General features: G+C 61.6%; 221 protein-coding genes, 1 other RNA gene, 4 pseudogenes and 2 riboswitches (2 of these 228 running past the window's edge). Of the genes and pseudogenes, 99 read left to right on the top strand and 127 right to left on the bottom strand.

Annotation, left to right across the window (positions count from 1 at the left end; translation table 11 throughout):
• Positions 1-626, top strand: the 3' portion of a protein-coding gene (gene map / locus ACFQND_RS11650; RefSeq protein ID WP_371438512.1) for a type I methionyl aminopeptidase. The gene continues 166 nt to the left of window position 1, outside the view; 626 of the gene's 792 nt are visible here — the last part of the coding sequence; the start codon falls outside the window, past its left edge; it ends in the stop codon at positions 624-626.
• A 93-nt stretch (positions 627-719) separates the two neighbouring features.
• Here the strand turns inward: map and ACFQND_RS11645 are convergent, their stop codons facing one another.
• Complete coding sequence (locus ACFQND_RS11645) at positions 720-1,169, bottom strand: winged helix-turn-helix transcriptional regulator (protein WP_371438513.1); 450 nt, start codon at positions 1,167-1,169, stop codon at positions 720-722.
• 132 nt (positions 1,170-1,301) lie between these two features.
• On the opposite strand from ACFQND_RS11645, the gene ACFQND_RS11640 reads away from it, so the two are divergent.
• A complete protein-coding gene (locus tag ACFQND_RS11640) occupies positions 1,302-2,486 on the top strand; it encodes an MFS transporter (protein ID WP_371438514.1) in 1,185 nt (394 codons plus the stop codon).
• Positions 2,487-2,535: 49 nt separating this feature from the next.
• Here the strand turns inward: ACFQND_RS11640 and ACFQND_RS11635 are convergent, their stop codons facing one another.
• Positions 2,536-2,952 (bottom strand): GNAT family N-acetyltransferase, encoded by a 417-nt coding sequence (locus ACFQND_RS11635; protein WP_371438515.1) that lies wholly within the window; start codon positions 2,950-2,952, stop codon positions 2,536-2,538.
• 309 nt (positions 2,953-3,261) lie between these two features.
• On the opposite strand from ACFQND_RS11635, the gene ACFQND_RS11630 reads away from it, so the two are divergent.
• Positions 3,262-4,404 (top strand): extracellular catalytic domain type 1 short-chain-length polyhydroxyalkanoate depolymerase, encoded by a 1,143-nt coding sequence (locus ACFQND_RS11630; protein WP_371438516.1) that lies wholly within the window; start codon positions 3,262-3,264, stop codon positions 4,402-4,404.
• 140 nt (positions 4,405-4,544) lie between these two features.
• Here the strand turns inward: ACFQND_RS11630 and ACFQND_RS11625 are convergent, their stop codons facing one another.
• The 20 genes from ACFQND_RS11625 to ACFQND_RS11530 all read right to left on the bottom strand — a co-directional run bounded on the left by ACFQND_RS11625 (position 4,545) and on the right by ACFQND_RS11530 (position 22,761).
• The gene (locus ACFQND_RS11625) at positions 4,545-4,928 is read right to left on the bottom strand and encodes a VOC family protein (protein ID WP_371438517.1); all 384 of its coding nucleotides are present in this window, start codon (positions 4,926-4,928) and stop codon (positions 4,545-4,547) included.
• Between the two features lie 62 nt (positions 4,929-4,990).
• Positions 4,991-5,638, bottom strand: coding sequence for a glutathione S-transferase family protein (locus tag ACFQND_RS11620; protein ID WP_371438518.1), 648 nt, complete (start codon positions 5,636-5,638; stop codon positions 4,991-4,993).
• A 335-nt stretch (positions 5,639-5,973) separates the two neighbouring features.
• Entirely contained in the window at positions 5,974-6,249 is a 276-nt protein-coding gene (locus tag ACFQND_RS11615) for a DUF2164 domain-containing protein (protein ID WP_371438519.1), read from the bottom strand.
• Between the two features lie 98 nt (positions 6,250-6,347).
• Positions 6,348-7,376, bottom strand: coding sequence for a phosphotransferase family protein (locus ACFQND_RS11610; protein ID WP_371438520.1), 1,029 nt, complete (start codon positions 7,374-7,376; stop codon positions 6,348-6,350).
• Positions 7,373-8,566, bottom strand: a complete 1,194-nt coding sequence (locus ACFQND_RS11605) for an acyl-CoA dehydrogenase family protein (protein WP_371438521.1) — start codon at positions 8,564-8,566, stop codon at positions 7,373-7,375. Before ACFQND_RS11605 ends, ACFQND_RS11610 begins: the two co-directional genes overlap by 4 nt.
• A 142-nt stretch (positions 8,567-8,708) precedes the next feature.
• Entirely contained in the window at positions 8,709-9,671 is a 963-nt protein-coding gene (locus ACFQND_RS11600; protein ID WP_371438522.1) for an alpha/beta hydrolase, read from the bottom strand.
• Positions 9,672-9,700: 29 nt separating this feature from the next.
• Positions 9,701-10,090: a RidA family protein gene (locus ACFQND_RS11595; RefSeq protein WP_371438523.1), complete on the bottom strand. Its 390-nt coding sequence runs from the start codon at positions 10,088-10,090 to the stop codon at positions 9,701-9,703.
• A gap of 33 nt (positions 10,091-10,123) precedes the next feature.
• Entirely contained in the window at positions 10,124-10,990 is an 867-nt protein-coding gene (locus ACFQND_RS11590) for an alpha/beta hydrolase (RefSeq protein ID WP_371438524.1), read from the bottom strand.
• Positions 10,980-11,693, bottom strand: a complete 714-nt coding sequence (locus tag ACFQND_RS11585) for an ABC transporter ATP-binding protein (RefSeq protein WP_371438525.1) — start codon at positions 11,691-11,693, stop codon at positions 10,980-10,982. Before ACFQND_RS11585 ends, ACFQND_RS11590 begins: the two co-directional genes overlap by 11 nt.
• Positions 11,686-12,492 carry an ABC transporter ATP-binding protein gene (locus tag ACFQND_RS11580; RefSeq protein ID WP_371438526.1) on the bottom strand — a complete coding sequence of 269 codons (807 nt, stop codon included), beginning with the start codon at positions 12,490-12,492 and terminating at the stop codon, positions 11,686-11,688. Before ACFQND_RS11580 ends, ACFQND_RS11585 begins: the two co-directional genes overlap by 8 nt.
• Positions 12,479-13,501 (bottom strand): branched-chain amino acid ABC transporter permease, encoded by a 1,023-nt coding sequence (locus ACFQND_RS11575; RefSeq protein WP_371438527.1) that lies wholly within the window; start codon positions 13,499-13,501, stop codon positions 12,479-12,481. Before ACFQND_RS11575 ends, ACFQND_RS11580 begins: the two co-directional genes overlap by 14 nt.
• On the bottom strand, positions 13,498-14,370 hold the full coding sequence (locus ACFQND_RS11570) for a branched-chain amino acid ABC transporter permease (protein ID WP_371438528.1): 873 nt from the start codon (positions 14,368-14,370) through the stop codon (positions 13,498-13,500). Before ACFQND_RS11570 ends, ACFQND_RS11575 begins: the two co-directional genes overlap by 4 nt.
• 7 nt (positions 14,371-14,377) lie before the next feature.
• A complete protein-coding gene (locus tag ACFQND_RS11565; RefSeq protein WP_371438529.1) occupies positions 14,378-15,313 on the bottom strand; it encodes a hypothetical protein in 936 nt (311 codons plus the stop codon).
• Between the two features lie 96 nt (positions 15,314-15,409).
• A complete protein-coding gene (locus tag ACFQND_RS11560) occupies positions 15,410-16,399 on the bottom strand; it encodes a ferritin-like domain-containing protein (RefSeq protein WP_371438530.1) in 990 nt (329 codons plus the stop codon).
• Between the two features lie 22 nt (positions 16,400-16,421).
• Complete coding sequence (locus ACFQND_RS11555) at positions 16,422-17,582, bottom strand: ABC transporter substrate-binding protein (RefSeq protein WP_377413489.1); 1,161 nt, start codon at positions 17,580-17,582, stop codon at positions 16,422-16,424.
• Positions 17,583-17,668: 86 nt separating this feature from the next.
• Positions 17,669-18,475, bottom strand: coding sequence for a GntR family transcriptional regulator (locus ACFQND_RS11550; protein WP_377413486.1), 807 nt, complete (start codon positions 18,473-18,475; stop codon positions 17,669-17,671).
• 376 nt (positions 18,476-18,851) lie between these two features.
• Entirely contained in the window at positions 18,852-19,403 is a 552-nt protein-coding gene (locus ACFQND_RS11545) for a dihydrofolate reductase family protein (protein ID WP_371438533.1), read from the bottom strand.
• A 68-nt stretch (positions 19,404-19,471) separates the two neighbouring features.
• Positions 19,472-19,984, bottom strand: a complete 513-nt coding sequence (locus ACFQND_RS11540) for a hypothetical protein (RefSeq protein ID WP_371438534.1) — start codon at positions 19,982-19,984, stop codon at positions 19,472-19,474.
• Between the two features lie 484 nt (positions 19,985-20,468).
• Positions 20,469-21,653 (bottom strand): beta-ketothiolase BktB, encoded by a 1,185-nt coding sequence (gene bktB, locus ACFQND_RS11535; RefSeq protein ID WP_371438535.1) that lies wholly within the window; start codon positions 21,651-21,653, stop codon positions 20,469-20,471.
• Positions 21,654-21,882: 229 nt separating this feature from the next.
• Complete coding sequence (locus ACFQND_RS11530) at positions 21,883-22,761, bottom strand: M14 family murein peptide amidase A (protein ID WP_371438536.1); 879 nt, start codon at positions 22,759-22,761, stop codon at positions 21,883-21,885.
• Between the two features lie 243 nt (positions 22,762-23,004).
• Between ACFQND_RS11530 and ACFQND_RS11525 the strand changes: the two genes are divergently transcribed.
• From ACFQND_RS11525 to ACFQND_RS11515, 3 genes are all read left to right on the top strand, one after another.
• Positions 23,005-23,448: a flavin reductase family protein gene (locus ACFQND_RS11525; protein WP_377413479.1), complete on the top strand. Its 444-nt coding sequence runs from the start codon at positions 23,005-23,007 to the stop codon at positions 23,446-23,448.
• 74 nt (positions 23,449-23,522) lie between these two features.
• Positions 23,523-24,023, top strand: coding sequence for a BON domain-containing protein (locus tag ACFQND_RS11520; protein ID WP_371438538.1), 501 nt, complete (start codon positions 23,523-23,525; stop codon positions 24,021-24,023).
• Between the two features lie 209 nt (positions 24,024-24,232).
• Positions 24,233-25,129: a DMT family transporter gene (locus tag ACFQND_RS11515; RefSeq protein ID WP_371438539.1), complete on the top strand. Its 897-nt coding sequence runs from the start codon at positions 24,233-24,235 to the stop codon at positions 25,127-25,129.
• 23 nt (positions 25,130-25,152) lie between these two features.
• Here the strand turns inward: ACFQND_RS11515 and ACFQND_RS11510 are convergent, their stop codons facing one another.
• Positions 25,153-25,587, bottom strand: a complete 435-nt coding sequence (locus ACFQND_RS11510) for a YbaY family lipoprotein (protein WP_371438540.1) — start codon at positions 25,585-25,587, stop codon at positions 25,153-25,155.
• Positions 25,584-27,689 carry an acetoacetate--CoA ligase gene (locus ACFQND_RS11505; protein ID WP_371438541.1) on the bottom strand — a complete coding sequence of 702 codons (2,106 nt, stop codon included), beginning with the start codon at positions 27,687-27,689 and terminating at the stop codon, positions 25,584-25,586. Before ACFQND_RS11505 ends, ACFQND_RS11510 begins: the two co-directional genes overlap by 4 nt.
• A 100-nt stretch (positions 27,690-27,789) precedes the next feature.
• On the opposite strand from ACFQND_RS11505, the gene ACFQND_RS11500 reads away from it, so the two are divergent.
• The 3 genes from ACFQND_RS11500 to ACFQND_RS11490 all read left to right on the top strand — a co-directional run bounded on the left by ACFQND_RS11500 (position 27,790) and on the right by ACFQND_RS11490 (position 30,878).
• Positions 27,790-28,392: a TetR/AcrR family transcriptional regulator gene (locus ACFQND_RS11500; protein ID WP_371438542.1), complete on the top strand. Its 603-nt coding sequence runs from the start codon at positions 27,790-27,792 to the stop codon at positions 28,390-28,392.
• Positions 28,393-28,617: 225 nt separating this feature from the next.
• The gene (locus tag ACFQND_RS11495; RefSeq protein WP_371438543.1) at positions 28,618-29,502 is read left to right on the top strand and encodes an alpha/beta hydrolase; all 885 of its coding nucleotides are present in this window, start codon (positions 28,618-28,620) and stop codon (positions 29,500-29,502) included.
• Between the two features lie 89 nt (positions 29,503-29,591).
• Positions 29,592-30,878 carry a solute carrier family 23 protein gene (locus tag ACFQND_RS11490; protein ID WP_371438544.1) on the top strand — a complete coding sequence of 429 codons (1,287 nt, stop codon included), beginning with the start codon at positions 29,592-29,594 and terminating at the stop codon, positions 30,876-30,878.
• An 88-nt stretch (positions 30,879-30,966) separates the two neighbouring features.
• On the opposite strand, the gene ACFQND_RS11485 is transcribed toward ACFQND_RS11490, so the two are convergent.
• Together ACFQND_RS11485 and ACFQND_RS11480 are read right to left on the bottom strand one after the other, a co-directional pair.
• The gene (locus tag ACFQND_RS11485) at positions 30,967-31,296 is read right to left on the bottom strand and encodes a hypothetical protein (protein ID WP_371438545.1); all 330 of its coding nucleotides are present in this window, start codon (positions 31,294-31,296) and stop codon (positions 30,967-30,969) included.
• 43 nt (positions 31,297-31,339) lie between these two features.
• Positions 31,340-32,644, bottom strand: coding sequence for a hypothetical protein (locus ACFQND_RS11480; protein WP_371438546.1), 1,305 nt, complete (start codon positions 32,642-32,644; stop codon positions 31,340-31,342).
• 136 nt (positions 32,645-32,780) lie between these two features.
• Here ACFQND_RS11480 and ACFQND_RS11475 point away from each other — a divergent pair, with 136 nt between their 5' ends.
• The 5 genes and pseudogenes from ACFQND_RS11475 to ACFQND_RS11455 form a co-directional block, all read left to right on the top strand.
• Positions 32,781-32,954, top strand: a complete 174-nt coding sequence (locus ACFQND_RS11475) for a hypothetical protein (protein WP_377413474.1) — start codon at positions 32,781-32,783, stop codon at positions 32,952-32,954.
• Positions 32,955-32,995: 41 nt separating this feature from the next.
• Positions 32,996-33,334 carry an IS66-like element accessory protein TnpA gene (gene tnpA, locus ACFQND_RS11470; RefSeq protein ID WP_377413471.1) on the top strand — a complete coding sequence of 113 codons (339 nt, stop codon included), beginning with the start codon at positions 32,996-32,998 and terminating at the stop codon, positions 33,332-33,334.
• Positions 33,310-33,663: an IS66 family insertion sequence element accessory protein TnpB gene (gene tnpB / locus ACFQND_RS11465; RefSeq protein WP_377413468.1), complete on the top strand. Its 354-nt coding sequence runs from the start codon at positions 33,310-33,312 to the stop codon at positions 33,661-33,663. The genes tnpA and tnpB overlap by 25 nt, the downstream gene beginning before the upstream one ends.
• A 67-nt stretch (positions 33,664-33,730) precedes the next feature.
• Positions 33,731-35,296: an IS66 family transposase gene (gene tnpC, locus ACFQND_RS11460; protein ID WP_377413465.1), complete on the top strand. Its 1,566-nt coding sequence runs from the start codon at positions 33,731-33,733 to the stop codon at positions 35,294-35,296.
• 67 nt (positions 35,297-35,363) lie between these two features.
• Positions 35,364-35,660: pseudogene (locus ACFQND_RS11455) on the top strand (PaaI family thioesterase); the annotation flags it as partial.
• Between the two features lie 102 nt (positions 35,661-35,762).
• Here the strand turns inward: ACFQND_RS11455 and ACFQND_RS11450 are convergent.
• Positions 35,763-36,320 (bottom strand): cob(I)yrinic acid a,c-diamide adenosyltransferase, encoded by a 558-nt coding sequence (locus tag ACFQND_RS11450; RefSeq protein WP_371438548.1) that lies wholly within the window; start codon positions 36,318-36,320, stop codon positions 35,763-35,765.
• Positions 36,321-36,552: 232 nt separating this feature from the next.
• Between ACFQND_RS11450 and ACFQND_RS11445 the strand changes: the two genes are divergently transcribed.
• From ACFQND_RS11445 to sorU, 6 genes are all read left to right on the top strand, one after another.
• Complete coding sequence (locus ACFQND_RS11445; protein WP_371438549.1) at positions 36,553-36,879, top strand: EF-hand domain-containing protein; 327 nt, start codon at positions 36,553-36,555, stop codon at positions 36,877-36,879.
• Between the two features lie 257 nt (positions 36,880-37,136).
• On the top strand, positions 37,137-38,558 hold the full coding sequence (locus ACFQND_RS11440; RefSeq protein WP_371438550.1) for an FAD-binding oxidoreductase: 1,422 nt from the start codon (positions 37,137-37,139) through the stop codon (positions 38,556-38,558).
• A 179-nt stretch (positions 38,559-38,737) separates the two neighbouring features.
• Positions 38,738-39,280, top strand: a complete 543-nt coding sequence (locus ACFQND_RS11435) for an RNA polymerase sigma factor (RefSeq protein ID WP_371438620.1) — start codon at positions 38,738-38,740, stop codon at positions 39,278-39,280.
• A 1-nt stretch (position 39,281) separates the two neighbouring features.
• On the top strand, positions 39,282-39,956 hold the full coding sequence (locus ACFQND_RS11430) for a hypothetical protein (RefSeq protein WP_371438551.1): 675 nt from the start codon (positions 39,282-39,284) through the stop codon (positions 39,954-39,956).
• The gene (gene sorT, locus ACFQND_RS11425) at positions 39,953-41,164 is read left to right on the top strand and encodes a SorT family sulfite dehydrogenase catalytic subunit (protein ID WP_371438552.1); all 1,212 of its coding nucleotides are present in this window, start codon (positions 39,953-39,955) and stop codon (positions 41,162-41,164) included. The genes ACFQND_RS11430 and sorT overlap by 4 nt, the downstream gene beginning before the upstream one ends.
• Before the next feature lie 101 nt (positions 41,165-41,265).
• The gene (gene sorU / locus ACFQND_RS11420) at positions 41,266-41,616 is read left to right on the top strand and encodes a SorU family sulfite dehydrogenase c-type cytochrome subunit (protein WP_371438553.1); all 351 of its coding nucleotides are present in this window, start codon (positions 41,266-41,268) and stop codon (positions 41,614-41,616) included.
• A 143-nt stretch (positions 41,617-41,759) separates the two neighbouring features.
• Here sorU and ACFQND_RS11415 read toward each other — a convergent pair whose 3' ends face one another.
• The 6 genes from ACFQND_RS11415 to ACFQND_RS11390 all read right to left on the bottom strand — a co-directional run bounded on the left by ACFQND_RS11415 (position 41,760) and on the right by ACFQND_RS11390 (position 48,730).
• Positions 41,760-42,734 (bottom strand): Bug family tripartite tricarboxylate transporter substrate binding protein, encoded by a 975-nt coding sequence (locus ACFQND_RS11415; RefSeq protein ID WP_371438554.1) that lies wholly within the window; start codon positions 42,732-42,734, stop codon positions 41,760-41,762.
• A gap of 149 nt (positions 42,735-42,883) precedes the next feature.
• The gene (locus tag ACFQND_RS11410) at positions 42,884-43,882 is read right to left on the bottom strand and encodes an MBL fold metallo-hydrolase (RefSeq protein WP_371438555.1); all 999 of its coding nucleotides are present in this window, start codon (positions 43,880-43,882) and stop codon (positions 42,884-42,886) included.
• 26 nt (positions 43,883-43,908) lie between these two features.
• Positions 43,909-45,033 carry an alpha/beta hydrolase family protein gene (locus ACFQND_RS11405; protein ID WP_371438556.1) on the bottom strand — a complete coding sequence of 375 codons (1,125 nt, stop codon included), beginning with the start codon at positions 45,031-45,033 and terminating at the stop codon, positions 43,909-43,911.
• Complete coding sequence (locus tag ACFQND_RS11400; RefSeq protein WP_371438557.1) at positions 45,026-45,595, bottom strand: VOC family protein; 570 nt, start codon at positions 45,593-45,595, stop codon at positions 45,026-45,028. Before ACFQND_RS11400 ends, ACFQND_RS11405 begins: the two co-directional genes overlap by 8 nt.
• Positions 45,592-47,358: an FAD-dependent oxidoreductase gene (locus ACFQND_RS11395; RefSeq protein WP_371438558.1), complete on the bottom strand. Its 1,767-nt coding sequence runs from the start codon at positions 47,356-47,358 to the stop codon at positions 45,592-45,594. Before ACFQND_RS11395 ends, ACFQND_RS11400 begins: the two co-directional genes overlap by 4 nt.
• A 40-nt stretch (positions 47,359-47,398) precedes the next feature.
• Positions 47,399-48,730, bottom strand: a complete 1,332-nt coding sequence (locus ACFQND_RS11390; protein WP_371438559.1) for an MFS transporter — start codon at positions 48,728-48,730, stop codon at positions 47,399-47,401.
• Between the two features lie 154 nt (positions 48,731-48,884).
• Between ACFQND_RS11390 and ACFQND_RS11385 the strand changes: the two genes are divergently transcribed.
• The 4 genes from ACFQND_RS11385 (at position 48,885) to ACFQND_RS11370 (ending at position 53,551) form a co-directional block, all read left to right on the top strand.
• On the top strand, positions 48,885-49,799 hold the full coding sequence (locus ACFQND_RS11385; RefSeq protein ID WP_371438560.1) for a LysR family transcriptional regulator: 915 nt from the start codon (positions 48,885-48,887) through the stop codon (positions 49,797-49,799).
• Between the two features lie 197 nt (positions 49,800-49,996).
• On the top strand, positions 49,997-50,515 hold the full coding sequence (locus tag ACFQND_RS11380; protein ID WP_371438561.1) for a sugar dehydrogenase complex small subunit: 519 nt from the start codon (positions 49,997-49,999) through the stop codon (positions 50,513-50,515).
• Between the two features lie 10 nt (positions 50,516-50,525).
• A complete protein-coding gene (locus tag ACFQND_RS11375) occupies positions 50,526-52,166 on the top strand; it encodes a GMC family oxidoreductase (RefSeq protein WP_371438562.1) in 1,641 nt (546 codons plus the stop codon).
• The gene (locus ACFQND_RS11370; RefSeq protein WP_371438563.1) at positions 52,163-53,551 is read left to right on the top strand and encodes a c-type cytochrome; all 1,389 of its coding nucleotides are present in this window, start codon (positions 52,163-52,165) and stop codon (positions 53,549-53,551) included. The genes ACFQND_RS11375 and ACFQND_RS11370 overlap by 4 nt, the downstream gene beginning before the upstream one ends.
• 14 nt (positions 53,552-53,565) lie before the next feature.
• Here ACFQND_RS11370 and ACFQND_RS11365 read toward each other — a convergent pair whose 3' ends face one another.
• From ACFQND_RS11365 to ACFQND_RS11325, 9 genes are all read right to left on the bottom strand, one after another.
• On the bottom strand, positions 53,566-54,504 hold the full coding sequence (locus ACFQND_RS11365; protein WP_371438564.1) for a ParB/RepB/Spo0J family partition protein: 939 nt from the start codon (positions 54,502-54,504) through the stop codon (positions 53,566-53,568).
• Between the two features lie 18 nt (positions 54,505-54,522).
• Positions 54,523-55,803, bottom strand: a complete 1,281-nt coding sequence (locus ACFQND_RS11360) for a serine hydrolase domain-containing protein (RefSeq protein ID WP_371438565.1) — start codon at positions 55,801-55,803, stop codon at positions 54,523-54,525.
• On the bottom strand, positions 55,800-56,366 hold the full coding sequence (locus tag ACFQND_RS11355) for an RBBP9/YdeN family alpha/beta hydrolase (protein WP_371438566.1): 567 nt from the start codon (positions 56,364-56,366) through the stop codon (positions 55,800-55,802). The genes ACFQND_RS11360 and ACFQND_RS11355 overlap by 4 nt, the downstream gene beginning before the upstream one ends.
• A gap of 91 nt (positions 56,367-56,457) precedes the next feature.
• Positions 56,458-57,243 (bottom strand): ParA family protein, encoded by a 786-nt coding sequence (locus tag ACFQND_RS11350; RefSeq protein ID WP_371438567.1) that lies wholly within the window; start codon positions 57,241-57,243, stop codon positions 56,458-56,460.
• Between the two features lie 121 nt (positions 57,244-57,364).
• The gene (locus tag ACFQND_RS11345; protein WP_371438568.1) at positions 57,365-57,991 is read right to left on the bottom strand and encodes a LysE family transporter; all 627 of its coding nucleotides are present in this window, start codon (positions 57,989-57,991) and stop codon (positions 57,365-57,367) included.
• 90 nt (positions 57,992-58,081) lie between these two features.
• The gene (gene rsmG, locus ACFQND_RS11340; RefSeq protein WP_371438621.1) at positions 58,082-58,738 is read right to left on the bottom strand and encodes a 16S rRNA (guanine(527)-N(7))-methyltransferase RsmG; all 657 of its coding nucleotides are present in this window, start codon (positions 58,736-58,738) and stop codon (positions 58,082-58,084) included.
• Positions 58,738-60,744 carry a tRNA uridine-5-carboxymethylaminomethyl(34) synthesis enzyme MnmG gene (mnmG, locus tag ACFQND_RS11335; RefSeq protein ID WP_371438569.1) on the bottom strand — a complete coding sequence of 669 codons (2,007 nt, stop codon included), beginning with the start codon at positions 60,742-60,744 and terminating at the stop codon, positions 58,738-58,740. The genes rsmG and mnmG overlap by 1 nt, the downstream gene beginning before the upstream one ends.
• Positions 60,745-60,763: 19 nt before the next feature.
• A complete protein-coding gene (locus ACFQND_RS11330) occupies positions 60,764-61,258 on the bottom strand; it encodes a type II toxin-antitoxin system VapC family toxin (RefSeq protein ID WP_371438570.1) in 495 nt (164 codons plus the stop codon).
• On the bottom strand, positions 61,252-61,497 hold the full coding sequence (locus ACFQND_RS11325; protein WP_371438571.1) for a type II toxin-antitoxin system Phd/YefM family antitoxin: 246 nt from the start codon (positions 61,495-61,497) through the stop codon (positions 61,252-61,254). The genes ACFQND_RS11330 and ACFQND_RS11325 overlap by 7 nt, the downstream gene beginning before the upstream one ends.
• A gap of 87 nt (positions 61,498-61,584) precedes the next feature.
• On the opposite strand from ACFQND_RS11325, the gene ACFQND_RS11320 reads away from it, so the two are divergent.
• From ACFQND_RS11320 to ACFQND_RS11310, 3 genes are all read left to right on the top strand, one after another.
• Positions 61,585-62,175 (top strand): NADPH-dependent FMN reductase, encoded by a 591-nt coding sequence (locus tag ACFQND_RS11320; RefSeq protein ID WP_371438572.1) that lies wholly within the window; start codon positions 61,585-61,587, stop codon positions 62,173-62,175.
• 111 nt (positions 62,176-62,286) lie between these two features.
• Positions 62,287-63,297: a Bug family tripartite tricarboxylate transporter substrate binding protein gene (locus tag ACFQND_RS11315; protein WP_371438573.1), complete on the top strand. Its 1,011-nt coding sequence runs from the start codon at positions 62,287-62,289 to the stop codon at positions 63,295-63,297.
• A 112-nt stretch (positions 63,298-63,409) separates the two neighbouring features.
• A complete protein-coding gene (locus ACFQND_RS11310) occupies positions 63,410-63,667 on the top strand; it encodes a YkgJ family cysteine cluster protein (RefSeq protein WP_371438574.1) in 258 nt (85 codons plus the stop codon).
• A gap of 131 nt (positions 63,668-63,798) precedes the next feature.
• On the opposite strand, the gene ACFQND_RS11305 is transcribed toward ACFQND_RS11310, so the two are convergent.
• The 6 genes from ACFQND_RS11305 to ACFQND_RS11280 all read right to left on the bottom strand — a co-directional run bounded on the left by ACFQND_RS11305 (position 63,799) and on the right by ACFQND_RS11280 (position 70,018).
• Positions 63,799-65,253: an aldehyde dehydrogenase gene (locus tag ACFQND_RS11305; RefSeq protein ID WP_371438575.1), complete on the bottom strand. Its 1,455-nt coding sequence runs from the start codon at positions 65,251-65,253 to the stop codon at positions 63,799-63,801.
• A gap of 36 nt (positions 65,254-65,289) precedes the next feature.
• Positions 65,290-66,084, bottom strand: coding sequence for an ABC transporter ATP-binding protein (locus tag ACFQND_RS11300; protein WP_371438576.1), 795 nt, complete (start codon positions 66,082-66,084; stop codon positions 65,290-65,292).
• Entirely contained in the window at positions 66,081-66,857 is a 777-nt protein-coding gene (locus ACFQND_RS11295; RefSeq protein ID WP_371438577.1) for an ABC transporter ATP-binding protein, read from the bottom strand. Before ACFQND_RS11295 ends, ACFQND_RS11300 begins: the two co-directional genes overlap by 4 nt.
• Entirely contained in the window at positions 66,850-67,830 is a 981-nt protein-coding gene (locus ACFQND_RS11290) for a branched-chain amino acid ABC transporter permease (RefSeq protein ID WP_371438578.1), read from the bottom strand. The genes ACFQND_RS11295 and ACFQND_RS11290 overlap by 8 nt, the downstream gene beginning before the upstream one ends.
• A gap of 8 nt (positions 67,831-67,838) precedes the next feature.
• Positions 67,839-68,714 carry a branched-chain amino acid ABC transporter permease gene (locus tag ACFQND_RS11285; protein ID WP_371438579.1) on the bottom strand — a complete coding sequence of 292 codons (876 nt, stop codon included), beginning with the start codon at positions 68,712-68,714 and terminating at the stop codon, positions 67,839-67,841.
• A 104-nt stretch (positions 68,715-68,818) separates the two neighbouring features.
• Positions 68,819-70,018: an amino acid ABC transporter substrate-binding protein gene (locus tag ACFQND_RS11280; protein WP_371438580.1), complete on the bottom strand. Its 1,200-nt coding sequence runs from the start codon at positions 70,016-70,018 to the stop codon at positions 68,819-68,821.
• Positions 70,019-70,247: 229 nt separating this feature from the next.
• Here ACFQND_RS11280 and ACFQND_RS11275 point away from each other — a divergent pair, with 229 nt between their 5' ends.
• From ACFQND_RS11275 to ACFQND_RS11265, 3 genes are all read left to right on the top strand, one after another.
• Positions 70,248-71,213, top strand: a complete 966-nt coding sequence (locus ACFQND_RS11275; protein WP_371438622.1) for an AraC-like ligand-binding domain-containing protein — start codon at positions 70,248-70,250, stop codon at positions 71,211-71,213.
• Positions 71,214-71,541: 328 nt separating this feature from the next.
• Positions 71,542-72,315: a class II aldolase/adducin family protein gene (locus tag ACFQND_RS11270; RefSeq protein ID WP_371438581.1), complete on the top strand. Its 774-nt coding sequence runs from the start codon at positions 71,542-71,544 to the stop codon at positions 72,313-72,315.
• Positions 72,312-73,187 (top strand): bile acid:sodium symporter family protein, encoded by an 876-nt coding sequence (locus ACFQND_RS11265; RefSeq protein WP_371438582.1) that lies wholly within the window; start codon positions 72,312-72,314, stop codon positions 73,185-73,187. Before ACFQND_RS11270 ends, ACFQND_RS11265 begins: the two co-directional genes overlap by 4 nt.
• Here ACFQND_RS11265 and ACFQND_RS11260 read toward each other — a convergent pair.
• From ACFQND_RS11260 to ACFQND_RS11245, 4 genes are all read right to left on the bottom strand, one after another.
• Complete coding sequence (locus tag ACFQND_RS11260; RefSeq protein WP_371438583.1) at positions 73,184-74,029, bottom strand: transglutaminase-like domain-containing protein; 846 nt, start codon at positions 74,027-74,029, stop codon at positions 73,184-73,186. The genes ACFQND_RS11265 and ACFQND_RS11260 overlap by 4 nt on opposite strands.
• 60 nt (positions 74,030-74,089) lie before the next feature.
• Positions 74,090-74,422 (bottom strand): hypothetical protein, encoded by a 333-nt coding sequence (locus ACFQND_RS11255; RefSeq protein ID WP_371438584.1) that lies wholly within the window; start codon positions 74,420-74,422, stop codon positions 74,090-74,092.
• A 3-nt stretch (positions 74,423-74,425) separates the two neighbouring features.
• Complete coding sequence (locus ACFQND_RS11250; RefSeq protein WP_371438585.1) at positions 74,426-74,611, bottom strand: DUF1328 domain-containing protein; 186 nt, start codon at positions 74,609-74,611, stop codon at positions 74,426-74,428.
• A 222-nt stretch (positions 74,612-74,833) separates the two neighbouring features.
• Complete coding sequence (locus tag ACFQND_RS11245) at positions 74,834-76,195, bottom strand: hypothetical protein (RefSeq protein ID WP_371438586.1); 1,362 nt, start codon at positions 76,193-76,195, stop codon at positions 74,834-74,836.
• 155 nt (positions 76,196-76,350) lie between these two features.
• On the opposite strand from ACFQND_RS11245, the gene gstA reads away from it, so the two are divergent.
• On the top strand, positions 76,351-76,959 hold the full coding sequence (gene gstA / locus ACFQND_RS11240) for a glutathione transferase GstA (protein WP_371438587.1): 609 nt from the start codon (positions 76,351-76,353) through the stop codon (positions 76,957-76,959).
• A 215-nt stretch (positions 76,960-77,174) separates the two neighbouring features.
• Positions 77,175-78,278 carry an alkene reductase gene (locus ACFQND_RS11235; protein ID WP_371438588.1) on the top strand — a complete coding sequence of 368 codons (1,104 nt, stop codon included), beginning with the start codon at positions 77,175-77,177 and terminating at the stop codon, positions 78,276-78,278.
• A 20-nt stretch (positions 78,279-78,298) separates the two neighbouring features.
• Here ACFQND_RS11235 and ACFQND_RS11230 read toward each other — a convergent pair whose 3' ends face one another.
• From ACFQND_RS11230 to ACFQND_RS11215, 4 genes are all read right to left on the bottom strand, one after another.
• Positions 78,299-78,889 carry a hemerythrin domain-containing protein gene (locus ACFQND_RS11230; RefSeq protein ID WP_371438589.1) on the bottom strand — a complete coding sequence of 197 codons (591 nt, stop codon included), beginning with the start codon at positions 78,887-78,889 and terminating at the stop codon, positions 78,299-78,301.
• A gap of 118 nt (positions 78,890-79,007) precedes the next feature.
• Positions 79,008-80,345 (bottom strand): carbohydrate porin, encoded by a 1,338-nt coding sequence (locus tag ACFQND_RS11225; protein WP_371438590.1) that lies wholly within the window; start codon positions 80,343-80,345, stop codon positions 79,008-79,010.
• Between the two features lie 89 nt (positions 80,346-80,434).
• On the bottom strand, positions 80,435-81,862 hold the full coding sequence (locus ACFQND_RS11220) for a sensor histidine kinase (protein ID WP_371438591.1): 1,428 nt from the start codon (positions 81,860-81,862) through the stop codon (positions 80,435-80,437).
• Positions 81,859-82,551 carry a response regulator transcription factor gene (locus ACFQND_RS11215; RefSeq protein ID WP_371438592.1) on the bottom strand — a complete coding sequence of 231 codons (693 nt, stop codon included), beginning with the start codon at positions 82,549-82,551 and terminating at the stop codon, positions 81,859-81,861. The genes ACFQND_RS11220 and ACFQND_RS11215 overlap by 4 nt, the downstream gene beginning before the upstream one ends.
• 111 nt (positions 82,552-82,662) lie before the next feature.
• Here ACFQND_RS11215 and ACFQND_RS11210 point away from each other — a divergent pair, with 111 nt between their 5' ends.
• From ACFQND_RS11210 to dmeF, 4 genes are all read left to right on the top strand, one after another.
• Positions 82,663-83,991: a TolC family protein gene (locus ACFQND_RS11210; RefSeq protein WP_371438593.1), complete on the top strand. Its 1,329-nt coding sequence runs from the start codon at positions 82,663-82,665 to the stop codon at positions 83,989-83,991.
• Positions 83,992-84,049: 58 nt separating this feature from the next.
• Positions 84,050-85,333: an efflux RND transporter periplasmic adaptor subunit gene (locus ACFQND_RS11205; RefSeq protein ID WP_371438594.1), complete on the top strand. Its 1,284-nt coding sequence runs from the start codon at positions 84,050-84,052 to the stop codon at positions 85,331-85,333.
• Positions 85,330-88,434: an efflux RND transporter permease subunit gene (locus tag ACFQND_RS11200; protein WP_371438595.1), complete on the top strand. Its 3,105-nt coding sequence runs from the start codon at positions 85,330-85,332 to the stop codon at positions 88,432-88,434. Before ACFQND_RS11205 ends, ACFQND_RS11200 begins: the two co-directional genes overlap by 4 nt.
• 108 nt (positions 88,435-88,542) lie before the next feature.
• The gene (gene dmeF, locus ACFQND_RS11195; RefSeq protein ID WP_371438596.1) at positions 88,543-89,496 is read left to right on the top strand and encodes a CDF family Co(II)/Ni(II) efflux transporter DmeF; all 954 of its coding nucleotides are present in this window, start codon (positions 88,543-88,545) and stop codon (positions 89,494-89,496) included.
• Between the two features lie 65 nt (positions 89,497-89,561).
• Here dmeF and thiE read toward each other — a convergent pair whose 3' ends face one another.
• The 5 genes from thiE to thiC all read right to left on the bottom strand — a co-directional run bounded on the left by thiE (position 89,562) and on the right by thiC (position 94,397).
• Complete coding sequence (gene thiE / locus ACFQND_RS11190; RefSeq protein ID WP_371438597.1) at positions 89,562-90,197, bottom strand: thiamine phosphate synthase; 636 nt, start codon at positions 90,195-90,197, stop codon at positions 89,562-89,564.
• A gap of 7 nt (positions 90,198-90,204) precedes the next feature.
• Entirely contained in the window at positions 90,205-91,023 is an 819-nt protein-coding gene (locus ACFQND_RS11185; protein WP_371438598.1) for a thiazole synthase, read from the bottom strand.
• Between the two features lie 127 nt (positions 91,024-91,150).
• The gene (gene thiS, locus ACFQND_RS11180; RefSeq protein WP_371438599.1) at positions 91,151-91,369 is read right to left on the bottom strand and encodes a sulfur carrier protein ThiS; all 219 of its coding nucleotides are present in this window, start codon (positions 91,367-91,369) and stop codon (positions 91,151-91,153) included.
• A 25-nt stretch (positions 91,370-91,394) separates the two neighbouring features.
• Positions 91,395-92,447, bottom strand: a complete 1,053-nt coding sequence (gene thiO, locus ACFQND_RS11175) for a glycine oxidase ThiO (RefSeq protein ID WP_371438600.1) — start codon at positions 92,445-92,447, stop codon at positions 91,395-91,397.
• A gap of 30 nt (positions 92,448-92,477) precedes the next feature.
• The gene (gene thiC, locus ACFQND_RS11170) at positions 92,478-94,397 is read right to left on the bottom strand and encodes a phosphomethylpyrimidine synthase ThiC (protein ID WP_371438601.1); all 1,920 of its coding nucleotides are present in this window, start codon (positions 94,395-94,397) and stop codon (positions 92,478-92,480) included.
• 106 nt (positions 94,398-94,503) lie between these two features.
• Positions 94,504-94,627: riboswitch (TPP riboswitch) on the bottom strand.
• A 295-nt stretch (positions 94,628-94,922) separates the two neighbouring features.
• Here thiC and ACFQND_RS11165 point away from each other — a divergent pair.
• A complete protein-coding gene (locus ACFQND_RS11165; RefSeq protein WP_371438602.1) occupies positions 94,923-95,474 on the top strand; it encodes a Spy/CpxP family protein refolding chaperone in 552 nt (183 codons plus the stop codon).
• Positions 95,475-95,579: 105 nt separating this feature from the next.
• On the opposite strand, the gene ACFQND_RS11160 is transcribed toward ACFQND_RS11165, so the two are convergent.
• The 3 genes from ACFQND_RS11160 to ACFQND_RS11150 all read right to left on the bottom strand — a co-directional run bounded on the left by ACFQND_RS11160 (position 95,580) and on the right by ACFQND_RS11150 (position 97,069).
• Positions 95,580-95,948, bottom strand: a complete 369-nt coding sequence (locus tag ACFQND_RS11160) for a glutaredoxin (RefSeq protein ID WP_371438603.1) — start codon at positions 95,946-95,948, stop codon at positions 95,580-95,582.
• Between the two features lie 127 nt (positions 95,949-96,075).
• Positions 96,076-96,453: a hypothetical protein gene (locus ACFQND_RS11155; RefSeq protein WP_371438604.1), complete on the bottom strand. Its 378-nt coding sequence runs from the start codon at positions 96,451-96,453 to the stop codon at positions 96,076-96,078.
• Positions 96,454-96,646: 193 nt separating this feature from the next.
• Positions 96,647-97,069, bottom strand: a complete 423-nt coding sequence (locus ACFQND_RS11150; RefSeq protein WP_371438605.1) for a hypothetical protein — start codon at positions 97,067-97,069, stop codon at positions 96,647-96,649.
• Positions 97,070-97,495: 426 nt separating this feature from the next.
• On the opposite strand from ACFQND_RS11150, the gene ACFQND_RS11145 reads away from it, so the two are divergent.
• Together ACFQND_RS11145 and ACFQND_RS11140 are read left to right on the top strand one after the other, a co-directional pair.
• Positions 97,496-98,281 carry an endonuclease/exonuclease/phosphatase family protein gene (locus tag ACFQND_RS11145; protein WP_371438623.1) on the top strand — a complete coding sequence of 262 codons (786 nt, stop codon included), beginning with the start codon at positions 97,496-97,498 and terminating at the stop codon, positions 98,279-98,281.
• A gap of 232 nt (positions 98,282-98,513) precedes the next feature.
• Positions 98,514-99,401, top strand: a complete 888-nt coding sequence (locus tag ACFQND_RS11140; protein ID WP_371438606.1) for a TIGR03915 family putative DNA repair protein — start codon at positions 98,514-98,516, stop codon at positions 99,399-99,401.
• Positions 99,402-99,832: 431 nt separating this feature from the next.
• Here ACFQND_RS11140 and ACFQND_RS11135 read toward each other — a convergent pair whose 3' ends face one another.
• Complete coding sequence (locus tag ACFQND_RS11135) at positions 99,833-100,168, bottom strand: hypothetical protein (protein WP_371438607.1); 336 nt, start codon at positions 100,166-100,168, stop codon at positions 99,833-99,835.
• A 37-nt stretch (positions 100,169-100,205) separates the two neighbouring features.
• Positions 100,206-100,613, bottom strand: a complete 408-nt coding sequence (locus tag ACFQND_RS11130; RefSeq protein ID WP_371438624.1) for a PPC domain-containing DNA-binding protein — start codon at positions 100,611-100,613, stop codon at positions 100,206-100,208.
• A 220-nt stretch (positions 100,614-100,833) separates the two neighbouring features.
• On the opposite strand from ACFQND_RS11130, the gene minC reads away from it, so the two are divergent.
• The 3 genes from minC to minE are packed head-to-tail and all read left to right on the top strand — an operon-like array spanning position 100,834 to position 102,750.
• Positions 100,834-101,607 (top strand): septum site-determining protein MinC, encoded by a 774-nt coding sequence (minC, locus tag ACFQND_RS11125; protein WP_371438608.1) that lies wholly within the window; start codon positions 100,834-100,836, stop codon positions 101,605-101,607.
• Positions 101,608-101,664: 57 nt separating this feature from the next.
• Positions 101,665-102,480, top strand: coding sequence for a septum site-determining protein MinD (gene minD, locus ACFQND_RS11120; RefSeq protein WP_371438609.1), 816 nt, complete (start codon positions 101,665-101,667; stop codon positions 102,478-102,480).
• A 6-nt stretch (positions 102,481-102,486) separates the two neighbouring features.
• Positions 102,487-102,750, top strand: a complete 264-nt coding sequence (minE, locus tag ACFQND_RS11115; RefSeq protein WP_371438610.1) for a cell division topological specificity factor MinE — start codon at positions 102,487-102,489, stop codon at positions 102,748-102,750.
• A gap of 41 nt (positions 102,751-102,791) precedes the next feature.
• Here the strand turns inward: minE and ACFQND_RS11110 are convergent, their stop codons facing one another.
• From ACFQND_RS11110 to ACFQND_RS11095, 4 genes are all read right to left on the bottom strand, one after another.
• Positions 102,792-103,133, bottom strand: a complete 342-nt coding sequence (locus tag ACFQND_RS11110; RefSeq protein ID WP_371438611.1) for a carboxymuconolactone decarboxylase family protein — start codon at positions 103,131-103,133, stop codon at positions 102,792-102,794.
• Positions 103,134-103,731: 598 nt separating this feature from the next.
• Positions 103,732-104,931 (bottom strand): metallophosphoesterase, encoded by a 1,200-nt coding sequence (locus tag ACFQND_RS11105; protein WP_371438612.1) that lies wholly within the window; start codon positions 104,929-104,931, stop codon positions 103,732-103,734.
• A 471-nt stretch (positions 104,932-105,402) separates the two neighbouring features.
• Positions 105,403-105,630, bottom strand: coding sequence for a hypothetical protein (locus tag ACFQND_RS11100; RefSeq protein WP_371438613.1), 228 nt, complete (start codon positions 105,628-105,630; stop codon positions 105,403-105,405).
• Between the two features lie 146 nt (positions 105,631-105,776).
• Positions 105,777-106,157: a VOC family protein gene (locus ACFQND_RS11095; RefSeq protein ID WP_371438614.1), complete on the bottom strand. Its 381-nt coding sequence runs from the start codon at positions 106,155-106,157 to the stop codon at positions 105,777-105,779.
• A 216-nt stretch (positions 106,158-106,373) separates the two neighbouring features.
• Between ACFQND_RS11095 and ACFQND_RS11090 the strand changes: the two genes are divergently transcribed.
• Positions 106,374-107,150 carry an HNH endonuclease gene (locus tag ACFQND_RS11090; protein WP_377413432.1) on the top strand — a complete coding sequence of 259 codons (777 nt, stop codon included), beginning with the start codon at positions 106,374-106,376 and terminating at the stop codon, positions 107,148-107,150.
• A 46-nt stretch (positions 107,151-107,196) separates the two neighbouring features.
• On the top strand, positions 107,197-107,607 hold the full coding sequence (locus ACFQND_RS11085) for a very short patch repair endonuclease (protein WP_371438615.1): 411 nt from the start codon (positions 107,197-107,199) through the stop codon (positions 107,605-107,607).
• 2 nt (positions 107,608-107,609) lie between these two features.
• Here the strand turns inward: ACFQND_RS11085 and ACFQND_RS11080 are convergent, their stop codons facing one another.
• The 7 genes from ACFQND_RS11080 to dnaA form a co-directional block, all read right to left on the bottom strand.
• On the bottom strand, positions 107,610-109,313 hold the full coding sequence (locus ACFQND_RS11080) for a response regulator receiver domain (protein WP_371438616.1): 1,704 nt from the start codon (positions 109,311-109,313) through the stop codon (positions 107,610-107,612).
• Positions 109,306-112,245 carry an ATP-binding protein gene (locus ACFQND_RS11075; RefSeq protein ID WP_377413428.1) on the bottom strand — a complete coding sequence of 980 codons (2,940 nt, stop codon included), beginning with the start codon at positions 112,243-112,245 and terminating at the stop codon, positions 109,306-109,308. The genes ACFQND_RS11080 and ACFQND_RS11075 overlap by 8 nt, the downstream gene beginning before the upstream one ends.
• Before the next feature lie 20 nt (positions 112,246-112,265).
• Positions 112,266-113,369 carry a DNA cytosine methyltransferase gene (locus ACFQND_RS11070; protein ID WP_371437376.1) on the bottom strand — a complete coding sequence of 368 codons (1,104 nt, stop codon included), beginning with the start codon at positions 113,367-113,369 and terminating at the stop codon, positions 112,266-112,268.
• Positions 113,370-113,502: 133 nt separating this feature from the next.
• Positions 113,503-113,751, bottom strand: coding sequence for a DUF3297 family protein (locus tag ACFQND_RS11065; RefSeq protein WP_371437375.1), 249 nt, complete (start codon positions 113,749-113,751; stop codon positions 113,503-113,505).
• A gap of 20 nt (positions 113,752-113,771) precedes the next feature.
• Positions 113,772-116,366 (bottom strand): DNA topoisomerase (ATP-hydrolyzing) subunit B, encoded by a 2,595-nt coding sequence (gene gyrB / locus ACFQND_RS11060; RefSeq protein WP_377413425.1) that lies wholly within the window; start codon positions 116,364-116,366, stop codon positions 113,772-113,774.
• Positions 116,367-116,501: 135 nt separating this feature from the next.
• Positions 116,502-117,608, bottom strand: a complete 1,107-nt coding sequence (dnaN, locus tag ACFQND_RS11055) for a DNA polymerase III subunit beta (RefSeq protein WP_371437373.1) — start codon at positions 117,606-117,608, stop codon at positions 116,502-116,504.
• A 276-nt stretch (positions 117,609-117,884) separates the two neighbouring features.
• Positions 117,885-119,279, bottom strand: coding sequence for a chromosomal replication initiator protein DnaA (gene dnaA, locus ACFQND_RS11050; RefSeq protein WP_371437372.1), 1,395 nt, complete (start codon positions 119,277-119,279; stop codon positions 117,885-117,887).
• A 981-nt stretch (positions 119,280-120,260) separates the two neighbouring features.
• Between dnaA and rpmH the strand changes: the two genes are divergently transcribed.
• The 7 genes from rpmH (at position 120,261) to ACFQND_RS11015 (ending at position 126,209) form a co-directional block, all read left to right on the top strand.
• On the top strand, positions 120,261-120,395 hold the full coding sequence (gene rpmH / locus ACFQND_RS11045) for a 50S ribosomal protein L34 (RefSeq protein WP_007862708.1): 135 nt from the start codon (positions 120,261-120,263) through the stop codon (positions 120,393-120,395).
• Positions 120,396-120,479: 84 nt separating this feature from the next.
• Positions 120,480-120,914, top strand: coding sequence for a ribonuclease P protein component (locus ACFQND_RS11040; protein WP_371437394.1), 435 nt, complete (start codon positions 120,480-120,482; stop codon positions 120,912-120,914).
• 19 nt (positions 120,915-120,933) lie between these two features.
• The gene (gene yidD, locus ACFQND_RS11035; RefSeq protein WP_371437393.1) at positions 120,934-121,266 is read left to right on the top strand and encodes a membrane protein insertion efficiency factor YidD; all 333 of its coding nucleotides are present in this window, start codon (positions 120,934-120,936) and stop codon (positions 121,264-121,266) included.
• Positions 121,263-122,990, top strand: coding sequence for a membrane protein insertase YidC (gene yidC, locus ACFQND_RS11030; RefSeq protein ID WP_371437371.1), 1,728 nt, complete (start codon positions 121,263-121,265; stop codon positions 122,988-122,990). Before yidD ends, yidC begins: the two co-directional genes overlap by 4 nt.
• 51 nt (positions 122,991-123,041) lie before the next feature.
• Positions 123,042-124,457, top strand: a complete 1,416-nt coding sequence (gene mnmE / locus ACFQND_RS11025) for a tRNA uridine-5-carboxymethylaminomethyl(34) synthesis GTPase MnmE (RefSeq protein WP_371437370.1) — start codon at positions 123,042-123,044, stop codon at positions 124,455-124,457.
• Between the two features lie 129 nt (positions 124,458-124,586).
• Positions 124,587-125,084 carry a Crp/Fnr family transcriptional regulator gene (locus ACFQND_RS11020; protein ID WP_371437369.1) on the top strand — a complete coding sequence of 166 codons (498 nt, stop codon included), beginning with the start codon at positions 124,587-124,589 and terminating at the stop codon, positions 125,082-125,084.
• Between the two features lie 420 nt (positions 125,085-125,504).
• On the top strand, positions 125,505-126,209 hold the full coding sequence (locus ACFQND_RS11015) for a hypothetical protein (protein WP_371437368.1): 705 nt from the start codon (positions 125,505-125,507) through the stop codon (positions 126,207-126,209).
• A 95-nt stretch (positions 126,210-126,304) separates the two neighbouring features.
• Here the strand turns inward: ACFQND_RS11015 and ACFQND_RS11010 are convergent, their stop codons facing one another.
• Both ACFQND_RS11010 and ACFQND_RS11005 read right to left on the bottom strand, forming a co-directional pair.
• Positions 126,305-126,877, bottom strand: a complete 573-nt coding sequence (locus tag ACFQND_RS11010; RefSeq protein ID WP_371437367.1) for an adenine phosphoribosyltransferase — start codon at positions 126,875-126,877, stop codon at positions 126,305-126,307.
• 5 nt (positions 126,878-126,882) lie between these two features.
• Entirely contained in the window at positions 126,883-128,880 is a 1,998-nt protein-coding gene (locus ACFQND_RS11005) for a monovalent cation:proton antiporter-2 (CPA2) family protein (RefSeq protein ID WP_371437366.1), read from the bottom strand.
• A gap of 36 nt (positions 128,881-128,916) precedes the next feature.
• Between ACFQND_RS11005 and ACFQND_RS11000 the strand changes: the two genes are divergently transcribed.
• The 4 genes from ACFQND_RS11000 to ACFQND_RS10985 are packed head-to-tail and all read left to right on the top strand — an operon-like array spanning position 128,917 to position 131,967.
• Complete coding sequence (locus ACFQND_RS11000; RefSeq protein ID WP_371437365.1) at positions 128,917-129,909, top strand: KpsF/GutQ family sugar-phosphate isomerase; 993 nt, start codon at positions 128,917-128,919, stop codon at positions 129,907-129,909.
• Positions 129,906-130,493: a KdsC family phosphatase gene (locus ACFQND_RS10995; RefSeq protein ID WP_371437364.1), complete on the top strand. Its 588-nt coding sequence runs from the start codon at positions 129,906-129,908 to the stop codon at positions 130,491-130,493. Before ACFQND_RS11000 ends, ACFQND_RS10995 begins: the two co-directional genes overlap by 4 nt.
• Positions 130,490-131,167, top strand: a complete 678-nt coding sequence (lptC, locus tag ACFQND_RS10990; protein WP_371437363.1) for an LPS export ABC transporter periplasmic protein LptC — start codon at positions 130,490-130,492, stop codon at positions 131,165-131,167. Before ACFQND_RS10995 ends, lptC begins: the two co-directional genes overlap by 4 nt.
• A gap of 23 nt (positions 131,168-131,190) precedes the next feature.
• A complete protein-coding gene (locus ACFQND_RS10985) occupies positions 131,191-131,967 on the top strand; it encodes an SDR family oxidoreductase (protein ID WP_371437362.1) in 777 nt (258 codons plus the stop codon).
• A gap of 144 nt (positions 131,968-132,111) precedes the next feature.
• Here the strand turns inward: ACFQND_RS10985 and ACFQND_RS10980 are convergent, their stop codons facing one another.
• The 4 genes from ACFQND_RS10980 to ACFQND_RS10965 form a co-directional block, all read right to left on the bottom strand.
• A complete protein-coding gene (locus ACFQND_RS10980; RefSeq protein WP_371437361.1) occupies positions 132,112-132,558 on the bottom strand; it encodes an RNA recognition motif domain-containing protein in 447 nt (148 codons plus the stop codon).
• Positions 132,559-132,755: 197 nt separating this feature from the next.
• On the bottom strand, positions 132,756-132,983 hold the full coding sequence (locus tag ACFQND_RS10975) for a zf-HC2 domain-containing protein (RefSeq protein ID WP_371437360.1): 228 nt from the start codon (positions 132,981-132,983) through the stop codon (positions 132,756-132,758).
• A gap of 16 nt (positions 132,984-132,999) precedes the next feature.
• A complete protein-coding gene (locus tag ACFQND_RS10970; RefSeq protein WP_371437359.1) occupies positions 133,000-133,566 on the bottom strand; it encodes a sigma-70 family RNA polymerase sigma factor in 567 nt (188 codons plus the stop codon).
• Positions 133,567-133,731: 165 nt separating this feature from the next.
• Complete coding sequence (locus ACFQND_RS10965; protein WP_371437358.1) at positions 133,732-134,934, bottom strand: ammonium transporter; 1,203 nt, start codon at positions 134,932-134,934, stop codon at positions 133,732-133,734.
• Between the two features lie 149 nt (positions 134,935-135,083).
• A riboswitch (yybP-ykoY riboswitch) is annotated at positions 135,084-135,275 on the top strand.
• A gap of 9 nt (positions 135,276-135,284) precedes the next feature.
• On the opposite strand from ACFQND_RS10965, the gene ACFQND_RS10960 reads away from it, so the two are divergent.
• From ACFQND_RS10960 to ACFQND_RS10915, 10 genes are all read left to right on the top strand, one after another.
• Positions 135,285-135,842 (top strand): TMEM165/GDT1 family protein, encoded by a 558-nt coding sequence (locus tag ACFQND_RS10960; RefSeq protein WP_371437357.1) that lies wholly within the window; start codon positions 135,285-135,287, stop codon positions 135,840-135,842.
• A 156-nt stretch (positions 135,843-135,998) separates the two neighbouring features.
• Complete coding sequence (metX, locus tag ACFQND_RS10955) at positions 135,999-137,147, top strand: homoserine O-succinyltransferase MetX (protein ID WP_371437356.1); 1,149 nt, start codon at positions 135,999-136,001, stop codon at positions 137,145-137,147.
• Complete coding sequence (metW, locus tag ACFQND_RS10950; RefSeq protein ID WP_371437355.1) at positions 137,144-137,761, top strand: methionine biosynthesis protein MetW; 618 nt, start codon at positions 137,144-137,146, stop codon at positions 137,759-137,761. Before metX ends, metW begins: the two co-directional genes overlap by 4 nt.
• Positions 137,758-139,149, top strand: a complete 1,392-nt coding sequence (gene chrA / locus ACFQND_RS10945; RefSeq protein ID WP_371437354.1) for a chromate efflux transporter — start codon at positions 137,758-137,760, stop codon at positions 139,147-139,149. Before metW ends, chrA begins: the two co-directional genes overlap by 4 nt.
• A gap of 28 nt (positions 139,150-139,177) precedes the next feature.
• A complete protein-coding gene (locus ACFQND_RS10940; RefSeq protein WP_377413413.1) occupies positions 139,178-141,010 on the top strand; it encodes a SulP family inorganic anion transporter in 1,833 nt (610 codons plus the stop codon).
• Between the two features lie 10 nt (positions 141,011-141,020).
• Entirely contained in the window at positions 141,021-141,842 is an 822-nt protein-coding gene (gene otnI, locus ACFQND_RS10935) for a 2-oxo-tetronate isomerase (protein ID WP_371437352.1), read from the top strand.
• 68 nt (positions 141,843-141,910) lie between these two features.
• Positions 141,911-142,789, top strand: a complete 879-nt coding sequence (asd, locus tag ACFQND_RS10930; RefSeq protein WP_371437351.1) for an archaetidylserine decarboxylase — start codon at positions 141,911-141,913, stop codon at positions 142,787-142,789.
• Between the two features lie 50 nt (positions 142,790-142,839).
• Positions 142,840-144,348 (top strand): glycine betaine ABC transporter substrate-binding protein, encoded by a 1,509-nt coding sequence (locus tag ACFQND_RS10925; RefSeq protein WP_371437392.1) that lies wholly within the window; start codon positions 142,840-142,842, stop codon positions 144,346-144,348.
• A gap of 80 nt (positions 144,349-144,428) precedes the next feature.
• Complete coding sequence (locus tag ACFQND_RS10920; protein ID WP_371437350.1) at positions 144,429-145,904, top strand: M20 family metallopeptidase; 1,476 nt, start codon at positions 144,429-144,431, stop codon at positions 145,902-145,904.
• 16 nt (positions 145,905-145,920) lie between these two features.
• Positions 145,921-146,847 (top strand): alpha/beta hydrolase, encoded by a 927-nt coding sequence (locus ACFQND_RS10915; RefSeq protein ID WP_371437349.1) that lies wholly within the window; start codon positions 145,921-145,923, stop codon positions 146,845-146,847.
• Between the two features lie 72 nt (positions 146,848-146,919).
• Here ACFQND_RS10915 and ACFQND_RS10910 read toward each other — a convergent pair whose 3' ends face one another.
• From ACFQND_RS10910 to ACFQND_RS10895, 4 genes are all read right to left on the bottom strand, one after another.
• Positions 146,920-147,390 (bottom strand): YidB family protein, encoded by a 471-nt coding sequence (locus tag ACFQND_RS10910; protein ID WP_371437348.1) that lies wholly within the window; start codon positions 147,388-147,390, stop codon positions 146,920-146,922.
• Positions 147,391-147,410: 20 nt separating this feature from the next.
• Entirely contained in the window at positions 147,411-148,592 is a 1,182-nt protein-coding gene (locus tag ACFQND_RS10905) for an MFS transporter (RefSeq protein WP_371437347.1), read from the bottom strand.
• A gap of 20 nt (positions 148,593-148,612) precedes the next feature.
• Entirely contained in the window at positions 148,613-149,377 is a 765-nt protein-coding gene (locus ACFQND_RS10900; protein ID WP_371437346.1) for a 16S rRNA (uracil(1498)-N(3))-methyltransferase, read from the bottom strand.
• A 91-nt stretch (positions 149,378-149,468) separates the two neighbouring features.
• Positions 149,469-150,620 (bottom strand): aminoglycoside phosphotransferase family protein, encoded by a 1,152-nt coding sequence (locus ACFQND_RS10895; RefSeq protein ID WP_371437345.1) that lies wholly within the window; start codon positions 150,618-150,620, stop codon positions 149,469-149,471.
• A gap of 142 nt (positions 150,621-150,762) precedes the next feature.
• On the opposite strand from ACFQND_RS10895, the gene ACFQND_RS10890 reads away from it, so the two are divergent.
• The 3 genes from ACFQND_RS10890 (at position 150,763) to rsmA (ending at position 155,527) form a co-directional block, all read left to right on the top strand.
• Entirely contained in the window at positions 150,763-153,225 is a 2,463-nt protein-coding gene (locus ACFQND_RS10890; RefSeq protein WP_371437344.1) for an LPS-assembly protein LptD, read from the top strand.
• Positions 153,218-154,651 carry a peptidylprolyl isomerase gene (locus ACFQND_RS10885; protein WP_371437343.1) on the top strand — a complete coding sequence of 478 codons (1,434 nt, stop codon included), beginning with the start codon at positions 153,218-153,220 and terminating at the stop codon, positions 154,649-154,651. Before ACFQND_RS10890 ends, ACFQND_RS10885 begins: the two co-directional genes overlap by 8 nt.
• Positions 154,652-154,771: 120 nt before the next feature.
• The gene (gene rsmA, locus ACFQND_RS10880) at positions 154,772-155,527 is read left to right on the top strand and encodes a 16S rRNA (adenine(1518)-N(6)/adenine(1519)-N(6))-dimethyltransferase RsmA (protein ID WP_371437342.1); all 756 of its coding nucleotides are present in this window, start codon (positions 154,772-154,774) and stop codon (positions 155,525-155,527) included.
• Between the two features lie 305 nt (positions 155,528-155,832).
• Here rsmA and ACFQND_RS10875 read toward each other — a convergent pair whose 3' ends face one another.
• The 3 genes from ACFQND_RS10875 to ACFQND_RS10865 form a co-directional block, all read right to left on the bottom strand.
• Complete coding sequence (locus tag ACFQND_RS10875; RefSeq protein ID WP_371437341.1) at positions 155,833-156,258, bottom strand: barstar family protein; 426 nt, start codon at positions 156,256-156,258, stop codon at positions 155,833-155,835.
• Positions 156,259-156,322: 64 nt separating this feature from the next.
• Entirely contained in the window at positions 156,323-156,649 is a 327-nt protein-coding gene (locus ACFQND_RS10870; protein ID WP_371437391.1) for a ribonuclease domain-containing protein, read from the bottom strand.
• 287 nt (positions 156,650-156,936) lie between these two features.
• Positions 156,937-159,255, bottom strand: coding sequence for an NADP-dependent malic enzyme (locus tag ACFQND_RS10865; RefSeq protein WP_371437340.1), 2,319 nt, complete (start codon positions 159,253-159,255; stop codon positions 156,937-156,939).
• 239 nt (positions 159,256-159,494) lie between these two features.
• Here ACFQND_RS10865 and ACFQND_RS10860 point away from each other — a divergent pair, with 239 nt between their 5' ends.
• The 8 genes from ACFQND_RS10860 (at position 159,495) to ACFQND_RS10825 (ending at position 166,981) form a co-directional block, all read left to right on the top strand.
• A complete protein-coding gene (locus tag ACFQND_RS10860) occupies positions 159,495-160,529 on the top strand; it encodes an SPFH domain-containing protein (RefSeq protein WP_371437339.1) in 1,035 nt (344 codons plus the stop codon).
• 114 nt (positions 160,530-160,643) lie between these two features.
• The gene (locus ACFQND_RS10855; RefSeq protein WP_371437338.1) at positions 160,644-162,164 is read left to right on the top strand and encodes a DUF4178 domain-containing protein; all 1,521 of its coding nucleotides are present in this window, start codon (positions 160,644-160,646) and stop codon (positions 162,162-162,164) included.
• A 58-nt stretch (positions 162,165-162,222) separates the two neighbouring features.
• Positions 162,223-162,441 carry a DUF350 domain-containing protein gene (locus ACFQND_RS10850; RefSeq protein WP_371437337.1) on the top strand — a complete coding sequence of 73 codons (219 nt, stop codon included), beginning with the start codon at positions 162,223-162,225 and terminating at the stop codon, positions 162,439-162,441.
• Positions 162,442-162,491: 50 nt separating this feature from the next.
• Positions 162,492-162,566, top strand: a non-coding RNA gene (locus ACFQND_RS10845) — sX9 sRNA.
• A 32-nt stretch (positions 162,567-162,598) separates the two neighbouring features.
• Entirely contained in the window at positions 162,599-164,134 is a 1,536-nt protein-coding gene (locus ACFQND_RS10840) for a polyamine aminopropyltransferase (RefSeq protein WP_371437336.1), read from the top strand.
• A gap of 133 nt (positions 164,135-164,267) precedes the next feature.
• Positions 164,268-165,866: an FAD-dependent oxidoreductase gene (locus ACFQND_RS10835; RefSeq protein ID WP_371437335.1), complete on the top strand. Its 1,599-nt coding sequence runs from the start codon at positions 164,268-164,270 to the stop codon at positions 165,864-165,866.
• Positions 165,867-165,987: 121 nt separating this feature from the next.
• Positions 165,988-166,338, top strand: coding sequence for a TA system antitoxin ParD family protein (locus ACFQND_RS10830; RefSeq protein WP_371437334.1), 351 nt, complete (start codon positions 165,988-165,990; stop codon positions 166,336-166,338).
• Position 166,339: 1 nt separating this feature from the next.
• Positions 166,340-166,981, top strand: coding sequence for a zeta toxin family protein (locus tag ACFQND_RS10825; protein WP_371437333.1), 642 nt, complete (start codon positions 166,340-166,342; stop codon positions 166,979-166,981).
• Between the two features lie 73 nt (positions 166,982-167,054).
• Here ACFQND_RS10825 and ACFQND_RS10820 read toward each other — a convergent pair whose 3' ends face one another.
• The 4 genes from ACFQND_RS10820 to speD are packed head-to-tail and all read right to left on the bottom strand — an operon-like array spanning position 167,055 to position 170,006.
• Positions 167,055-167,447, bottom strand: coding sequence for a glutaredoxin family protein (locus ACFQND_RS10820; RefSeq protein ID WP_371437332.1), 393 nt, complete (start codon positions 167,445-167,447; stop codon positions 167,055-167,057).
• A 35-nt stretch (positions 167,448-167,482) separates the two neighbouring features.
• The gene (locus tag ACFQND_RS10815) at positions 167,483-168,871 is read right to left on the bottom strand and encodes an aminopeptidase P N-terminal domain-containing protein (RefSeq protein ID WP_371437331.1); all 1,389 of its coding nucleotides are present in this window, start codon (positions 168,869-168,871) and stop codon (positions 167,483-167,485) included.
• Positions 168,868-169,611, bottom strand: coding sequence for an N-acetylmuramate alpha-1-phosphate uridylyltransferase MurU (gene murU, locus ACFQND_RS10810; RefSeq protein ID WP_371437390.1), 744 nt, complete (start codon positions 169,609-169,611; stop codon positions 168,868-168,870). Before murU ends, ACFQND_RS10815 begins: the two co-directional genes overlap by 4 nt.
• Positions 169,612-169,628: 17 nt before the next feature.
• Positions 169,629-170,006 (bottom strand): adenosylmethionine decarboxylase, encoded by a 378-nt coding sequence (gene speD / locus ACFQND_RS10805; RefSeq protein ID WP_371437330.1) that lies wholly within the window; start codon positions 170,004-170,006, stop codon positions 169,629-169,631.
• A 118-nt stretch (positions 170,007-170,124) separates the two neighbouring features.
• Here speD and tkt point away from each other — a divergent pair, with 118 nt between their 5' ends.
• On the top strand, positions 170,125-172,170 hold the full coding sequence (gene tkt / locus ACFQND_RS10800) for a transketolase (protein ID WP_371437329.1): 2,046 nt from the start codon (positions 170,125-170,127) through the stop codon (positions 172,168-172,170).
• 52 nt (positions 172,171-172,222) lie between these two features.
• Positions 172,223-173,221, top strand: a complete 999-nt coding sequence (gap, locus tag ACFQND_RS10795) for a type I glyceraldehyde-3-phosphate dehydrogenase (protein WP_371437328.1) — start codon at positions 172,223-172,225, stop codon at positions 173,219-173,221.
• An 84-nt stretch (positions 173,222-173,305) separates the two neighbouring features.
• Here gap and ACFQND_RS10790 read toward each other — a convergent pair whose 3' ends face one another.
• The 3 genes from ACFQND_RS10790 to ACFQND_RS10780 form a co-directional block, all read right to left on the bottom strand.
• A complete protein-coding gene (locus ACFQND_RS10790; RefSeq protein WP_371437327.1) occupies positions 173,306-173,707 on the bottom strand; it encodes a hypothetical protein in 402 nt (133 codons plus the stop codon).
• 11 nt (positions 173,708-173,718) lie between these two features.
• Positions 173,719-174,219 (bottom strand): hypothetical protein, encoded by a 501-nt coding sequence (locus ACFQND_RS10785; protein WP_371437326.1) that lies wholly within the window; start codon positions 174,217-174,219, stop codon positions 173,719-173,721.
• Positions 174,220-174,369: 150 nt separating this feature from the next.
• Entirely contained in the window at positions 174,370-175,254 is an 885-nt protein-coding gene (locus ACFQND_RS10780) for a LysR substrate-binding domain-containing protein (protein WP_371437325.1), read from the bottom strand.
• A gap of 116 nt (positions 175,255-175,370) precedes the next feature.
• Between ACFQND_RS10780 and ACFQND_RS10775 the strand changes: the two genes are divergently transcribed.
• Together ACFQND_RS10775 and dkgB are read left to right on the top strand one after the other, a co-directional pair.
• Positions 175,371-176,573 (top strand): MFS transporter, encoded by a 1,203-nt coding sequence (locus tag ACFQND_RS10775; RefSeq protein ID WP_371437324.1) that lies wholly within the window; start codon positions 175,371-175,373, stop codon positions 176,571-176,573.
• Between the two features lie 48 nt (positions 176,574-176,621).
• Entirely contained in the window at positions 176,622-177,437 is an 816-nt protein-coding gene (dkgB, locus tag ACFQND_RS10770) for a 2,5-didehydrogluconate reductase DkgB (protein ID WP_371437323.1), read from the top strand.
• 40 nt (positions 177,438-177,477) lie between these two features.
• On the opposite strand, the gene ACFQND_RS10765 is transcribed toward dkgB, so the two are convergent.
• A complete protein-coding gene (locus tag ACFQND_RS10765) occupies positions 177,478-178,122 on the bottom strand; it encodes a response regulator (protein WP_371437322.1) in 645 nt (214 codons plus the stop codon).
• Between the two features lie 408 nt (positions 178,123-178,530).
• On the opposite strand from ACFQND_RS10765, the gene ACFQND_RS10760 reads away from it, so the two are divergent.
• The 6 genes from ACFQND_RS10760 (at position 178,531) to ACFQND_RS10735 (ending at position 182,394) form a co-directional block, all read left to right on the top strand.
• The gene (locus tag ACFQND_RS10760; protein WP_377413398.1) at positions 178,531-179,574 is read left to right on the top strand and encodes a sensor histidine kinase; all 1,044 of its coding nucleotides are present in this window, start codon (positions 178,531-178,533) and stop codon (positions 179,572-179,574) included.
• A gap of 283 nt (positions 179,575-179,857) precedes the next feature.
• Positions 179,858-180,610 carry a hypothetical protein gene (locus tag ACFQND_RS10755; protein ID WP_371437320.1) on the top strand — a complete coding sequence of 251 codons (753 nt, stop codon included), beginning with the start codon at positions 179,858-179,860 and terminating at the stop codon, positions 180,608-180,610.
• Positions 180,607-181,164 (top strand): GTP-binding protein, encoded by a 558-nt coding sequence (locus ACFQND_RS10750; RefSeq protein ID WP_371437319.1) that lies wholly within the window; start codon positions 180,607-180,609, stop codon positions 181,162-181,164. The genes ACFQND_RS10755 and ACFQND_RS10750 overlap by 4 nt, the downstream gene beginning before the upstream one ends.
• A 37-nt stretch (positions 181,165-181,201) precedes the next feature.
• A complete protein-coding gene (locus ACFQND_RS10745) occupies positions 181,202-181,594 on the top strand; it encodes a roadblock/LC7 domain-containing protein (protein WP_371437318.1) in 393 nt (130 codons plus the stop codon).
• Positions 181,591-181,965 carry a hypothetical protein gene (locus ACFQND_RS10740; RefSeq protein WP_371437317.1) on the top strand — a complete coding sequence of 125 codons (375 nt, stop codon included), beginning with the start codon at positions 181,591-181,593 and terminating at the stop codon, positions 181,963-181,965. The genes ACFQND_RS10745 and ACFQND_RS10740 overlap by 4 nt, the downstream gene beginning before the upstream one ends.
• Positions 181,966-182,034: 69 nt before the next feature.
• On the top strand, positions 182,035-182,394 hold the full coding sequence (locus ACFQND_RS10735) for a hypothetical protein (RefSeq protein WP_371437316.1): 360 nt from the start codon (positions 182,035-182,037) through the stop codon (positions 182,392-182,394).
• A 146-nt stretch (positions 182,395-182,540) separates the two neighbouring features.
• Here ACFQND_RS10735 and ACFQND_RS10730 read toward each other — a convergent pair whose 3' ends face one another.
• The 3 genes from ACFQND_RS10730 to ACFQND_RS10720 are packed head-to-tail and all read right to left on the bottom strand — an operon-like array spanning position 182,541 to position 183,902.
• Positions 182,541-182,972 (bottom strand): VOC family protein, encoded by a 432-nt coding sequence (locus ACFQND_RS10730; RefSeq protein ID WP_371437315.1) that lies wholly within the window; start codon positions 182,970-182,972, stop codon positions 182,541-182,543.
• Between the two features lie 42 nt (positions 182,973-183,014).
• Positions 183,015-183,368 carry a DUF1428 domain-containing protein gene (locus tag ACFQND_RS10725; RefSeq protein ID WP_371437314.1) on the bottom strand — a complete coding sequence of 118 codons (354 nt, stop codon included), beginning with the start codon at positions 183,366-183,368 and terminating at the stop codon, positions 183,015-183,017.
• 60 nt (positions 183,369-183,428) lie between these two features.
• Positions 183,429-183,902: a VOC family protein gene (locus ACFQND_RS10720; RefSeq protein ID WP_371437313.1), complete on the bottom strand. Its 474-nt coding sequence runs from the start codon at positions 183,900-183,902 to the stop codon at positions 183,429-183,431.
• A gap of 120 nt (positions 183,903-184,022) precedes the next feature.
• Here ACFQND_RS10720 and ACFQND_RS10715 point away from each other — a divergent pair, with 120 nt between their 5' ends.
• Positions 184,023-184,679: a TetR/AcrR family transcriptional regulator gene (locus tag ACFQND_RS10715; RefSeq protein ID WP_371437389.1), complete on the top strand. Its 657-nt coding sequence runs from the start codon at positions 184,023-184,025 to the stop codon at positions 184,677-184,679.
• A 128-nt stretch (positions 184,680-184,807) separates the two neighbouring features.
• On the opposite strand, the gene ACFQND_RS10710 is transcribed toward ACFQND_RS10715, so the two are convergent.
• A complete protein-coding gene (locus tag ACFQND_RS10710) occupies positions 184,808-185,704 on the bottom strand; it encodes a pirin family protein (protein ID WP_371437312.1) in 897 nt (298 codons plus the stop codon).
• 123 nt (positions 185,705-185,827) lie between these two features.
• Here ACFQND_RS10710 and ACFQND_RS10705 point away from each other — a divergent pair.
• Both ACFQND_RS10705 and ACFQND_RS10700 read left to right on the top strand, forming a co-directional pair.
• Positions 185,828-186,774: pseudogene (locus tag ACFQND_RS10705) on the top strand (LysR family transcriptional regulator).
• Positions 186,775-186,944: 170 nt separating this feature from the next.
• Entirely contained in the window at positions 186,945-187,418 is a 474-nt protein-coding gene (locus ACFQND_RS10700; protein ID WP_371437311.1) for a GNAT family N-acetyltransferase, read from the top strand.
• A 20-nt stretch (positions 187,419-187,438) separates the two neighbouring features.
• Here the strand turns inward: ACFQND_RS10700 and ACFQND_RS10695 are convergent, their stop codons facing one another.
• Together ACFQND_RS10695 and ACFQND_RS10690 are read right to left on the bottom strand one after the other, a co-directional pair.
• The gene (locus ACFQND_RS10695) at positions 187,439-187,867 is read right to left on the bottom strand and encodes a DoxX family protein (protein WP_371437310.1); all 429 of its coding nucleotides are present in this window, start codon (positions 187,865-187,867) and stop codon (positions 187,439-187,441) included.
• 75 nt (positions 187,868-187,942) lie between these two features.
• The gene (locus ACFQND_RS10690) at positions 187,943-188,839 is read right to left on the bottom strand and encodes a LysR family transcriptional regulator (RefSeq protein WP_371437309.1); all 897 of its coding nucleotides are present in this window, start codon (positions 188,837-188,839) and stop codon (positions 187,943-187,945) included.
• 142 nt (positions 188,840-188,981) lie between these two features.
• Between ACFQND_RS10690 and ACFQND_RS10685 the strand changes: the two genes are divergently transcribed.
• Positions 188,982-189,731, top strand: coding sequence for an SDR family oxidoreductase (locus ACFQND_RS10685; RefSeq protein WP_371437308.1), 750 nt, complete (start codon positions 188,982-188,984; stop codon positions 189,729-189,731).
• A 91-nt stretch (positions 189,732-189,822) separates the two neighbouring features.
• On the opposite strand, the gene ACFQND_RS10680 is transcribed toward ACFQND_RS10685, so the two are convergent.
• The gene (locus tag ACFQND_RS10680) at positions 189,823-190,515 is read right to left on the bottom strand and encodes a Crp/Fnr family transcriptional regulator (RefSeq protein ID WP_371437307.1); all 693 of its coding nucleotides are present in this window, start codon (positions 190,513-190,515) and stop codon (positions 189,823-189,825) included.
• A 249-nt stretch (positions 190,516-190,764) separates the two neighbouring features.
• On the opposite strand from ACFQND_RS10680, the gene ACFQND_RS10675 reads away from it, so the two are divergent.
• The 3 genes from ACFQND_RS10675 to ACFQND_RS10665 are packed head-to-tail and all read left to right on the top strand — an operon-like array spanning position 190,765 to position 193,694.
• Positions 190,765-191,658 (top strand): M24 family metallopeptidase, encoded by an 894-nt coding sequence (locus ACFQND_RS10675; protein ID WP_371437306.1) that lies wholly within the window; start codon positions 190,765-190,767, stop codon positions 191,656-191,658.
• Positions 191,659-191,684: 26 nt separating this feature from the next.
• Positions 191,685-192,944 (top strand): SMP-30/gluconolactonase/LRE family protein, encoded by a 1,260-nt coding sequence (locus ACFQND_RS10670; RefSeq protein ID WP_371437305.1) that lies wholly within the window; start codon positions 191,685-191,687, stop codon positions 192,942-192,944.
• A 60-nt stretch (positions 192,945-193,004) separates the two neighbouring features.
• Complete coding sequence (locus tag ACFQND_RS10665; RefSeq protein ID WP_371437304.1) at positions 193,005-193,694, top strand: aspartate/glutamate racemase family protein; 690 nt, start codon at positions 193,005-193,007, stop codon at positions 193,692-193,694.
• 159 nt (positions 193,695-193,853) lie between these two features.
• Here the strand turns inward: ACFQND_RS10665 and ACFQND_RS10660 are convergent, their stop codons facing one another.
• Positions 193,854-194,795, bottom strand: a complete 942-nt coding sequence (locus ACFQND_RS10660; protein WP_371437303.1) for a LysR family transcriptional regulator — start codon at positions 194,793-194,795, stop codon at positions 193,854-193,856.
• 103 nt (positions 194,796-194,898) lie between these two features.
• On the opposite strand from ACFQND_RS10660, the gene uraD reads away from it, so the two are divergent.
• Both uraD and ACFQND_RS10650 read left to right on the top strand, forming a co-directional pair.
• A complete protein-coding gene (gene uraD, locus ACFQND_RS10655) occupies positions 194,899-195,456 on the top strand; it encodes a 2-oxo-4-hydroxy-4-carboxy-5-ureidoimidazoline decarboxylase (RefSeq protein WP_371437302.1) in 558 nt (185 codons plus the stop codon).
• Positions 195,457-195,475: 19 nt separating this feature from the next.
• Positions 195,476-196,456 carry a Bug family tripartite tricarboxylate transporter substrate binding protein gene (locus ACFQND_RS10650; protein ID WP_371437301.1) on the top strand — a complete coding sequence of 327 codons (981 nt, stop codon included), beginning with the start codon at positions 195,476-195,478 and terminating at the stop codon, positions 196,454-196,456.
• A gap of 70 nt (positions 196,457-196,526) precedes the next feature.
• On the opposite strand, the pseudogene ACFQND_RS10645 reads toward ACFQND_RS10650, so the two are convergent.
• From ACFQND_RS10645 to ACFQND_RS10600, 10 genes and pseudogenes are all read right to left on the bottom strand, one after another.
• Positions 196,527-196,691 (bottom strand): annotated as a pseudogene (locus ACFQND_RS10645) (IS6 family transposase); the annotation flags it as partial.
• A 29-nt stretch (positions 196,692-196,720) separates the two neighbouring features.
• Complete coding sequence (locus ACFQND_RS10640) at positions 196,721-198,424, bottom strand: FAD-dependent oxidoreductase (protein WP_371437300.1); 1,704 nt, start codon at positions 198,422-198,424, stop codon at positions 196,721-196,723.
• An 80-nt stretch (positions 198,425-198,504) separates the two neighbouring features.
• The gene (locus tag ACFQND_RS10635) at positions 198,505-199,476 is read right to left on the bottom strand and encodes a Bug family tripartite tricarboxylate transporter substrate binding protein (RefSeq protein WP_371437299.1); all 972 of its coding nucleotides are present in this window, start codon (positions 199,474-199,476) and stop codon (positions 198,505-198,507) included.
• Positions 199,477-199,535: 59 nt separating this feature from the next.
• The gene (dmpG, locus tag ACFQND_RS10630; RefSeq protein ID WP_371437298.1) at positions 199,536-200,591 is read right to left on the bottom strand and encodes a 4-hydroxy-2-oxovalerate aldolase; all 1,056 of its coding nucleotides are present in this window, start codon (positions 200,589-200,591) and stop codon (positions 199,536-199,538) included.
• Positions 200,592-200,603: 12 nt separating this feature from the next.
• Entirely contained in the window at positions 200,604-201,518 is a 915-nt protein-coding gene (locus ACFQND_RS10625; RefSeq protein WP_371437297.1) for an acetaldehyde dehydrogenase (acetylating), read from the bottom strand.
• Between the two features lie 69 nt (positions 201,519-201,587).
• Positions 201,588-202,568 carry a Bug family tripartite tricarboxylate transporter substrate binding protein gene (locus ACFQND_RS10620; protein ID WP_371437296.1) on the bottom strand — a complete coding sequence of 327 codons (981 nt, stop codon included), beginning with the start codon at positions 202,566-202,568 and terminating at the stop codon, positions 201,588-201,590.
• Positions 202,569-202,600: 32 nt separating this feature from the next.
• Positions 202,601-203,401, bottom strand: coding sequence for a 2-keto-4-pentenoate hydratase (gene mhpD, locus ACFQND_RS10615; protein WP_371437295.1), 801 nt, complete (start codon positions 203,399-203,401; stop codon positions 202,601-202,603).
• Between the two features lie 6 nt (positions 203,402-203,407).
• On the bottom strand, positions 203,408-204,376 hold the full coding sequence (locus tag ACFQND_RS10610; RefSeq protein ID WP_371437294.1) for a 3-carboxyethylcatechol 2,3-dioxygenase: 969 nt from the start codon (positions 204,374-204,376) through the stop codon (positions 203,408-203,410).
• Positions 204,373-206,052 (bottom strand): bifunctional 3-(3-hydroxy-phenyl)propionate/3-hydroxycinnamic acid hydroxylase MhpA, encoded by a 1,680-nt coding sequence (gene mhpA / locus ACFQND_RS10605; protein ID WP_371437293.1) that lies wholly within the window; start codon positions 206,050-206,052, stop codon positions 204,373-204,375. Before mhpA ends, ACFQND_RS10610 begins: the two co-directional genes overlap by 4 nt.
• Before the next feature lie 17 nt (positions 206,053-206,069).
• A complete protein-coding gene (locus ACFQND_RS10600; protein WP_371437292.1) occupies positions 206,070-206,960 on the bottom strand; it encodes an alpha/beta fold hydrolase in 891 nt (296 codons plus the stop codon).
• Positions 206,961-207,417: 457 nt separating this feature from the next.
• On the opposite strand from ACFQND_RS10600, the gene ACFQND_RS10595 reads away from it, so the two are divergent.
• On the top strand, positions 207,418-208,230 hold the full coding sequence (locus tag ACFQND_RS10595) for a DNA-binding transcriptional regulator (RefSeq protein ID WP_371437291.1): 813 nt from the start codon (positions 207,418-207,420) through the stop codon (positions 208,228-208,230).
• 13 nt (positions 208,231-208,243) lie between these two features.
• On the opposite strand, the gene ACFQND_RS10590 is transcribed toward ACFQND_RS10595, so the two are convergent.
• On the bottom strand, positions 208,244-208,816 hold the full coding sequence (locus tag ACFQND_RS10590; RefSeq protein WP_371437290.1) for a DUF1439 domain-containing protein: 573 nt from the start codon (positions 208,814-208,816) through the stop codon (positions 208,244-208,246).
• A gap of 163 nt (positions 208,817-208,979) precedes the next feature.
• Here ACFQND_RS10590 and ACFQND_RS10585 point away from each other — a divergent pair, with 163 nt between their 5' ends.
• Positions 208,980-209,267 carry a hypothetical protein gene (locus ACFQND_RS10585; RefSeq protein ID WP_371437289.1) on the top strand — a complete coding sequence of 96 codons (288 nt, stop codon included), beginning with the start codon at positions 208,980-208,982 and terminating at the stop codon, positions 209,265-209,267.
• A gap of 92 nt (positions 209,268-209,359) precedes the next feature.
• On the opposite strand, the gene ACFQND_RS10580 is transcribed toward ACFQND_RS10585, so the two are convergent.
• The 10 genes and pseudogenes from ACFQND_RS10580 to ACFQND_RS10535 form a co-directional block, all read right to left on the bottom strand.
• Positions 209,360-209,611, bottom strand: coding sequence for a hypothetical protein (locus ACFQND_RS10580; protein WP_371437288.1), 252 nt, complete (start codon positions 209,609-209,611; stop codon positions 209,360-209,362).
• 205 nt (positions 209,612-209,816) lie between these two features.
• On the bottom strand, positions 209,817-210,689 hold the full coding sequence (locus ACFQND_RS10575; RefSeq protein WP_371437287.1) for a PA4780 family RIO1-like protein kinase: 873 nt from the start codon (positions 210,687-210,689) through the stop codon (positions 209,817-209,819).
• A complete protein-coding gene (locus ACFQND_RS10570) occupies positions 210,686-211,498 on the bottom strand; it encodes a tRNA-uridine aminocarboxypropyltransferase (RefSeq protein WP_371437286.1) in 813 nt (270 codons plus the stop codon). The genes ACFQND_RS10575 and ACFQND_RS10570 overlap by 4 nt, the downstream gene beginning before the upstream one ends.
• A gap of 2 nt (positions 211,499-211,500) precedes the next feature.
• Positions 211,501-212,109: a class I SAM-dependent methyltransferase gene (locus ACFQND_RS10565; RefSeq protein WP_371437285.1), complete on the bottom strand. Its 609-nt coding sequence runs from the start codon at positions 212,107-212,109 to the stop codon at positions 211,501-211,503.
• A gap of 98 nt (positions 212,110-212,207) precedes the next feature.
• On the bottom strand, positions 212,208-212,591 hold the full coding sequence (locus ACFQND_RS10560) for a VOC family protein (protein ID WP_371437284.1): 384 nt from the start codon (positions 212,589-212,591) through the stop codon (positions 212,208-212,210).
• A 178-nt stretch (positions 212,592-212,769) separates the two neighbouring features.
• A pseudogene (locus tag ACFQND_RS10555) lies at positions 212,770-212,977 on the bottom strand (tRNA-uridine aminocarboxypropyltransferase); the annotation flags it as partial.
• A 266-nt stretch (positions 212,978-213,243) separates the two neighbouring features.
• Complete coding sequence (locus tag ACFQND_RS10550) at positions 213,244-214,257, bottom strand: hypothetical protein (RefSeq protein ID WP_371437283.1); 1,014 nt, start codon at positions 214,255-214,257, stop codon at positions 213,244-213,246.
• 1 nt (position 214,258) lies between these two features.
• The gene (locus ACFQND_RS10545) at positions 214,259-215,809 is read right to left on the bottom strand and encodes an AAA family ATPase (protein ID WP_371437282.1); all 1,551 of its coding nucleotides are present in this window, start codon (positions 215,807-215,809) and stop codon (positions 214,259-214,261) included.
• A 31-nt stretch (positions 215,810-215,840) separates the two neighbouring features.
• On the bottom strand, positions 215,841-217,619 hold the full coding sequence (locus ACFQND_RS10540) for a DEAD/DEAH box helicase (RefSeq protein ID WP_371437388.1): 1,779 nt from the start codon (positions 217,617-217,619) through the stop codon (positions 215,841-215,843).
• A gap of 448 nt (positions 217,620-218,067) precedes the next feature.
• Complete coding sequence (locus ACFQND_RS10535) at positions 218,068-218,547, bottom strand: aminoacyl-tRNA deacylase (protein ID WP_371437281.1); 480 nt, start codon at positions 218,545-218,547, stop codon at positions 218,068-218,070.
• A 244-nt stretch (positions 218,548-218,791) separates the two neighbouring features.
• On the opposite strand from ACFQND_RS10535, the gene ACFQND_RS10530 reads away from it, so the two are divergent.
• Together ACFQND_RS10530 and ACFQND_RS10525 are read left to right on the top strand one after the other, a co-directional pair.
• Positions 218,792-219,253: an Rrf2 family transcriptional regulator gene (locus ACFQND_RS10530; RefSeq protein WP_371437280.1), complete on the top strand. Its 462-nt coding sequence runs from the start codon at positions 218,792-218,794 to the stop codon at positions 219,251-219,253.
• A protein-coding gene (locus tag ACFQND_RS10525; RefSeq protein ID WP_371437279.1) for an NAD(P)/FAD-dependent oxidoreductase crosses the window boundary here: on the top strand, positions 219,216-219,349 show its 5' end (the start). The gene runs 802 nt beyond the window's last position; 134 of the gene's 936 nt are visible here — the first part of the coding sequence; it begins with the start codon at positions 219,216-219,218; its stop codon lies beyond the right edge, outside the window. Before ACFQND_RS10530 ends, ACFQND_RS10525 begins: the two co-directional genes overlap by 38 nt.

Genomic DNA, 219,349 nt, shown 5'->3' with positions numbered 1-219,349 from the left:
GCGCCATTCCCGCCAACGTGGGCTATCAGGGCTATCCCAAGACCATCCTCACTTCCGTCAACCAGGTGGTGTGTCATGGCATCCCCTCACCCGGCAAGATCCTGAAGAAGGGCGACATTATCAACATTGATGTCGCCGTCATCAAGGATGGCTGGTTCGGCGACACCAGCCGCATGTTCTTTGTCGGGGTCCCCGGTGTGCTGGCCCGGCGACTGGTGGAGACAACCTACGAAGCCATGCTGGCCGGCATCCGCCAGGTCAAGCCGGGCGCAACGCTGGGCGATATCGGCCACGCCATCCAGTCGGTCGCGCACCGGGAACATTTCAGCGTGGTGCGCGAATACTGCGGGCACGGCATTGGTCAGGTCTACCATGAGGACCTGCAGGTGCTGCACTATGGGCGGCGCGGGGAAGGCCTCAAACTGGAGCCGGGCATGGTCTTCACCATCGAGCCCATGCTCAACGCAGGCAAACGCGACACCAGGCAATTGCCCGACGGCTGGACCGTCGTGACAAAAGACAGGTCCCTGTCCGCCCAGTGGGAACACATGGTGGCTGTGACGCCCGAGGGATATGAGGTGCTGACGCCCTGGCCAGGCGGCACAGGCGCCTACGCGCCGGTTTGATACTCAGCCAGCGTAAGACCTGACTCCTGGCAACTGCGTCAGCGCCGGCAACCGCTTACGCCACGCGCAGCAGCCACCCGGCACGCTGTATCCCTACGTCGCCTTTTCAACGACGACCACATCGTTGAACGCCAGTTGCCGTCCGTCGGTGCTTTGCACTTCCAGCTGCGCAACTGCCTGGCCACTCGCTCTTTCGACCATCCTTGAATGGCGTTCATTTCGGCGAAAAAGGTTGCCCTCACCCCATTGCCGCAGCCCGACGATGACGGGAAAAAGGGTCTGCCCCTTCGCCGTGAGCATGTACTGCTGATAGGCCGTACCGTCAGAAGCGGGTTGGGCCTCCAGGACGCCTGCCTCTACCAATGCCTTGAGCCTGGCAGCCAGGATGTTGCGTGCCACGCCCAGGTTTTTTTGAAAATCGCTGAACCGGCTTATGCCATCAAAGGCGTCGCGCACTATCAGCAATGACCAGCGGTCACCGATCACATCAAGCGCCCGGGCCACCGGGCAGGCTGCAGTATTCATGCGTTTGCGTTCAGCCATTGAGACCACCTTCAACGAGCAGTTTTACCTGATCTGGTTGCATTTTAAAACCAATCATACTATGCTCCATCTGGTTTTATATTGAAACCAGATTGAACAATGCCCAATAACTCATCGAACGCTACGGCAGTCATGCCCCGGAAACTCGTGGCTCTTTTTTCCTGTACCAGCGGGGTAAGCGTCGCCAATGTTTACTTCGCGCAACCCTTGCTCGACCGATTGGCGGCGGACTTTGGTGTCTCGCTCGGAGCCATCGGCGGTGTGGTGACTGCCACGCAGGCAGGGTCCGTGCTTGCCTTGCTATTCCTCGTGCCCCTGGGAGACCAGCATGACCGCCGTCGGCTCGCCCGGTTGCAACTGGTGGGACTGGTTCTTGCACTTGCCTGGCTGGCGATGAGCCGGAGCGCCTTCGGCCTGATGGCGGGCATGCTGGCCGTGGGGCTGCTGGGCACGGCGATGACGCAGGGCATGATTGCCTATGCGGCAAGCGTCGCCGCGCCCCAGGAGCGCGGGCGGGTTGTGGGGGCCGCACAGGCCGGCGTGGTCCTGGGGCTCCTGCTCGCCAGGGTCTGGTCCGGGGTGATTGCGGACCTGGCCGGTTGGCGGGGCGTGTACGCCGGCTCGGCGGCTGTCATGGTCATGCTTGCCGCACTGATCTGGCGGCAGTTGCCGGCTCAAGCGGTGCCAGCCCGGCGCTTGCCGTATTTCAAACTCGTCCGCTCGACGCTTGCGCTTTTGCTGACAAACCGGATGCTTCGGGTTCGAGGCAGCCTGGCGCTGCTGATGTTCGCCGTGTTCAGCATTTTCTGGAGTGCGCTGGCCTTGCCGCTCAGTGCGCCGCCTTTGTCGTTATCGCATTCGGCTATAGGCGCGTTTGGACTGCTCGGCGCAGCAGGTGCCCTCTTTGCCGGACGAGCCGGCCGATGGGCGGACCAGGGCTGGAGCCAGAGGACCAGCGCGGCAGCCCTCGCCCTGCTGCTTCTTGCATGGATACCGCTCAGCTTTCTGGAAACCTCGTTGTGGTGGCTGGCCGTCGGCATCCTGCTGCTCGACGTGGGCTGCCAGGCACTGCACGTCACCAACCAGGCCCTGATTTTTCAGGGTTCAACGGAGGCACATAGCCGCCTGGTGGGGTGCTACATGCTGTTTTACGCTGTGGGTAGCGGCGCGGGCGCCCTGGCTTCAACCGCGGTCTATGCACGGGGCGGCTGGCCTGGCGTCTGCATATTGGGCGCCTGCGTGAGCGTGGCCGCCCTCATGGTCTGGGCAACAAGTGTGGAACGTCCTGGCACGCGCGGTGTTTGTGGCCAGTTTTGAAAATTGCCGGCAAAAAGCCTGACTGGAATGCCAGTTGCTGGCGCCAAATTCAGGCGCTATCGCCACCAGAACGTACAAATGAATACCGCCGGATATCTGTCCTGAGCTTCCAGCCCCTGCCCTCCCAGTAATGCTGAGCAAGGGTGTTGGTTTGAAAAACATCGATATGGCTTTTCAGGATTCCGAGGCTTTCGAGGCTGCCCAGGCAGCTTTCGACAAGGCTGGATGCGATGCCCTGGTTCCGGTGGGATGGAAGAACCATCAGGTGCTGCAGGTAACCGCGACGCCCATCGTGCCCGGACATGACGCATCCGACGAGTGCATCGGACGCCACCGCGACAAAACTCAGCCCCGGGTTGCGCAGCAGGTATCGTTCCGTTGAATCCCTCGAATCTGCATCGCGGAATGAAACTCCCGGAGTGCTCCTCATCATGCCGATAACACCCTCGTAGTCGGCAATGCTCATCTGGCGGATGTGATGTGTGGGCAAATGGGTCATTTCAGTCACGGCATGAACGGTGAAGGGTTACGGAGTGAAGTTGCGCCTTGGCGGCGATCTTTACCTGGGTGTATTTGAATAACGACACTTTCAGCCTTGGTCGTGCAATTTATCAACAATAGTTGTATTTAAGCACCAAAAAGAAGCATCGTTCGACTCAGATAGTCTCAGAAGTTAACACTTGCGGCAGTTTTCAGCAGGCTTTTGAAAGCAGGGGCTCTTTAAAAGGCGTATTCTTTGCTGCGGTGCAACATTTTGCGCCAGATCGGAGCCATCGTGTCGAAATCGCAAACCCGCAAATCATTGAGCCAGACCCTGCTCAGAGCCACCCAGATGACAGGCATGGGGCGGCTGATGGACGCCACACGCATCATCCAGAACGCCCTCATGGGCTCGGGCATGGGCATGGATACGGCCGAAAGGCGCGCCAGCAGCCCCGCGCCGCACCGCCAAACGCCCACGCCGGCAGCCAACGACGCAGAGCCCGCGCACCAGGCGCCAAAACCACGGGCACCCAGGGCGCCAGCGTTTGCCGGGCATTCCTTCCTGTTTGACGGCGAGCAGTACCCCTACCGGCTGTATATCCCGGCCGCGCCGGACAGCGCCGACCAACCAGGCCAGGCGCCCATGCCGCTGATCGTGCTGCTGCACGGCTGCAAACAGGACGCGCAGGACTTTGCGCGCGGCACGGCCATGAACGCGCTGGCCGATGAACACCAGTGCATGGTGCTTTACCCCGAACAGACTTCAAAATCCAACAGCCAGCGCTGCTGGAACTGGTTTGAACCCGATCACCAGCAACTGGACCAGGGCGAACCGGGCATGATCGCCGCGCTGACACGGCACGTGCTGGCTGGCGACTACAAGGGCCGGCATGCCGACCCGGCACGGGTCTATGTCGCCGGGCTTTCCGCAGGCGGCGCCATGGCGGCCGTGGTGGCCGGCCTGTACCCCGACATTTTTGCCGCGGTAGGCGTGCACTCCGGCCTGCCCTCGGGCGCGGCGCAAGACCTGATGTCGGCCTTCGGTGCGATGCGGCGCGGCGCCAAGGGCCACGCTGCACCGGCCATGCCGACCATCGTGTTTCACGGCAGCGCCGACACCACCGTGCACCCCGACAACGGCGACTACGTCAGCGACGCCGCGCTCGCGGCACTCAAGGCCTCCGGCCTGTCGCTGGTGAAAAGCCGCAGCACGGTGGGCGCTGCCAGCGAGCAGCGCACCGAACGCGTGGTTTACCGCGAAGCCAATGGCCCGTCTTATGTAGAGCACTGGCGCATAGACGCCGGCCCGCATGCCTGGTCGGGTGGCGATGCGGCGGGTTCGTACACCGACCCGGACGGGCCTTCGGCTTCGGCGGCGATGCTGGCGTTTTTCCTGCAGCACAAGCTCCAGGCTAGTACTGCAACCTGGAAGTAGCGAAACAAGATGAAAACGATGGATTCGCGCCCAGGGCAAGACGCAAACCGCAGTGAAGGCCGTGCGCCTTCACAAGGGTTGCAACGCCGCCATGGGTGTGAAGGCGCGTTTTCATGTTTCGATATTTTCGGGTTGCAGTACTAGGGCCGCGCGTAGCTGACCGTCAGCATTTCCCACTGGTGCCCGTCGGGCTGGTTCCAGTAAATACCGCTGCCGCCCATGAAGTCGCTCACCCGCATGTCGTCCGGCCCGCGCACCGTGCTGCGGTAGCTGATGCCGGCCGCCTGTATGCGCGCAAGGATGGCATCAAACTCCTGCTGGCTGACGCGAAAGCAGAAGTGGTAAACGGGAAAGTCCTCATCGGTGTCCTTGAAGTCCAGCGTCAGGCCTTCGTTGACAAACACCGGGGCGAATGGCCCCACGCCTGTCGCCGACCATGGCACCCCAAGAAGCTCCGCCAGCAGTTTTGCGGACGCCACCTTGTGGCGCGAGGGCACGATGGTGTGGTCGAGGTGGATGGTCATGGCAACTCTCCTGGCTCCGGCGGCATTGAATACCCAAATGGGATGCGACCAGAATGCTATCGCTAGCCGGGAAACATCGCAAAGTAGGGTTTTGCCTCCTCGACCACACGCGCAAAGGACGGCCGTTTCATCAGCCTGTCCAGATAGGCCACCGTGTTGGGATACGTATCACCCAGGGGCAGAACCAGGTTGGCATAAAACAGCGCAGGCGCGGCGGCGCAATCGGCCATGCTGAAGGCCTCACCGGTGGCCCAGGTGCGCGTCGCCATTTTCTGCTCGATCATGCCGTAAGACGTTTGCAGCACGCCTTTGGCATGCTCCACACCGAAGGCATCGCCCTGGCCTGGGGGCCTGAACTTGTTGGTGACGATTTTTTGCACGGGCACGTTGACATAAAGATCGTAAAAGCGGTCTTCAAGCCGCATCTGCCACGCCAGGTCGGCCCCGGCCGGCACAAGCGTCACCTTGCCCGGATAGTGCTGCGCGAGGTACTCGATGATGATGCTGGACTCGGGGACCAGCATGCCGCGTTCGGTATCGGCCAGCACCGGGAACTTGCCTATGGGCCAGACCTTGAGGAAGGCATTGCGCGAAGTCTCCTCGCCAAGGTCAACAAGCGCAGGCTCAAACGGCGTGCCGTTTTCATAAAAGGCGATGAGCGCCTTCTGGCAGAAGGAGGACAGCGGGTGGAAATAGAGTTTGAGGGACATGTGACAAAAGCTCCGTGTTTGGGATGTCTTTGAATTCACTATGATTTTGATAGCTGACTGCGCGCTCCACACCCCGGCTACAGGCCAGTTTGATGCCTGAAAACGGCTTGCAGGCGCCAAATCCGGCTCCCAGCGCCGGCAGAAACCGTCCAGACGCCCAAAAACAGCCATTTTTGAGCATCAAATCGTGCCAGCAGCCAATATCAGCGCGCGCAACCAGCTACAAAATCAATAGCACCCGGCATTCACCTAAAAAATGGTGATGTCCCTACACGACGAACAAGCCGGCTTCAATCCGACAGGACCGTCCGCTTATTTGTGTAAAGGCGCCCTGTTCATGGCCGCGCCTTGCGCTGCTTGTCGAACTTGTGCCAATAGCTGAACTCGCTTTCATGCACCTCAATGTCCACCTCGGCCACCCGCGCCTGCAGCCGCTCCTGCGTGTCGGCCACGCCCTTGTTGTAAATGCTGGGGCCTATCTCTTCAAGAAAAAAACCCAGCAACGCGCCAGCCGTGACGTTGCCGATTTTTTCTTCCATGTTCACCAGGAAGTAACGCTCTATGGAAGCAATGGCTTCCTTCTTCGCCTCTTTGGAAAGTTCTATGCTCATGTCCGGTCTCGGTATTCAGTTGGCGGTTTGTCAGTGCAAAGGCGCTGGCGCGCATCGGGTCAATCAGTATCGCCCAGATGAACGCTCCGGTGATTGGCTCAGCCCCGCGCGGCAGCGTGCCGCTGCGCACATTGCCAGCCCAGTTCGGCCAGCGGGCCTGCCTTGCGGCCGGTTTCCACCGCATCGGCTGCAGCGGCATTGCCGTCGGCTGCACGCTGGGCAATACCATGCAGGATGGCAGCCATGCGGAACAGGTTGTAGGCGAGGTAAAAGTCCCAATTCTCCACTGCGGCGCGTCCAGTGGCGGCGGAGTACATCCGGACATATTCGGCCTCGCCGGGAATGCCGAGCGCGGCCAGGTCCAGCCCGCCAATTCCCCGCCAGAGCGACGGCGGAATGTGCCAGCTCATGCACTGATAGGAGAAATCGGCCAGCGGGTGCCCCAGCGTCGACAACTCCCAGTCCAGCACACCGATGACGCGCGGCTCACTGGGGTGGAACACCAGGTTGTCGAGCCGGTAATCACCATGCACCAGTGTGGTCTCGTCGCCGGCCGGGATGTGCTCCGGCAGCCAGTCCATGAGCCGCTGCATGGCATCGTTGACCGGTAGCGTTGACTCGCGGCACTGGCGGGACCAGCGTGCGATCTGGCGCGCGAAATAGTTGCCGGGCTTGCCATAGCTTTCCAGGCCAACGGTTTGGCAGTCCACGCGGTGCAGGGCGGCAATGACGCGGTTCATCTCGCGGTAGATCGCAGCGCGTTCGGCGGGCTCCATGCCAGGCAGCGACTGGTCCACCAGCACGCGCCCATCCAGAAACTCCATCAGGTAAAAAGGTGTGCCGACGATCTGATCGTCCTCGCAATAGGCAAGCATCCGGGGCACCGGAACGTCGGTGCCTTGCAGGGCGCTCATGACCCGGTACTCGCGGTCAATGGCATGTGCGGAGGCCACGAGCTGCCCAGGCGGCTTCTTGCGCAGCACATAGCTGCGGGCGCCAGCCGTGATGCGGAAGGTCGGATTGGACTGCCCGCCGGACAGTGCAGAAATGGCTATGGCTTCGCTGCCACAAAGACCCTGGCTGCGCAGGTACCGGGCGAGGGGCTCAAGGGGCAGCAGCGCGCTCACGCTGCGGCTTCTCCTGCGGCTGCGGCCTTCTCGGCCTGGTGCACCAGCTTGCGCGCCATGCTCCAGCGATGCACTTCGCTTGGGCCGTCGTAGATGCGAAAGGCACGCATGTCGGTGAAGATTCGCATCACGGCCGTCTCGCCCGTCACGCCCTGCCCGCCCAGCATCTGCACGCAGCGGTCCACGACGCGCCACTCGGCTTCCGAGCACACGACCTTGGCGCGGCTCGATTCGAAGTTGCACTTTTCTCCTTGGTCCAGCATCCATGCCGTATGCCAGATGTGCAGGCGTGCGGTATGCAGATCCATGTCGTTGTCGGCCAGCATGAAACCAACGCCTTCGTGTTCAGCCAGTGGTTTGCCGAAGGCCTGGCGGCGGCGGGTGTATTCAAGGGCAATGTCGTGCGCGCGGCGGGCCTGGCCGAGCCAGCGCATGCAGTGCGTCAGGCGTGCCGGTGCCAAACGGACCTGGGCGTAGCGAAAACCTTTGCCCACTTCGCCCAGCACGTCGGTGGCAGGAATACGCAGGTTGGTAAAACGCAGAACGCCGTGACCGCCGGTAAAGCAGGCGTCCATGGCATCCATGTTGCGCTCGAGCGTGATGCCGGGGCGGTCCATGTCGGTGAGAAACATGGTGGCCGAGCCGTCTTCCATGCGCGCCATCACGATGGCGTAGTCCGAGCCCTCTGCACCGGTGATGAACCACTTGAGGCCGTTGATGACGTAGTCGTCACCATCGCGCACCGCACTGGTCTCCAGCATGGAGGGATCGGCGCCCGCTCCCGGTGATGGCTCGGTCATGGCAAAACACGAGCGTGTTTTTCCGGCGACCTGGGGACGCAGCCAGCGCTCCTTCTGCTCGTGCGTGGCCACCTCTTCCATGAGGTGGATATTGCCTTCGTCGGGTGCGTGAATGTTGAGCGCCGTAGGGCCCAGCCGCGAGTAGCCGGCTTCTTCGAAAACCACCGCTTTTGCGACATGGCTCAGGCCGAGTCCCCCCATATCAAGCGAAGCGTGGGGTGTGAGCAGACCCGCAGCGCGGGCGCGCCCAACCAGTTCGTGGCGCAACGATTCATCGGGGCCGTGGCGGGACTCGCGCGCATCGTTTTCGAGAGGGATGACCTGCTCGGCAATAAAGCGCCTCGTGCGATCACGCAACTCGCAGATGTCCGGTGTGAGGGTGAAATTCATGGCGGCTCTCTCCGTTGTTGCCTGTAATCATTGGAAATGATTTGTTTTTACATTAAATTCAAGCTGCCACGTTCCAGAGCTCCACCCACACGCCCGGCATTCTGGTTTGTGGCGGCCTGGACTTCGTGCCGTACTGGAAACATTACGGTTGACGCTGCGCGAATTGTGCGGCCCTGGCAATGACCGTACCCACCTCGGTGAGCACCGCTCCGTATGCCAGGAAGCCATGCGTAACGCCCGGCACCTCCATCACGTCCATCTCGTTGCCGGCAGCCCGGAGGGAAGATGCCATCTCCCATGTCTGGTCGCGAAGAATGTCGATCTCCGCGGCGACAAGAAATGTGGGCGGCAGGCCGGACAGATCGGCCGCCGGATTGAGCTGGAAGGCGTATCGCCGGTCCGAGAGTGCGCCGCCCGCATCCGTCTTCTGGTCCAGGCACTGGTCAAAATACGCGTTCAGGTAACGCTGATGGGCGGCGATGGACAGGCCATAGCGGCCATCACCATAGGCTGCCATGCTGGAGCCAGAGAGCGAATCGGTGTAGACGCCATAAAACAAAAGCAGCGCGTCCGGCAGCGTCGCTTCAATGCCCGCAGCGCAGCGGTCACGCAAGTACATGGCTGCGCCCAGCGCCAGGTTGGCGCCGGCCGAATCGCCCGCAACGATGATCCGGGCACCCGGGTGCTCGCGGGCAGCCTGTTCGATCGCTGCTACACAGTCACCCAGGCCCGCAGGAAATGGCTGCTCGGGCGCCAGCGCGTAATCAATTGACCAGGCGACGCATTTCAGCGCATGGGCCAGTCGCCGGACGATCGCCTCGTGGGTACGCGAGGACCCGACGCACCAGCCGCCCCCGTGCAGGTAGACCAGGACCCGATTGGCTTCGCACTGCCCTGGCCGGACCACCTGCATGCCGATTGACCGGCCGGCGGCCGAAAAACTCCGCAAGGAGACGTCGCAGGCTGGACCGTCATTGAGCCACGGCTCGCGTTCAGCCAGCAGTTGCGCACGGGCCTGCGGAAACGGCACCTCGTAGCGGCTGGGCTGGCCGACGCGGGCCTGAGCCAGCCGTGCCAGCAGCGCCGCCATGTCAGCATTGGGCAACGAGGAATGCCTCAAGCCAGATCCCGGCTTTAAGCCTTCCATGCCACTGCATCGACCTCAACCAGCCACTGCGGCCTGGCCAGCGCCTGCACGATCAGGACGGTGGACGCCGGTCGCGCATCGCCGAGGTATTCGGCCCGGATCGCGGCATACGCGGCCATGTCGCCTGGCCGTACCAGAAAATGATTCACTTTGACCAGATCGGCAACGCTCATGCCCGCGTGCTCAAGCACAGCGACCAGGTTGCTCCAGGCCACCTTGGTCTGCTGATCAAAGTCATCAGACACCGAGCCGTCGGGCGCAATGCCCACCTGCCCGGCAATATGCAGCCAGCGGCCGCCGCCCGGGGCCGACACGCCGTTGCAATAGGCGCCGGCTGGCGCTGCGATCGTGGTAGGGTTGTGTTTGAGCATGGTCATGGGATGCCGTCCTGAACAAAAAATGAAAAAAGATCAGTCGTGACCGACGATCGCATGCGCATCGCGAAACAGTGCACTTTGCGGATCAGCGAGTACGTCGAGGATGTCGAAATGGGTGCAGCCCGGCACCACCTGCACCTGGGCTGCGCAACCCTGACGGCGCAGGTGTTCGGCGTAGTCGATCGACTGGCTTCGAAAGCCATCCGTCTCGGCGCCGCCAACAGCCAGAAGATGGCGTGTCGCACGGTCGGCGTCCCGCCACATGGGGCTCATCGCGCGCGCTTCTTGTGGATCAAGCTGAATGTCGGCATTCACGCTGGTATGCCGCAAGGGCTCAAGGTCATAGAGGCCGCTCACGCCCACGAAGCCGGCGGCGTGCCAGCCCTTGGGTCCGTCCAGCACACAGGCACCAAGATGTGCGCCGGCAGAATGGCCGGCCACAACTATCCGTTCCGCGTCGACACCCAGTTCTTGCGTGTTGCCGCGCAGCCACTCCATGGCTTGCCCCACTTGCACGGCGATGCTGCTCACGCTCAGTCGTGGCGCAAGTTCATAGCCGATAAACGCCGCATGAACGCCACTGTCCAGCCATGGTTTTGCCAGGAAGGTGAAGATCCCTCGCTCAAGTGCACGCCAATAACCACCGTGAATAAATACGAACAGCGGCGCGCGGTCTGACACAGGCTTCACGGCGGGCAGAAAATCAAGCAGGCAAGCCGGCGAGTCGCCGTAGCGGATCGTGCGAAAGCCGCTCACCGACGCTCGCAACCCAGCGCTGGCGCGAGCCTGTCGTTCATAGATCCCGCCCCGTTCGGGGTGACGCGTGCGCAGGCTGTATTCCCGCTCCAGCACGGGGTCCACCGGCAGCAGCGATACGGTTTTTGCGGAATCACATGCCAAGGTAAGCCTCCCGCACGCGGTCATCGTCCCGCAAGGCCGAGGCTTGCCCCGACAGAGCTATCACGCCGCTTTCCATCACATGGCCGAAGTCCGCGTGCGCCAGCGTGATGCTCGCGTTTTGCTCGGACACCAGAATCGTCAGGCCGTCGCGCTGTAGTTGCTTCAGCGCGGCGAACACCTGCTCCACGATGACTGGCGCGAGACCCATCGAAGGCTCGTCAAGCGCCAGGAAGCGGGGCCCCGACATGAGCGCCCGGCCAATCGCCAGCATTTGCTGCTCACCGCCCGACAGGGTGCCGGCGATCTGCTGGAGCCGCTCCTTTAAGCGCGGAAATGTAGCGAGTACAAACTCGAGCCGCTCGCTCAGGTCGCCCTTTCGTCGCGGAAACAATGCGGTGAAAGCGCCCATTTGCAGGTTCTCACTCACGCTCATTGGGCCAAAAACCCGTCGCCCCTCAGGGACCAGCGCGAGCCCCCTTGAGACGACACGGGCCGCAGGCAGCCGCGATATGTCTTCGCCCTCAAAGGTGATGCTTCCGCGCACTGGCCTCAGCAAGCCCGACAAGGCCTTCATGGTGGTCGACTTGCCTGCCCCGTTGGCCCCTATCAACGCATGGAAGGAGCCGCGCTCAACTGCGATCGAAACGTTGTGCAGCACATCGGATGCGCCATAGCCTGCACAGAGTCCATTTATTTCAAGCATGCACAGCCTCACCGCCCAGGTAGGCACGAATCACCTCGGGATTTCGCGCGACGTCTGCCGGCTTTCCCTCCGCCAGGCGCTTGCCGTAGTTGATCACCAGGATGTCGGCACATGCGCTCATCACAACCCTCATGTTGTGCTCCACAAGCACAATGGTCACCCCGTCGGCATTGATGGCCCGGATAACTTTCAGGATGCGGTTCTGGTCCTCCAGAGGAACACCGGCGATTGGTTCATCAAGCAACAGAACCCTCGGTTTTGCGGCCATCGCCCGGGCGATCTCAAGCAATTTGGCATCGGCAAATCCCAGGTCCGCAGCGAGATCTCCGGCGCGCGTTTCCAGTCCAAGCAAGGCCAGCAGCCGGTAAGCCTCGGCCTCAAAAGCACGCTCCTCGACGCCGCCCAATCCGAACATGCCGGACAGCCACCCGGCAGACATCCGTGGATGCGCACCCACCATCACGTTCTCAAGCACGCTCATCTGCGGAAACAGTTGCAGGTTCTGAAAGGTACGCGACAGACCAAGCGCTGCGCGCTGATGCGGACGCAAGGCAGTGATGTCGGTGCCGTCAAGCATGACGCTTCCGCTTGTCGGTGAAGTAATGCCGGAGATGGCATTGAACAAAGTCGTTTTGCCGGCACCATTGGGGCCAATAATTCCCTTGATGGTGCCGGGCGCCACCGCGAACGAAAGCTTGTCCACGGCCTGAAGCCCCCCGAACGTCACGGTCAACGCCCTCACTTCGATCGCAGGTGCAGGTGAACCTGCCGTTGTTGCGCTGGTTTCAGGCGATGCCATGACGCCCCGCTTTCTCTCTTTGTTTAGCGGCTGCTGACTGCCTGCGGCGGATCAGGCGGGTTGCGATGCTTGCGATGCCGCCTGGCAGGAACAGCATGACCGCGACCATGCACGCACCGAAGACGAGCAGCTCGGCGTCATGGATACGGCGCAGCAACTCCGGCATGGCCGTAAACACCATCGCTCCGAACAACGGGCCCCAGAAGTGGCCCCAGCCCCCGATGGCGACCATGACCACCAGAAGCACTGAAGCCGAGAAGCTGAAGGTCTCAGGGGACGCGTATTGGTTAAAGTGGCAGTACAGGGCCCCGGCGAGTCCAGCGCTGATCGCCGAAGCCATGAATGCGGCGAGCTTGCTGCGAAACGGATCGATGCCCATGCTGTCAGCCGCTACCTCGCTGCCCGAGACGGCGCGAAGCGCCCGGCCAGCGCGGCTCGCAAGCAGTGAGGCCACCAGCAACATCAGCACGAGCCCGGCCCCCCACGCCAGCCAGAAGAATTTTCCAGGCGTGTCGAATACAAACCCGAATACGCTCATGGGGGGAACACCCGACAAGCCATTGGGTCCGCCGGTTACAGACACCAGCTCGTTGAACAGCACTGACAATATGGCGTTGAAGCCCAGCGTGGCCATGCTCAGGTAGTGGCCGCTCAGGCGCAAGGCGGGCAAGCCGATGACGAAGGCCGAAAAAGCGGTCATCGCCATGGCAACCAGGGCACCAAGCACCGGCGGGACGCCCCAGCGCATCGAAAGGACACCCGAGACGTACGCACCCATGCCGAAGAAGCCCGCCTGGCACATCGAGATCTGGCCGCCGTAGCCCATGGTCAGGTTCAGGCCGCCAATCAGCAGCAGATTGATGAAAAAGAAGATGCCCAGACTCAGCATGTAATCGTTGCCGGCAGCGAACGGCCAGATGGCGAAGACAGCCCAGACGATGGCTATGTGCTTCGCGCGCAGGTTTCGCTGGCCCAGCGGCGAATACGGGGCAGTGGTTATGCCGTTCATACGCGCTCCACAGCATGACGCCCAAACAGGCCGGACGGGCGAAAAAACAAGGTGGCAAGCAGGGCAATGAAAGCGACTGCATCCTTGAAGTGGGAGGAAAGATAACCGCCCGACAATGCCTCGAGAAGCCCCAGCAGCAGCCCGCCTACCAAAGCGCCTGGAAGGCTTCCAAGCCCGCCCAGCATGGCCGCCGAAAACCCCTTGAAGCCAAGCACAGTGCCATGGTCGAATGAAGTCAGCGTGAGCGGCGTGATGACGATGCCTGCGATGGCACCGAACGCTGCGGCCAGGCCGAAAGACAGCGCCATGGCCAGCCGGGGCTCCATGCCGCACAGCGCCGCAGCTTCGGGCTGCGCTGCCACAGCCCGCATGGCACGTCCCAGCACGGTGCGCTCAAAAAACCAGTGCGCGCTGACCATCACCACGGCGCAAGCCAGGACTATCCACAGGGTTTGCGGATGAATCCTCAGCGAACCGATGACGATGGGAGAGCTCCCCGAGAAGCTCGGGAGGTCCATCGGATTTTTGCCGAGGACTATCATCACCAGGCTCTTGAAGCATATCGCCACCGCGATCATGACCAGCGTCACGGTAAGAGGGCTTTGCACCGGCAGGCGCCGCACGATAAAGCGCTCGCTCAACAGCGCAAACACCACCACGGTCACGATAGAGCAAAGCACGGCAAGGCCAATCGGCGCATTGGCTGCATAGACAGCCGCGGCCACCATGCCGCCCATCATCACCCACTCGCCCTGGGCGAAATTGATGGCGCCGGTGCTCTTGAAAATCACATTGAAGCCGAGGGCCACGAGCGCGTAGACGCTACCGGTAGAAATGCCGGACAGCAGGAGGTTGGGAAGCTGGTCCACTTGCGCCTCAGATCTTGCCGAGCGTCGAATGCGTGAGCAGCGGCAAATGGATGCCGATGGTCCCCAGCCTTTCGCGGCAGCTCGCAAGGTACTGTGTGAAGATTGCAACTTCCTCTTGAGCAGTCACGGCGCCCATACCGGCAGAGGCCACCAGGTCTGTGTCCAGCACGTCAGCGCTTGCATCAATTGTTGTGGCCAGGCCAACACAGTGGGCCCCGGCCAGCTCGACCTGCTCCAGATGGCTCACGAGCATCTGCGTGGCCGTGGCGCGTTCTTCATCCGACATGAGCGCCGCACGGCGCTCGATATAGAGCCAGCCGAAACGTGCATGGCGCTCACGATCCTCCGCACAGCGTTTGAGGAGTTCCTTCGCGACAACTTCACGGGTGTTGGCATGCCAGGCCGTCGCCAACGCACACTCGAGCCCGTCGCCGAACAGGCAGTGCGTCAGCACATGCCCATCAAGCGAGCGCTTCGAGTCAAGCGCGTCTCTATGAAAGCCGCGGTTGAACAAGGGTTGCCATTGCGGATTTACAGGCGCTTCCAGATAACCGCCGCAGGCTTCTGCGTAACGGTGAAACGATTCGACGTGCCAGGCTTCCTCGGTGTTGCGAACAGTCAGGAAATATTTCGGATCAGCCTCGCGGTCTAGCTCGAGGCAGAACCGGATGATCAGGGCAGGCGTTTCGGCAAGGCCTGTGTATTCAAGCCAGGCGCGCCGGCTCCAGACTTTTCGAGCGGCGTCCATCGTGGCAGCGTCATACGCGGACGCGTTAAATTTCTCCCAGGGGATATCCACATCCGGTTTCCAGCGCCCACACTTGGCATCCTCGTAAAGTTCGCGGATGGCCTGGTCAGACTGGCGCAGATCGAGCGGGAAACGCCGTTCGACGTTAATCGAAGTTCGTTGGGGCGACATGCGCGAGGAATCAGTGGACTGCACAAATACACTCCTTTGGAAGGAAATGAAAAGCTTGTAAGAAGGTGGGCGGCTTCAGGCGATCAGTTCGCGCCGAGAAGCGCCGCTAGCTCGTACCGGTCAAAACGGCCCGTCAATCTTTGGATGGTGGAACATGGGGATTTCAATGCCCCACTCCTCCCCCATACGTTGGCGCATGGAAGCAATCGACTTGAGAAACACCGGTCTTTCAAGCGTTTCGGTTGTGGCACCCAGGCCAGCCTGGTTGGTGATCTGGTCAACCAGCATTTCGTCCGTGGATGACGGGCTGGCCGGCGCCAGCCATGAGCTGTGATAGCCGTTGAGCTCCACCTTCTCCATCATGTTGATGACCGCCTGGCGTACCACGTCTTTTTCGGCGGCCGTCATTTGCGGCATGCGCTGCTGAAGGAAAGCCCAGCCAAATGCACAGTGCCGCACCTCGTCGCGCAGGATGGCCTTCACCACCTGGCGCGCCACCGGGTTGACAGTGATTTCGCTGAGATGGCGAAACACGTCGAAAGCTATTTCTTCTGCCGCACACACCAGCGCTGCAATCGTGCCCTCCAGCGAGATCGCGGGGTCGAGCGCAACCTTGCGGATTCCGTGCGATGCCACGGATCCCTGAAACGCGACGGCAGCCGGCTGGTCGTAGTAGCCACCCAGCGCCTCGGCCATGCGAAAGCAGACCTCGGCGTGGCGCGACTCTTCCTGGGAGCGGATCGCAAAAAATAGCGCCATGTCCGGTGGACAGTGTTCGTGGCAGAAACGGATTTGCAGCGCGGGGCTCTCCGAGATGGCACCGTACTCACCCCAGGCGCGCCGGCTCCAGTACATGCGCGCGGCGCGGCGTTGCTCGTCGGTGTATTGCTCTGGGTGGAGTTGGTCCCAGTCGATGTCGGTGGCCGGATTCCACTGCGACCGTGTGGCGTTGTGGAACAGATCACGGATGCGGCGGTTCTCTACGCCCAAACGAATGGGGAAGCGGTTTTCCTGCACGTCGATGATGGTGCCCGCGTCCGGGAACAAGGTTGGGGCGGCACCGATGTGCGTGGCGCCCTGGTCCAGGGTGACAGTTGATGCGTTAACCATGGCGTTTCTCCTGGCCGTCAGGTTATTTGTAGTCGGCGAGCTGGAACGCGCCATTGCGATAGCTCACCAGCACCAGGTCGTCCTTCGAAAGGCCCGAGTGACGTTGCGGGCTGAAGTTGAAGACACCGCCCACACCGGGCCAGTTGGCGATGCCGGACATCGCGTCCCTAACCTTGGTGCGGTCGCTGCCGCCGGCACGTTCGATCGCCGTTCGGGCCAGGTAGATGGCATCGTAGGTTTGTGCTGCAAACTGGTTGGGCTTGCGCTTGTACTTGGCTTCGAACGACTTGGTGAGCGCAGCGATCCGTTGCTTTTGCGGGTCGGTGTCGGGCAGCTGTGCGCCTACAGGAAACTTCACGGACACCAGCAACAGGTTCTTGGCTGCATCGCCGGCGAGCTCCATGTAGCGCTGGTCAACAAAGCCGTAGCTGTGGATCAGGTTCATCGACTCCATGCCAAGCTGCTTTGCCTGCTTGAGGAAAACCACGCCCGCCGGAGTGACGGTCCAGCAGATGACGGACTGGACGCCAGCGGCCTTGATCTTTCCGAGTTGCGGCGTGAGGTCGGTGTCGGCGGGGTTAAAGCTTTCGTACATGACATCCAGCCCGCGCCGCGCCGCCACCTTCTTCAGCTGCACGGCCGCGCCTTGCCCGAATCCGCTCGAGTCGCCGAGGAAGGCCACCTTCTTGATGCCTTTTTTGGCGAAGTAGTCGGCCAGCCGCTCCATCACCTGCTCGTCGTCCGCAGTGCTCTTGAACGTCCACTGGCGATCGGCCACCGGGGTCACAATGTCCGTCGAGCCTTCGGTCGAGATGAAGGGCACCGACGCTCTTTCCGTGAGACCGAGCATGGCGATGGCCATGCCACTCATGTTGCCGCCGCCAACAATCATGTCCACCTTGTCCTGGTCAAGCAGCCTGCGGGTCGCAGTCAGCCCCTTCTGGGTTTGGCTCTCTGCGTCGTAGAACACCCAGTCGATCTTCTTGCCCGCAACACCGCCCCTGGCATTGATCTCTTCGACCGCCAGTTCCATGCCGGCCTTCATGTCCTCGCCAAGAAAAGCCGCCGGTCCTGTCACTGACAGCACAGACCCGATCTTCACTGTCGATTGCGCAAAAACACCCGCGCTTGCGAATGAAAGGGCAGCCCCGAACAACAGCGTCGAAGCTAGTTTGGACAACATTTCAGTTTTCATCTTGAGACTCCTGGAACAACATGTATGGCCACGGAACGCGGGCCGGCGCGGGAAACTTGGTCGTGCTTACAACCTCACTGCAACTGGTCGGACTTTTCGGGTTGGCTGGTATTGACCCGGACATCGGATTCCACGGTCGCACCACTCATCTGGAGCGGTGCGCTGAATTTGTAGCGAACCTGGTCGGCGCGATAGACGGATACGCCGCTGAATACAGGTTCGTCCCGGACTGAGAAATAGACCATCTCCCGGATCAGGATGGCTGCCGCAGGATCGATATTCAGGCGCTCTGAATATTCCTCACCGGCCAATGCCGCCTCGATCTGGGTGTCTGCGCGTTCAATTTTTACCTTGGGCTGCAGGACATCGATCAGCGAGACGTTTTCAAACTCCTTCACGGGTATGTCGCCCGCGATCGACAGGGGCATGAATCGCAAGTCCCAGGCTATACGCATGTCGCCCGAGACTCGAAGTCGCTCCAGGCTCAATACCTCGCAATGCGGGGCAATACCCAGCATTTTTGCGAAGGGTGGTGGACAGGCCTTGCGGGCGACTTTCAGGTGCTCCACACGGAGCGATCGGCCGCTTTGCGCCCACTGTGTTGAAAAATCCCGGCGCGTGGAGAACGATTCCTCGATCTTGTTGCGATTAACAAAAGTCCCAAACCCCTGTTGCCGGCGCACCAGACCTTCTTCTTCCAGTTCGGTCAGGGCCTGGCGAACGGTCGCCCGGCTCACGCCGAATATTCCCTGCAGCTCCTGGTCCGTATAGAAACGGTCGTCTTTAGGCGGCCAGGACATGATCTCTGCTTTCAGCTTTCGCTTCACCTGCGCATACAGCGGCAGCGGCGAGTCGCGATTGATCATTGAAGAACTAGTCATTTGATTGAAATTACCCAATTGCTTTCAAATTCATTTCCGAAAACATCTTTTCCTGGCCTTCCGGGAGCGACGTGCAGATAACAGAATTAACCTCACACCAAGTTGTTCGGTTGTCTGGTTGTCCTGTTTTACGGATAATACGAACTTGAGTGGGGGTAAGCATTGGGGTATTCCCGTAAATAACCGCACATGACCGGTAAACCCATGTAAACCGCCAGCAGGCGGTTAGCGGGTGGGCAACACGTCTTCCCGAGCCAGGCGCTGCCTGGCTTTCAGCCTGCGCTTGTTCCAATGGCCGCAGGAGATGGCAAAGGTATCCGGAGAGTGCGGCTTAGTCGGTCATCACTTGCTGGATGCGCCGCGGCTGGCGAAAAGCTCAGGCGTCGGGTTCAACACGATAGGTGTTTTGAACAAATCCAAACGGGTAGGACTTCGAAGAAAGCAGCTTGAGCTTCCTGTCATCCGGCAGCGCGCCAAAAAGCGGGCGGCCGGCCCCTATCAGCACAGGAATCGTGGTGACCGTGATGTCGTCCACCAGGTTCGCGGCAAGAAAGGACTGAATGGTTTTGCCGCCGTCAATGTACAAATGTAAACAACCTTGAGCCGTGAGGCGAGCGACCAGTGCCTCCGGCGTCTCGGATGATGCGCTGACCGTGGCTGCGAGATGCGCCGGTATGGCGACCGGGCGCGAGGACATGACCACCAGTTTTTTGCCATCAAACGGCCAGGGGTCAAAAGTCAACACCTGCTCAAAGGTGTTGCGGCCCATCACGATGGTGTCTATGGTGGACATGAACTGCGCATAACCGCAGTCCTCACCGGGCGGAACAGCGGCGTTGGCGTCGTTGAGCCAGTCGATGCTGCCGTCAGGCCGGGAGATGTAGCCGTCGAGGCTGGTGGCTATGAAGATGGAGGTGCGGGCTTTCATATTGGAGATCCCTCGCCGGGAAAAACCCGCTTTGGCTCTTCTCTGGTTCCGGATTAAGTGGATTAGGCCTACGCGTATGCAGACCAAACACGGGCGGCCAACAGAAGCAGAAATCCAATGAGCGCAAGTGCATTTCTTGTCTTGTACTGCCGATGTGCCGCGTCTTTCGCGATTTCAAGAGTCGGTTTGATTGCTTGGACCGTATTCGTCAGTTCCTGAACTCGCTTGATTGCCTCGTCAGGCGTGAAGATCTGCCCAGTTGCTTCGTTGATCAAAGTGCGACTGTCTTGCATCTTCGCCACCATTCCGCCCCGCGCCTCAAGCGCATGAAGCTTTCGACTGTTAAGGACAGTGACCAACAAAGTCTGTTCAATTCGACGGAAGCCCGCCACGATGGCCAGTACCAGAGTGAGAAGAGCGACCAGTTCAAGCAATGCCGGGTTTAGTGCGAGCTTCGTGGGTTTGTAGCTCTGCGCGACGAAGGCGCAGAGTGCACAAATCACTCCCAGGATGAAGTAGTCAAACTTCTCCGTAGAGGTTCTCCAATCGGAATGGAGTTTGTCGCTGCGGTCGGTGGACATGGTTCTTCGTGGGCCTAACGTAATGTATGCCGCAAAACCTGCGGCATAAAACGACGGCAGCAATCTAACCTGGACATTAAATACTCCTGAAGATGGCGTGCCTACAGAGTTTCAGGTCGAAGCACTGCATCTTTTATACAGAGATAAAAACTCCGTCAGCCCCGGCAAAACCCGCAGAGAAATCTACCAGCTTGTACGACCGGTGCGAGGCGCGCACGCCCACTACCTTTTGACTGAGACCTGAAGAGCCTTGCCGTCTCGCATCTTGGAGATTGCTACTTTATTGATAGCTAGTCACGCGCATTCCACGCTGACCAGAGGCCGATTTGATACTTAAAACAGGGCTTCCAGGCCAAAAATCCGCCCGCAAGCACCTGAAAAGCCCTTCACAGGGCCAAAACAGGCGATTTTCAGGCATCAAATCGCCTCTAAAACCAATAAAGACGGGCGCAACCAGCTATTAAAACCGTAGCGCCCGCACCCCTTACATCCGCTCAAAAATCGCCGCAATCCCCTGCCCGCCGCCTATGCACATGGTCACCAGTGCGTAGCGGCCCTTGATGCGTTGCAGTTCGTGGATGGCCTTGACGGTGATCAGTGCGCCGGTCGCGCCGATCGGGTGGCCGAGCGAGATGCCTGAGCCGTTGGGGTTGACCTTGGCCGGGTCCAGGCCGAGGTCGCGTGTGACGGCGCAGGCCTGGGCGGCGAAGGCTTCGTTGGCTTCGATGACGTCGAGGTCGCTGACCTTGAGGCCGGCTTTTTGCAGCGCGAGTTTGGTGGCGGGCACCGGGCCTATGCCCATGTACTGCGGGTCCACACCGGCATGCGCGTAGGCGACCAGGCGGGCCAGCGGCTTGGCGCCGCGGGCCTTGGCGGCGCCGGCTTCCATCAGCACCACGGCGGCGGCGGCGTCATTGATGCCGGAGGCATTGCCTGCGGTGACGGTGCCGTTTTCTTTCAAAAACACGGGCTTGAGCTTGGCCATGTCGGCCAGGCTGCAGTCGGCGCGGAAATGCTCGTCGGCCACATAGGCCACTTCGCCTTTTTTGCTCTTGAGCATCACGGGCACGATCTGGTCCTTGAAGTAGCCGGCCTCGGTGGCGCGCTGGGCGCGGTTGTGGCTTTCGACGGCGATGGCGTCCTGCTCTTCGCGGGTGATGCCCCATTTGGCGGCGATGTTCTCGGCCGTCACGCCCATGTGTATGGTCTTGAAGGGGTCGTGCAATGCGCCCAGCACCATGTCGACAAGTTTGGTGTCGCCCATGCGTGCGCCCCAGCGGGTGTTGAGGCTGGCGTAGGGGCCGCGGCTCATGTTTTCTGCGCCGCCGCCAATGGCGATGTCGTTATCGCCGAGCAAGATGCCCTGGGCCGCCGAGACAATCGCCTGCAGGCCGGAGCCGCACAGGCGATTCACGTTCATGGCGGTCGTGCCTTCAAGGCAACCGCCTTCGATGGCGGCCACGCGCGAGAGGTAAAGGTCGCGCGGCTCGGTGTTGACCACATGGCCGAACACGACCTGGCCGACGTCCTTGCCTTCCACGCCGGCGCGTGCCAGCGACTCGCGCACCACGGTGGCGGCCAGCTGGGTGGGTGGAATGTCCTTCAGGCTGCCGCCATAGGTACCAATGCCGGTGCGCACACCGCTGACAACAACAACTTCACGGCTCATGAGAGTCTCCTTTTATGACAGATGGGGGTGCTGGCGAGGCGCGCAGCGGGGATCACTGCACATCTTACTGACTGGAGACCCGGCTGCCGCCCTGGAAAGAAAAGCCCTGAAGCCGTGTACAAAACAGCTAGCTATGTTTTTGATAGCAAATCATGCAGACCACACCGTGACCAAAGGACTATTTCCCTAAAAAATCCGGATTTTTCAGGCCAGCGAGGCCCACGCCACGTCAGGGCTTTTGCGTAGGACCAGCTTTTGCCGGCTCGGCCCGGTTGCCAGGCCCCACACGCTCACTCATCCAGCGCAGCAGGTCCAGCCACATCTGGCGCATCTCGGCGTCCAGCGGTGTGCGTGTCGAGTTGGGCAGCTCTATGGTGACCACCGGCACGCCCTTGTGCACGCCGCCGTAGTTGCCCAGCGAGCCGGGAAAGATGCCGACCTGGTCGAGGTAGAGGCGGCCCAGCCTTGAAGGCGGCACAAAACCTTCCTTGGCCGGGCCGTCAAAGTCCAGCACGCCGTAGGGCGCGTGGATGCTGACGATGAGCTGGGGGTTGAAACTCTGCATTTCCTCAATCAAAAAGCGCGACTCGGGTTCGGACAGCGGCCTGGCGCCGGGGTAGCGGCGCGGGTCCTTGCGGGTGCGCTTTTCCCAATAGATTTTGGCGTCGCGCTCCCAGTTGGGGGTGGGGAAGTTGCGGTTCAGGTCCACGCCGTTGGCATTGACGCGGCGCGGCGGCTGGTTGAACAAGCCGTCGGGGTTGAGCGCCGGGATAAAACGCCAGTGCACCACCTGCGGCATGTCGGCCGGGGCCTGCTCGGCCAGCTTGATCCACTGCAGCGCCATCGATGCGGAAGACGGCTCGTCGCCATGGATTGCGCCCAGCACCATCACCCTGACTGTCGCGTTGTCGGGCTTGATGTCGCGCATCCAGAGCGTGCGGCCGTTGACGGAACGCGCGGCCGTCGGCTGCAGCGCGGTGGACTCACACAAGGCTTTTTTAACATTGGGCAGGCGGGCGGCAAACTCGTCGCAGGGGGCTGCGGATTGCGCGCCGCCGGCCATACAAAACAAAGCCGCCAGGGCCAGGGCACGGTAAGGAATGGGCATCCGTTTGAGTTTACCTGCGTGCCATGTCGTGCATCCCCGGCGCAGGCCACGAGGCAACGGCCAAGCGCCGGTACGCGGGATGCGGCAAAATCAGGGCCTGACTGCCTGCAGCGCCGGGTCGGCCAGCCTTGTTGCCTCAGGTAAATTACCCTTATGTTGTCCCCCGCCAAGAACGCCTCAGCCCAAGCCCCCAAAGCAAGAGAGCCGAGCTTTTCGCAGCGCGAATTTCGCGCATCACTTGCCATGTTTGCCACGGGCGTCACCATCGTGACGGCGCGCACGCCGAGCGGCGAGCTGATCGGGCTGACGGCCAACTCCTTCAATTCCGTGTCGCTGAACCCGCCGCTGGTGCTCTGGAGCCTGTCGCAGGCGGCCAGCTCCATGGCGGCGCTGAGCACGGGTTCGCACTATGCGATCAACATCCTTGCCGCAGACCAGAAAGCGCTGGCCGAACGTTTTGCCGGCAAGCGCGAGGACCGCTGGGCGGATGTGCCGTTTACCGAGGGGCCGGGCGGCTCGCCCATACTGGCGGGCGCGGCCGCCACGTTTGAATGCTTCAACCGCAGCCGTTATGAAGAAGGCGACCACGTCATCTTTGTCGGCGAGGTGGAGCGCTGCCACCACCGCGCGGGCGCCGCGCCGCTGCTGTTTCACGGCGGCAAGTTCTACACCGAACACCCCTTGTAAAACCGCACTGGCGCCCACGGGTGCCCACTTGCGCCTCTTGCCAATGCGCTGTGTGCGCGGCACGATGGCTGTCCATGCGACATTCTTTCCTGCCATGTCTGGCCCTGCTTTTGTGCCTGCCCCTGACCGGCCGGGCACAGCCGTCGCAGGAGAAAAAGAACTGGTTTGACGACCCGTTTTTCCAGGTCAGCGCAGGACTGCCCGATTGCCCCGTGCCCCTGGGCCCGCTGCTGACCTTCGAAGAGCAGCGCAGGGAGGCCCACTGGCGCGCCGAGCGCGGCACCAGTTGCTGGCTGGCCGGCCAGTGCCGGGACTCCAATGCCTACCGCTACGACAAGGACCTGGCTGCGCCGGTAGCAGCGGCACTGAAGGCCGTGCCGGGCATTGAAAGCGGCAGCGTCTGGGTCGTCATACAGCGCCGCTGGGTGTTTTTGCAGGGTTGCGTTGGCACACCCGGGCTGATGCGCCAGCTGGAGCGCGCAGCCAAGGCCGTACCCGAGGTTGAAACCGTGGTGCCCATGCTGCAGTTGGGGACCCGTGAAACACCACGCTACCCGACGGCCGACAAGCCGTAAGCCTCGGCGTCCCCAGCACCGAGCGTTGATCGCGGCTAACATCCAGTGTGGTGTTGTACGCTATCCGGTACATAAACCCGCGTCTTTTTGCCCATGGCGGCGTTGCAAATCCTCGCAATAGTGGAACTATTGCTGCGGTTTGCGCCTTGCCCTGGACAAAAATCCATCGGTTTTATTTGTACCGTCAAGCATGTAACACCACACTAGCGATGCGCCAGCACAAAACCCATCTCGACACCCTCGCCATTTCCCTGCTGCTGGGCTGCTGCCTGTTCTGGGGCTTCCAGCAGGTGCTGATCAAGGCCACGATTGCGGAGATACCGCCCATCTTCCAGGCGTCCTTGCGGCTGGCGGGTGCCACCGTCCTGCTCTGGTTATGGTGCCTGTGGCGCGGCGTCCCGCTGTTTAACCGGGACGGCACACTCAAGGCCGGGTTGCTGGCCGGCGCGCTGTTTGGTGCGGAATTCGCCTGCATCTACCTTGGCCTGCAGTACACCACCGCTTCGCGCCTGACCGTTTTTATGTACACCTCGCCTTTCTGGGTGGCGCTGCTGGTGCCGTTCTGGGTCAGCGCCGAAAGGCTGCGCGGCATGCAATGGGCCGGGCTGCTGCTTGCCTTTGCCGGCGTGGTGTTTGCCTTGTGGGAAGGGTTCACCTCAGGCCCGGGCGCCACCGCGCAGGGTGATGTGCTGGCACTGCTGGCCGGCATGTTTTGGGGACTGACCACGGTGGTGATCCGTGCATCGGGTCTCGTCAAAATCTCTGCCGAGAAACTCCTTTTTTATCAGCTTGCCATGAGCTGCGTGTGTTTTCCGCTGCTGTCGCTGGCGCTTGGGGAAACCTGGAGCTGGCGCTTCAGCCCCTTTGCAATTACCTCGCTTGCGCTGCAAACCGTGGTCGGCGCCTTTGCCAGCTACCTTGCATGGATGTGGCTGCTGGGGCGCTACCCGGCCACCAAGATTTCAGTCTTTGTGTTCTTCACGCCGCTGTTTGCACTGCTGTTTGGCGCGCTGTGGCTGCATGAAAGCGCCACGCCTGGCCTGCTGGCGGCACTGGCCACCGTGGCGCTGGGCATTGTGCTGGTGAATCGCAAGCCGGCGGCCTGAAAGGCCCTGCCTGCCTGCTTGCTTCAGGGCCTGGCGACCATGTGCAGGATCAGGTCGACGCGGTTGCCGTGGCCTTGCGTGAGGACCGGGTAAATCTTGTCGTTGATAAACAGCAGCTTGCCGCCCTGCTCTATGCGCGCCGCAACGGCATAACGCATGCGCGGGTCGATTCTTGCGGGGTCCACCGTCAACTCGAAAGGCAGCGGCACCTGGCTGCGCGTCGTGAAACGCTGCTCGGCCAGGACGACCGCCGCCGCGTCCATGCGCGAGACATCACGCAACTGCACAATCACGTCGCTGTCGGGCGGCAGTGCGATGCGCTGCAGATAAGACAGCGTGCCGGTCACACGCACGCCGGAAGGTGCAGTTGCCTGCGGCGCAGAAGCCGGGCCCGTGGCGCAAGCCGTCAGCAAACCGAGTACGCCCAGCGCGGCCATCGTCATCATTCGTCGTTTCATGTTTTCCTCGTGTTCAGGTAGTGTTGCGAGAACTGGACATACCAGTCCAGACAACCGGGGTTGGCCATCGCATCGCGATTGACCACCTTTTCGAGCGGCTGGCCCAGGAGCAGCTTCTTGATGGGCAACTCCTGCTTTTTACCAGACAGTGTGCGCGGGATTTCTGCAACCTGAAAAATGTCGTTGGGCACAAAACGCGGCGACAGCGCGGTCTTGACGGCGTTGTTCAGGCGGGCTTTCAGGGCATCGTCCAGCTGCACGCCGGGTTTCAACGCCACAAACAACGGCATGTAGCTTTCGCGGCCCAGGTATTCGAGGTCCACCACCATGGAGTCCAGCACTTCGGGCAGGGCCTCGATCGCACTGTAAAGCTCGCTGGTGCCCATGCGCAGCCCGTGACGGTTGATGGTGGCATCGCTGCGGCCGTAGATGATGCAGCCGCCCGCCGGCGTGATCTTGAGCCAGTCGCCGTGGCGCCAGACGTTCGGGTACATGTCGAAATAGCTGGAGATGTAGCGCGCATTGCCGGTATCGCCCCAGAAGTACAGCGGCATGGACGGGATCGGCTGGCTGCAGACCAGCTCGCCAACCTCGCCAATGACGGGCTGGCCGGCTTCGTTCCAGGCCTCGACCGCGCAGCCCAGCAGGCGGCATTGCATCTCGCCGGGAACCAGCGGCAGTTCGCGATTACCGCCTATAAACGCACCGGCAAAATCCGTCCCGCCGGAAATATTGCACCACCAGATGGGAGCCCCCACGCTCGCCACTGCGTGTCCTTCGCTGCCCCCCGGGGGGGCTGTGCTTGCTTGGGGCGGCCCGGCGCGGCGCACCTCCGATGTACCAATCTTCTCAAATTGCTCTGTGCCCCAACGCTGCGACTCTTCCGACAAGGGCGAGCCGGTCGTGCCCAGCGCGCGGACTTTTGTCAGGTCGCCGCAACTGGACAGGTCCATGCCGGACTTCATGCAGTTGGCAAAAAAGGCCGCGCCTGCGCCGAAGAATGTCGTCCCCGTTTGTGCCGCAAAACGCCACAGCGTGGTCCAGTCGGGTTTGTCCTTGCTTCCGCCCGGGTTGCCGTCAAAGATGACGCAGGTGGTGCCGTTGAGCAGGCCGCTGGTTTGCGCGTTCCACATCACCCAGCCGGTGGAGCTGTACCAGTGGTAGCGCTCGCCCAGGCTGTTGGCCTCATAGCTGCAGCCCACGTCGTTGTGCAGCACCTTGAGCGCCAGCGCGACGATGAGCGTGCCGCCGTGGCCGTGTACGATGGGTTTGGGCAGGCCGGTGGTGCCGCTGGAATAGACAATCCACAGCGGATGGTCAAACGGCAGCCAGACTGGTTCAAAAGCCGCTGTTTCGGCATCATTTCGGGCTGTAGCCTCCGTAAAACCTGCGCAACCAGCTATTGAATTTGTAGCACCCAGATTGTTGTGGATGATCACATGTTGCAGGCTTGGCAGCGCCGCACGCAACTCGGTCACCACTGCGGTACGGTCAATGTCGCGCCCGCCGTAGGTCACGCCGTCGCAGGCGATCAGGACCTTGGGTTCGATCTGCCGGAAGCGGTCCAGCACGGCGTTGGTGCCCATGTCGGGCGCGCACACACTCCACACCGCACCCAGGCTCACCGTTGCCAGGAAGGCCACCATGGTCTCAGGAATGTTGGGCAGGTAGGCCGCCACGCGGTCACCCGGCACAACGCCCTGCGCCTTCAGGTGCAGCGCCAGCGATGCAACCTGCTGGCGCAGCTCAGGCCAGCCCAGTTCACGCGCCGGACTGCCATCGGCCAGGCTTTTTTCGTTGTGGCTGATGATGGCGGGCAGGCCCGCTGCAGCGGCTGCATCGACATGGCGAAACACCTGCTGCGCGTAATTGACCTGCGCACCGGGAAACCATTTCGCGCCCGGCATGTGTTTATCCGCCAGTGCGGCCGTATGCGGCGTGGGTGAGTTGATGTCGAAATAGTCCCAGATGCTTTGCCAGAAAGCCTCCAGGTCGGTCACCGACCAGCGCCACAGCGCGTCGTAGTTGTCGAAGGACAGGCCTCGTGTTTCGTGAAGCCAGTTTTGGTAAATACGGATCTGGGGAATGTAGGGCGCGCTCATGGCCCCGAGCTTACCCGCCCCGGCGCCTCGCGTGGATCGGGAATTGCCCGGGCGATAGCATGGATTTTACTTTTCGCACAATCGTGCTAATATTCCGCGCATGGACGCCAAAACCCAGAAAAGCGAGATGACCCGCACCGCCATTGTCGGCGCGGGAATTGACCTGGCGTCCGCCGAGGGCCTGGAAGCCATCACCCTGCAGGCGGTGGCGGACCGCGTCGGCCTGTCCAAGAGCGGCGTGTTCTCGCGCATAGGCTCGCGCGAGGCCTTGCAGAAAGCCGTCATCGAGGAGTTTGGCCGGCGTTTCCTGGCCGATGTTTTTGTGCCCGCCATGCAGCAGCCCAAGGGCCTGCCGCGGCTGGACATGATTGTGCAGCGCTGGATAGTGCGCATGCGCGATGTGGAAGCCAAATCGGGTTGCATCTACACAGCGGGCGCGTTCGAGCTGGACGACAGGGAAGGCGAACTGCGCGACACCCTGCTGCAGGAGGTGACGCGCTGGCGTGCCGCGCTGCGGCGCACCGTCATACAGGCAGTCGAGGCCGGCGACCTGCAGGCTAACACCGATGCCGAGCAGCTCGTGGGAGAAATCTGCAACCTGTCCATAGGGCTGTTGCATGACGCACGTTTTCTGCGCGACAGCCGCGCAGCGGAACGTGCCCAGGCCTCCTGGAAGCGCCTGCTTAAAAGCTACCAGGCTTGAGCCTTTAAAACATCGGGGAGTCATTGTAGGTTTATGTGTTTTTGCAAGTCTCAATTTCGCACGATCGTGCGAATAAAGGAGCCATCATGTTGATTCTGATCATCGCCCTGGGTTTGTATGTCGCTGTTCGCGCTGTCGGCGCCGTGCTGGCTTCGCTGCGCAATTTGCCGCGCAGCAATGAAGACTGGATCTGGTACTGAGCCGGACACAAAAGGAAAGAACCCCATGACCCGTACATCCCTTGAGGCCACCTCGGCCTATTACAGCGCCAGCCCCATGACGCGGATATTCCGCTGGGGGCTGGGTGCCTCACAGCAACTCTGGCCGGCACTCGCCGTGCGCGCGGCCTACCGCCTGTTCTGCACGCCGCTGCCGCCCAAGTGGATCAGCCGCCGCAGGAGCTGGAGCCCGGACTGGCAGATTGAGCAATGGCCGTTCGAAAACGCCAGCCTGACGCTGTACACCAGGCGCACGGCAAGCACTGTCCCGGTGGTCTTGCTGGTGCACGGCTGGGGCGGCCATGCAGGCCAGATGCTGGCGCTGGCCGATGAAGTGCTCAAACAGGGCCTGCAGCCGGTGCTGCTTGAAATGCCGGCACACGGCCGCAGTCGGGGTGCCAGCAGCAACCTCCCGCAGTTTGCCCGCGTGCTGGACTATGCGGCAGCGCGCCTGCAGCAACAAGGCCGCACGCTGCGCGGCATGGTGGCGCATTCGCTGGCGGCCAACGCCGCTGCTTACGCGGCCAGCCGGGGACTTGCCGCTGGCCGCCTGGTACTGCTCGCGCCGCCGGCTTCGCCGCTGGAGTACACACGGCTTTTTGCGCACGTGTTTGGCCTGCGCGAAGCAACACGCGCGGCCATGCAGCGGCGCATTGAAGTGCGTGAAGGCATGTTGATGCCCTTGTTCGAGCCAGCGGCTGTCGGCCCGCGCATCCGCATGCCCACGCTGGTCGTGCACGACAGGCAGGACAGCATCAACCGCTTTGCAGATGGCGTGGCCTATAGCCAGGCGATTGAAGGTGCCCGCCTGGTGGCAACAGAGGGCCTGGGACACAGGCGAATCCTGAAGGACGGCGCCGTGCTGCAGCAGGTCTGTGCTTTCCTGGTCTGACCCCTGATCTTCTTCCTGCTGCTTTTTTACTCTTGTGCGGGAGACCCATTCCCTCTAGCATTGCCCCCACCACAAACTAGGAGAGAGAGATGGGAATGCTGGACTGGACAGAAAAAAGCAGCGCGGTATTGCAACAGGGCGGCGTGATTGCGCCCGATGAGCGCCTGCCGTGGCCGCAAACGACAGTGATGGGGGTACAACACGTGATTGCGATGTTTGGCTCCACGGTGCTGGCACCGCTGCTGATGGGCTTCGATCCCAACATCGCCATCCTGATGAGCGGTATAGGCACGCTGATATTTTTTGTCATCACCGGCGGCAAGGTGCCGAGCTACCTGGGTTCGAGTTTTGCCTTCATCGGTGTGGTGATCGCCGCCACTGCCTACGCCGGCAAAGGCGCCAATGCCAACATCGGCGTAGCGCTGGGCGGCATCATTGCCTGCGGCGCGGTCTACACCCTGGTCGGCTTTATCGTGCAGGCGGTGGGCACCAACTGGATAGAACGCTTCATGCCACCCGTGGTGACCGGCGCGGTGGTGGCGGTGATTGGCCTGAACCTGGCCAGCATCCCCGTCAAGAACATGGCGGCCAGCAACTTTGATTCATGGATGCAGGTGGTGACCTTTGTCAGCGTCGCCCTGGTCGCGGTGATGACACGTGGCATGGTGCAGCGCCTCTTGATCCTGGTCGGACTGATTCTGGCCAGCGTGATTTATGCGCTGCTGACCAACGGCCTGGGCTGGGGCAAACCGATTGATGTCTCGGGCATCGCCAACGCCGCCTGGGTGGGCTTGCCCAACTTCACGGCGCCCGTGTTCACGGCCAACGCCATGATGCTGATCGTGCCCGTGGTGATTATTCTGGTGGCCGAAAACCTGGGCCACATCAAGGCCGTGACGGCCATGACCGGCAAAAACCTGGACGTCTACATGGGCCGCGCCTTTATAGGCGACGGTGTGGCGACCATGGTGTCGGGAAGCGCTGGCGGCACCGGTGTCACCACCTACGCGGAAAATATCGGTGTGATGGCGGCCACCAAGATTTATTCGACCGCCGTGTTTGTGGTGGCGGCGCTGATTGCCGTGCTGCTGGGTTTCAGCCCCAAGTTCGGCGCGCTGATCCAGGCGATTCCGCTGCCGGTGATGGGCGGCGTGAGTATCGTGGTGTTTGGCCTGATCGCAATTGCCGGCGCCCGCATCTGGGTCACCAACAAGGTTGATTTTTCGGACAACAAAAACCTGCTGGTGGCGGCCATCACCCTGGTGCTGGGCACGGGTGACTTCACGCTGAAGTTCGGCCAGTTTGCGCTGGGTGGCATCGGGACCGCGACCTTTGGCGCCATCCTGCTGTACGCGCTGCTCAACCGCAAAGCATAAGCCCCCACGCTTGTCGCTGCGCCTGCGGGCCGGCAGAGCCGGACCCGCGGCCCCTGCTTGAAGGAAGGAGGCCGCCCCGTCAGCGGCGCTAGCCCTTGGCCCTGGCCAGCGCGGCCTTGGTGGCCGCCAGTTCGCGCTCCAGGTCGGCGCGCTCGTCGATTTCCTGCGCCAAAACCTCGTTGACCTCGGCCAGGTCTTGCGCGGTGTCCTGGATCTTGTTTTCCAGGGCATCGGTTTTTTGCAGGGCCTGGGCGACTTCACCGACCTGCACATAGCCGGGGATTTCCTGCTTGAGTACCGCATTGATCACCACCAGTTCGGCGGCGGATTGCTCCACGGTGTCCTTGGCGGTTTCATTCTGGTCAAGCGCGCGCGCCAGCGGTGTTGGCTTGGAGGAAGAAGTGGGTTGCTGTGACATGACGGGGCCTCGATTGAATTTCAAGAACAAGGAAAACCACAACTCACGGGACTTGCCGGGCGGGTGCAGTGCTGCTTTTACCATCCGGCCCCGATCCAAATATTTTACCCAGTGCAGCGCCCACACGGGCGCCGATCACCGTGCCCACACCAGGCAGTACCGCAGTTCCCACCACGGCACCGGCCACCGCGCCGCCGGGCACGCTGACCGAAACATTGTTTGTAGCGCCGCTGACCTTGAGCGGCACACCGACCACGCCCTTGACCAGGTCGACCGCGAACTCCGCCTCGATTTGCCGGTTGAACAGGCGCGCATCGCCTGATGCGCTCAAGGCGCCGGATTTGGCGTTGATGCCCCTGAAATACGTCACCATGCCGTCCGCTGTGTTTTGTGTTTCCAGCTTGCCCGTAACGCTGTCCAGCGGCGTTTGTCCTGCATGTTCCCTGCCCGCCGTGTGAATCGCCTTGTCCAGGTCAAAGTGCAGCAGCTTGCCCGGCCCCATGACAAAAGTTGTCCGGGTGTTGAACGATTGCGCAAGCTCCATGCCGTTAACGCCATCAGCCGAAAGCGTGCTGTCGCCCGAAACCTTGCCGGCAATCGCGGGCCGGCGATTGAATGCCTGAAGCGCGCTGGAAACCTCCACCTGCTGCGGCTTGAGCTTGCCGGCCAGGTGAAGGCGGCCCCTGGCCGACGTTTGCAACTCCACCTCCCCGTCGACCGTGCCGCCGCCAAGCCTGATGCGCACGGTCCAGTGATCGTCCTGGCCCAGCCGCTCCAGGGACAGGCTGGTCGCCGGAGCGAATTCGGGCCTGCGCAGCTCCGCGCTGCGTGGGCGCCAGCCACTGTCAAAGTCAACCGCTCCGTCGTAAATGACAGGGATGCCGCGGCGCGAAATCCAGGTGAGCTGACGAAATACAAAACGTTGCAATGGAAGCTCGGCGGCAATCCAGCCGTTCGGGTTGCGCGCTTCAGCCACGCCACCGCCCGGCCTGCCCAGTCCCGACAAGGACAGTTGCGGCACCACTGCACCGTCAAGCTCGGCACGATCGAGCTTGATGCGACGCTGCCAAAGGGCGCTCAGCTCCGGGTAAAGGGTGAGTTTTTTTATCTGCACAGGCTGGGCTTGCGCCGTGACAGCGTCCGCGATCACCAGGGCAGGCGACGGCAACAAACGCCAGTGCACCGCACCCACACTGACCTTGACGCCTAAAGCCGCTTCCAGTTTTGCCACTACACGCCTGGCCAGTTCTTCATCCGAAGGGATAAGGCGCACAAGGGCGACACCGAGCAGGACCAGCATGCAAACGCCCACACCCAAGCCCGTCCACCATTGGTGCCTGCGTGTCACGGAAAGCCTGCTGTCCTGAGCATTTCACCCAGCCTAAACCCGCGCACCCCGGGCTCAGGCCGGGCAAGTGATCGACCACTTGTAGGCCTTAACCTTATAGTGGAGGCATCACGTCAACGCCCAACCCCACAAAACCATGAACATCTGGAAGCAAGCCATCTCCATCGAAGCGCTCACAGCGGGTAGCGCCAACAGCGCAGTCTCCCACCTGGGGGTCGAATTTCTTGAAGTAGGCGAGGATTTCATTCGCGCCCGCGTGCCGGTAGACCGTAAGCGTCCGGCCAACCCCTTCTTGAATTTGCCTGGCTAAGCGGCAACGATGGTGTCCACCAAGGAATTTAAGTGGACACCATGAAAGACTCCAAGAAGATCACCCGGCGACGTCATGATCCCGGTCTCAAGGCGCTGATTCTGAGCGAGTGCGAGCGGCCTGGAGCGTCGGTGGCGAGCGTGGCGATGTCGCACGGGATCAACGCAAACATCGTGCACAAGTGGCGCCGCCTGGCAAATGCGGGCACGGTGCCTTTGGCAGATACCGTCTTCATTCCGGTCGCACTGCCCGCGCCGGCGGCTACTACTGCGCAGGACATCCGAGTTGAGTTGCGTCGAGGCGCCACGACGATGACGATTACCTGGCCGGTTGCCAGTGCCGGTGACTGTGCGGTGTGGATGCGCGAGTTGCTGCGGTGATCCGGGTTGACGCTGTGTGGCTTGCCGTGGCACCACTGGACATGCGCTCGGGAAGCGAAGCAGCGCTGGCGCGTGTGGTCGGGGTGTTTGGCTCAGCGCGCCCTCACCACGCTTACCTGTTTGCCAATCGGCGGGCCAACCGAATGAAGGTGCTCGTGCACGATGGCATTGGCGTATGGCTGGCCGCACGGCGGTTGAACCAGGGCAAGTTCGTCTGGCCCAAGGATGGCGGGCCCACGCTGGGACTGACGCGCGTGCAGCTTGATGCCCTCGTGCTGGGCCTGCCGTGGCAGCGCCTGGGCGAAGCTGGCGTCATCACGGTGCTGTAGCGAGGCAGCGTGCAATTGGCGAAACCTCCAATGCGCATTGGCGGGGGAGTCGGCATGATCGACTCTCGTGATCGATACCACGCAACTCGACCAGCTCAACGCGCAGCAACTGCGCGTGACGGTGCTCTCCCTGATGGAGAAGATGGCCGGCCAGAGCGCCGCCATCGAGCGCAAGGACCGCGAGATTGCCTTCAAGCAGGCCGTCATCGACAAGATCACCCACGAGATGGCGGTGCTCAAGCGGTTGAAGTTCGCGGCCAAGTCCGAAGCCTACAGCTCTGAGCAGAAGAGCCTGCTGGACGAAACCATCGACGCTGACCTGGAGGCGCTTCAGCGCGAGCTCAATGCCGTGCAGCCGCCTGTCAAAGACGACGCCGACAAGCAAAAGCCCAAGCGCCAACCGCTGCCCGGGAACCTGCCGCGTCGCGAGATTCGTCACGAGCCCGAGTCCACCACCTGTGCCTGCGGCTGCCAGTTGAAGCGCATCGGCGAGGACGTTGCCGAGAAGCTGGACTACCAGCCGGGCGTGTTCACGGTAGAGCGCCACATCCGCGGCAAATGGGTCTGCTCTCAGTGCGAGACCTTGATCCAGGCGCCGGTGCCGGCGCACGTCATCGACAAAGGGCTGCCCACGGCGGGCCTGCTGGCCCAGGTGCTGGTGGCCAAGTACGCCGACCATCTGCCGCTGTACCGGCAGGAGGCGATCTTTGCTCGGGCTGGCTTCGGGATTGCCCGCTCGACGCTGGCGCAATGGGTGGGTGCCTGCGGCGTGCAGTTGCAGCCGTTGGTACAGGCTCTGCGGGCAGAGTTGCTGCGTCACAGCGTGCTGCACGCCGACGAGACGCCGGTGCAGATGCTCAAGCCGGGAGCGGGCAAGACGCACCGCGCCTACCTGTGGAGCTACTGCACCACCACGTACAACCCGACCCGCGCCGTGGTGTTTGACTTCGCCGATAGCCGAGGCGGCCAGCATTGCAGGGCCTTCCTGGGACTGCCCGGCCATGACGGCTGGCACGGCAGCTTGGTGTGCGATGACTTCAGCGGCTACAAAGCCTGCTTCCAGATGGGCGTGAGCGAAGCCGGTTGCCTGGCACACGCCCGTCGCAAGTTCCACGAGCTGTGGGTCAACCACCAGAGCACGATCGGCGAGCAGGCGCTCAAATTCTTCGTACAGCTGTATGAAGTCGAGCGCGAAGTGCATGAACTGGACGTCCCCGAGCGAAGACGAATACGCCAGGAGCGCAGTCGCCCGGTGGCCGATGCGCTACACCTGTGGCTCACGCAGCAGCGCCGCAAGCTGCCCGAGGGCTCGGCCACGATCAAAGCCATCGACTACAGCCTCAACCGATGGGCGGCGCTCACGCGCTACATCGACGACGGGAACCTGCCCGCAGACAACAACTGGGTGGAGAACCAGATCCGGCCGATTGCCATCGGGCGCTCGAACTGGCTGTTCGCCGGATCGCTACGGGCGGGACAGCGTGCGGCCGCCGTGATGAGCCTGGTGCACTCGGCACGGCTGAACGGGCATGATCCCTATGCGTACCTGCGCGACATTCTTGAGCGGCTACCGACTCAGCCGGCAAGCCGCATTGACGAACTGCTGCCGCATCGGTGGTCTACGGTCATCTGACCGCCAATTCTTCATACAGCTGTATAGACTTGCCCGCCGGTCAAGACGGGTTCACCGGACGCTTACGGTAGACCAGCGCACCGTGCAGCCCTATGGCCTGCTGCATGGCGGCGTGTCCGTGGTGCTGGCTGAAACGCTGGGCTCCTGCGGCGCAGCCTATGCAGTGCCCGAGGGCCATCGCGTGGTCGGGCTGGACATCAACGCCAACCACCTCAAGGGCACCTCCAGCGGCTGGGTCACCGGCATCACGCGCCCGGTCCACATAGGCCGCAGCACACACGTCTGGTCCATTGAACTGACCAACGACGCGGGCGAGCTGACATGTGTTTCACGCATCACCATGGCGGTTTTGCAACCTAGATAACGGAACACCCCTGTTGCGGGCTCACTGCGTGAGCCGCCTCTCCCCTTGCAGGGGACGCCGCTGGTGGCCCGCCGAAGCCGGTTCCACGGCGGCCTGGATTAATCAACTGTTTTTTAGTCTTTCGCTTTTCCAGTACACGTCGTCACCGCCGTTCATGCGGTTCAGCACGCGCGACAGCACAAACAGCAAATCACTCAGGCGGTTCAGGTACTGGCGCGGCGCATCCTTGAGCGGCTCTGCGGCACCGAGCGCAACCACCGCCCGCTCGGCGCGGCGTGCCACGGTGCGGCACACATGCGCCTGCGATGCAGCGCGTGAGCCGGCCGGCAAAATGAATTCGGCCAGGCGCGGCAATTTGGCGTTGTGTTCTTCCAGCGCGGCATCAAGCAGCGCCACCGCTTCGGGCTTGAGCAGCTCAAAACCCGGAATGCTCAACTCGCCGCCTAGGTTAAACAGCTGGTGCTGCACCTCGACCAGCAGCTCGCGCACACCGGCAGGCATGTCCTCGCACAACAGCAGGCCGATCTGCGAGTTCAGTTCATCGACATCACCCATGGCGTGAACGCGCAGGCTGTCCTTGGACACGCGCGTGTTGTCGCCCAGGCCGGTGGTGCCGTTGTCACCGGTGCGGGTAGCGATTTGTGAAAGTCTGTTGGCCATAAAAAGTATTGCTTCCGTGAAGCCGCGCGCAAACCTTGCAGGGGTTACGCAGGGCAAGAAAATGTGTCGTTCTGCGTGATCATGTCAGTGAGGAAACAGCAGGCAAGAGTACTGGCAAACCCTTGGCCGATGCGTTGCAATGGAGGCTTCTTAACTTCATGGGATCTCCCGCATGACCGTCTTCGCAACGCCATCCAGCAAAGTCAAAAAACATTCTATTCCCAACTTCGAAATGCGCAGCGTTCTCTTCATGGCCGCACTGGCCATAGGCAGCATCAACGTTTCGCATGCGCAAGCGGCGGCGCCCTCCCCGGCCGGCCAGAACCCCTCGCCCACACAAATGAGCCCTTCGGGCACGACGGGCAGTATTGCGCCCAACAAGGCCAGCAGCAAGGATGTGGATGCGGCCTTTGCCCGAAGCGACACCAACAAGGATGGAAAGCTGGACCGCAAGGAAGCAGAAAACCTGCCGGCCGTCGCGCAGCGCTTTGACCAGATCGATGCCAACCACGACGGTTTCATTTCGCGCGAAGAGTTCAACAAGGCTGCAGGGGCCTGACCCACGACACCCGCCGGCTGCGCAATGCCGTCGGCGGGTGCTTCCGGCGATCAAACCACAACGGTGCCTGTGGCCTTGAGGGCAAACGCCCCAGACATGGGTTGGGCCTGGTCGGCCCATTGATGATTTTTGCCGGGCCCATGGGCTGACTACTCCATAATGTTTGATTCCAGCGGCCTCTTGGGGGCCGCTGGTGGCAAACCCCGCCTCGTGCGCCGCAGGAAAAGAGCAGCGGCGAGAAGTATCTGGAGACGACCATGAATGCACCCCTGCCTGTACACCTGCTGCCCGAGATCGCCCAGCGCGAAACACCGGCCGCGCTGATAGACGCACTTAAAACCCGTTTTGCCGAACGCTGCTCCACGGCCCTGGTGGTGCGCGAGCAGCACGGCCGCGACGAGTCATCCTTTGCCGCGCCGCCACCCGCCGCCGTGGTGTTTGCCGAGAGCACGGCCGATGTGGCCGATGCCGTGAAACTGGCCGGCCAGTACAACGTACCGGTGATTCCTTTTGGTGTCGGCACCTCGCTGGAGGGTCATCTGCTGGCCATACAGGGCGGCATCAGCATTGACGTGAGCCGCATGAACAAGGTGCTGCACATCAACTCCGAAGACCTCACCGTCACCGTGCAGCCCGGCGTGACCCGCAAGCAGCTCAATGAAGAGGTCAAGAGCACGGGCCTATTCTTCCCCATCGACCCGGGCGCCGACGCCACGCTGGGCGGCATGAGCGCCACGCGCGCCAGCGGTACCAACGCCGTGCGTTACGGCACCATGCGCGAGAACGTGCTGGCGCTGGAAGTGGTCACGGCCAGCGGCGAGGTCATACGCACCGGCACGCGCGCCAAAAAGTCGTCGGCCGGTTACGACCTGACGCGCCTGATGGTTGGCAGCGAAGGCACCCTGGGCGTGATCACTGAAGTCACCGTCAAACTCTACCCATTGCCCGAAGCCATCTCGGCGGCGGTGTGCTCCTTTCCCAGCATTGAGGCCGCCGTGCGCACCACGATTGAAGTGATACAGCTGGGTGTGCCGATTGCACGCGTGGAGTTGATAGACCACAACACCGTGCGCATGGTGAATGCTCATTCCAAGCTCAGCCTGCGCGAAGAACCGATGTTGCTGATGGAGTTTCATGGTTCGCCCAGCAGCGTCAAGGAACAAGCCGAGCTGGTGCAGGAAATTGCCAGCGGCCACGGCGGCAACGCTTTTGAATGGGCCAGCACACCCGAAGAACGCACACGCCTGTGGACGGCGCGTCACAACGCCTACTTTGCGGCCATCCAGTCCAAGCCCGGCTGCCGTGCGATTTCAACCGACACCTGCGTGCCGATTTCACGCCTGGCCGACTGCCTTCTGGAGTCCGTCGCCGAGGCCGATGCCAGCGGCATCCCCTACTTCCTGGTGGGCCATGTGGGCGACGGCAACTTCCACTTCGGCTACCTGATTGATCCCGACAAACCAGAGGAACGCGAAGCCGCCGAAGTACTGAACCACAAGCTGGTCAGCCGCGCGCTCAGCCTGGAAGGCACCTGCACCGGCGAACACGGCGTGGGCCTGCACAAGATGGACTTCCTGCTGACCGAGGCGGGCGGCGGCGCGGTGGAGATGATGCGCGTCATCAAGCGCGCGCTGGACCCGAAAAATATCATGAACCCGGGCAAAATTTTCACGCTGTAAGCGCCCGGGCGCCAGGCCCAGCCCGTAGCGCCATTTTTCAAGCCAAATCAGCCTTCAGCCCTTACCCTTCCTGCGTGACCAGCTATCATTTTTGAAAAATCACGCGCGCACTGCAGGCGCTGCCGAAAATTATTTCGCATCCGAGGGAATAAAACCCCGCGCCCCGCGCTCTTATGCGCATGATCCTGACGGCGGAGTCCCGCTACAACCAATGGGTGCGCGAGCACTACCGCTTTTTGCTGCGCAGCGCCTGGGCGCTGATGGGTTCGCGCGCGGTCGCTGAAGACGTGGTGCAGGACTGCTTCACCAGCGCCTGGAAACACCGCAAACAGCTGCGTGACCCGGCGCTGGCGCGTGCCTGGCTGTTCCAGATCATGCGGCGCCACGCCCTGCGCCACATGGCGCCGCAACCGCAATCACTGGAAGACGCTGACCTGGTGGCGGACGAGGCTGCGCCCGAGGGCAGCCTGGACGACCAGCTCGATGTGGTCAAGGCGCTGGCACGCATAGCACCCATACACCGCGAGGTGCTTGTGCTGTTTTATTTCGACGACATGCCAACCGCACAGATGGCGCAGGCGCTGGAAATTGCGCCCGGCACCGTGCTGTCGCGGCTGGCGCGGGCGCGCGATGCGCTGAAAGCCGCAATGCGCCCCACAGCCGCCCTCACCCCGGCGGCTGTGGCCGCTGTGCCCCAAGACAGACGTCTGCGAAAGGTCTGAGATGCCGGATCAACGCCCCCCCGACAGCGCCTTCGATTTGCGCGCCCGCGCCGAACTGGCACTCGCCTTCGACCCCGGCCAGCCGCCCGCGCAACTGTTTCGCCACACGCCGCTTTGGTCGCACCGCGGCGTGCAGCGCGCCGCGGCCGCCCTGCTGCTGGCCGCCACCGGCACCACGGCCGTGCTGGCCATGCGTCCGCCGGCCCTGGTTCGTGACGCGATTGAACACGAATATTACGAACGAACGCTGCGCGGCAACTTCATCGACAGCAGCAAAGTCCTGCAACACCTGGGCCTGAGCCCTGAACAGGCGCTGCCCGGTTACCCGCAACTGATCCGCCCCTGCGACATCGACGGCCATCTGGCCTACCACCTGACCACTTTTTTTGAGAAAGGCGGCATGGTCACGGTGTTTGCCTTCGACGACGCCATTTCCCTGCCCGACGCCAGCGGCTGGTGGGGCAATGTCTATTGGCAGGTCATCACCGCGCGCAACGGCAAACCGCTGGTGCTTGTGGCGCAAAAAGAAAAAGCCCTGGGCGTGGCGCAGGCCGCGCTGCAGGCCGTGTCACCGTCCCTTGCGCCCAGCGTCACCAATCTTCGCAAGCCCACGGCCACCGCGCCGCGGGGCCCCTTTGTCTTTCCCATCACCCCCACTTCACAGGAGACTCCATGACTGTTGCCCTCACTTCCCTGCCACGCCGCCGCCTGCTCACAGGCAGTGCCGCGGCCCTTGCTGGCGCCGGCCTGGCCAGCTGGTCACAAGGCGCACTGGCACAGGCCGCAGCCGCCAAGCCGCTGCCGGCCTACGTGGGCTGGAAGAACGCGTCCGACGTCATCGTGCACAGCAGCACCACGCTGGAGACCAAACGCAGCGCCTTCGGCACCAGCGGCATCACCCCCAGCAACCAGCTGTACCTGCGCAATAACCTGCCCGCGCCCGACGCCACCATCGTGGCCGATCGTGACGCCTGGGAAGTCACCGTGGCCGGCGTGAAGAGCCCGCGCAAACTGACAGTGCGCGAACTCAAGACCCTGGGCCTGGAGACCGTGACCATGGTGCTGCAATGCTCGGGCAACGGCCGCGGCTTCTTCCCGAGCAAACCCAGCGGCACACCCTGGACTGTCGGCGCCGCCGGCTGCGTGGTCTGGAGCGGCGTGCCTGTGCGCGCCGTGGTCGAGTCCCTGGGCGGCGTGAGCGCCGGCATGCGCTTCATGACCGGCACCGGCGGCGAAAAACTGCCCGAGGGCATTGACCCGAAAAGCATCATGGTGGAACGCTCGGTGCCCGCCGCCGCCATGCAGGATGCCTTGCTGGCCTGGGAAATGAACGGCGAGCCGATTCCGCTGGCCCATGGTGGACCGCTGCGCCTGATCGTGCCGGGTTACCAGGGTGTGAACAACATCAAGTACATCAAACAGCTGGCCTTCACGGCGCAGGAGAGCGACGCCAAGATCATGTCGCACGGCTACCGCATGTCGCCCCCAGGCGGCAAGGGCGACCCGAGCCAGCCTTCGGTGCAGGAGATGAGTGTCAAGTCCTGGATCAACTCACCCCTGCCCGAAAGCGGCACGCTGGCCGCTGGCGGCACGGTGCAGATCCAGGGCGTGGCCTTCGGTGGCCTGCATGCCGTCAAGGGTGTGGAAGTGTCCATCGACGGCGGCAAGACCTGGCAGAAGGCCCGCTTCATCGGCCCCGACATGGGCAAGTACGCCTGGCGCCAGTTTGTGCTGCAGGCCAGGCTGCCGGCCGGCACCTACACCCTGGCCAGCCGCGCCACCGACACAGCCGGCAACGTGCAGCCCGAGACACGTGGTGAAAACCAGAGCGGCTACAACAACACCAGCTGGGCCGACCACGCGGTCAAGGTCACCGTAGCCTAAGCACCAGCCTGCCGTTTCACGGCACTGCGCCACCCTGGTCCCTCGGGCCTGGGTGGGCCGCGGCTTGACGCCATTCCCTTCTTTTTTAAGACACCATCGCCATGACTTTCAAGACATCCTCCTCCCGCCACCTGCGCGCCCTGGCCCTGCCGGCGCTGCTGCTGAGCTGCAGCCTGGCCGCTGCGGCCGACAACACCGCCCAATTGACCCTGGGCAAGAAACTCTTTACCACCTCCGTGCCCGCCTGCGCGGTCTGCCACACGCTCAAGGACGCGGGTGCCGAGGGCGCCGTCGGCCCCGTGCTGGACGAGTTGCAACCTGACGCGGCGCGCGTCGCCAAGGTGCTGCGCGATGGCCTGGGCAGCATGCCTTCTTTCAAGACCAGCTTGAGCGAAGAACAGATCCAGGCGCTGTCGGCCTACGTCGCCAAGGCCAGCCGCGGCGGAAAATAAGCCACACTCAATTGAAGCAGACGCGGCCGCAGCACAGACACTGTGGTCGTGGCGCAACCATGAAGAACCAGGGCCATGGAGCTACGGGGTCTTCGCAATTCCGGCCTCAAACTATGGGATCGGTTAATTCAAGTGGGCAAACCTCACTCAGCTTTGGCACCAGAGGTTTTCACCATGATGCCCGAGCGCGTGTAGTCGCTGCGTATGAATGCCGCAAAAGTCTCCGACGACATGTTCATGGGATCGGCTCCGGCACTGATGATGCGGTCCCTGACATCAGGCATGGCCAGCGCGCGGTTGATCTCGCTGTTGAGCTTGCGCACGATTTCAGGCGGCGTTCCGGCCGGAGCCGCAAAGCCGAACCATCCCACAACCTCATAACCGCTGACGCCGCCCTCGGCAACCGTGGGCAGATCGGGCGCGGCCGCCGAGCGCCTGGCGCCGGTTACCGCCAGGGCGCGCACCTTGCCGGATTTGGCGTTGGGCAGCGCCGTGACGATGTTGTCGAACATGAGATTGATATGGCCACCCACCAGGTCGGTCATCGCTGGCGCGCTGCCCTTGTACGGCACGTGAACCATCTGCACGCCGGCCATGGCCGCGAACTGCGCCGCGGCCAGGTGCGCCAGCGAACCGCTGCCATAGGAGCCATAGGAAAGCTTGCCCGGCTGGGCCTTGGCCAGTGCGATGACTTCCCTGACGTTATGCGCAGGAACGGACGGGTTGACCAGCAGCACGGTCTGGGTCAGCGCGATAGGCGCAATCGGTACAAAGTCCTTCAGCGGGTCAAAGGCCAGCTTTTCATAAAGGTGCGGATTGACGGCGAAAGTCACGTTGGTGCCCAGCAGCAGTGTGTAGCCGTCGGGCGCAGCCTTGGCAGTTGCTTCAGCACCCAGGTTGGTGGCTGCGCCGGGTTTGTTCTCTATCACCACAGGCTGGCCCATGGACTCCTGCAGCTTCTGGCCGATCATGCGGCCCAGGATATCCGTTGTGCCGCCGGCCGCATAAGGAACGATCAGCTTGATAGGCCGGGCCGGATAGGTCTGGGCCGATGCGGCGATGGACACACCTGCAATGACGCAGGCAGCCAGGAATTTTTTCAGCAGGGTTTTCAGCATGTTGTCGTCCGGTGGTTTTAGTTGTCGTTGAAAATTTGGTAGTGCGGATTGCAGCCGCAATTTCTTCTTTTGGGGTGTACGCCTTCATCGTATGCCGGGCCGGGGCCTGCGATAACCCGGGCTAACACGCAGGCCATGCATGGCTCGGCTCAGGCCGTAGCAGAGGCCTTTTCACCGCGCAGGATCGCCCAGAGTTCACGATCGCGCTCAGCTGTCCAGACCACAGGGTGCACCGTGCCGCGCAGCTCGTCATAGGCACGCGACACGTCGAACGGCAACACATGCTGGAACACCGGCCAGTCACCAAAACGCGGTTGCATGGCGGCCTGGGCACGCTCAAAACATTCCCTGAGCCCCTGCTGCGAATCAATGCCGGCCTTCACGCTGGCCAGCAGCGTCGCCAGAAAATCCTGCGTGAGATCTATGGCCTCGGCGCAGGCCGCGGCGCCGCGCAGCACCGCTCCGCGCCCCGGGACCAGCACTTCGGGCGCCAGCGCGCGCACGGCATCCAGCGTATTTGCCCAGTCGCCGATATAGGCATCACCGGCATAAACGCCGCAACGGTTTTCCACCACATCGCCGGAGAACAGCACTCGGCAATCCGGCAGCCACACCACCGTGTCGCCGCCGGAGTGGCCGCGGCCCAGGCATTGCAATCGCAGTTCGCGTTTGCCCACCCACAGGCTCATTTCGCGCTCGAACGTGATCGTCGGCACGGTCAGGCCGGGTATCTCTTCAACACCGGCAAACAGCCTGGGGAAGCGGCCAACCTCGGATTCAAAATCGGCCTGCCCGCGCTCGTGAACCCAGTCCAGCGTTCCCTGGCTGGCAATGATGGCCTGTGCGTCGCTGAACGCGCTGGCGCCCAGGACTCGCACCGCGTGGTAATGCGTCAGCACAATGAATTTCACGGGTTTGTCGGTGACCTGCCGGATGTCGGCCAGGAAATCACGCGCCATGCGCGGCGTGGGCCGTGTGTCGATCAGGACAACATGATCGTCGCCCACGATAAAACCGCAGTTCGGGTCGAAGTCGCTGATGTAGCCGTAGACACCTGGCGCGAGCTCACGTACCTGGGGCTTTTGTTCACGGGTATCCGAGGCCGAGGCGAAGGAGTTTGCAGGCGGGGTGGAAATATTCGAATTCATTCTGTGGTCGATATGAGGGAATTGCTTCAGGCAAGGGCATGCGCCCATTCGGCGATCGCGTCAGCCGCAACCGTGACCAGCTGCGGCTGGCCAGCCAGGTAATGGTTGCCGCCTGTGATGTCAACATTGCGGATGCGCGCGCCGCCGGCGGCAAGCCAGGCATCACGCGTGCTCGGGAAGGTTGACTGGTCCGCCGTATAGGTCAACAGCAGCGAAGGCACACTGGTGCGCGCCAGGTTTGAAGGGCCGTCGGCCTGCGAGCGCGACGACCACTGCGAAAGAAAGGCAGTGAGCGAGGTGGTGCGTCCCATGGCGTTGACCGAATAATTGACTGCACGTGCATCGCCCCAGACGCTTCCTGGCGCACGGTCATTCGGGTCAATCGACAGGTCCACACAGCGCGGGTCGGCATGCGTGCGGTACACCACAAAAGCCTGGTCGCGCGGCGCGCCCGGCGTGCTGCGCAATACACGAAGCCGCTCCAGCGCCCAGGCCTCGATGCGGTCCAGGCGGGCCTTTTGCGCCGCCTTGAATTGCGCCAGGAAATCCGCCTGGTAAGGAACCGCATGGCGCGGGTTGTACATGTCCAGCGCCGGGTCTGCCGACAACACATCGTGCTCGTCAGTCACGGACGGGTCTATCCAGTCCAGCAACAGTTTGGTGCGGCCCTGATGGGCCGCGCAAAGCGCAATGCCGTCCACAGGCGGCAGATCGTCGGCATGCAGGTGGGTCGGATCGCCGTCGGCAAAATGGTGCGCCGTGAGTTTCTCCGCCTGTGCCTGGTAAAAACTGGCCAGGGCCGCGCCGCCGGAGTTGCCTATGAGCACGATGCGTTCGTAACCGGCTGCGCGCAAATATTTCACGCCCGCGCCCAGGTCCTGGATGGCACGCTCCATCAGCAGGACCGTGTCGTTGCCGGCGTAGCGCGAGTTCAGGCCCAGGCAGCATATGCCGCGTTCGGCCAGCGGGGCAATCAGGTAGTGGCCCATGAAATTGCTGGTCGGGTGCATGACGATTGCAGCTGTGCGTTTACGCCCCACGGGCACGCTGTAAGCCCCGTAGATGCGAGGCCGCAGCATCTGCAGGCCGGACTGGCTTTCCGTCGCTGCACCGGGCTTGACGTCTATCACGGCAAGTTGCAGTTCAGGCATGCGCAGGCACCCCTTTCTGGCCGGACTGGCGCAGTTGCGCCTTGCGCCGGGTCCACTCATCCAGGTCCGCGTGCGCGCAGGCAGCATGCGCCTGCATTTCCGCATCGGAGGCGGTGGGTGTGGTCAGCTCAAGCCTCAGGCCGTTCGGGTCAAAGAAATAAATCGATTCGATGATGTGGTGGTCCGTCACGCCAAGAACCTCGACGCCGGCAGCCTCCAGCCTGGCCTTGGCCGCGCTCAGGTCGGCAACGGAATCGACGCGCAGCGCCAGGTGGTTGACCCATGCCGGCGTGTTCGGCGAAGGCAATGCGCTGATGTCGTCGCCCAGGTCAAAAAATGCGATGAAAGAGCCGTCGGCCATTTCGAAAAAGATATGCACATAAGGACAGTACTCGCCGGTGCTTGGCACGTGGTCGCTTTTGATCACATGCACCAGCGGCAGCCCCAGCAGGTCTTCGTAAAAGTGGCGCGTTTCTTCGCTGTCACGGCAGCGCCACGCAAAGTGGTGAAGCCCGCGCACCGCAACAGGGTGTGGCGACAAACGGATAGTCGGTTGGTTCATGTCGGTTGGGTTGTTGGATTGGAAAAATCTGCGCCATGGCCTTGCGGCCTGCCGGCCTCCTGCGCAATATGCCGGGCCGCAACATAGCCGAAGGTCATGGCCGGGCCGAGCGTGATGCCACCGCCCGGATAGGCGCCGCCCATCACGCTGGCCATGTCGTTGCCCACGGCATACAGCCCCGCAATCGGCCGGCCGTTTGCACCCGTCACCCGGGCCACGGTGTCCGTGTTGAGACCGGCGAAAGTGCCAAGGTCGCCGATCACGATTTCGACTGCGTAAAAAGGCCCCTGGACCAGAGGTGCAAGGCAGGGATTGGGGCCGTCATGGTCACCGTCGCCCATGAAGCGGTTATAGGCCGTGCTGCCCTTGCCGAACTGCGTGTCATGCCCTTGCGCGGCATCCTGGTTGAACTGCGCAATGGTTTGCGCCAGCCGGGCTGCATTGATATTGATGGCTTTTGCCAGCTCGGCAATCGTGTTGCCCTTGCGCAGGTAACCTGAACGCAGAAAACCGCCCAACGGCATGGGAAAAGGTTTGGCGAAGCCCAGCCCATAGCGGCGTACGGCGCGGTGATCGGCAATGAGAAACGCCGGGCCCGGCTGGCCATCCGGCTCCGACGCAAGCAGTGCGGGAATGAAGTCGTGGTACGAGTCGGCTTCGTTCACAAAACGGTTGCCGCTGCGGTTGACGGCGATGATGCCGGGTTTGGCGCGGTCAATGAAGTGCGGGAACAGGCCGTACCCGCCATTGCCGTACGGTACACGCGACAGGGTGACCCAGGCCGCCGCATGGGCCATATCGTTGCTGACACGGCCGCCGGCTTTTTCTGCGGCGCGCAGGCCGTCTCCGGTGTTGCCTTGAGGCGCCGGCGAGTGGTGTGAGCCGCCGCGCTGCAGGTGCGGGAACAGCTTGCTGCGGCGCGCCAGGTCATGCGGAAACCCGCCGCAGGCCAGCACGGTAGCATGGCGCGGGCGCAACTCGACCAGCTTGCCGGCGCGTTCCACACGCACACCAGTCACGGCACCACCTTCGACGATCAGCTCCTGCATCGGACATGACAGCCAAAGCGGGATGTCGAGTTCATACAGCGTGTGCGCCAGCCGCGCCATCAGGGCCCCGCCATTCGTCAGGCGCATGCCCCTGCCGTGCCGTAGCAGGTCCATGAAGTGGTTGCCGAACACGCGTGCGACATATTTGGCAGAGGTCCATGACTTGGTGGCGCGCAGGAAGTGCCTGACCTCATCGCCTGAAACAGTGACCAGGCCAAAGAGTGTCATCTCCCTGATCGGCGGGCGCAGTGCCGCAATATTTTTGCCCAATGCCTTGCCGTTGTAATGCGCGGCATACAGCGTGCGCCCGCCCTGTGAAGCACCGGGCATGCCCGGGTGGTAGTCGGGGAACACCGGTGCCGGCAGGAACTGCATGGCGGTGTTTTTCTCGAAGAAGCCGACCATTTCAGGGCCGTTGTCGAGGAAGGCGTCGATCATGTCCTGGCGAGCATGCGGGCCGGCTTCATGCAGCATGTAGGTCTTTGCATCCTCCCTGCTGTCCGCAATGCCTAGCCGTGCGGACACGGGGTTGCCGGGTATCCACATGCCGCCGCCGGACAGCGCGGAGGTGCCGCCGTACACGGTGTCCTTTTCGACCACGATGACACGCAGGCCCTGCAGTTTTGCGGTGATGGCCGCCACCATGCCGGCGGCGCCCGAGCCCACAACCAGCACGTCGAATGCCGGCTGCTGCCCTGTTGCATGATCTGTCATCGGCGTTGCTGCTCCTGCAACAAGTAGACGTAGTGCGCCATCAGCCTTTACCGCCCCACTGTTTGGCTTCTGCGATGCTGAATATCGCCAGGAAGCTGATCAGGCACAGCGCGGCCATATAGAGCGAGATGGAGAAGGAGGTGCCGGTTGCCACCAGCAGCAGTGCGGCAAAGAAAGGCGCCAGTGCGCCGCCAATGATGGAGCCCATCTGGTAGCCCAGCGATGTGCCGCTGAAACGCACCTTGGGTTCGAACAGCTCGCAGAACAGCGCAGCCATGGGGCCGTACATCGCGGCAATGCACAGGCGGGCGCCGGCGATGGCGATAAATACCAGCGCCGGGATGGCGGTGTCCACCACGGGGAAGAAGGCCAGGGCCCACAGCACGCCTATGCCGGTGCCGCCCATCATCACCTTGCGGCGGCCTATGCGGTCCGAGAGTTTGGCGAAGTACAGCGTGGCGACGATTTCCAGCAGGTTGGCCGCGATGATGAAAGACAACATGGTCGAGCGCGGCAGGCCCAGCTTGGTGGTGCCGTAACTCAACATGTAGACCAGCACGATGTAGCCCATGCCGTTTTGTGCAAGGCAGGCCAGTGCGGAGGTGATGACCGGTTTTTTATGCTTGCGGAAAATCTCCACCAGCGGCGTCTTGACGGCTTCACCGTGTTTGCGGGCTTTCTCAAAGATCGGGCTTTCGCTGACCTTGTGCCGCACATAGAGGCCTATGCCGACCAGCACGATGCTGAACAGGAAAGGAATGCGCCAGCCCCAGGTCTGGAACTGCTGCTCGGTCAGCGCAAGGCCTATGCCCAGGAAGACCGCATTGGCCAGCACCAAGCCGGCCGCCACACCCAGTTGCGGGAAGCCGCCGTAAAAGCCGCGCTTTTCGGGCGGCGCGTGCTCAACGGCCATCAGGATGGCGCCGCTCCATTCGCCACCCACGCCAAAGCCCTGGCAGATGCGCAACAACACCAGCAGCACAGGCGCCCAGATACCGATTTGTGCATAGGTCGGCAACAAACCAATGGCGAAGGTGCCCACGCCCATCATCAGCAATGAGAGAACGAGCATGGCCTTGCGCCCTATGCGGTCACCGAAGTGGCCCATGACCAGGCCGCCTATGGGGCGTGCAAAAAAGCCAATGGCGAAGGTGCTGAACGCCGCGAGCGTGCCAGCCAGTTCCGAGGTTTTCGGGAAAAACTGGGTGCTGAAAATCAGCGCCGCAGCGGTTCCGTAAATGAAAAAGTCAAACCACTCAATGGTTGCCCCTATCAGGCAGGCGATGGCCACGGTACGGGGGGATGCGTCGGCCTTTGCCGAACGCCCGGTCAATGCAGACGCCTGTGCCGGCGCCGCTGCTGTCTGCAACATGTTTGCTCCTTGATAAGTGTTATGCCGGACACCGCGCAGGCTGGCTCAGGGTTTGCGGCGTCTCGTTTGTCCCCGTTGTGGGCCATGCGGGATTAGAAAATACCGACACTTATAATTCAATCGAAATATATTCATTGATTAATGAAGTGACTTCATGAATCTGACTTTGCGCCAACTGCGCGCCTTTGCAGCGGTGGCCGATGCCCACAGTTTTACCGAGGCAGCCGCGCAGCTGCATCTCACACAGTCGGCACTGAGCGTGCTGGTCCGCGAGCTGGAGCGTGACCTGGGTGTTCGTGTGCTGGACCGCACAACGCGCAGGGTGAGCCTGACGGAAGCCGGCCGCGACTTCTACCCCTCCGTGCAGCGCATATTGAACGACCTGGGCAATGCCGTCACCAGCGTGGCCGACCTGCGCGACAAGAAAAAAGGCATCCTGAGGCTGGCGGCCCCACAACTCATGGCCTGCACATTGATACCGCAAGTCATCGCGGCCTACCGCGAGCGCTTCCCGAATGTCGAAGTGCGCGTGACGGACACCCTGCCAGAGCACCTGATGGCGGGCCTGGTAACCGGGGAAGTGGAGCTCGCCATCGGCCCCGACCAGCAGCCTGCGGACAGTGCCGTTGAAGTGGAGTCAAAAACCCTGTTCCGGGACCGGCACTGGCTGATATGCCGGCCTGACCACGCCCTTGCGCGCAGGAAGAAGGTTTGCTGGGACGAATTGAGCCCCTACCCGTTCATTGCCCCGACACAGGACTTCATGCGTAGGCTACGCGCCGAGTCGCACGCCGACCTGCAGGGCGTGCTGCCCTTCCCGGTCCAGGCCGTTTCCTACATGACAACGGCGCTGGGCATGGTCGCTGCCGGCCTGGGCCTCACGGTATGCCCGACCTATGCGGCCTCACTGGTGAAAGGTTATGGACTGCAAACGGTACCACTGGAGCAGCCGCAGTTTTTCCGTGAAGTCTGCGTCTACTCCCCGGCCAACCGGGCATTGTCACCAGTGGCCAACAGCTTTATTGGATTTATTGTCCAGTACGCACAAAACCGGGAGCATTCTGCATGAAGGTGCACTCCTTTAAACCACGCGCCGCCACCAGCGCAAACAGAATTGCCCCTGCTTGAACAAGTGCGCCAAACAGGGGCACTGCACGGCCCCCGGGCAAGTTATTGCGCACCCGCCGGTTTTGCAATTCTGATTCAGAAGCGTAGGATGCAAGACGGCAAGAGTTGCAATAGAACCCACGAAAAAAGGCACTCTCGATGGATGCTCCCGATGACCTTGTGCACGGTTCCAGCCCGCCCAATGCGGCACGACGGGGTTTGCTGGTGGGCCTGTTATCGGCCTATACCGCTTCCCTGATTCCCTGGGCGCTGGCGCAACCAGTGGTCAGCGCCGAGCAGGGTTCGTTTGTGGCTGTCTCGTCCCTGCTGGCCGGGCGCCAGGCCCTGGATACCGTCCTGGCCACACGTCTTTACGATGCGCTGACGGCGGACGACCCCGGATTTCCGGCGGCGACCAAAGCCCTGCTCACGCTGATCAACGAACGCAAGATCGATCCCCTGCAATTGCAGCAACTGCTGGACAGCGAAAAGTCGCCGCTCGCGGCGCTGCCGCGCAAGATCGTCACCGCCTGGTACATGGGCATCGTCGGCAACGGCGACAAGGCGCGTTGCCTGGCCTATGAACATGCGCTTAATGCCGGGGTCGTCGAAGACGTGCTGAAGCCGCCGACCTATTCGTACGGCGTTTACGCCAGCTGGGAAAAAAAACCAAACTGAGGGGCGAGACATGGCAGAACAGTTGTCGGCTGACTTTGTGGTCATAGGCTCCGGAATCATTGGCTCCACCACGGCACTGCAGTTTTTGAAGCAGGGCGCCTCCGTCATCATCCTGGAGGCTGGGCCTCGCGTCACGCGCGATGAAATCGTCGCCCGTTTCCGCAACTCGCCTCGCAAAAGCGACTGGATGTCGCCCTATCCACCGGCACCCTGGGCACCGCATCCGGTGTACCAGCCCAAGGACGACGGCTACCTGGTCCAGGCCGGCCCCTACCCCTACCCCGCCGAGTACATCCGCATCGTCGGCGGCACGACCTGGCACTGGGCCGCCCAGGCCTGGCGCATGGTGCCCAATGACCTGCGCATCAAGAGCCTGTATGGCGTGGGCGTTGACTGGCCTTTCAGCTATGAAGAGCTTGACCCGTACTACCAGCAGGCCGAAGAAATCATGGGCGTGTCGGGAGCGACCAACACCGGCTCGCCACGCAGCAAACCGTTTCCCATGCAGCCCGTGGCCGAGCCTTATGCCATGCGCCGCCTGCGTGAACGGCTGGCACCGGTGTATGCGGTGGTGGGCAACACGGTCGCACGCAACAGCCGAACCTACGGCGGCCGGCCCGCCTGCTGCGGCAACAACAGCTGCCAGCCGATTTGCCCGATTGATGCCCAGTACCACGGCGGCATTGCAGCCGCGGACGCCGAGGCCGCCGGTGCCCAGCTGATCCCGAACGCCAATGTCTACCGGATCGAACATGACGCGCAGGGGCGTATCGCCGCGGTGCATTATTACGACCCCGACAAGGCCAGCCACCGCGTCACCGGCAAGACCTTTATTCTTGCGGCCAACGGCATCGAAAGCCCGCGCCTGCTGCTGCTCTCGGCCAGCGACAAATACCCCCAAGGCCTGGCCAACAGCTCCGGCATGGTGGGCCGCAACCTGATGGACCACCCGAGCACCTCGCTGACCTTCGATGCCGAGGAAGAGTTGTGGCTGGGGCGCGGACCACAAAGCCCCAACTCCATCAACACCTTGCGTGATGGTGCCTTCCGCTCGGAACACGCGCCCTATCGCCTGGACTTCACCAACATCTCGCGCGTGGCCGGCAGCACGCAGTCCCTGATCGACCAGGGCGTGTATGGCCCGGAACTGGAAAAACGCTTGCGCTACAGCGCCGCGCATGAACTCAACGTGAAGAACGTGCTGGAGGTCTTGCCGCACCCGGACAACCGCATCACCCTGAGCGACCAGAAAGACGCCATGGGCATCCCGAAACCGCAAGCCCATTACGCCATCGACGAGTACACACGCAAAGGCGCCGAGGTCTCCAGGGCCGACTTTGCGCGTATTGCCGAGCTGATGGGCGGCAGCAACCTGCGTTACAGCAAGGACGGCAGTTTCGCGAACAACCAGCACATCTGCGGCACCATGAGCATGGGCAAGGACGCTAAAACCTCGGTCGTCAACGAGTTCGGCCGTTGCCATGACCATGAGAACCTGTTCATCACCAGCACCGGCGTATTGCCGACCGCAGGCACCTGCAACTCGACACAAACCGGGCTGGCAGTGGCGCTACGAACGGCAGAGCACATCCTGCCAAAAAGTGCCCCTCCCGGCACCCCGGGTGCGCCCACGCAAGGGGTGACACGATGAAAGCGCGGACGCATCTGGCCTTGCCTCTCGCCGCACTGCTGCTGGCACTTCACGGCCCGGTTGCGGCCCAGGCAGCAGCGAACGCCGACCCCGCCCTGGTCCAGCGCGGCCAATACCTGGCCACGGCCGGGGATTGTGTGGCCTGTCACACGGCCCCCGGAGGCAAGGCCATGGCTGGCGGCCTGTCGCTGCCGATGCCGCTGGGTGCCATTGTCTCGACCAACATCACGCCGTCGAAGACCCATGGCATAGGCAACTACACACTGGAGCAGTTCACCGACGCCTTGCGCAAGGGCGTACGCGCTGACGGGCAACACCTCTACCCGGCCATGCCGTACACATCCTACGCACTCGTCACCAACGACGACGCCAGGGCCATGTATGCCTACTTCATGCAGGCGGTTGCACCTGTCGATAGCGCGCCGCCGGCCACGGCCCTGCCCTTCCCCTTCAACATCCGGCTGTCGATGGCCGCCTGGAACCTGTTGTTTCTCGACAGCAAGCCCTTTGTGGCCGATACGGGCAAAAGCGCGGAATGGAATCGCGGCGCCTACCTGGCGCGCGGACTCGCGCATTGCAGCACCTGCCACAGCCCGCGCAACCTGATGATGGCAGAGGACCTGTCGCGTGAACTTGGGGGCGGCGACGTCGGCTCCTGGCATGCGCCCAATATCACCTCGGACGCCAACAGCGGCATAGGCGGCTGGAGCGAGCAAGAGCTGGTGAGTTATATGCGCCAGGGTTACGCCGCCAACAAGGCCCAGGCCTCCGGCCCCATGGCCGAGGCCATAGACCACAGCCTGCGCCACCTGAACGAGGCCGACCTGCGTGCGATGGCGGTGTATTTAAAAACCGTGCCGGCGCAACGCGATGCGGCCGACACGCAGCCGGTTTACGCCTGGGGCAAGGCCTCCGATGACCTGAACAGCATACGCGGCGTGGCCCTGCCCAAGGACCTCAACGAGATGACCGGCGCGCAACTCTACGACGCACACTGCGCCACCTGCCACCAGGCCCGCGGCCAGGGCAGTTTCGACGGCGGCCTGCCGCCGCTGTTTCACAATACGGCGCTGGGCCGCGCCAACACCAACAATCTGGTCATGGTGATGCTGGAAGGCATTCAGCGACAGGCCGACACGACCGAAATCCGCATGCCGGCATTTGCAAAAACCCTGTCCGACCGGCAGATCGCCACCCTGGGCAGCTACCTGCTGGAACGTTATGGCAATCCGCAAGCCCGTGTCAGCGCCGATCAGGTGAAAAACTTGCGGGCCGGTGGCGGCTCGTCAAACCTGGTCTGGATGGCAAGGCTGGGCATGCTGGCGGCCGTCGTGCTGGTGGTGGCCGCATTTTTTGCCTTCCGGCGGCGCAAGCGCGAGAAATAAGCCGGAGGCCGGCCTTACCTGCCGCCGCGCAGCCGCTCGATCAGGCCGTTGAGCTCATCCATGGAGCTGAACTGGATCGCCACCTCGCCCATGTCCTCGCGTCTGCCGTTGCGCTTGACCTGTTTTTTGATACGCACCTCGACCTCGGCCATCAACAGGTCTGCCAGCTCTTCTTCAACGCGGCGGGTGTCGCGGGATTTTTCCTTGGCGGCTTTTTGCGGCTTCAGGGAGAACTCGGCGCTGAGTTTCTTGACCAGGCTTTCGGCCTCGCGCACCGACATTTTTTTGGCGGCGATCTGGTTGGCGGCGGTGATTTGCGTGGCGCGGTCCAGGGCCAGCAAGGCCCGTGCGTGGCCCATGTCGATGTCGCCCGCCATCAGCATGGTCTGCACCGGATCGGCCAGGTTCAGCAGGCGCAAAAGGTTGGAGGCAGCGCTGCGCGAACGGCCCACGGCTTGCGCAGCGAGTTCGTGAGTGAGCCCAAACTCTTTCACCAGGCGTTGCAGGCCCTGGGCCTCCTCCAGCGGATTCAGGTCTTCGCGCTGTATGTTTTCAATCAGCGCCATGGCGGCTGCCGACTCGTCGGGCACATCGCGCACCAGCACCGGCACGCTGTCCAGGCCGGCGATCTTGGCGGCACGGAAGCGCCGCTCGCCCGCGATGATTTCGTATTTGCCGTCGTTGGCGCCGCTGCTCAGGCGCCGCACCAGGATGGGCTGCATGATGCCCTGGACCTTGATGGACTCGGCCAGCTCGTAGAGCGCGCCCTCGTCCATGCGGGTGCGCGGCTGGTACTGGCCGGCCACCATGTCGGACAGGCGCAGCGATGCGGGCAGGCCCGGGCTGTTGGCGGTGCTGCTGGCGTTTTCGGCGTCTGTAGCGGTTTCGCTGACCTTGGGGCCCAGCAGGGCTTCAAGTCCGCGGCCAAGGCCTTTTGGTTTTTTCGTGACCATGGTTTCTTTCTGTTCTATCTATTGATCTGCAAGAGGTGCCTGCGGCGCGGTGCTGCCGCCCAGCGACTGGAGCACGCCACGCCAGAGCGCGTCGCGCTCTTCATAGGGTTGCGGGTTTTGTTTGCCGCTGGCGCTTTCCCAGACCGAGGTCAGCACCAGCACAATGCCGGATGAGGGCTGCACGTAAATCGTCTGGCCATGGATGCCCTGCATGGCAAAGCTGCGCTCTTTCATGGGCAGCAGCCAGAACTGGTAGCCGTAGCCGAAATAGGGCGTAGCCTTGCGCGGCCTGAAGGCGGCCGGCTGGCGAGCGGGGTCGGTGGCGTCCAGCAGGTAGTCGCGCGGCAACACCTGCTTTTCACCCACCCGTCCGTCATTGGCCAGCAGCAGGCCTAGCCGGCCCCAGTCGCGCAGGCTGGCGTTGAAGCCGCCGAAGGATTGCTCCTGCCCGTCGCTGGAGACGCGCCAGAACGCATCGTGCTCGGCACCCATGGGCTTCCACAGCCACTCAGCAGTCAGCTCGGCCATATTTTTACCGGTCGCGGCCGTCAGCACGCGGCCCAGCACGTCGGTCTCGGCGCTGGCGTAGACAAATTTTTCACCCGCAGGCGAATGGCGTTCGGTGATGGAGCGCAACACGTCCAGCGGCCTGCCAGCGTCCGGGACACCGGCGCTGGCTCTCGACAGCCGCGCGATGTCGTCCTTGCCGTCGTAACGTTCGCTGAATGTCAGGCCGGAACTCATGCGCAACAACTGGCGAATCGTCGTTGCGCCGTAGGGGCTGCCCGCCAGCGCCTTGACGTATTGGTCAGCCCTGTCGTCAAGCGAAGCAATGATCCCAAGCGCCAGGGCCTGGCCGATCAACAGCGAGGTCACGCTCTTGGCCATGGAGAAAGACAAAAAGCGGGCATCGTCTTTGCGGCCATAACGGTAGTGCTCAGCCACAATCTCGCCATGCCGAAGCACCAAAAGGCCTGTAGCACGCTGGCGGTCAAGGTAGTTGGCCAGTGTGTAGCTCACATTTTGATAGCGATAGACTATCGCCGGCACGGCTACCGCAACAGGCAGGGGGCTGGCCGCGGCGGCGCGTGCGACGGTTCGCGTGCGGATGCCGGGCACCGTCTTGAGCGCCGACCATGAGCCCACGCGATAGGGGTTGTCATACCAGGTGGCTACCGTGCCCACGGCATAGTTTTGCGCCTTGCCCAGCACGCCCTCATCCGGTTCCGCACGAACGGTGGGGCTGGTGATTGCAAAGGCTGTGGCGGCCAGTGCGGCGTGAACAAACCAATGTTTCATGAAGCGGCCCCAAGCGCACCGGCCGGCAAGGCCATCAAGCGCAGCAATTCATGGTGTGCCTGCGGCCAGTCGCCCAGGCCGCTTTCGGCATTGAGGTGACCGCCCTCGCCGGCTTCAACAAAACCAGCGCCCCAGGCAGCGGCAAACTGGTGCGCGCGCTGCGGATTGCAAAAAGGGTCGTTGCTGCTGGCAAAAACCACGGCCTCGAAAGGCAGCTTCTGCAGCGGGACCTGCGACCAGCCCGGCAGCATCTGGCGGATATCGTCACGCTCCGTGTCGGGCGGCGCTGCCAGCAATGCGGCCTTCACGCAATGCGTGTTCCTGGAATGGGCAGCCCATGCCGCGATGTGGATGCAGCCCAGGCTGTGCGCGACCAGCACGGCGGGTTCATCGCAGGACAGCAGCACGTCTTCAAGGCGCGAGATCCAGTCGCCACGCAGCGGGCGCATCCAGTCGTGCTGCTCCACGCGGCTGTAGCCGTGCGCACGCTCCCAGCGGCTTTGCCAGTGGTCCGGGCCACTGTTTTGCCAACCGGGCAGGATCAGAACGTTGCGTGGGTTCATGCGCTGAAAATTTGTTTGCTATCTTTTTTATAGCGCACTGCGCGCTTCCTGAGCGGGCCATGGGCACTATTTATATTAAAAATGGCCGAAATCACATGTTTTTGATGCGGTCGACCATTTCCTCGGCAAAAGTCACAAACGCCTGCGCACCTTTGGAGGACGGGTCAAACACCACACCGGGCACGCCATAACTGGGCGCCTCGGCCAGGCGCACGTTGCGCGGAATCACGGTGTTGAACACCTTGTCGGCAAAGTGCTCCTTGAGCTGCTCGCTGACCTGTTGCTGCAGCGTGATGCGCGGGTCGAACATGACGCGCAGCAGGCCGATGATCTGCAGGTCCTTGTTCAGGTTGGCATGCACCTGCTTGATGGTGTTGACCAGGTCGGTCAGGCCTTCCAGCGCAAAGTACTCGCACTGCATGGGAACAATCACGCCGTGCGCACCGCACAGGCCGTTAAGCGTCAGCATGGACAGCGAAGGCGGGCAGTCGATCAGCACAAAGTCGTATTCGCTGTCGACCTCGGCCAGCGCCAGCTTGAGGCGCTTTTCGCGGCGCTCGACGTCGACCAGCTCCACCTCGGCACCGGCCAACTCGCGGTTTGCACCCAGGATGTCGTAGCTGCAGCCGCCATCGATCAGCTTCTGGCTTTGCACGCGCGCCTCGGCGACGGAGGCGGACTCCAGCAACACGTCGTACACCGTGTACTCCAGCTTGCGTTTGTCCACCCCCGAGCCCATGGTGGCATTGCCCTGAGGATCCAGGTCAATCATCAAAACCCGCTGGCCGACCTTGGCCAGCCCCGCCGCCAGATTCACCGTAGTTGTGGTTTTGCCCACTCCACCCTTTTGGTTGGCAACGCAGAATATTTTGGCCATCAGAGAACCCTCGCCCCCACGCTTTTCACTGCGTGTAAGGCGCGGCCCCCCGAGGGGGCTAATTTTTCTTGGGGCGGCCCGTCGAAAAATTGCATTTTGTTGTTCATGTGATTTTTGTTATTCATTTGGAGACAGCCAGCTTCAAGCCAAAGCCGATCAGGAACACACCGGCCAGCTTGTTCAGGACGTTGGTGATTTTCGGGTTGGCGCGAATGCGCTCTGCAAGGTGGTAAGTCAGCATGACGGACGTCAGGCCGTAAAGAAAGGTCAGCACGGCAATCGTCGCAGCCATCACGCCAAAGGTCTTCAGGCCCTGGTGCTGGGCCGGGTCGACGAACAACGGGAAGAAGGCCATGTAAAAAACAATCGCCTTGGGATTCAGCAAGGTAATGAGCATTGCCTGGCGGAAGTAATGGTGCGGCTTGATCTGCAACAGGGGCGCGTCACCCGGCTTGGCCATCAGCATCTTGATGCCCAGCCAGGCCAGGTACACCGCGCCGGCCCACTGGACGATATGGAAGGCCGTCGGGTAAGCCACCATGATGGCGGACACACCAGCCACAGCAGCCCACAGAAGCACCTGGTCACCGGCGATCACGCCAAAGGTGGCTCCCAAACCGCCGGGAATGCCCCCTTTGCTGGTAGAGGTAATCAGCGCCAGGTTACCCGGGCCGGGAATCAGCAAAAACACAATGATGGCAACAATAAAAGCGCCGTAATCTGCAACGCCGACAAATGAACCCAGCATGGAAGCCCCCGAAAGTGGAGCTGTGAGTTTACGACAGGGCTGGCCGGATAAAGAGCGGCAAACAGGCTTTAAGCCTGTCGCCCGGGCAAGTTATGCGCTTTTTTGCCGCATCCAGACAATGCAGCGCTCGGCATCCAGCCCCGGCACCTGCAACTGTTCCACGTGAAACACATCGACTGAAGCCGGCAGCGCCGCCAGCTCGTCCGCCGGGTGTTTGCCCTTCATGGCCATCCATACACCCTGGGGTGCAAGCGCCCCGGCCGACCATTGGGTGAAATCGGGCAAGGAGGCAAAGGCACGGGAGCAAATCACGTCGAATGCCTGGTCAATGCTTTCAACCCGGGCATGCAGGCCGGTGAGGTTGGGCAGCTTCAACGCCAGCGCCGCCTGTTTGATAAACGCAGCCTTTTTGGCAACCGTATCCACGCAGCTCACTGCAATGGCCGGGCAGCAAATGGCGATCACCACACCCGGCAAACCGGCACCCGAACCGACATCAAGCAGGCGGCTTCCCTGCCCCAGGCCGGCCTTGTCAAGGTAAGCCGCCAGGGGCGCGACCGCCGCCAGGCTGTCCAGCAGATGGTGCGTCATCATCTCCGACGGATCGCGCACCGCCGTGAGGTTGTAGACCCTGGTCCATTTGGCAATCAGGTCCTGGTAATCCAGCAGCTGGCCTATCTGTTGGTCACTCAAGGGCAGCTGTAGCGCATTCAGGCCGGCACGCAAATCCTTCTCAGCACCGCCCATCATGCCTGGCCCTGACCGGCAGTTTCGGCAGATAGGTCTACCGGCACCTTGTTTTTCCAGAGGTTCTTTTTGAGGTGTACCAGCAGCAATGACACCGTCGCAGGCGTGATACCCGAGATGCGGGAGGCCAGGCCCAGGGTTTCAGGCCGGTGTTTGGCCAGCTTCTGGCGTGCCTCAAAACTCAGCGCCGTGACCTGCAGGTAGTCCAGGTCGGGCGGCAGCTTGAGGTTTTCATACGCAGCAGCACGCTCGACCTCCACCTTTTGCAGGTCTATGTAGCCGGCGTACTTGGCCGTGATCTCGATCTGCTCGACCACGCTTTTGACCAGCCCGGGCGGCAGGGCTGTTTCACGTGAAACAGCCGTAAGCCCAAGCGGGATATCCGGGTTGGCATACTTGCCTTCGCCCAGCGACATCAGCCCGGCGTAGTTCACATCGGGACGGCGCAGCAAGTCGGCAAAGTTGTATTCCCGCTCAATCGCCTTGCCCAGCACCCGCTCGGCCTCCGGCACAGACAGGGTATTCGGGTTGACCCAGATGGCGCGCAGGCGTTCTGTTTCACGTGAAACAGCGTCGCGTTTGCGGTTGAAGGCATCCCAGCGAACGTCGTCCACCAGGCCCAGCTCCCTGCCCTTTTCGGTCAGGCGCATGTCGGCATTGTCTTCCCGCAGCATCAGGCGGAACTCGGCCCGGCTGGTAAACATGCGGTAGGGCTCGGTCACACCCTTGGTAATCAGGTCGTCCACCAGCACGCCCAGGTAAGCCTCGTCACGTTTGGGCAACCAGGCATCCTTGCCCTGGCACTGCAGCGCTGCATTAATGCCGGCAAACATGCCCTGGGCCGCCGCCTCTTCGTAGCCGGTCGTGCCGTTGATCTGGCCGGCAAAGAACAGGCCGCCAATGGCACGGGTCTCAAAGCTGGACTTCAGCGCGCGCGGGTCGAAGTAGTCGTATTCGATGGCGTAGCCGGGCCGCAGGATGTGGGCGTTTTCCATGCCGACCATGGAGCGAACCAGCTCGTACTGGATGTCAAACGGCAGGCTGGTCGAGATGCCGTTGGGGTAAATCTCGTGCGTCGTCAGGCCTTCCGGCTCCAGGAAAATCTGGTGGCTGTCCTTGTCGGCAAAGCGGTTGATCTTGTCTTCCACGCTGGGGCAGTAGCGCGGGCCAACGCCGTCTATCTTGCCGGTAAACATGGGGCTGCGGTCAAAGCCGGAGCGGATGATGTCATGCGTGCGCTCATTGGTATGGGTAATCCAGCAAGGCACCTGGCGCGGATGGGCAATGTTGCCGCCCATAAAACTGAAAACCGGCACCGCCCCTTCAATGCCGCCCGGCATGCCGTCGCCAGGCTGCTCCGTGCATTTGCTGAAGTCAATCGTGCGGCCGTCAATGCGCGGCGGCGTGCCGGTTTTCAGCCGGCCCTGCGGCAGTTTGAGCTCTTTCAGGCGAGCGCTCAGCGACACGGCCGGCGGGTCGCCCGCCCTGCCCGCCGCATAGTTGTTCAGGCCCACATGGATCTTGCCGTCCAGGAAAGTCCCCGCCGTCAGCACCACGGTGCGCGCGCGGAACTTGATGCCGACCTGGGTCACGGCACCGACGACGCGGTCGCCCTCCACCATCAGGTCGTCCACCGCCTGCTGGAACAGCCAGAGATTTGGCTGGTTCTCCAGCTTGCGGCGAATGGCAGCCTTGTACAAAATGCGGTCGGCCTGCGCCCGGGTGGCACGCACGGCCGGGCCCTTGGAGCCGTTCAGGATGCGGAACTGTATGCCGCCCTCGTCGGTCGCCAGTGCCATCGCGCCGCCCATGGCATCGACCTCTTTCACCAGGTGGCCCTTGCCTATGCCGCCTATGGACGGGTTGCAGCTCATCTGGCCCAGGGTCTCGATGTTGTGCGAGAGCAGCAGGGTCTTGCAGCCCATGCGGGCGGAAGCCAGCGCGGCCTCGGTCCCGGCATGGCCGCCGCCAACCACGATCACGTCAAATTCTTGCGGGTAAAACATATCAGGCCTTCAATCTTTTTCAGTTCTCTATCAGTTCCGTCGCCAATCCCATGCCACGCGCCACTTGCGCCTGGCGCCTGTCGGCGGTGACAAACAGGTCCACGCGGGTGGCCAGTGCGCTGCCCACATGCAGGGCGTCCATGCCGCGCAAAGGGCCCTGCTCCATGGCCGCAAATGCAAAACGCTCTACGCGGGCGTCCAGCGGCACCAGCGTCATGTCCGCCACATCGCGCTGCGCCGCCGCCCACGCGCGGTCAAACTCGGGCGCAGGCAGGCTGCCGTCACGCCGGCGCCTGAGCAGGGCAGAAGCCACCTCGGTCTGGCAGTGCGCCGCAACCAGCAACTCGCTGGCCGCTTCAAACAACAGCAACACCCGCTCCCGCCCGGCCTCGCTGGCGTAGCGCTTGGTCAGCGCCGATGCATCAAACATCAAACGCGCTTCGCCATCGCGCGCTCCCCCCCGGGTGACGGCCATGGGCTGCACCGCATAGGCTCCCTGCAGCCTTTTCACCATGGCGACTCATTCCGCTCGTCCAGCACCGCCTGTGATAGCGACACGCCGGGCGGCAAGACCACTGGCTCAAATGGCCGTTTCCAGCTGGGCACTTTGGCAGCGGCTTCTTCCGCCTTGAGCGGTACCAGCTCGGCCACCGGCTTGCCATGCCGCAGGATACGGACGGTTTCGCCCTGCTCCACCAGGTCAAGCATGGCAGAAGCGTTGGCACGGAATTCACTGAGTGGGACAGTATGCATTTTGTACAAAAATATGGATTTTGTACATTTTACCCAACTCCAATAGACGCAGGAAACTTGCGCCTATTCCATGATGAAATCGGCCCCATGAGCACACCCCCAAAACTCCTGGTCTTTGCCGGCAGCACCCGCCTGGCCTCCTTCAACCGCAAACTGGCCCATACGGCTGCCGAGCTGGCCAGGGCCGCCGGCGCCGATGTCACGCATATTGAACTGGCCGACTTCGACATCCCCATCTACAACGCCGACCTCGAAGCCAGGGGCACGCCGCCCGACGTGATGAAACTCAAGCAGATCATGTTTGAACACCCGGCCTGGATCATCTGCTCACCCGAGTACAACGGCAGCTACACCGCCCTGCTCAAAAACACCATCGACTGGGTCTCCAGCCCCGTCAAGAGCGACCCGGCCTGGCACGAAGGCTTCAAATCCTTCACCGGCAAGGTGGTGGGCGTGCTCAGCGCATCACCGGGCGCCCTGGGCGGCCTGCGCTCGCAGAGCCACCTGGTGCCGCTACTGCTCAATGCGCAATGCTGGGTTGCCCCCAAGGCTTTTGCCCTGGGCCGCGCCGGTGAAGCTTTTGATGCGGACAACCAGCTGCTCAATGAAGCGCACCGCAAAAACGTGCAGGCCGTGATCGACCAGGTGCTGTTTGCCAGCGCGCGGCTGGCGGCGTAAGGCACCATCCGGCAGCGGCGGTCCGTCCGCCGCGTAAGCGGAATCACTTAGGAGGATGACGCGCGTACGGACCTATATTGAGCCCCACGATAACAAATGGGAGACATCTCAATGAAGCACTCGAACACGCGCCGCGGCGCATTGCAATTGGGCCTCAAGGCCGGCGGCGTACTGGCCGCGGCCTCGGCCTTTCCCGCGCTGCTCGGCACGGCCCACGCGCAAGGCAGCTGGCCCAGCAAGCCGATTCGCCTGCTGGTGCCTTTTGCACCTGGCGGCAGTTCTGAGATCGTCGCGCGCTCCGCCGCCAACGAGCTATCCAAAAGCCTGGGCCAGACGGTGTTTGTCGAAAACAAGCCAGGCGCCAGCGGCAACATCGCCATGCAGGAATGCGCCGTCTCGACGGACGGCCACACCCTCATCCTCGGCCACATAGGCACCTTTGCGGTCAACCCCTTTATTTTCGACAAGCTGCCGTTTGACACCAACCGGGACTTCAAGCCCATTTCGCTGCTGGCCAAGGTGCCCAGCCTGTACGTGGTCAACGCCAGTGTGCCGGCCAAAAACCTCAAGGAATTCGTCGCCCTGGCCAAGGCCAAACCGGGCCAGCTCAACTACGGCTCGGCCGGCAACGGCAGCGCCGGTCACCTGGCGTTTGAATACCTGAAGATGGTCACCGATACCTTTGTGCTGCATGTACCCTACCGCGGCACCGGCCCGCAGCTCACCGACCTGCTGGCCGGGCGCCTGGACGCCGCCAGCGTGGGTGCGCCAGCCATCCTGGCACACATCAAGTCCGGCAAGCTGCGCTGCATCGCCACCGGCACCAAGGAGCGCCTGCCGCAACTGCCCGATGTGCCAACCGTGGCCGAAAGCGGTTACCCCGGCTTCGAGATGACGCAGTGGTACGGCCTGAATGCCCCGGCCAACATGCCGCAGGCCGCCATAGACAAAATCGCAGAAGCCTGCAGCAAGGCCATGCGCAACCCGCTGGCCACCGAGCGTTTGCGCGGCGACACGGCCCAGCCTGTGGGCGACACGCCCGCACAGTACGCGGCCTTTATCAAGACCGAACAGGCGCGCTGGAAGATGGTCGCCAGCCGCGCCAAAATCAAACCGGACTGAGCCTGCTGCAAGCCCCCACGCGCCCAAACTTGCCTTTTTGATGGTCAAATTGGGCCCTGGCCCCGCAACAATGCGCGCGGCAAGCTATCGTTTTTATAGCACCCAACCACCCATGAACTGCCGTCCCGGCTGCGGTGCCTGCTGCATCGCGCCCTCCATCAGCTCAGCCATCCCCGGCATGCCGCAAGGCAAGCCGGCTGGTGTGCGCTGCATACAGCTGGACGAAGCCAACCAGTGCCGCATCTTCGGCCAGCCCGAACGGCCGGCGGTGTGCGGCCAGCTGATGCCGTCCACCGAGATGTGCGGCGCCAGCGCGTCTGCGGCGCTGGCCTGGTTGATGCAGCTGGAGTGCGACACCGCCCCGGCCTGAAGAAAGCGAAGAAGGCGCGCAGAAATCGTAGCGAGCGAGCCGAGCTTGTGCCGAGAAGCGCAGCCGTACTCACGTACGGCGAGCATCACAGGCGCAAGATCGGTTCGCGCAGCAGATTTATGCGTGCCTTCTCAAAACGGGTAGTGACGCGGCGTGGTCTGGATGGTGATCCAGCGCAGCTCGGTGAACTCCGCAATGCCGGCCTTGCCGCCAAAACGCCCCATGCCGCTGCCCTTGACACCGCCAAACGGCATTTGCGCCTCGTCATGCACCGTCGGGCCGTTGACGTGGCAGATGCCCGAATCAATGCGCTGCGCCACGGTAAAGGCGCGCGCGACATCGCCGCCGAACACGGCTGACGACAGGCCATACTCGTTGTCGTTGGCGCAGGCCACGGCCTCTTCCACGCCATTGACACGCACCAGGCATTTCACCGGGCCAAAGGTTTCCTCGTGGTACATGCGCATGGCCGGTGTGACGTGGTCCAGCACGGTGGCCGCCATCAGCGTGTTGCTGGCCTTGCCGCCGCACACCAGCTTCGCGCCCTTGGCCAGCGCGTCGTCAATCAGGGCGTTGCAGTGCTCCACCGTGTTCATGCCGATCACGCTGCCCAGCACCACCGGCTCGGGCTTGCGCGGGTCACCCAGCGGCAGGGCATTGACCTTGGCGACAAACTTTTTCACAAACTCGTCGGCCACCTTCTGGTCCACGATCAGGCGCTCGGTGCTCATGCAAATCTGCCCGCTGTTGGCAAAACAGCCGAATGCCGCGCCATTCACCGCATCGTCGATGTTGACGTCATCCAGGATCACCATGGGCGCCTTGCCGCCCAGCTCCAGCACCACAGGCTTGAGGTGTTTGGCGCAGGTCATGGCAATGATGCGGCCAACCCGGGTGGAACCGGTGAAGTTCACACGCCGCACGGCCGGGTGCGCCACCATGGCCTCGACCACGGCAGCAGCATCGGCCGGTGCGTTGGTGATGTAGTTCACCACACCGGCCGGAAAACCCGCATCCTGGAAGGCCTCCACTATCAGCTGGTGCGTGCGCGGGCAGTTCTCCGAGCCCTTCAGGACCACCGTGTTGCCGCAGGCCAGCGGCGTGGCAATCGCGCGCACAGCCAGGATCACGGGCGCGTTCCACGGCGCCATGCCCAGCACCACACCGGCGGGCTGGCGCACCGCCATGGCCAGGCTGCCCGGCACATCCGACGGGATCACTTCGCCCGCGATCTGTGTGGTCAGCGCAGCCGCCTCCCGGATCATGCCGGCAGCCAGCATCACGTTAAAACCGGCCCACATGCCGGTGGCGCCGGTCTCGGCAGACACGGCCTCTATAAACGCCGGCGTCCTGGCCTCCAGCGCATCAGCGGCCTTGAGCAGCAGCGCGCGGCGGGCGCTTGGGCCGGTCTGGCGCCAGCTCTTGAAGGCCTCTGCCGCCGCCTCTACCGCCAGCACCGCATCGGCGGGCGAGCAGGCCGGCGCGCGCGTGACCACGCTGCCGTCCAGCGGGTTGCGGCGTTCAAAGGTGGCGCCCGCCTCGGCCGTGACCTTCAGGCCGTTGATAAGCATGGACAAATCCGACATGGTGAACTCCTTGGTTTCAAAAAAATGCGGCTGCGCTCAGGCAGCGGTGATGGATGCGGTTGCTGCGGCGGTGGTGCTCTTGCGCGGGCTTTCAGCACCGAGGTAGGCCTCGCGGATCACGCTGGAGCGCGCCAGCAGTTTTGCCGGGCCGCTGGCGACCAGCGTGCCGCGCTCCAGCACATAACCGCGGTCGGCCACTGCCAGCGCTTTTTTCACGTTTTGTTCAACCATCAACACCGTGGTGCCGGCCGCTGCGATGCGCCCGGCAATCGCCAGCAGCTCGTCCACCATACGCGGTGCCAGGCCCAGCGAGGGCTCATCCAGCATCAGCAAACGCGGCGCACTCATCATGGCGCGGGCCACGGCCACCATCTGCTGCTCACCACCGCTCATGGTGCCGGCCAGTTGCTGCGCGCGTTCGCGCAACTTCGGGAAGTCGTTGAAGGCCTGTTCCAGCCGCCGTGCCCGTTCGGCCTTGGGCACCAGCCAGCCGCCCAGCTCCAGGTTTTCCGTGACACTCATCTGCGGAAACAGCTGGCGGCCCTCGGCCACCAGTGCCACGCCGCGTTGCACGATTTCGTTGGTCTTGAGCGGCAGATCTTCACCGTTCAGCAGCACCTCGCCCTGCCGAGCGATCAGCCCGGCCAGCGCCTTGAGCAGCGTGGTTTTGCCGGCACCGTTGGGGCCCAGGATCACGGTCAGGCCGGGTTTGATTTCAAGCGTCAGGTCGCGCAGCACCAGGAAGGCGCCGTAACCCGCGCTCAGTCCCTTGACCTGCAGGTGCGCACGCGGATCACCGCCCAGCACAAAGGGTTCAGGGTTCCACATCATGCTGCAGCCCCCTGCGTTGCGGGCTGGGGTTCGGACATTTCATCGCCCAGGTAGGCCTCTATCACTTCCGCGTTGCGCACCACCTCGGCCGGCGTGCCGTCGGCGATCTTGCGGCCCTGGTGCAACACGATCACACGCTCGACATGGCGCAGCAGCGTGCTCACGGCGTGCTCTATCCACACCACCGTCAGGTCCAGCTCGTCACGCATGCGGCGAATCAGTTGCGCCATGGCCTCCACCTCGGCCTCGGTCAGCCCGGCCGCAACTTCATCCAGCAACAGCAGGCGCGGCCGCGTGGCCAGCGCCATGCCGATTTCCAGCAGGCGCTGCTGCGAAGGCGTGATGCTGGAAGCCGGCAAAGCGGCCTGGGCCGTTAGCCCTGTCAACGCCAATATGCTGGACGCATCGCGCAGCAGCCAGGAGGCCGTTCTGCGGCGGCCGGCAAACGCCAGCCCGAATTCAATATTCGCCGTCACCGACATGTCTGCAAACACACGCGGCGTCTGGAAGGTACGCGCCAGCCCGTGTGCGGCAAAGCGGTGCGGCCCCTTGCCCGTCAGCGCATGGCCGCCGGCCATCAACTGGCCGGAGGTGGTCGGCGTGACACCAGAGATGGCATTAAAAAAAGTGGTCTTGCCGGCCCCGTTCGGGCCGATGATGCCGACCAGTTCACCCGCACGAAAGGTCGCGTTCACGGCGTCCACCGCGGTCAGCCCGCCAAAACGCACGGTCACGTCCCTGGCATCAAACAGGATTTCCGGGCCCTCAGACATCTTTTTTCTCCTGCCGGCCAAACAGGCTGCGCAAGCTGCCCAGCATGTCGCGCCCCCAGTCCCTGAAAGTGCTGCCGCGCAGCGACGCCAGGCCGCCGGGCAGGTAGAGCACCGACAGGATCAGCAGCACACCCAGGCTCATCAAATAAAGCTGCGGTGCCTGCAGGCGCAATGTCTCGGCCAGCACACTGAAAACAATCGCCGCAATCAACGGCCCCCACAAGGTGGCCGCACCGCCTATCAGCGCGATCAGCACGGTCTGGAAACCAATGAAAGGGTTAAACACCGTGTGCGGGTCTATGTAGGTCCAGCGCACCGACATGGCCGCGCCCACGGCGCCGGCAAATGCGGCAGTCAATGCAAAGCCGGCAATCTTGACCAGCCGGGTGTTCACACCCAGGGTCTGGGCGCGCTGCTCGTCAGCCCCTATGCCCATGAGCGCTAGGCCAAAGCGGTGGCGCCTGACCAGGATGGACACCAGCACGGCCAGCAGCGCCAGGCCCAGCACCGTGAGGTAAATCGTGTCGCGGTCCGGCACCACCATGAGCACCCGGCCCACCGTGCCCGTCACCTGTTTTTCAAAGTAGCTGATGGCATGGCGTATCAGCTCGGTCATGCCAAAGGTCAGCACCGCAAAATAGGTGCCGCGCAGGTGCAGCACGGCCGCGCCCATCACCACCGCCACCACAACCGCAATGCCGGCACCCAGCGCAATGGCGGCCAGCCAGGGCATCTGCTCCAGCGCCAGTGCGCCGGTATAGGCGCCAATGCCAAAAAATGCAGAGGTCGCCAGCGACAGGTAACGCGAGGTGCCGCAAAACAGCGCCCAGCTGGAAGACAGCGCCACATACATCAGGCAGGTCAGAGCCATGGACACGACAAACTCGCTGCCGTAGTGCGGCAGTGCCAGCGCCCAGCCGGCAAATGCCAGCAACAGCAACAAGTCACGAAACAGGATTTGTTTATCTTTCATTTTTCTTTTTATTTCGCAAACAGGCCACGAGGGCGCAACAGCAGCACGACAATAAACACGCTGTAGGACAGCAGGGCCTTGAGTGAAGGGTTGGTGAAATGCATGCCCAGCGCCTCGATCACGCCCAGCAGCAGGCCGCCCGCAAGCGCGCCGCTCATGCTGCCGAAACCGCCCAGGGTGATCACGATCAGCGCCGTCACGGTGTAGGGCTCACCCATGGACGGGCTGATGGTGTAGGCCATGGACAACAGACAACCGGCCACACCCGACAGCCCCAGGCCTATGCCGAACATCAGCGGATGCAGGCGTTTGGTGTCAATGCCCACCAGCTGCGCGCCCACCGGCGACTGCATCAGCGCGCGCACGCCCTTGCCCAGCAAGGTCATCTTCAGCAGCACGATCAGGGCGCCGCTGAACAGCAGCGCCAGGCCGAACACCAGCAACTTGTTGGCCGCGAACTGCGCATCACCCAGCTTCACAGGCTCGGTCAGGTAGTCGTAGCCGCGCAGGTCGCCGCCCCAGATCAGCGAGACCAGGTTCTGCACCAGGAACATCAGGCCGAACGCGACCATCAGGCCGCGCGCCTCGAAGATGTCCAGATTCGGCGAGGTGGCCGTCAGGCGCCGGAAACACAGCCAGTGCACGGCCACGCCAATCGCCATCAGCAGCGCGAACGACACCGGCACCATCAGCAGCGGCGACAGGCCGAAGGAGGTCTGCACCATCCACGTCAGGTAGGCGCCCACCATCAGGAACTCGCCGTGCGCGATGTTCAGGATGCGCATCAGCCCGTATTGCAGGTTCAGGCCGAGCGCGACAACGGCGTAGATGCCCCCGGTGATCAGACCGGAGGCTATGAGTTCAAGCCAGGCAGAAAGTGACATATGGGTAAGAAAACGCCCGTTCGCACCGGGCTTGTCGAAGTGCGCGCAGCGGCTTCGACAGGCTCGGCCCGAACGGTGGGCGGTTGAAGGAAGGGATGAAGGGCCTATTTCCAGGCCGGTTTGCCCGGGTTGAGTTTTGCAGTCGCCAGTTTCTGTGGCCACACCACTTCAAACTCGCCGTTCTGCCACTGGCTGACCGTGCCCGGCGTGGCGGTGTTCTCGGTGCCTGTGAATTTGATATCGCCGATGATGGTCTTGTGTGTGTTGCCCGCGATGTAGTCGCGGATGGCCTTCTTGTCCAGGCCGTTTTTGGCCACGGCATCGGTCAGTATTTCCAGGCCGGCCCAGCAGGCGCCGCTGGCCCAGCGGTCGGGTTCCTTGCCTGCAAACTTTTGGGTATGGGCATCAAAATAGGCCTTGGCACCGGGGCTGGTCTTGCTGTTCCACGAGCCCATGCCGAGCACGCCCTCGGCGCCGGCCGGCGTCATGACGTTCTTGTACAGCTGGAAGGCGGTGCCCACCGAGGCGTAGAAAAACTTCGGGTTGAAACCCACTTCCTTGGCCTGCTTGCTGGCCAGAATGGTTTCCGGCGGATAGGTGAAACCGACAAACGCATCGGGGTTCTTGTCCTTCATGGAACGCAGCACCGGCGACAGGTCTTTCACGCCTGCGGGATAGCTTTTTTCTTCCACCAGGCTGATGCCGCTGCCCTGCAGCGCCACCTTCAGCGCGGCGTAGTTTTCAAGGCCGAACAGGTCGTCGACATACACCACCGCCATCGTTTTTGCGCCGCTGGCCTTGAGCATGTCCACCAGCGCATCGCACATGGGCTTGGGTTGCTGCAGCAGCATGAAGAAGTAAGGCAGCTTCATCTCGACCAGGCGTTTGGACAGCGCGGTCGGCGACAAGAAGGGATAGCCAAAACGGTTGGCCAGCGGCGCGACCGCAAAGTTGGCATTGCTGCCCCAGGGCGACAGCACCAGGTCCACCTTGTCGCTGCCCATGAGTTTTTCGTAGGTGCGCACACAGGTTTCCACATCGCTGCGGTCGTCCGAGCTGATCAGCTCGATGCGGCGCCTGACGCCTTTCACATTCAGGCCGCCCGCGGCGTTTTGCTGCTCCGCCCAGAGCAGGTAATTGGGTTCCTGGCTGACCTGCGCGCCGCCCGTCCAGGGGCCGGTGCGCGCCATGGCGTAACCCACGCGGACCGGGGCCGCCTGGGCCAGCAGGCCGGGCGCCACGGCCATGGCGCCTACTGCGGCGGCCGTGCCTTTGATGATTTGACGTCGTGTTTGCTGAACCATGGTGTGTCTCCTTTGTGGTGGCTTCAATCGGCAGGTGTACTGGCGTGAATCGTAGGCAGGGCGGGCGCCGGCTGCTGTGTTGGGCGTGCACAAACTGTTTGACTGCGGGCGCACGCCGACCCGGGTTAACCCTGAACCCGCACACGGCACAAGGCCAGCGCGACACATCCATAATCCGGTTTTCCGATCAGCGTTTTTTGCAACGTCCGCGTCGCGCCAGGAGCCTCCCATCGCCGCCCCGACCCTCTACACCACCGACAACATCAGCGTGCGCGACCGCGCGCCGCAATGGCGCGAGTGGGTGCACCGGCATTTCGGCGGGCTGGACTCCGACCTCTACGGCGACAGCGATTTCGACGGCCACATGAACACCTCGCGCGCCGGCGACGTGATCCTGACCCGGCTGGAGGCCGACCGCCACCGCGTGCTGCGCCTGCCGCACATGGCGCGCACCAGCGAGGTCGCCTACCTCAAGATCGTCGCGCCATGGCAGGGCAGCGCCTGCGTGGAGCAGCAGGGGCGGCAGGCCAGCGCAAGCTCGGGCAGCTGGGTGATCTACGACACCACCGGCAACTACGCCGTCGACAACCCCGAGCGCGTCAAGCACCTGATCGTCATGCTGCCCAAGGACCAGATGGCCGAGCGCGGCCTGCAACTCGACGCGCTGATGGCGCGCCAGGTCGGCAGCGACCGCGGCATCTCGCGCGTGGCGCTGGACGCCATGCGCAGCACCTGGCAGGAGCTGCCCAACATGAGCGAGGACGCGGCACGCGGTGCCGGTGAGCTCATCATGCAGCTGGTGCGCCTGTCGCTGCTGGAGCTGGCCGGGCAGGCCACCTCGGTGACGCAGCGCGAAGCCCTGAAAGACCGCATACGCGCGCATGTGGCGCGCAACCTGCGCGATCCGCAGCTGTCCATAGACCGGATTGCCCAGGCGCTCAACTGCAGCAAACGCCACCTGCACAATGCCTTCGCCGAAGAAGACGAAACCCTGGCCAGCTACATCCTGCGCCAGCGGCTGGAAGCCTGCATACGCGACCTGCGCCAGGGCGCACAAAGCAGCAAGCCCATCACAGAGATCGCGCTGTACTGGGGCTTCAACAACCTCTCGCATTTCAGCCGCGTGTTCCGCGAGCACACTGGCAGCAGCCCCAGCGCCTACCGCAGTACCTCGCAAACGCTATACATTTCATAGCTGCTCGCGCTCGTATTCCGGGGGCTGTGGCCATTAAATGCTTGAAAAGTGGCGCATTCTCCTTGGGGCCAATCCCCTTGCAGCGCCAGTTTCAGGCATCAAATCAGCCTGTGGCCGCCTGAACATGTGCGCCATCAGCTATCGTTTTAATAGCATTCATTTTTCATGCAGAAGCCTGCGCCGGCCCGCATGCGGGAAAGCAGGGATGGCGGAACCCCGGGAGAAGCCCGGATACTGCGCCCTGTTGCATTCCTGACAGCGGCAGGCCTGACATAGGCGTATCGTGCATGACAGGACCCGCTTGAAACAACCCCACAGGAGACAAACCATGCATATCCCCTCACTCAAGGAAGTCGTCAGTGCCGAAGAATGGCAGCTGCGCTGCGACCTCGCCGCCTGCTACCGGCTGGTGGCGCTGTACGGCTGGAGCGACCTGGTCTTCACCCACATCAGCGCCAAGCTGCCCGAGTCCGTGTCCGGCCCCGGCGCGCACCACTTCCTGATCAACCCCTACGGCCTGATGTTCGACGAGATCACCGCCTCCAGCCTGGTCAAGGTGGACGGGCAGTGCAACAAGCTCATCGAGTCGCCTTTCCCCGTCAACCCGGCAGGTTTTGTGATCCACAGCGCCGTGCACGAGGCCCGCACCGACGCCGGCTGCGTGCTGCACACCCACACGCGCGCCGGCGTCGCCGTCAGCGCACAAAAAGCCGGCGTGCTGCCCATCAGCCAGCAATCCACCTTTGTGCTGGCCTCGCTGGCCTACCACGAGTACGAAGGCGTGGCTTTCCGCGACGAGGAAAAACCGCGCCTGCAGGCCGACCTGGGCCGCGCCAACTTTTTGATGCTGCGCAACCACGGCCTGCTGGTGGTGGGCAAGACGATTGCCGATGCTTTCCTGAGCATGTACACCTTCGAGAACACCTGCCGCATCCAGATCGATGCACAGGCCGGCGGCGGTGAACTGACGCAGGTGAACCCTCTGATCGTCAAGGGCGTGGCCGAAGCCTCGCGCGTGCAGACCGGCGGCATGGGCGGCGCCTTTGTCTGGCCCTCGCTGATCCGCAAGCTTGACAGGCTGGATGAAAGCTACAAATCATGAGTGGCTCTCCACTCGTCACCCAGCTGCTGGTGGTCGCGCTGGCTCTGGTCATGTTTGGCCTGGGCCTGTCGCTCAGCCTGCAGGACTTCACGCGCCTGCTCAAACACCCCAAGGCGGTGGTGGTGGCGCTGCTGCTGCAAATCGTCGTGCTGCCGCTGGCCTGCTACCTGCTGATCGTCGCGCTGGATGTGCCGCCGCTGTTCGCGGTCGGGCTGCTGCTGCTGGCCGCCTCGCCAGGCGGCATCTCGGCCAACCTGTTCAGCCATTTGTTTGGCGGCAACGTGGCGATGAACATCTCGCTCACCGCCATCAACACCGTGCTGTCCATCATCACCCTGCCGCTGATCAGCAACTGGGCCATCAGCACCTTTGCAAAAACCGGACAGGTCGTGCCGCTGCAGACCGGCAAGGTGGTGGAGGTGATTGCCGTGGTGCTGATCCCGGTCTTCATAGGCATTTGGATACGCACCCTGAAGCCGGGTTTTGCCGCACGCTCCGAAAAACCCATGAAGATTTTCAGCGCCGTGGTGTTGGCCGTGGTGGCGATTGGCGCGCTTCTCAAGGAGTGGCAGGCGCTGAGCACAAGCTTTGCCAGCGTAGGCCCGGCCGTGGTGGCCTTCAACCTGCTGAGCCTGCTGGCCGGTTATTACCTCTCGCGTCTGGCCGGCCTGGACAAGCCCATGTCCACCGCCATCAGCTACGAGATCGGCATCCACAACTCGACCCTCGCCATTTTTGTGGCGCTGGCGGTGCTGAACAATTTCCAGCTCGCGCTGCCGGCCGCGATCTACTCGGTCAGCATGTACATCACGGCCACGCTGTTCGGCCTGGTGGTGCTCAGGCGGCGCGCATCGCAGCCGCTGATGGCCTAAACGCCAACCAGTGACAGGGTTGGCGGCGTAGGCACCAAGGCCTTTGTGGACGAGGTGTCCCCCTCATCCACGGTCAGTTCCTTGCGCAGCATTTGCACGCCGCCGAAGATGGTGGCAAAAGCCACGTCCTTGGCATCGCGCCCCGTGCCCACACGGACCAGCCGGTCAATCGGTGCCATATGCGTCGGGTCAAACACCACCCACTGGTGGTCCAGCCAGGCTTCAAACACCGCGTGGAAGTCCTGCGGCGGATCGGTGAAGTGGGTGTACCCGACGACCAGCCGCGCGGGAATATTGAGCGCCCGGCACAGCGTGATGCCCAGGTGCGCAAAATCACGGCAGACACCGGCGCGCTGCACAAACACCTCCTGCGCCGTGGTGGTTGAGTTGCTGAAACCGGGCAGGTAATCAACCGACTCGTGAATCCAGCTTTCCACCGCGCGCACCCGGCTGATGCCATGCGGCAAATGGCCAAACAGCTGCTGCGCCGCGCGGCTCATCACGTCGGACTCGCAGTAACGGCTGGGCATGAGGAAACGCAACACATCGTCGGGCACGGCCGTCACCGGCGACTCGTCCAGGTGCAGCGGCAAGGTGATGGGATTGAGCTCGATCCTTGCGTGGTAGTTGACCGACAGCACACCCTTGGGCGCGTCCAGCCGGACAAAACGGTTGCCGTTGCGCTCGTCGTTGAAGGTGCGCACCTTCATGCTGGGCGTGATCGTCAGGCGCTCCTCAACAATGCGGTGGGCCTCATGAAAAGCCGCTTCGATATGGAACAAAAAATGGGCCGGGTGGCTGACCTCATAGTCCAGCAGCAGGTCTACAGTCGCGGTATGCATGGGGTGTCCCAAATGGTGGAGGCGAAATGAAAACGGCAGCCCTTGGCGGCCATGGATCACTCACAAGGGTTTGCGATGCTCTGGTGTTTTTGTTTTCTCGTCCCGCGCCGAAAACCAGTTCTTGCAGGTCACAAAAACAATGTTTGCTGCGCGCTCCAGCATCTCGGCAGCCTGGCTTCCCTGGCTGCGCGCTTTCAGGCGGGTGATCAGCAGCAGCTCGGAAATGCCCGCCCGCAGGCTGAGGCCTCTTTTGGACTGCGGAGCCAGCTCGGTGGACACAGCCTCGGCAGCACGCGCAGGAAAAAGCCGCTGCCTGAAGCGGGCCACAAGGCCGGTGTTTTCGGGCCGGCTCTGCGGCACGGCTTCTTCATCTTTTTCGGGCGACGATGACATTTTTTACTTCAGCACCTTTCGGGCTGCGCCCACACCCAGCGCGGCAAGCACAATAAAAATCACCGCAAGGATCAGGAACAGGCCGAAGAGTATCTTGGCAATGCCGGCCGAGCCCGCCGCGATGCCGCCAAAACCCAGGGCACCGGCGATCAGTGAGATCACCGCAAAAACAATGGCGTACTTGAGCATCACATTCTCCTGGGCGGCAAAACCACAAGGGCCGGACCGCGATAAAGTTGATATGTATTGATACTAAAAGCCCACCCACCGGCCCCGGATCAGCAGCCCACGCACACGGCCGTAGGAGAAGTCCGACAAAAAACCCCGGCCGCTATATTTTCAATAGCTGCCGGCGCTGGCCAATATGGGCCTGCAGACCTACAAAGCGAAAAACTGTGCGCTGGCTGGAACTTACTTCCCGAACAGCTTTTTCAGCTCTTCATTCACCTTGCCGCCCAGCTTGGCGCCTGCGCCGGTGCCCACACCCGGCATCAGCGCCGTGCCTATGGCCGCGCCCAGCAGCGCCGCGCGTGAAAGCGTAACCGCGGGCGCCTCCAGCGTGCCGCTAACGACCAGCGGTATGCCCACGGCACCGCCTATCGCGCTGCCCAGCTTGCTGTCCCCGGACAGGTTCACGCTGATCTGGCCGCTCAGCGCCTTCGACGGTGATACCGCCACATTGCCGCTGGCGCTCAGGGCGCCCGAGCTCGCCACCAGGTTGGACAGCTGCACCGCGCGCCCCTGTGTGCCGACATGGCCGGCCAGCGTCTGCAGCTGGGTCTGGCCGCCACGGCTCAGGCCCACGGTCTTGACGGCCTTGGCCAGGTCAATGCCATGCAGCGTCGCATTACGCACGGTAAAAGAAGTCTGGGTCTGCAACGCGTCCACCAGCGCCTCCGTGGTGGCGGCCCGCGCCTCCAGCGTGGTGCTGGCCTCCAGCAGGCCGCTCAGCGGCTTGCTCGGCGCCGTCAGGGCCGAGACCTCCACATCGCGCGTTTCCAGCTTGCCCTGCAACACCAGCTCGCGGCCGGCTTTCCCCGCCCCGCGCTGCATGCCCAGCTTGCCTTCAATCTTTCCGCCGCCCACATCGACACGCAAGGCCCATTGATCGTCCGTGGACGCCTGGCCCGCCGCACGGGGTTCGCGCGTGAGCTGGGCGCTCAGCCCCTGCAGGTTGCCGCGTATCAGCCTGAGCGATGCGCTGTCGGGCAAACCGTCCGGCGCCAGGCGCGCCTCGCCCTCCAGCGCCGTACTCGTGCCTTTGGCGCTGACCCAGGTCACGTCATCCAGCACGGTGCGGCGCGGCAGCCATGCCAGATCATCTGTTGTTGCCGGCGCCGCCTCTGAGGGCTTCGCGGCGGCTGAAGCTTTTGCTGCCGGCACGGCGGTCGCAGCGGGCTTTTTTTGCAGCGCCAGCAAGATGGCGTCAATGCCTTGTTGCGGCAGCACCGCCTTGCGCACGATCAGGGTGGACACGCGCAACTGGCCCTGCAGCAGCGCCTGCCATTGCGGGCGCACTTCCAGCCGCTCCAGCGTTACCGGGGGTTTGCTTTGCACTGTGAGCCCTTCAAACGCCACGGCCGGCAAGGGCCACACGCTGACGGCGATGCTGCCCAGCACCACCGGCACGCCAAGGGCGGCAGAGGCTTCGCGTTCGACACGCTGCCTGAAATCATCCGTGCCGACCCAGCGGTGCAGCGCAAACACCGTTGCCGCGAGCAGCAGCACAGCCACCAGCGCGGCCCACAACAGCCATTTCAAAAGTCTTGCCATATGCCATTGTGGCAAATCAGTGCCACAACGCGGGCGCGCTGCAAAAAACCCGCCTTGCGTATAGCATCAGGGACTGGCCAGCCTGCACCCACGGTTTCCGCGAGGCATGGCGGGCGGTCCTGCATTTCACATCCACCACATCACAGGAAGACATCATGAAGCTTTATTACTCCCCCGGCGCCTGCTCCCTGTCTCCCCACATCACCCTGCACGAGTCCGGCCTGAAGTTCGAACACGTGCTGGCCCCCACCAAGACCCACCAGCTGGAAGACGGCACCGACTACTACACCATCAACCCGCTCGGTTATGTGCCCCTGCTGGAGCTTGACGACGGCACGCGCCTGACCGAAGGCCCGGCCATCGTGCAATACATCGCCGACCAGGTGCCGGACAAAAAACTCGCGCCCCCCAACGGCACGGTGGCACGCGCCCAGCTGCAGTCATGGCTCAACTTCATAGGCACCGAAGTGCACAAGGGCTTCAGCCCGCTGTTCAACCCGGCCACGCCGGACGCCGTCAAGACATCCACCATAGAACGGCTGATGTCGCGCCTGAAATGGGTGGACGGCCAGCTGGCCGGCAAAAAGTACCTGATGGGCGACGCCTACAGCGTGGCCGATCCCTACCTCTTCACCGTGACCGGCTGGGCACCGCGCGTGGGCGTGGATATTTCCGGCTTCGCCAACATCGCCGCATTCCGCGAACGCGTGGCAGCACGCCCCGCCGTGCAGGCGGCGATGAAGGAAGAAGGCCTGATTAAATAAACCCACCCCTGTCCAGGCTCACTGCGTGTAGCCTGTTCTCCCCTCAAGGGGGCGGCGCCTGCGGTCTGGCTAAGCCAGTCCCGCGGCCCCTGCTTGCGAAGAGGGCTTGCCACGCATCCGTGGGGGCTGCATTTAGCATGAATGCAGCAACCCGTGTTGCACGCGCCAATTCATGATGGCGCACACTGGAGGCTGTTTAATCCCGGATGCTGACCATGCCCTCCCTGTTCGACACCACCCAGGCCGGCGACCTTGAACTCGCCAACCGCATCGTGATGGCGCCGCTGACGCGCAACCGCTCGCCCAATGCCGTCCCGCCCGACATCGCCGCCACCTATTACAGCCAGCGGGCCAGCGCCGGCCTGCTGATCACCGAAGCCACGGCCATCAGCCACCAGGGCCAGGGTTATGCCGATGTACCCGGCCTCTACGGCACGGAGCAACTGGACGCCTGGAAAAAAGTCACCCATGCGGTACATGAAGCGAACGGCAAGATCGTGGTGCAGCTATGGCACGTGGGCCGCGTCTCGCACCATGAGCTGCAGCCCGGCTACGGCCAGCCGGTGGCGCCATCGGCCATCACCGCCAAAACCAAAACCGTGTTGATCCGGGACGGCGTGCCCGTGTTTGTAGAAACCTCGGAGCCGCGCGCGCTCGCGCTCGAAGAGCTTCCCGGCATCGTGCACACCTACCAGGCGGCGGCGCGCAATGCGGTCGAGACCGCAGGCTTTGACGGCGTGGAGATTCACGGTGCCAACGGCTACCTGCTGGACCAGTTCCTGAAAGACGGCAGCAACAAACGCACAGACGACTACGGCGGCAGCATCAAAAACCGCGCACGCCTGATGCTGGAGGTGACACGCGCCATAACCGACGCCATAGGCGGCGGCCGCACCGGCATTCGCCTGTCGCCGGTCACGCCGGCCAACGACGTCATCGACTCCAACCCGCAGCCGCTGTTTGAGTACGTGGTGCGCCAGCTTGCCCCGCTGAACCTGGCCTACATCCACATCATCGAAGGTGCCACAGGCGGCCCGCGCGAATTGCCGGACCGCCCATTTGACTATGCCGCCCTCAAGGCCGCTTACCGCAGCGCGGGCGGCAAAGGCGCCTGGATGGTCAACAACGGTTACGACAAGTCACTGGCCGAAAAAGCCGTGGCGGACGGCGCGGACCTGGTGGCATTCGGCGTCCCGTTTATCGCCAACCCAGACCTGGTGGAGCGCCTGCGCAGCAATGCGGCGCTCAACAAGCCCGACAAAACCACTTTTTACGGTGGCGGCGCCAGGGGCTACATCGACTATCCCACGCTGGACTGAATCTCGCCCCGGGGCGCCTTTCAGGTGCCTGAAGCCCCCAGCCCTATGGGGGCCGGGGTTTTCATGACGATACGGGTAAACAGGCGGTCATAGGCCGCATCCAGCGGATAACGTCCGGTGAGCGGATCGCGGTTCAGGCCGAAAGCCGCGTCCAGTTCATGCCAGTCGGCGGCGTTCAGTCCCTTTTCGGCCGCAGGCAGGATCACCGACTCTTCCAGCCGCATGTGTTCCAGGTAGTAGGTCACGTACTTGCGGGCCGCCGCCTCGAAAGCGGCCCTGCGCGGCTCCCCCAGCAGTTCCCAGGCAATCAGTTTGTGCTGAAGCTCACGCACCGCCAGCTCGCCGCTCATGTGCTCACGCTCAAGCCGCTCCACCGTTGCCATGGTTTCCGGGGCCGCCCGGACCACCTTGGGAAACAGCAGATCCGACTCCTTGGGATGGTGCTGCCGTTCGGGGAACTCGTCTATATAAAACAGCATGGCGCGCAGCACATCAAAAAAGGTTTCGGCTTCACTGCCAGGGCCCCGGTCCAGCATCATCAGCATGGACCTGAGCATGCTGGACAAGGCTGCGTGTTCGTCGCGGATGATGCGAAGGCTGGCGTGGGACATGGTGCGGCTCTGCAAAAGTTCTGTTGTCGCAGCATCGCACCAAGCCCGCCCGGCAGCCTTGACGCAGATCAAGACACCAGCGCAAATCCTGCCCGGGCGCAGGCTGAGCCACTGCCCCCTAAAACTCCGTGTGCAGGCGCACCGACATGACCTTCACAGGGCCGCGGTCGGCGTTGTAGGCCGGATTGCGTATGTACTGCATGCCGAAGCTGATCGCACTGTTCTTCAGGAAGTCCAGCGCCAGGCTGTAATAACCCTCAAGAATGGTTTCCGGCCGGTAGTTCAGGCGCCCGTCGCCGATAAAAAAGCCGCTGCCGCCCGCCGCCAGGAAGGCCTGGTGCGATGCAGACAGGCCGTTGCGCGCATAGGCCAGCCCCAGCGTGTCCTGCGCGCGGCCCCAGCCCGAACCCTTGACACTCACCCCCATGGACAGCGATTGGTCAATTTCGGCAAAGGCATAGGTTTCCGACTCGCCATCGCTGCGGCCCAGCCGTGCAAACATGCCCACGTTGTCGCCCAGCGACTGCTCCAGGTTGACGCCCCAGCCCTGCTTGACGCGAAGCTTGCGCACAGTGGCAATGTCGGGCACACCGCCTGCCGCATTGGCGATCGCATCGGAAAACCCGCCCATGATGGCGCGGTTGCGGAAATACAGCAGCTTCACCGCGCCCTGCCGCCCGGCCAGGGTGTAGCCTTTTTCCAGCTCGTACTGGTCACCGTAATGCTTCAGCAAGGAACGGTCCAGCGCCAGGCCGTTGGATTCTTTGGGCTGCATGAAACGCCCGAAACGAAAGGCCCAGTCGCCGGTGTAATACTCCAGCGCCGCGCCCATGGAATAACCGCGCGAATCGGCCGCAAAGTCGTACGCGCCATGCGTCAGGAAAGACCAGTTCATGAACTGCGTGCGCGGGTCATTGGCATAGGCGTTGGAATCAAAAATATCGGTGACCGCCAGGTTGCCGGCCGTCAGGACCACACGGTCCTTGCTGCGCCAGCCGGCCAGCTGGTTGGCATCGGAGGCCACGGCCTCGCGCTCGCCGCCCTCCCCCCCCATATTCCAGGTCTGGCGCACAAACAGCCTGGCGCGGTACAGCGTGGGGTTGGGACCCGCAGTTTTCTGCAGTTCACCGTTAGGGAGGCCGCCCAGGCCCGTCAGGTTGGACATGGCCACCCCCTGCACCAGCTCGGGGTTGAAATACAGTTCGGTATCCCGCGCCAGACGCAGGCCCAGGTACGCCGTGGAGGTGAATGAATAACTTTTTTCAGCAAGCGGCGACAGGCTGTTGACACCCGAATAGGCAGCGCCAAAACCGGGTTTGGTCTGCCAGATATAGGTGGCCTGGAATTTGGCGTTCCAGCGTTCCGGTTCAGGCGCGTCCTGCGCTGCGGCTGCAAGGGGCAACAACAGAAAAGGCAGCAGGGCCGAAAGGCAATGGTTCAGGTGGCGCAGCTTCATGATTCAGGGCTCGGGTTCGCTTGGGGCCGGCTCGCACAGGCAAAGCTGTGGAGTTTAGGGCTGCTTTGTGTCAATTTAAAGACAACACCTTAGGATCCGTCCGCAAAGGTCACATTGGCCCGCAGCCCCGGTCCACCATCCGCCGGCTCCAGGCTGAAACGAGCGTCCAGCAATTCGGCATATCGGCTGACAATCGCCAGCCCGAGCCCGGCGCCTTCGCCCAGGCGCTGGCCGGCAGCGCCCAGCGTCCAGCGGCTGCGCAGGCGCTCTGCCTCCGGTGCGCTCAGGCCCGGGCCGTTGTCGGTGACCGACAGCACGGTACGGCCATCGGCACCGCGTGCCACCGTGACCGTGACATGCGGCCGCTCGGCATTTCCGTAACGCAGGGCGTTGTCCAGCAGGTTGCCCAGAATGCCTTCGAGCAGCGCGGCATTGGCCTGTACCGTGACCGGCTCATCCAGCCCCTCTCCGCCCAGGTCCACACCCGCCGCGTCGGCCTTGGGCAAAAACCGCAGCAACACGCTGCGCACCAGTTCATTCAAGGCCACCGGCTCCAGCTGCAAACCGGCGCGCGCCTCATCGGCCAATGCCAGCGCCAGCAGCTGCTCCACCATGTGGCTGGCCCTGGCTTCGGCCCGCGCAATGCCCTGCAGCTGCTCGCGCCAGACCTGCGGGTCGGCATGGGCCAGCGCGTAGTCCGCCTGCGCGCGTATGCCCGCCAGCGGCGTGCGCAACTCGTGCGCCACATTGCCCGCGAACTCGCGCTGCGCCCGTATGCTTTCATCGAGCCGCGCCAGCATGGAGTTGACGGCCAGCCCCAGGCGCTCGACATCACGCGTGCTCGCAAAGGTGGTGACCGACGGCGGCACCGGCGTGAGGTCCCGCGCATCGCGCCGGTCCACCGCACGCTGCAGCTCAGCCAGCGGCCGCAGGTCGCGCTGTATGCCGCGCAGCAGCCACCAGGCCAGCAACAGCAGCAGCAGCACCTGCGGCACGACGGAGTAGGCCAGCATGCGGTGCAGCAGGCGCTTGCGGCTGGCCGTGGTCTGGGCCATCACCACGGTAAATTGGAGCGGGTCACCACGGCGCAGGCTGACCGCGCGCAATTCACGGCCCTGGAAACTGAGATCGGAAAACCCATAAGGCACCTCATCGGCCAGCGGCGGCGGGTGCAGTCCGGCATGGCCCGCCACCAGCTCGCCGTCGGGCCGCAACACCGCAAAATACATGGACTCGCTCTGGTCAAACAGCAAGGCACCCATTTCAGGCGGCGACAGGCTCAGCACCGGGCCATCGGAGCCCGCGCGCATGTTTGCGGCAACCGCATACGCGTCATCCAGCAAGGAACGGTCAAAGGCCTGGCCCGCAAAATAATTGGCCACGGACAGCGCCACGGCGGTGCCAAGTGCCCACATCAAGACCAGCGGCAGCACCACATGGCGCGTCACCCGGCTGCGCAGCGAAGGCTTGTGGTGCGCAGGGGCGCCCTCACGCGCGGGCCCCTGCAGGGCGCTCACGGGGCATCCTCCTCAAGCACATAACCCAGCCCGCGCAGGGTACGTATGCTGGCGCCGCTGCCGGCCAGCTTCTTGCGCAGGCGCGAGATAAAGGCCTCCAGCGCGTTGTCGCCCAGCGCCCCGTCGGCCTCCGACAACTTTTCCGACAACACCCGTTTGCTGACGACCCGGCCCGGCGGCGTCATCAACTCCCACAACACCTCAAACTCGCGCGCCGGCAGGTCCCAGGCCTGGCCCTGCAAAAAGAAACGCCGGGCTTTACGGTCCAGCGCCAGCAGGCCCTGCTCGACGCGGTCATCGGTGCCATGCACCCGGCGCACCAAGGCGCGCAGGCGTGCCTCCACCTCGGCCAGGTCAAACGGTTTGCCCAGGTAGTCGTCGGCCCCGGCATCCAGGCCGGCAATGCGCTCCTCGGTACGGTCGCGTGCCGTCAGCACCAGCACCGGCGTCCGGTCGCCCCGCGCACGCGCCTCGCGCAGCACCGACAGGCCGTTGCCCAAGCCGCTGCGCTCGTGCCTTGATACCGGCAGGTTCAGGTCCAGCAGCACCGAGTCATAGGCCTGCACGCGCCACCAGTGGCGGGCCTCGTCCATGGTCGCGGCAATATCCACGCGATGCCCGGCATCGCCCAGGCTACGCAGCATCACATCGCGCAAAACAGCATCGTCTTCAACCAGCAGGATTCGCATGGGGTACAGGCTCCAGATCGTCTTCTTTTGACTTCCACGTAAGTTGCTACGTAGTAATACGCAGCAAGCGGGTCAGTTACCGGTCAGGCCCTGCGGGCGATAAACAGCGCCATGAGCATACGACAATTATTTCTTGCGGCCAGCTTGGGCGTGGTCTTGCCCGCCGGTGCGCAAGGCAGTGCAACTCCCTTGCCGGCGCCGCTTCCCGCGTCTGCCGCCCCGGCCACTGTAACGGGCCAGGCCGCCCTCACCACGACTTTTTCGCTCGCCCAAACCCTGCAGGCGGCGCGCAACAACCTTGACGTGTCGCTGGCACGCCGGGCACTTGCGGCGGCACAGGGCGATGTGGCCTCGGCCAACCATGCGCCGGCGCCTGTGCTGTCGGCCAAGGCGTCGCAGATGGACCTGCAAAACGGCATAGGCGGTGGCAACCTGTTTTCGCAAAAGCGCATCGACAAGTCCATAGGCCTGGACTGGACCTGGGAGCGCGGCAACAAGCGCGAACTGCGCACCCTGGCTGCACAACGCAATGCCTCGGCCGCCCAGGCCGACATCGAGGACGCACTGGTACAGCAGCAATTGGCTGCCGCATCCGCCTTCTTCGACCTGCTGGCCGCGCAGGAACGCATCAGCCAGGTGGACGCCATTGCACGCAGCGCAGCCCAGCTCGCCGCCACGGCGGCGCGGCGCGTGCAGGCCGGTGACCTGGCGGCACAGGACGCCGCCCGCACCGACATTGAAGCCCAGCGAGCCAGCACCGACCTGCTGACGGCCAAACTGGACCGCCAGAGCGCGGCGCTGGCGCTGGCGCAGATAACCGGTTTCACCGGCCCCGGCACGCTGGTGGCGCTACCCGACTGGCCGGCGCGCCCGGCGCCGGACGCGGCCGCGGATGACAACGTCATCTACCCGGCAATCGAAGCCCGTGCCGACGTGCGGGCCGCGCAGCAGCGGGTTGAAGCGGCGCGCGCCGCGCTGGACGTGGCATCCGCGCAAAAGAAGGCCGACATCACGCTGGGCACCTCGTTTGACCATTTCCCCGGCACATCCAACCGCCTGCTCGAATTGCGCCTGCAAATGCCGCTGTACGGCATCCTGGGCGGCTACAACTTCCAGGGCGAAATAGCGCGGGCGCAAGCGCAGCTCGACCAGGCCCAGGACCTGCTGGAAAAAACCCGGCGCGCCGCCAGCGCCGACCTGCAGCGCCTGCAACAGGACAAACAGGGCGCCGCCGCGCGTGCCCTGAGTTTCGAAACCATCATCCTGCCGCGTGCCCGCAAGGTCGCCGAGATGGCCGAACTGGCCTACAGCAAGGGCGCAATGTCCCTGACTGACCTGATAGATGCGCGCCGCACGCTGCGCGCCACCCTGATCGAAGACCTGGCCGCCCGCACCGACCACGCCAAGGCCTCACAAGCCTGGCTGCTGCGCCAGCCTTGACAACCAACCCGGCACAACACCCGAGTCCTGCCTGACCCCTTTCTATCCGGAAGTTATCGTGAAACGCACACCCCTACTCACCCTTACCGCCAGCACACTGCTGGCGCTCACCCTCCTGGCAGGCTGCAACGACACGCCGGCACCGGCGCCCGAAGCGCCCGCACCCATCCTGCAGGGCAAACAGCTGCGTTTTGCGCCCGGCCACCCGCAACTCGCCCTTCTGGGCCTGGTCAGCGCCGCACCCGGCAAGGCCATCGTCGTCGAGTTGCCGGCACGGCTGGTCTGGAACGAAGAACGCACCCAGCGCATCTACCCGGCCTTTGCCGGCCGCGTGATGGCCATCAAGGCCGACGTAGGCCAGGCGGTCAAGACCGGCGCCGTGCTGGCGCAACTGGCCTCGCCCGACTTCGGCGGCGCCCAGGCCGATACCGCCAAGGCCCAGGCAGACGTCCGGTTGACGCAAAAATCCCTGCAGCGCCAGCGCGAACTCTTTGAAGCCGGCATCGTCGCCCGCAAGGACCTGGAGCAGACCGAAGCCGACGCCGCACGCTCGCAGGCCGAAAGCCAGCGCGCCGAAGCCCGCACCCGCCTGTATGGCGGCGGCAGCGGCAACGTCAACCAGCAGTTGGCCCTGCTGGCCGGCATCAACGGCACGGTGGTCGAGCGCAACCTCAACCCCGGCCAGGAAGTGCGGCCCGACCAGTCCGGCCCCGGCGTGCCCGCGCTGTTTGTCGTGACCGACCCGACCTCGCTGTGGGTGCAGATCGACGCGCGTGAATCCGAGATCGGCACGCTCAAGCCCGGCACCGCGTTCGAGCTGATCATCCCCACCCTGCCCGGCCAGAAATTCGAAGGCCGTGTCACCGCCGCCGCCGACTTCATAGACCCCTCCACCCGCACCATCAAGGTCCGCGGCGTGATCGCCAACCCGGACCGCACGCTCAAGGCCGAGATGCTGGCCACGGCCCGCATAGAACGCATACTCGGCCCGGGCGTGGTCATCCCGTCGCAGGCCGTCTCGCTGCTGGGCGCCAAACACACGGTGCTGGTGCAGGTGCAGCCCGGCGTGTTCGAGTCACGCGAGGTGACGCTCAGCTACCAGGGGCCGCGCGAGACCGTGGTGTCCGGCGGGCTGGAGGCCGGCGAGCAGGTCGTCAGCGACAACATGCTGCTGCTGGCACGCGCCTTCCGCAATGCCCAGGAAGAAGCCCTTCCAGTCGGGAATTCAGATAAGAAAGTGCCTGCACCCGGCACAGATCAAGCGCAAGCAGCTACCAAAACAGTAGCAACCCCGGCCACCGCTGCAGCGGCACCCGCGTCCAGCGCACAGGCCAAGCCATGAAGCGGCTGATCCATTACGCACTGCACCAGCCGCTGTTCATCGTGCTGGGCACGCTGCTGTTTGTCATGGCCGGTGTCATTGCCTTCAAGAACCTATCGGTTGAAGCCTTTCCCGACGTGACCGACACCCAGGTCACCGTGATCGCGCTGTACCCGGGCCGGGCCGCCGAAGAAGTCGAAAAGCAGGTCACGCTGCCGATTGAAACCGCGCTGTCGGGACTGCCGAACGCCATCCGGCTGTTCTCGCACACCCAGTTCGGCCTGTCCTACACCGTCATCACCTATGACGATGCGGCCAATGTCAACATCGCGCGCCAGCAGGTCAACGAACGGCTCAATGGCGTGGACGTGCCGCCGGGCGCGCAGGTCAATGTCGCGCCCAACGCCACCCCCGTCGGCGAGGTGATGCGCTACCGGGTGAAAGGCGACGGGCAAACCACCACGGACCTGCGCACGCTGGAAGACTGGGTCATTGAACGCGGCCTGCGCACAGTGCCCGGCGTGGCCGACGTGGTCGCCATGGGCGGCTTCATCAAGCAATATGAAGTACAGCCCGACCTCGACAAGCTGCGTGCCTACAAACTCACCTTCCAGAATTTGCTGGACGCGCTGGGGCGCGGCAACTCGAACGCCGGCGGCAGCTATGTGGCGCAGGGCCAGCAGCAGTTCGCGATTCGCGGCATAGGCCTGCTGCGGTCCGCCGACGACATAGGCCGCATCGTAGTTGCAGCTCGCGGCGGCACACCCATCCTGATCCGCGACATTGCCGAGGTAAAAATCGGCGCCGTGCCCCGCCTGGGCATCGTCGGCCAGGACCAGGACGACGACATCGTGACCGGCATCGTCATCATGCGCAAAGGGGAAAACCCAAGCGTGGTGCTCAAGGGCGTGAAGGAAAAAATCGCCGAGCTCAACGCGCGCGGCCTGCCCAAGGGCGTGCAGATCGTGCCCTATTACGACCGCACCTGGCTGATGGGCAAAACGCTGACCACGGTGTTCAAGAACCTGGTCGAAGGCGCGTTGCTGGTGTCGCTGGTGCTGTACCTGTTCCTGTCGAACATACGCGCCAGCCTGGCCGTGGTGGTCATCATCCCGCTGGCGTTGCTGTCCACCTTTCTCGGCCTGAAAATCATGGGCGTGCCGGCCAACCTGCTGAGCCTGGGCGCGATGGACTTCGGCATCATCGTGGACGGTGCGGTAATCGTGATTGAAAACATCATGCACCGCCTGTCCGAGAAAAAAGAAAGCATGAACAACTCCGAACGGCGCAACGTCATCATCGACGCGGCCACGGAGGTCGGGCGGCCCACGCTGTTCTCCATGCTCATCATCATTGCCGCGCACATCCCGATTTTTGCGCTGCAACGCCATGAAGGCCGCATCTTCCAGCCCATGGCACTGAGCGTGACCACGGCGCTGATAGGCGCACTGATCTTTTCGCTCACCCTGGTGCCGCTGCTGGCTTACTGGATGCTGCGCAAAAAAGTGCCGCACGGCGACAACCGCGTGGTGGCCAGCAGCAAGCGCCTGTATGCGCCTGTGCTCGACTGGGCGCTGACCCGCCGCCGCGCCGTGGTGGCGATCGCACTGGGCGTTTTCGCCCTGGCCATGGTGGCCGCCGCACGCCTGGGCTCGGAGTTTTTGCCCGAACTCAATGAGGGCACCTTCTGGGCCAACTTTGACATGCCCTCCAGCGTCTCCAGCGAAGAGGCCGCCAAGATCCTGCTGATGGCGCGCAAGGCCCTGAACACCGTGCCCGAAGTACGCACGGCGGTCTCCAAGGCCGGGCAGCCCGAGGACGGCACCGACCCCAAAACACTGAGCATGGCCGAGATCTTTGTGGATGTGAAACCGCAGGAAGAGTGGCGCAAGGGCCTGACCCGCGACCAGCTGATCGAGGAAATGGACAGCAAGCTGCGGGCCATTCCGGGCATAGACCCCGCGTTCTCGCAGCCGATCCGCGACAACGTGCTGGAGTCGATCTCGCAGATCAAGGGGCAGATCGTCGTCAAGGTATCGGGCGAGGACCTGAACGAGCTGCGCCGCGTGGCCGAAGCCATACAGCGCGAGATCAAGCAGGTGCAGGGCGTGCAGCGCGGCGAGATAGACCGCCTGGGCGACCTGCCGCAACTGGTGATCGACATTGACCGCGACCGCGCGGCACGCCTGGGCCTGAACGTGCAGGACATCCAGGACGTGATCGAGGCCGCGCTGGGCGGCAAGGCCGCGACCCAGCTGTGGGAGGGCGAGCGCAAGTTTGCCGTGGCGGTCAGGCTGCCGGAAAACCGGCGTGTGATTGCCAGCCTGCCGCAAACGCTTATCCCCACACCCGACGGCGGTTATGCGCAGCTGGGCAGCGTGGCCACGATACGCGAGACCAACGGCGCCATGAACATCGCCCGCGAGGCCGGGCGCCGCACCATGGCGATCGGCATCTTCATCAAGGGCCGCGACATGGGCTCGGTGGTCAAGGACATGCAGACCCGCGTCGCGGAGAACGTCAAGCTGCCGGCCGGCTACACCGTGGGCTGGTCGGGTGAGTTCGAAAACCAGGAACGCGCCATGAAACGCCTGTCCGTGGTAGTGCCGATCTCTCTGCTGCTGATCTTTGTGCTGCTGTTTGACGCCTTCAAGTCCTTCCGCATGGCAGCGCTGATCCTGATCAACGTGCCGCTGGCGTTGATAGGCGGGTTTGTCGCGCTGTGGGTCTTCTCCATACCGCTGTCGGTATCTGCGGCCATCGGCTTTATTGCGCTGTCCGGCCAGGCCGTGCTCAACGGCGTGGTGATGCTGTCGGTGTTCCAGCAGCTGCAAAACGCCGGCCACAGCGTCGTCGATGCGGTCAGGCTGGGCTCCATGCAGCGCCTGCGCACCGTGCTGATGACGGCCATGCTGGCGGCGCTGGGCCTCTTGCCCATGGCGCTGTCACACGACATCGGCTCGGAGACACAGCGGCCGCTGGCCATCGTGATCATTGGCGGGCTCATCACCGCCACACTGCTGACCCTGGTGGTGCTGCCGGCGCTTTATGTGTCCTGGTTTGCCAACGACAAAAAGCCCGAGCCCGACAACGACGCGGCCGCTTCCGAAATAGCGGCATAAGGGCGCGGGCCATAAACGACGCCCCGAAACGACGCCCGGGATGACAGCAATCTGCTGCCATCCCGGGCGCGCGTATAGTGCATTTTCGAGACACAGGACAACTCCAGAATGCAGCACGCCCACTCCATTGACCATCTGCAGCACTCCCATGTATTTGACGAGGGCAACCCGCTTGTAGAACGCAACACCCTGTGGGCCGTGGTGCTGACGGCCGGCATGATGGTGATCGAAATCACCGGCGGCTGGATGTTCAATTCCATGGCCCTGCTGGCGGACGGCTGGCACATGAGTTCGCACACCCTGGCGCTGGGCCTGTCGCTGCTCGCCTACGTAGCCGCGCGGCGCTTCGCCAATGACAGCCGGTTTGCTTTCGGCACCTGGAAGATAGAGGTGCTGGGCGGCTACACCAGCGCCCTCCTGCTGGTGCTGGTGGCCGGGCTGATGCTGTACCAGTCCGTTGAACGCCTGATCGCCCCCACGCCCATCCAGTACAACCAGGCCATCGTGATTGCCGTGGCCGGCCTGCTGGTCAATTTCGCCTGTGCGTGGCTGCTCAGGGGCGGCAGCGGCCACCATCATGGGCACGGGCATCACGATCACCACGGCCATGACGCACACGGCCACCATGGCGACCTGAACCTGCGCTCGGCCTACCTGCACGTTGTCGCCGATGCTGCCACCTCGGTGCTTGCCATCCTGGCCCTGATTGGCGGCAAGCTCTGGGGCGCCAGCTGGCTGGACCCGGTCATGGGCATTGCCGGCTCCGGCCTGGTTGCCGTCTGGGCTTACGGCCTGCTGCGCGACTCCGGCCGCGTGCTGCTGGACGCCGAGATGAACGCGCCCGTGGTCGCTGAAGTCAGGGAGGTCATTGAAGCCAGCCCCATCAAGGCCACGATCTCCGACCTGCATGTGTGGCGTGTCGGCAAAGGCAAATACGCCTGCATTCTTTCGCTGGCCACAAGCGAAGATGCCGAACCGGAGGATTTCAAACGGCAGCTGCGCATCCATGAAGAACTGGTGCACATCTCCATCGAAATCAACCGCCAGCCGGTTTCAGCTTGAATCAGTTTTTTCGCGCTATATAAATCATAGCTAGCCGCGCGCGAATGGCGGCGGCCCCGGGGCTTTTATATTAAAACCAGCTGCAATCCGCTGCGCGCGGCCTGCTCCGGGTCTGCTGCCAGCGTCACCGCGCTGACCACGGCCACACCATCCACACCACAAGCCATCACGCCCGGCAGCAGCGCCAGCGAGATGCCGCCAATCGCCACCACCGGGTAAGGCGCGGCCTGCGGTGCCCAGAGCTTCAGGCGCTCCAGGCCCACCGGCTCGTAAGGCATCACCTTGAGGGTGGTCGGGTAGATCGGGCCAATCGCCAGGTAGGACGGCTGCACCGCATGCGCCCGCGCCAGTTCTGCAGGGGTATGCGTGCTCAGGCCCAGCCGCACACCGGCCTGGCGCAGGGCAGCGATATCCGCAAATCCCAAGTCCTCCTGGCCCAGGTGCACACCGTAAGCGCCGGCAGCCAGCGCCAGTTGCCAATGGTCATTGATAAAAACCTGCGCACCCGGCACCTTGCGCCCGGCTTGCACGGCAGCGTTAACTTCCCGTTCAATCGCGGCAGGCGTATGGTCAGCCGCCTTGATGCGCAGCTGTATGGTGCGCACTCCCCAGCCGAGCAGGCGTTCAACCCATGCGGCAGTCGGGACAACAGGATAAAAACCAATCGGGCTGGTAAGCGGCGCGAATGCGGTGGTGTTCATGAGGAACTCAAGAGGAATGCCAGAAAGGCACGCCCACAGTGGAGGTAGATGCCTGCGCTGCGGCACGCTCGGGCATGGGGGTTGATTCGTACGCAGCGCGGCCGGCAGCCACACCATCGGCAAAGGCGCGCGCCATGCGCACCGGGTCACCGGCCTGCGCCACGGCGGTGTTGAGCAGCACGGCATCAAAACCCAGCTCCATCACCTGTGCGGCATGCGAGGGCCGGCCCAGGCCGGCATCCACAATCAGCACGGCGTCCGGCAGGCGGCGGCGCATGGTCTCCAGCGCATACGGGTTCAGCGGCCCGCGGCCCGTGCCAATAGGCGCGGCCCAGGGCATCACGGCGGCGCAACCCGCATCACGCAGGCGCTGGGCCATCACCAGGTCGTCGGTGGTGTAGGCAAACACGGCAAAACCTTCTTTTGCCAAAACCGTTGCGGCCTGCAGTGTCGCCACCGTGTCTGGCTGCAAGGTGTAGTCGTCGCCAATCACCTCCAGCTTGATCCAGGTGGTCCCAAAAATCTCGCGCGCCATCTGCGCCAGCGTGATGGCCTCTTCGGCGCTGTGGCAGCCCGCGGTATTGGGCAGGATGTGGCATTTCATGGCCTGTATACGCTGCCAGAAACTGTTGCCGCCGCCGCTCTCGGGCTGCAGGCGGCGCAGGCCCACGGTCAGCACCTCGGTGCCGGAAGCGACCACAGCATCGCTCAAAACCTGAGGCGAAGGGTAATGCGAGGTGCCGAGGAAAAACCGGCTCGACAAGGTGGTGCCCGCGACGGTCCAAGGCTGGCCGTGCGCGATAGAAGGTGTTACAGGTGTTGTCATTTCAAACGTTTCGATGGGGCAGTGCAAGCAGATGCCGCGGAGCTGGCTCTGCCAGTCTGCGGGCATCGCCCCCTGCAAGGGGGGAAGGTGCTACACGCAGTGAGCATCCGACGGGGGTGTTCCACTGTTATCCACCCGTTATTGGTGTCACGATGTCTATGCGGTCACCGTTTTGCAGGGCGCGCTCGGGCCATTGCGGGCGCGGCACAAAGCTGCTGTTGATGGCGCAGGCAAACGCGGTTTGCAACTCGTAACCATGGGCCAGCAGCAGGGCCTGCAAGGTGGCAGCAGCGGTTTCAATGCGCTTGCCGTTTAGCGATATTTCCAGTGAATTCATGGTGCTCATGGCGGTCTGTGATACCCCGATTGTCTCAAGCCAGCAGTTTATGGGCCAAATCGTCCACCAGCGCAGGCGCGCACAGATACCCATGGCGGTAAAGGCCATTGATGTGCCACACGCCATCCCGCAGGGCAATCGCGGGCCGGTGGTCGTCCAGCGCGGGGCGCAACGCGGCGTTCATGCGCAGCACACGCGCCTCGCCAAAAGCCGGGTGCAGGCTGTGCAAGGCACTGGCCAGCTCCAGCACCGAACGCACCGTCACCGGCCCGGTATCTTCCGATTCCAGCTCGGTCGCGCCGACCACAAACTGATTGCCGGGCCGCGGCACAACGTACAGCTGGTAGCGCGGATGCATCAGGCGCACCGGCCGCTGCAGCGTCACGCCGGCGCATTCAACACGCAACACCTCGCCGCGCACACCGCGCAACTGCGGCCACTGCGCCTTGCTGCCTACACCGCGCGCATCAACCGTCATATCCAGCGCATGCGTCTGGCCGGCGCAAACCATGCTGCGCGCCTCCACCCGCTCAACCGCCTGCCCCTCGTGCCATTGCACACCGAGGCGATCAAGCTCGACGGCCAGCGCGGCCATCCACTGGTCGTTGGCCACCTGGCCCTCACTTTCCAGGTAAAGACCGCCGCCGAAACGGCCTGCCAGCGTCGGCTCGCGCTGTGCCAGCGCTGCCGCATCAAGTGTGTGTACCTGCGACCGGCTGGCATCCGGCAGCTTGTGTTGCAGCAGGCGTGTGAAGTGCTCCAGTGAAGCCTGATCAGGTGCGTGGGCCACCACCAGCGAACCTTGCTGGCGGAAAAAAACCGGCTCGGTACCGGACGCCGCAAGCTCGGCAATCCACTGCGGCCACAACAGCATGGAGCGTTGGCCCAGTGCAAACACCAATTCGTCAGACACGGCCAGCTCGGCCAGCGGCGACAACATGGCGGCGGCCGTCATGGACGCCGTGGCCAGGTCATCGCGCCGGCGCGCATCAAACAGGCTCACGCGGCACCCGGCCCTGGCCAGGCGCCAGGCGAGTGTGCGGCCAGCCAGGCCGGCTCCGGCGATACCGATGTGAGGTCTGCTCATGGTTTCTGCGTTTCTTTCAATCAGTTTTTTTCAGGAATAAATCTCGCTGCCGCCCTCACGAAACTCCCTGGCCTTTTCTTCAAAGCCGGTGTCTATCTGCTTGATGGCGATCACGGCAGACGCGGGTGCAAGGGTTGTGCTGGCGGGATTGAGCCGCGCAAATTCGCGCACCTCCTGCGAGATTTTCATCGAACAGAACTTGGGTCCGCACATGGAGCAGAAATGCGCCACCTTGGCGTTCTCTTTAGGCAAGGTTTCGTCGTGGTAGGCCATGGCGGTGTCGGGGTCAATCGCCAGGCGGAACTGGTCTTCCCAGCGGAACTCAAAACGCGCTTTCGACACCGCGTTGTCCCACATCTGCGCGCCCGGGTAACCCTTGGCCAGGTCGCCCGCATGCGCGGCAATCTTGTAGGCGATCAGGCCTTGTTTCACGTCGTCGCGGTTCGGCAGGCCCAGGTGTTCCTTTGGCGTCACGTAGCACAACATGGCCGTGCCGTACCAGCCGATGTTGGCCGCGCCCATGGCGGACGAAATATGGTCGTAGCCGGGCGAGATGTCGGTGATCAGGGGCCCAAGCGTGTAAAACGGCGCCTCATAGCAGGCCTCCAGCTGCTTGTCGACGTTTTCCTTGACGAGCTGCAGCGGCACATGGCCCGGGCCTTCAATCATCACCTGCACATCGTGCTTCCAGGCGATCTGCGTGAGTTCGCCCAGCGTATGCAGCTCGGCAAACTGCGCTTCATCATTGGCGTCTGCAATCGAGCCGGGACGCAGGCCGTCACCGAGCGAGAAACACACGTCATAGGCTTTCATGATCTCGCAGATCTCTTCAAAACGCTCGTACAAAAAGCTTTCCTTGTGATGTGACAAACACCACTTGGCCATGATGGAGCCGCCGCGCGAAACGATGCCGGTCAGGCGGTTGGCCGTCAGCGGCACATAGGCCAGGCGCACGCCGGCGTGGATGGTGAAGTAGTCCACGCCCTGCTCGGCCTGCTCGATCAGCGTGTCGCGGAAGATTTCCCAGGTCAGGTCCTCGGCCTTGCCATTGACTTTTTCCAGCGCCTGGTAAATCGGCACCGTGCCGATGGGCACCGGTGAGTTGCGCAAGATCCATTCACGCGTTTCATGGATGTTCTCGCCGGTCGACAAATCCATCACGGTGTCTGCGCCCCAGCGGATAGACCAGACCAGTTTGTCGACTTCCTCTTCAATCGAAGACGTCACCGCCGAGTTGCCGATATTGGCATTCACCTTGATCAGGAAGTTGCGGCCGATGATCATCGGCTCGCTCTCGGGGTGGTTGATGTTGTTCGGGATCACGGCGCGGCCGCGCGCCACTTCGTCGCGCACAAATTCGGCGGTGATTTCCTTGGGGATAGCCGCGTTGAAGGAATGCCCCGGCTTGGGCAAACGCTCGGTGGCCAGGCGTTCGGCCAGTTGCGCGCGCACCAGGTTTTCGCGAATGGCGATGTATTCCATCTCCGGCGTGATGATGCCTTTGCGCGCGTAATGCATTTGCGACACATTGGCGCCGGCCCTGGCGCGGCGCGGCACGGGCGCGTGTTTCATGCGCAGTGCAGCAAGTGCGGGGTCATTCAGGCGTTCACGGCCATAGGCGCTGCTGATGCCCGGCAGGGCCTCGGTGTCTGCACGCTCATTGATCCACGCGCCGCGCAAGGGCGGCAGGCCGCGCGTGATGTCAATCGTTGCCGCCGGGTCGGTGTACACGCCCGAGGAGTCAAACAGGCGAATCGGGGGATTCGGTTCACGGCGCGGCTCGCCGCGGCCCTCATGCACCAGCGTATCGGTCAGGGTGACTTCACGAAAGGGCACACGGATATCAGGCCGCGAGCCCTCGATGTAAATCTTTGCAGAGCCGGGAAAAGGCGCACGCGTGATGCGGCTGGTGAGGTCGTTGGTATCAACAGTAAGACGGGTCTTGGCCATGGTGTTCTCCAGAAGGTAGGTACTGCGAGACGCAGTACTGAGGTGCCTGCTGGGGAGCCGGGAGTTCCACTGGTGGCGTCTGGAGGTGGCGACGCTACGGAGTTCCGGTGCCAATTGCGTTGTTCCCTACGCGGGGATGATCCCGATCAGGTTCAGCGGGTCTCGCATACTGCGATCTCAGCCATCAACATTTCCTGGTGGAAACATCCCTGGCACCCCGACAAGCTGAGACCATTGTAGGCAGGCCGGGGACGCATGGCAAATGACCGGCCGCAATAACGTCGCCCCCCGGCTCCCTACCCCTTCAAGCAGGGGCCGCGGAACTGGCTTCGCCAGGCCGCAGGCGCCGTCCCCTGCAAGGGGAAAAGGCACTACACGAAGTGAGTGTCGGTAGGGGTGAACAATTGCTTTAACTTTACAAACCATCACCGCCGCGCAATGGCGCCTATACACAGGGCCCGCACACTTGATTCCAACCTGAAGCCAATTCCGGATATCAGGCATCTTCTCGAAAGGAAGCTCTCCATGAAATTCGCTATCAAACCTTCTGCCTCCATCAACAGCTTCATCCTCGCCGGCCTGCTGGCAACCGTGGGAGCCAGCGCCATGGCACAAGGCGCGCCCACAGCACCGCCTGCCGGCCCTCCTGCGGCAGGCAAGTCCGCCGGCCCCGGCCACGCCGGTGACCGCATGGCACGCCATGACCCGGCAAAGATGCAGGCATGGATCGCCAAACGCCAAGCCGAGATGAAAGCCAAACTCAAGATCACCCCGGCGCAGGAAGGCGCCTGGAGCACCTACACGGCGGCCATGCAGCCGCCTGCACGCGGCGCAAGGCCCACGGCCGAGGACCGCGCGGCATTCGCCAAACTGACAACGCCTGAGCGCATCGACAAAATGCGCGCCATGCGCACCCAGCGCATGACGGAAATGAGCGCCGCCATGGACAAACGCGGTGACGCCACCAAGGCGTTTTATGCGGCCTTGAGCCCCGAGCAGCAAAAGGTGTTTGATGCAGAGCACATGCGGCATGCCCGGCATGGTGAACACCACGGCCCCGGCCAGAAGAAAGGCTGAGCCCCGAGGTTGAGCGGCCTGGGGCCGCTGGTTAACAAGTCAACGCAAGCAACTGGGCCCACACCCGTCTCTTTCATGAGGCTGGTGTGGGCCTTTTTAACGTCCTTATCTGGCCAGCAGCGTTTTCAGCTCCCCGCTGGCAATGAGTTTTTCCAGGTCTGTCGCGCCGCCCACCAGCGTGCCGCGCACAAACACCATGGGCAGGGTCGGCCAGCCGGTCCACATCTTCAGCGCGCCACGCTGACGCCACAAACTGAAATAGCTGCCATAACCCAGGTAGTGGTGCGCGACGCCCGCAGCATCCAGCGCCTTGCGCGCCCTTTTGACAAAGGGGTTGACGCCCATGCCTACAACCACCACATCATTCGCGGCCACAGCCGCCTGTACTTCCTGCACGATGGCCTGCTGCCAGCTTGCAATCCTGTCCTGGATGGCGGGGTGGATATGCGCGTCGTCAAGCAATGGGCGTGGCATGTGAAATCCTTGTGTGTAGGGCAAAGGCGCAGCATAACGTGCCGCCATCCCCAAAAGCAAAACGCCCGGGCACTGGAAAGCGCCGGGCGTTTGTGTCATGGCCTGCACGCAGGCCGGACCCAAAAGGCTAGTTGGCAGAGCCGCCGCTCTTTTGCGGGACCTTCGCGGCACCGCTGGCAGCCATCTCCTCACGCTTGGCCTTGCGGGCAGCACGGCGCTCATCGCGCTTGGCCTTGCGTTCGGCAGCGGTCATTTTGCTGCCTACGTTTTTGGTGCCCGGGTTGGCGCCCGGCGACGCAGCTGACCCGCCATCTGTGCCGGATTTGTTGACATTCGGGTTGATTTCCGACTTCACTTCGGCGCGCGTGGTGGTCGACATGCCCGCAGCCGGGGCAGGCCCTGCGCCACCCTGGGTGCCGGATTTGACGTCAGCAGACTGCGCGGAGGCCAAACCAGAGGCGGCCATCATGGCAGCCAGAAGAATCGACATTGTTGACTTTTTCATTTGTTATTTCCTTGGTTTAAAAGAAGAGGGACCCACAAACTCCGAAGCCCCTGCCGAGAGGCCTTTTGATTGCCCCGCCTGCAATTTAGTTTGCCGCCCAAACTTCCCCCGTGGGCGCTCAGGCTGTGATCGTGTAGGACCGCCTTCCGTGCCGAAACACGAAAGCCGCCTGGATGCGGCTTCTACGTCTGCCTTATTGCGCCTGGCCGGGGAGGTTCCCTGAGCCCTGCACACCGGCTGACGCGCGGCCGGCAGCATTGGCGGGCAGCGCCCGTTGAATGCTGTTATCAGCACGCGCGGCGGCATTGCCCACCGCATTGGTGGCGCGCGTGGCCGCCCGCTTGGTGGCGCCGGCCGCCTCGCTGAGCGCGCCTTTGACGCCTCCCGATGTTTGCGTGGTGGCTCCCGCCTTGACATCGTTGTTGCCGCTCATGCCGCCCCCAGCCGACCCGTTGTTGGCTTCGACACCCGCCCTGGCGCGCACATCAGCGCCAATATTGGCGTTCATGCCGGTACGCACCCCGGTATCGGGGCCGCCCTGGGCATGCGCGGCAAAGGCCAGCGCGCCCGTCAGGGCCATGGCAACAGAAAGGGATCGCATTAAGAATTTGTTCATTTCTAACTCCTTGAAGAAACCTGAGCAGGGCAGAGCGGGTCATGATCTCCGGAACCAGGCAGAAACCTTGCAAAAGCACCAGAACAGTTGGCGCCACTGCAAAGGCCGAGGCCAAGCCGGGCATGACTTGCTTCAATTTAGGCGGGAAACCGGGATCGGCTTATCGGCGGGTCGCGCCCAGACGCGTAGGACAGCGCGCTTTACACAGGGGACCGGCACCACGCGCCCAAAGACCTTACAGCCAAAATTAGCTTGTGGTCCTACACCCACCCTGCCGCCACCAGCGTAACAATGGCGTATTGATTTTTCACGCTGGCTCCCGTTTTTTCCCGGCCGGTTTATTGCCTCATGCCCAACCCCGAATCCCTTATCAAAATCAGCAAGACGGTCAGCGTCGTGGTGACGCCCACCGCCGATACCGACGTGATGGTCGCCGCACAGGAAGCCCTGGCCATGGCGGCCAGGACCTTTTCCATCAAGGTGCTGACGGTCAACATCCACAAGGGATTTACATTTTTCAACCGCAAGTTCATCCTGCCCGAATTGCGCGAAGCCGTGCGCAGCGTTGGCGCCGATGTGGTCTTTCTGCAGGAGGTCACGGGCAGCCACGCCAAACACCCGGACAAGTTCGACAACTATCCCGACTCCCCACACTACGAATTCCTGGCCGACACCATCTGGCCGCAGTTTGCCTATGGCCGCAATGCCGTCTACACCCATGGCGACCACGGCAACGCCATCATGTCCAAGTTTCCCATCGTGCGTTATGAGAACCACGACGTGTCCATCAGCGGGCCCGAAAGGCGCGGCCTGCTGCACTGCGAACTGCACATCCCTGGGCACAAGGTGAACGTGCATGCCATCTGCGTGCACCTGAGCCTGACCGAGGCGCATCGCACCAAACAAATGGACATGCTCTGCCAGCTGGTGCACAAGGCCGTTCCCGTCCACGCGCCCCTGGTTGTGGCCGGCGACTTCAACGACTGGCGGCACCGCGCGCACCGCCAGCTCGCAGAGGGCGCCGCCCTTCATGAAGTGTTTGTGCAGGCCCACGGACACCCCGCCCGGACCTTTCCGGCACGCCTGCCCCTGCTACGGCTGGACCGCATTTATGTACGCAACGCCATAGGCCACGCGCCCATGGTGCTGCCCAGCAAACCGTGGTCACACCTGTCTGACCACGCCCCGCTTGCAGCGGAGATTGCGCTTTAACTCCCCGCGGCGGCCCCGGGAGCAAAACGCCAATAACACAAAAGACCCGAAACACTGTATATTAATACAGTGTTTATTAAATCCGCACGCCACATGCCGGTCTTCTACCCGTCCGGTCTGGCGACCCTGGCATGACCGACTTTCTGCTGGCGTATCGGCACCTTCGCCTACAGCGCTGGCAGAACTATCCGGGACAGGGGCGCCTCCAAGTGGTGAAGCAAGGAGTTTTTGTATGGGCGTGATGAATGACCTGCTGACGAACGACCTCTTCCCGCAAGCCCTGCTGCCGGTAACTCTGCAGGGCCCGACGGACCTGGAGGGCTTTCGCCGCGCGGCACGCGCCCTGCTGGCAAGGCAGGTGCTGCCCGAGCAGGTCAGCTGGCACAGCACCGGTACGGCAGGCATGGAACTGACCGGCGACAGCTCCAGCATCGGCATGCCGGCGCAGCACAGCGCCTTCAGCGATGCACCCGCCGTCGGCGTGCCGCCCGAGTTTTTAACGCTATGCCAAAGCGTGGTCCTGCACAGCGACCCCAACCGTTTCGGCCTGCTCTACCGCATCCTCTGGCGCCTGGCGCATGAACCCGGCCTGCGACAGGACCCGCTGGACGCCGACATGGTCCAGGCACGGGACATGGCGCAGGCCGTGCAAGGCGAAATACAGAAGATCAAGGCCTTTGTGTACTTCCGCACCGTGCAGGACGACACCTTCAGGACCCACCCCGAAAGCGGCTTGCTGCACGTCGCCTGGCTGGAACCCGAACACCACGTTGTCGAAACCGTGGCCCCCTTCCTGGCTCGCCGCTTCGCACAAATGCGCTGGGCCATCCTCACCCCCGAGTGCAGCATCCAGTGGGACGGCACACAGCTGCGCTTCGGCCCTGGCGCACAACAAAGCGAAGTGCCCCAGCCCAACGCAGGCCAGCAGCACTGGCTCAGTTGCTACCAGCGCGTCTTCAAACCGGCACGGCAAAAACTCCGCACCATGAAAAAAGGCATGCCACGCCGCCACTGGCACAACCGGACCGAGCCAAGGCTTGTCGCCAACACGCCGGTAACGGACAGCGCTGAGGACGGCATCATCATGATTGAGGACACACCCGAAATGCTACTGATTTGATAGCTGGTTGCGCTCATGGAACGGCGGCCACGGGCATTTTTTATTAGAAATCCCCTCCGTTGACCCCGTTTTATCTCCCCCGCCGTCCTGGCTGGGCCGAGCAGCGCAGATGGAGGCGGAAGGTCGGGCCAAACTTGTTTGAGCCGAAGGCGAGTTGTTTGGACCGCCGCCGGAATCGAGCAGCGCAGGTTGCCCGTAACGAAGTGAAGGGACCCAGACTGCGGGTCGCCTTTTCTTTGGTTACTTTCTTTTGGCGAAGCAAAAGAAAGTGACTAGCCGCCGGGCTATCCCCGGCCTGCCAGTGAAGGGCAACACACCCAAACCAGCGAAGGCTTCGACAAGCTCAACCCGAACGGTGTCTCGTTCGCTACAAATTCAATAGCTGACTGCGCGCATATTCAGAACGCCAGCGCCCGAAAAGGCCAAAAATATCACTTCAAATCCCGAGAACTGTCCGGCTGCGGCGGCACCACATCACGCGGGTCCGGCGTGCTCGGCGCCGCCGGCAAGGTAGGCCGCGTACTCGAATTGCGCGGATCGTCCGGAACCGGCGCCGTGTCAGGTATGCCGCTGCGCCGGCTAGGGTTGCGGTTCAGCGGGTTCACCAGCTTTTTCTGCGACGGCTGCCCTGCCGAGGCCCCCGACGACGAGCCCATGCCGCCCTGCGCGGCCACCCAGGACGGCGCCAATGAAAACGACAGCGCCAGCATGATCGCCATCAACGGCTTTTTCGATGACCGCGCAAAACCAGATCCTGTTTTACCCATCACGACACCTCTTTGCAAAAATGCGTTGACCCGAACCCTACAAACGCCGCGCCACCAGCTCCTTGAACCCGGTACCGGCATCCAGCGCACGCTCAAACGACCAGCCCGGCAACAGCGCCAGCACAATCTCCGCCGTGGTGCGCACCACACAACCCGGCATCACATGGCCGCCGCTCACCCGGCCCCGGGCATCCGCCACACTCGCATGCAGGTGCACACCGCCCACACCCAGAGTGCCCGACAACGTGAGCAACTCCAAGGCTTCGACCCGCAAAAGGCCTTGTGGTTCCGCCGCGTAACGCAGCACCGCCTGCGACAGGCTGCCCACCGCCGACACCACACAGGCCGCTGCCGGTGCACCAGCGGCGTGCAGGTCCCGGAAAGCCGCTTCCAGCGCGCCGCGCAGGTCGTCCCCGGGCTGCAGACGCAGCACATGCACATCCAAAGTCATGGGCCGGCTCCTGAAAACAAGTTGTTCCCGCTATCGTCCCACAGTTGCCGCGCCGGCGCTACGCTGCACGGCGTTTCATTCCCTAACAACTGCGTCATGCCCCGCTGTTAAGATTTGAAGCTTTTCAGGCTACCGAAAAACCGTACGCCCAACCCGTACCCCCATTGCGCCCCATGTCTTTTTTCCCGCGCTGTACAGCGATGCTTAGCACCTCATGACCGTCGCCCTCCCGGCCAGCAGCCCCGCCACCTTCGAAATCAAAAGCGCCAACCTCCCGCTGGTAGCGCTGTTACTCAAATCCACCGACCTGGCCGCGCTGGCGCGCGAGCTGGCGACACGCTTTGGCGACATCCCCGACTTTTTTGACAACGACCCGCTGGTCATAGAACTGTCGTCGCTCGCAGCCGACGCAGGCGCCATTGACTTTGCCGCACTGGTCGCCATGATGCGCCCCTACCGCGTGGCACCCATCGCGGTACGCGGCGGCAGCCCGGCACAAATGGCCGCCGCACTGGCCGCCGGCCTGGTGGCCGCGCCGGACGCACGCGTCAGCGCCCCCGCACCAGCCCCCGAGCGCGCCGCTCCCAAAAGCAGGGCCGCCCCGGCAGAAGCGCCGCCAGCACCAGCACCGGGCGCACTGGTCATAGACAAACCGCTGCGCTCCGGCCAGCAGGTCTACGCGCGCGGGCGCGACCTGGTGGTGCTGGCCATGGTCAACCCCGGCGCCGAAGTGATTGCCGATGGCCACATCCATGTCTACGCGCCACTGCGCGGCAAGGCCATGGCCGGTGCACGCGGCAATGCCGACGCGCGTATTTTTTCCCTGTGCCTGGAGCCGGAACTGATCTCGATTGCAGGCATTTACCGCACCAGCGAAAACCCCCTGCCCGATGGCGTCTGGGGCCAGCCTACGCAGGTCCGCCTGGTGCCCGGCCCGGAAGGCGACAAGCTCGTCATGGACCCGATCAAGGTCTCCGGAAAAGCATGATGCCCCCACGCCGGCCTGAACCCTCTACCTACTAATTCTTCAAAGGACTTTTTACCCATGGCAAAAATCATCGTGGTTACCTCCGGCAAGGGCGGCGTGGGCAAAACCACCACCAGCGCCAGCTTTGCAACCGGCCTGGCCCTGCGCGGCCACAAAACCGCCGTCATCGACTTTGACGTCGGCCTGCGCAACCTCGACCTCATCATGGGTTGCGAACGCCGCGTGGTGTACGACCTGATCAACGTGATCCAGGGCGAAGCCAACCTGAACCAGGCGCTGATCAAGGACAAGCAGTGCGACAACCTCTTCGTGCTGGCCGCCTCGCAGACCCGCGACAAGGAAGCCCTGAGCAAGGAAGGCGTCGAAAAAGTCCTGAACGACCTCGCCGCCATGGACTTTGAATACATCATCTGCGACTCCCCGGCTGGCATTGAAACCGGCGCGCTGCTGGCCATGCATTTTGCCGACGAGGCCTTGGTCGTGACCAACCCCGAAGTGTCGTCAGTGCGCGACTCCGACCGCATCCTGGGCATGCTGTCGAGCAAGACCAAGCGCGGCATGGAAGGCGGCGACCCGATCAAGGAACACCTGCTGATCACCCGCTACAACCCCAGCCGTGTTGACCAGGGCCAGATGCTCTCGCTCGAAGACATCAAGGACATCCTGCGCATCAAGCTCATCGGCGTGATCCCCGAGTCCGAGTCCGTGCTGCAAGCCTCCAACCAGGGCGTGCCCGCTGTGCACATGACCGGCAGCGACGTGTCCGAGGCTTACAAGGACGTGATCGCCCGCTTCATGGGTGAAGACAAGCCGCTGCGTTTTATCGACGCCCCCAAAACCGGCTTCTTCAAACGCGTCTTTGGAGGCAAGTAAAACGCCATGGCTTCATTTTTATCCTTCCTGCTCGGCGAGAAGAAAAAGACCGCCAGCGTCGCCAAAGAGCGGCTGCAGATCATCCTGGCACATGAGCGCTCTGGCCGCCAGGGCCACGAGCCCGACTACCTGCCGGCGCTGCAGCGCGACTTGATCGCGGTGATCTCCAAGTACATCAACATCAACCCGAACGACATCAAGGTCAACCTGGAGCGCCAGGACAACCTGGACGTGCTCGAAGTCAAGATCGAGCTGCCCGACGGCAAATAAGCCCAACCCCCGCCGCTGGCCGGCGGGGTGCTTATATTGAATTAACTGCCCTGGTGCGCGTGCACCGCATCCATCACACGCGCCGAATACACCATGGCCGCGCCCGCATTCAGGGCCACGGCCACGCCCAGGGCCTCGGCGATTTCCTCGCGTGTTGCACCGGCCTTCAGCGCCTGCGCCGTGTGCACGGTGATGCAGCCATCGCAGCGCGTGGTCACCGCCACAGCCACCGCAATCAGCTCGCGCGTCTTGGCGTCCAGGTGCGCGGTTTTCTCGCCCGCGCCCGACAGCATCTGGTAGCCCCTCAAGGTGTCCGGGCTCAGGCGGCCGATCTCGCCTATGCGGCCCATCAGCTCTTTTGCGTATCCAACCCAATCCAGCATGGCGTACTCCCGAGTTAGAGGCCGAACACGGCGTCCCGCCTTAAGAGCCTGTTTACGATCTATACGGGGTCGCGTTGGGGTGCAATCGGGATGAGTGTGCTGTCCGGGCATGCCGCATGGGCTCATGCCCATGCAAGGGCCTGGGCGGCGCAATCGCCCGATTTCACCCCAACCCGAAGGGCAAGTACCTTCTCGGGCGGTCTGCAGCGTTGCGCTGCTTGCCAATAACCAGTTATTGGCGGCGCACCGCGCCTTGCAGCCCATCCCGACAAGGTGCTTGCGCGACTCCGTATAGATCGTAAACAGGCTCTGGTATCAGTATGGCCCGATCTACGGCTAAAGCCAAGGGCTGCGGAGCGCAACAGACCGGCGAGGTTCAAGCTGGTGAAGAAGCGAAAATCGCTACCAAATTAATAGCTATCCGCGCGCACTAGACGCCGGCCAGCGGCCTGTTTGCAACAAAAATAACGAATCGGCGCTCACACCGTTCGGGCTGAGCTTGTCGAAGCCTTGCCCCTCACAACCAGGCCCTTCGACAGGCTCAGGGCGAACGGTTTACAGGGTGATCTGCGTAGCCACGTAAAACCACTCGCCAGGCTCAGCCCGCGACCAGCCGCAGTTGCGTGATCTCCGAAGGCGCACCAAAGCGTTTGGGCGGGCCCCAGTAGCCCGTCCCCCGGCTGGTGTACACCCACAGGTTTTGCAGCTTGTGCAGGCCATTGGTAAACGGCTGCTGAAAGCGCACAAACAAATTCCAGGGGTAAAACTGCCCGCCATGCGTATGGCCCGACAGCTGCAGGTCAAAACCCGCCCTGGCGGCCGCCGCCGCACTGCGCGGCTGGTGCGCCAGCAGCAAACGCACAGACGCGGCCAGTGGCGAGCCCTCCAGCGCCGTTTGCGGGTCGCTGCGGTGCGCTTCGTCAAAGTGGTGCGCGCTGTAATCCGTCACGCCTGCCAGCACCAGCGGCGCCATGATGTGTTCATCCTCCTGCGGGTCACCCAGGGGCGTCAGCGCCGTGTGTGCCGCCTTGCCGTGGTGCAGCACCACATGCTCGTTCATCAGCACCGTCAGCCCCAGCCTGCGCAGCTCGGCAACCCAGGCATGCGCGCCCGAGTAGTACTCATGGTTGCCCGTCACAAAAAAAGTGCCGTGGCGCGACTTCAGGCCCGCCAGCGGTGCCACATGCCCGGCCAGCTCGGCCACCTTGCCGTCCACCAGGTCGCCCGTGATGGCCACCATGTCGGCGCGCAGCCCGTTCACCCTGTTCACGATGCGCTGCAGGTAAGCACCCTTGATGGTCGGCCCCACATGGATGTCGCTGATCTGCGCCACCGTAAAGCCCTGCAACGCCGAAGGCAGGCCCCTGATCGGCACATCCACCCGCACCACCGCAGGCGTGCGCCGCGCGTTCAAAAAGCCCAGCAAGGTCACCAGCAGGGCCAGCACCGGCACGACTTCGGCAGAGGCCGTGCGCCACTGCGCCAGCGGCAAGGCAAGCGGTGTCAGGGCATCGGCCAGCCACAGCAGCAGCAAGGCCACGTCACGCAACAGCGTTAGCACAAACAGCGACGAGAACAAACCCATCAGCAGCAGGCCCACCCAGCTCAGGCGGTCCGCCCAGGGCTGGCGCACCACACGGCTGCCCAGCAGGCCCAGCGGCATCAGCAAGGTCGACAGCACCAGCACCACGAGCAGCAGCACCTGCCCCTGCGGGTACGCACCCAGCCCGGGCAGCACACGCCAGCCCACATAGGCATGCAGCAGCGCCATCAGCAAAAGAATCGGATAAAAGTTCATGGAGTCCTGTGGAATCCCGGAGGGCTTCCGTTGAAAGTGGGCGCTACGGCCGCCGTCTTCAAGAGACGGCTATGAAACACGTTGAATGCCGCAGCAACACATCGTCAATCCGCTATTGTTTCAGGCGCTGCCCGCGCCCGTGTTTGTAGGGACTCTAAAGTAAAAATACCTAAGCAAAAACCCGAAACATATAAGCAATCAGCCCGTAGTCTGATGTATCGGCAACTGACCGCTTGAGTTACACACCGGGGCAAGGAGCGCAAATCAAACGCTATCAATTTGGTAGCTGGTCGCGCGCGGAACACGGGGGCCAGCGGCTGATTTCATTAGAAAATGCCGCCTGCGGCGTCTGAATTTGCCCTGAGGCCGGTTTGAGCGCTACTGTTTCGATAGCTGCTTGCGCTTGCTACACGCCGACTGAGGGCCTGTTTGCCATTAAAAACACCAGGCCAGGCCTGTGAAGCACCCTTTTCAACGACGCGGCAGCAATCCCAGCGAATAAGGGTCACCGGCCACAGCAGCGCTGCCGGGTGCGTCGCCAGCCCGCTGTTGCAGCGTGATGCCGGCCTTCCTGCTCGTCGCATCCATCACATCCGGATCAGAAGCCACCCCCCAGGCCATCGCGGTGGTCAACACCACCAGGGAAGGAATGGCCCGCAGGTAACGCGGACGCAGCAAAAAGTTCTGAGGCTTTGCCATGCTTGACTCCTTGTCGAAAGACACAAAAGTCCATCCTGCATCACCAGCACCGCAGCTCTGCGTCTGCCACGTTGCGCCTGGTAAGCAAATGCCTCAAGCCGCGGCTGGCGCGGGTTTCGGGGGCATGGCTTTACATGCCGGGCGCTTCAAGTCGCCTGCACATCCCAGAACATCGCCTCGATCTTGTGCCCGTCCAGGTCACGCACAAACGCACCGTAATACTGCGGCCCATAATGCTCACGCGGCCCAGGCGCACCATCACCCTGTCCGCCCATCTCCACCGCCTTGGCGTAGAAGGCATCCACCTGGGCTTTTGATGTGGCCAAAAATCCAAAGTGCGAGCCATTGCCCACAACAGCCTTGCCGCCATCATGCGGCACCTGCAGCCAGAACTCCGGAAACGCCCGGCCATAAGCCGCAGCGCCGGGGTGTTCCATCACCACACCAACACCCAGCGTGCCCAGCACAGCGTCATAGAAGGCCTTGGCGCGTGGGAAATTGTTGGTGCCCACGGAGACATGGGACATGATGCTTTCGGGGAGCGGGTGAGGTGTTAGGCATGCTCCGCGTTCATTAGAGTTTTGGGGATGAAGAAACCCCTGTGAGCGGACCTTCTAATTCTTCGATATAACGTCTCATAGATCGCACTCACAACTGAGTTGATCAGAGGAAATTAGCTCAGTTATGTCTCGTGGCCATCACGCTCATGTTGATCAATTCTTCTTCTATTCCGAGGGAACTTTATGGCCAACTCTCCCAATCACTGGACAAGATCTGAGATTCTGGCAGCGATTTATTTATATACAAAGCTCCGTTTCGGACAACTTGATCACCGCAATCGCGACATCATCCAGCTCGCAAATTGGTTAGGCCGGACTCCCAGCTCGGTATCCATGAAGCTAAGCAATCTGGCTAGTCTTGACGAACGAATAGTTGAGAGCGGTCGCGTCGGACTAAAAGGGGCTTCGACCTTAGACCGAGAGATCTGGGCCGAACTAGATGGCAACTGGGACGCTACTATCCGCGAAGCCGGTGAGATCTACGACAAACTTGCAACAAGCCACGGTGAAGAATCGGACATAGATCTACTCGACGAAGTAAAGTCATCTATCGCAACTACACGCCTTAGCACAATTGAAGTCCGTACCACTCAGGCTAGGTTCCGAAGGTCCGTTCTTACAAGCTACAACGCGACGTGCTGCATTAGCGGACTAAGCGACGCAAAGTTGGTTGTCGCAAGCCACATTATCCCTTGGAGTAAAGGCATTCATGACCGCATGAACCCGCGCAACGGCTTATGTCTCTCCGCGCTACATGACAAAGCTTTTGACCGCGGCTTAATTACCGTGCTCCCGAATCTGAGAGTATGCGTGTCTAGTACGCTTAAAAACCATACGGATCAGAGCCCTCTGATGAAACTACTTCTCTCCTGTGATGGTCAGAGAATTGTGAAGCCAGATCGATTCAGCCCTAGGGAAGACTTTCTGACATGGCACGCAACCGTCCATGGGTTCATCTGATGGCGCGCTCTCGGATGAACATTAAGTGACAGGACATTCCACATCCATGGATCGCCTTACTAACAAACAACGCAGTACCTTAATGCGAAAGGTTCGCACAAAACACACGGCACCAGAACTAATCGTGCGCAATACTCTCCATCGGCTTGGATATCGGTATGCCCTTCACAGTAAACGCCTGCCGGGAACCCCCGATATTGTTCTTTCCTCTCGCAAAAAAGTGATTCTGGTGAATGGCTGTTTCTGGCATGGCCATTCTTGCCCGCGTGGAGCACTCCCGAGCTCAAACCATGACTTCTGGTGCCTAAAAATTAAGAAAAACAAAAAAAGAGATTCAAGCCAAATACGTGCTCTGGAGAATCTTGGCTGGGCAACTCTTGTCGTATGGGAGTGTGAAACGAAAGTCGATCTCATTATGGCCTTGCAATTTCGCCTGATCGCATTTCTCGAGAGCTAGGCTCACCGAGGGCGATTTACGTAATCAACCCCGATTCTCGCCCGCTGTTGTCCAGATTCGGCAAGAATGCGATTTGCGTAATCTTTCCTCAGCATGCCAACGACTTCGAAGTCCACATTATTGGTAGTGGGCTTTCCGTCGCCATCTACCCGTAATACGCGGGCCGAAAAGCTAGCGTTCTCAATTCGACCTTCCTTTTCGACTAGCATCATTTCCAATCGCATCTGCCTAGACTTCGAGTCCACGATTTCAAGCGCGATGGGCTTACCGCCTTCAGATAAAAACAAATGACGGCAGTGAGTCGCATCTTGAAGCAGCGTCCCTACTGTGACTGATTGCCGTATGGGATTTAACCGCGCGGCAGTGATCGGAAGCAAGGGCTTCATTTCTCCATCCCACCCAGTTGCCTGCCCCGGCACCAAATCGCAAGCAGGTGACGAACAAACCCAATAGTCCCAAGTGCCATTTATCAGACTACGAAACACCACCCCTGTGCTTATATAGTCATCTACATGAGGCTCGGAACACAAATGTTCATTTAGCGCATGAAACACCACGATCTCGTTAAGAGATTCATCTCCAGCCATAGTTGCCGCCTGCAATAGTGGCGTAACTCCAGCCATAGGCTCAAATACTTTGGAGCCGAACTCACTAATTGAGGTACTGATAGTATTAACAAGCCGACCGAAAATGCGGTCATACAGTTCTTGCAAATGCGTTCTGCGTATCTCTGCCGTTTCACCCAAAAGTATTCGCAATATCCAACCCGCTTGGCGTCGTGAAGACTCAAGAACCTTTTCATCGGGCAAACGCCCCGCCCGTTCCAGTGCCGCCCTCGCATGCACCATCATGACTTGTAGCGCTGGAGGATTCCACGCAACTAGAGCTGAACGCAAACGCTCTACTAATACAGCTGGCTCGTCCTGTTTGTTAACGACAACTACAAATACATTGCCCTGAGTCACCCAGAAAGATTCGTCTTTCTTTCCAAAACTGACCCTAGCGCCTTGTTGTTTTGCCCTCCTTGCAACAACGTCCGGAGTTACACGCGTCTCCATTGCCAGTTGACATAAGACGTTGATGACAAGATTTTGCAAATCTCCCGTGGCAGCTCCTGCTTCTTGAATGGCTTTGCGTAACGCGTTCGAATCTCCGTTCGGCTTCTTTCCGTATAAAAAATTATCAAGCACAGCCGTATTCAATTGCACGCTGATAGTTCGCTCAATATCCGGATCTAAGTCCTCAAGCCATTGAACTCCATTTTTAAATTTGTCCGCATCCAATGTGACACCGGCGCCAAGGCTGAAGGCCACCTCCTGGACAACGGATGGAGGCTCAGCAGCCGTATAGATGATCACTAGATTCATATGCTCTGATTGAGCAAGCTGCTGCAATATCTGGAGGGCACGCGCCGGATCCTCTTGCTTAGCGGGGTCTAAGTGAAAGTCGACCACCAGCAAGTCCGATTGATGCAAGTGACTTATCCGCTCCTGATCTTTATCAGACGCGCCATTGTCAACATCGCAAAGCCAGCCTTTGCCACGGCAAAAATTGAAGAGCTTTGCCGCTCGATCGCTGTCTTGCGATGCCGCAGGCGCTTTGTCGACTATCTTCGAATAGATCGGAAACTGATCATCAACGAGTAACGCAAAGCGAATGGGCGCAATGAATGCCTCTTCTATCAACTCAAGAGAAACGTTAGGCATCAAACCCACTCCTCAACGTGATCTCAAAATTTGCACCTGAGAGCTCCTTTTTAGCTTGGTCAACAACGTAGTCGATTTTGTGTCCGCCTGCCGCCAAAGTCTGCCGACAAAGATAAAGCCCGACTCCTCTGCCACGTGTTCGTCGACTAAAAAACAGTTCAAATAAACTTGGAATGTCCTCTGGGTCAATGCCCCGACCGTTATCACTAACCATCAAAGTGTCGTGTCCTGCGGAAAGAAGAATTTCCTTACTACCAGTCAGTTCTGACACCCAATAAATTGCGTTATTCACCAAATTGATAAACACCGGAAATATTCGCGACGGAAACTCGAAAAATGCCGCGTTAGAAAACGCGTCCGTAGCCCGCAAAGTAATGCCTTGCTCCGACAGAAGTGGGCCGAAAAACTCCACCAAGTAAATTTCAATATCTATTCCGGAAATTTTCTCCCGCGTATCCCCGCCCGCAATTTGCATCTGCGAAAGAAATCGCAATCGTTCTACAAGCTCTTTTCTTGCCGCTTCAGCAGTTTGAAATGCGGACAATCCTCTAACAGACTCAGGCAAAGCTTCTAAACTTGCAGCAAGGCGGCGATCCAATGTGTGAAGCTCGTGGCTAAGTATTTCCACGCTGATGCCCACTTGAGCAAGGCTTTGAACCTGCTCGAGCCGCCGTTCGAGCGTATCTCCGTGAGCTGCGGCATAAGCAAGAGCACCGTCTAAATCAAGACCCTCTGATAGCTGTTTCATGGCCCTGTGATAGGGCTCATATACCTCCGAGAACCTAAGAAAAAGACGCTCACGCGTCTGATCCATTTCCTCTATGGCCACCCTGAGCGGCGTGACTGCAGCTTCCACGCCCTTTAGCAACGACGCCGTTTCTTTGTAATACTCTTTTGCATCCTCATCGACTTTGTCTCCAATCCGCTTGAATTCGCTGCGCAAGAGAGTTTCTATTTCGCGACGCCACTTTCCCAGCTGATCCGTTATTGCTTTTTGGTTTCGGCTTAATTGCGATCTCGCGACATCGATAGCTGGCTTTGCATTAAGGCGTGAGGCGGCCTCCGTCCATAGTTCGCGCAGCCCATCTACATGGGCCGCCATTTCAGCATACCGATCACGGTAGTCTCGGTATACGTCTTCAAATTTTCCTAGCTTTTTCGGTTTCGGTGGAACACGTAAAGAGGCGCGCTCGCTCACGAGCTCATCTACCTCACCGTTTAAGTTCCAGACAGCATTTGCGCTTCCAATATCAACAGCAACATCGAGCTTGGCGCGTGTCGCTTTGGACTTCGCCAGTGCAACGTCGAGCCGCGCGGATTGCTCTCTAACGATCTGCCTAAAGCCCGCGAGTTGCCTACTTTGGGTTTTCTTTGCCGCCTCCGCAGCGGCATCGTTCTCCGCCTCAATCGCGGGTAAGAGTTCTTTTCTTACCGGTGAGTCACCGCCAAAATAACGCCGAGCAGTAACCTTCAGCAACTCAATCATCAAAATCTGGATTGCTCTACTCGCCGTGTTATCAATCAAACCTTCTCGGCCAGCCTTATCTCGCAGATTTGGGTTAGCGGCACGTGAAATCGCGATTCTTCCGAAAAGGCGCCGGTTAGCCCAAAACTCGCGCCCGGCCTGCGACTGCCTTCGCTCTTCTATCTTAAAAAAATCGTTCTCTGGTCGCCCGTAAGGCATAACGCGTAGGCCATCGCGATAGATACTGAGACCCGAATGCGTTTGAGCTCTCTCTACAACGCTGGCATGAATCTCTGGCCGAAGAATCGACGATCTGGCAACGGGTTCAAACGCACCAATCACAAGCGAAAATGCGCCGATGCGATCCTTAGAACTAGTAGGTTGTAGTTGCGGGGGAGTCAGCTCTACTTTCCCAATATCCTTTCCAAAAGCTTTGACTCTTCCGTGAAAGATGCCCTCCTCATCAAAGGCGCCTTCCAATACGTGATCCAGGCTGTGCAGAAATCCAATTCCATAGCCCGCTTCCCTACCCACCACAACATTTTTTTCCGTCGCGGTGTGCACAATAACCTTGTAATCTAAGACGTCATCTACCTGATCGTCGTATGGGTCGGAGAAGCCACTTAACGTTCGAACTAAAGATGCACGACTCGACTGCTGTGCATCACTAGGAACGGTTCCTTGCCCAGGCACCCATGCAGTCAGCGCGCTGTTTAAGTCAAACATCACCAAAGCGGTCCCTGCCGGACAAGCGCCGCTCCATACGGGCCAATCCCCCAACTGCAACTCAACATCCCAGGTAAGTTCAGCGAGCGTTTTGATTTGAGTAGAGGTGGTCAGCGTACGAGCGTCTTGACTAACCTCATGCTCATCAAATCTTCTCCATGCGTCTCGCAGACGCTCTGCTCGATCAGGATTACCATCTTCCGGCGAAAGATTTTCGACGATCGAGGCTCTGAGTTGAGGCAGCAGTACCTTAAGGTCTTCGCGCGAAGAAAACTCCACAACCGGTAGACGAATGTCCTGTAAGAACACATAAGGATTTTCAAACAGCCGCCAGTCAACCAAGCAAGCGACAAAGTTGTTGTTGCGCTGCTTAGATAGAACCAGAACAGCGGAACCGAGCGCGGCCACCGATAGTCGCCCTATCCCCTTTTGTCCTTGCTTCGGGCGTTCTGATAAACCCTGCCGCAAATTCTCAGCCACCAAGGCACCAGCAGCTTTTGACTCCGTTCCCACAACGAGCCAACTTTCAATGAACTGAGACATGCTCATGCCGTGGCCATCATCGGCAATCATGGCTGTTGGCGGCAGCCCCTCGTAAATGTGAAGCGCTACCTGCCGAGCATAGGCGTCATAGGCGTTTTTCCACAGTTCACTAATCGCTGTCGGGACGTCAGCTATCTGTTCACGTCCGAGATGATCGATCGTCCTCGCTCGCGTTTGAAACGCGATTGCACTCACCATAGTCGCCTCCTCCTGTTATATCAACTTTCTTTTCTTCTTAACCCTTTAGCAATTCGACGCAAAAGTACAGCTCCCAGTTTTATTGGAACGGCATTGCCAATTTGTTCACCTGCGGAAATCAGTCCTCCTTGAAAGACGAACCAATCCGGAAATGTTTGAAATCGCGCAGCATGTCTGACAGAAATTCCATGATTCTGCGAAGGATGTAAAAATCGTCCCTTTGAGGGATTGATACAAGCAGTGGTCATCGTTGGTGCGGGCTGCGAAGGATCGATCCGGCCATACACGTCTTTGTGACCATCGTGGTCTTTATGACAAGGAAGCACTCTATTCGACTGTGAGCGGCTTCCTCCGTTATGAGGTGTTGATTTGAAAACCTCAATCATTGCGACTGTGTGTTGCATATGAAAGTTATTCTTATCGTTTTTCTTAACTGATTTTTTGAACACAGTTTTCGCGTTTATCCACGGTTTCAGACTACCTGTCTTCGCCGCCTTATCACCAGAATAAGTTGCTTTCGGTGGCCAGACAATATCTAGCTCGACATCACTGCGGACCCCCAGAATGAAAACTCGCTTCCGACGCTGAGGCACACCAAAGTCGCGTGCGTCAATAACAACCGGGTCCTTAATCACATATCCAGCCGCCTTACCAGCCAAATAGAACTCATCTAGGAAGTCCTTGTGTCTTTCCCAAAGTATTCCAGGTACGTTTTCCATAAGGAAAACCTTTGGTTTGAGTTCTTGCACAAATTGGAAATACCGAAGAATTAGTTTATTTCTTGGATCGCCAATACCTGCACCTTTTATTCGATGCACAGAAAATCCTTGGCAAGGTGGCCCCCCCAAAACGACATCGCAACCCTTGCTGTCCGGAAAATGTGTTTTAGCAATTTCTACGGGATCCAGCTGCAGAATGTCGCCTTCATACAGAGTCGTGTCATTCGCTGTATTCAAATTTTCGCGGTAGGTCTTACAGGCGTTGCTATTTAATTCAACAGCAGCAACGACGTGAAAACCAACATTTGACGCTGCAAGCGAAAACCCGCCTGCACCAGCAAAAAGATCGACGCATGTGAGAGGCGGCTCATCGAGGTTGTTTTTCTTCTTCTTTTCAATCGCCATTTCTTAACCCAATAAAACAAGGTCCTTGGACATCAATGCATAAGGCCAGAACCAGATGGTCACAGCGCCACCGTCGAGCAAACTAATCTATGACTCTAAAGTTACTTCATAGCGATTAATCGGGTCCTCGCCTCTACCTATAAAACGCCTCAACCCGCCCCTTCAACTTGATCGTCAATGGGTTCCCCTTACGGTCCACCTTGTTGCCCACGGGCACCTTGATCCAGCCTTCGCTGATGCAGTACTCCTGCACGTCGTTGCGCTCCTTGTCGTTGAAGCGGATGCCCACGTCATGTTCAAAAATGGCGGCAACGTGGTGCGGGCTACGCTCGTCGGTTGACAGGTGGTCGGGCAGCGCGGGGCGTTCTGTGGTGTCGGTCATGGTCAGGTGAAAAAGAAAACTTAAACGTCGATATTCGCAGCGCGCAAAGCGTTCTGCTCAATGAACTCGCGGCGCGGCTCAACCTCGTCGCCCATCAACATGGTGAACACGCGGTCGGCTTCGATCGCATCGTCGATCTGCACGCGCAGCAGGCGGCGCACGGTCGGGTCCATCGTGGTTTCCCAGAGCTGGGCCGGGTTCATCTCGCCCAGGCCTTTGTAGCGCTGGCGCGAGGTGGCGTTTTCAGCCTGGCCGATCAGCCATTTCATGGCCTGGCGGAAGTCGCTGACTTTTTCTTCCTTCTGGCGCTCGCCTTCGCCGCGCATGACTTTGGCGCCTTCGCCTATCAGGTCCTTGAAGGTGGCGGCTGCATCGGCCAGCGAGGCATAGTCGGCGCCGTGCACAAAGTCCTGCGTCAACACGCTGCTCTTCACGTTGCCGTGATGGCGGCGGCTGATGCGCAGAATCGGTTTGTCGGTGCGCACGTCAAACTCACCAGCGACTTCAGCCGTAGGCAAGAATTTCTGCAGCACAGCAGCCGAGGCTTCGGCATCGGGCACGGTGTCCAGGTTGAGCGACACGCCATCGGCAATCGCTTTCAGCGCTTCGGCATCCATGTAACCGCGCAAGCGCGCAATGACGGACTCGGCCAGCTGGTGTTTGCGTGCCAGCTCTGCCAGCGTTTCGCCAGTCAGTACCGCGCTGCCTTCGCCTGCGGTTTGCACCGATGCGTCTTTAAGCGCGATGCGCAGCAAGAAGCCGTCAAGCGCTGCGGTGTCTTTCAGGTACTGCTCTTCCTTGCCGGCCTTGACCTTGTACAGCGGCGGCTGGGCAATGTAGATGTGGCCGCGCTCGACCAGCTCGGGCATCTGGCGGTAAAAGAAGGTCAGCAGCAGCGTGCGGATGTGGGCGCCGTCAACGTCGGCGTCGGTCATGATGATGATGCGGTGGTAACGCAGCTTGGCAACGTTGAAGTCATCACTGCCGGTGCTGCCGCCCGCCTTGCCTATGCCGGTGCCAAGCGCCGTGATCAGCGTCAGGATTTCATTGCTGGTCAGCAGCTTTTCGTAGCGGGCTTTTTCAACGTTCAGGATCTTGCCGCGCAATGGCAGGATTGCCTGGAACTTGCGGTCGCGGCCCTGTTTGGCGGAGCCGCCTGCGGAGTCACCCTCGACCAGGTAGATCTCGCACATGGCGGGGTCTTTTTCCTGGCAGTCGGCCAGCTTGCCGGGCAGGCCCATGCCGTCGAGCACGCCTTTGCGGCGCGTCATGTCGCGGGCCTTGCGCGCGGCTTCACGCGCGCGGGCGGCTTCAATGATCTTGCCGACGATGATCTTGGCGTCGTTGGGGCGCTCCTGCAGGTAGTCATGCAGCAGCTTGCTGACGATGTCTTCCACCGGGCCGCGCACTTCGCTCGACACAAGTTTGTCCTTGGTCTGGCTGGAGAACTTGGGCTCGGGCACCTTCACGCTCAGCACGCAGCACAGGCCTTCGCGCATGTCGTCGCCGCTGACTTCAACCTTGGCTTTTTTGGCCAGTTCGCTGTCGTCTATGTACTTGTTGATCACCCGCGTCATGGCGGCGCGCAGGCCGGTCAGGTGGGTGCCGCCGTCGCGCTGGGGAATGTTGTTGGTGAAACACAGCACCTGCTCGTTGTAGCCGCTGTTCCACTGCATGGCGACTTCCACACCGATGTTGGTGCCCTGGTCGCTCTGGCGGTCACCCATGGCTGCAAACACGTTGGGGTGCAGCACGGTCTTCCCTTTGTTGATAAAACCGACAAAACCCTTGACGCCATCGGCGCCGGCAAAGTCGTCTTCCTTGCCGGTGCGCTCGTCCTTCAGGCGGATACGCACGCCGTTGTTCAAAAAGCTCAGTTCGCGCAGGCGCTTGCTGAGGATTTCGTAGTGGAAATCGTTGTTTTCCTTGAAGATTTCGGTGTCGGGCAAAAAGTGCACTTCGGTGCCGCGCTTGTCGGTGTCGCCCATCACCTTCATCGGTGAAATTTCAACACCGTCCACCGTTTCAACGATGCGGTTTTGCACAAAGCCTTTTGAAAACTCCATGACGTGCACCTTGCCGTCACGGCGAATCGTCAGGCGCAGCATTTTGCTCAGCGCATTGACGCAGCTCACGCCCACGCCGTGCAGGCCGCCCGAGACCTTGTAGCTGTTCTGGTTGAACTTGCCGCCGGCGTGCAACTCGGTCAGGGCAATCTCGGCAGCCGAGCGTTTCGGCTCGTGCTTGTCGTCCATCTTCACGCCGGTCGGGATGCCGCGGCCGTTGTCGACCACGCTGATGGAGTTGTCGGAGTGGATCGTGACCAGGATGTCATCGCAGTGGCCGGCCAGGGATTCGTCGATCGAGTTGTCGACCACCTCAAACACCAGGTGGTGCAGGCCGGTGCCGTCCGAGGTGTCGCCGATGTACATGCCGGGGCGTTTGCGCACGGCTTCCAGGCCTTCGAGGATCTGGATGGAGCCTTCACCATAGGCTTCGGATGCGCCGGCCTGGTTGGTGTCGATCTTGGGCTGGAAATTGGAGCTTTCCTCGCTGGCGACGCCGTCGGATACATGCACCTGATCGGCTTCGTTCACTTTGTTTTCTTCAGTCATAACCGGCTTTCTTCCGAATCTCTTGCAAATGTTTCGCAAAAGTTTTCCGAATTTCTTCGGACTTCTCAATCTCTTGAATGACCAAACCCGCTTTGGCAAGCGGGTTCGGGTTGTTGGTTTTTACGTTTTTTAAACCTAGATACGCATCGGCATCACGACGTATTTGAAGGCCGCGTCGTCGGGAATAGTCAGCAGCGCGGAGCTGTTGGAATCAGCCAGTTCGATCTTCACCATGTCCTGGTCCATATTGGCCAGGGCATCGATCAGGTAGGTGACGTTAAAACCGATCTCAATCGCATCGCCTGCGTAGTCGATGTCGAGCTCGTCCACGGCCTCTTCCTGCTCGGCGTTGTTGGACGCCACGCGCAGGGTGCCGGGTTCGATGTTCAGGCGCACGCCCTTGAACTTCTCGCTGGTCAAAATCGCCGTGCGCTGCAGGCTGGCCAGCAGCGGCTGGCGGCCCAGGGTGATGATGTTTTTGTGGTTCTTGGGGATGACGCGGTTGTAGTCGGGGAATTTGCCCTCGACCAGCTTGGTCACAAACTCCATGCCTTCAAAGCTGAACTTGGCCTGGTTGCCGGCGAACTGCATTTCAATCGCGCCTTCCTTGTCGCTGAGCAGGCGCTGCATTTCAAGCACCGTCTTGCGCGGCAAGATCACTTCCTGCTTGGGCACTTCAACGTCCAGCGTGGCGGACGAATAAGCCAGGCGGTGGCCGTCAGTGGCGACCAGGCTGAGCTGTTTGCCTTCAGCCACAAACAAAATGCCGTTGAGGTAGTAGCGGATGTCATGCACAGCCATGGCAAACGACACCTGGTTCAAAAGCTCTTTCAAAACCTTTTGCGGCACCGAGAAGGCCGGGCCAAAGTTGGCGGCTTCCTGGACCAGCGGGAAGTCTTCAGCGGGCAGCGTCTGCAATGTAAAGCGGCTCTTGCCACCCTTGAGGATCAGCTTGTTCTGCGCCGACTCGAGCGACACGGTCTGGTCGCTGGGCATGGACCGCAGGATGTCAATCAGCTTGCGTGCACCCACGGTGGTGGTGAAGTTGCCAGCGTCGCCGTCAAGCTCGGCCGTGGTGCGTATCTGGATTTCAAGATCGCTGGTCGTCAGCTGCAGTTGCGGGCCGGTCTTGCGGATCAGCACATTGGCGAGGATGGGCAAGGTGTGCCTGCGCTCAACAATGCCGGCAACCGATTGCAGTACCGACAAAACTTTATCCTGGGTGGCTTTCAGAACGATCATGACTTCCTCTTTGTTTCTCTTTAATTCTTTAATTCAAATTAGTAGTAGTAGTAAGGGCAGCCCTTTTCTGTGGACAGGGCTATTTTCCCCTTTTTAATCAAACACTTGGCGATTGTTTAACCTTGTGTTGAGAACCCCCGCAAGCATAGCCGCCGAATATGAATAACTTTGGCCTGAGCCTCCTCGCTGTGGATAAGCCATGGCTTGTTCAAAACTTATACCCAAAGTTATCCGGAACGGGGTTTTTTGCGGTTTTTGGAGGGTCATGACGTCTGTTTACCCTTTGAGGGTCTGTTCAAGCACATGCAGCTGCTGGTTCAGCTCGGTCATCTGCTGGCGCTCCGCAGACATCTTGCGCACAGCGTGCAGCACCGTGGTGTGGTCGCGGCCGCCAAACAGCTCGCCGATCTCGGGCAGGCTCTTCTGGGTCAGTTCCTTGGCCAGGTACATGGCAATCTGGCGCGGCCTGGCAATGCTGGCCGGCCGCTTCTTGGAATACATGTCGGCGACCTTGATCTTGTAATAGTCGGCGACGGTCTTCTGGATGTTTTCAACCGAAATCTGGCGGTTTTGTATGGACAGCAGGTCGCGCAGGGCTTCGCGGGCCAGCTGGATGGAGATTTCCTTCTGGTTGAAACGCGAATAAGCCAGGATCTTGCGCAAGGCGCCTTCAAGTTCACGCACGTTGGAGCGCACATTTTTGGCGACAAAAAACGCGACCTCCTCGGGCATTTCAGCGCCTTCGGCACCGGCCTTGTTGATCAGGATCGCCACGCGCATCTCCAGCTCAGGCGGTTCGATGGCGACGGTCAGGCCGGAATCAAAACGCGACACCAGGCGCTCGTGGATATCCGTCAGGCCCTTGGGATAGGTGTCGCTGGTCATCACGATGTGTGATTTTTTGGTCAGCAGGGCCTCAAAAGCGTTGAAGAACTCTTCCTGCGTGCGGTCCTTGTTGGCGAAAAACTGCACGTCATCGATCAGCAGCAAATCGAGCGAGTGGTAACGCTCCTTGAACTCGTCAAAAGTCTTGCGTTGGTAGGCCTTGACCACATCCGAAACAAACTGCTCGGCATGGATGTAGAGAACTTTTGCGTTGAGGTTGTCAGCCAGCAGTTTGTTGCCGATGGCGTGCATCAGGTGGGTTTTGCCCAGGCCGACGCCGCCATAGATAAAAAGCGGGTTGTAAAGCTGCCCCAGGCTGCTGGCCACATGCATGGCTGCGGCCCGGCCCATGCGGTTGGCCGTGCCTTCAATCAGGGTGTCAAACGTGAGCGCGGTATTGAGCCGGTTTTTAAACGGGGCGCCGGCGACTTCTTCCGCCACGCCCAGACCAACCGGCTCAGGAACACCTGAAGCTTCGAAACTCCGGGTCAGGGATGATGACTTGGACTGTGCTTCACGCGGAGCAAGCGCTAACTCAAGAGGAATGCTTTGACCTGAAACCTTTTCCAGCAGGGCGACGATCCTGGCCGCGTACTGGGCCCGAATCCAGTCAAGCTTGAAGCGGTTCCCAACCTGGATGGTGACTTTTGACAGGTCTTCCGCAACGTCGGCGGCCAGCGGGCGTATCCACGTATTGAACTGCTGTTCCGGCAATTCCTGTGCGAGATGGTCGACGCAGGTTTGCCACAAACCATGACCCAGGTTGTAAGTTGTACCTTCACTCATGGCTGGTTCTACCCGCCTGCAGACGCGAAGCAGCCGGCAGCCGCTTGTGGATATTGTTAATTTTGAACACTCGCAATTGTAGTCCCGCAGCTTAGTTATCCACAAAAACTCATACGGGGTTTTAACCTATTCCAGAGCCGTCCGGAATTCCCAAAGATTCTCAAAAACGATTGCTCGTGCCGCGACCTGGTTTTCAGGGCTTCGAATTCGGGGAAATGAATGAAGGGTAAAAAACGGATTCCGACCAAAACTGAGCAGGTTCAAAAAATAAACAGCAAAAGAATTCTTTATGCTTAATTCTGCCTAAGCAAAGCTTGCCAATAACCGTGGGGACAACTTTTGAATAAACCATGACTTATCCACAACGATGGGCCAAAAGTCAAAGTTATTCATCGCCAGCCGTAACTTTCAAGCGCCAACAACACATGGTTAAACAAACGCCAAGTACTTGATAAAAATAGGAAAAATGAGGTTGTACACAGAAAACGCCGATCCTTACTACTACTACTAATTTGAATTAAAGAAGTAAGACAAAGATAAGACACAGCGCCCGCACGCCAAAACCGCGAAAGCGGCCGTGATTTTTTTACGGCCGCGCCGGTTTCAGCGTTGACTTTGCATTTGGCGTCGTCCTGGCCTCCCGCGCTGTTCTTGCGACGCAAAATCAGGCGTGATGAAGGCCAGCCATGTGCGCAAACCCCCTTGCTGCCGGCCTGCAATCTCAGCCTTTACGCCCAATGGCTGCGCTAAGCTGTTGCCAGCGTTGGGAAATCTGCGATAATCATGGGTTTCCCTGATTCGTAGCGGATTGATGCCGCCTGCGTGACCTTGTTTGCCAAGCCACTTTTGATGGCTTGTTGCAGGTTGTGCCGGTGTGTTGCAAGTCCTGCGGACTTGCATAGCTGGCCGTGTTGTATGGCCACCAAGATCATTCGAATCGCCTAGGGAAGTTTTGTAGCCAACCGGCCAGTAGGACCCATCATGAAACGCACATACCAACCTTCCAAAGTCAAGCGCGCACGTACGCACGGTTTCCTGACCCGCATGAAAACGCGTGGCGGCCGTGCAGTGATTGCTGCACGCCGTGCCAAAGGCCGCAAGCGCCTGGCTGTCTAAGCCTGCACGCTGAAGACTTCAGGCAAGTCTTGGGCTGGGTTCTGGTTGGCGCACCATTTGTTGCACCAGGTCGTACGGTGTTTTGTGCAGCGGCTTAAAACCCGGCCCCAGTTCCAGGCGGTTCTTGCCGGCAGCATTGTTGCCAAAACCGAGCACTTTGCATTGCACCGTAACCGGCTCAATGCGGCAGTGTCGCAAACGGGGCCCGAGCGTTCACAAGAAGAAATCGCGGGCAAGGTCCATCCAGCCTCCGCCCTGTTTCCGGTTCAGGACACCTGGATCGGTGCGATGGTGCCCAAACGCTGGGCCAAACGTGCCGTCACGCGCAACGCCATCAAAAGGCAGATCTATACCGTGAGCGCCGATTTCCTGCACCACTATCCCCAAGCCGCCTTTCTGGTTCGCTTGCGGAAAGAGTTTTCCCGCAAGGAATTTCTCAGCGCCACGTCTGACCAGCTAAAAGAAGCGGTGCGTGCCGAAGTGCAGGCCTTGATGAAAGCCGGTGCCGCCTCCACGTGACGGTTTGCTTGTCCTGCGCATGAAACACTTCCTGGCTGCCCTCTTTCACCTGCCGCGAACTGTCCTGATCGGTTTGGTCAAGGGCTATCGCCTGTTGCTCAGCCCGTGGTTGGGTTCCGCCTGCCGCTTTGAGCCTACCTGTTCGGCGTATTCGCTGCAGGCACTCAAGGAATACGGCGCCGTTGCCGGTACTTACCTCACCTTGCATCGTCTGGTGCGTTGCCAGCCATGGTGCGATGGCGGGCATGATCCCGTTCCGCCGCGCCAGACAGCTGCTGACGGCAGCACTTCCCTCTTCACCCGCCTGGTCACGCCTGTGACCTCCATCCCCTCTAAAAAGAAGCCGTCATGAACGACATCCGCCGCACCATTTTGTGGGTGATTTTTGGTTTTTCCATGGTCCTGCTCTGGGACCAGTGGCAGGTCCACAACGGCCACAAACCCACTTTCTTTCCAGGCGCGAGCAGCTCTGCGAAAGTCACCGAGCCGCATGCGCCGGCATCAGCGGCCTCGTCCGTGCCGGTCGGCAGCCCGTCGTCCGTTCCTGTGCCTGCAGCTGCAGGCAGCGCAGGTGCGTCGGCCGTGCCTGGCGGTGCGCCGTCGGCAGCACCCCAGGCGGCCAAAGAGCAACTGGTGGTGACGACCGATGTTTTCACCCTGGTGTTTGACACCGAAGGCGGTACGCTGGTCAAGTCCACGTTCAACAAGTTCAAGGACATGAACGACAAGAACAGCGGTTTTGTGTTGCTCGACGAAAGCGCCAACCGGGTTTATGTTGCGCAGACGGGGCTGATTGCCAGTGGTGGCGGCGCGGCGCTGCCTACCCACAAAACCCTGATGACGGCGGTCCCCGGCGAGCGCAGCCTGAAAGAAGGCCAGAACGAACTGCAGGTCAAGTTCGAATCGGCGGATGTAGGCGGCGTCAAACTGGTCAAGACCTACACGCTCAAGCGCGGTGCCTACGACATTGCCGTGCGCCATGACGTGATCAACACCGGCAGCACTTCCGTGTCGCCCCAGCTTTATATGCAGCTCGTTCGTGACGGCAACAAGCCGCCCGGAGAGTCATCTTTTTATTCCACTTTCACCGGCCCGGCGATTTACACCGAAGCCAAGAAGTACCAGAAGATCGAATTCAAGGACATCGAAAACAAGAAGGTCGATGTCGAGAAATCCGCGACCAATGGTTATGTTGCCATGGTGCAGCATTACTTTGCCTCCGCCTGGATTCTGGGCGACGGCATCAAGCGCGACCTGTTCGAGCGCAAGGTGGACACCAACCTGTATGCAGTCGGCATGATCACGCCGCTGGACACCATTGCCCCGGGCGCGAGCAAGTCCATCGAATCGAATCTGTTCGTCGGCCCGCAGCAGGAAAAAACCCTGGAAGCCCTGGCGCCCGGCCTGGAACTGGTCAAGGACTATGGCTGGCTGACCATCCTGGCCAAGCCGCTGTACTGGCTGCTGGACAAGCTGCACAGCTTTATCGGCAACTGGGGCTGGTCGATTGTGGCGCTGGTGCTACTGCTCAAGATCGCTTTTTACTGGCTCAATGCGAAGGCTTACGCCAGCATGGCCAAGATGAAGGCCATCAACCCCAAAATCATGGAAATGCGCGAGCGCCTGAAGGACAAACCTCAGGAAATGCAGCAGCAGATGATGAAAATCTACAAGGAAGAAAAGGTCAACCCCATGGGTGGCTGCTTCCCCATCATGATCCAGATACCGGTGTTTATTGCGCTGTACTGGGTGCTGTTGTCCAGCGTTGAAATGCGCGGCGCACCCTGGATCTTGTGGATACACGATCTTTCTTCGCCAGATCCTTTCTTCATCCTGCCTGTCGTCATGACACTCACGACCATGCTGCAGACCGCGCTGAATCCCGCACCGCCGGACCCAATGCAGGCCAAGCTGATGTGGTTCATGCCGCTGATTTTCAGCGTGATGTTCTTCTTCTTCCCTGCCGGCCTGGTGTTGTACTGGATTACCAACAACATCCTGTCGATTGCCCAGCAGTGGGTGATCAATACCCGGATGGGCGTACCGCCGCAATTTAATTTGCCGAAATTCAAATAACGGTAAATCAATAAAAAGGGCCGCTTCGCGGCCCTTTAACATTGCGGCACCATGCTTGCCCGTCATCACCATCCCATTGTGGCCATCGCCACGGCGCCAGGCCGCGGAGCCGTCGGCATTGTTCGTGTTTCAGGCAAGGACATAAGGCCGATCATCGACGCCATTTGCGGCCGCGCACTCGCGCCGCGCCAGGCCACTTACCTGCCCTTTCGTGATGCACAGGGGCAAGTGATTGACCAGGGCCTGGCTATCCATTTCCCGGCGCCGCACTCCTACACCGGCGAAGACGTGCTGGAGCTGCAGGCGCACGGCGGGCCGGTGGTGCTGCAAATACTGCTGGCGCGCTGCCTGGAGGCGGCAGCGGCAATCAACCCGGCGACCGGCCAGGCCTGGCTGGCGCAGTTGCGCGTGGCGCAGCCCGGCGAGTTCACCGAGCGCGCCTTCCTGAACGACAAGATTGACCTGGCGCAGGCCGAAGCGATTGCCGACCTGATAGACGCCAGTACCGAGACCGCTGCACGTTCGGCCGCGCGCTCCATGTCGGGAGAGTTCTCGCTGGCAGTCAACACCTTGCTGGAGCAGCTGATACATCTGCGCATGCTGGTCGAGGCGACGCTGGACTTCCCCGAAGAAGACATCGATTTCCTGCAAAAGGCCGACGCGCAAGGCCAGCTGTTGCGCCTGCAACAGACGCTGGCCAGCGTCATGCAACGTGCTACGCAGGGCGCGATACTGCGCGAGGGCATCAAGGTCGTGATTGCCGGGCAACCCAATGCGGGCAAAAGCTCGCTGCTCAACGCGCTGGCCGGTGCCGAGCTGGCCATCGTCACGCCGATTGCGGGGACCACACGTGACAAGGTCACACAACTGATACAGATAGGCGGCGTGCCTCTGCATGTGGTGGATACGGCAGGCCTGCGTGAGGCGCTGGACGAGGTCGAAAAAATTGGCGTCGAGCGCGCCTGGGCCGAAATACAAAGTGCCGATGCCGTGCTTTTCCTGCATGACCTGACGCAGCAGGATGCTATCAATTACATAGCTGATGACGCGCGTATATCGGCGGCCCTGGCCCTGAAACTGCCTCAAAAGACGCCCACCATCGATGTCTGGAACAAGTCCGACATGGCCACGCCTGCGGCGCTTGCAAAAGCAGGCAAGGGCATTGCGATTTCGGCCAAAACCGGGGCCGGCCTGCAGGCACTGCGCGAACAGTTGTTGCAGGTGGTGGGCTGGCAGTCTGCGCCCGAAGGCGTTTTCATGGCTCGTGAGCGCCACGTGCATGCGCTGCAAAATGTGGATGCGCAACTGTTGCGCGCATCGGCGCAGCTTCGCTCGTCCGCTCCCGCGCTGGACCTGCTGGCGGAAGACCTGCGGCAGGCGCAAATCCACTTGAGCGAAATCACCGGCCAGTTCACGCCGGATGATTTGCTCGGCGAAATTTTCTCCAGGTTTTGCATCGGCAAGTAGCGCGCGAGCGGGCGTGACGGCCGCATGACAACCCGTGGAAATTACAGTCCCCGCACTTTTGTATCAATCGTAAGTGAGCGTTAGCGTCCCTTGCTGGGCATGTTGGCAGGCGAGTATCGTCAAACCATCATGTACGTAACCGCACCACCACTGGTTAAACTTGGCTTTGACATCCGCGGCCTGATGCAAGCCATTGCGAACTGCAAGGCGAGTGATGCCTTGCGCTGCCAATTCTCCCAGCCGAACTGGGACATCCTGGCCGGTTACATGCAGCCCTTTTCCCTCAACAGCGGCCAGGTACTGATAGAGCAGGGAGCGCTGGATCGCACGCTTTATTTCATCGAGAGCGGAACGCTCAGCGTGCATTACGAGGACGGAAAATCAAGTATTCACATGGCGCTGGTTGGCCCTGGAACCGTGCTGGGTGAAGGCGCTTTTTTCTCGCACCAGGCACGCAGCGCCACGGTGCAGGCCTCCAGCCCTTGCAGGCTCTGGTGCCTGACACCCATACGTTTTCTTGAACTCGCCAACCGGCACAGCCCGATTGCGCTGGAGTTGACCATGGGCATGGGGGCCGTCATGGCCAAGCGGCTTTACAACCAGCCAAAACGTGTGGCGGTGACCTGAACGGCCCCTGGCAGTGTTGCCAAAATACAGCAGGGATCGAACCATCCGGGCAAGCGCCAGGCGGCGTGCACCACAGCCCGATAATCCGGTTGATTGGCGGTCGTTTGTCTCGAGGGAGAGTACCCAGGGGGCGGGCCACGCGAGGTCGCCGGGACATTGATTTTCCTGGCTTTCACTGGGCTTACGTGCACCGCATTTGCGTGATTTATTACCATACACTGGCACTTTCGATCCCCAGCGGTTCGATCAAAGGGCCGAGCGGTAGCTTGCAAAGTAAAGGCGGCTGAGTAAACTGCATTTGAAAGCGCGGCCTGCTCGTTTCCCCCTTCGTAGACAAAGAGGATTCCCGGGTTCAGGGCCGTGACCTTTTGTGTCCTTGGGGTAGGGAGAGGGCACCACTTTTTTACGAAAAACGAAGAAATGTCCTTGTTCAACTGGTTTTCCAGAAAGCCCGACTCCAGCAAGCCGCCGCGCAGCAATGACAGCCGGGGCAGGCATGTCGTCACTCCGCGTGACAAGGCGCCGATCCCACAGGGGCAAGGCCTGGCGCCAGACCCGGTCAACCGCAGCGAAATCCGCAAGGCCAAACGTCATGCCCGCCGGGAGCAGCTTTATGTTGCGGTTCGTGAATCCATGACACGTGCGGGCGTGCTGGCGGCCAGCTACAAATTCAAGGTTCTGTCGCTGGACCAGCGCGGGGACCAGTTCCTGGTCATGATGGACGTGGATGCCAGCCTGGGGCGGCAGGCAGAAAAACTCGCAGAAACCGAAGCCATCGTTGTCCAGACGGCCAAGGCGCGTTTTGAAATCCTGGTCACGGCGGTGTACTGGCGCATGGAGGCCAAGGCGGCTTCGGCAGACAACAAAGGCTATCCCGTGCACCTGCCGCCGGCCAAAAAGCCCGGCGCACCGCGTTATGAGCCCATCCATGACGATGAGGTCGCTGCGTTCAAGCAGGCGCTGGCCGCGGCGTCGGCCACCAGCCCGGCAACTATTGACGCGACAGGGAAAAGCCGCAGCGGCCTGCATTCGTACACGCTGCTGACCGGATTTGAGGACACGGAAATGCCGGAGTCGTCAGCCGCACCGGCGCTAAGCGCCACCCAGTACGGCGACCTGAATTAGGTTTAAAAAGGGCTGTAGCCCAATCAGTATGCGCGCAGCCAGCTATTAATTAAGTAGCGGAATGCGCGAAACGGAAGGCCGTTCCTGCGCGCTGCCTAATGCCCCGCAAAATCCAGCAGCGTGAACAGCGGCAGGCCTGCCGCGATCAGCTTTTGCGAGCCGCCCAGTTCGGGCAGGTCCACAATCGCCGCGCCTTCAGTCACCACGGCACCCAGTTTCTCCAGCAGCTTCTTGCCCGCCATCATGGTGCCGCCAGTGGCGATCAGGTCATCAATCAGCAATACCCGGTCGCCGGGTTTGACGGCATCGGTGTGCAGCTCCACCGTGGCGCTGCCGTATTCAAGCTCATAGGTTTCCTGCACGGTGGTAAAGGGCAGCTTGCCTTTTTTGCGCACGGGTACAAAACCGACATTGAGTTCATAGGCAATCACCGAACCAAGGATGAAGCCGCGCGCGTCAAGCCCGGCCACCACGTCAGGGCGCAGTGCCGGGTCCATGTAGCGGTGTACAAAAGCATCGATCAGCACGCGGAAAACCTTGGGGTTTTGCAGCAGCGGCGTGATGTCGCGAAACTGCACGCCCGGCGCAGGCCAGTCCGGCACGGTGCGGATATGGTTCTTGAGGTACTGGCTGACAGTCTGGTGGTTCAGTTCGTGAAGGTCTGGCATGGGGCTTATCCGGCAGGGTTGGTTTTAAGGGAGCGGCCGCGCAACAGTTTTTCTTCGGCCATGGCTAGCGCGCCGGGTTTGCCCGACAGCACCAGCGTGTCGCCGCCTTCGAGCAGCGTGTCTTCATTCGCTTCCAGCGGCTTGCCGTTGCTGCGCCGCAGGCTGACCACGCGCACGCCGAGAGAGCCCATGGGCTGGCCGGCATGCTTGAGGCCCAGCGGCAAGGTGACGGTTGAAAGGCGCTCCTCATCAAGCTCATTCACGGTGTCGTCGTCGGCGCCGCGAAAGTAGCCGCGCAGCAGGTTGTAGCGTGCATCGCGCTGCTCCTGCACCACCCGGATCACGCGGCGCATGGGCACACCCACCAGCGCCAGCGCGTGGCTGGCCAGCATCAGGCTGCCCTCTATGGCTTCGGGCACCACCTCGGTGGCGCCGGCGGCCTGCAGTTTTTCAAGGTCGTGGTCGTCCACCGTGCGCACAATCACCGGCACGGTGGGCGCATGCGCGCGCACATTGGCCAGCACCCTGACCGCGCTGGCGGTGTCCAGGTAGGTCACCACCACCGCGCTGGCACGCGACAGGCCTGCGGCCATCAGTGCCTGCAGGCGCACGGCGTCGCCGAACACCACAGAATCACCCGCGGCGGCGGCCTGGCGCACCCGGTCCGGGTCCAGGTCCAGCGCCATGTAGGGAATGCCTTCGCCCTCCAGCATGTGGCCCAGGTTCTGGCCGCAGCGGCCGTAGCCGCAAATGATCACGTGTTTGTCGGTATTGATGGACTTGCGCGCAATCGAGGTCATCTGCAGCGACTGCTGCAGCCATTCGCTGGCCACCAGTTTCATCACGATCTGGTTGCTGTACATGATGATGACCGGCGTGGCCAGCATTGACAGCACCATGCTGGCGAGAGTCGGGTTGAGCAGGTCGGGCGGGACCAGCCGGCTTTCCTGCGCCAGTGCCAACAGCACAAAACCGAACTCCCCAGCCTGCGCCAGGTAAAGGCCGGTGCGCAGGGACACGCCCGCCGTTGCACCCAGCGCCCGCGCCAGCCCGGTGACAAGCAGCAGCTTGAAAACAACCGGCAGCGTTGCCAGCAGCAACACCATGGGCCAGCGCTCCAGCACGATGTGCCAGTCCAGCATCATGCCCACGCTGATAAAAAACAGGCCCAGCAACACATCGTGAAATGGGCGTATGTCGGTTTCCACCTGGTGCTTGAATTCTGTTTCTGAAATCAGCATGCCGGCGATGAAGGCGCCCAGCGCCAGGCTCAGGCCGGCCAGCTCCGTCAGCCAGGCCAGCGCCAGCGTGACCAGCAGCAGGTTCAGCACAAACAGCTCTTCGCTTTTGCGGCGCGCCACGATGGTGAGCCACCAGTGCATGACACGCCGGCCGCCGGTCATCAGCAGGCCGACCAGCAGCGTGGCTTTCAGTCCGGCCACGGCCAGCGCAGTGAAAAGCTTGTCGGGCGAGGAGCCCAGCGCCGGGATCAGCACCAGCAGCGGAACCACGGCCAGATCCTGGAACAGCAGCACGCCCATGATGCGTTTGCCGTGTTCGGACTCCAGCTCCAGGCGCTCGGCCAGCAGTTTGACCACAATGGCCGTGCTGCTCATGGCAATGGCACCCGAGAGTGCCAGCGCGGTTTGCCACTCCATTTTCCAGAGGGTGGGCGCCAGGCTGGCCAGAAACAGCGAGCCGACGGTGGCCAGCACAACCGTCAGCACCACCTGCAGCAGCCCGAGCCCGAAGACATGGCGGCGCATGGAGCGCAGCTTGGAGAGGTTGAACTCCAGCCCGATCACAAACATCAGGAACACCACGCCAAACTCGCCCAGGTGGCGTACACCCTCGGAATTTTGCGACAACGCCAGCGCATGCGGGCCTATCAGCACGCCAACCGCCAGGTAACCGAGCATGGGCGGCAATTTCAGCGAACGGCACGCCACCACGCCCAGCACCGCGGCCAGCAGGTAAAGCAGTGTCAATTCAAGCGCGCTCATCCTTTGATGGTAGCAGCGGCTCTATAGAATGCGGTGATGAGTTTTGACGCCGTCCCCTTTGATGCCGAGCAGGCGCAGGCCCTTGCCCGCAAGACCTTTGAGATAGAAGCCGCCGCCGTGCTGGGCCTTGCCGGCCGCGTCGGGCCGGAGTTTGCGCAGGCTGTGCAGCTCATGCTCGCCTGCCGCGGCCGCGTGGTCGTGATGGGCATGGGCAAAAGCGGCCATATCGGACGCAAGATCGCGGCCACGCTGGCATCGACCGGAACACCCGCGATGTTTGTACATCCAGCCGAGGCCAGCCATGGCGACCTGGGCATGGTCACGGCGGCAGACGTGGTGCTGGCGATTTCCAACAGCGGCGAGACCGCCGAGCTCACCGAGGTCCTGCCCGTGCTGATCCGCCAGGGCGTGCCGCTGGTGGCGATCACCGGTGGCATGCAATCCGCGCTGGCCAGGCAGGCGCGCGTCACGCTTGACAGCAGCGTGGCGCAGGAGGCCTGCCCGCTGAACCTGGCGCCCACGGCCAGCACCACGGCGCAGCTGGCGATGGGAGATGCGCTGGCGGTGGCCCTGCTGGATGCGCGTGGTTTCAGGGAAGAAGACTTCGCCCGCTCGCACCCCGGCGGCGCGCTGGGTCGCAGGCTGCTCACGCATGTCAGCGATGTCATGCGCAGCGGCGAGCAGGTTCCGCAGGTGAGTCCGGACAGCAGCTTCAGCGAATTGATGCGTGAGATGAGCAGCAAGGGCCTGGGCGCGTCCGCCGTGGTCGATGACCGGCGGCATGTGCTGGGCATCTTCACCGATGGCGACTTGCGCCGCCTGGTTGAAAAAGGGACCGACCTGCGCAACAGCAAGGCCGGCGAGGTGATGCACGCCAACCCGCGCACCCTGCGGGCTAGCGCACTGGCCGTGGAGGCGGTGGCGTTGATGGAGCAACACCGCATCACCAGCGTACTGGTGGTGGACGAGGCCGGCGTGTTGTGCGGCGCACTCAATTTAAACGACCTGATGCGTGCCAAAGTCATATGAGCGCTAGATCCGCCACCATGAGTGTTTCGCTGCCCGCCCTGACCCCGGCCCTGAATTTCGCTCCCGAGCTGCTGCTCAGGGCGCAAGGTGTCAAAGTCGCATTTTTTGATATCGATGGCGTGTTGACCGATGGCGGTCTTTACATGTCCGAGCATGGCGAGACGCTCAAGCGCTTCAACACACTCGACGGCCATGGCCTGAAACTGCTGCAAAAAGCCGGCATCACGCCGGCGGTAATCACAGGTCGCGACAGCCTTGCATTGCGTGCCAGGCTGAAGGCGCTGGGTGTCGCCCATGCGCACTTTGGCACCGAAGACAAACGCCCCGCTGCTGAAATCACGCTCAAGGAACTTGGGCTGGACTGGTCGCAGGTCGCGGCCATGGGCGATGACTGGCCCGACCTGCCCGTGATGCGGCGTGCGGCTTTCAGCTGCGCGCCCGCCAACGCCCATGCCGAGCTGAAAGCCCTTGCGCACCACGTCACGGCGGAAACCGGAGGGCATGGTGCAGCGCGGGCATTTTGCGACCTGCTGCTGGTGGCCAGCGGCCGTTATGCCGCACTGTTGCAGGCATACGCCGAATGACAACGGCAACACTGCCGGCAAAACCGCTGCTGCATGCCTTGCGTGGGCCCTGGGCGCGGGTGCTGCGGCTGTGGGACCATATTTCCATCTACCTGCCGGTGTTGCTGATGGGTGTGCTGGCGCTGGGCACCTACTGGCTGGTGCGCAACTCGCCGGTCTTCAGTGCACCTGAAGCCGCCAAGGAAGCCAGGCATGAGGTGGACTACTTCATGCGCAACTTCACCATCAAGACCTACGACGAAAACGGCCTGCTCAAGAGCGAAATTTACGGCATAGAAGCGCGCCACTACGCCGACACCGACACACTTGAAATTGACCAGCCGCGCATGCGCAGCATCAGCGCCGAAGGCCGCCTGATCACATCTACCAGCAAGATGGCTTTGGCCAACGGCGACGGTTCGGAAGTGCAACTGCTGGGCGATGCGCGGGTGGTGCGCGAGGCCACCACGGACGCGGACGGCCGGGCCTTGCCGCGCATGGAGTTCCAGGGCGAGTTCTTGCATACCTATGTCAATGACGAGCGCGTCAAATCCCACAAACCCGTGGTGTTGATACGCGGTGGCGACCAGTTCACCGGCGACACGTTTGCCTACGACAACATCACCGGCATCGCAGACCTGAAAGGCCGCGTGAAGGGCCTGATTGTTCCCCGGACTGTGGTGCCGCCCCGGTAAGCTTGAATTCCCCAGGAGCCAGCGTGTCCAGACTTGTATTGATCACCGGCGCATCGAGCGGCATAGGCCAGGCACTGGCATTGCGGTTTTTCCAGGCAGGCTATCGGCTGGCGCTTGTAGCCCGCCGTACCGCAGAACTTCAGTCATGGGCCGAGGCAAATTCCCTGGGCGCATCGAGCTATCAAATATATAGCGCTGATGTTTCCGATACCGACAGCATCGTGGCCGCGGGGCAAGCCTGCATGGCGGCCCAGGGCGTGCCCGATGTGGTGGTCGCCAATGCCGGCATCAGCATAGGCATGGATACCGGCATGCGCGAAGACCTGGACGTGATGCGGCAGACCTTTGCCACCAACAACATCGGCGTGGCGGCAACCTTCCATCCCTTTATCAACGCGATGACACGGCGCGGCTCCGGCACGCTGGTGGGCATAGGCAGCGTGGCCGGCATACGCGGCCTGCCCGGGCATGGCGCTTACTGTGCCAGCAAGGCCGCTGTCATCGCTTACTGCGAGAGCCTGCGCGGAGAACTCAAAAGTGCCGGCGTGCAGGTCGTCACGATTTGCCCCGGCTACATAGACACGCCACTGACGCAGCAAAACAGCTATTCCATGCCTTTTCTCATGAAGCCGGAAGCCTTTGCCGACAAGGCCTTTGCGGCGATCACGGCAGGAAGCAGCTACAGCGTCATTCCGTGGCAGATGGGTGTGGTGGCCAAGCTGCTGCGCCTGCTGCCCAACGCCGTGTTTGACAAGGCGCTGTCAGGCCGGGCGCGCAAGAAACGCCAGCAAGCCGGCTGATCTTGTCGGCTGCTATAAAAAAAGGAGCTGGTTGCGCCCGTGTTTAGCGGGCTGCAATGCAAAAAGGCTTCAAAACCTGGGTCTTGAAGCCTTTTGTGAGCTTGTCTTCAGCCTTGCAGCTGAAGGGGCCTGGGGTTTGAGGGCTTAGTAGCCGCCGCGTCCACCACCACCGCCGCCGGAACGGCCACCGCCGCTACCGCCGCCGCCGTATGGGCTACGGAAACCGCCGTCGCTGCCGCCGCCGGAACGACCGCCACCACCGCCGTAACCACCACCGCCGCCGCCACCACCGTAGCCGCCACCACCGCCGCCAAAGCCGCCGCCCGTGCGTGGGGGACGTGCTTCCATCGGGCGAGCTTCATTCACGACAACACTGCGGCCACCCAGAGGCTGGCCGTTCATGCCGTTAATTGCTGCTTGCGCTTCGGCATCGCTGCCCATTTCGACAAAGCCAAAACCCTTGGAGCGACCGGTGTCGCGTTCCATCATGACTTTAGCGCTGGTGACAGCGCCGAACTGGCCAAAAGATTGCTGCAGATCTTCGTCGCGAACCGAGTACGGCAGATTGCCGACGTATAGTTTGTTGCCCATGAAGGGACTCCTCTAAAACACAAAAACAAAAGCGATGGGGTCCCGAAAGCACAACAAATCTTATACGTACCGCTGTAGCGCGCGAAACTGACCGATCACCTAACGTGTGTGAATGCGGACATTCACACCCCCATATTATGCGCTAGATACTGAAAAAACAGGCAACTATCGTAAGTACCTATAAGTCAAGTAGTCAATTAGTATTCGTTTTTTTCGCCATCCTGGCTGGTGTAATTTCGCCACCGGCCCATGGCTGCGCGCAGGGTCAAGACCTGATTTTCGAATTTCGGGCAGGCCAGGCAGGCCAGCAGGTGAAGCCTGAGGGCGATGTTGTCAGGCAGGCTGAGCGCACGGTCTTCCCGCGCGATAAGCAGTGCGGCGGCCTCGCGGCAGGTGCGTCTGAGGATGGTGATTTTCGGTTTCACGTCAATGGAAAAAGAGTCAGGTCCCCTGCTTGCCAAACCAGTGGATATTCATGCACTCCTGCAGGCGCAAGCGGGCCCGGTGCAGCTGGACATAGAGGTTGGTCGGCGTCAGGGCCAATTCCTTACAGATCTCCTGGGACGACAATTCGAGCCATTCCCGCATCAGGAAAAGCCGGCCCAGGGCGGGCGGCAGGCGTTCCATGCAGGCGTCCAGCACCTGGAAAAACTGGCTTTGCTGCAAGGTCTGATGCGGGTCGCCCCAGTCGTTGGGCTGGCTGACAAAATGGCCATCGGCCTGAAAGGCCAGCCGGTCCAGCTCGTCGCCTTCGCGCTCGGTGTCGGGATCGGTTGCCGACATTTCGCGGGTATTGCTGCGTATCAGGTCGACGACCTTGTGTTTGAGGATGCCGACCAGCCAGGTCTTGAGCTGGGATCGGTTGCCAAAGGTTTGCGGCTTTGACAATGCCGCCAGCAGCGTCTCCGATACCGCGTCTTCGGCCCAGGCGTCATTGCGCAGCTGCAGGCGTGCAAAACGCATCAGGTAGGTCCGGTGCTCGACGAGCTGCTCTTCAAAGGAGGCCATGTCTGGCAGTCTAGCCGGAGCCCGGCAGCTTGTGCGCAATAGCGGTAGATGGCGCCCAAATATTTGCGGGCCGGCCTTGCGGCCGCCTGTTTATGAGTCAAAAGTGCCCACGGCCGCCGGTTTGTGCGCGCAGCAAGCTATTAAATCAATAGCAAACCGGAGTGGCTACCAGTTGACCTCGCGGTCAGGCGTGGCGCCAATGCGGTGTATGGAAATGTCCGCGCCCTCAAATTCCTCTTCCTGGCTCAGGCGCAGGCCCATGCTGGCCTTGAGCGCGCCATAAACAACAAAACTTGCCAGCAGTGCCCAGGCAACCCCCATGAAGCTGCCTATCAGCTGCGCGCCCAGGTGCACGCCGCCCAGGCCGCCGAATGCCTTGCTGCCGAAAATGCCTGCAGCAATGCCACCCCACAGGCCACACAGGCCATGCAGGGGCCAGACGCCGAGGACGTCATCGATCTTCCATTTGTTTTGTGTCAGGGTGAACATCATGACAAACACGCCGCCAGCCACGGCACCTGTCACCAGTGCGCCCAGCGGATGCATCAGGTCCGAGCCCGCGCATACGGCCACCAGCCCGGCCAGAGGGCCGTTGTGCACAAAGCCGGGATCGTTTTTGCCAAACACCAGCGCAGCCAATGTGCCGCCGACCATCGCCATCAGCGAGTTGACGGCGACCAGGCCGGAGATCTTGTCTATGGTTTGCGCGCTCATCACGTTGAACCCGAACCAGCCTACCGTCAGGATCCAGGCGCCCAGCGCCAGGAAAGGGATGTTGGACGGCGGGTGCGCGAGCACCGCGCCATCCTTGCGGTAGCGGTTGCTGCGTGCGCCCAGCAGGATCACGGCCGGCAGGGCCAGCCAGCCGCCTACGGCATGAACCACGATGGAGCCCGCAAAGTCATGGAATTCCGCGCCCGTGAGCGACTTGATCCAGGCCTGCACGCCAAAATGATGGTTCCAGGCGATGCCCTCGAAGAATGGGTAGACAAAACCGACGATCACCGCCGTTGCGATCAGTTGCGGGTAAAAACGCGCGCGTTCGGCAATGCCGCCCGAAATAATGGCCGGAATGGCGGCTGCAAAGGTCAGCAAAAAGAAAAACCTGACGAGTTCATAACCGTTTTTGGCGGCCAGCTGTTCGGCGCCTACAAAAAAATGGGTGCCATAAGCCACCCCATAGCCCACCGCGAAATAGGCCACGGTAGAGACTGAGAAATCCACCAGTATCTTGACCAGCGCATTGACCTGGTTCTTTTTGCGGACCGTGCCCAGTTCCAGAAAGGCAAAACCCGCATGCATGGCCAGCACCATGATGCCGCCCAGCAGAATGAACAGCGCATCAGAGCCCTGTTTTAGTGCTTCCATAAGTTCCTCGTTGGATGAAATGTAGTTTTGTGGTGCGCATTTCAGGTAAACCTCAGAAGCGCACCAAATACAAGCAAGAAATGCGCCGCAAGTGTGCAGAACGGGCATCCATCCTTAAATCAGGGGTTCTGACCGCAACGCTTACAATGCAGGCTGTCATTGGGGAGTAGCCGCCCTTCCATTTATTTGAGAGAGGGGCTTGCGTCAACAGACTTGCAGGGCTTTGCAACAAAGCCGGCATGGCGCAAGCGGTTCCAGACTTGGCGAGACCTTTGACTGCACCGCCTCCGTTTCAGGCCGGGGATGTCGTGCAGTCATGGGTTTTGTACCGGCCGGAGTCTATTCATTCAATGGAAGCTTTCCTCGTCTCCACAGGCATCGTCGCCCTCGCCGAAATGGGCGACAAGACGCAACTTCTCGCGCTGCTGCTGGCTGCGCGCTTTCGCAAACCCTGGCCCATAGTCCTCGGCATCTTCGTCGCCACCATCGCCAACCATGCCATGGCCGGCGCTTTGGGGGCCTGGGTGACAACACAGCTCAGCCCGCAAGCCCTGCGCTGGATCCTGGGCGCCTCTTTTATCGCCATGGCGGTGTGGATGCTGATCCCGGACAAGCTTGACGACGAGGCAGACAGGCAGTCCTCACGTTTTGGCGTTTTCGGCACCACGGTGCTGATGTTCTTCCTGGCCGAAATGGGTGACAAGACCCAGATTGCCACCGTCATGCTGGCCGCGCGCTATGAGGCCTACTTCGCGGTGGTGGCCGGCACCACGCTGGGCATGATGCTGGCCAACGCGCCCGTGGTCTGGCTCGGCGAGCGCGTCACGCGCCTGGTGCCCTTGCGTGTAGTGCACATCGTTTCGGCACTGGTCTTTCTCTGCCTGGGGCTATTTGCCTTGCTGGGCTAGGAGCCTGTCGAGCCTGGGCCTCCCGGGTTGATATACTGCCATTGCGCCGATTTGCTACAGCTTGCGGGCGCTTAATAAGTTCAGCTAAAGACGCCAGCCAACCCGGCCTCGCCTTTAGTGCGATGCCGGGTTTTTTTGTTTTCAGATGTTCCAGCCATGTTGATCGCCACGCCACAGTCCATGCACTTTGCAGACGTTTTGCCCTTGCAAAGCGGCGCATCGATTCGTGCCTACGACCTCAGTTACGAGACCTACGGCACGCTCAATGCCGACAAATCCAACGCGGTGCTGATCTGCCACGCGCTCAATGCCTCGCACCATGTGGCCGGCGTCTACCTGGACGCCAGCGGTGAAGTGGTGGACAAATCCGAAGGCTGGTGGGACACCATGATAGGCCCCGGCAAGCCGGTGGACACGGACCGGTTTTTTGTCATAGGCGTGAACAACCTGGGTTCGTGTTTTGGCTCCACCGGCCCCATGCAGGTGAATCCGGACACTAATGAAATCTACGGCGCAGATTTCCCCGTGGTGACGGTGCAGGACTGGGTTGACGCGCAGGCCTGCCTGCTCGATGCGCTGGGCATCCAGACCCTGGCCGCCGTGATGGGCGGCAGCCTGGGCGGCATGCAGGCGCTGAGCTGGACCTTGCAATACCCGGACCGCGTGCGCCACGCCGTGGTGGTGGCCAGCGCGCCCAACCTGACGGCCGAAAACATCGCGTTTAACGAAGTCGCACGCCGCGCCATCGTGACCGACCCGGACTTTCACGGCGGGCATTATGGCCGTCACGGTGTGCTGCCAAAACGCGGCCTGCGCATTGCCCGCATGATTGGCCACATCACGTATTTGAGTGACGACGTGATGAACGAGAAGTTCGGCCGCCAGCTTCGTGAAATCTCGGCCATCCACGAAACCGGTTACCGGTTTTCCACCCAGGAAGTCGAGTTCCAGATTGAAAGCTACCTGCGCTACCAGGGCGACAAGTTCAGCGAATACTTTGATGCCAATACCTATTTGCTGATCACGCGTGCGCTGGATTATTTTGACCCGGCCAGCCCGTTCGGCGGCGACCTGAGCGCGGCGCTGGCCAGGGCCAGCGCCAAATTCCTGCTGGTGAGCTTTACCACCGACTGGCGCTTTTCACCGGCGCGCAGCCGTGAAATCGTCAAGGCCCTGCTGGATAACCAGCGCGACCTGAGTTACGCAGAAATTGACGCGCCGCATGGCCACGACGCGTTCCTGCTCGACGATGAGCGTTATCTGGGCGTGGTGCGCTCCTACTTCAACGCCAAGGTGGCGGCATGAATCCGATCGTCGATCCTGTCGTGCAAGCTTCGCCGGACCTGCTCTCGATTGCCAGGTTGGTGCCGCATGGCGCTCGTGTGCTGGACCTGGGCTGCGGCACAGGTGAACTCCTCGCGCACCTGATAAAAGAGCGCGGCTGTTCGGGTTATGGCGTCGAGATCAACGACGCCAATGTGCAGGCCTGCGTGGCGCGTGGTGTCAATGTGATACAGCTCAACCTTGACGAAGGCTTGGCGGTATTTGGCGACCGCTCGTTTGATGTGGTGCTGCAGATCGACACCTTGCAGCATTTGCGCAATGCAGAAGTCATGCTGCGCGAAACTGCGCGTGTGGGCCGCATCGGCATCGTCGCCTTCCCCAACTTCGGCCACTGGCCGAACCGCCTGGCGGTGTTGCGCGGCCGTATGCCTGTGACCAAGGTGCTGCCCTACCAGTGGTACGACACGCCCAATATCCGTGTCGGCACCTTGCAGGACTTCGAGGCCCTGGCCCTGCAAAACCGGCTGGAAATCCTGGACCAGTTTGGTTTGCAGGACGGCCGGGAGATCCGCTTCTGGCCCAATGCACGCGCCAGCCGTGCGGTGTTCAAGTTCCAGCGAACCGGCGCAGCATGACGCGGCGGGCGCCTGACAGCCCGAGCGTTCCCGACGCGCCCAGAGCCATTTCTTTTGGCGAAGCTTTCCGCTTCTGGCTGCAGCTGGGTTTTATCAGCTTTGGCGGCCCGGCCGGGCAGATTGCCATCATGCACCGTGAGCTGGTCGAACGCCGCCGCTGGGTGTCTGAAAAACGCTTTTTACACGCGCTCAATTTCTGCATGGTCCTGCCCGGCCCCGAGGCGCAGCAACTCGCCACTTACCTCGGCTGGTTGATGCACCGCACCCGGGGCGGTGTGGTGGCCGGCGCTTTATTTGTATTGCCCTCACTGGTGCTGCTGATTGCGCTGAGCTGGATTTACATGGCGTTTGGCCAGCAGCCGCTGGTGGCCGGCATTTTTTACGGCATCAAACCGGCGGTGGCGGCGATTGTGTTGCATGCGCTGCACCGCATTGCCAGCAAATCATTGGGAAATCCGCTGTTGGTCCCCGTCCCCTGGGTGATAGCAGCTATGAGTTTTGTAGCAATCTGGGCCTTGAAGCTGCCTTTTCCGTTGGTGGTGCTGAGCGCCATGCTGGTCGGGGCGGTGCTGGCACGGCTGGCGCCCGGCGCGCTGGCCGGGGGTAGTGGTCATGCAACGACGGTCAAGGGCGCCCATGACGCAGCCTTGATTGACGACGACACCCCTACACCAGCCCATGCCCTGTTCAGCCGGTCACGGCTGCTGAAAGTGCTGGCTGTGGGCGCCGCGCTCTGGCTACTGCCCATGGCCGCGCTGCTCGCCAGTCATGGCTGGAACGGCACCTTGACACAAATCGGCTGGTTTTTCACCAAGGCGGCGATGCTGACCTTTGGCGGTGCCTACGCCGTCTTGCCTTATGTCACCCAGGCGGCGGTTGAGCATTACCAGTGGCTCAGCACGGCGCAAATGATGGATGGCCTGGCGTTGGGGGAAACCACGCCCGGCCCGCTCATCATGGTGGTGGCCTTTGTCGGTTTTGTGGGTGGCTGGGCCAAACAGGTGCTGGGCCCGGACGCGCTATTCCTGGGTGCGGCGCTGGCCGCCTGCGTGGCGACCTGGTTCACGTTTTTACCCTCGTTTATTTTTATCCTGGCCGGCGGGCCCTGGGTCGAGTCCACGCGTGGAAACCTGAAACTCACCGCACCGCTGGCCGCCGTGACTGCCGCCGTGGTTGGTGTGATTGCCAATCTTGCTCTGTTTTTTATAGCTGTTGTCGCTTGGCCGGCAGGGGGCAAGGGGCTGTTTGATGCACAACCCGACTGGATTGCGCTGGCATTGGTGCTGGCCGCCGCCCTGGCGCTGTGGCGCCTCAAGTGGGGTGTGATCCCCGTCATCGCGGCTTCGGCGGGGATAGGACTGTCCTTGCGCCTGCTCGGCCTGGCCTGAGCGATGCGACGCGCCGCCGACCCAAGTTATGCTCAAGCCCATGCAAGGACAACTGGAAAAAAGTAGCTCCCCCGGCCTGTTGGAACGCCTGTTCGGCAGCTGGACCCGAACCGTCACACGAAGTACGCTGCGCGTCGATGCCATGGCCGGTTTGCTGGGCGCCGTGCTGGTTTTGCCGCAGGGCATTGCGTTTGCCACGCTGGCCGGACTGCCGCCTGAATACGGGCTTTACACCGCCGTCGTGCCGTGCATCATTGCGGCGCTGTTTGGCTCCAGCTGGCATGTCATGTCGGGGCCGACCAATGCCAACTCGCTGGCCCTGTTTGCCATGTTGTCACCGCTGGCCGTGGCCTTCAGCCCGGCCTATATCCAGCTGGCACTGGCGGTCACGGTCATGGTCGGCATCATGCAGTGGCTGATAGGCACCTTGCGCCTGGGCAGCCTAGCCAACTTTATATCCCCGGCGGCCTTGTTCGGTTTTACCTCAGGGGCCGCGCTGCTGATTGCTGTGTATGCCCTGCCGGATTTGCTGGGGCTGGCGCCCGCTGCAGAACATGGTGCCGCAGCGGTGCTGGCGCATGTGGGCTCGCAACTGGTCCATGCACAACCGGCGGCGCTGGCGGTGGCGGCGATCACGGCGGCAGTGGCGTTTGCTGTGCGCCGGCTGCGGCCAGGCTGGCCCTTCATGCTAGTGGGGCTGGTGGTGTCAACGGCGCTGGCCGCCTTCTGGTTCCAGGTCATGGCGCCCGAGCCGGTCACGCCGGCCATGGCCTTGCGCACGGTGGGCAAAATTGCCACGCCCTGGCCGCGTTTCGAGGTGCCGCACATCAGCTGGGCTTCGGTGCCGGATTTGCTGGGCCTGGCCTTTGCGCTGACTATCGTGGCCCTGGGCCAGGCGATCTCGATTGCCAAGGCGGTGGCTGCGCGTTCCGGCCAGCGTATCGATGCCAACCGCGAGTTTCGCGGCCAGGGCCTGTCAAATATCGTCGGCGGATTTTTCTCCTGCTACGTGTCCTGCGGCTCCATGAACCGTTCCATGCCCAACCTGCAGGCCGGTGCACGCACGCCGCTGGCGGCGGTGTTTGCGGCCCTGCTGCTGCTGGGCCTGGTGGCGGTCAGTTCGTCCCTGCTGGCGCAAATTCCCATGGCGGCGCTGGCCGCGCTGCTGATGCTGGTGGCCGTGGCCCTGTTGGACCTGACCCGCTGGCGCCAGCTGTTCAGGCTCAGCCGCACCGAGTTTGCGGTGGCGCTGGCGACCATGGTGGCGACCGTCACCATCAGGCTGGAAATGGCCATCCTGCTTGGCACGCTGCTGTCGCTGATGTCGTTTCTCTACCGCACCTCCAAACCGGCAATGCGCACCATGGGGTTTGACAGCAACTCGCCGGACCGGCAATTTGTGGTGCTGGCCGATGCCGCGACGCCGCTGCAAGAGTGTCCACAGCTCAAGCTGCTGCGTATGGAGGGCGAGGTGTATTTTGGCGCGACCCAGCATGTGGCCGACACCCTGCATGCCTTGCGCCATGCGCCCCAGCCGCAAAAACATTTGCTGGTGATGGGCAAGAGCATGAACTTCATTGACCTGGCGGGTGCCGAGTTGTGGGAGGCCGAACTCACTGCTCGCCGCGCCATGGGCGGAAATCTCTACTTTCACAGGCCCAGGCCGGAAGTGCTCAGGATGTGGGAGACCACGGGTTTTACGCGCCTGCTGGGGCCTGAGCACCAGTTCCCCGACAAACGCACGGCCATCGCCACCATATTCCCGAAACTCGATCCGCAAATCTGCAGGACCTGTACGGCGCGTATTTTCTGGGAATGCAAAAGTGTGCCGCCGCCTGAAGAGGCCGGTGACAAGACCTGATTTTTGACACATGCTTCAGTTTGCTGCCAACCTTAGCTGGATGTATGCCGAGCTGCCCTTTGACGACAGGTTCGAGGCGGCGGCCCGGGACGGCTTCACCGCCGTCGAAATCCTCTCGCCCTATGCCTGGCCGGCTACGGAACTGGCTGCACGCCTGAAGGCCCATGGCCTGTCGCTGGTGCTGCTGAATGCGCCGCCTGGTGGTTCTGATGCCGCCGGCATTGATAGCGCCTGGGCTTCCGGCCAGAAAGGCACGGCCTGCCTGCCGGGCCGCGAAGCCGAGTTTCGTGCCGGCTTTGCGGTCGCGCTGCAGTACGCCCAGGCCTTGTCCTGCCCGCGTATCCATGTCATGGCCGGTGTGGTGCCCGGGGGGGTAGACCGTGAAACCGTTCAGCCCACCTACATCGCCAACCTGGGCCATGCCGCAGCGCAGGCCGCCGGGGCGGGCGTGGAGATTTTGATTGAACCGATCAACACGCGTGATATCCCGCGTTTCTTTTTGAACCGGCAGGACCACGCGCATGAAATCATTCGTGAAGTCGGAGCGGCCAACCTGAAGGTGCAGATGGACCTTTACCACTGCCAGGTTGTGGAGGGCGACGTGGCCATGAAGCTGCGCAAGTACATCCCGACTGGCCATGTCGGGCACATACAGGTTGCCGGCTCGCCGGGCCGCAACGAGCCGGATGTGGGCGAGCTTAACTACTCCTACCTCTTTTCCGTGCTTGAAGAACTCAACTACACGGGCTGGATTGGCGGCGAGTACAAACCGCTGCGCGGCGACCAGGCGGGTGCCACGTCTGCCGGCCTGGGCTGGTTGAAGTCGCGTTGACGTTCCGGTTTTTTGCACCGATAGAATCAGCCACCCCCGAAAAACAACAACGAATAGAGACCCAACCCGTGTCTGACCGCCTGGCAGTTTTGCCCCAATATCTTTTCCCCAAGCAGGCGTTGACCGCATTTGCAGGCTGGGTCGCGTCGCGCGAGCGCGGCTGGGTGACGACCGAAATCATCCGGCGTTTTGTTGCGAAGTACCAGGTCAATATGGACGAGGCGCTGGATTCGGACATCGCCAGCTACCGCAGCTTCAATGACTTTTTCACACGTGCACTCAAACCGGGCGCGCGGCCCCTGGCGGCGGCGGACCTGGTCTGTCCGGTAGATGGTGCGATCAGCCAGTTCGGCGCGATTGAACGCGACCAGATTTTCCAGGCCAAGGGCCACAGCTACTCGACCACGGCCGTGGTGGGCGGCGATGCGGCGCTGGCCGCGCAGTTCCGGGACGGCAGCTTTGCCACCCTGTACCTGAGCCCGCGTGATTACCACCGAATCCACATGCCATGCGACGGGCGCCTGACGCGCATGATTTATGTGCCTGGCGACCTGTTTTCGGTTAACCCGGTGACGGCGCGTGGCGTGCCCGGCCTGTTCGCACGCAACGAACGGGTCGTCTGTGTTTTTGAATCGGCACGCGGCCCTTTTGTGCTGATTCTTGTGGGCGCCACCATCGTCGGCAGCATGGCCACTGTCTGGCATGGCGTGGTCAATCCGCCGCGCGGCAAAGACGTACGCGAATGGCACTACCCGGATGAGCCGACCTCTGCGATCCGGCTCAGGCAAGGCGAAGAGATGGGCCGTTTCCTGCTCGGCTCCACGGTGGTCATGCTGTTCCCCAGGGGGCCGCTGGGCTTTAACACCGACTGGGCACCGGGCGGCGCCGTCCGGCTGGGCGAAGCCATGGCGCAGCAGCCATGGAAAAATAGCCATTCAGGCTTGTAACCACCATGCAGCAAGCGCAGTCAGCTATTCAATTCATAGCGACTGCCCGCATGTGCCGTGCCCGCTGGCTCCGGGCGCTGGCGCTGCTTGCGCTGTTGTCAGGCATGGGGCTTTCCCATGCCGCAGAAGATGTGCTGCGCATTGGCTCCAAGCGGTTTACTGAGTCCTACATCCTGGCCGAGGTGCTGGCGCAAACCGCTGCCCCGCACACCAGCACGCCGCCTGTGGTGCAGCGCGGGCTGGGCAATACCGCCATTGTTTACGAGGCGCTGCGCGCAGGCAGCATAGACCTGTATGCCGAATACACAGGCACCATTGCGCGGGAAATCCTCAAGAGCGACAAGCCCATGACGCGCGAGGCCATGAACGCCGCGCTGGCGCCGCTCGGGCTGGGGATTGCCGTGCCTTTTGGATTCAATGACGGCTATGCGCTGGCCATGCGCGCGGACCGCGCCGACAGTCTGGGCATAGCCAGCCTGGCTGACCTGGCGAAACATCCGGGTCTCAGGCTGGGCCTGTCCAACGAGTTCATCGGGCGCGCCGACGGCTGGAAGGGTTTGGCCGCACGCTACCGCCTGCCGCAATCGCCGGTCGGGCTGGACCATGGGCTGGCTTACGACGCCATTGGTGCCCGGCAGGTTGACGTCATCGACATCTATACCACCGACGCCAAAATCGACAGCCTGGGCCTGCGGGTGCTGAAGGATGACGGCCAGTACTTTCCGCGTTACGACGCGGTGCTGCTTTACCGGCTGGATGTGCCGCTGCGCTTTGCACAGGCGTGGGCCGCCATGCAGCGGCTGGAGGGCCGCATAAACGAGCAGACCATGGTCGCCATGAATGCCCGCGCCGAGTTGCAGGGTGAGGGGTTTGAGGCCATTGCGCGCGACTTCCTGGCGGGCGGCACGGCTGGTATGGCGGCTATGGCGCAGCGCGGCTTCACGGCCAAGCTGTTCGGGCCTGACCTCGCGCGGTTGACGCGCCAGCATCTTGTGCTGGTTGGCGCCGCGGTTGGCCTGGCCTTGCTGTTTGCGGTCCCGCTGGCGATCCTGGTGTTCCCGCATGTGCGGTTGCGCGCGGCGGTGCTGGGGCTTGCCGGCCTGCTGCAGACCGTGCCTTCACTGGCTTTGCTGGCCATGCTTATTTCACTGATGGGCGCCATAGGAACCTTGCCGGCCCTGATCGCGCTGACGCTGTATGCCCTGTTGCCCATCATGCGCAACACCGTCACTGGCCTGAGCGAGGTGCCGCAGGGGCTGTGCCAGGCGGCTACTGCGCTTGGCATGACGAAGGGCCAGGCCCTGTGGCTGGTGCAATTGCCGCTCGCGCTGCCGACTGTGCTGGCGGGTGTACGGACCGCCACCACGATTGCGATAGGCACGGCGACCATCGCGGCCTTCATAGGCGCCGGCGGTTACGGCGAACGCATCGTGACCGGGCTGGCGCTCAATGACCGCGCGCTGCTGATGGCGGGCGCCTTGCCGGCTGCGGCGCTGGCCCTGGTCAGCGAGGCTGTGTTTGAAGCCATTGAAAGAATAATGCGGCGGCGCCACGGCTGAGGCGGCATGACCGCAAGGTGGCGCGGTTTCAAGCACAGGCGTAAAGTACCGACCTAGACAGCCAGACTGGAGTTTGCCCAATGAATGCCCCTTTGCACCGCGAAATCCCTGCCGATATCCTGGATGCCGCCCAGGCGCTGTCCCAGGTCACCAGGCAATGGGACAGCGACATCGTCAAACAGCTTTCCGACTACATAACGATTCCTGCCAAGTCGCCGGGCTTTGACAGCGAGTGGAAACAGCACGGTTATATCGACACCGTTGTGCGCAACGCAGCAGCCTGGGTGGAGGCGCAAAAGGTTGAAGGCCTGAGCCTGGAGATCGTGCGCCTTGAGGGCAGGACGCCGGTACTGTTTTTTGAAATTCCCGCAACGCGCGCCGGCTCGACACAAACAGTGCTGATGTATGGCCACCTGGACAAACAACCTGAATTCAGTGGCTGGCGCAGCGACCTCGGTCCCTGGACACCCAAATACGAAGACGGCCTGCTCTACGGCCGCGGCGGTGCGGACGACGGTTATGCGGTCTACGCCAGCATTGCGGCTGTACAGGCGCTCAAGAGCCAGAACGTGCCGCACCCGCGCATCGTCGGCCTGATCGAAACCTGCGAGGAAAGCGGCTCCTACGATTTATTGCCCTATGTGAATGCGCTGAAGGAGCGGCTTGGCGATGTCGCGCTGGTGGTGTGCCTGGACTCGGGCGCCGGCAACTACGACCAGCTCTGGCTGACGACCAGCCTGCGTGGCAATGGCGGCGGCGTGCTCAAGGTCGAGGTACTTACCGAAGGCGTGCACTCCGGCGATGCCAGTGGCCTGGTGCCGTCCAGCTTTCGCATCATGCGCGAGCTGCTGGATCGTCTCGAAGACAGCAAGACCGGGCGCCTGCTGCCGCAAAGTTTTCACTGCGAAATTCCGGCCGACCGCATGCAGCAGGCCAGGGCCACGGCGCAAATCCTGGGCGACGAGCTGTACAAGCGCTTCCCTTGGGCGCACTATGACTGTGAGGGCTCGGCCAGCTTTACCCTGCCCACCACCACCGATCCGCTGGAAGCGCTGCTTAACCGCACCTGGCGGCCCACATTGAGTGTGACCGGCGCCGAAGGTTTTCCGGCATTCAGGGATGCGGGCAATGTGCTGCGCCCCTACAGCGCCTTCAAGCTGTCGCTGCGTTTTCCGCCGCTGATTGACGCCGGCACGGCGGTGCAGGAGCTCAAGACCTTGCTAGAAGATAACGCCCCTTACAACGCCAAGGTCACTTTTGAAAGCAATGGCGGCGCCACCGGCTGGAATGCCCCCGGCACGGTGGACTGGTTTGAAAATGCGCTCAACGACGCATCACAGAGTTTTTTCGGCGCACCCTGCGGCACCATAGGCCAGGGCGGCACGATTCCCCTCATGAACATGCTGAGCAAGGGTTTCCCCAAGGCGCAAATGATGGTTTGCGGCGTGCTTGGGCCCAAAAGCAATGCACACGGGCCCAACGAGTTTTTGCATGTGCCTTATGCCAAAAAGCTGACGGCGGCGGTGGCCCACGTCATGGCCTGTGTCCCTGGCTGATGGCAGGCGCATGACCATGCACGCCACAGTCCTGGCCCCTTTTACTGCCCGGGACGGGGAAAACCTCGCCCTGTATGAATGGCCGCTTGACGACTGGGCCGAAGAGATGGGTGCGGATGCGCCGCCGCCGCGCGGTGTGGTGCTGATTGTTCACGGCCTGGGGGAGCATGCCAGCCGCTATGGCCATGTCGCCAGCCGCCTGATGCAGTGGGGTTTTGCCGTGCGGGCCTATGACCAGCGCGGCCATGGAGAGTCAGGCGGTGCGCGTGGTGTGCTGCCGTCGGAAACCGCCCTGCTTGACGACCTGGCGGAAATCGTTGACGACACCCGCCGCCGTTGCCGGCGCCTGCCGCATGCCACGCAGGCGGGGGAGCCCGGTGCAGCCGAAAAGCCCATGCCGCTGATTTTGCTGGGCCACAGCATGGGCGGTCTGGTGGTCGGGCGTTTTGTCTCGCTGAATATCCGCCCGGTCGAGGGCCTGGTGATGTCCTCGCCTGCGCTGGATGCCGGGCTCAGCGCATTTCAAAAACTGTTGCTGGCCGTGGTTCCCAGGCTGGCACCCAACCTGTCCGTCGACAACGGGCTGGACGCGCATTACATCTCACATGACGAACAGGTCGTGAAGAACTATTTTGCGGACCGCCTGGTGCATAGCAGGATTTCCCCGCGCCTGGGCCGCTTCATCGCCACAGCCGGCCCGGCGACCGTGGCCACCGCCGCCCATTGGCGCACACCCACCTTGCTGATGTACGCCGGCGCAGACCGGCTCGTCAATCCAGAAGGCAGTCGCGCCTTTGCAGAAAACGCCGCCAACTCGGCAGACGTCAAACCCGGCACGGTGACCGCCAGATGTTTTGACGGCCTGTACCACGAGCTTTTTAACGAGCTGGACTCAGCGCCGGTGTTCGACACCCTGGGGACCTGGCTGAACGCCAGATTTTGAGCAAAAAGAGGCTGAGGCCGGCTTTAGATGCGCGCCGCCAGCTATAAATACAGTAGCAAAAAAAAGCGCGGCTCAGCGTTTTTGCAGCAAGCCGCCCAGCATGCCCATCAGGTCGCCCGAGTTGCCCAGGCCGCCTTCGGGCGCCTGTCCTTGCGGCGTCAGGTGGTCAATCAGCCCGGGGAGAATGCTGGACAGCTGGCTGGCGGCGTCGCCCGGGCTTACACCCAGTTTTTGCGCCAGGCCTGAGATCGTGTCGGAACCCAGCGCATTGGTGACCTGTTCACCGGACACCGGCTGGTTTTGCCCGCTACCGACCCAGGAGCTGACCGCGTCGCCCAGGCCGGCCTGCTGAAACTTCTGGACAATGCCGGCCAGGCCGCCATGTTCGCTGTCATTGCCCAGCATGCCGGTCACGGCCTGCAGCAACTGGGGGTTGCTGGCGACCATGCCGATCAGCCCGCCAAGGCCGCCACCGGCCCCCGCCGCCTGCTGCCCATTCTGTCCGTTCATGACGGCGCCCAATACCGAATCCAGTAAACCCATGACAAGCTCCAAAAGTTGTTTCAGCCATTTTGGGCTTTAGGTCGCCCCAGCGCAAGCCAGCCCAGCGCCAGGCCGGTCAGGGCCAGCGGCAGCAGGGAGCCGAGGTTCAAAAGCGTCCAGCCCTGGGTCGTGACCAGCACGCCGGACGCCAGTGACGAGACGGCCAGCACCGCAAATACGCAGAAATTGAGCGCACCCTGGGCCTTGTCTTTTTCTTCCGGGCGGTAGGCCGTGAGCGCCAGCGTGGTGCTGCCGGTGAAGAGAAAATTCCAGCCAAGGCCGAGGAAAAAGAGCGCCACCAGAAATTGCTTGAATTCAATGCCCGACAGGGCGATCACCACGCAGAGAATATTCAGAGCCAGCCCCACCGCCATGATGGGCAGCGTGCCGTAACGCTTGATCAGGTGGCCGGTAAAAAAGCCGGGTGCAAACATGCCGATCACGTGCCACTCCAGCACCAGCGCCACATCCGAAAACGGCAGGCTGCAGATTTGCATGGCGATGGGCGTGGCGGCCATCAGCAGGGTCATCACGCCATAGCCCAGCGCGCCGGCAGCTGCGGCGACGATAAAAACCGGCTGGCGCATGATTTCACCCAGCGGCCTGCCTGTGCTGGCCGCATGGCCGCCCGGCGTTTTGGCCGGTGTTGGCGGAAACCGGATAAAGGCCAGCAGGCCCATGGCCAGCAGCGCAATCGCGGCCAATGCCAGGTAGGCGCCCACAAACGGCACAGCGGTCAGGCTGCGTGTCTGCGCAGCCAGGTTGGGGCCGGCCACCGCGCCAATCAGGCCGCCCGCCATCACCAGTGAGACGGCTTTTTCGCGAAATGCGGGCAATGCCAATTCAGCTGCCGCAAAGCGGTACAACTGCGCGTTTGCGTTGTAATAACCCGCCACCACGGTGGCCGCCACCAGCAGCCAGAAGTTTCTGCTGTAGGCCGCATAGCAGCACAGCAGTGCCGAGACCAGCGCCACGGCCAGCCCGAGCTGGAACGATGTTTTGCGGCCAAACAGGCGCTGCGTGTGCGCCACCAGGCCGGTCGAGAGTGCGCCGCCCACCACATAACCCATGACCGGCAAGGTCGCCATCCAGCCCAGCGGCGCAAGGGTCAGGCCCACCAGGCCGTTGATGGCCATGAAGGTGACGTTGTTGGTGAGGAACAGGCCCTGGCAAAAAGTCAGGAGCCACAGGTTAGGGTTCATGGGTGCGCCCAGGGTGGGTTTCAGGTGGGAGAGAGCAGCGATATCAATGACAGGCAGGCCAGCGGCGCGGTTTCAGCCCGCAGCACGCGCGGGCCCAGGGTCACAGGCCTGAAACCGGCGGCCATGGCGGCGGCTTCTTCGGCGGGGCCCAGGCCACCTTCGGGGCCGCTTAAAAAGGTGAATGTGTTGTTGCCGGCCAAGGCCTGGGTCAGCGCCTGCGTTCCGTCCTGCAGCGACAGCAGTAAACGTGTCCCGGCTTGCGCGGGCGGTGTCTGGGCGGCACAGCTTTTCAGCCAGTCACTCAGGCTGGTGACCTCGTGGATCAGCGGCACGCGGTTGCGGCCGCATTGTTCGCTGGCCGCGATGGCTATGCCGCGCCAGTGCGCCAGCTTTTTGTCGGCGCGGTCGCCCTTGATGCGCAGCACACTGCGCTCGCTCATCAGGGGCTGGATGCTGGCGGCGCCCAGCTCGGTAGCTTTTTCAACCAGCCAGTCCATGCGCTCATTGGCCGGCATGCCCATGGCGAGGTGCACGGCACGCGGTGCTTCGCGCCGGGTCGCGGTATAGGCCCCGACCAGGACCTGCACGTCGCTGCGGCCCATGCGTTCTATGGTGGCTTCAAACTCGCCCTCGCTGCCGGCCTGGCCATCGCCCTGCCCGTTGAACAGGGTGATGCTGTCGCCCGGCTGCAGGCGCAGGACCTGGACATGCCGCGCGGCGTGTTCGGGCAGGCCCACAGAGCTTCCCGTGACCAGCGCGAGATCGGCGTAAAAGCGCGCGCTCATGGAGTCACACCGGTTTGCAAACGGGATATTTTTGCTATTAAAACAGTAGCTGGTTGCGCCCGGTTTACGGGGGCCAAGGCTTGATTTGGCATTAAAAAGTGTAGCCTACGCGAGTTTCGTTGCCTTCAATCGTGTCCAGCAGCACCATCAGCGGCCCGAGCTGGCGATAGCGTGCGGCAGTATTGCGTACATATTTGATGAAGCGCGGGGTGTCGGCCAGGTATTTGGGCTTGCCGTCACGCAGCGTCAGGCGCGCAAAAATGCCGAGCACCTTGAGGTGGCGCTGCAGTCCCATCCACTCCACCGCGCGGTAAAACTCGCCAAAATCGTCACCGACCGGCAGGCCTGCCTTGCGCGCCTTTTGCCAGTAGCGCACGGTCACATCCAGCACAAAATCCTCTTCCCAGCTTAAAAATGCATCGCGCATCAGGCTGGCAATGTCGTAGGTGATGGGGCCGTAGACAGCGTCCTGGAAGTCCAGAATACCAAGGCGTGTCCCTGAAGCAGCCCCTCCGGGGGGCTGCGCAGTATGCGAAGCGACAAGCGTGGGGGCCACATTCACCATCAGGTTCCGCGGCATGAAGTCGCGATGTACATAAACCCTGGCGCCATCCAGCGACTGCAGGTTGCTCGCCTTGATCTGCGCGAAGGCCTTGTCCAGCGTGGTTTGTCCGGCGGCGTCCAGGGTGATGCCGCGGTGTTTGGCGACATACCACTCGGGGAAAAGCGCCAGCTCGCGTGACAGCAGGGCCTCGTCATAGGGCGGCAGGACGCCGGGCTTTGAGGAGAGTTGCCAGCGCACCAGCGCATCCACCGCGTCCATGTACAGCTCGTAGTGCGCGGCGGTGGGCTGGGCGACGGCCGTTACTTCAGGTGGGGGCTGGATCACCTCCATCATGGTTTGCGCGCCCAGGTCGCTGAGCAGCATGAAGCCTGTGGGCTCATCCCAGGCCAGGACGCGGGGCGCTTCCAGCCCTGCGTTGGCCATCAGGCCGGCCACCTTTACAAACGGCTTGCAGTCTTCCTTGTCGGGCGGCGCGTCCATGATGATGTAGCTGCCGGGGCCCGCCGCAGCGTCCACCCTCAAATAGCGGCGAAAGCTGGCATCGGCCGATGCCAGTCGCAGGCTTTGAGGATTCAGCTTGTGCGGGCCGTCCGGGTGGGTGATGCTGGCCAGCCAGGTCGAAAAAGCGCCTGCACGGGCCGGGTCGGCCCAGGCGATGGCGTTGGTGGATGCGGTCATGGCTTTTCCAGTCAGGTGAAAAGTGGGTCAGCAGGCCGGGATTCAGGCGCTTGGGCAGGTGCGGCGCCCCCCGGGGCTTGACGTACAGAGGGTCATGGATAATCAGGCCTGATTCTACAAACGGGTTTATCTCCTACCAACGATGCACCGCGCATCTTCTTCGCCTTTTCTCCTTTCTCCGGTGTCCAGAGCCGTGTTCTGCCTGGCCTCAGTGGCCGCGCTGGGAATGGGGTTTGGCGCGCCTGTGCGGGCGCAGGACAATCCGCTGGTGGCCCCCCCCGCCCCGTCGCGGGCACAAGCTCCTGTGCCGGAGGACAAGGGCGCTCTCAAAATGAGCCCCATGCTGGCCGAAAAGGTGCCCGAGGGAGATGCCAATACGCCGCCCACCTTTGTTTTTGGCGACAGGGTTTCCGGCCGGCCTGACCTGGAAACCGTGATTGACGGCAATGCCGAGCTGCGCCGTGGCGGGACGGCCATTCATGCTGACCGCATCGAGTTTTACCAGCCAACCGACACGTTCAATGCGCGCGGCAATGTGCGCATCAATAGCACGGGCAACCAGTTCCGGGGGCCGGAATTGCAGCTCAAGCTGGATACTTTTGAAGGCTACTTCACGGAGCCCTCCTACCGTTTCTTGTCCAATGGGGGCAACGGCGCGGCCGGCCGGATCGATTTTGTCAGCGACAAGATACTGGTTGCGCGCAACGCGAACTACACGACCTGCGAACGAAATGACGAGGCGACCTGGGCACCGGCCTGGGTGATCACCGGCACCAGCTTCAAGTTTGACCAGGAAGCAGAAACCGGCGAGGCCAAAGGGGCTGTGGTGCGCTTCAAGGGCGTGCCCATCCTGGCGGCTCCCACCATCAGTTTTCCGCTCAGCGACAAGCGTAAATCCGGCCTGTTGCCACCCACATTCAGTGTGGACAGCACCAGCGGCGTGATGGTTGGCCAGCCCTATTACCTCAATCTCGCGCCCAACTATGATGCGACGCTTTCGCCGACCATCATGAGCAAGCGCGGCCTTGATCTGGGCGGGGAGTTTCGCTACCTGGATCCAGCCTACAGGGGCAGGCTGCGCGCCAGCTTCATGCCCAGCGACAAGCTGCGCAACAACGAGAATCGCTGGTCCTATGCATTTGAGCACCTTGGCACGCTGAATACCGGCCTGCCGGCCATCGGCAATATCGGGCTCAACCTGAACCTGAATCGGGTCAGTGACAACAACTACTGGACCGATTTCCCGCGCAGCAGCACGGTGCTCACCCAGCGGCTGCTGACCAGCGATGCCATCGCGACCTGGAGTCGGGGCTATTTTTCATCGACGATCCGGGCTCTTAAATGGCAGACCCTGCAGGATCCGCTGTCGCCCATCGTGCCGCCTTACGACCGCCTGCCGCAAGTCACCGCAGCCTATACCCGCGTCAATGCGCCGATTGCCGGCTTGAAAGGGTTTGACTGGTCGATTTCCAGCGATTTCACGCGCTTCTCGGCGGACCGTACCCTGACCTTGCAACCCAATAGCGACCGTGCCGTGGCGCTGGCGCAAATCAGCCGGCCATGGATCTCGCCGGGCTGGTACATCACGCCCAAACTGCAGCTGCATGCCACGAGTTACCGCTTTGATGCCCCGCTGGCCAATGGCAGCCTGTCGGCGTCGCGGGTGGTGCCGACCTTCAGTCTGGACAGCGGCCTGCAGTATGAACGCAAGGCCAGCTTTTTTGGCCGCGACTTTACCCAGACGCTGGAGCCGCGCGCCTTTTATGTGCGCACGCCCTACCGCGACCAGAGCCTCTTGCCCAACTACGACTCGGGCCTCAACGACTTCAACTTTGCCACCGTGTTTACAGAAAACGCGTTTGTCGGCAATGACCGCATTTCGGATGCCAACCTGTTGACGCTGGGTGTGACTTCCAGGTTGCTCACGCCGGACACGGGCGCGGAGGTGGTACGTTTTGGTGTCGCACAGCGCCTGCGCTTTTCAAACCAGAATGTCACCTTGCCGGGCGGGCTGCCCGTGACGGATCGGATCAGCGACATATTGTTCGGCACAACTATCAATTGGGTGCCCCAGTGGTCTTTTGACGGTACCGTGCAATACAACCCCAAAAGCAAAAAGTCGGACCGCAGCAGCATTGGGATGCGCTACAACCCGGGCAACTACCGGGTGATCAGCGCATCCCTGCGGCGACAGTCCGACCCAAATAATCTGGTCGACCCGAGCAGTTCGGTGGATGTCGGCTGGCAGTGGCCCATCAACGATTTGTGGGGTGACAAGGGCAAGGACCTGGGGCCGGGCCGTGGTCAGGGTGGTGGGCGTTACTACGGTGTTGGCAGGCTGAACTACAGCGTGCCGGACAAAAAACTGGTTGATGCGATTGTCGGGGTTGAGTACGATGGCTGCTGCTGGATTGGCCGCGTGGTGTTGCAACGCACCCAAAACAGCACGGTCGCATCAAATACCCGTATCCTGTTCCAGCTCGAACTGGTCGGGTTCTCCCGCTTGGGCGACAACCCCCTCAATACCTTGAAACAAAATATTCCGCGTTACCAGTACTTGCGCGATCAAGTGACTTCGCCTAGCCGTTTTACCAACTATGACTAAATATTTCGTTCCATACCGCGCTCCTGTTTGCAACGGGGCTGCAGGCACGTCCGTTCGCGGGGCGCTGCTTGCCTTGCTGCTTGCCTTGCCCGTCCTGCTGGTACAGGCACAAACCCTCAGGCCATCCGGGCAGTTGCGCGCGCCGGATGCGGCAAGAGCCAGCGCTGCGGGCGCCGGTGCTGCCGCAGGCGGACAGCGGCAAGCGGACTTTATTGTTGCGGTGGTCAATTCAGAACCTGTGACGAACAACGAAGTGCGTGCCAAGCTGATCCGGGTCGAGCAACAACTCACCCAGCAGGGTGCTGTGCTGCCGCCGCGCGCTGAATTGCTGCGGCAGGTGCTGGAGCGCCTGATCAGCGACAAGGCCCAGCTTCAGCTGGCCCGTACTTCCGGCGTGCGGGTGGATGACAACGCCGTTGAAAACGCCGTTCTCGGCGTGGCGCAGCAAAATCAGATGACGATTGAAGAGTTGCGCCGCCGGCTCACTGCGGACGGCATTTCATACGGCCAGTTCCGGTCTGAACTGAAGGACGAGCTTCTTGTCAGCCGCCTGAGGCAACGCGAGGTGGATTCCCGGGTCTCCGTGACGGAAGCCGATATTGACCAGTTTCTGCGCGACCAGGAGGGCAACAACGACCAGTCATCCCTGGAGATCAACCTTGCCCAGATCCTGGTGGCGGTTCCCGAAAACGCGACACCCGAACAAGTCGCAGCGCTGCAGGCAAAAGCAACGCAGGCCGCAGATCGCGCGCGCGCCGGTGCTGATTTTGCGGTGCTGGCCAATGAATTTTCGGATTCTCCTTCGAAGGCTGCCGGCGGCCAGATGGGCCTGCGCAGTGCCGAACGCTATCCACCGCTTTTTCTGGAAGCGACAAAAGACCTGCGTACGGGCGGTATCGCCGGTCCGGTGCGCAGCGGCGCTGGTTTTCACATCCTCAAGGTGGTAGAGAAAAGGCAGGCAGGTATGCCGGGCGTGAACATCACGCAGACCCACGCGCGCCACATCCTGCTGCGCCTGAGCCCCCAGCTCAATGAGGCGGCCGCCAGGGAAAAGCTGGCCGACATCAAAAAACGCATCGCTGAAGGGCAGCTGGACTTTGCCACCGCAGCGCGTGAAAACAGCGCCGACGGTTCGGCAAAAGACGGCGGTGACCTGGGCTGGACCAATCCCGGCAGTTTTGTACCGGAGTTTGAGCAGGTGATGAACGGACTTGCGCCCGGCCAGGTTTCGGATCCCCTGACCTCGCGTTTTGGTGTGCACCTGATCCAGGTCCTTGAGCGGCGCAATACACAGTTGTCCACGCGTGACCAGCGCGAGATGGTTCGCAATATCCTGCGCGAGAAAAAGCAGGAAGAGGCGTATGCACTCTGGGCACAGGAGGTGCGCGGGCGCGCTTATGTGGAGTACCGTGAGCCGCCGCAATGATGTGGCCCCCACGTTCGCTCACTTTGTGTAGCTCTCTGCCCCCCGAGGTGGTTAATTTTCCTAGGGGCGGCCCGTCGGAAAATTGTTGGCCTTGCTCACAAGTTTTGCTACGCAGGTGACATGAAACACATCCCGCGCAAACGCTTTGGCCAGCATTTCCTGACCGACCGGGGCATCATTGATGAAATCGTGCAGGCCATCGCGCCGCAGCCCGGGCAGGCCATGGTGGAGATTGGGCCCGGCCTGGCGGCGCTGACGCAGCCTCTGGTCGAGCGGCTGGGACGTTTGACCGTGATAGAGCTGGACCGCGACCTGGCTCTGCAGTTGCGGGCGCATCCGCAGCTTGCGGTTGTGCAGTCCGATGTTCTCAAGGTCGATTTCAGGCAACTGGCTGCTGATGCCGGCGCCAGGCTTCGGGTGGTCGGCAACCTGCCGTACAACATCTCCACCCCGATTCTGTTCCACCTGCTGAAAGTTGCCGATGTGGTCGAAGACCAGCATTTCATGCTCCAGAAAGAAGTCATTGACCGCATGGTGGCGGGGCCGGCGACCAGTGACTATGGCCGGCTCAGCGTGATGCTGCAATGGCGCTACGCCATGGAGAACGTGCTTTTTGTTCCGCCGCAGAGCTTTGATCCGCCGCCGCGCGTGGACAGCGCCGTGGTACGCATGGTGCCGCATGCCTCTCCAGAAGCGGTGGATGCCCGGTTATTCAGCGAAGTCGTCAGGGTTGCGTTCAGCCAGCGCCGCAAATTGCTGCGCCATTCCCTGGGCAAGTGGCTGGAGCAGCGCAATTTCAGCGGCACGTTTAACCTGCAACGGCGTGCCGAGGAAGTGCCAGTTGCGGAGTACATCGCACTGGCACAGCAGGCATAAAAAAGCCCGGCATCACTTGAGGTGACCGGGCTTTTCAACACTAGGCAAAACAATTTCCCGACGGGCCGCCCCTAGGGGAAATTAGCCCCCTAGGGGGGGGCAGAGAGTTACACGCAGTGAACGAACGTGAGGGTACTACCTCTAGGCGGCAGCCAGCCAGTAACCCGCATTGAACGGACTGCTCATGCGCAATGCCAGTGGTGACACATCTACCAGCTTGTCGGTAGGCATGGGTTCTTCACCTTCTGCAACTGCTTGTGGGGCCTCATTCGCCCGATCCCCTTGGCCGATGTCTGGGGAGCGGGCTACAGAAAAGAATAGAAGCATCTGAACGGGATTTTCCTATCCGCCCAGTAATCCGCGGCATCCCTGAAGATGTCGAGAAGCTGCTCACGCGCTTCCTTGTCGAATTTTGCATTTGCCGGGATTTGCTCCAGCACCACGATAAAACCGGGCTGAGGCCCTGATTTGTGAACCAGGTCCGTCATGCAGTCGTAAAGCGCATCAAAGTTTTTACCAAAATGTGCCGGGAAGGTGTACTGCGCCGCAATCATGTCCAGGATGTCCTGTTTGCTCTGGGCATTGCCCAGGTTGGCATACAGGAAATGCTGGTTCAGGTGTGTAGCCGCATCCTGCAGTTCCTGCACGCGGAAAGCGCGTATGGATTGCACGATGTTGGGCCGCACCCCTTTCAGGGGAGTATCAGTATCCTTACGAAGTGGTGTATCCATCTCCGCATCTCTTTCTATGAAGTCAAAAACTCAAAATAACAACCACAGTCCCATTGACTGAACTTCACTGAGTAATCTTACGAAAACTCGCATAGTGGTCGTCGGTGTAATAACAGGCGTCAGGCGCGGCGGGTTTCAACCCGCCACAAATGATGCGCCGGGCTCCCCGCGTACGCTCACTCGGCGTCCTGACGGTGTATTCACGGTAATAACCACGTTTTTTGGCCGGGAGAATTCGCTCCCGGTTGCCAAACACCGTGCCGTCCTTGTCGTACCGAAACGGACCGCCCTGGTAAATCAAAGCCATCACGCTTTGCCCCTGTGGGGGCAATTGGGATACTGCAATCGTGTCAGCCGGACCCATGGACGCCGGCCCTTTGGCCTGCACCATATTGGGGCTTAACCCAATAATTCCGGTAAATCCGACCAGCAAGGCCAGCCAGACAGCTGCACCGGCTTTAAGCCAACGCCCATACCCATTGCGCAACATGAAAAATACCTTTCTTGAATCCAGCGTTTGACCCGGAGCCATCAGCTCAAATTTCGGGTTAACCCTTAAATTTCAAGAAGGGTAGTTTGCCGCATATGGGCAGAAAACGCAAGGGGGTGCTGAAAATTTAAGCACCAACGATCAGGGTAACAGGTCCTGAAAGTTAGTGCTAGCTGTCAAAGTCTTGCCTATCGTGCCGCATTTGCGTCGGCGACCGTCAGGGCTGTCATATTGACAATACGGCGCACCGTGGCTGTGGCGGTGAGGATATGCATGGGTTTGTTGGCGCCCAGCAGCACGGGGCCGATGGCGATATTTCCGCCTGCTGCTGTTTTAAGCAGGTTGTAAGAAATATTAGCTGCATCAATGTTGGGCAGTACCAGCAGGTTGGCTTCACCCGCCAGTGTGCTGTTGGGCATGATCAGGGCGCGCGCGCCCGCATCCAGTGCCATGTCGCCGTGCATTTCCCCATCGACTTCCAGCCAGGGGGCTTTCTCGCGCAACAGCTCCAGCGCGCGCCGCATCTTGGTCGCGCTGGGCTGATTGGACGAGCCAAAGTTGGAGTGCGACAGCAGGGCCACCTTGGGTTTGATGCCGAAACGCATCATTTCCTCGGCAGCCATGGTGGTGATTTCGGCCAGCTGTTCCGCCGTCGGGTCATAGTTCACATGGGTGTCCAGCAGAAACACCTGGCGGCCGGGCAGCAGCAGGCCGTTCATGCAGGCATAGGTGTTGACGCCTTCGCGTTTGCCGATCACCTGGTCGAGGTAGTCGAGGTGGTGTGCCGTAGTTCCCCATGTGCCGCAGATCAGGCCATCAACATCGCCTTTATGCAACAGCATGCCCGCGATCAGCGTGAGGCGGCGGCGCATCTCGATCTTGGCCATCTGCACCGTCACGCCGCGGCGCTCCATCATGCGATGGTAGGTCTGCCAGAAATCACGGTAGCGGTGGTCCTGCTCGACATTCACCACGTCATAATCCAGCTCTTCCTTCAGGCGCAGGCCAAATTGCTCGATGCGCCTGGCGATGATGGCGGGGCGACCGATCAGGGTGGGTCGCGCCAGGCCCTCGTCCACCACAATCTGGCAGGCGCGCAGCACGCGTTCTTCCTCGCCTTCGGCATAGGCCACGCGCTTGCGTGATGCGGCTTTTGCGGCCGTAAAAATCGGTTTCATCACTGAACCCGATGCGTAGACAAAACTCTGCAGCTTTTCGCGGTAAGCGTCCAGATCCTGGATGGGGCGCAGGGCCACGCCGCTGTCGGCCGCAGCCTTGGCCACCGCCGGAGCGATCTTCATCATCAGGCGCGGGTCAAATGGCTTGGGGATCAGGTATTCGGGGCCAAACGCCAGCTTCTCGCCCACATACGCGGCAGCCACAACCTCGCTCTGCTCGGCCTGGGCCAGCTCGGCGATGGCGTGAACTGCCGCGATTTCCATCTCTATGGTGATGGTGGATGCGCCTGCGTCCAGCGCACCGCGGAAAATGTAGGGGAAACACAGGACGTTGTTGACCTGGTTTGGGTAGTCTGTGCGGCCAGTGGCCATGATGGCGTCGTCGCGTACCGCCTTGACATCTTCCGGCGAGATTTCGGGATTGGGGTTGGCCAGGGCAAAAATGATGGGCTTCGCCGCCATTTTGGCGACCATTTCCTTTTTGAGCACGCCGCCGGCCGACAAGCCCAAAAAGATATCTGCGCCTTCGATGACGTCGCCCAGGGTGCGGGCCGAAGTCTTTTGCGCGAACTGGATCTTGTCCTCGTCCATCAGTTCGGTACGGCCTTCGTAAACCACACCCGCCAGGTCGGTGACGAAAATGTTTTCGCGTGGGATGCCGAGCTTGAGCAGCAGTCCGAGGCAGGCCAGCGCCGCCGCACCCGCGCCGGAGGTAACCAGTTTGACCTTTTTCGGATCCTTGCCGGCAACCTTCAGGGCATTCAGCATGGCCGCACCGACGGTAATGGCGGTGCCGTGCTGGTCATCGTGGAACACCGGAATCTTCAGGCGCTTGCGCAGCTCGCGCTCGACATAAAAGCAGTCGGGCGCCTTGATGTCTTCCAGGTTGATGGCGCCGAAGGTGGGCTCTAGCGCTGCAATGATGTCCACCAGCTTTGCAGGGTCCTTTTCGTCGATTTCGATGTCGAACACATCAACGCCGGCGAACTTCTTGAACAGTACGCCCTTGCCTTCCATGACGGGCTTGGACGCCAGCGGGCCGATATCGCCCAGGCCCAGAACGGCCGTGCCGTTGGTGATCACGGCCACAAGGTTGCCGCGGCTGGTGTACTTGAAAGCGTTGTTCGGGTCCTTGACGATCTCTTCACAGGGGGCCGCTACACCGGGCGAGTAGGCCAGGGCCAGGTCACGCTGGTTGATCAGTTGCTTGGTTGCGCAGATGGCCACCTTGCCGGGCGTTGGCAATTCGTGGTATTCGAGCGCGGCGCGGCGCAGCTCGGCACGTTTTTCCTGGGTTTTATCCGGCGTTGCAGGGGAAGAAGTCGTCATTAAAAAAGGTCTCCAGCGGCGACGGTCGAAGGACCGCCAAATTCTTCTAAGGTCCGCGATTGTAGGCCGTTTAGGGGGAAAACCCTAGTAGGTGAATCTACGCAAAACGGGAGATGCGGTTTTGACTTTTGGGGCCGTAATGGCCAGGTCTTTCCAGGCGCTGCCCGGCCAGTTTCCACTGTGCCAGCGCAGCAATGAGCGCTATCATGGCTCCAAAACTCACCAAAAGGGCGTGCAGCATGGCTTTAATGGACTTCATCAAGAAGCAGTTCATAGACATCATCCAGTGGACCGAGTCCGATGATGGCACGCTGGCCTGGCGCTTCCCCATGCGGGACATGGAGATCCAGAACGGCGGCTCGCTCACCGTGCGCGAGTCCCAGATGGCGGTTTTCGTCAACGAGGGCAAGGTGGCCGACGTCTTCGGCCCCGGCACCTACAAGCTGACAACACAGACCTTGCCGGTGCTGACTTACCTGAAGAACTGGGACAAGCTGTTCGAGTCGCCTTTCAAGAGCGATGTCTATTTTTTCAGCACACGCCAGCAGATCGACCAGAAATGGGGCACGCCCCAGCCCATCACGATTCGTGACAAGGATTTCGGCGCCGTGCGCTTGCGCGCTTTCGGCAACTACAACTTCCGTATTGCCGACCCCAAGCTGTTCCATACCGAAATTTCCGGCACACGTGACAGCTACACCACGGCCGACCTCGACGGCCAGTTACGTGGCCTGGTACTGCAAAACATATCCAATGCCATCGCGTCCAGCGACATCGCATTTCTTGACCTGGCAGCCAACCAGCTGGCTTTTGCGCAGGCACTGGTCACCCAGCTGACGCCCGAGTTTGCAAAGATAGGGCTCAAGCTGGAAGGCATGACGGTACAAAACGTCTCGCTGCCCGAAGAGCTGCAAAAAATCCTCGACCAGAAAATCGGCATGGGCATGGTCGGCAACGACATGGGCAAGTTCATGCAGTACCAGACCGCACAGGCGATCCCAAAATTCGCCGAGGGCGGTGCGGGCGGCAGCGGGATTGCCGGTGATGCCATGGGCCTGGGGGCCGGTGTTGCGCTGGGCCAGGTGCTGGCGCAAAACCTTCAGGCCGGCCTGCAGGGCCAGCCCGCGCAGGCAGCGCCTGCAGCCGCTGCAGGGGTTAAACCCGATGACGTGATGGCGACGCTTGAAAAACTCGGTGAACTCAAGGCCAAGGGCATCCTGACGCAGGAAGAGTTTGACGCGAAGAAGGCCGAGCTGCTTAAAAAGCTGGTCTGAGATGAGGCCCCCACGCTCGTCACTTCGTGTACTTCGCTGCCCCGCGAGGAGGCCGTCGCTTGCTCGGGGCGGCCCTTCGCTGCGCGCGTTCCGCGCTGACGACTATTTCTCCTTGTGATTGAAGCCAGCCCGCAACGCGCTTACCGCGCCGCTTGCCCCGGCTGCGGCGCGCCCGTTGAATTCCGCAGTGCCCAGTCGACACATGCGGTATGCGCGTTTTGCCAGAGCACCGTGGTGCGCAATGGCGACACGCTCTCGCGCATCGGCAAGATGGCCGAACTGTTCGACGACTTCAGTCCGCTGCAGTTGCAGGCTTCGGGTGTTTTCCAGGGGCGCAGCTTCACCATCGTCGGGCGCCTGCAGTACAAGTACGACAAGGGCACCTGGACCGAGTGGTATGCCGTTTTCGGTGATGGCAGCGCCGCCTTCCTGAGCGAAGACAACGGCGCGTATGTATTCACCCTGCCGACCAGCCTGCAGCGCGACATCCCCCTGGCCGAGAGTTTTCGCGTCGGCGCCACCACGGCCATCAATGCCAAGCCATTCAGCGTGGCGTCCAACGAGCAGGTGTCGCTGTTGTCGGCACAAGGCGAGTTACCGCATTTGCCGGCGCTGGGCCGGCCCTTTGCCATGGTGGAACTCAGGAGCGCCGAAGGCGAAGTCCTGAGCATTGACTACGGCCCCACGCTGGCCTCAGGGGCTCCTGCTTTGTCGCTGGGCCGTGCTGTCATGCTGGATGACCTCAAGCTCAGCGGCCTGCGCGATGAATCGGCAAAAGAAGAAAAAGGCACACAGTTCAATTGCCCCAACTGCGGCGCGCCGGTGGAGGTCAAACTTGCCACCAGCAAAAGCATTACCTGCCGCTCCTGCAACAGCATCATTGACCTGTCGAAGGGCACGGGCGCAGCGCTGCAGCATGCGATCCAGGACGAGCCCGTCAATCCGCTGATTGCATTGGGCAGCACCGGCCAGCTGCAAGGCGCCGAATGGCAGGTGGTGGGCTTTCAGCACCGCATGGGCCATGAGCCGGGCGATGATGATGAGTCCTTTGGCTGGGACGAATACCTGCTCTACAACCGCAAGCGTGGGTTCACCTTTCTGGTGGACGCCGAGGACGGGTGGAGCATCGTCAAGCCCGTCACCGGCGCGCCGGTGTTCAAGGCCGGCGCACAGAGCGCCACTTACCTGGGCAGCAGCTACCCGCTGCAGGGCAGCTACAACGCAGAAACCACCTATGTGGCGGGCGAGTTTTACTGGCAGGTCGCGCGCGGTGAAAAAACATTCAACCGCGACTTTGCCAACGACAAGTCCCTGCTGTCGCAGGAAGAGACCGGCACCGAGGTGACCTGGTCCAGCGGCAGCAAGCTGGATGGCGCGCTGGTCGCTACGGCATTCAAGCTCAGTGACAAGGCGGCGCTGTTCAAGCGGGCCGATGCAGCGCCGCTCAGCGGTGCCCGGCGCATGGGTTGCATCACCATCATCATTGTGGTGATCCTCATACTGGTGCTTTTGGCGCTGTTGGGGCGCTGCTCCCGCTGCGACCCGAATGTCCAGAATTGTTCTTCGTCCAGCAGCGCCCGCACCTCGGGCGGCTCTTATGGCGGTTTTTCCGGCAGCAGTGGGGGGCACAAATAAATGAGACTTCCACGCTGCGTTTTCAGTGGCCCGCGTTTATCGTTTTCTGGAGAACATCATGGATATGGAATGGCTTAAACCCGCCGCGGTCTTTGGCTCGATTTTGTTCGCGCTGATAGGCGTGGTCATTTTCTGGCTGAGTTTCCTCATCATCGACAAGATCACGCCTTACGACCTGTGGCAGGAGATTGTTGAAAAGCAGAATGTTGCGCTGGGGATGGTGGTGGCGGCCATGAGTCTGGGCATCTGCATCATCGTAGCCGCCGCTATTCACTAGTGGCTACCGAGCGGCCCGGATGCTGCGTTGGTACGGTGCTCCGAATCCTCATGTACCTGAAGTACATTCCGGTTCGTCCGCTCCGCCCGCCTTGCCTGCGGGCCGCTCGCTACGCCCTTGAGTCCGTCGTTAAGCGGCTCGCTTCGCATCGCGTTGCATGAAAACAGAAACTTCCTCTTCCCCTCGCCCACTCGAAGTCGCCTTGCTCGCCAGCGTCTTTGTAGTCGCGGCCTGCGGGCTGGTTTATGAGCTGGCCGCGGGTGCGCTGGCGTCGTACCTGCTCGGCGATTCGGTGCTGCAGTTCTCTACCGTGATCGGCAGCTACCTGTTTGCCATGGGCATAGGGTCCTGGCTCTCGCGCTTTTTCGAGCGCCAGCTGCCGGCGCATTTTTTACGCATAGAACTGCTGGTGGCCCTGGTGGGTGGTGCGCTGCCAGCTATTCTTTTTGTAGCAAATGCCTTTGTGCCCGGCGCCTTCCGCTTTTTGCTTTATGCCCTGGTGCTGCTGGTCGGCACGCTGGTCGGGCTGGAGATTCCGCTGGTGATGCGCATCTTGCGGCGCAACGTGGCGCTGAAAGAACTGGTTTCGCAGGTACTCACGTTTGACTACCTGGGGGCGCTGGCGGTGTCGCTGGCTTTCCCGCTGGTGCTGGTGCCGCAACTGGGGCTGATTCGCACCGGGCTGCTGTTTGGTTTGATGAATGCCGCGGTGGCCGTGTGGGCGCTGTGGCTGTTTCGTCATGAGCTGCGCAATTTCAGGGAACATGCGCTGGCATGTGCGCTGACCCTGGGCGGCCTCTTTGCCGGTTTTCTTGGCGCGGAGCGAATCACCACGCTGGCCGAAGACCACTTCTACCAGGACCGCGCGGTCTATACCGCCACCACGCCTTACCAGCGCATCGTGGTGACGGCCGGGCGCGGCGGCCACAAGCTGTTCCTCAACGGCAACCTGCAGTTCGCCGAGCGTGACGAATACCGCTACCACGAGGCCCTGGTGCATCCGGTCATGAGCGCCCATGGCGCGCCGAAAAAAGTCGCCGTGCTGGGCGGCGGCGATGGCATGGCGGTGCGTGAAATCCTCAAGTACCCGGGTGTTGAAAGCGTCACACTGGTGGAGCTGGACCCGGCCATGACAAGGATGTTTTCACAGCAGCCGGCGCTCAGGCGCCTCAATGCCGATGCGCTGCTGTCGCCCAAGGTGCATATCGTCAATGCCGATGCCTTCCAGTGGCTGGATACAACACCGGGGATGTTTGATGTGGTGGTTGTGGATTTCCCGGATCCCACCAATTTTTCCATAGGCAAGCTCTACACCAACTCGTTTTATGCGCTGCTTGACAGGCATCTTGCGGCCAGCGGTTATGCCGTCATCCAGACCACATCGCCATTGGTGGCACGCCGCAGTTTCTGGACGGTGGTCAGCACCATCGAGTCTGTCGGCCTGCAGGCCACCCCCTACCACGCGAACGTGCCCAGCTTTGGCGAATGGGGTTTTGTCGTGGCCAGCCGCCGCCCTTTCAGTCCCACGACGCAAGCCGGCCATTTGCCGCCTGGACTGCGCTTCCTGAATTCGCAGACGCTGCCCCTGCTGTTTGATTTCCCGCTGGACATGGCGCGTGTGCCCGCGCCCGTCAACCGCCTGTCGAACCAGGAGCTGGTGCATAGCTACGAACAGGAATGGGGAAAAATGTGAAGCCCCCACGGTCACTCACTGCGTGTAGCTCCCTGCCCCCCTGGGGGGCCGCTGCGCCTGCGGTCCGGCAAAGCCGGTCCCGCGGCCCCAGCTGGAAGGGAGCGGGAGCCAGCGGCACCACATCAGGGCCGCCATGAAGCGTCGCCAATTCCTCGCAGCCACCGCTGCCCTCCCCCTTGCCGCATGCGATGCCGCTCGAACGATAGATGGCGGCTTCGTCGGCGTCAGCGACGCGCGCGGCCATTTGCTGCGCGCCGCCTCATGGCCCGCGCCGGCCACCACACGACGCACCCGCGTGCTGATTGCCGGTGGCGGCGTTGCCGGGCTGGCGGCGGCCCGGGCGCTGCGCCTGCGCTCCATCGAGGACTTCACCCTGCTGGAGCTGGAAGACAGCGCCGGCGGCAACAGCCGTGGCGGCGAGGTGCACGGCGTGCCTTGCCCGCTGGGTGCGCATTACCTGCCGGTGCCCGGCGACAGCGCGCATGAAGTGCAGGACCTGCTAGAAGAACTGGGTTTGCGCCAGCGCGTGGCGGGTCGTTGGGTGTACGACGAGCGCCATTTGTGCCACAGCCCGCAGGAGCGGCTTTTTATCGATGGGCAGTGGCAGGATGGCTTGCTGCCGGTGCAGGATGTGGACGCCAAAACGCTGGCTGACTACCAGCGGTTTGCCCAACTGGTGCAGCAGGCTTCCAACGCTGCAAAGTTCCCGATTCCAGTGGCAAACAGGCCTTTGGCCGCCGTCCATAGCGCGCTGGATGCTATCACTTTTGAAGCGTGGCTGGACCAGCATAACCTTGCCGCCAAGCCCTTGCGCTGGTATCTGGACTATTGCTGCCGTGACGATTACGGCGCCGGTATCGCCAGTGTTTCGGCCTGGGCCGGCATTCATTATTTCGCCAGCCGCCACGGTTTTTCTGCGCCGGGTGATGAGCCCTTGTCCGAGCGCGATGCCGGTGTGCTCACCTGGCCGCAGGGCAATGGCTGGCTGACGCAGCGCCTGATCCAGCCGCTGGGCGAGCGCCTGCGAACGGGAAACGTCATCCTGCGGGTTGCGGCCGGCAAGCATGGGGTTGAGGTCGATGCCTTCAACACCAGCACCCAGACCGTCGAGCGCTGGCTGGCCGGGCATTGCATCCTGGCCATGCCGCTGTTTGTGGCGGCGCATGTGGTCGAGAACCCGCCACCGGCCTTGCGCGAGGCCGCCGCCCGGCTGCGTTATGCGCCATGGCTGGTGGCCAATATCCACATCAAGGCCGCGCTGCATGACCGGCCGGGCGCAGCGCCCAGCTGGGACAACGTGATCTACAGGCCGGACATGGATGGCAGTTCCGGCGAGGGGTTGGGCTATGTTGATGCGAAACACCAGAGCCTGGCCGCAGTGCCGGGCGCCACGGTGTTGACGCACTACCGAGCGTTTGGCATCGCGCCTGCGCAGCGTAAAAACCTTTACGGCCAACCCTGGTCGCACTGGCGCGATGTGGTCCTTGGCGAGCTTTCGTTGCCGCACCCGGACCTGCAGGAGAAAGTCACCTGCATGGACATCATGCGTTACGGCCATGCCATGAGTACGCCGGGGCCGGGCACCAGGAGCAGTGCTGCATTGCGGGCGCTGCAGGGGCCTTTGCCGGCGCCCTGGCAGCGGCTGCATTTTGCACACAGTGATTTGTCCGGGTATTCGGTGTTTGAGGAGGCTTTCACGCATGGCCACCGGCGGGGGATGGCGCTGGCGTAGCTGTGCGCCATGGTTTCGGGGACACCGTCGGACAGGCCATAACCCGGCAAAACCCGGTCTTCTGGGTGGCGTTTGCAATTATCGCCTTTATGGCGCAAAATGCGCCATAAAGGAGCGCGTTATGACCACCCCCAGCAACTTTGCTTCCGTCAAACTTCCCCTGAGCCTGGTTGAGCAGGCCCGGGAGGCTGCCCAGCCCCTGCGCCGCTCTGCCGCAGGCCAGATCGAGTATTGGGCCACCCTGGGCCAGGTGGTCGAGCATTCCGGCCTGACGGTACAGGAGGCGCAAACGGCGATCGAGGTTTATGAGGCCGCCGCGCGCAAGGCGCGGCCCCAGGCCCGCACGAAAGATACCCAGGCAGACGGGTTGATCGCCCGTTTTATGGCGGTAGAGGCCGATGGCAGCCTCGCGCAGCGTGTGCGTGACGTGATTGCGGGTAAGCGCAGCAAGGGCCGCAAAGCAGCCGCCTGACATGGTGCAGGCCATTGCACTGCACCCCCGGCGCCGCAAGGACAAACCGGTTTTTTACCTGCTCGCAGGCCCCAATGGTGCCGGCAAGTCGACGCTGTACACGGCGCTGGTGCAGGCCGGCACCATCCCCGCCAGCGTTGAATTCGTCAATGCCGACCTGCATGAAGCCGCCCACCTGCAGCACATCGCCGATCCGCAGGCCAGGTCGGAAGAGGCGAGGCAGTGGTCCGATGCTCGGCGCGCAGAACTGCTCAGGTTAGGCCAGTCGTTTGTCAGTGAGACGGTGTTTTCCCATGAGTCCAAACTCGCGCTGATTGAAGAGGCGCAAAGCCTGGGATTTTTTGTCATGCTGCTGGTCGTGTGCCTGGACGATCCGCAGCGCCTTCTGGACCGCGTGGCCGGCCGCGTCAGCGAAGGCGGCCATGCCGTACCGGCCGGGCGAATACTTGCCCGTTACCCGCGCACCCTGGCCAATCTTGCCGTGGCCGTGCGCCTGGCTGATGCGGTCGTTCTGTACGACTCGCAGGACGTGAAGCCGGGCACGCATGCCGCCGTAGCTGTCTGCAAACGTGACTGGACCCAGGAGCAAGTCAGCCCGTTGCCGCGTTGGGCACAAAGGCTGTTGGGCAAGCTCAGCAGCTAGGGCGCCTTGCCGGCATCTGCCGTGGCGTTGCTGGCAGTTCGGTCCAGCGGCGCCGGGAAAAACTTAACAACCCTCACGCGGTCGCAAAACGGCCACCAAGATACGCAACAATCTTGTCCGAGTCGTAGAGCCACTGGCTGTTGCCGCTGTCATCGGTAATTCTCAGGCAGGGCACTTTGGTCTGTCCGCCGTGCTGCAACAAGTCCTGCCTGTCACGGCCTTCCTGCTGTGCGTCAATGCGCTTGATGTTCAAGGACAGGCGGCTGATTTCCTGCCTGACCTTGATGCAGAAGGGGCAGGTTTTGTACTGGTATAAAACCAGGGCCTGACACTGCTGATCCACTTTTTCCTGCGCCGCTTGCGGGCGCTCCAGGCCTTTCGGCCGGGTCAGTGTTTCCTTGAGCAGCAGCACCGGACCAAGGATGAGGCGCAGGGTTTTGAAGAAGAAGCGGATAAAAAATTTCATGGCCAATTTTAGAGGCCACCCTGTCCTGCCCCGCATCACCCGCGCATCAAGGCTTCAATCTCGTCGGCATTCACAGGCACGCCGCGTGTCATCAGCTCGCAACCCTTGGCCGTCACCAGCGCATCGTCTTCAATGCGTATGCCGATGTTCCAGAACTCCCTGGGAACGCCCTTGGCGGGGCGCACATAAATGCCGGGCTCGATCGTCACCACCATGCCGGGCCTGAGGATGCGCGACGGCTTGCGCATTACCGTATTGCCCTGCATGTCTTTTTCCGCGCGGGGTTTGCTGCCGGGCTCGGTGTAGTCGCCGCAGTCGTGCACATCCATGCCCATCCAGTGGCCGGTACGGTGCATGTAAAACTGGCGGTAGGCGCCTGAGGCCAGCACGTCGTCGACCTTGCCGTGTTTGGCCTTGTCGAGCAGGCCGGTGTCCAGCATGCCCTGCGCCAGCACGCGTGTGGCGGCATCGTGCGGGTCGTTAAAACGTTTGCCGGGTTTGGTGACCTTGATGGCGGCTTCCTGCGCGGCCGCCACGATGTCGTACAGCGTGCGCTGGGCCGGCGTGAACTTGCCGTCGGCGGGGAAAGTGCGCGTGATGTCGCTGGCGTAGCCGTCCAGCTCGCAGCCTGCGTCGATCAGGCAGAGCTCGCCGGCCTTGAGTTCGGCGGTGTCCGCGCGGTAGTGCAGTATGCAGGCATTGGCGCCGGCCGCAACAATGCTGGTGTAGGCCGGGTATTGCGAGCCGTGGCGGCGGAATTCGTGCAGCAGTTCGGCCTCCAGGTGGTATTCACGCAGGCCGCCCTTGACCGGGCTGCGCAACATTGCCGCCGAGGTCTGCATGGCCCGCACATGCGCCCCGGCGGAGATCTTCCCGGCGCGCCGCAGGATGGCGATTTCGTGTGCGTCCTTGGTCAGGCGCATCTCGTCAAGCAGGCGGCACAGGTCGTGCTGGCTTTGCGGGCATTCCGCGCCAAGGCGCACCAGTGCGCGCACCTTGTTCAGCCAGCCGTCGACCTGGGTTTCCAGGCCCTTGTGCGTTGCAAACGGGAACCACACGGCTTTCTGGTTGGCCAGCAACGCGGGCATTTTGTCGTTCAGCGTTTCAATGCTGAAGGCTTCGTCTACCGCAAGGCTTGCCGGCGCGGCTTTGGGGCCAAGGCGTATGCCATCCCAGATTTCGCGCTCCAGGTCCTTGGGCCGGCAAAACAGCGTGCTTTTGCCGCTGGCGTCGATCACCAGCCAGCTGTCGGGCTCGGTAAAACCGGTGAGGTAATAAAAATAGCTGTCATGCCGGTAGGGGAAGTCGCTGTCGCGGTTGCGTACCGCTTCCGGCGCGGTGGGCAGCAGGGCAACACCACCACCGGCGGCTTTCAGGGCGCGGGCAATGGCGGCTCGGCGTTTTTGGTAGACGGTAGTGCTCATGTTGTTGGGGCGTTCCAGTTTGTGGTTTGGTTCAACTCATCGAGCCGTGCCGGTGTTCCGACATCGGTCCAGGCGCCTGTGTACAGCTCGGCGCTCACCTGCTGATTGTCCATCGCACTTCGCAACAGCGGTGCCAGCGGGGCCTTGAGGCCTTGCGGGTTGCCAAAGGGCAAATCATTGAACAGTGCCTTGCGGTACAGGCCAATGGTGCTGAAGGTAAACCGCGGCGCGCTGGAATCGGCGGGCAGGTTCAGCGCCAGCCCGTTCGCGTCCAGGCCAAAGTCGCCCTTGGGGTTGTGCGCCGGATTCGGCACCAGCCACAGGTGCGCCAGCTTGCCGCTCGCGGCGAACCTGTCCACGGCGCTTTGCAAAAACTCAAAATCCGGCACAAACACATCGCCCGCCAGCACCCAGAACACATCGCCCAGCAGCGGCAGGGCTCTAGCAATCCCGCCTGCGGTTTCCAGCGCATCGCCAAAATCCCGACCCTCGTGGGAGTATGAAATTGATAGCACGCTGCGCGTATCCTGCGCCGGCCGCGGGCATAAAAGACTTGAAAAATGGGCTGGAAGCTGCTGCCCCAGCCAGGCGGTGTTGATGACCAGGTCGGTAAACCCGCCGCGTGCCAGCGCTTCGGTGTGCCATTCAATCAGCGGTTTGCCGCGCACCTTCAAGAGCGGCTTGGGCGTGCTGTCGGTCAGCGGCCGCATGCGTTCGCCGCGTCCGGCGGCCAGGATCATGGCCTTGACGGGTTTGCTCACGACTCGTCTCCCCGGTCCAGCGAGCGCTGCTCTGTCCATTCAGGCGCAAAACGCTCCACCAGCGACTGCATCAGCGATCGCGCCCTGGCCGAGTGGTCGCCACCGAAATTGCACACATACACGTCCAGCGTCACCGCTTTTTGCTCCGGCCAGGTGTGAATGCACATATGCGATTCGGCCAGCAATATGGTGGCCGTGATGCCGCCCGGGCCGTGTTCTGTGGCGGGAAAGGTGTGGAACAGCTGGTTGACCGGCTGCAGGCCGGCAGCCTGTACGGCCTTGATGCACCAGTCGCCCAGCCTGTCGGCGTCCAGCAGCCAGGCCGGGTCGCAGCGGCAGTTGTGGAGGTCCGCGGTGAGGTGAAGTCCTTGCATGTGCCCGACTTTAGACGATACGCGCCGCTAACCCGAGTGAAACGGGGGGCGGGAGCCAAACTGTAAAATAGCGGTTTACCCTGCCCCCTACCTTCTCATACCCCCGGAGTTTTGCCTGATGGCCAATACTGAAATGATGGCGAACGCCATACGCGCACTCGCGATGGACGCCGTACAACAAGCCAACTCCGGACACCCCGGCGCCCCCATGGGCATGGCCGACATGGCCGTCGCCCTCTGGGGCAACCACCTCAAGCACAGCCCGCACAACCCCAACTGGTTCGACCGCGACCGTTTTGTGCTCTCCAACGGCCACGGCTCCATGCTGATTTATGCCGTGCTGCACCTCACCGGCTACAAGCTGCCTATCGGCGAACTCAAGAACTTCCGCCAGCTGCACAGCAAGACCCCCGGCCACCCTGAATATGGCTACACCCCCGGCGTTGAAACTACCACCGGCCCGCTCGGCCAGGGCCTGACCAATGCGGTCGGCATGGCGCTGGCTGAAAAGCTGCTGGCCAAGGAATTCAACCGCGAAGGCCACACCGTGGTCGACCACAACACCTATGTGTTCATGGGTGACGGTTGCCTGATGGAAGGCATCAGCCACGAAGCTGCAGCATTGGCCGGCGCCTGGAAGCTGGGCAAACTGGTCGCGCTTTACGATGACAACGGCATCTCGATCGACGGCCAGGTCACGCCCTGGTTCATAGACAACACCCCGCTGCGTTTTGCCGCTTACGGCTGGAACGTTATCGGCCCTATCGACGGCCACGACGTTGCTGCGGTGGATGCCGCGATTGCCGACGCCAAAAAATCCACGGACAAACCCACGCTGATCGTCTGCAAGACGCACATCGGCAAGGGCTCACCGAACCGTGTCGACACAGCCAAGGCCCATGGCGAACCGCTGGGCGTTGAAGAAATCAAGCTCACGCGCGAAGCGCTTCACTGGCCTTACGCACCGTTCGAGATTCCAAAAGAAGTCCAGGACGACTGGGACGCCAAGGCCAAGGGCCTGGCGCTGGAAGCCGCATGGGACGCCAGGTTTGCCGCCTACAAGGCCGCTCACCCCGAGCTGGCCGCAGAACTGACGCGCCGCATGAAGGGCGAACTGCCCAAGGGCTTTGCGCAGCTGGCGGTGGACACCGTCATTGGCGCGCACAGCAAGGCTGAAACCGTCGCCTCGCGCAAGGCCTCGCAGCTCGCGCTCGAAGCCTTCACCGCCGGCCTGCCTGAAATGCTGGGTGGCTCCGCCGATTTGACTGGCTCCAACCTGACCAACACCAAGTCCACGCCCAGCCTGCGTTTTGACCTGAATGGTGAAGTTGTGTTGACCCCCAATGCCGACGGCGTTGGCGTGGGCGGCCGACACATCAACTACGGTGTGCGCGAGTTCGGCATGGCCGCCATCATGAACGGCATCGCGCTGCATGGCGGCTACATCCCATACGGCGGCACCTTCCTGACCTTCAGCGACTACAGCCGCAACGCCATTCGCATGGCCGCGCTGATGAAGATTCGCGTGGTGCATGTGTTTACCCACGACTCCATCGGCCTGGGTGAAGACGGCCCGACGCACCAGTCGATTGAACACGCCGCCAGCCTGCGCCTGATCCCGAACCTGGATGTCTGGCGTCCGGGCGACACGGCCGAAACCGCCGTGGCCTGGGCCGTGGCCCTGCAAAACAAGAACACGCCGACAGCCCTGCTGCTGAGCCGCCAGAACCTGCCTTACGCACCGAAGAATGACCTCGGTGAAATCAGCCGTGGTGCCTATGTGCTGGCCGAGCCAGCCGATGTGGGCATCAAGAAAAAGCCGCAGGCTGTCATCATCGCCACCGGCTCCGAAGTGCAACTGGCCCTGAAGGCACAAGAGCTGCTGGCAAGCCAGTACAAGATCGCGGTGCGTGTGGTTTCCATGCCCAGCAACACCACGTTTGACAAACAGACGACGGCCTACAAATCCGAAGTCCTGCCTGCAGGCATCCCCCGCATTGCCGTGGAAATGGGCGTTACCGACGGCTGGTGGAAATACGGCTGCGCCGCCGTTGTCGGCATCGACAGCTACGGCGAGTCGGCACCGGCACCTGTCCTGTTCAAGCATTTCGGCTTCACGCCCGAAAACGTGGCCGACACCGTGCGCAAGGTGTTGAGGAAATAAACCTGCATTCAGCAAACCGCTTTTTTGTATTAACTTTTCTGGAGAGACAAGCATGACGATCAAGGTAGGCATCAATGGTTTCGGCCGCATCGGCCGCAATGTGTTCCGCTCGGCGGTGCAGAGTTTTGGCGACATCGAAATCGTCGGCATCAACGATTTGCTGGAGCCCGAGTACCTGGCTTATATGCTGCAGTACGACTCGGTACATGGCCGTTTCAAGGGCGATGTTTCCGTCGACGGCAATACCCTGATCGTCAACGGCAAAAAAATCCGCCTGACGCAGGAGCGCGACCCCGCCAACCTGAAATGGAACGAAATCGGTGCGGACGTCGTGATCGAATCCACCGGCCTGTTCCTGGACAAGGCTTCCGGTGAAAAGCACCTGGCTGCCGGCGCCAAAAAAGTCATCTTCTCGGCACCTTCGAAAGACGACACCCCGATGTTTGTGTTTGGCGTGAATGACAAAACCTACAAGGGCGAAGCCATCATCTCCAACGCGAGCTGCACCACCAACTGCCTGGCGCCAGTCGCCAAGGTGCTGAACGACAAGTGGGGCATCAAGCGCGGCCTGATGACCACCGTGCACGCAGCCACCGCCACGCAAAAAACCGTGGACGGCCCGAGCAACAAGGACTGGCGCGGCGGTCGCGGCATTCTGGAAAACATCATTCCTTCGAGCACCGGCGCCGCCAAGGCGGTTGGCGTGGTGATTCCCGAGCTGAACAAAAAGCTGACCGGCATGTCTTTCCGCGTGCCGACCTCCGACGTGTCGGTGGTGGACCTGACCTGCGAGCTGAGCAAGGAAGCCACGCTCAAGGAAATCTGCGCCGAAATGAAGGCGCAAAGCGAAGGCGCACTTAAGGGTGTGCTGGGTTACACCGAAGACAAGGTGGTTGCCACCGACTTCCGCGGCGATACCCGTACCTCGATTTTTGATGCTGACGCGTCCATCGCGTTGGACGGTACCTTCGTCAAGATCGTCGCCTGGTACGACAACGAATGGGGTTACTCCAACAAGTGCCTGGAGATGGTTCGCGTCGTTTCAAAATAAACGATATCGCCCAATAAAAAAGCGCCGTGAGGCGCTTTTTTATTGGGCCGGCCGTTTCTGCTCATGCAAGCTTCAGGGCGTGCATCAGCGTGTCAACAACAGCGTCAGGCTGGTAACGGCGATGACAGCCACGACGAAGGTTACCAGCGCGAGCATGATCAGGCGGGTGCGGTTGACCTCGATGCGCTTGACCAGCTGGGTATTTTGCTCGGCCAGCGTCTTGATGAGATCGGCCGAGGCCAGCATCTGCTCGTGCAGTTCAGTGGTGGCGATTTCCATGGCCTGGATGCGTTTTTCAATGGCCGCCATGCCGGACGGGTCAGCGTCTGCAACCAGCGGCGCCAGGCCATTTTCCGCCGCCGGGAGCGGCGGCTTTTTGCCTATGGAGTTCCAGAGCTTTTTTGCGCCTTCCGCAATCTTGGGAGCGTTGCTGATCACGTCGGACCAGGGCACCAGCTGCAGTACAGCCATCCAGCCAATAGCCATTGTTTTTTCCTTTAAAAACCGGCGTGGCCGGACTCGTCAGTATGCAGTGTCTCTGCGCACAGCCGCATCAGCTGCCGCAGGTGGGAGCGGTAAGAAATGGCTTCATGCCACCTGCCGGTCTGGTAGACCTCATGCTGTGGCGCATCGGGGCCGTCCAGTGAGCCTATAGCCACGACGATCAGGCCTGTTTCGCGATCTGTGCGCGAAGAGGCATCCAGGCTCAGCAGAGGCACGTCGAAGGCGTGGCCCTCGGCGCTGCGGCGCATGGAAGTGAGTTCAAGGGTGCAACTGTCCTTCAGAGCCACCAGGTGCCGCATCTCGCGCGGCACGGCCTGGCCGAAAGCATTCAGGCTGGCGATGTGTTCACTCGCCGTCATGCGCTTGCCGTCAACCGAGTCCTCTTCAGGGTAGCCCTTGCCCTGGTACATCACTGCGGCCAGCACGGTCGCGATGAGCAGCATGGTGAGGAGATGCCGGCGGCCGGCGCCGCGTGCCTGAAATGCAAAGGGCATGGTGTGGTTTGAGGAGGTGGTGGATGGGTCTGGTGGCTGGAGCGCGGGTGAGGCCTGTGAATGCGCGGCGCCTCGTGCCCGGATCATTCTAGAACCCCGAGTGTGTGCAGCAGGGGCGGCATTCCGACCTCGATGCAGGGGTTTATGGCTTTATGCCAGTCGCTGCGCCAGGAAATCCAGGAACGCGGTGATGCGCGACGACAGCGCCGTGTTGCGGTAATACACGGCATTCACCGGCTGCCGCGCATCGACGGTGCATTTCACCAGCAGCTGCACCAGCGCGCCGCTCTTGCGGTCTTCTTCCGTCATGAAGTCGGCCAGGCAGACGATGCCCATGCCCGCCAGCGCCAGGTGACGCATGGTTTCGCCGCTGGATGCGCTGAAAGCCGGCACGGCGCTGTAGCTGTCGCCCTGCGCGGCGCGCAGCGGCCACTGGTTCAGTGACGGCAACTGGCTGTTGCCGATGAGCCGGTGTTTGTCGAGATCGGCCACGCGCTTCGGTTTGCCGTGCTGTTCGAGGTAGGCGGGGCTGACCAGCACACGCAGACGGCTGCTGCACAGCGGACGCGCATGCAGCGTGGAGTCGCGCAGCGCGCCTATGCGTATGGCGATGTCGGTGCGCTGCGCCAGCAGGTCCACATTCAGGTCGTCGGTGTTGAGCTCCAGGCTGATCTTCGGGTACAGCGCGCTGAACTCGGGCAAGAGCGGCACCACCGCGTGCAGCATGAAGGGTGACGCGGCGTTGACGCGCAGCAGCCCGGCCGGTGCTTCGCGGCGCATGCTGACTTCTTCTTCGGCCTGGTCCATCGCATCAAGAATCGCGCGTGCGCGAGCCAGAAAGACAGCACCCTCTTCAGTCAGCTCCAGCCGCCTGGTGGTGCGGCGCATCAGCGTCACGCCCAGTTTTTTCTCAAGCCGCCCCAGCGCCCGGCTGATGCCCGACACGGTCTGCACCAGCTGGTCGGCAGCGGCGGTGATGGAGCCTGTATCGACCACGGCACGAAAGGCCAGCAGTTCTTCAATGGTGGTTTTCATGGCATCCGTTTTTTTAATTATTGATTTTCAGTCAACTATATTCTGCGCGTTAGGGGCTTATTCTGCAAAGATAAAAATCCCACACTACAGGCTTCGTGAACATGACGGAGCCTTTTATGCCCATTGCCCTTCTGGCGCTGACCATCAGCGCCTTCGCCATCGGAACGACGGAGTTCGTTATCGTTGGTCTGTTACCCACCGTAGCTGCCGACCTGAATATCGGCCTGCCCTCCGCCGGCCTGCTGGTCAGCCTGTATGCGCTGGGTGTCGCCATAGGCGCGCCGGTGCTGACGGCCCTCACCGGCAAACTGCCGCGCAAAACCCTGCTGCTGGGCCTGATGGCCCTGTTCACACTCGGCAACCTGCTGGCCTGGCAGGCACCCGGCTATAACTCGCTGATTGCCGCGCGCATTCTCACGGGCCTGGCACACGGGGTGTTTTTCTCCATAGGTTCGACGATTGCCACCGGCCTGGTGCCCAAGGAAAAAGCCGCCAGCGCGATTGCCATCATGTTTACCGGCCTCACCGTGGCGCTGGTCACCGGCGTGCCGCTGGGCACCTTTATCGGCCAGCATTTCGGCTGGCGTGAGACCTTTCTTGCCGTGTCGGCGCTGGGCGCGATTGCCTTTGTCGTGAGCCTGCTGTTCATTCCCCGCAGCATCAGGCATACGCCGCCCGCATCACTCACACAACAGTTCAAGGTGCTGGCCCAGCCGCGCCTGCTGCTGGTCTATGCCACCACGGCAGTTGGTTACGGCGGCTCCTTCATTCCGTTTACCTTTCTCGCGCCCATCCTGCAGCAGGCCGGCTTTGGCGCAGGCGCTGTCGGCTGGGTCATGCTGGTCTATGGCGTGTCGGTTGCTGCCGGCAATATCTGGGGCGGCAAGCTGGCCGACCGCAAGGGGCCCATCGCCGCGTTGAAGCTCATCTTCGCCTTGCTCGCGGCCGTGCTGCTGGTGTTTAACTTCACCGCGCCGCATCCGTGGCTGGCGGTGTCCACCGTTTTCCTGTGGGGGGCAGTGGCTTTTGGTAACGTGCCCGGCCTGCAGGTGTATGTGGTGCGCCAGGCCGAACGGCACACGCCGCAGGCGGTGGACGTGGCCTCGGGCCTGAACATTGCGGCCTTCAATCTCGGAATTGCTTTTGCGGCGTGGGCCGGTGGCCTGGTGGTGACCCATCTCGGCCTGATGCACACACCATGGATAGGCGCGCTGGTGGTGCTGGGCGCACTGGCCCTGACTTACTGGAGCGGTCGCCTGGATGTTCGTGAGGGCTTTGCGCCCCGCGCAGCAGGCAATAGCCCGGCCGTTGCACACTGACCTCAACCATTCCCGCATTCAAAACTTCACCAAAGACAGGACATCATCATGGACACCACAACCCGCATTCCCGCTTTCGGCGTCGGCACTTTCCGGCTCAAGGACCAGGTCGTCATCGACTCGGTCAGGAACGCGCTTGACCTTGGCTACCGCGCCATAGACACCGCACAGATTTACGGCAACGAGGCCGAGGTCGGCCAGGCCATCACCGAAAGCAGCGTGCCGCGCAGCGAGCTTTTTATCACCACCAAGATCTGGACCGACAACTTCGCGTCTGACAAGGTAATTCCCAGCCTGAAAGAAAGCCTGCGCAAGCTGGGCACCGACCATGTCGACCTGACGCTGATCCACTGGCCGGCGCCCGGGCAAGCCGTGCCGCTGGCCGACACGCTGGGGGCATTGATGCAGGCCAGGGCCCAGGGGCTCACGCGCAGCATCGGTGTGTCCAACTTCAACATCGACTACCTCACCCGCGCCATCCAGGCCGTGGGTGCTGCCAACATAGCCACCAACCAGATCGAGTTGAGCCCCTACCTGCAGAACCGCAAGATCGTGGACTTCGCGCGTAGCCAGGGCATACACATCACGTCCTACATGACGCTGGCTTACGGCAAGGTGTTGCAAGACCCGGTGTTGCTGCATATCGCCGGCAGGCACGGCGCAAGCACCGCGCAAGTAGCCCTGGCGTGGGCGATGCAACTCGGTTACGCGGTGATCCCGTCATCCACCCGGCGTGCCAACCTGCAAGGCAACTTGTTGGCGCAGCAGCTGCGGTTAACGGACGAAGACATGGCGCAGATCGCTGCGCTGGACAGGGGCGAACGCCTCGTCAATCCGGAAGGCCTGGCGCCCAGCTGGGACTGAGCATGGGTTGCAGCTGTGGCCCGGCGGCGCGAGCACGTGGCTACATCCTTGTGATTGCAAACGCAATCAGTTCGGAGCCGCTCCTCAGGCCCAGCTTGCGTTTGATGTTGGCGCGGTGAACATCCACCGTGCGTGAACTCAGGCCCAGTCCAAAGGCAATCTCCTTGGTGGTTTTCCCGTGCCTGAGTTTTTCGAGCACCTGCACCTCGCGGGCGCTCAGCGGGCTTTCACCGTCGTCGCCATTCTGGATGTGCAGGGGCGAACGCTTCATCAGGCGGTTCAGGATTCGCGAACTCACATTGGAGCTTACCCATGTTTCGCCCCGCAGCAGCGCAAAGGCAGCTGACGACACCAGGGCGTGTGCGTTTTCCTTCATGACATAACCCTTGGCGCCCAGCGCCAGTGCCTGCTCGGCATAAATGAGTTCGTCGTGCATGGACACAATCAGCACGGGCCGGTGGCCCTGAGCCTTGACCACTGCAGAAACAGTGTCCAGCCCCTTGGATTCACCGAGCGACATGTCGCTGATGACGAGGTCCGGCTGCAATTCGCTGATTTGCCGCAGGCCGGAGGTCAGGCTCGCCGCCGAACCTACCAACCTCAGGGAAGGCGCGTAGCTCGCAACCAGTGTCTCCAGGCCAAAGCGAACGATGTCGTGATCATCAAGAATAAATACGGAATTCATTTTTGACTGTGTCGGGTCTGAGTTGGGCATTGTTACCGCTTGTACAGGGTTTTCGGTTTTTCGTCTTACCTTGTGTTACCTTGAATAGCGAACAACCCGAGCTTAACGGGGGTTGATGGAGTTACGGGGGGGTACTAAGTAGCAGTACTTAGTGGTTGTTGCGTAAGCCGTACACCTATGCACGGATGGCGCGTGGAGGGTCATTTTTTTTCCGCCGCCAGCGCGGACTCCCGTACCATCAAATATTGGCATGGAACGCCATGCAGCCGTCCCAGTCAGGTGACGGCCCTGACTATCGATGATGAATAAAAAAAACAACAGCGGCCACAAAAAGCCGACGCCGGCACGGCTACTCATTCCAGCTCCCCCGCTGCAGCAAGTTTTCAGGACGAACAACAACGACCGCAGTTGTTGCAGGCCATGATCGAAGGTATCCAGGCCGGTGTCATGATCTCCGATGAGTTGGGGGTGCTTTATACCAACCCCGAATTCGGCCGGCTGCTCGGTTACGGCCCGGGTGAAACCCTGGAGGGCATGCGGGTTGTCGACCTGATCGCCGAGAGCGACCTGCCGCTGGCCATGCAGCGCCGCAAGGCTGTGGCTGCGGGCCGGCGCATCCCGACGGGCTGGGTCAAGTTCAAGGACAAGAGCGGCGAACCGGTGCAAATGATGCAAAGCCTTTCGCGCATGTTCTGGCGTGGCCAGTGGTACTTCACCACCGCGGTAAACCGTGCGTCTGACCAGGACCTGCTCTCAATCCAGATTCGCAAGACCCGCGCCCGTTACGAGCGCCTGCTGGTGGCCGAACTTGAAAAACAGCAGTCGGCCATTGCACGGGAGCTGCATGACTCCCTGGGGTCGGAGCTTGCCGGCATATCCTTGATGCTGGGCGGCCTCAAGGCTTTTCGTCCCGAGGACGCGGCGCTCCTGGCGCGCCTGGACGGTGTGCTGGACCAGCTGGAGGCTGCCGTCGAGATAACGCGCTCGCTCGCACGCGGCCTGATGCCGGTAGACACACATGCCGGGGCTTTCTGGCGCGCCCTGGAAAAACTCGCCAGCGACTGGACGCTGCTCAAGGGTGTCCCTTGCGAATTCAGGATGTATGGCGAGTTTGACAATGTGCCTGCTGAAACCGGCACCCACCTGTACCGCATCGCCCAGGAAGCGATTGCCAACGCCTTGCGTCACGGCAAGGCCACGCTGATCCGGCTCAGGCTCACCGACATCGTCCCTGACCTGATGCTGGAGATCGAAGACAACGGGGCCGGCTTCCATGCGGCGATCACCAGCGCCATGCACAGCGGCGGTGTGGGCCTGCGTTCCATGATGGCGCGCGCCAAAACCATAGGCGGGCACATCGAATTTTCGTCGGTCCAGCCTGTCGGCAGTTGCGTCAGGGTGATCTGGCCGTCGGATCCGTCGGTGCGCAGCATTCGCTTCGAGCACGATTGAACGGCCGCCCCTGCGCGGGTTTTCAAGCTCCGGCGCTGCTGTCCTTGCGGGACAGGCCGGCAGGACTCATGGCGTAACCTGTTGACTCATTTCGTTACAGGGCAGTTGTAAAACTACCTAATCCAGCCTGACTGCCGTCGTCAAACTGAAGTTGCGCAATCGCAATTCAACAGAAAGGCGGGCACCGTGCAGAAACCCCAGGACGGCTTGGGCCAATGGATCACAGGGCTGATTTGCCCTGCCGGAATCCAGCGTCAGGATGCGCCGGAAAAGTGTGCACACCATGCCTGATTCAAGCCATGGCGCACGCGCCCCAACCCCCGCTTTTACCTACACCCTGCGCCGGATTCCCCCGCGTGACGAGATTGTTTTCAAATCCGTCGTGCGCGTGCTTCAGGGCAAGACCCGGCACGCCTGGCAGCACACCGATGCCGCGGATGCAGACCTGGTCGTGATGGGCATGCAGGTGCCTGGCCAGCAGGCCGGGTTCTCGCATGTGGCCGGCCACGCGCTTATCCAGGTCAGCACCATGGCCGGTGCAGTCGGCGCGGATTTCCACGGGCTGACCCTGCCCTTGCGCATTGCCGATGTCATCGATTACCTGGACGGGGCCGGTGATGAAATTGCCAGCCACATGGCGCGACCTGCCGGGCCTGGCGTGGTTCAGGCCGCCGCGGCGGTTCACGTGCCCTTCAACCAGCGCGTGTCCCTGACACGCTGGCCGGAGCTGGCCCTGCTGCAGGGCGATGTCCGTTACCTCAAGCTCGCAACCGTGCTGACCGGCCTGCCGGTCAGCATCACCGAGCTGGCGGCCCGAACCCAGTTTCCGCTGCAGCTGTGCCAGACCTTTGTCGATGCGCTGAAAGCCAGCGGGCTGGTTCGTGTGACGGACGACCAGCGAGAGGTGCCGGTCGGCCAGCGCGTCAGCCCGTCCGGTGCGCAACCGCAAAAATCCCCTCCAGGCGGGCATCACGGTCTCATCGCCCGCATCCGCTCGCGTCTGGAGATGTTTGTCAGGACATCCACCGCTAAATGACCGAATACAAAATATTGCTCACCGGCACTACCGGTGCAGGCAAGACGACGGCGATTGCCGCGATCAGCGAAACCGCACCGGTACGTACCGACGTCAAAAACAACGACGCGGCATTTGCCAAGGCAACCACCACCGTGGGACTGGATTACGGTGAACTCACGCTCGACAACGGCGACAAGCTGCGGCTTTACGGCACGCCGGGACAGGAGCGGTTTTCCTTCATGTGGCCCATCCTGGCGCAGGGCGCGCTCGGCATCGTGGTGCTGATCGACAACTCCAGGCCCGACCCGCTGGCCGACCTGGCCGTGTACCTCAAGGGCTTCGAAGGGTTGATACGTGACGCCGCCTGTGTTGTGGGTGTGGGCCGCATGCAGACGCACCCGGAACCCGGCCTGGGCGCCTATGCCGAGGCGCTGCACGCGGCCGGTGTGTTGTGCCCGCTGTTGCCCGTTGATGTCCGCGAGCAGCAGGAGGTCCTGATGCTGATGGATTTGCTGCTGACCCAGTTCGAAAGCAAATCACAAACGTATGACCTCGAAAAAGCTGCAGCCTGAAAACCGCGCGACTCCCAAAAAAGGAAAAAAGGACACCATGAACCTCCCCCCGCACCTGACCGCGCTGGCCGAAAAAGTCTTGCAGGGCCTGATGGGCCAGGTACGCGGCGCCGTTGCCGCAGTCGTATCCACGGTGGACGGGTTCGATGTTGCCTCGCATGTTGAAAATTCCGCCGCCGGTGCGAAGCTCGCCGCCATGGCGAGCTCGATATCGGCCATCTGCAGCGTGGTTGGCGAGGAAAGCCAGGTGGGCGCGCACCGCAGCATTTCCATAGAGGCCGAAAACGGCTACGTCGTGATGGTCAATATCGCGCACTCGGCCAACCCGATGATCCTCAACCTGGTGGCGGACAAGACGGCAGTGCTGGCCCAGATGGTTTATTTCGCCAGGCAGGCTGCGCAGCAAATGGAAGTGGGCGAGGCGCTGTGATACCGCAAATAGACCAGTACCTGTCGGCCCTTGCCGCCTTTGAGGGCATCAGGGGGTGTTCGCTGGTGGAGAGCGGTTCCGGCCTGGTGGTGCACAGCGCCGGGGAGGTCGCCGATGTGGAGCCGCTGAGCGAGGCCGCCGTCGAGTTCTGGCGCATCCATGAACGGCTGAAGGGAAACTTCACCGCCCTGGGCCGACTGAACCTGGCCATGCTGGCCTTCCAGGACGGCTGGCTGGCACTGACCGCGTGCCCGGCAGACCCCTCCCTGCTGCTGGTGGCGGTAACGCGCGCGCAGTCGGTCGACTGGAACGGCTGGCTGAAACATGCGCGCACTGCCGGGCCGTTCGGCAAGGTGCCGGTTCACGCCTGAGTTTTGTTCAACCCTGCAGTGCTGCGCAGCTGCAGGGTTTTTTTGTACCGCGCTAAGGAGAACTTTGAAATGGCAACGATCAAACAATCGATGGAAGAAGTTATGACTCTGGATGGCGCCTTGTGCGCAGCCCTGGTGGACTCGTCAAGCGGCATGATCCTTGGGCAGATTGGCAGCGGCGTGGACCTGGAAGTCGCCGCTGCCGGCAATACCGAGGTGGTGCGGGCCAAACTCAAGACCATGCGTTCGCTGGGGCTCAATGATGTGATTGAGGACATCCTGATTACCCTGGGCAAACAGTACCACCTGATCCGGCCCATGGGCCGCAACGAAGGCCTGTTTATCTACGCTGTGCTTGAAAAAGCCAAGTCCAACCTGGCCCTGGCGCGGCGCAAGGTGCTGGACATCGAGAAAGAACTGGTGGTCTGAGCCTTTTGCAATTAACCGGCAGGACCGTACAGGCCCGGTTTTCATGAACCCCTTTTTTGCGCCTTCGGGCGCTCTTTTTTTGCCTGAAAGGTGCCGCGGCCCTGTCGTCGCCTGCAGCAGGCCGCCGCCATCCGTGCGCGGGATTTTCACTGCTCAGTTGGCTTGATGACCATCCACGACACGCCGAAGCGGTCAGCCACCATGCCGAAGGATGATGCAAAAAAGGTTTTGGTCATGGGCATCTGCACCTGCCCGCCGTCGCCCAGTGCCTTGAACAGGCGTTGGGCCTCGGCATCACTGGCTGCCGTCAGCGACAGCGAAAAGCCCTTGAACTCCGGCTTGCCCGCGGCCATGCCGTCAGAGGCCATCACCTCCGTGTCGCCGATCTTGAAGCAGGCGTGCATGATGCTTTCACCGGAAGGCCCGCTGCCTTCGCCGGGCCCGCAGCCGACGGTAGCCGTATCGGGGTTCTCCTTGAAACGCATCATCATCTTGACCTCGGCGCCTAGCGTCTTGCGGTAAAACTCGAGGGCCTCTTCGCAGCGGCCGTCAAAAAACAGGTAAGGCTGGACTTGCATGCTGATCTCCTTGGGGTAAATATGAATCAATGCTTCAGGCCATTACTGGACGTTCAGCAGCGTCTCGAAGCCGCCGAAGATCATCCGTTTGCCATCGAAGGGCATGTCGCCCATCTGCTGCATGCGCGGGTCGCTCACGAACCTGGCGTGACCGGCATCGCGCGCGGCTTTCGACGGCCACTCAATCCATGAGAAGACGACGGTTTCGGTTTTCTCGGCCTTCACCGAGAGTTTGAAATCGGTGAGTTTGCCGTCCGGCAGATCATCGCCCCAGCATTCGACAACGCGGATGGCGCCATATTCCTTGAAAAGTGCTGCGGCCTTGGTGGCCACCGCGCGATAGGTCTCCTTTTTGTCGGCAGGCACGGGCACCAGAAATCCGTCGACGTAGCTCATGGGTGTTCTCCTTTTAAAACACTGGTTTGCGGTTGGGGCTGGGATGTTCAGGGGCCGGGCTCAGGCCCTGTCGTAGGCGTCCTGCAGTCCCTTGATGTTGATCTTGTGCATCTTCAGCATGGCCTGCATCACGGCGCCTGCCTTTGCCGGGTTTTTGTCGCCCAGCAGCTCGCCTAGCGCGCTGGGGATGATTTGCCAGGACAGGCCGAACCTGTCCTGTACCCAGCCGCACTGGTTGGGCGCGCCGCCTGCGCCGAGCTTCTCCCAGAGTTCGTCAACTTCCTCCTGCGTCTTGCAGCTCACGAACAGCGAGATGGCCGGCGTAAAGCTGAAGTGCGGGCCGCCGTTGAGCGCCATGAACTCCTGGCCTTCAAGCTGGAAGGTTCCGGTCATGACGCTTCCTTCCGGCCCCGGGCCTTCCTTGTCGTAGCGCCTGAGCATCAGGATCTTCGAGTTCTTGAAGATCGACACATAAAAATTCATGGCCTCTTCGGCCTGGTTGTCAAACCACAGGAAGGGGGTGATTTTTTGCATGGACGTTTCCTTTGGCAGGTATCTGGGTTTGGGTCTTTACGGCCGAAACGGCAAGATTGTGTACACCGTCCACATAGAATAACAAAGACAATGGACGCTGTCCACATTGGTTTCATCAAGATGCAAATTCCCAGTATTTACGCCAGAGTAGCCACGCCGCGCAGCACTTACCGTCATGGTGACCTGCGGCGCGCGCTGCTGGAGGCGGGCATTGAGCTGGCGCGCAGCGGCGGGCCCGATGCAGTGGTCCTGCGCGAAGCCACGCGCCGTGCGGGGGTGGCGCCCAATGCGGCTTACCGGCACTTCGCCAGCCGCCTTGCGTTGCTGCATGCCGTGCGGGCGGCGGCGCTTTCAGCCGTGGCTTTGGCGATGGAGGCCGAGCTTGCCGCGTTGCCGCAGGACCTGCCTCCGGCCGACTTTGCCCGCGCCAGCGTGCGTGCGGTCGGCACCGGCTATTTGCGCTTTGCCCAGGCCGAGACCGGTTTGTTTCGCACCGCCTTTGCGGCCTCGGATGACCTGACGGAGCCGGCGCCCGACCCGGCTCGGGCCGGCCAGAGCGGCCTGAATCCGTTCGAGCTATTGAGCGCCGCGCTGGACCGGCTGGTCGAGGCCGGCGTGATGCCGCCTGAACGCCGCCCCGGTGCAGAATTTCTCGCCTGGTCCGCCGTGCACGGCCTGGCCATGCTGGTGATTGACGGGCCGCTGGGCCCTGTCATCGGGCCGCAGATGCAGCAGGTCGGCCAGCGCCTGCTGGATATGGTTGAAAAAGGGCTGTAGCCGGCTCAGGCAGAGCGCAATCAGCTATCGTTTTAGTAGCATTGTTCTAACATTTTTGGCCGCAATACAGCGAACCCGCCCTCACCATAACGGTGGGGGCGGGTTCGAATCTTCTTATCAAGCCTGGATCAGTGCGCCGTTGCGCCCTGGGTTGCCCGGCTGATCCGGCCAAAACGGCCAGCATTGAAGTCGTTGATCGCCGTGGCGATCTCGGCCTGCGTGTTCATCACAAACGGGCCGTGGCCGACGATGGGCTCATCGATAGGCTCGCCGCTCAGCAGCAAAATCGTCGCATCGCTGTTGGCTTCCAGGCGCAGGCTGTCGCCTTCGCGCTCCAGCAGCGCCATCTGCGCCTCACGCACCACTTCTCCATTGACCAGTACCGTGCCGTGCAACACCACCGCTGCCGCGGTGTGGCCCTCGGGCAATGTCAGTGCCGCTTCCTTGCCCTGGCCGAGCCGCACGTCCCACACATTGATGGGTGTGAAGGTTCGTGCCGGCCCCTTGTTGCCGTCGTAATCACCGGCAATCACACGCACGCTGCCGGCGCCATCGGGCAGGGCCACGGACGGGATCTGCTGGTCGACGATGCCCTGGTAATGCGGCTCGCTCATCTTGTCCTTGGCCGGCAAGTTCACCCACAGCTGCACCATCTCGAACGGGCCGCCCGACTGCGTGAACGCAGGCGAATGAAACTCCTCGTGCAGGATGCCCGAGGCCGCCGTCATCCACTGCACATCACCGGGGCCAATCGTGCCGCCGCTGCCTGTCGAGTCCTGGTGCGAAACCTCGCCCTTGTAGACGATGGTCACGGTCTCAAAACCGCGGTGCGGGTGCGTGCCCACGCCGCGTTTTTCACCGGGTGTGCTGGCGGGTTTGAACTCCGCCGGGCCGGCGTAGTCCAGCAGCAAAAACGGGCTCACATGCTGGCCCAGCGTGTCGTAGCTGAACAGCGAACGCACCGGAAACCCATTGCCCACCCAGTGCTGGCGGGGATTGCTGTAAATGCCAAGAACCTTCTTCATGAACTGCTCCTTAAAAAGTGGCAGAAGATAAAACTGCCGTGGAGCAAAGATACGCCCGGAACGATGAGCCCGGTAGTAGGCCGAATTTGCCATCAGCGTTCTATTTGAGGAACAATAAAGCCTATGCAAGACCTCAACGACCTCTATTACTTCGTCAAGGTGGTCGAGCACCAGGGTTTTGCACCTGCGGGCCGCGCACTCAACATGCCCAAATCCAAACTCAGCCGGCGCGTCGCCCTGCTCGAAGAGCGCCTGGGTGTGCGCCTGCTGCAGCGCTCGACCCGGCGTTTTGCCGTCACCGAGATTGGCCAGGAGTACCACCGCCATTGCCAGGCCATGCTGGTCGAAGCCCATGCCGCGCAGGAGGTGATTGACCGCATGAGCGCCGAGCCGCAGGGCACCGTGCGCATGAGCTGCCCCACGGCCCTGCTGGACTACCAGCTTGGCGATGTGCTGGCGCGCTTTATGGCCGCCTGCCCGCGCGTGCAGGTGCAGCTGGAGAGCACCAACCGGCGCGCGTTGATGTGATCGGCGAGGGCTTTGACATCGCCATCCGCGTGCGTTTCCCGCCGCTGGAAGACAGCGGCCTGGTCATGCGTGTGCTGGGCGAAAGCACCCAGCGCCTGGTGGCCAGCCCGGCGCTGCTCAAGGCCCACGGCCTTACCGCACCGCTGCTGCCGGCCGACCTTTCCAGCCTGCCCAGCCTGGATGAAGGGCCGCCGCACCGCGAGCATGTGTGGAGCCTGCTGGGCCCGGACGGTGCCACCGCCGCGGTGCACCACCAGCCGCGCCTGGTCAGCGACGACAAGCTGGCCTTGCGCCTGGCGGCACTACAGGGCGTGGGTGTGTTGCAGCTGCCGACCATGATGGTGCAGCACGATTTGCAGCAGGGTTTGCTTCTGGACCTGCTGCCGCGCTGGCGGCCACGGGCGGGCATTGTGCATGCGGTGTTTCCGTCGCGCCGGGGTTTGTTGCCGGCAGTGCGTCAGCTGATTGATTTTCTCGCTGTTGAATGCAGCAATCCGGATCTGGTGGATCACGATGCTGCGCAGGCTCAAGGCAACCGGTAAGGCAGTCAAAAGCGCCTGGAGCAGCCGGTTTTATGGTCAAAACAGGCCATGGTCGGCGTGGAATGCGCGCCACCAGCTATTAAAATAGTAGCATTCAACGACTCGCCCGCTGGCAAAATACAGCTGGCCAGGCTTGTCAGTAAAGCCTTTCAACCTCAAAGTGGAGTGCCATGCAGATTCGCCGCTTTCGTATGGGCGACGAGCCCGCGCTGTTTGGCGTGTTCTTTTCCGCCATTCATGAGATTGCCTCACGCGACTACACGCAGGAGCAAATCAATGCCTGGGCGCCTGCCGATCTTGACAGGGCCTTGTGGGGTCAGCATGTGCGTGGCCTCAATCCGTTTGTCGTCGAGCTGCACGATGAAATCGTGGGCTACGCCGATGTGCAGCCGAACGGCTACATAGACCACTTTTTTGTCTCAGGTTTTCATCCCCGCCAGGGCATAGGCAGGCTGTTGATGGAGCGCATCCACCAGGAGGCCGCCAGCCTGCACCTCAATGAACTGACGTCCAACGTGAGCCGGACGGCCCAGCCGTTTTTTGCGCGCCATGGCTTCGAGCTTGTGGCGCAGCAAACCCCGGTTCGCCGCGGCGTGGCCATACCCAACGCCTCCATGCGCAAGGCGCTCCCCGCCGCCAGCTGAATCCCCGGGCTCTCCGGGCGTTATGGTGCCTGTTTGCGCCGCAGCTCGGCGGCAATGCCCGCAAGAATCAGTCCGCCGACCACGGTGATGTGTTCAAACACAAACATCTTTTCCAGGAAGGCCATGTCGCCCTGCAGTTCCCAGAAGCGGTGCGCCACCGGAATCGTCAGCAGCGTGAAGACAGCCAGCGCACCGGCGCCCAGCCAGGCAAAGCGGCTGCCTGTGATCAACAGCAGCGAGCCGCCCAGTTGCACAATGATGGTCAGCACCGCAAACAGCGCCGGCGGGTTCAGCCCGAAGTGCGCCATCTCGCCTTTGGCCATGTTGAAGTCCATCAGCTTGCTCAGGCCGCTGCCCCAGAACATGAAGGTCAGCACCACCGCACCGACGTGGTACAGCCAGCGCGCGCGAAGAAGGGATTCAAACGGTTTGCTTATGGATGAGAGCATGTTTTTTTGCCGTAATTAATGAAGGCCGAAGTCTATGGGACAGCGGGGACAGCATCAAGGCCGGATTAACCCGCCCTAGGCCGCCTGGCCCATTACCTCGGCCAGCCAGTCCACAAACACCCGCACCCGCGGCGACAGTTGCCGATGGTGCGGGTACAGCACCGAGACCGGCATGGGCTCAGGCCGCCACGGTGCCAGCACTTCGCAAAATGTGCCGTCCTTCAGCCGCGCGTCAACGTGGTAGCGCGGCAGCTGGATAAACCCCAGGTGCGCGGCGCAGCAGGCCGAGTAGGCATCGGCATCGCTGACCGATACCTGGCCCTTCAGTTGCATGCTGCGAGTCGTGCCGTCAACCACAAAGTCAAACGGCAGGGGTTTGCCGCTGCGGGCTGACAAAAAATTCACGGCTTTGTGCCCGCGCAATGCTTCCACTGTTTCCGGCGTGCCGTGACGCGCCAGGTACTCGCGGCTGGCGCAGGTGACCTGCTGCAGCGAAGCCACGCGGCGCGCCACCATGCTGGAGTCGGCCAGCTCGCCTGCGCGCAGCACGCAGTCCACGCCTTCGCGCACCAGGTCCACCAGCCGGTCGCCCATGCCGATCTCCAGCTCAATGCCGGGGTAACGCTCAAAAAACTGCGCAATCACCGGCAGCACAAAGTGTTTGGCCAGCGTGCCCTGCAGGTCCACACGCAGCTTGCCTTTGGGGCTGCTGCCGGCGCTGCTGAAGGCGGATTCGGTTTCTTCGATATCCGCCAGCAGCCGCAGGCAACGTTCGTAATAGGACTCGCCGTCCTGTGTGGGGCTGACGTGGCGCGTGGTTCGCTGCAGCAGACGCGTGCCCAGGCGCTTTTCAAGCTGTTGCACGGCGTGGGTCACGGTGGCGCGCGGCAGTTGCAGGTCGTCGGCGGCCCTGGTGAAGCTGCCGAGTTCAACAATGCGTGTGAACAGCCGCATGGCATCCAGACGGTCCATGTTTGCCTCGTTTTGCTGGGTTAATTGTTTGTGATTGTTGAATAGTTATGCCAATTTTATGATCTTTATCTTGTTGTTCATGAATAGAACAATCGACACATCGGTCCAGTCACGTAGTCACGTTTACCCAGGAGTTTTCACCATGAACCCATCCCCCATTACCCAGGTCGCCATCGTCACCGGCGCCTCGCGCGGCATAGGCGCGGCCATCGCCAGGCGCCTGGCGAACGATGGCTACAAAGTCGTCGTCAACTACGCCGGCCGCGCCGACGAGGCCCGCGCCGTGGTGCAGTCCATCGAATCAGCGGGCGGCCAGGCCATCGCGGTACAGGCCGACGTGTCTGACGCAGCAGCAGTGCGCGGCCTGTTCGACCAAGCGGTGAACGCCTTTGGCCGCGTGGATGTGCTGGTCAATAACGCCGGCATCATGCCGCCCACCCTGCCGCACCTGGCCGATACCGACGACGCCACCTTCGACCGCCTGTTCGCCGTCAACGTCAAGGGCACGTTCAACACCTTGCGCGAAGCCGCCCAGCGCTTGGCTCAGGGTGGGCGCATCGTCAACTTCTCCACCAGCGTGATCGGCCTGGCCCTGCCGGGTTATGCGGTGTATGCCGCGACCAAAAGTGCGGTCGAAACTTTCACCAACATCATGGCCAGGGAGTTACGCGGCAAAAACATCACTGTCAACGCCATCGCCCCCGGCCCCACGGCAACCGCGCTTTTCCTCGACGGCAAAACACCTGAAGTGATAGAGCGCATGTCCAGGATGGCGCCGCTGGAACGCCTGGGCACGCCTGAAGACATCGCCGGTGCCGTCGCCTTCCTGGTGAGCGACAACGCGGCCTGGGTCAACGGTCAGAGCTTGCGGGCCAACGGCGGTCTGGTTTGAGCCGAGGGCATACATTCTTAAGAGAAAAGGCCTGTAGCCCAGGCAGGACGGTCGCAGGCAGCTATTTAATCAGGAGCGTTTGCGCCAACCATCAACCGTGGGTCAATAGTTCCAGCGCCGCGCGGTCAAACACCGCGATGCGCCCGTAATCGACACGCAGCAAGCCCTGTTTTTCCCAGAGCTTGAGCTGTCGGTTGATGCTTTGGCGTGACACGCCAAGCTGCGCCGCCAAGTCTTCCTGCGACAGCGACACTACACCCTGCTCGCCCGAAGCCCCATCGCCCTGCAGCAGCGCCGTGATACGTCTGGCCAGGCGGGCCGGCAGCGGCATCAGGACCGTGTCGTCTATCCAGGCCAGCGCCAGGCGCAGCCGGTGGCAGACCAGACGTGTCAGCGCCAGATGCACCTCGGGGTGTTTCTCTGCCAGCGGCCAGAAGGCCGCGGCCGGCAACACGGCGACCTCGCAATCCCCCACGGCATGGGCCGCATAGACACGCGGCAAACCGTCGAGCAGGGAGACCTCGCCAAACCAGTGGCCGGCCTGCAGCAGGCCCAGCACAAACTCGCGGCCCGAGGCGCTGGTGATGCTGGTGCGCACCGCGCCCGTCACCATGCCAAACATCGCATCCGGCGCCGAGCCATACGCGAACAGCGATTCGCCACGCGAAAGTTTGCGGCGTTGCGAAGCCTGCAGCAGCAGCTCGGCCACGTGGTCGGGCAGGTTCAAAAGTCCGGGAATGGCCGCGCCGGCGGCGACGAGTTGGGGCTGGGATTGAATTGCCAAGATGGGACAGTGTTGATAAAGCGTCCAAACCATACTAGCAGCAGCCTGCCGGTCGCTGAGCAGGTAATAACGAGGAGACAAAACATGAGCCCCCACGTTCACAAACGTTCACTGCCCCCCGAGGGGGCTGAGTGCCGTGGCTCCGAGCCTGCCTGCGCAGGCTTGGACGGCACGAAGAGCTGCTGCGTCTCGCAGCAGTGCGGCCTGCAAGGCCATGCCTCCTTTGGGGCGGCCCGGCAGGAGGCATAGATGCCCATAGGCTACTACCCCGCACAACGCGGGCCCATCACCCGCGCCTACCGCGCCCTGTCCGGCTGGCTCTCGAAACGGCCTTCCAGCGCCGACCAGCTCGCCGACGACCAAGCCCGTGCCGGCTTTCAACGCGCGCAGCGTCTGGCCTACGACTGCGTGACCCACGTCGCCACGCAACTGCATGTCGGCATGAGCGAAATCGAGGCCGCCGAACTGCTGGACCACTACCTGATCGCCCACGGCGCGCAGCGTTACCTGCACCGGCCTTTTGCCTGGTTTGGCGAACATGCACGTTTTGACGGTTACAGCGGCTACGGTGATTACCACCCTAGTGGGCGCAAACTGGCCGCAGGCGACACCGCCATCCTTGATGTCTCGCCCATGCTGGATGGCTACATCGGTGATGTGGGTTATGCCTGCGCCTTGGGCGACAACCCCGAGCTGAGCCGCGCCATGACGTTCATGCGTGAGTTGCGCGCGCAAATTCCGCCCATGTTCACCAGCGCCATGACCCCCAAGGACATCTGGGCCGAGGTCGATCGCCTGATCCATGAAGCCGGTTACGACAACGTGCATGCCAAGTACCCGTTCTGTGTGCTGGGCCACCGCGTTTACCGTGTCAAGGTCAAACCCGGGCGCGGCCTGCGTGTTCCCGGCGGCCACATGGGCTGGTTCAGCGTGCAGGCCAACATGGCTTTTTTGAACCACGGTGTTTTCAGCCAGTTGCTGACACCCGAACACACAGGCACCAAGCTCGGCCTGTGGGCGATTGAGCCGCACATAGGCTGGGCCGGCAACGGCGCCAAGTTCGAAGAAATCCTGGTGGTCGAACCCGGCCGCGCCTACTGGCTCAGCGACGACGTGCCGCATGTGACACCGGCGACGTGGTGAAACAAAAAACTAAAAAGGAGCGCCCCATGCGTATCAAGAAAATTCTTCTCTCCGTGTTGGCCCTGCTGCTGCTGGCCTTTGTTGCCTGGTGGGTGCGCACCGCACCAGGCATTCCCGTGCAGGTGGCGGATGACCAGTACCCGCTGATGCCACCTTCGGCTGCTGTGCAGAAAGTGCGCAGCACCCAGGACGATGTGGCCTTGACGGCCAAAACCACGCCCGGCGACTTGCCCGGCTACGACGACGTGGTGCTGCAAGAGGCCCAAGGCCGCGCCTGGGTCACGGCCATGGACGGTTACCTCTGGCGCGTGGACCTGGCCAGCGGCAAACAGGAGCGCTGGGTCAAGACACCGCTGATTCCTTCGGGTACACGCGCCGACCCGGGCAACCCAGATGTTTTGTACTTCTGCGCCTCGCGCCTCTACGGCGTGGTACATCCGGCCGGCGAGCAACCCGGTCTGTACAAGCTGCATATTCCGAGTCGCAAGATCGAAGCGGTGGCCCTGCAGGTGCCGGCCACCACCGAGCCGCCCGCGCATGAACGTGTAGCGGCCGAGCAAGGCGCGGTCTATCTGGCGCAAGCCGCGATGACAGCAGCCAACAGCCGGCCCATCGCGTTTTGCAACGACCTGGACATCAGTGCCGACGGCAGACGTGTTTATTTCTCCGAGCCTTATGCCTCGGCCGATGCCTCCATGGGCGGCGGTGCCTTCAACGAAGCGATTGCCCGCTCGCGCAACAGCCGCTTGTGGCTGATCGATCTGGACCGCGGCGCGCGCCTGGTGGCACAAGGCTTCGCGTTTATGGACGGCGTGTTGATTGAGCCCGGCGCAAACGGCGCAAAGGAAGACACGCTGCTGGTCACGGAAACCACCAACTTCCGCCTGCTGCGCCTGCACCTGGCCGGCGCCAAGGCCGGCAGCCACGAGGTGTTGCAGGACTCCCTGCCCGGTCTGCCCGACGGTCTGGACCGCGACCCGCAGGGCCGGTTGTGGATAGGGCTGATCAAGGAGCGCAGCGCCGTCAGCACCTGGGTGCACAACAACAACTGGATCAAACCGTTGCTGGTGCGCTTGCCGCATTCGATGTTGCCCGTGCCCACACGCACCGGCCTCATGGCGTTCAGCCCTGACGGCCGCACGCCGCTGTACCTGAGCATGCACGATGGCAACACCGTGTCCGACATCTCTGTCGTCAGCGCGGGCCGCAACGCCTTGTACCCGGCCCGTTTCAAGGTCGACAGCCGTGGGTTTGTGGCCATGCCTTATCCGGAAACTCTGCGTTAAGAAAAGTGTGCGCGGGACTGGCGCGGCAATAATCCAGGGGCACATCCAGGAGACCCCGCCATGCCCCAGCACATCGGTATTGTTGGCTGCTCCGCCGAAGGCGCAGCACTTTGTTATCGCACCATCTGCGCCGAAGGTGCGCAATGGCTCGGTCCGCATGCGCACCCCGAGGTCTCGCTGCACACACCTTCGCTGGCCCTGTATGTGGACTGCCTAGACCGCGGTGACCTGCAGGGCGTGGCGGCGCTGATGCTGGCGTCTGCCCACAAGCTCGCGGCCGCGGGTGCCGATTTTTTGATCTGCCCCGACAACACCATTCACCTGGCGTTTTCGCTCGTTGAGCCGCACTCCCCGCTGCCCTGGTTGCATATTGCCGAGGTGGTCGCCGCAGAAGCTACCAGTCGCGGCTTCAAACGTTTAGGCATCACCGGCACACGCTGGCTGGTAGACAGTGAGGTGTATCCGGAGAAGTTCGGCGCACGCGGGCTGGACTACCTGCGACCGAACAAGGCAGAACGTGACGAGATTGGTCGCATCATCATGGACGAACTGGTGGCCGGTGTTTTCAAACCCGAATCCGTGGCGTATTTTCAGCAGGTGATGGCGCGCATGAAAACCGAAGGCTGCGACGCCGTGGTGCTTGGCTGCACCGAAATCCCGCTGATTATCAGCGACGCGAATTCGCCGCTGCCAACGCTGGACTCCACACGCCTGCTGGCGCGCGCGGCCTTGCGCCGCTGTTTAAGCTGAGCGTGAAAAGAAGCCTTCCCCGAATGATTCAGACTGATTGCCGTCGCGGCCTCACTGGGCTCTGCGGCACTACCGCGACAGAACCCGCGTTCATCCGGATAGCGTAGCCCAGCTTACACCCGATCCTCGTTTGATTGCGTGCCCGCAGGAGCATTGTTATCAGGCAGTGCGCGCACCTTGTCCACGTGCTGCCACAAGGCAGTCCTGCAGCGCTGCGATGAGCCGCTCTGACACCAGCTTCACGATCGGGCCGGGCGGCTTGGTGGCATCCACGGCCACGCTGATCTCCTGCGGTTCGGCCCCCCGGTCGCGCACAGGGATAAAGACCAGTTGACCGCTGGCCAGCTCCGGCGCCACGTCCAGCTCGGATGTGAACACCACATGGTTGCCGCCGAGCGCAAGCTGCTTGACCAGTTGCAGCGAGTTGGTCTCGGTATAGCGGCGCGGCTCCTTGAACAGCCAGTTGTACTGCGCCTCGAGATGGCGCCGTATCGTCAGCGCCTTGCTCTGCAGCGCGACCGGGTGGGCCATGGCCTCCTGGAAACTCACCGTCTCGCGCTGCGCCAGCGGGTGCCCGGGCGCCACCACGCAGCCCAGCGGCAGCGCGCTCTTCCAGAGCACCAGCAGCTCCCGGCGCGGTTTCAGATTGAAGATGGCAGCCAGGTCGGCCTGGCCGGTCATCAGTGCAGCCTCGGCATCGTCGGGAGTGGCCAGCGCGATGGACAGGCTGACCAGCGGATGCTGCGCACCCAGGTCCCGCACCAGGGCGGGCATGACGCTGGTGGCATGGCTGTCCATGGCCACCAGCGACACATGGCCCTGATGGATGCCCTGGATGCGCCGGATCTCGGCGACCACCCCACGTTCGTCCTGCAGCCAGTGGCGCGCCAGCGCGATGAGTGCGTCGCCCGAGGGTGTCAACCGCATGCCGCGCGGCAGCCGTTCGAACAAGGGCACGCCGAGCTCTTCCTCCAGGTGCAGGATCTGCCGGTTGATGGCCGAAGCCGCCACGTGGAGTTCGCGCGCGGCCTTCTGGATGGAGCCCGAGCGCGCAACCTGGTCGGCGTAGCGCAGTCCGGCGGGAACGAGCGAATGGCGCATGGATGGGTGGGGAGAAATGTAGCTAGAGTGTACTGATTTTGCGTATGCAGCATTGCAAAAATGGTGATGGACGGCAATGATTTGTGTCCCTACGATCCGTTCCATGACAACACGATCCAGCCTGGAACACCTCAATACCTGCGCGCCCGAGGTCTTTTGCGCCGCCCTGGCCGACATCTGGGAACACGCGCCCTGGGTGGCACGCGGCGTCGTAGGCCAGCGCCCTTTTGCGACCGTCGAAGCGTTACACACGGCGATGGTGGGGGTGGTGGCCGGGCGGGACGAGCCTGCGCGCATCGCCTTCTATGCCGGACACCCGGAGCTGGCCGGTGAAGACGCCCGCCGGGGCACGATGACCGATGCGTCCATTGCGGAGCAGGGCACGCTTTCGCTGGCGCGGCTGGATGCACACGAGGCCGAACGCTGGAGCGCGCTCAACCGGGCCTACCGTACACGCTTCGGCTTCCCGTTCATCCTCTGCATCCGCCGCCACACGCGGGAGTCGGCCCTGCAAGCCTTCGAGCAGCGCCTGGAGCACGACCGCGCCACCGAGCTAAGCACCACACTTGGCGAAATTGCCGCCATCACCCGCCTGCGGCTGGACCGCCTGGTGTCCGATGTTTCCCACGAGGCCAGCCACGGCGAATCCATTCCTTCCTGACCTACCACCGGAGTTACCCATGAACATTCGACGCAGAATTTCCCTCCTGACGTGCGCGTTGGGCCTGCTGGCCGCGGCGGTGCCCGCCGGCGCCCAGGGCACCTATCCCGACCATCCGGTGAAAGTCATTGTGGCGCTGCCTGCCGGCGGCGGGGTGGACATCATTGCGCGCCTGGTCGGCCAGAAGCTGGCCGCCGTCACCGGCCAGCCCTTCGTGGTGGACAACCGGGCCGGTGCCTCCGGCCGCATCGGCCTGCCGGTGGTGGCCAAGGCCGCGCCGGACGGCTACACGCTGATGGCTTCACCCGCCTCGTTCCTGACCACCAACAAGAGCATCTTCAAAGAGCTGCCTTACGACCCGCAGGCTGATTTCGCACCCATCACCAAGCTGGCCAACCAGTCCATGGTGCTGGTGGTCAAGGACAAGCAGAGGTTCTCCAGCGCAGGCGCTCTTCTCGCCGCAGCCAAGGCCAAGCCAGGTAGCCTGAACTACGCCAGCTCGGGCGACGGCAGCCCGCAACACCTGGCCGCGCTGATGTTCGAGACGCGGGCCCAGGTGCGCATGACCCATGTGCCTTACAAGGGCGGCGCGCTGGCCATCACCGACCTGCTGGGCGGCAACGTTGACCTGCTGCTCGCGCCCTTGCCCGAGGCGCTGCCGTACCTCAAGTCCGGCAAGCTGACCGCACTGGCGCTGATGAGCGACAAGCGCTCGGCGCTGATCGCCGATGTGCCCACGATGCGCGAAGCAGGCATCCCGAACATGGTCATGCAGACCTGGATCGGCCTGCTGGCGCCAGCGGCTACCCCGCGCGCCCTCGTGGACCAGTTGAACCGCCAGGTGCACGCCATCCTGCAGAGCGAGGACGTGAAGAAGCAGCTTTATGAGATAGGCATGGAAATGGCACCCACCACCCCCGAGCAATTCCAGCAAACCATCGCACAGGAGATCGCGCTGCATGCGGAACTGGTGAAGGCTGCGGGGCTTGTGCCGCAATAGAGGGGCTGCAGGGAATCCGGTTCTGTTGCGGCAGTGCAGCGGAGCCCGGTGAAGCCAGGCGGCCGCCTGCTCAAAAGGCCAGCGAGTAGAACCTCGATGCTGCGGGCGAGACTTGTCCTTCAGCGCAATCGAGCCGTCCCTTCCTGATCATGTGCATCAGCGCAATGCCGGCAATCAGGATGCGTGCGCAGCGAAAAGATTTGAATCCGGGCATCGGTCGCACGATGCGACTGATCGCGTCGCTGGTTTCCGGGTGGGCACCTGTTACTGGATCTTATTTTCCGCAATGTGCATGGCGGCAACATAAGCAAACGCAAGGGCGGGGCCGAGGGTAATGCCGGGGCCGGGATACATGCCAGCCATGACTGAGTTCATGTCATTCCCGCAGGCGTACAGGCCCTCGATGACGGTCTTTTCATCTGTCAGCACGCGCCCGTTGAGGTCTGTTGCCAAACCGTAGCAGGTGCCAATGTCACCTGGCTGCATGCGGATGGCGTAGTAGGGGCCTTCGGAGAGCGGCGCGATGCAGGGGTTGGGGGCATGTTCGGGGTCGCCGAGCGCCTTGTTGTAGCCGGTCGATCCCTTGCCGAAAGCGGGATCGACACCGCGTTCGGCGTTGGTATTGAATTCAAGAATCGTCTTGCGAAACGCTTCGTCGGGCACCCCGATTTTTTGGGCCAGCTCCGCCAGCGTGTTGCCTCTGCTCATGTAGCCCCTGGCAACAAGGGCGTTCTGGATTCGCCGGCTGGGATGGGACATGCCGAAGCAGTATTTGTCCAGGTATTTCTGCGTGGAAACAAGATACGCATCAACTGAGCCGGCCGCATCTTTTTGCTTCAGCATCGCCTGGGTAAAGTCGTGATAGTTGGTGGATTCGTTGACAAACCGCCTGCCCGCCTGGTTGACTGCGATGACACCCGGCTTGGACCTGTCCATCATCAGGTGGGGGAAGTTAAAGCTTGAACCATCCTTGCGCGCAACCCTGGACACCGGCGACCAGAACGCCGGCGTGGCGGGGCGCTGGCCCATGGCCGCGCCATTTGACAGGGCCAGCTGGATTCCGTCACCGGTACAGGACTCAGGCGCAGCAGTGTGCACTTCTGCCCCATCGGTAAAGAATTGTTTGCGCAGCTCGACATTGCGTGGAAAGCCGCCCGTGGCCAGCACAACGGCCTTGCGCGCGCGTACCTTGCGCAGCGCTCCCTGGTAAGTCAGCTCCACACCGCAAACACGCAGCCCATCGTGCAGCAGCGCCTTTACACCGGCACTGCGCCACACGGGGACATCGAGTTTCAGCAGGCTGGCGTAAAGCCGGGCCACCATGGCATTGCCGATAGCAAGGCGGGTTCCCCGCGCATTGAGCGTGACACGATCCATGATGTAGCGCGTGACCAGTCTGGCCGTATGGGTGAACCCCGCCCACGAGCGGTACCGGCTCAGAATCTTGTTGGCATCGCCGACCGTGACCATCATCCCGCCGAGAACAAGGTATTCAGGCGGTGGCATCCTCACGTGCGCGATGTTCTTCCCGAGTTTGCGGGCATCAAATTCGAGAATCTCCAGTGCCCGGCCACCCATTGTTCCGCCGGGAAGCTGCGGGAAGTAGTCGGGCGTCGTTTCCCTTAATGAAAATGCAACTTCGGAATTTTTTTCCAGGTATTCGAAGGCCTGCGGTGCAATGGACAGATAGCGCTGGACAAAAGCTTCGTCCATGTGCGTGCCAATGCAGGCCGTCACATACTCCCAAACCTTCCCGGGCGAATCCTTGACTCCGGCACGTTGGGCCAGGTGGCTTCCGGGCACCCAGCAGACCCCGCCCGAGTAAGCCGTACTCCCGCCCAGGACTTCCGATTTTTCGACGAGAAGAACGCTCAGTCCCTCCCGCGCAGCGACCAGTGCTGCTGTCATGCCTGAGGCGCCCGCCCCGATGACGACCACGTCCACTTCGACGTCTGCTGATGTATCCATTTTTGTTGCCCGGTACTAGCTGTTGATCATTCTTTGTTCTGGCGCAAGGCACTCAGGAGTGCCTTGCGCCATTCATGCCATCAGTCCAGCGTGATATTGAGTTGTTTGATGATCGGGCCGAAACTCTTTGCCTCGTTGTCAATGAGCGCACGCGCTTCTGCGGGGCCGCCCTGCAGCGACCGGATCATCATGGTGTTGAGAATATTCTTTACTTCCTCTGAAGCCATGACGGCGGCCACCTCTTTTGAAATTCTGGCCACGACAGGCTCAGGAATGCCCTTTGGACCGACAAGGACGGCATATGCATTCGGGATTTGAATTTCGGGGTATCCGGCTTCAGCAAGTGTTGGTACATCCGGGAAGGCGCTCAGCCTTTTGTCGGAGTTGATTGCGAAAGTCCTGATCTGCCCGCTTCGCATGAACGCGTTCGACGAGCTGGCTTCGTTGAGCATAAAGTCCACCTGCCCGCTGGCCGCAGCAAGTGCCTGCGCGGCGCCGCCCTGATAGGGGACCTGCGTCATCTTCATCCCGGCGCCATTCATGAAAAGCTCCGAAGCCAGACGGCCTGCAGACGTGGCCCCGGGGTTTGCGTTGGTGAGCTTTGTGGGGTTCTTTTTGGCGTGTTCAATCACATCTTTCAAGGTTTTGAACGGGGTGTTGGCACCGGCCTGAAAGGTATAGGTGTACACACCGATTGGCGCGATGGGGGTGTACGCATTGACATCGTAGGGCAGGGATTTGTAGAAAAACTGATTCGTGGAATAGGGCTGGCCCAGCGTGTAGTAAAGGGTGTAGCCATCAGCCGGTGCACTGGCAACCGCGATGGACGCAGGGATCAGGTTGCCGCCGGGCTTGTTCTCAACCACCACATTCTGGCCCAGCCTCTTGCCCAGACCCAGAGCGATCGGGCGCGCAAGTGAGTCCAGCGCTCCACCTGCCGGAAAGGGCACGATGAGCTTGATGGGCTTGTTCGGGAAGGTATCTTGAGCGTATGCGCCCACGTAGCCGGTTGCAGTGAGTACGCCAAAAAAAATACTGGTCAGTGCTTTCATGTTTTCTCCTTTGATTGTTCGTGAATTTTGTGTAGAACCTGTTTGCCGCCTGCTTCTCGCTACGCGACTCTGGAAGGCTGGTTTGTCCGGGGTGTTGCGCGTTCGCGCGCCATTGTCATGGCGGTGTCCTCGATCATGTCCTCCTGGCCACCCACCATGCCGCGCCTGCCCAGTTCCACCAGCAGATCGCGCGACGGCACGCCGTACTTTTCCCCAGCGCGTTTGGCGAACAGCAGAAAACTCGAATACACACCGGCATAGCCGAGCGTGAGCGAATCGCGGTCAATGCGGATGATGTGGTCCATCATCGGAACGACCAGGTCTTCTGCAACGTCCTGGATTCTGAACACGTCCACGCCAGTCTCAATACCCATGCGTGCACACACGGCGACGAACACTTCCATGGGCGTATTGCCCGCGCCCGCGCCCAGGCCGGCTGCCGCAGCGTCAATGCGGTTGGCGCCCACTTCAATGGCAGCAAGCGAGTTGGCAATGCCCATGGCCAGGTTGTGGTGGCCGTGGAAACCCAATTCTGTTTCAGGCTTGAGCACATTGCGCACGGCGCCCACCCGCGTCCTCACGTCTTCCGGCAGCATGTAGCCGGCGGAGTCGGTGATGTAGAGGCAATTGGCGCCGTAGCTCTCCATCAGCAGCGCCTGCTTTGTCAGTGCTTCGGGGCTGCTCATGTGCGCCATCATCAAAAAACCGACGGTGTCCAGGCCCAGGCTTCGGGACCGGTTGATATGCTGTTCGCTGACGTCTGCCTCCGTGCAGTGGGTCGCGACACGGATGGTGGAGACGCCCAGCTCGTGCGCCATCTTCAGGTGGTCTATCGTGCCAATGCCCGGTATCAGCAAGGCTGATACCTTCGCTTTTTTCATGAGGGGGATCACCGCGCCCAGGTATTGTTCATCGCTGTGCGCCGGGAAACCATAGTTCACGGAGCTGCCCCCCAGGCCGTCGCCATGTGTGACCTCGATCAGGGGCACGCCCGCCTCATCCAGGCCGCAGGCCACGGCTTTCATCTGTTCAAGCGTCATCTGGTGGCGCTTGGGGTGCATGCCGTCACGCAGCGTCATGTCGTGGACGGTAATTTTTTTGCCTTGCAGGTTCATGGCCTTATTCCTTCAGACGGTTGCCGGTTCAAGAGTCAATGCGCCGGAGATGATTTCCTCGGCGAACATTTCAGCGGTGCGCGCTGCCGCCGCCGTCATGATGTCCAGGTTGCCCGCGTATTTGGGCAGGTAGTCGCCCAGACCCTCCACCTCCATAAAGATGGACACGCGCTTGCCGTCGATCACAGGGCCGTTGACGAGCCGGTAGCCGGGTACATACTTCTGTACTTCCCGGATCATGGCGTATACGGATGCCTCGATCTCCGCTGCTTTTGGCTGCTCCACCGTCAGGCAGTGAATGGTGTCGCGCATGATGAGCGGCGGCTCGGCGGGGTTGATGACGATGATGGCCTTGCCCTTTTGCGCTCCGCCGATTTTTTCAACGGCGCCCGCCGTCGTGCGTGTGAATTCATCGATGTTCCTGCGCGTGCCGGGGCCGACCGAGCGGCTGGACACCGTTGCAACAATCTCGCCATAGGCCACGGCCTGCACGCGCGAAACGGCTGCGACCATGGGGATGGTGGCCTGGCCGCCGCAGGTGACCATGTTGACGTTCATCGCGCGCTTGCCAACCTGCTCACGCAGATTGACCGAAGGCACACAATACGGCCCGATGGCCGCCGGGGTCAGGTCGATCACCAGCACGCCCAGGGCGTTGAGCTTGCGGCTGTTCTCGGCATGGACATAAGCACTGGTCGCATCAAAGGCGATTTGTACGCCGTCCGCCAGCACATGCGGCAGCAGCCCGTCCACGCCTTCAGACGTGGTCTTGATGCCCATCTCCCTGGCACGCTGCAAACCATCGGACAAGGCATCAATGCCGACCATCCACACCGGCTCCAGCACCGTGCTGCGCTGAAGTTTTGCCAGCAGATCGGTCCCGATGTTTCCCGGGCCAATGACTGCGCATCTGATTTTCCTGCTCATACTTTCTCTCCAGAAATGGGACCCGGGTGGGCCCCTTGTGTCGCACGGTTTTCAGGCCGAACGGGCTTGTCAATCAACCACGGCTCCGCTGGCCTTGACCAGGGGTGTCCAGCGGTCCACTTCGCCTTTCATGAAAACGGCAAACTGCTGGGCATTCATGGGCAGCGGATGCATGCCCTGGTCCGCAAAACGTTTCGTGAGGTCCGGAGTGTTGACAGCTTTGGCGATGGATTCGTTGAGGGTCGCTACAACAGCGTCGGGCGTGCCGGCTGGTGCGACAACGCCAAACCAGACACTGGCATCCAGCCCGGTGACGCCACCCGCAGACAGGGTAGGCACGGAAGGCAGGCTGGCAAAGGGCTTTGCATTGGCGACAGCCAGGGCCTTCAGCTTGCCTGCCGTGATCAACGGGCCGCTGCTCGCGACGACATCAAACATCATGTCGACGCGGCCGGTCACCAGGTCCTGCAGCGCGGGACTGGAACCCTTGTAAGGGATGTGGACCAGCGTGGTGCCGGTCTTCAGCGCCATGGTCTGCCCCAGCATGTGGCCGATGGAACCCAGTCCCTGTGATGCATAGGTCAAACCACCTGGCTTGGTCTTCGCCAGCGCGATCAGTTCCTGCACCGAGTTGGCCGGGTTGTCCCTGGAGACAACCAGGATCATGGGCGTCTGCACGAAGGCGCTGACAGGTTTGAAGTCTTTCAGCGGGTCGTATGAGAACTTGCTGAACAGTGTCTGGTTGATGGCAAACATTTCAGTGGCGCCAACAAACAGGGTGTAACCATCCGGCTTTGCCTGCTTGACCATTGAGCCTGCAATCTGCCCGCCGCCGCCTGGACGGTTGTCCACCAGAACTGGCTGACCCAGTGAGTCGCTCATTTTCTGGGCGATGTTGCGTGAAATGGTGTCTGTCGGCCCACCCGGTGCAAAAGGGACGACCAGGGTGATCGGTCTGGACGGGAAGGCCTGTGCGGAGGCGATACCCGCCAGGCTGACCAGTGACAGGGCAAGCAGGCCCCGGATGAATGTTTGAAGTTTGTGCTGCATGTTGACTCCTTTTGGTGTTTGAAAACTGAAACTCAGGATTCACTGAACTTGCCGATGACCGAACCCAAACCCGAAATACGCACGTCGAAAACATCCCCCGGCGACACCGCGGCCATGGGCCCCAGCGCCCCGGTGAGAATCAGGTCACCTGCCTTGAGCGGCTGGCCCAGCGTGGCCATTTTGCGAGCCAGCCAGACGGCGGCATTCAGGGGATGGCCAAGGCAGTCCGCGCCGCTTCCTGAAGAGACCTGCTTGCCACGCAGGGTCATTTCCATGGAACAGGTTCTCAGGTCCAGGTCGTGCAGTTTTTTCGGCGTGCCGCCCAGCACGACGAGGCCGCTGGATGCGTTGTCGGCAACAGTGTCGAAAAACTTGATGTCCCATTTCGCAATGCGGCTGTCGACGATCTCGATCGCCGGCAAGGCATACGCGGTGGCATTGACGACGTCGAGAAATGTAGTGGATGCATGCGGCAGGTCTTTTTCCAGAACCAGCGCCACTTCAGCCTCTACCTTGGGTTGCAGGAGCCGGGACATCGGGACAACTTCGTTGTCGCCGTAAATCATGTCCGCCAGCAGCGTGCCGAAATCCGGCTGCTGCACGCCAATCTGGCGCTGCACCGCGGCCGAGGTCAGTCCTATCTTCCGCCCGACGATCCTGCCACCGTTCGCCAGTGCGTGGGCCAGATTCAACTGTTGCACGGCGTAGCCCATCCCGGCCACGGCTACTTCGTCCATGCCCTGGGTTTCACTGCGCAAGGGCGCAATGGGTGTTCGCGATTGCATGGCAGTGCGCAACCGGGCGGCCCAGCGTTCTACGTTGTCGTTTGTCATGTTTATTCAGTCCGTGTGTGTGGCATCGGTGTGCATGAACAGCACGCCAAAGCCGGCAATAAGTTCGGGGATAGCCTGGTAATGGCGGTAGGCGGTGCGCACGCGTCCTTGTGGCAGGCTGGCGCGGCCAATCAGCCAGGATTTGGACTCCTGCGCGGACATGCCTGCCTCCGCGTCAATGGAGGCGTCCGTCATGCGGCCAAAAAAATCACGATCCGCGCGTTCAATGGCATCCATCCAGCGTTTGTCCCAGTCGGGATTGAGCGGCTTCATGCCCTGGTCGCCGGCCGCCAGTGCGATACCCGCCGCCACTGCACGTTCGACGCGCAGTTCCCGGTCGGCGGGAGTGGCTTCTGCCCGCGCGATGATGCGCTCGCGGACTTCGGGGTTGGGGTGGTCCATCCCCGGTATCGGCGGTTCGTGCGAGAGCCCGCCTGAGCCGATCACCAGCGTACGGCCCGGCAACGTGTCGAGAAATCCGCCAAGCGCCTCGCCCAGTTGCAGGCAGCGCTTGAGGCGCGGAATGGCGGGCGGCGCAACGGCATTGATAAAAATGGGAACCACCGGCGGAGATTGCAAACCGCCCCACAGCAGGTGCAGCGGCTGCACGATGCCATGGTCAACCCGCATGCGCCGTGAAACCGCGGGGTCAAAACCGGCATCCATCAGGTGGGTTGCCAGCGCCAGCGCCACAGGCCCATCAACATTCAGGGGGCCGCTCGGCATGAGGTAGTCCCCCACGGAGGTGGCCTCGCTGCCGATGCATAGCGGTGGCATCAACTCATTAAAGAACCCGTTGTAATGATCCGGCCCAATGAGGATTACCCGATCCGGGGCCCAGGCGCGAACGCCCGCCCTGGTGGATTCGATGGCAGCGAGCAGCGATTGTTCGACAGTCGCGCTCAGGCTGGCCAGGCCCAGCAGGGGTGTGTGCGACAGGCCGAGGAATGCGCGTGCCTTGCTTTCTGTGCTCATGCGGCCTCCGCGCAGGGTGCATGGCGCTGTGGCACCGCAGCCATGCCAGCCTTTGCCGGCGCAAGACCCATATGGGTGGCGAGCGTGTTCAGGGTTGCATCCAGCTCCCAGGGATGGCACACGGCCGCCACGATGCGGTCAGGCCTGAGGATGATGACAGCGCCGGCTGCGGCATCAAACCAGCGTTTGAAGCTCCCGTCACGGTCCGCCAACACCGCGCCGTCTTCGGGCACGGCACGGGTCAGGTCCTGGCAAGGCGGCCGCACCACGACTGGCAGGGCGTTCAACTGGTTGAGGATATGGCGCGATCCGGGCGTGATCCAGGCGTCTACTCCCACGCTCCAGCTGATGAGGCCGAAACGCAGTCCAATCACATCGTCCAGCCGCCTGGCCTGGCCCGAGTTGTCCGTCAGCCAGGGCTGCACAAGCATCTTGCCGCTCAAGCCTTTCGGGTCGGGCGCGCCGCGGTGAACCACCACGCCGGCCTTGAAGAAGGGCATGGGCTTGAAGCGCATCTCGCCGATGTACCTGCGCACACCGGCCGACCTGAACAGCAGTGGTGCGAGAAAGTTGCGGGCCATGCGCAGCAAACGATGGGAGGGCGCAAATATCCGGCCCACCAGCACCGACAGGTCAATCATGGCGCCTGCATGCGCATGGCGCTCCTGGGTGTAGGTATCGAGCAAGCGGTCATCGGCGACCTTGCGCACCGACAGCGCCAGTTTCCAGGCGAGGTTGGTCGCGTCGCGAATGCCGGTGTTGAACCCCTGGCCCTGCCAGACAGGCATCAGGTGCGCCGCATCGCCGGCCAGGAAGACCCGGCCCTTGCGAAAGTCAGGCGCAATGCGCGCATGATGCATGTAAACGCGGTGTCGGATCACACGCGCTTGCACATGCGCCGGCAGAACGCGCGCCAGCAGCTCCTTGATGCGGGCGGGTTTGGCATACTCGGCCTCGTCGGCGCCCTCTGGGACCATGAACTCAAAACGCCGGATGCCGTGCGGCAAGGCGATCTCAACATAGGGGAAGTCGTCGTTGAGGACCAAGGCGACATTGGGCGTGCCGATCGGGTCGTCTGCCAGGTCGATTACCAGCCAGCGCGTGGACTCGCTTTTGCCGTCGAAGGGAAGGCCGAGCCTGCCGCGCACGGGACTGCGCCCCCCGTCGCAGCCGACCAGGTAACGGGCCGAGAGCGTCCTGCACGTCCCCTCAGACCCACCGTTCTGGTCAACCGGCTGCGCATCTATCCTTATATGGTTCTCTTGCTCGGTGAAACCTTCGATCCGGTGCTGCATCAGCACGGTGACATGCGGAAAGCGTGCAAGACCCTCAAGCAGCACCTTGTCCACCAGGGGCTGGATGAAACCGTTTCGCCGTGGCCATCCGTAGGGCTGGCCCGGCGGGTTGATGGCGATCAGCGTTTTTCCGCGACGGTCCACAAAACTCATGATCTGGTCAGGGACGGTGTGTTTGCTGACCTTGTCGGCCAGGCCCACGGCCTGAAAGCTGCGCAGGGTTTCGTCGTCCATGCCCACGCCGCGCGGGTAGTCGATGATTTGCGGCAGCACCTCCACTACGAGCGTGCGTATGCCCAAAACGCCGAGGTGATTGGCCAGCGTCAGGCCGGTCGGCCCTGCACCAGCAATCACCACGTCCCATTCTGTATCTTGTGTCATGCCTGGGTTTTCAAGCATCATGCAATGGGCGTTTCGGCAGGCCGGCCGAGCAGGAAGTTGATGTGAAGGCGGTCAAATGTCGGTACGTCTTCCCATTGGGGCCAGTGGCCGCAGTCCTGCATCACAACAAACTGTGCGCCCGGGATCATGTCCGCAATGCGGCGGCCTTCGGTGACGTCGGCTGTGGGGTCATGGGATGTCCACAACACCAGAGTCGGCGACTGGAAGCGACCATAGTCTTCAGGCGTGATCAGGTTGCGCGTGCGCACTTCCATGTCCTGCAAAACCATCGCATTGGCCATGGCCTGCTTGAAGCCCGGCTGGGAATAAATGGCCTGGCGGCAGGCCACCAGGTCGTCCGTGGCCTTCTCGGGATGGGCCATGAGCCATTCCACGCGGGCCTTGATGAACTCCCAGGTCGGCTCTTCGGCTGCGCGGGTCGACAGGCTCTTGATGCGTGCCATCACGGACGGTTCGGCGCGTGAACCGCCTGCTGTGTTGAGCACAACACGTTCGACGCGGTCCGGGTGATTTGCCGCAATGCGTGACACCACCCAGCCGCCCAGCGACTCCCCGCTCAGGCGCGCCTTGTCCCAACCCTGTGCATCCATGAACCGGAGGATGTGGTCAACGTAGTGGCTGATTTCATAGGGGTGGTCGGGTTTGTCGGACCAGCCGTGGCCCAGCATGTCCAGCGACCATGTATTGAAAAACCGGCCGTGCGCCTTGAGGTTGCGCGCGTAAGCCTCGGCGTGGCCGCCGGCACCGTGCAGGAAGATGAGCGGCGGCAGTGACTGGTCGCCAGCTTGCAGATAGCGTGTGCTGATGCCACCGGCATCCAGCCAGCCCTGTGAATACGACGTGCTGCGCAGGTCTTGCCACAGGCTTGTGTTGGATGAATTGATCATGTTTCTTTTTTCCCAAAGAGTTGAGCCGCGTGAGCGCTTGTTTCGACGTGAAGGAATCTTCGATGCAAAGCGCAAAGCTGTAAACGGCGTGCACCCAGTGCACCTTTGATGCGGTAGAAACCCCTAGTACTACAACCCGAAAATATCGAAACATGAAGATGCGTCTTCGCACCCATGACGGCGTTGCAACCCTTGTGAAGGCGCATGGCCTTCCTTCACTGCGGCCTGGCGCCAGCCCTGGGCGTGAATCCATCGTTTTCATCTTGTTTCGCTACGTCCAGGTTGCAGTACCAGTCAGCGGCGGCGCGCGAGGTTCAGGGACGACCAGGCCCATGACCGGGCAACGAAACACTTTCATAGAATCACAGCCAGCGTGCGGTCTTCATTGCGAACGGCCACCTGCACACTGCGCGCACCAGACGCATCTTTTTCCGGTATTAACACTGCGAACGAAACCATGAGTACATCCATCGGCATTCCCGACGCGGCCTACAAGGAAGTGCGCGGCCTGTCGCGCGGACTGCAGTTGCTCAGGGCGTTGAACAGGGCACCCGGAGGCATTGCGACGACCACTGAACTGGCCAGGGCCTGCGCCATGCACCGGACAACCGTCAAGCGGCTGCTGGAGACATTGCGTGCCGAGGGCCTGGTTCGCCACGGCGAGCGGGACGGCCAGTACTACCTGACGTTTGAGGTCCGCAGGCTGAGCGAAGGCTTTGAAGATGAAAGCTGGGTGGCACAGGCGGCCACGCCCCTGATGCACGCGGCCGTGAAGGAGCTGCTCTGGCCTTGCGACCTGACCACCATGGAGGCCGGTTTCATGGTCGTTCGCGAGTCGACCCACCGCTGGAGCACGCTGTCGCAGCACCACGCCATGATCGGGCAAAAAATGCCCCTGTTTGTGACTGCTGCGGGCCGTGCATACATGGCCGCCTGCTCAGAGGAGGAGTTTGAAGCGTTGATGAAGATCCTGCGCGTGCGCTCCGACTGGATTGGTGAGTGGGCCAGGGACAAGGCCCGGATCCGCAAGAGGGTGCGCGAAACCAGGCGCCGCGGTTTTGCCATCAACGAGGGTGAATGGGTGACAGAGGAACACTTTGGCGCCATCGCCGTGCCGGTTCACAGCGACAACACCCTGCTGGGGGCCATCAACCTGATTTTCCCCAACGATGTCGTGTCTCCAAAAGACATGAAAGAGCGCTTCGCGCCGCGGCTGCTCAAGCTTGCAAAATCCATAGGAAAAAGCAGCCAGGCATGGCTTGAAGATTAAGCAGGCTTGCGCCTCAGCCACCCATCGGTTTCGGCGCAAAGCTGATCACCAGCCCCTGCGCTGTCACGGTGATTTTGTCCGGCTGCAAACCCATGCCGTCGGGCAGCGCCAGGTCTTGCGGTTTCAGCGTGTGCAATACCGCGTCCTGCAGCGTCTGTTCTGCCAGCGCAGGCCCATAGGCTGAAAGAAGCTGCGACGGCCCCGGCGGCAGGCCATCAAACCGTAAGGCGTTCACACGCAGTTGCGAGGCGCGTATGGTCAGGTCGCTGGCCTCGTAGCGCAAGGCAAAGTCCACGTCGAAGGTGCCCGCGTAGCTGCGCCGCAGTGCCTGGCCGGCGGCCTGCATGGCCATCTCTGCGCCCAGCCGGTTTTGCTCGGTCATGAAGCGCAGGCGCGGTGCCTGTGCATCCAGGTTCAGCAGCCCGGCTACCGGGTAACGGCGCGGGAAGCGTTTGGCGATGGCCTGCTCCAGTTGTTCGGCTGATACCTTGTAGCTGGGCTGCGCGCGCGCCAGCGTCAAGGCCAGCCAGCCCATGCCACCCAGCGTCAGCCGGGCCGCCCCATGTATCCACTGTCTGCGCTGCATCCGTGTGTCTTTCACCAAAGCGTCCATTGTGCCCACCAGGGGCCATGCACACCTTGTAACCTGCATACACCCTTCACCACAAAAGTGACATCAGGGCGATACCTGGCAGGCGCCTAATGGATAAGCTCAGCCAGCATGCGTGGCCGGGCGTCAGGAGGTCGTTATGAAAACGCTTCTTTCCCTGCTGGCCGTGGCGGCCCTGTCGGGTTGCGCGGTGTACCCACCTGTCGCATACAACACCTATGACGGCAGTGTGGTGGCGCCTTATGCCGTGGTGCCGCCGGCGTACATCTATGGCGACGTGTATCCGTTCGGCTTTTACGGCGCTTACTCCCTGGGTTATTACCGGGGCTTTCCGCGTTACGCGTCACCTCGCCTGCATGCACCCGGCATGGGCCATGGTCCGCGCGGCGGTTTTGGCGGTGGCGCTGGTGGTTCGCACCGGCACTAACGGGTTTTTGGTACGTGCTGATTGGCTGCGGCCACGGGTCGCCGCCGGGGGCAAGGCCGGTTAAAGCGCAGGCAAACGCAGGTAAGCGCCGCCTAACGCCCTACCACCGACCAGCCCGCCTTGAGGTTGGTCTTGTCGTTCTCGTATTCCCAGCGGGTGCCGCAGCGGTCGCAGCGGTAGCTGGTGATGGAGATCAGGCCGTGGCGGCGCGTTTCGTGGCGGTTGTCGCCCTGCACCAGCTCGGGGTGGCCGGGGGCCTTGCGCCAGTTGCGCTGGATGCCTGCGCACGAATCGCACAACTCCATCTTCTTCAATTCATTTTGGCGGTTCGGGTCTTGGGTCATGGGATTGGCTCTGGGTTGGTGATGGGCGCGCGGCCTGGGTGGCGCCTGGCGGGCGCCGCAGCGCACATTTACCTGCATTGTCGCAAATTTTGGGTCAAATCAGGCGCAGGCCCTTGATATGCCTGCGCAACACGCTATCAAAAAAAGAGTAAATCAGAAGAGCCACGGCCCCGCGCCGGGCAGCCTCAGGGCGTTCCCGGTTCTTTTATACGGTCATGCGCAGCCGGCGCGCCGCGTCTTCGGCCCGCGCGTCGTCAATCTCGCGCATCACGCTGCTCAGGTCCACGTCGTGCTTCTGCGGTGTAAAGCGGCCGGTCAGCGGTGTGTCGTTTGTCAGCAGGCCGGTCTGGTACAGGCTCCAGATTTCGGGGCCGTACTGCGTGGCCAGCAGCTCCGGCGCAAACTGGCCAAAGAAATCGCGCAGATTCGCCACATCGCGCAGCAGCATGCGCGGCGCATGGTTGTTGCCCGCCGCGTCCACGGCCTGCGGCAGGTCGATGATGACCGGGCCATCGCGGCCCGCCTCGTCACCCTCGCCCGGCGTGTGCGCCAGCAGGATGTTGAACTCCGACAAATCCCCGTGCACCACACCCGCGCACAGCATGCGCACCACCTCGGCGATCAGCGTGCTGTGGTGGGCGCGGGCATCTTCGGGCGTGAAGGCCACATCGTTCAGGCGCGGCGCGGCGTCGCCGTGTGCGTCCGTCACCAGCTCCATCAGCAGCACGCCTTCGTGAAAGTTGTAAGGCGGCGGCACGCGCACGCCCGCCGCCGCCAGGCGGTAGAGCGCATCCACCTCGGCGCTTTGCCAGGCCGCCTCCTGTTCCTGCCGGCCAAAGCGGCTGCCCTTGGCCATGGCGCGGGCCGAGCGCGAGTTTTTTACCTTGCGGTTCTCGGTGTAATCCACCGCCTGGCGAAAGCTGCGGTTGTTGGCCTCCTTGTAGATCTTGGCGCAACGCGTCTCATCGCCGCAGCGCACCACAAAGACCATGGCCTCCTTGCCGCTCATCAACTGGCGCACCACCGTGTCGATCAGGCCCTCTTCAACAAGGGATTGCAATCTGGGAGGTGGTTTCATGCGGTGTGGGGGCTGGTGGGGGAAGGCGCTATTGTCGTACCCCCGCCAAGGGCGTCACCGGGCACACGCAAATCGCGCAAACGCCGGTGCGCCGCGTCGCCCAGGTCCACCGGCCGCTGGTTCTTGGCCTGCAGGTAGTGGTTGGTGAACACATCCAGGTAAGCCTCCAGCGTTTGCGCCGCATGGGTCTCACCGGCCAGCTCCAGGCACAGGGCGGCTACTTCAGAGGTGCAAAAGTGCTCATCACGCTGCGAGCGGCGCAGGCGGTAGCGTGAGAGTTGCTCGCTCTGCAGGCTGAGCACGGGAAAGCTGTCCAGGTAAGGGCTTTTGCGAAACATCTTGCGCGCCTCGGGCCAGGTCGCATCCAGCAGCACAAACAGCGGGCGCTTGCCCGCCCTGGCCTCAGCTGAGGCGATCAGCCTGTCGGTGACCACCCGCTCAGTCGCCACAAACTCCCCCGGAAACACCAGGTACGGCTGCCACTGCGGATCGGCCAGCAGGGCCAGCAGCGCAGGGTCCACCTCGGTGCGCGCCCAGCCAAAGGCAAAGGTGTCGGCCACCACATCGGCAATCAGCCAGCCCGTGTTGCTGGGCTTGAGCGGCTCCACGTCGGCCATGATCAGGCAGACCCCCGCACGCACAGGCAGGGCCGGGCGCAAGGCACACAGGCAGTGGCTGGTAAGCAGGCGGCAACCCGCGCAGCGCTCTCCGCTAGGGCCGCCGCGGGCCAGAAAGGGTTTGGTGCTGCGCGCCAGGCGGGCGGTGCGCAGGCGAGAGACGGCGTGGGGTGCGGGGCCGGTCGTGTCCATGCTCAACGGCTGCCCGCACATTCAAGCTCGAACAGCGGCACATCAAGCTTGCGGCTCAGCCACACACCGCCACCCAGATCGATCAGGCCCTCCTGCAGGCCGCGCCGGTACAACTCCGCCCGGTGGCGAAACAGGCGCGGGTCGGCCAGCGCGTCGTCAATGATGTCGCGTTCATAGTCTTCGCGCGTCGCGGCCTCCACATACAGCGCGCCCCGGCTCAACCTGCCCAGGTTGTGCAGGGCCAGCTTCAGGTCCGCCGGGCTCAGGTAGGACAACACGGCCTGGCAGATCACCAGGTCAAACGGCTCGGCCGATGCATAGTCCACCACCGAACCACGCTCCCAGCCAAAACGTTCACACAGGTATTCGCTGAACTCCACGCCCTGGTAACTCGCATCGGGAAAGTGTTTGGCCACAATTTCGCGCCACAGGCCAATGCCGCAGCCCACGTCCAGCACCCGCGTCACGGGTACGCGCAGGTACTTGAGGTAGCTGCAGACAAAGTTGCCCAGCCGCTCGACATGCCCCGGGTCCACCACGCTGGTCTTCTTGTCGAAGTAGTAGCGCTGGTAATACGCCTCGTCGAACCATTGATCACTTGCAGATTTCACGCACTTTCCTTCTTCCTCAGGCGCCGGCCACGGGCAAGGCGCCCGGCCGCATGCAGGGGAGTATGGCGCAGGGGGAATAGCGGGGTGCGCCAGCGGCCTTACTTCTTGGCGGGACGGTGCAGCGCGCAGAGCTTGTTGCCGTCGGGGTCGCGCAGGTAGGCCAGGTACAACATGCCGCCGGGGCCTTCACGAAAGCCCGGCGGCTCTTCGCAGCTGGTGCCGCCGTGGGCCACGCCCGCCGCGTGAAAGGCATCCGCCTGCTCAGGCGACTGCGCGGTAAACCCGATGGTGCTGCCATTGCCATGGTTGGCGGGCGCGCCATTGATGGGGGTGGAGATGGCAAACGTCCCGCCCGGGCTACGGTAGAAATAGCGGTTTTTGTTGGCAAAGCCCGGCGCAACACCCAGGGTGCCAAGCAGCGCGTCGTAAAACTTTTTTGAAACTTCCAGATCGTTCACACCAACCATCACATGACTGAACATTTGCATCCTTTGTTGAAACCCGGTATCGGGCGAAATATGACAGGGTGCATAGTACTGGCCTTGCCCGATGCCTGACCATCCGGTTGAACCGCAGCACGTAGCTTTACGTACCTCTGGCCACCTCAAACGGCCCTCACCCACCGCACCCGTTTACGCCATGCAGTCCAGCTCTTTCATCCCCGAGCTGCGTTGGCAGGGCCGGGGGCAAGCCACACGGCCGTGGCTGGAAGCAGGTGGCAACCGGCGCAGCGCTCCCCGCGCGGCCCGCCACGGGCAAGAAAGGGTTTGGGGCTGCGCGCAAAGCGCGTGGTGCACAGGCGGCTAACCGCGGGGGGAGGGCGTGGGTCGTGCTGCTGGTTGGGGTGCGGCTTGGATGAGCAAGGGATGCACTGTCGCAGTGGGGCTCTCCGCACACGCGGTAACCCAAGATCCTTAACCGCGTGCTGGACGGCTTTGAAAGCAAGCGCATCAACGTCAAGTGGGCAGCCAGCAGCAAATGCTCGCCAGACACCGCGCTGCGCTACATCAATGGTTTGCTGGCGCGCGGCGTTTTGAGAGTTCCAAGCAACGCAGACAGTGGGTTAAAGAATCAGAGCTAGTCATCGTATGCGCCGACCCGCAAGCCATGATCACGAACCACACCTACTGTTTGTCAGATGACGTTGAAGTGACATTCAGCATTTGCTTGCAGTTTGACTTCTTGTTGAGAGAAGTGGGAGCAGGCTAGAGTGTCGTTTCGCCAAACTACTGAATCTCGCTCAGCGGTATATCCGCCAAAGCTGTCCAAGCCGCGGTCAATACCAAAGACTAAATAATCTGTGCGAAAGAACCTTGCGTGTGCATCAGCTGAAAAATCGGAATCCTTAACTACGTAGCACTCAAGTTTTCGGATTCCTCCACCAGAATATCGAGTCGCCAAATTTTTTACAAATGCTTCAATTTCACGCTGCTCACCCGCAGTTATATTCCTGCTTTTGTTTTGTACTGCACAAATAAGCTTGACGTTTACCTGTCTATCGCGCGGTTTGCTGAAACAGTCATTTAAAAGTCGCGTTAGCCCGGAAATTTCTTTGTTTGAATACCTGCGCATATGGTGTGCAAGAATATATTTGTCCACCACTACTACATGATCTGCATTTTTCAGATGGTTTGTATAGCGACTATTCCATTCTGAGCCGCAGTTATCACCCTTGCTCAATGATCGGACTGCTAATTCCTGGGCCTTTGTAATATGGGTGGACTCACCCACGGAGTGAAACTTGCATAACTCCATTCCATTTAATGAAGTTTCAAAACGACTAGATTCATGAGTCCCCAATCCGCATACGGCTTCAGCTCGAGTTGGATCCAGTAGCGCAAGAATAAACTCTGACGCTAAAGGGGTCATATCCGATAGCTCTCCGTTTGGAAACGTGCCATCCCATGGAATGGATGAAGGTCGCCGCCGTGATGTAGATATGGCCGTTTGCCAAAGCTTTCTACATTCCTGTGGAAGACTTTCTAGAGTTTTGAAAAGTGCAGAGCCTTTGAGTGCATCGTGTGAATGGATAAGCATGCCGTGCTTACGCCATTCTTGGATAACGCGTCTATGGCAGGCAACAATTGCTGATAAATCGGGACCACTGCCAGTGAGTGCTTCCGGGTCAATTGAAAAGGAGATCAACATATTAAAAAAACATTTCAGAAAAGTTTTCCTCGAAAAATCCTCCTGGCCATTCGTCTATAAAATTCCCATTATTATCAAGTCGCAAATTTATAATGCGACTCCCGTTCTCTCCAGTCGGCTCCACGAAAACAACAGAAACGCTTTCTGCGGCAAGAGTTCCTTCGCGAATTCTTTTTTGAATACGGAGCATCAGTGCCTCGCTGTGAGTTTCGATAATCCATTGGCAACTGCTTGTACGAGCAGTCTCGATTAGAAAGTCAGCTACGTTGGCTTGTAGTCGGGGGTGAAGATGAATTTCTGGTTGTTCAATACAAATGGCTTTTTCGCGTCTATTTGCATTGTTTGAACGCACGGCAAGCGCCCCCTCAATAATGACTGGCAGCAGTTGCCCAATGCCAAATCCCACATCCGTTGCTGCAACCCAGAGTCCGGTTCTTTTGTCGCAAAGCTTTAACATAGCAAGATCACCAAGTACTTCGTTGCCAATCTCGTCGATCGCGACTGTGTAAGGGATCTCAAAAGTTTCTAGCCACTTATTGACGAAATCGATCACGCTGTGATCGTCGCTAGACTCCATACTCATATCGGTCTTGAGCGCCTCAACGGCGTATTCGCCACTGGATCCAATAGATCCTTGATATTGTTGAGACAACTCATATAGACGTCGAGGCCTACTTCGCAATGGACCGAGATAAGACATAGCCTCAAATTGGAGATTGAATTCTCTCGCGATTTGAGACAAGACTTGTGATGGTCCATCCAATATTCCAAGGTGAGACTCAGTGCGTCTTCCATCAGTTTGAGAGAGGTTTCTCACAGTGGTTGGGAGATATGTTGTCTTGCCGCTTATCGACGGCCTAAATCCCACTTGAAAACGGTTTTTTTCCTTGTCTGGAAAATCATCCAATTCGAAATAATCTCGCTGTATTTCTTCCCCTCTTGTGGGTGGCAGCTCGTTTAAGAAGCTTGAAAAAGCCCTCATATCGCTTAACGAATGAAACTTGAAAAAATTTATGGTGTTTCTAAGTTCGTTTGCATCCTCTAAGTCAAGCTCATCGCCGGTAATTTTTCTGGTGGGTTTGATATCTTTCACTAACGACATACTTAAAGTAGTACGAAGTTTTGAGATGATTTTGTATCTAATTTCGGCGACAGCAGGAAGTTTGGCGCGTATTGAATCTTCGCGATGTTCAAACCGAAGGCTGGTGTAAAACTCGTCGTTTTCGAGGAGGATCGGTCGGTAAATTCTTGATGCGGCTTGGGCGGAAAATTTGAATCCCACTTCCAAAGAAATAGAATTTTCGAATAGATGTTTGTGATGAATCGATTTGGACTGACCAAGGTCAACATACAGCCCTTTGGGGATAAGAACCCTATCTCTCAGCCCCTGATTGATTGGTGCTTGAACGGATTGTTTAAGCAACAGAAGCGCTTGAATAATCGAACTCTTTCCACCAGAATTAGGTCCATAAATTAACGTTATTGGAGCCAAATCGAAGCGTTGTTGACTACCGAAAACTTTAAAGTTGGTGAGTGCAAAAGTTTTTATCATGGTCGTTTGTTATTTGTGAAAATTTCAGCGCTTAAGAGTAATTTGTGATCAGTTTTTGCCCGAAGTCCGCAACTCCGCTAACGGTCACCAGCAAGCTATGGGTGGCTCTGGTTGCGGCAACATAAAAAAGCCTCGCTTCCTCGCTCACGTCTTCGCCGGCATCTGGCATTTTTCCAATTCCTGCTAATGCAACCACTGGAAACTCAAGGCCCTTGCACGCATGCATGGTAATTACTTTAATCGTGTCGACATTCGGTTTGAAATCCCCCGAAGACTTGCGAACCTGGTACGGCAGCTTTCTGCGAGCTAGCGCGCTCGCACACTCTTCCATCACTGAGTAATGCCGGCAAATTATCGCCATGTCGCCCCAGGCATGACCTTCTTTGTGTGCATCGCTTAGCAATTCGGCAATCTTGTTGGCCTCATCGCGTAAGGTCGGCAAGTGAATGATTAGTGGTGTCTGTCCATCACGCCCGCAACTAATGGGTTTGAGCAGCGGAATGCCATCGTCGTCCTTGTCATCGGCCGTCAGCAGATCGGCGGCAATCAGGCTGGCGGTTTGCAAAATCTGTTTGGTGTTGCGGTAGTTGATCTTCAAGATGGTCGTGCGGCCTTGCGCCTGCACGCCCACGCTCTTGAAACTGAAGTTTTTCTTGCGACTGCGTTCGTAAATGCTTTGAGCATCGTCATAGAGCAACAGCAGACTGTTCGTGGTCGGGTCCACCATCTGCGTGACGAGCTTGAGCCATTCGGGGGCGAAGTCGTGGCCTTCGTCAATCAGCACGGCCTGGTACTGGCTGCTGGGGATGTGCTTGCGGTCAACAGCGCGGATGACACGGTCAACCAGCTCTTCCGAGAACTTGGGGCCTTGGGGTGGCATGGCCTGCCCCGAGTATTTGAGCTGGTCATAGCACCATTTATGAAAGTGCCGCACATGCACCGTGCCGCTCAAGCCCTTGGCGTCCATCACGCTGTGCAGCTTCACGCCCAGCGGCTCGTTAAAACACAGGATGAGGATGGGTTTGCTGCTGGAGGTGCTGGCCTGCGCCAGGTACTCGGCGCGGTAGCCCAGAATCATGGTTTTGCCCGAGCCCGCCACGCCGTGAATCACGCGGTGGCCATCGCCCAAGCTGCGAGCCAGTTGCTCTTGCTGCAAGTCCATCACACGCATGATGTCGGGCAGTTCGGCGTCTTCATTGCTGTCGTCGAACAGCACACCGCTTGTTTGCACGCGCACTTCAGGAAACAGAATCCAGCGAACCCGGTCAAGTTGCGGCAGTGACATGACGCCGCGCATCATGAAGGGGAACATGTCCCACAAGCGGCTCTGCAGTTCTTCGGCGTCCACTCTCTCCAGCATTTCATCGCTGCAAATAACCTGATGCGGCTCAATGATCTGGTCCAACTGCCCATCCGTGAATTGCTTGCGCGTCATATTGGGAAACACGACGCCATAACTCCAGGGAAACGCCAAGCCGCCTTGGTATTTTCCGTCGGCATGCACAAGCTGCGGGTCGCGTTTGAGTGCATCCACCACGGCATGTGCATATTGCCGGGCTTGTTCTGCGGGGTTCGGCTGTGTCTTCAGCATGCCGTCAATAAAGACTTGCCAGCTTTGCTTGTTGGCGTGCTGAATGGTGCTGGTGCTCCAGTCCTTCACTTCCAGAATCAGCAGGCCACGCCGAGGGTGCATCACCACGAAGTCGGGATGCAAATGTTTGAGGCCAATCGGTACGTCGTACCAAAGCAGGTAGTCGTCATCAAGCTTTTGCTCAAGCCGCTCTGCCAGCCGCCGTTCGCCACCGGTCATGCGTGATACGCAAGTCCCGATGGAGGGAATAAGAGTCGCCAATTAGAAGTCCTCGCTCCGCCAACACCTTTTGTAACAACTATCATGCGGGAAAAGAGGTGTCAGGGCTACAGGGTTTAGCCGGACTGTGCGGAACCGTGTTGCCTGCCCGTCGCGATCTTGATTTCATATAAAAAGGCCTGTAGCCCAATAGATATGAGCGCAGCTAGCTATCAAAAAAGTAGTCGTAGGTATTGCTACCTAGCAACCAGAGTCCGGAATTTATAAGGTTTGACCCTCCCGGTCGGCGTGGAATGCCTGCAGCGCGCTATGTTTTCAGGAGCAACGCCATTCAAAGATCCACTGTGAAAAATCTGGCCCAGTAGTCGTCGCTGATACAGCATTGCGTGAGCGCGATCACCCCGCCGCCAGCCACGCGGCAAGGCGAATCAGCGCGACCCTGCAAGCCTCAATGCGTCGGGTACTTGCAGAACTGGCCGTGCGGCTGCGCGCGCATCAGGGCGTGGAAGTTGTCGTGCGACATGCGCAGCAGGCGTTCGTGGTCGCCGCCTTCCATGTAGACGATTTCGCTTTCTTCAAGCTCGTCATCCACTACGGTTTCAATGCCCCAGGGCATGCCGATAGAGGGCACGGCGCCGGGCTCGCAGTCTGTGAACAACATCGCAACGCGGTTTTCGTCGGTCAGCCGCAACTCCCTGCGCTGGAGCAGGCGCCCCAGCTCGCCCACACGCACGGCCTTGTCGGCGGGGATCACGGCCATCACGTAGCCGTCGTCGTCTTCAAGAATCACCGACTTGGCCAGGTGGCAGGCCATGACGTTGGCGCTGCGGGCGGTCTCCGCACTGGTGCGGCTGTGCGCATGCGCGACAACCTCATAGCGCGCACCGCGCTGGTCGAGGTAGCTGGCTAGGTTTGAGGAAATGGACATGGCAGCCTCCTGGAAAAAAATGGATCTTCCGGGGCCAGATGGCGGTTTGGCCCGTATGGATCGTTGACAGGCTCCAAACAGTTTAGGCCGATTAATACCGCGTTGCCAGTGGGGTGTTGCAGGCGGGGCGGGCGGCGGCAGATTCTTGCCCGCCCGCCTATAGCCCTGAGGCAAACCGGGGTTTTTTGCCGTGCGCCGGCGCGGGCAATACCTGTTCATAAAATCATGCAACATGATAAGTTACATGAAATCAAAAGGCCGGCTTTCTGCCGCCCTGCACGCCCTGCTGCATATGGCCGAGCGCGGCACACCCATGACGTCGGAGGAGCTGGCCCAGTGCCTGCACACGCATGCGGTGGTGGTGCGGCGCACCATGGCCGGCTTGCGTGATGCGGGTTTTGTGGTGTCCGAACGCGGGCATGGCGGCGGCTGGGTGCTGACGCGTGACCTGGCTTCAGTCACCTTGCTTGACGTGCACATGGCCGTTGACGAGCCGCCGCCGGGTGCCGCGCTGGTGACACCTGTCGTGCCCGAGTGCCTGGTGGAGCAGGCGGTGCTCAAGGCGCTGGATGCCAGCCTGCGCCAGGCCGCAGACCTGCTGACCAAGCGGCTGGGGCAAGTCACCCTGGCTGACCTGGCCAGGGACTTCCACGCCGGAATGGCGAACCATGCAAACCATCAAAAGAAAGCTGGCCATGCTGTATGACGCGATCATTGTGGGCGGCAGTTTTGCCGGCCTGTCGGCTGCGCTGCAGATTGCGCGCGCCAGAAGAAACGTGCTGGTCATTGACGCCGGTTCCCC

This window comes from Polaromonas aquatica, assembly GCF_042659145.1.
GTDB lineage: Bacteria > Pseudomonadota > Gammaproteobacteria > Burkholderiales > Burkholderiaceae_C > Polaromonas > Polaromonas aquatica.
Note: the sequence above shows the minus strand (reverse complement) of the source record. Positions and strands in the feature narration are given on the sequence as shown.

What these genes read in the sequence shown, in the direction of transcription:
- ACFQND_RS11215 (WP_371438592.1), bottom strand. Translation starts at nt 82,551, where the DNA reads ATGCGAATCCTGCTGGTTGAAGACGATGCTGTTTTGCGCGATGTGATG.
- ACFQND_RS11290 (WP_371438578.1), bottom strand. Translation starts at nt 67,830, where the DNA reads ATGAAAGATAAACAAATCCTGTTTCGTGACTTGTTGCTGTTGCTGGCA.
- ACFQND_RS10865 (WP_371437340.1), bottom strand. Translation starts at nt 159,255, where the DNA reads ATGACGACTTCTTCCCCTGCAACGCCGGATAAAACCCAGGAAAAACGT.
- rpmH (WP_007862708.1), top strand. Translation starts at nt 120,261, where the DNA reads ATGAAACGCACATACCAACCTTCCAAAGTCAAGCGCGCACGTACGCAC.
- ACFQND_RS11105 (WP_371438612.1), bottom strand. Translation starts at nt 104,931, where the DNA reads ATGAACTTTTATCCGATTCTTTTGCTGATGGCGCTGCTGCATGCCTAT.
- ACFQND_RS11345 (WP_371438568.1), bottom strand. Translation starts at nt 57,991, where the DNA reads ATGCTGGGTTCATTTGTCGGCGTTGCAGATTACGGCGCTTTTATTGTT.
- lptC (WP_371437363.1), top strand. Translation starts at nt 130,490, where the DNA reads ATGACAACGGCAACACTGCCGGCAAAACCGCTGCTGCATGCCTTGCGT.
- ACFQND_RS10650 (WP_371437301.1), top strand. Translation starts at nt 195,476, where the DNA reads ATGAACATTCGACGCAGAATTTCCCTCCTGACGTGCGCGTTGGGCCTG.
- ACFQND_RS10940 (WP_377413413.1), top strand. Translation starts at nt 139,178, where the DNA reads ATGCTCAAGCCCATGCAAGGACAACTGGAAAAAAGTAGCTCCCCCGGC.
- dmpG (WP_371437298.1), bottom strand. Translation starts at nt 200,591, where the DNA reads ATGAACCTGCAAGGCAAAAAAATTACCGTCCACGACATGACGCTGCGT.
- ACFQND_RS10570 (WP_371437286.1), bottom strand. Translation starts at nt 211,498, where the DNA reads ATGGACACGACCGGCCCCGCACCCCACGCCGTCTCTCGCCTGCGCACC.
- murU (WP_371437390.1), bottom strand. Translation starts at nt 169,611, where the DNA reads ATGATCCTGGCCGCCGGACGCGGCGAACGCATGCGGCCGCTGACCGAC.
- ACFQND_RS10980 (WP_371437361.1), bottom strand. Translation starts at nt 132,558, where the DNA reads ATGGGCAACAAACTATACGTCGGCAATCTGCCGTACTCGGTTCGCGAC.
- ACFQND_RS11520 (WP_371438538.1), top strand. Translation starts at nt 23,523, where the DNA reads ATGCGACATTCTTTCCTGCCATGTCTGGCCCTGCTTTTGTGCCTGCCC.
- ACFQND_RS10675 (WP_371437306.1), top strand. Translation starts at nt 190,765, where the DNA reads ATGCCCATAGGCTACTACCCCGCACAACGCGGGCCCATCACCCGCGCC.
- ACFQND_RS11360 (WP_371438565.1), bottom strand. Translation starts at nt 55,803, where the DNA reads ATGAAACATTGGTTTGTTCACGCCGCACTGGCCGCCACAGCCTTTGCA.
- tkt (WP_371437329.1), top strand. Translation starts at nt 170,125, where the DNA reads ATGGCCAATACTGAAATGATGGCGAACGCCATACGCGCACTCGCGATG.
- minD (WP_371438609.1), top strand. Translation starts at nt 101,665, where the DNA reads ATGGCAAAAATCATCGTGGTTACCTCCGGCAAGGGCGGCGTGGGCAAA.
- ACFQND_RS11390 (WP_371438559.1), bottom strand. Translation starts at nt 48,730, where the DNA reads ATGTTGCAGACAGCAGCGGCGCCGGCACAGGCGTCTGCATTGACCGGG.
- ACFQND_RS10775 (WP_371437324.1), top strand. Translation starts at nt 175,371, where the DNA reads ATGCCCATTGCCCTTCTGGCGCTGACCATCAGCGCCTTCGCCATCGGA.
- ACFQND_RS10745 (WP_371437318.1), top strand. Translation starts at nt 181,202, where the DNA reads ATGAACCTCCCCCCGCACCTGACCGCGCTGGCCGAAAAAGTCTTGCAG.
- dkgB (WP_371437323.1), top strand. Translation starts at nt 176,622, where the DNA reads ATGGACACCACAACCCGCATTCCCGCTTTCGGCGTCGGCACTTTCCGG.
- ACFQND_RS11530 (WP_371438536.1), bottom strand. Translation starts at nt 22,761, where the DNA reads ATGCCCATTCCTTACCGTGCCCTGGCCCTGGCGGCTTTGTTTTGTATG.
- mhpA (WP_371437293.1), bottom strand. Translation starts at nt 206,052, where the DNA reads ATGACACAAGATACAGAATGGGACGTGGTGATTGCTGGTGCAGGGCCG.
- ACFQND_RS11075 (WP_377413428.1), bottom strand. Translation starts at nt 112,245, where the DNA reads ATGGTGAGTGCAATCGCGTTTCAAACGCGAGCGAGGACGATCGATCAT.
- ACFQND_RS11280 (WP_371438580.1), bottom strand. Translation starts at nt 70,018, where the DNA reads ATGGTTCAGCAAACACGACGTCAAATCATCAAAGGCACGGCCGCCGCA.
- ACFQND_RS10840 (WP_371437336.1), top strand. Translation starts at nt 162,599, where the DNA reads ATGAAAACAGAAACTTCCTCTTCCCCTCGCCCACTCGAAGTCGCCTTG.
- ACFQND_RS10580 (WP_371437288.1), bottom strand. Translation starts at nt 209,611, where the DNA reads ATGACCCAAGACCCGAACCGCCAAAATGAATTGAAGAAGATGGAGTTG.
- ACFQND_RS10530 (WP_371437280.1), top strand. Translation starts at nt 218,792, where the DNA reads ATGAAATCAAAAGGCCGGCTTTCTGCCGCCCTGCACGCCCTGCTGCAT.
- ACFQND_RS10610 (WP_371437294.1), bottom strand. Translation starts at nt 204,376, where the DNA reads ATGAGCACAGAAAGCAAGGCACGCGCATTCCTCGGCCTGTCGCACACA.
- minE (WP_371438610.1), top strand. Translation starts at nt 102,487, where the DNA reads ATGGCTTCATTTTTATCCTTCCTGCTCGGCGAGAAGAAAAAGACCGCC.
- ACFQND_RS11140 (WP_371438606.1), top strand. Translation starts at nt 98,514, where the DNA reads ATGGGCGTGATGAATGACCTGCTGACGAACGACCTCTTCCCGCAAGCC.
- ACFQND_RS10665 (WP_371437304.1), top strand. Translation starts at nt 193,005, where the DNA reads ATGCCCCAGCACATCGGTATTGTTGGCTGCTCCGCCGAAGGCGCAGCA.
- ACFQND_RS11020 (WP_371437369.1), top strand. Translation starts at nt 124,587, where the DNA reads ATGTACGTAACCGCACCACCACTGGTTAAACTTGGCTTTGACATCCGC.
- ACFQND_RS10850 (WP_371437337.1), top strand. Translation starts at nt 162,223, where the DNA reads ATGGATATGGAATGGCTTAAACCCGCCGCGGTCTTTGGCTCGATTTTG.
- ACFQND_RS11395 (WP_371438558.1), bottom strand. Translation starts at nt 47,358, where the DNA reads ATGACAGATCATGCAACAGGGCAGCAGCCGGCATTCGACGTGCTGGTT.
- ACFQND_RS10660 (WP_371437303.1), bottom strand. Translation starts at nt 194,795, where the DNA reads ATGCGCCATTCGCTCGTTCCCGCCGGACTGCGCTACGCCGACCAGGTT.
- ACFQND_RS11005 (WP_371437366.1), bottom strand. Translation starts at nt 128,880, where the DNA reads ATGAGCGCGCTTGAATTGACACTGCTTTACCTGCTGGCCGCGGTGCTG.
- ACFQND_RS10620 (WP_371437296.1), bottom strand. Translation starts at nt 202,568, where the DNA reads ATGCAGCACAAACTTCAAACATTCATCCGGGGCCTGCTTGCCCTGTCA.
- ACFQND_RS11065 (WP_371437375.1), bottom strand. Translation starts at nt 113,751, where the DNA reads ATGACCGACACCACAGAACGCCCCGCGCTGCCCGACCACCTGTCAACC.
- ACFQND_RS11165 (WP_371438602.1), top strand. Translation starts at nt 94,923, where the DNA reads ATGAAATTCGCTATCAAACCTTCTGCCTCCATCAACAGCTTCATCCTC.
- ACFQND_RS10925 (WP_371437392.1), top strand. Translation starts at nt 142,840, where the DNA reads ATGTGCCGTGCCCGCTGGCTCCGGGCGCTGGCGCTGCTTGCGCTGTTG.
- ACFQND_RS11615 (WP_371438519.1), bottom strand. Translation starts at nt 6,249, where the DNA reads ATGAGCATAGAACTTTCCAAAGAGGCGAAGAAGGAAGCCATTGCTTCC.
- ACFQND_RS11090 (WP_377413432.1), top strand. Translation starts at nt 106,374, where the DNA reads ATGGCCAACTCTCCCAATCACTGGACAAGATCTGAGATTCTGGCAGCG.
- ACFQND_RS11595 (WP_371438523.1), bottom strand. Translation starts at nt 10,090, where the DNA reads ATGACCATGCTCAAACACAACCCTACCACGATCGCAGCGCCAGCCGGC.
- ACFQND_RS10625 (WP_371437297.1), bottom strand. Translation starts at nt 201,518, where the DNA reads ATGAGCAGGAAAATCAGATGCGCAGTCATTGGCCCGGGAAACATCGGG.
- ACFQND_RS10995 (WP_371437364.1), top strand. Translation starts at nt 129,906, where the DNA reads ATGAGCGCTAGATCCGCCACCATGAGTGTTTCGCTGCCCGCCCTGACC.
- ACFQND_RS10870 (WP_371437391.1), bottom strand. Translation starts at nt 156,649, where the DNA reads ATGGTGCAGGCCAAAGGGCCGGCGTCCATGGGTCCGGCTGACACGATT.
- ACFQND_RS10750 (WP_371437319.1), top strand. Translation starts at nt 180,607, where the DNA reads ATGACCGAATACAAAATATTGCTCACCGGCACTACCGGTGCAGGCAAG.
- ACFQND_RS10710 (WP_371437312.1), bottom strand. Translation starts at nt 185,704, where the DNA reads ATGAAGAAGGTTCTTGGCATTTACAGCAATCCCCGCCAGCACTGGGTG.
- bktB (WP_371438535.1), bottom strand. Translation starts at nt 21,653, where the DNA reads ATGAGCCGTGAAGTTGTTGTTGTCAGCGGTGTGCGCACCGGCATTGGT.
- ACFQND_RS11260 (WP_371438583.1), bottom strand. Translation starts at nt 74,029, where the DNA reads ATGCATACCGCGACTGTAGACCTGCTGCTGGACTATGAGGTCAGCCAC.
- ACFQND_RS10550 (WP_371437283.1), bottom strand. Translation starts at nt 214,257, where the DNA reads ATGTTGATCTCCTTTTCAATTGACCCGGAAGCACTCACTGGCAGTGGT.
- ACFQND_RS10735 (WP_371437316.1), top strand. Translation starts at nt 182,035, where the DNA reads ATGGCAACGATCAAACAATCGATGGAAGAAGTTATGACTCTGGATGGC.
- ACFQND_RS11185 (WP_371438598.1), bottom strand. Translation starts at nt 91,023, where the DNA reads ATGACAACACCTGTAACACCTTCTATCGCGCACGGCCAGCCTTGGACC.
- chrA (WP_371437354.1), top strand. Translation starts at nt 137,758, where the DNA reads ATGACGCGGCGGGCGCCTGACAGCCCGAGCGTTCCCGACGCGCCCAGA.
- ACFQND_RS11365 (WP_371438564.1), bottom strand. Translation starts at nt 54,504, where the DNA reads ATGGTCACGAAAAAACCAAAAGGCCTTGGCCGCGGACTTGAAGCCCTG.
- ACFQND_RS10905 (WP_371437347.1), bottom strand. Translation starts at nt 148,592, where the DNA reads ATGAACCCTAACCTGTGGCTCCTGACTTTTTGCCAGGGCCTGTTCCTC.
- ACFQND_RS11435 (WP_371438620.1), top strand. Translation starts at nt 38,738, where the DNA reads ATGATCCTGACGGCGGAGTCCCGCTACAACCAATGGGTGCGCGAGCAC.
- ACFQND_RS11270 (WP_371438581.1), top strand. Translation starts at nt 71,542, where the DNA reads ATGCATATCCCCTCACTCAAGGAAGTCGTCAGTGCCGAAGAATGGCAG.
- ACFQND_RS11245 (WP_371438586.1), bottom strand. Translation starts at nt 76,195, where the DNA reads ATGGCAAGACTTTTGAAATGGCTGTTGTGGGCCGCGCTGGTGGCTGTG.
- dnaA (WP_371437372.1), bottom strand. Translation starts at nt 119,279, where the DNA reads ATGAGTGAAGGTACAACTTACAACCTGGGTCATGGTTTGTGGCAAACC.
- ACFQND_RS11235 (WP_371438588.1), top strand. Translation starts at nt 77,175, where the DNA reads ATGCCCTCCCTGTTCGACACCACCCAGGCCGGCGACCTTGAACTCGCC.
- ACFQND_RS11095 (WP_371438614.1), bottom strand. Translation starts at nt 106,157, where the DNA reads ATGTCCCATGTCTCCGTGGGCACCAACAATTTCCCACGCGCCAAGGCC.
- ACFQND_RS10910 (WP_371437348.1), bottom strand. Translation starts at nt 147,390, where the DNA reads ATGGGTTTACTGGATTCGGTATTGGGCGCCGTCATGAACGGACAGAAT.
- ACFQND_RS10900 (WP_371437346.1), bottom strand. Translation starts at nt 149,377, where the DNA reads ATGAGCGCGCGCTTTTACGCCGATCTCGCGCTGGTCACGGGAAGCTCT.
- ACFQND_RS10640 (WP_371437300.1), bottom strand. Translation starts at nt 198,424, where the DNA reads ATGGATACATCAGCAGACGTCGAAGTGGACGTGGTCGTCATCGGGGCG.
- ACFQND_RS10785 (WP_371437326.1), bottom strand. Translation starts at nt 174,219, where the DNA reads ATGCCCTTTGCATTTCAGGCACGCGGCGCCGGCCGCCGGCATCTCCTC.
- ACFQND_RS11550 (WP_377413486.1), bottom strand. Translation starts at nt 18,475, where the DNA reads ATGACTAGTTCTTCAATGATCAATCGCGACTCGCCGCTGCCGCTGTAT.
- ACFQND_RS10825 (WP_371437333.1), top strand. Translation starts at nt 166,340, where the DNA reads ATGGTGCAGGCCATTGCACTGCACCCCCGGCGCCGCAAGGACAAACCG.
- ACFQND_RS10575 (WP_371437287.1), bottom strand. Translation starts at nt 210,689, where the DNA reads ATGAAACCACCTCCCAGATTGCAATCCCTTGTTGAAGAGGGCCTGATC.
- ACFQND_RS10915 (WP_371437349.1), top strand. Translation starts at nt 145,921, where the DNA reads ATGCACGCCACAGTCCTGGCCCCTTTTACTGCCCGGGACGGGGAAAAC.
- ACFQND_RS11505 (WP_371438541.1), bottom strand. Translation starts at nt 27,689, where the DNA reads ATGAGCGCGCCCTACATTCCCCAGATCCGTATTTACCAAAACTGGCTT.
- ACFQND_RS10595 (WP_371437291.1), top strand. Translation starts at nt 207,418, where the DNA reads ATGAGTACATCCATCGGCATTCCCGACGCGGCCTACAAGGAAGTGCGC.
- ACFQND_RS11305 (WP_371438575.1), bottom strand. Translation starts at nt 65,253, where the DNA reads ATGTCGGATTTGTCCATGCTTATCAACGGCCTGAAGGTCACGGCCGAG.
- ACFQND_RS11375 (WP_371438562.1), top strand. Translation starts at nt 50,526, where the DNA reads ATGGCAGAACAGTTGTCGGCTGACTTTGTGGTCATAGGCTCCGGAATC.
- ACFQND_RS11445 (WP_371438549.1), top strand. Translation starts at nt 36,553, where the DNA reads ATGCGCAGCGTTCTCTTCATGGCCGCACTGGCCATAGGCAGCATCAAC.
- ACFQND_RS11255 (WP_371438584.1), bottom strand. Translation starts at nt 74,422, where the DNA reads ATGTCATCGTCGCCCGAAAAAGATGAAGAAGCCGTGCCGCAGAGCCGG.
- ACFQND_RS11515 (WP_371438539.1), top strand. Translation starts at nt 24,233, where the DNA reads ATGCGCCAGCACAAAACCCATCTCGACACCCTCGCCATTTCCCTGCTG.
- ACFQND_RS11495 (WP_371438543.1), top strand. Translation starts at nt 28,618, where the DNA reads ATGACCCGTACATCCCTTGAGGCCACCTCGGCCTATTACAGCGCCAGC.
- ACFQND_RS11300 (WP_371438576.1), bottom strand. Translation starts at nt 66,084, where the DNA reads ATGATGTGGAACCCTGAACCCTTTGTGCTGGGCGGTGATCCGCGTGCG.
- ACFQND_RS10885 (WP_371437343.1), top strand. Translation starts at nt 153,218, where the DNA reads ATGACTAAATATTTCGTTCCATACCGCGCTCCTGTTTGCAACGGGGCT.
- ACFQND_RS10560 (WP_371437284.1), bottom strand. Translation starts at nt 212,591, where the DNA reads ATGTTCAGTCATGTGATGGTTGGTGTGAACGATCTGGAAGTTTCAAAA.
- ACFQND_RS11315 (WP_371438573.1), top strand. Translation starts at nt 62,287, where the DNA reads ATGAAGCACTCGAACACGCGCCGCGGCGCATTGCAATTGGGCCTCAAG.
- ACFQND_RS11200 (WP_371438595.1), top strand. Translation starts at nt 85,330, where the DNA reads ATGAAGCGGCTGATCCATTACGCACTGCACCAGCCGCTGTTCATCGTG.
- ACFQND_RS11500 (WP_371438542.1), top strand. Translation starts at nt 27,790, where the DNA reads ATGGACGCCAAAACCCAGAAAAGCGAGATGACCCGCACCGCCATTGTC.
- ACFQND_RS11575 (WP_371438527.1), bottom strand. Translation starts at nt 13,501, where the DNA reads ATGAACGGCATAACCACTGCCCCGTATTCGCCGCTGGGCCAGCGAAAC.
- ACFQND_RS11250 (WP_371438585.1), bottom strand. Translation starts at nt 74,611, where the DNA reads ATGCTCAAGTACGCCATTGTTTTTGCGGTGATCTCACTGATCGCCGGT.
- ACFQND_RS11265 (WP_371438582.1), top strand. Translation starts at nt 72,312, where the DNA reads ATGAGTGGCTCTCCACTCGTCACCCAGCTGCTGGTGGTCGCGCTGGCT.
- ACFQND_RS11080 (WP_371438616.1), bottom strand. Translation starts at nt 109,313, where the DNA reads ATGCCTAACGTTTCTCTTGAGTTGATAGAAGAGGCATTCATTGCGCCC.
- ACFQND_RS10830 (WP_371437334.1), top strand. Translation starts at nt 165,988, where the DNA reads ATGACCACCCCCAGCAACTTTGCTTCCGTCAAACTTCCCCTGAGCCTG.
- ACFQND_RS11160 (WP_371438603.1), bottom strand. Translation starts at nt 95,948, where the DNA reads ATGCCACGCCCATTGCTTGACGACGCGCATATCCACCCCGCCATCCAG.
- ACFQND_RS11400 (WP_371438557.1), bottom strand. Translation starts at nt 45,595, where the DNA reads ATGAACCAACCGACTATCCGTTTGTCGCCACACCCTGTTGCGGTGCGC.
- ACFQND_RS11510 (WP_371438540.1), bottom strand. Translation starts at nt 25,587, where the DNA reads ATGAAACGACGAATGATGACGATGGCCGCGCTGGGCGTACTCGGTTTG.
- ACFQND_RS11150 (WP_371438605.1), bottom strand. Translation starts at nt 97,069, where the DNA reads ATGAACAAATTCTTAATGCGATCCCTTTCTGTTGCCATGGCCCTGACG.
- ACFQND_RS11620 (WP_371438518.1), bottom strand. Translation starts at nt 5,638, where the DNA reads ATGTCCCTCAAACTCTATTTCCACCCGCTGTCCTCCTTCTGCCAGAAG.
- ACFQND_RS10585 (WP_371437289.1), top strand. Translation starts at nt 208,980, where the DNA reads ATGAAAACGCTTCTTTCCCTGCTGGCCGTGGCGGCCCTGTCGGGTTGC.
- ACFQND_RS10815 (WP_371437331.1), bottom strand. Translation starts at nt 168,871, where the DNA reads ATGAGCACTACCGTCTACCAAAAACGCCGAGCCGCCATTGCCCGCGCC.
- ACFQND_RS10860 (WP_371437339.1), top strand. Translation starts at nt 159,495, where the DNA reads ATGGCTTTAATGGACTTCATCAAGAAGCAGTTCATAGACATCATCCAG.
- yidC (WP_371437371.1), top strand. Translation starts at nt 121,263, where the DNA reads ATGAACGACATCCGCCGCACCATTTTGTGGGTGATTTTTGGTTTTTCC.
- ACFQND_RS10590 (WP_371437290.1), bottom strand. Translation starts at nt 208,816, where the DNA reads ATGCAGCGCAGACAGTGGATACATGGGGCGGCCCGGCTGACGCTGGGT.
- ACFQND_RS10685 (WP_371437308.1), top strand. Translation starts at nt 188,982, where the DNA reads ATGAACCCATCCCCCATTACCCAGGTCGCCATCGTCACCGGCGCCTCG.
- ACFQND_RS10765 (WP_371437322.1), bottom strand. Translation starts at nt 178,122, where the DNA reads ATGAATTCCGTATTTATTCTTGATGATCACGACATCGTTCGCTTTGGC.
- ACFQND_RS11645 (WP_371438513.1), bottom strand. Translation starts at nt 1,169, where the DNA reads ATGGCTGAACGCAAACGCATGAATACTGCAGCCTGCCCGGTGGCCCGG.
- ACFQND_RS11070 (WP_371437376.1), bottom strand. Translation starts at nt 113,369, where the DNA reads ATGGCGATTGAAAAGAAGAAGAAAAACAACCTCGATGAGCCGCCTCTC.
- ACFQND_RS10890 (WP_371437344.1), top strand. Translation starts at nt 150,763, where the DNA reads ATGCACCGCGCATCTTCTTCGCCTTTTCTCCTTTCTCCGGTGTCCAGA.
- ACFQND_RS10835 (WP_371437335.1), top strand. Translation starts at nt 164,268, where the DNA reads ATGAAGCGTCGCCAATTCCTCGCAGCCACCGCTGCCCTCCCCCTTGCC.
- ACFQND_RS10535 (WP_371437281.1), bottom strand. Translation starts at nt 218,547, where the DNA reads ATGTCCATTTCCTCAAACCTAGCCAGCTACCTCGACCAGCGCGGTGCG.
- ACFQND_RS11135 (WP_371438607.1), bottom strand. Translation starts at nt 100,168, where the DNA reads ATGGGTAAAACAGGATCTGGTTTTGCGCGGTCATCGAAAAAGCCGTTG.
- ACFQND_RS11110 (WP_371438611.1), bottom strand. Translation starts at nt 103,133, where the DNA reads ATGCTGGATTGGGTTGGATACGCAAAAGAGCTGATGGGCCGCATAGGC.
- dmeF (WP_371438596.1), top strand. Translation starts at nt 88,543, where the DNA reads ATGCAGCACGCCCACTCCATTGACCATCTGCAGCACTCCCATGTATTT.
- ACFQND_RS11230 (WP_371438589.1), bottom strand. Translation starts at nt 78,889, where the DNA reads ATGTCCCACGCCAGCCTTCGCATCATCCGCGACGAACACGCAGCCTTG.
- gap (WP_371437328.1), top strand. Translation starts at nt 172,223, where the DNA reads ATGACGATCAAGGTAGGCATCAATGGTTTCGGCCGCATCGGCCGCAAT.
- ACFQND_RS11015 (WP_371437368.1), top strand. Translation starts at nt 125,505, where the DNA reads ATGTCCTTGTTCAACTGGTTTTCCAGAAAGCCCGACTCCAGCAAGCCG.
- ACFQND_RS11225 (WP_371438590.1), bottom strand. Translation starts at nt 80,345, where the DNA reads ATGAAGCTGCGCCACCTGAACCATTGCCTTTCGGCCCTGCTGCCTTTT.
- ACFQND_RS11285 (WP_371438579.1), bottom strand. Translation starts at nt 68,714, where the DNA reads ATGTCACTTTCTGCCTGGCTTGAACTCATAGCCTCCGGTCTGATCACC.
- ACFQND_RS10790 (WP_371437327.1), bottom strand. Translation starts at nt 173,707, where the DNA reads ATGGCTATTGGCTGGATGGCTGTACTGCAGCTGGTGCCCTGGTCCGAC.
- ACFQND_RS10820 (WP_371437332.1), bottom strand. Translation starts at nt 167,447, where the DNA reads ATGAAATTTTTTATCCGCTTCTTCTTCAAAACCCTGCGCCTCATCCTT.
- gstA (WP_371438587.1), top strand. Translation starts at nt 76,351, where the DNA reads ATGAAGCTTTATTACTCCCCCGGCGCCTGCTCCCTGTCTCCCCACATC.
- ACFQND_RS11100 (WP_371438613.1), bottom strand. Translation starts at nt 105,630, where the DNA reads ATGGCAAAGCCTCAGAACTTTTTGCTGCGTCCGCGTTACCTGCGGGCC.
- metX (WP_371437356.1), top strand. Translation starts at nt 135,999, where the DNA reads ATGTTGATCGCCACGCCACAGTCCATGCACTTTGCAGACGTTTTGCCC.
- ACFQND_RS10540 (WP_371437388.1), bottom strand. Translation starts at nt 217,619, where the DNA reads ATGACCGGTGGCGAACGGCGGCTGGCAGAGCGGCTTGAGCAAAAGCTT.
- ACFQND_RS11545 (WP_371438533.1), bottom strand. Translation starts at nt 19,403, where the DNA reads ATGAAAGCCCGCACCTCCATCTTCATAGCCACCAGCCTCGACGGCTAC.
- sorU (WP_371438553.1), top strand. Translation starts at nt 41,266, where the DNA reads ATGACTTTCAAGACATCCTCCTCCCGCCACCTGCGCGCCCTGGCCCTG.
- ACFQND_RS10720 (WP_371437313.1), bottom strand. Translation starts at nt 183,902, where the DNA reads ATGCAAAAAATCACCCCCTTCCTGTGGTTTGACAACCAGGCCGAAGAG.
- ACFQND_RS11540 (WP_371438534.1), bottom strand. Translation starts at nt 19,984, where the DNA reads ATGTCCACCGACCGCAGCGACAAACTCCATTCCGATTGGAGAACCTCT.
- ACFQND_RS10755 (WP_371437320.1), top strand. Translation starts at nt 179,858, where the DNA reads ATGCCTGATTCAAGCCATGGCGCACGCGCCCCAACCCCCGCTTTTACC.
- mhpD (WP_371437295.1), bottom strand. Translation starts at nt 203,401, where the DNA reads ATGACAAACGACAACGTAGAACGCTGGGCCGCCCGGTTGCGCACTGCC.
- gyrB (WP_377413425.1), bottom strand. Translation starts at nt 116,366, where the DNA reads ATGACTGAAGAAAACAAAGTGAACGAAGCCGATCAGGTGCATGTATCC.
- ACFQND_RS11320 (WP_371438572.1), top strand. Translation starts at nt 61,585, where the DNA reads ATGAGCACACCCCCAAAACTCCTGGTCTTTGCCGGCAGCACCCGCCTG.
- ACFQND_RS11210 (WP_371438593.1), top strand. Translation starts at nt 82,663, where the DNA reads ATGAGCATACGACAATTATTTCTTGCGGCCAGCTTGGGCGTGGTCTTG.
- ACFQND_RS10920 (WP_371437350.1), top strand. Translation starts at nt 144,429, where the DNA reads ATGAATGCCCCTTTGCACCGCGAAATCCCTGCCGATATCCTGGATGCC.
- ACFQND_RS11155 (WP_371438604.1), bottom strand. Translation starts at nt 96,453, where the DNA reads ATGAAAAAGTCAACAATGTCGATTCTTCTGGCTGCCATGATGGCCGCC.
- ACFQND_RS11625 (WP_371438517.1), bottom strand. Translation starts at nt 4,928, where the DNA reads ATGACCATCCACCTCGACCACACCATCGTGCCCTCGCGCCACAAGGTG.
- ACFQND_RS11635 (WP_371438515.1), bottom strand. Translation starts at nt 2,952, where the DNA reads ATGAGCATTGCCGACTACGAGGGTGTTATCGGCATGATGAGGAGCACT.
- ACFQND_RS11560 (WP_371438530.1), bottom strand. Translation starts at nt 16,399, where the DNA reads ATGGTTAACGCATCAACTGTCACCCTGGACCAGGGCGCCACGCACATC.
- ACFQND_RS11585 (WP_371438525.1), bottom strand. Translation starts at nt 11,693, where the DNA reads ATGCTTGAAATAAATGGACTCTGTGCAGGCTATGGCGCATCCGATGTG.
- ACFQND_RS10545 (WP_371437282.1), bottom strand. Translation starts at nt 215,809, where the DNA reads ATGATAAAAACTTTTGCACTCACCAACTTTAAAGTTTTCGGTAGTCAA.
- ACFQND_RS11490 (WP_371438544.1), top strand. Translation starts at nt 29,592, where the DNA reads ATGGGAATGCTGGACTGGACAGAAAAAAGCAGCGCGGTATTGCAACAG.
- otnI (WP_371437352.1), top strand. Translation starts at nt 141,021, where the DNA reads ATGCTTCAGTTTGCTGCCAACCTTAGCTGGATGTATGCCGAGCTGCCC.
- ACFQND_RS11430 (WP_371438551.1), top strand. Translation starts at nt 39,282, where the DNA reads ATGCCGGATCAACGCCCCCCCGACAGCGCCTTCGATTTGCGCGCCCGC.
- mnmG (WP_371438569.1), bottom strand. Translation starts at nt 60,744, where the DNA reads ATGTTTTACCCGCAAGAATTTGACGTGATCGTGGTTGGCGGCGGCCAT.
- ACFQND_RS11415 (WP_371438554.1), bottom strand. Translation starts at nt 42,734, where the DNA reads ATGCTGAAAACCCTGCTGAAAAAATTCCTGGCTGCCTGCGTCATTGCA.
- ACFQND_RS11405 (WP_371438556.1), bottom strand. Translation starts at nt 45,033, where the DNA reads ATGCCTGAACTGCAACTTGCCGTGATAGACGTCAAGCCCGGTGCAGCG.
- ACFQND_RS10695 (WP_371437310.1), bottom strand. Translation starts at nt 187,867, where the DNA reads ATGCTCTCATCCATAAGCAAACCGTTTGAATCCCTTCTTCGCGCGCGC.
- ACFQND_RS11380 (WP_371438561.1), top strand. Translation starts at nt 49,997, where the DNA reads ATGGATGCTCCCGATGACCTTGTGCACGGTTCCAGCCCGCCCAATGCG.
- ACFQND_RS10875 (WP_371437341.1), bottom strand. Translation starts at nt 156,258, where the DNA reads ATGGATACACCACTTCGTAAGGATACTGATACTCCCCTGAAAGGGGTG.
- ACFQND_RS11350 (WP_371438567.1), bottom strand. Translation starts at nt 57,243, where the DNA reads ATGGCCAAAATATTCTGCGTTGCCAACCAAAAGGGTGGAGTGGGCAAA.
- ACFQND_RS11085 (WP_371438615.1), top strand. Translation starts at nt 107,197, where the DNA reads ATGGATCGCCTTACTAACAAACAACGCAGTACCTTAATGCGAAAGGTT.
- ACFQND_RS11440 (WP_371438550.1), top strand. Translation starts at nt 37,137, where the DNA reads ATGAATGCACCCCTGCCTGTACACCTGCTGCCCGAGATCGCCCAGCGC.
- ACFQND_RS10725 (WP_371437314.1), bottom strand. Translation starts at nt 183,368, where the DNA reads ATGAGCTACGTCGACGGATTTCTGGTGCCCGTGCCTGCCGACAAAAAG.
- ACFQND_RS11330 (WP_371438570.1), bottom strand. Translation starts at nt 61,258, where the DNA reads ATGGTGAAAAGGCTGCAGGGAGCCTATGCGGTGCAGCCCATGGCCGTC.
- ACFQND_RS11640 (WP_371438514.1), top strand. Translation starts at nt 1,302, where the DNA reads ATGCCCCGGAAACTCGTGGCTCTTTTTTCCTGTACCAGCGGGGTAAGC.
- dnaN (WP_371437373.1), bottom strand. Translation starts at nt 117,608, where the DNA reads ATGATCGTTCTGAAAGCCACCCAGGATAAAGTTTTGTCGGTACTGCAA.
- ACFQND_RS11580 (WP_371438526.1), bottom strand. Translation starts at nt 12,492, where the DNA reads ATGGCATCGCCTGAAACCAGCGCAACAACGGCAGGTTCACCTGCACCT.
- ACFQND_RS11485 (WP_371438545.1), bottom strand. Translation starts at nt 31,296, where the DNA reads ATGTCACAGCAACCCACTTCTTCCTCCAAGCCAACACCGCTGGCGCGC.
- ACFQND_RS10715 (WP_371437389.1), top strand. Translation starts at nt 184,023, where the DNA reads ATGCAAATTCCCAGTATTTACGCCAGAGTAGCCACGCCGCGCAGCACT.
- ACFQND_RS11525 (WP_377413479.1), top strand. Translation starts at nt 23,005, where the DNA reads ATGTTTGCCACGGGCGTCACCATCGTGACGGCGCGCACGCCGAGCGGC.
- thiC (WP_371438601.1), bottom strand. Translation starts at nt 94,397, where the DNA reads ATGGCCAAGACCCGTCTTACTGTTGATACCAACGACCTCACCAGCCGC.
- rsmA (WP_371437342.1), top strand. Translation starts at nt 154,772, where the DNA reads ATGAAACACATCCCGCGCAAACGCTTTGGCCAGCATTTCCTGACCGAC.
- thiS (WP_371438599.1), bottom strand. Translation starts at nt 91,369, where the DNA reads ATGAGCACCATGAATTCACTGGAAATATCGCTAAACGGCAAGCGCATT.
- ACFQND_RS11145 (WP_371438623.1), top strand. Translation starts at nt 97,496, where the DNA reads ATGGTCGCCGCACAGGAAGCCCTGGCCATGGCGGCCAGGACCTTTTCC.
- ACFQND_RS11475 (WP_377413474.1), top strand. Translation starts at nt 32,781, where the DNA reads ATGAACATCTGGAAGCAAGCCATCTCCATCGAAGCGCTCACAGCGGGT.
- ACFQND_RS10780 (WP_371437325.1), bottom strand. Translation starts at nt 175,254, where the DNA reads ATGAAAACCACCATTGAAGAACTGCTGGCCTTTCGTGCCGTGGTCGAT.
- metW (WP_371437355.1), top strand. Translation starts at nt 137,144, where the DNA reads ATGAATCCGATCGTCGATCCTGTCGTGCAAGCTTCGCCGGACCTGCTC.
- ACFQND_RS11605 (WP_371438521.1), bottom strand. Translation starts at nt 8,566, where the DNA reads ATGAATTTCACCCTCACACCGGACATCTGCGAGTTGCGTGATCGCACG.
- ACFQND_RS11450 (WP_371438548.1), bottom strand. Translation starts at nt 36,320, where the DNA reads ATGGCCAACAGACTTTCACAAATCGCTACCCGCACCGGTGACAACGGC.
- ACFQND_RS11355 (WP_371438566.1), bottom strand. Translation starts at nt 56,366, where the DNA reads ATGAACCCACGCAACGTTCTGATCCTGCCCGGTTGGCAAAACAGTGGC.
- ACFQND_RS11370 (WP_371438563.1), top strand. Translation starts at nt 52,163, where the DNA reads ATGAAAGCGCGGACGCATCTGGCCTTGCCTCTCGCCGCACTGCTGCTG.
- ACFQND_RS11555 (WP_377413489.1), bottom strand. Translation starts at nt 17,582, where the DNA reads ATGTTGTCCAAACTAGCTTCGACGCTGTTGTTCGGGGCTGCCCTTTCA.
- ACFQND_RS11385 (WP_371438560.1), top strand. Translation starts at nt 48,885, where the DNA reads ATGAATCTGACTTTGCGCCAACTGCGCGCCTTTGCAGCGGTGGCCGAT.
- ACFQND_RS11310 (WP_371438574.1), top strand. Translation starts at nt 63,410, where the DNA reads ATGAACTGCCGTCCCGGCTGCGGTGCCTGCTGCATCGCGCCCTCCATC.
- ACFQND_RS11410 (WP_371438555.1), bottom strand. Translation starts at nt 43,882, where the DNA reads ATGAATTCGAATATTTCCACCCCGCCTGCAAACTCCTTCGCCTCGGCC.
- thiE (WP_371438597.1), bottom strand. Translation starts at nt 90,197, where the DNA reads ATGAACACCACCGCATTCGCGCCGCTTACCAGCCCGATTGGTTTTTAT.
- ACFQND_RS10965 (WP_371437358.1), bottom strand. Translation starts at nt 134,934, where the DNA reads ATGGAAGCACTAAAACAGGGCTCTGATGCGCTGTTCATTCTGCTGGGC.
- ACFQND_RS11325 (WP_371438571.1), bottom strand. Translation starts at nt 61,497, where the DNA reads ATGCATACTGTCCCACTCAGTGAATTCCGTGCCAACGCTTCTGCCATG.
- sorT (WP_371438552.1), top strand. Translation starts at nt 39,953, where the DNA reads ATGACTGTTGCCCTCACTTCCCTGCCACGCCGCCGCCTGCTCACAGGC.
- minC (WP_371438608.1), top strand. Translation starts at nt 100,834, where the DNA reads ATGACCGTCGCCCTCCCGGCCAGCAGCCCCGCCACCTTCGAAATCAAA.
- speD (WP_371437330.1), bottom strand. Translation starts at nt 170,006, where the DNA reads ATGCAAGGACTTCACCTCACCGCGGACCTCCACAACTGCCGCTGCGAC.
- ACFQND_RS10970 (WP_371437359.1), bottom strand. Translation starts at nt 133,566, where the DNA reads ATGGCCTCCTTTGAAGAGCAGCTCGTCGAGCACCGGACCTACCTGATG.
- ACFQND_RS10670 (WP_371437305.1), top strand. Translation starts at nt 191,685, where the DNA reads ATGCGTATCAAGAAAATTCTTCTCTCCGTGTTGGCCCTGCTGCTGCTG.
- ACFQND_RS11000 (WP_371437365.1), top strand. Translation starts at nt 128,917, where the DNA reads ATGAGTTTTGACGCCGTCCCCTTTGATGCCGAGCAGGCGCAGGCCCTT.
- mnmE (WP_371437370.1), top strand. Translation starts at nt 123,042, where the DNA reads ATGCTTGCCCGTCATCACCATCCCATTGTGGCCATCGCCACGGCGCCA.
- ACFQND_RS10690 (WP_371437309.1), bottom strand. Translation starts at nt 188,839, where the DNA reads ATGGACCGTCTGGATGCCATGCGGCTGTTCACACGCATTGTTGAACTC.
- rsmG (WP_371438621.1), bottom strand. Translation starts at nt 58,738, where the DNA reads ATGGGCGGTGCTGAGAAGGATTTGCGTGCCGGCCTGAATGCGCTACAG.
- ACFQND_RS10895 (WP_371437345.1), bottom strand. Translation starts at nt 150,620, where the DNA reads ATGACCGCATCCACCAACGCCATCGCCTGGGCCGACCCGGCCCGTGCA.
- yidD (WP_371437393.1), top strand. Translation starts at nt 120,934, where the DNA reads ATGAAACACTTCCTGGCTGCCCTCTTTCACCTGCCGCGAACTGTCCTG.
- ACFQND_RS10960 (WP_371437357.1), top strand. Translation starts at nt 135,285, where the DNA reads ATGGAAGCTTTCCTCGTCTCCACAGGCATCGTCGCCCTCGCCGAAATG.
- ACFQND_RS10600 (WP_371437292.1), bottom strand. Translation starts at nt 206,960, where the DNA reads ATGATCAATTCATCCAACACAAGCCTGTGGCAAGACCTGCGCAGCACG.
- ACFQND_RS10700 (WP_371437311.1), top strand. Translation starts at nt 186,945, where the DNA reads ATGCAGATTCGCCGCTTTCGTATGGGCGACGAGCCCGCGCTGTTTGGC.
- tnpA (WP_377413471.1), top strand. Translation starts at nt 32,996, where the DNA reads ATGAAAGACTCCAAGAAGATCACCCGGCGACGTCATGATCCCGGTCTC.
- ACFQND_RS10730 (WP_371437315.1), bottom strand. Translation starts at nt 182,972, where the DNA reads ATGCAAGTCCAGCCTTACCTGTTTTTTGACGGCCGCTGCGAAGAGGCC.
- uraD (WP_371437302.1), top strand. Translation starts at nt 194,899, where the DNA reads ATGACAACACGATCCAGCCTGGAACACCTCAATACCTGCGCGCCCGAG.
- ACFQND_RS10635 (WP_371437299.1), bottom strand. Translation starts at nt 199,476, where the DNA reads ATGAAAGCACTGACCAGTATTTTTTTTGGCGTACTCACTGCAACCGGC.
- ACFQND_RS11295 (WP_371438577.1), bottom strand. Translation starts at nt 66,857, where the DNA reads ATGTCTGAGGGCCCGGAAATCCTGTTTGATGCCAGGGACGTGACCGTG.
- ACFQND_RS11010 (WP_371437367.1), bottom strand. Translation starts at nt 126,877, where the DNA reads ATGCCAGACCTTCACGAACTGAACCACCAGACTGTCAGCCAGTACCTC.
- thiO (WP_371438600.1), bottom strand. Translation starts at nt 92,447, where the DNA reads ATGAGCAGACCTCACATCGGTATCGCCGGAGCCGGCCTGGCTGGCCGC.